Source organism: Alcanivorax borkumensis SK2 (assembly GCF_000009365.1).
GTDB lineage: Bacteria > Pseudomonadota > Gammaproteobacteria > Pseudomonadales > Alcanivoracaceae > Alcanivorax > Alcanivorax borkumensis.
In genome coordinates this window covers 1,271,757-1,502,442 of the sequence record NC_008260.1, presented here as the reverse complement: position 1 = coordinate 1,502,442, position 230,686 = coordinate 1,271,757, and the positions used below count along the sequence as shown (strand labels likewise).

The following is a 230,686-nucleotide window of genomic DNA, read 5'->3' as shown; positions in this document are numbered from 1 at the left end:
GGCGACTACCAGCCGCATTCATACTGCAGTAAAAATAGACCCAGCCTACGACCAGGCCGTAGTGCACGTGGCGGATGCATCCCGTGCGGTAGGCGTGGCGTCCAAGTTGCTATCCAAGACCGCTAAGCCGGAATATGTTGCCGAAATCAAAGAAACCTACGAGACGCTCCGTGTTCGACGTCAGCAACAGCAAGTGGACCGCAGTTTAATCTCCATTGACCAGGCAAGGGAGCACCGTTTTCAACCCGACTGGAGCGATTACACACCTCACGAACCGAAAGTTAAAGGTTTGAAGGTTTTAGATGATTACCCACTGGAGGATCTGGTTCAGCGGATCGACTGGACTCCTTTTTTCCGCGCCTGGGAATTGGCTGGCAAGTTTCCACGCATTCTGGAAGATGAAGTGGTTGGTGTTGAAGCGACAAAGCTCTACCGTGATGCCCGGGAAATGCTTGATAAAATAGTTGAAGAAAAGTGGCTAACTGCCCGCGGGGTAATAGGTTTTTGGCCTGCCAACTCTAAAATGGATGATATCGAACTATACCGTAATCCCGGTGATAGTGAGGCCTTCATGACCCTCCACCATCTTCGCCAACAGTTGGATCGGAGCAAGAACAACAAGCCTGATTACTGCTTGAGTGACTTTATCGCCCCCAAGGAAACCGGGCTCACCGACTGGCTAGGCGGTTTTGCAGTAACCGCAGGCATTGGCATCGACGAGCATGTGGCCCGATTCGAAGCGGACCACGATGACTATTCCGCCATCATGCTTAAAGCCTTAGCGGATCGACTAGCCGAAGCGTTTGCCGAGCGTCTACATGAAAAAGTGCGTAAAGATTACTGGGGTTACGCCAGTGATGAAGCACTGAGCAATCAGGACATGATCAGCGAGAAATACCAAGGCATCCGCCCTGCTCCAGGCTACCCCGCCTGCCCTGATCACACAGAGAAAGCCCTGTTGTGGGAGTTGCTTGATCCTGAAACCCACGCCGGGATGACACTCACGGAAAGCTACGCCATGCTCCCAACTGCGGCGGTATCTGGGTGGTACTTTTCACACCCAGAGGCTAAATATTTCGGCACGGGTAAGCTGGCGAAAGATCAAATGGATGATTACGCGGCACGTAAAGGCATGTCTCGCAAAGAAATCGAGCGAATGGTGCCCCATCTGCTCGGGTACATGGACGAAAATTAAGTCTACTGACCGCACACCACCGCATCGGTCCGCCACATGGCGGACCCTGTAGTGGTGTTATCAGTCAAATTTCAATCTTCTTTGGGCAACTCAAATCGCGGTTCCCATTCCTCTGCGTCGATCACCTCTCGGTAAGCATGCCAGGTAGCAAAGCCAAGTACCGGTAGTAGCACCAATAAACCTAGATATGCTGTTAACAGCCCGACCAATAGGCAACCCCCAATCAAGCTGGCCCAGATAAATAGAGGTAGCTTATTCCGTAATACCGCATTTGTACTCGTGATAACCCCCGTGACCATATCGGTCTTGCGATCCATAATCATGGGCAACGAAAAGGCACTAACCGTGAAAACGATGGCGCAAAATAACGCTCCTACGCTACTGCCGACTCCAAAAAAAAGCAGCACATTTTCCAAATGCCACTCGTTCACCGGGTAAAAGATATAGATCAAATTAGCGGCCCTGGCCCACACCAAAAATACCACCACCAGAATGACCGTAAAGGTCAGGGCATCCCCCAAGCATGAACGTGCCTGCTTCAGACTTTCTGACAGGCTTGGTTGGCGGCCTTGTTGCAACTGGATACTAATGGCGTAAAGATTGAGTGCGAGTAGCGGCCCCAAGAACACAAAGCCTGAAAGTAGGCCAAGATACAGGCCCATATTGCCGAACCACCAGGTCGCGGCACTAATTAGGTAGCTGATAAAGACCATTATCGCGCCATAGAGCAGGCTTGGCCCCGGTGCATTAAGAAAGTCGCGCCACCCTTTGCGCAACCAACGCAGCGGTGCGGTGTTATCAATGCTGTGGCATGGAGCCACAAATGGCCGGGTATCTTCTTCTTGGGTCGGGGGTTGGGGCACGGCTCTCACCTCTCACCTTTAAAAGGAAAACAACCACTTACCTAGGCGAGCTTCTCGGCCTACCCAGGTTACTGCACAGTAACGTCATCGTTATTCATATCCGACGCCATGGCAAGCTTGCCATGGGTCGCGTCTAGAGTGCCCTGCAGCGCATCCTGAACACTATGCATCACGTCGCTGGCGCCCCAAATAGCGGGAATCCCATATGTCACAGCTAAGCTAGCCGCGCCGTTAGCAGGGTCCTGTTGGGCAATCACCAGCCCTGCTGCTTGTACCAGCCAGGGCAACCAAGCGGGATCGACCTCATCTACCACAACAATGTCGCCAGGCTGTACCTTGTTAAGGCACCAGGCACTGCATACACGGCGAATGGCACCTTCAGCAGAACCAGGCACCAGCGTCAGCCCACGTAATAGAGGGCTAAGACGCTGTCCGCCGCCAAAACCGTACCCTACTTGGTCCATCTTCCAGTCCGGCGCTCCCTGTAGGCCATCATCAAGGTAACGCAGTTTACGATCACCGATCACAGCTTTATTGGCGCTGGCAGGCAATGCTGATCCCATCCACAGCTGCCAAAGCTCATCAAAGTACAGAAAATGAATATCATCAAGGTGTTGTAGCGTCCCTTGCTCAACCGCAATAGCCGCCATGGAACGAAGTAGTTGCCGTAGACGATTACCAATAGCAAAACGCAGCCCGCGAGCGGTTCGTGCCATTTTAAATGCCTGCTCGTCCGCATCTGAGAGTTGCGCCAACGGGGCGTCGCTAACGATTCCCGGTTGTTGCAATCTATTAAGTGTAGACGCTTGAGCCGGCCCCTCATTCAAGGGGGCATGGACAGGATCAACACCCGGTCGTAATGCTGTATCACGTACCGAATCCACCTCGCCAGCCACCAGGGATTGCAGGGCCCGAAGTTCAGTAGGCGTAACCAGCAACGTCAAAGGCAGAGGCGCACGATAATCGACCAATGCATCTGCCAGCCTTAGGTAGGCAAGCTCACCTTCTACGCGGCTAAGGGACTCTCCCATGGCATCAAGGCGCATAAAAGCGCGCCATAGGCCCTCACGGGTTACCTCTGGTTGCTTCCACTTCTGCACATTCAGTGACAGCTCCAACAAGATCCAGCTCTGCCGCCATTGGTTAATGCTCTTAGAAAATGAGGAGCCTACCGTTTGTGGAGCAGATGCAGGGTCACATTCCAGAGATTGCCATGCTGGTGGCACAAATCGTGCGGCCCCTGGGTGTTCGCGCTGAAGCTCACGAAAGAACGCACAATTGGTGTAAATATGGCTATGTTGACGCCGGTAAGGTTCAACCTTGGCGAGCCCTTTCCACCCGGCACTTTCTACTAGCGGTTCCCAGAAGCCGGCTTTTAACCATCGCCCGGCCAGGGTATACCACAGAGGAGTTTCCACCTGATTGAAAAGCCCTACCCCAGCCCGGCGGGCCCAGGCTTCTTTGGGTACAGAGAGCGAACCTACAGGAAGGGTTTGCAACAGCCATAGTTGCTCACCATCAAAAACCCACTCTCCAGCCTGTGGATGTTTAAAATTATCTTTAAGCTGACGGTGAAGCCGACAAAAAAGGGCTTCACCGACCTGTTGGTTTAAAGGCAATTGAGCCTCAGGGGCATACACCAACCGGTCATTTTCATCGAAAATAAGCCGCTGACGTTCACTGTTACCACCTACGACTCCTTCAACCACCATATGCGGTAGATCTTGGCGCAAAGGGTGTCGGGTAAATAGCACGCCGGCAGCGTGTTGTTTTGGTAACGCTTGAATCACCACATGATCTGGCCCTGGAGCACGCTGGAAAATGCGTTGAAGTGCCGCAGCGAGCGCTTCATCTGAATCCAGATTTAACAGGCTTTCTCGACGTGACTCCGGATTCATTGGCCCTTGTTGCAACACCCAGTAACGGTCGCCTGAAAACATGTGTGCCAAGGTAGCAAGCTGTTGCGTCAACCACTGAACAGAATTGCCTGTTATAACTTGACGACTAATGCGCCAACTTGGCGGAATAGGTAAGCCCATGGCAGCCCAACGCTGCAAGTTTTCGCCGCCCTCAATATCCGCAGTCAGTACTTCAATGCTCATTAGCCGTTTCTTATTTGTTTTGCCGATCGTTTGTCAGTTATCTGCTGGGTGCTGAAGCACTATGCGCGCTCCCCACAAACCGAACCAGTAAAGAACTGGCGTGAGCAGTAATGCTCCCAAAGCGATTACCATTGCAATGCCACCGAATAAAACCGGCGCTTTCATCAATGTACTCATCAGCGAATCTTGCCAATAGAAAAACCACTGATGGTCAGCGGGAAAGATCCAGAGGTGAAACTGATAGAAAACCTGGGTCGGGCCGGCAATCAACAACCACGCTAACATAGCCCCTAGAGTGAAAACAGTAATGCCAAGGCGCCACCGTATCGGTGGTGATTTCAGCCTGATATTTAGACAGGCTAAAGGTAACCAGAGCGCCAGCAATACCAAGAAAAGTATGCGGCCTCTATCAATAAAATCAGCCACATCCTGCAAGTGCTGAACTTCCGCATGGTGTAACAAAGGGCGTGGCTCTTTGCCTGGTGGTTGGTAGTCGATATCAGCCAGCCCCATGCCACCGTTATGGACCGCATCACGGATTTGTTCAAAAGCTTCCACGTGTTTCTCGGCGGACAGCTGTTCAAAGCCAGCGTTAAAACGATTCTGAGGACCATAGACTTGTATATGGCTACCAATACCCAGAGTTTGGTACCAGAACCGATAACCATAATTTACCTGACTATAAAGCGCCCAACACAGTATTACGGCCAGCATAACGATCGTGACCGCATAGACAAACCACATAGCCGTGGCTGCGATCAGATTTGATCGACCGGTTTGGTTCATAACACCCTCATAACAATAACAGCATAATAAACAGAGTACCCAGCCACATGCGATCGCTGTTATAGCCTTAATTTTCTTTCGAGGGTATTTGCTCCCTGACGGGTTGCCAATCAATCTATAGTGACGACTCTATAGGGGTACAGTGCAGCACAGAGCAACACTGATTCGTTAGTGAAAAGACGGTAACGCCAGCGTCTCACAATGAGCTGCAAACGCTAAGCTTGCACCTGAATCGTTATTATGGGAACAGGGCTAACGCTACTGTTGACCACTGAGTCATGTCCCACATCCCGTTGATCCCAAGATGCCCATGTCACTATATTTACTCTAAAACTAGGCTAACCCGGCCGCGATTCAGCCGACGGCAGTGGCATTGCGCTCATGAGCAGGCCGGCTGCTTAGTACAGCTAAACGACAGAGATAGGCGTAGGGCCGTATAGCGATTACGGCCATCAACTCATTTTTTTGTGGCGCCTTACCGCTTACTTCTGCAGGGTCGCACGCACCGTAGCGGTACCCGATTTCTCACCAGGCGTCATTTCAAGGTTGCTTATCTGTATGCCGCTCTGCTGAAGCGATTGCAGCCAAAGTACCGTTTGAGAGGTTGCCTGATTTTCCATCTGGATACGCACGGCGCGATTACCATCCGGTGAAAAGCCTTTCAAAGTAAGGCCAAACTGATCAGCACTACGGCTCACGTTACCGGTCCAATTGCCGTTGGGTTGTGCTGACGATACATCGCTCCGCCGAGCCGCGATTACCGCTTCGCGATTGTCCTGGATCCACTGTAACGTCTGCTGATTGACCATAAATTGCTTCTTTGCCTGATCCCTGGCCGCGACCGACGGAGCCCAGAGCAACCAATACAGCAGCACCACAAACGCTACCACGGCCAATATTTTCAGGATGTGTTGTTCTCGGGGTTCTCTACTTTCGTACCACTGTACTGCCTGTTCTCGACGTTGAGCCGCCAGTTTCTTCAGTTCTGCTGCACTGCTCATCCCGGCTGCTCCACCTTGATTCGCGCGCTCACGCCCTGAGCACTATTGCGATAATTTGCTATTGAGGCGCGTGCTCCCTGTTTTTTGAGCGCATTCTGAAGTTGTTCCAGTTGGGCATAATCCTTAGCGCCAACATCCAATAGCAGCGTATTTTCACGTTGATCGTATTGCAGCCGCTTGGGGTCAACGTTTATCTCTTTCAACACTTGCGCCACTGGTCTCAGAAGTGGGAAGAAATCAGCCTGCCCCGACTTGCTACCGCCACCAAGGCGAGCAAGCCGGCCCTCAAACTGGCGACTCAGGGCCGCAGAGGCCTTATCACCGGGGAACAGGTTCTCGAATAGCGTCTGGGCATCGGCGAAAGTCGCTTCGGCCGCCTGATTATAACGCCACTGTTGCACCCAGATGGCCACCAGAGCCAGTACAAATACGGATGCAGCAAGAATGCCAAGTGGCTTCCAAGGAGCAAACGTTGTATTACTGCCTTTCTTTTGTTTTGGGGCATAGGGGCCTGTGAGTAATTCCTGCCCTGAACCGTTACGCAAGGCGTCAACAAACGCCGTTGGGCCGGATAACACCATAGGCTCATTGAGGCTGTCGCCAAACAGGGCCTGCACACCATCACGCTGCTGAGCATCAACCACTAGGCAACGATCTCGGTCTGCCATTAATAGCGTCTGATTTTCGTCCAACTCAGCAATCAGAGGTGCTTGACCCTGCAACCGCTCAGCGTCCACCTGCAGGGAGGTGATCAGTACGTCTTGTTCTGCGGCCCACCGTTTGAGTTGCTCGATAAATTGTCGAGCAATGGCGGTCACTTCATAGTCATCACCGCTGCCTTTGCGGGAAACAAACCACAGTGATTCAGGGTTGTCCAGCATCTGTTCTTCCAGCAAATACGGAAGAATGCGCTGCATATGACGTGCCTGTTTTCGGCTCAGGCTAACATGGGTTAGCCGGGCAAATGCTACGCTGACAATGACATGGAGGGTCTGGCCGGCAGACTGTTCCAGCGCTTCGCGCAGGCTCATGACCTGGACGTGTTCCGCAGGGTTTCGCTGCAACAGCACCGGATGTTCAAGATCCAGTTCCGTTCCCCCTGCACCGCTTAAATAAATCAGTGGAGCCTCTGCCACGCTGTTGTGTCCTTTGGTCGTTATATCCGCGTTATTATCTTTGCATGTGTCCGTCTGGCATGGCCGACGCTTAATGCACTTTCTAACAGCCTGCTCCGTTAGTCCAGTGTATCAAGACGAGCCTTGGGTCACATTGTAGAAGGGATTGCATGCCGGTTCGAGTGGGGTTAGCAATGGGCTGACCTGCCGACTAAATACTTCAGTGCTCTGCCCGTCACCATTGCGGCGGCGCAGCCGGCTTACTAGGCGACTTAGTTGTCCGTCGACCTCTACATCCACCATAACCTGAAAATACTCACTGCTGACACCGAGCAAGCTGCTTATCTGCTGCTTGATGTCGGGATCCATTTCACTAAAAGGAGCAACCTGCATCAGGTCGCTAATGGCGTCAATCGGCTCCTGCTCCCGCTCTTTAACAATAGCTTGTGCCGCGGTATCACCCGCCGTGGCACCTAACACCGCATCCAGTACCTGAAGCGGTGCAGTATTAACGTTCAATGTTGTGCCCAATGGCAAAGCTGTAAACAAGCCCCAAATCATGCCGTCCTGGGGCTGGTTAGCTACCTGGAAGCTGAGCAAGGCACGCAGTTCAGATTCATGCGCGGCGGGCATATTTGGAGTCCGCCGGGTGCGGTAATCCGCATCTTCCGCCCCTTCAACTCCGTCCACTATATTGTTGGAATCTAGCCAGTCGGCCATTTCGTTGGCGAGCCGCGATGCGTCTGTTTCTTGGGGAAAGGTGAGCTCGATCAGGCGGGTGAGCCTGTCGATACCATCCTGGTCTCGAACAAAATTGTCACCTTCTGCGGTAATGAGCCAGTTCAAATTGAAACGGCCTTGCAGGTCCTGCACGCTGGCGCTGAGTATGGCATCTTCATAGGGCGTTGGCGGCAATTGCACGGCCCACTGCTCGTCAACGCAATCATCCACTAGGGCGTTATTCTTTTGGTCATCCTGCAAGTCATCAATTAGACCCTGCTGGGCAACCACCTCAGCTGCCATGGCGTACTGGTAGCGCTTGTCCCATTGCAATAGATTATCGGCGCGGGTAAGGAAACGATCTTGCCGGAAAAGCACTTCAACGGTAATGGTCGTCAGTAAGGCTAGCAGTAGCAGCACGATCACCAACGCCATGCCCCCTTGCCTTCGAGTCATTCGACCTGACAGGTTTACCGTCATCCCCATGGATTCACCACTGTTCGGTAATACCTGTGCACAATGTTGCCATTTTCTAGTTCGATCTCTACCTCAATACTTTTTGGCAGGCGTTGCTGCCAAACGGGTACTGCCGTCATGCTCACATCTGGCCACAACTCCAGCCATTGCCATTCGCCTTGGGGGGTGAGATCAAGATAGCGTACAGTGAAGCGCTCCACACGGTCGATTAGCACGTCCTGCTGGTACTCGGTGGCCACGTTAGTGTCTAGCACCGGCCAATAACGGCGATACAGGGTGTCATCTTCTAAAGCGTATACCACACGCTGCATTTCGCTACGCTTACGCAGTCCAAATGGGTTGGACCATCCTAAACGGGTAAATTCAACATAATTGTCACGGCCGAGAATGGCGGGCTGCGGGTCACCATAAGGATCCCTGACCGGACGGTTGATTAGCTGCTCGAAGTCGAGGGTTAGGAACGTCACCGCCCGCTGGTTACGCTCCATCTCATCTGCACCTTCTTTGAGCTGCTCACGGCCTTGCAGTGCGCTACTAAGAAAGCTTGCCACCCAGACATAGATAAACGCAAAAATCGCGATGGTGATAACCATTTCCAGCAGAGTAAAACCGTGCTGGAAGGAACGCTGGCGGCTAGTGGCGTGCTGGATGTTGATCATCCGGAGGCCGGTTTCCCGATCAGACTGGCTAGGTGATACGCCATTTGACCTTGATCATCGTCCTGCATCATGCCGACTTCAATATCTACCCGGCGGGTATCGGGATATGGGCCTTCACTGACCCGGGTATTGACCCACCAATCACGACCATTTCGAGTGACGGTAGAATCGGACTCACCGGTGGACGGCCACTGTTGGTACACCTGCATTTCCACTAATTTATCCGAGGCAACTAAGAAGCCGAGATGGGTCTCATTAATATTGGTATAGGCGCGAGCTGTGGAACCCATGGTTTGACCAAGCACCACCATAACCAGAGCAAGAATGGAGACAGCGACCAACACTTCTACAAGCGTAAAACCGCGCTGCTGTTTCATTCCGGTTCTTCCTCAATCATCCGTGCGCGCCGCTCTAACCATTCTTCTTTTCTCTGTTCCTTATCTTCGTCCTGCTGTAGGTCCGGGTCGGAAATTTGCCCTAAGGCCGACACTTGCCAGCGCTGCACTGTTTCCATATCAGCAAGGCTTCGTATCGATAGCGTTACCGGAGAGACTTCGCCACTGGGGAAAAAGAATACCTGGGGGAATACCTTTTCCTTCTCATCTTCGCCTCCCCGATTTTCTTTGCGCTGTAATGCCGCTCTCTCATCATCCTCGTCGCCGAGCACACCTTCACCCAGATCCAAAGAGGTGTCTTGCTTGACTAGGCTTTCAGCAACCTGGCTAAGGCTGGCTTGTTCTTCATCCGCCAGTTCATCTAGCTGCCAAACCAGTTCTAGCGACGGAGGGGTTTGACGTGGCTTGAGGGCGGTATCTTCGATGGGGACAAAGTCTGCGGTTACAATATCGTAGGCTAGAGGCTCCCAGCCATCATGGTACAAGCGTAGCGCCAATAACTGCCCGGAAAACAGGCTGCGTTCGTTGAGCAACGCCAGGGTATCCTTGAGACGAGCAGATTCCTGTTCTAGCTGCCGGTCGTCCGATGTCCAGTTACCCTGGCTGACCACTACCGCGCTCAGCAGTGCAATCAGCCCCACCACCACCATAATTTCCAGCAAGGTGAAGCCAGACTGCTGGGAGCGGAGCAAACGCATATTACTGAACTTCGCGCCAGTTGATGTCCGCGTCGGCGCCTTCGCCCCCCTCAACGCCATCGGCTCCCATTGACAACAAATCGAAGGGACCTTCTACACCGGGGCTAATGTAAACGTAGTCATTGTTCCAGGCATCGAGCGGGACCTTGGGCAGGTAGCCACCATCAGGCCACTTACGAGCGGATGAGGGACGCTCAACTAAGCCATTCAGCCCCTCTTCAGTGCTTGGATAACTGCCATTGTTGAACTTGTATAGGTCTAGTTGCTGCACGATTTTGCCCATGTTGGCCTTGGTCAGGTCCACCTTGGCGGCTTCCCCCTGACCAATGACGTTAGGCACAATCACCGCAGCCAGCAGGCCGATAATCGCAACCACAACCATAATTTCCAGCAGGGTAAACCCCGACATGGCCTTTTTTGCTTTCATTTCTTCACCTTAACCGGCTAGTAAGTTATTCATTTGCATGATCGGCAGCATGACCGAGAGGACGATCATGACCACCACTCCGGCCATGACCAACAACATGATTGGACCGAGCAGCCCTACCATGGTCCCGATCGTACTGCTGAGTTCTCGTTCCTGATAATCCGCAGCCCGGGTCAGCATGTTGTCCAGTTCGCCGCTGGCCTCGCCACTGGCAATCATCTGCACCAGCATGGGAGGAAAATAACCACTGGCATCCAGGGCTCGGCTGAGGCTGCCGCCTTCGCGGACCTTAGCGGCCGCGTTTTTTACCGCATTGCGGACCGCCAGATTGCCCACCACCTGCGCGGCGATAAACAGGGCATCCACCAACGGCACACCGGAGCGACCGAGGATACCCAGCGTGCTGGCCAGCCGGGCACTGTCACCCGCCCGCAGCATAGTACCTACCAGAGGCATATTCACCAAACGCTGGTGCACCCGTAATCGAAAGCGCTGATCACGCATGGCCCGCATAAATACCACCACGGCCACAACGATCAATAACACAACCAACCAGCCCCAGCCCCGAGCAAAGTCGCTCATGGCCATGACAATACGGGTGAGTAACGGTAATGCTTGATCTCGTCCCTCAAACACTGCCACCAGCTTTGGGACCACGAAGGTCATCATCAGCATAATGACGATGGAGGCAAACACCATGATAAACGCAGGATAAATCATCGCCTGGGCTACGGAACGCCCAGTGTCGTGGCGGGTTTCCAGGTAATCCGCCAGTTGCTCCAGCACTTGTTCCAAATGCCCGCTCTGCTCACCGGCCGCTACCGTGGCGCGGTACATTTCCGGGAAAGCACGGGGAAATGATTCGAAACTGTGCGCTAGGCTATAACCTTCACGCACTTTGGCGCGCACCGCCAGCATAATCCGTTCGATACGGTCGTTGGCGGCCTGCTTGGAGACCGCAGATAAGGCCTGTTCTACCGGCAGGCCGGATTTCAGCAGGGTGGCCAGTTGACGCGTTATCAGCGCCTGCTCAGCACCATTGATTTTGCCGGACCCGGCAAACCGGCCCATGCCCTGGCTGCTGGAGTCGTTGGCTTCATTGACCTCCAGCGGCACCCAGCCCTTGTCGCGCAATTGCTGGCGCACCTGGCGGGCACTGTCTGCTTCCAGCGTGCCTTTGTTGATCTTGCCCCTGTGATCCAGAGAGCGGTATTCAAATGCTGGCATGGAGAATACTGTCCCGTTAGTCCTCGCGGGTTACCCGCAGGACCTCTTCTACACTGGTGTGTCCGCCGAGCACTTTTCGCCAACCATCTTCGCGGATACCGCTAGTTAGTGTCCGAGCATGGCGGTTAAGTTCTAGCTCGCCGGCGCGATCGTGGATCAACTGGCGTAGCGTGTCATCCACCAGTACCAGTTCATAGATCCCGGTACGGCCCCGGTAACCCTGATGGTTACAGGATTCACAACCATTGGGGTGATACAGCGTACGGCTCTCCGTAGCCGCCAACCCCATCATTTCCAGCTCACTAGCGCTAGCCTGGTACGGGGTTTTACAGTCATCGCATAGCACACGCACCAGCCGCTGAGCCAAGGAACCCAGCAGGGAGCTAGAGAGCAAGAAAGGTTCAATGCCCATGTCCTGCAAGCGGGTCACCGCCCCCACTGCTGTATTGGTATGCAAAGTAGACAGTACAAGGTGGCCGGTCAGGGAGGCTTGCACTGCAATTTCAGCGGTTTCCAGATCCCGGATCTCCCCCACCATCACCACATCTGGATCTTGGCGAAGGATGGCACGCAGTCCGCGGGCAAATGTCATGTCGACTTTAGTGTTGACTTGAGTCTGGCCGATCCCTTCTAGCTGGTATTCGATGGGATCTTCTACCGTAAGAATATTGCGGGTACTGTCATTCAATTCGGTTAGGGAAGCATAAAGCGTTGTGGTTTTACCGGACCCTGTCGGGCCGGTCACCAGAATAATGCCATGGGGTTTATGGATTAGCTCGCGCATATGAGCGTCACAGGTTTCGCCCATGCCCAAATGCGATACCTGTAAACGCCCCGCTTGCTTGTCCAACAAGCGTAGCACCACCCGCTCACCATTACTGGAGGGCATAGTCGATACCCGCACATCCACATCGCGCCCACCAATGCGCAAGGAGATTCGACCATCCTGAGGTATCCGCTTTTCAGCGATATCCATTCGCGCCATTACCTTGATTCGCGAGACTAACAACGGCGCCAGTTCCCTTTTCGGGGTAAGCACTTCACGAAGGACACCATCGACTCGCATACGAACTACTAGCCGTCGTTCGAAGGTTTCGATGTGGATATCGGAGGCATCTTCACGGATGGCTTCCTGTAACAAGGCATTGATCAGCCGAATGATCGGAGCATCGTCTTCCTGCTCAAGCAAATCCGACGTTTCCGGCAGTGAGTCTGCTAGGCTTGCCAGATCAAGTCCTTCCAGATCATCGGCGGCTTCTGCTGCCGCGCCGCGCTGCTGTTCATAGGTGATTGCCATGGCGGCGCTAAAAGCCGTGTCGTCCATGGGTACTAGGCGCGGCAGGCGGCCGATATGACGTTGCACCTCACCTAGCGCGGCCAGTGAAACATCCTGCCGGTGACACAACTCTTTCTGCCCATCGCGCTCACGCAACAGAACACCGAAACGCCGCGCGAAACCATAGGGCAACAACGATGAAGAAAGCTCTATGTTCTCAGGCGACTCCATGTGCTCAGCCATAATTTAATAGTTTTCCATTAGGTTTTCGATCACATCACGGGTGACCGAATTCAACGTCTGAAACTGAAAACCTACCTGAAACTCACCAGGGGCATCTAACGTTTCCGCCCAAACAACCCGGGCATCAAAGCTGACGGTGTTTACCCCTGAAATCTGGTCGGGCAGCACCATGCCAAGTTGCAAATCCTCACCATGGGCTAATGCTCGGCGGGAAAAAAGCTTGAAGCCGTTCACACTCAAGTTTACTAAGCGCCCCACATTACCACCGGTGCTACGGTCAAACACTACCATTTCGCGGAACAACCTCTTGCGAGGGTTACGGCGATGGTTACGAGCGCAGTCTCCGCCATTATTTTCATCATCTGAGAGGCCAAGTACCACGACCACCCCTGTGAAGATGCCTGCATCATTAGTAATCGCATTGGCTCTCACTGATAAGGCTAGCAAGCCATCATCATCGGGAGTATACAGGTTATGCTCATTTTCCCAGCTTTCCCCTTGTCTGCAAGCTTCCTGTAATGGAGAGCTATCCCAGCTCCAACACGACTTGCCAGCATCATCATTGAATATCAGGTCGGCGATATCATTGCCTACTAAGTCATCACGACTCTGTCGCAATAGGGCACAAGCTGCTTCATTACAAAAAGTGATTTTACCCTCGGCATTGGTGCCGATCAGAGCTTCGCCAAGTGCATGCAGCAGTCGCTCGTTTTCGTCTTTTAGCCGTTTCATTTGCACCACGGCCTGTTGTAACTTGCGCCGTTGGCGATCCAGTTCCAGGAAAACGCTAACCTTGGCTTCCAGAATTTTTTGGTCGATGGGTTTGAGTAGGTAATCCACCGCCCCACACTCGTAGCCCTTGAAAACGTATTTCTGTTCTTTTGATATAGCGGTAACAAAAATGATCGGAATGTGGCGGGTTTTCTTATTTTTACGCATAAGTTCGGCCACTTCGAACCCATCCATTTCCGGCATCTGCACATCCAACAGCACCAGAGCTAAATCGTGCTTGAGGGCGAGGGACAAGGCCTCGTTACCGGACTGTGCCATGATCAGATTACGGTCGTCAGAATCCAGGATCGCCTCCAGGGCGATCAAGTTTTCGCGGTGATCATCCACAACCAAAATGTTTTGTTTCATACGCGTCCTACCCCATAGCCTGTTTAGCCAAAAAGGGCCCGATTGCCTCAAGATCGAGTACCCTGGAAATCGCACCTGTTGTTATTGCCGCTTCAGGCATTGTGGGTGCTTCCGAGCTCACCGGTGACTGGGCGATGGTGAATCCGCCTCTACTGTGTATATACTTCATGCCTGCTGCGCCGTCTTCATTGGCCCCTGTGAGAATCACGCCTATCAGATGACGGCCATAAACAACGCCAGCAGAAAAAAACAATTCGTCTATTGCCGGCCGGGAAAAGAGTACAGGCCTTCCATTAGAGAAAGCCAGTGTCTGATCGTCTTCCACCAACATATGGTAACCCGGCGGGGCCACATAAACATGCCCCCCTATAATCGGCTCTTTATCTTCCGGTGTAACCACCGGTAAAGCACAGTAACGAGCCAGTAACCACGGCATACGGTTATCCGCGCTAGCCTGCTGGTGCTGTACCATCAGGATTGGCAAAGGAAAATCCGCGGGCAACACAGACAGAATGTGAATATAGGCATTAAGCCCGCCCCAAGACGCGCCCATAACAATTGCCTTTACTCCCCCTATGCAAGTATTCACGACTATTGGTCGCTGCCCTCCCCGCCCCGTGTCTTGCCAGCTTCATAGGCCGCACGGTGCGCTTGGGCTTCTTTCAATTTTGCTTGCAGCTGGCGTCTCTGTTTATCCAAACCAAGAAAAAAATCTACTTTGCTTTTGAGGATCAGTGGGTCCAATGGTTTGAATAAGTAGTCTACAGCGCCAGCCTGGTAGCCCCTGAAAACGTATTTTTTTTCTTTACTGATCGCCGTCACAAAGATAATCGGGATAGTCTGGGTGTCTTTGCGTTGACGCATCAATTCAGCCACTTCAAAGCCATCCATGCCTGGCATCTGCACATCCAGCAGCACTAAAGAAATATCTTCCTTAAGCAGAATCTTCAACGCCTCCTGCCCCGAGTGCGCTTTCATAAGGATGCGGCCTTCACTTTCCAGAATCGCCTCTAGCGATACTAAGTTAGCTGGCTGATCATCCACTAATAGCAACTTCTGCTCAATCATCAGTTGTCTCTAATCATGCGTGGTGTTGAAACTGCCGTTTGCGAAAAACTCGCAACGACTTGTTGATAACATCGAACGACTCTTCCTGCCCACTGAAACGTAAACTTTCCTTGGTTCCCAAGCACAAGTAACCGCCCATATCTAGACTGTCACTAAACAGCTTGATCACACGCTCCTGTAATGCTCGATTGAAGTAGATGAGTACATTCCGGCACAGGATGACATGCATTTCACCAAAAACCTGGTCTGTTGCCAGATCATGATCGGCAAAGACGATATTGCGTTTCAGTCGCTGCTCCATAATCACGCTGTCATAGCGGGCGGTAAAATAGTCAGATAAAGAATGCTTACCACCGGCCCGCCGATAGTTGTCACCATACTGTTTGACCGCTTCGATGGAGTAAATGCCCTTCTTGGCCGAGGCTAGCACTTTCTTGTCGATATCGGTTGCGTAGATCATGGCCCGGTCGTAAAGCCCTTCTTCCTCTAGCAAAATGGCCATGGAGTAAATCTCTTCCCCGGTGGAGCAGCCTGCGTGCCAGATCTTAATAAACGGGAACGTCTTCAGCACCGGGATAACCTCTTCACGGAAGCTTTGGTAGAAATCCGGATCCCGATACATCTCGGTTACGTTCACCGTCAGCTCATTAAATAAGGTGGTAAAGAAGGACCGGTCGCGCAGCACCTTATCGGTCATCTCCATGATTGAGTCAAAGCCAGACATGGTTAGATGATGCATGATCCTGCGACGTATGGAGGCGCGGCTATAGAAACGAAAATCGTAGCCGTACATCTGATATATCGCCTCAAGCAGCAGGCGAATTTCGATGTCTTCGATGCTAACGTCAGCATCCTCAATCGGACATGTTTGTGCCATAACGTTATCCGCCACGGTGCTTGTTCTTATAAAGTGACTGCAGGCGTATTTTCCAGTCACTACGTATGTAACCAAACTCGCAGCAAAGACGTCAGCTTCGCCATATCTATGGGCTTGGAACAATAATCGTTCGCTCCAGCTTCAATACACTTGGCACGATCATTCTTCATCGCCTTTGCTGTAAGTGCAAGGATTGGCAACTTGCTGAATTGGCTCTGTTCACGAATCCTTGCCATGGCCTCGTAACCATCCATCTCTGGCATCATGATATCCATCAGTACAATATCAATGGATGGATTATCATCTAGGACTTGCAGCGCCTCTCGGCCGTTGTTGGCAATATGGATGGAGAACCCCAATTCTTCCAACTGTGCAGACAGGGCATAGATATTACGCATGTCGTCATCCACGAGCAGTAACTGCTTGCCCTCGAAAATATCACCACGGTGTTCAATGGATTTCACTTTAGGGCGACGATTCGCCGGCAAGGTGGACTCCAGCCAGTGCAGGAAGAGCGACGCTTCATTCAACAATCGCTCATGGGAGCGCTCGGTCTTGAGAATGATGCGATCGGCATATTTACGGAGTTTAGCCTCTTCTTCCCGGCTCATATCCTTGCCCGTGTAGACCACTACTGGAACACGGCCGTAATCGTCATTGGCATGTAAAGTCTCCAGCAACTCAAAACCACTCATGTCCGGCAACGTTAGGTCCAGAATCATGCAATCGAATACGGTGCTCTTCAGAGCATCCAGCGCTTGCTGACCATTGGTGGCTGCGGTGATTTCTACCCCTTTCTGGTTGAATAGCTCACGAATACTTTCATGCTGGATTTGACTATCTTCAACCACCAGAAGGCGGCGAACATTGGTCTCAATGGCTCCTTCAATTTTGGCAAATGCGCAAAGAATATCGTCCTCATTCGCCGGTTTGGACATGAAATCCAGGGCGCCCATTTCCAGCGCCTTATTGCGTTCATCGCGACCCGACAAAAAATGCACAGGGATATCCTTGGTGCGCGGATCGGCCTTAAGCTTTTCCATCACTTCCCAGCCATCAATGCCAGGCAGGCCAATATCGAGGATAATAGCGCTGGGCCGGTAATGGCTTGCGTATTCCAGGCCATCTTCGCCGTCATGACAGACATGCCCCTCAAGCCCATAATCCGAAGCCAACTCGACCAGCACTCGAGCAAACTCGTCATCATCTTCAACAATGAGCACCGTTTTTTCACGCACGACGAAATCGTCTGAATCCGGATTCAGTGGCATCATCGGAGCGGTATGCGCTTGTCCATTATTATTGATGTCCTCGCCTGCGCCGTCGCCAATATTAGTTTCAACCTCGTCAGCTCTGCCCACGGGTAAATACAGGGCAAACGTCGATCCTTGTCCTTCGCCGTCGCTGTAAAGGCCGATTTCCCCTCCCAGGAGACGAGCTAACTCACGAGAGATGGTCAATCCTAGGCCAGTGCCGCCGTATTTACGGCTCGTAGTGCCGTCAGCTTGCTGGAATGCTTCGAAAATCAGTTTCTGTTTTTCACGTGCAATCCCTGTCCCCGTGTCAGTCACCGCAAATTTTAGTGTCTGTCCTGGCACCAGGTGTCGTGAGGGCAAGGTTTCCGAGACATCTGGCTGAGTTAGGCTCAGCATCACCGAGCCATGCTCAGTAAACTTGAGAGCATTAGAGAGTAGGTTCTTGATGATTTGTTCAAGGCGCTGGCGGTCCGTATAGAAGTGGTCAGGCAGGGTGTCGCCGAGCTCAACCTTGAAATCCAAATTGCGGCTCTCCGCCACGTGAGCAAAGTTGCGACGGAAATGTTCAACAATTTCTGTTGGGGATAAATCATCAATGATGACATCCATTTTCCCTTCCTCGATTTTGGAAATATCGAGGATGTCGTTGATCAGGCTAAGCAGATCAGTACCGGCAGAGTGGATGACCTGGGCGTGTTCGACCTGTTTTTCTTCTAAGTTTCCTTTCTTATTCTGCGCTAGAGCATTGGACAGAATAAGAATTGAATTGAGCGGTGTACGCAACTCATGGCTCATGGTTGATAGGAATTCAGACTTGTAACGTGAGGACATTTCCAGCTCGCGAATCTTATCCTCCAGCTCATGGCGCAGCAGTTCAAGCTCATCGTTCTTCTGAGCCATTTCCGACTTCTGTTCGGTGAGCATACGAGCCTGGGCTTCAAGCTCTTCATTCGTAACGCGTAACTCTTCCTGTTGGTTCTGCAAACTTTCTTCCGACGCGCGAAGTGCTTGGGTTTGAGATTCTAGCTCTTCGTTAATGGCCTTCAACTCTTCCTGTTGTTGCTGTAGTCGAGATTCGGATGCAGATAACTCCATGGCCTGCTCTTCCAAGTCTGCATTTACCTGGGCCATTTCTGTTTTTTGTTGTTCCAGCGCTTCCGCCTGTGACTGGGTTTGTTCCAGCATGTTTGCCAGCCGAAAACGGCTCTGTGCGCTATGCAGTGATACAGAAATCATGGAGGCACATTGCTCCATAAAAGCCAGGTCTCCATCATTGAAGTCACGGAATGCACCGATCTCAAGCACCCCTTTTACCTCATCCTCATGGATAACGGGCATAACTACCACGTTACGTGGCTGCCCAGCGCCAGTACCCGAGGCGATACTAATGTAGCTATCAGGCACCTTCTCGAGCAGGATACTCTTGCGTTCCAGTGCGCATTGTCCGACCAGTGATTCGCCCAGCCGGAATTTATTGGCGAGATGCTTGCGCCGCTCCATTGCATAGGAGCTACTCAGGCTGAGAGTCTCAGTATCCGCATCGTAGCTATAAAACGCGCCGACCTGCGCATCCAGAACAGGCACCAAAAAACTCAATATATTATTACCAAGCTGCTCGAATCCCATCTCACCACGCATGCGATTATTTAATTCGGCCAGATGGTTTTTCACTGTTTCCTGTTGTCGATCCTCGGTATGACGCGCAATCAAGGCATCACGCATTTTTCGGATAGCCTGCAGCAGGTAACCCGTTTCATCTTGCCCCCCATTTTCAATATGGGTATCCCATTTACCATTGGCGATATTGTCAGCTGCATCCACTGCCCCTTTCAGTGGCAGCGTAATTGCTCGAGTGACCCACAGGGCAGTTAACGCCAATAACGTGAAAGCGACAAAACCTAGAAACAAGCCAATTTTCTGCGTTCCCAGATTATCCGAACGGCTTCTGTTCAGCGTCTCGCGAAACGCTTTATAGCGCTCTTGCTCAAAGGCTTTCTGGCTGCTTTCGTAGGCATCCTGAAGTGCGCGAACGTGAGATATCCGCTGGGACAGGTGGTCTGGAGTGTCATTAGTGGTAATCAGATTACGGGCCAGCGCAGCGGCTCCGTTGATGTAAGTGGTGAAATGACGACGCAGCTCTTCCACGTCATTGGAAAGAGTTGGATCTGCTTGGCGAATATCCACCAGCCGTTGTTCGAAGGCCGCCGCTCGGGATTGCGCTTGCTCCAGTAAATCCGGATCTGCCTCAGTGATTGATTCAATATAGGATTCACTGATGGTTATGAAATCTACATTGTTAGCGTTAATCAGCTCAAGAATAGGAAAGTCTTGGCTTTCTATCCGCTTCAAATGGTCGATATTGGTTTCAGCAATGTAAAAACTGTAGGCCGCGTAGACTATAAACAACACAACCCCTAGCCCGGCTACAGACAAAATCTTCAGCCGCACAGATAGGTTCTGGAACCAGTTCATTTAAATAGCCCTCATGCCTTTTCCAGCTTGTTATTATTCAGCCCCGATTGAAGCTAAGAATATAGTCTGAGACTAGCAGAAACGGACGGAAAGCGGCAATAAATCATCCGAGCACAATAGGTAGACTGCTTGAAACGGGCTTAAGCGATGAGATCACATGGAGTGTAGTCAGTTAGGCCAAACTGATTAGCGACGAGATTTAAGAAGGATCTACTTTCAGGATGCTGTCGGTGTTAGGGCAGAAATGGGAAAAGGAAAGTGGTGCGGGTAGCCGGACTTGAACCGGCATGACCTAACGGTCGACAGATTTTAAGTCTGTTGTGTCTACCAATTTCACCATACCCGCAGGAAGAGCATCGTACCCAGAAAACGCTGAATAAAAACAGAGGCGGGAATAAACAGCTGTTTTTATTTGTCTTCTATTGTGCCGGCGACACTAACCATTTTCCAGGCTAGGTAGTTTGTCACCACATCACCCCAAAAGGGTGGTAATTGGAGGCGCGGGTCGGAATCGAACCGGCGTACACGGAGTTGCAGTCCGCTGCATAACCACTCTGCCACCGCGCCTTAACTGCTTTAACAAGAAAAAACCTCGGTGTAACCGAGGTTTTCTGAAACTTGGAGCGGGAAACGAGATTCGAACTCGCGACCCCAACCTTGGCAAGGTTGTGCTCTACCAACTGAGCTATTCCCGCTTTTTCTACACCGGAGTCGCGCTCCGTTGCGGGGGTGAATTCTACTCACCCCCCTTCAGGTGTCAACCCGGCATCAGGTGTTTTTTCTGACTTTTCAGGACTTTGACTGACTTTTGAGCAATTGTGGGGCTGCAGCACGCAGATATGACACCATGGACCACAGGGTGAAGGCCGTTGCTAGGTACAGCAGCCCATAGCTCAACCAAAGCCACGGGTTCATAATGATGTCACCGTCTAAAGTAAATTTCGGCTTTTGCGCCAGCAGCAACGTAATCGCCGTCATTTGGGTTACCGTTTTAATTTTGCCCAGCTGACTCACCGCCACCTTTGCGCGCTGACCAAGCTCTGCCATCCACTCGCGCAATGCCGAGACAGTGATTTCTCGAGACACAATCACCATGGCAGGAACGGCCAACCAGGCAGTAGCATGAACTTGCACCAACATCACCAAGGCCACAGCAACAATTAACTTGTCAGCTACTGGATCCAGAAAAGCCCCAAAAGGACTGGTTTGGTTCAGCTTGCGCGCTAGATAGCCATCTAGCCAGTCAGTAATGCCCGCAGCCAGAAACAATAACGCCGCGCAAACATCACTCCAGTGGAACGGCAGATAGAACACCAGCACCAATACGGGAATCGCCAATACCCGAATCAGAGTGAGGATATTCGGCAAATTCAGGATGGGGTGCACTTTCTGCATAGGGAGGGACTACCGACTAGAAGAAATAGGCTATCAGTATAGCGCAAAGGCAGCCGTGACTCATTTCCGATTTTTAGATCAATAAACGCCCCCTCCTAGCGGTGGAACCAATCATAAAGCGTTTGCGCCATTTGCGAATTGATGCCAGGCACCCGAGCAAACTCGCTGGCGGATGCATTTCGCATCTGCTTGAGCCCGCCAAAATGAGTAAGTAAAGCCTTTCGACGCTTAGGGCCAATACCGGGAATTTCATCGAGCGTCGATTGCTTGCGGGCTTTGCCGCGCCTTGCACGGTGTCCTGTCAGGGCAAACCGGTGAGCCTCATCGCGCACCTGCTGCAAAAGATGCAGCGCGGAGTCTGCCGGGCCAGGAATCATTTCTTTCCCGCAAGGCAAGTATAATGCTTCGAACCCCGGCCGCCGGCTAGGCCCCTTACCGATCCCCATCACTCGTATGCTGGCGTGCAGATCCAATTCTTGAACAACTTTCCAGCCACGCTGCATTTGACCCTTGCCGCCATCGATCAGCAGTAAGTCGGGCATGCGCCCTTGCTCTTTCAAAACACGCTGATAGCGCCGCCGAATTGCTTCTTCCAAGGCTTCATAATCATCCCCACCCGCTGCAGGATTTACATTAAAATACCGGTAATCCTGTTTGCGTGCCCCCTGCTGATCGAACACCACACAGGAGGCCACCGCTTTTTCACCTTGCGTATGGCTAATATCGAAACACTCGATGCGGCGAATCGGCTCACTGCTTTCAAGCAGCGTTTCCAGGGCCAGAAAGCGAGCCTCCATGTGTTCCCTTGCCGCCATTTCCGTGGCCATGGATTGCTGGGCATTGGTCTGCGCCATGCTAATCCAGGCGGCCCGGTCGCTGCGCACGCGCCAAGCCAACCGAACTTTCTTAGCCCACTGCTCCTCCAGCGCTTGCTGCAAAGCCTCAGCGCCGGGAATCTCCATACACAGCAATATTTCCTGCGGCTTGACCGGGTCTTCTCTGTCACCAAGGTAATACTGAGAGAGGAACGCCTCGAGGATTTCGCTGCGATCGTCCTCTCCTCGGGTATCAGGTCGGAAGGTGCGATGGCCAAGAATTCGGCCATCGCGGATCATCAGCACCTCGATTATGGCAAGGCCATGACGGGTTTCGATGGCCACCACATCCAGATCGCCTTGCCCGGTTTCTGCGTACTGCTTCTGCTGAACTGCCTGAATCGCCGCCAGCTGATCGCGTAGCAGGGCGGCTTTCTCAAATTCCAGCGCCGCAGCGGCGGCTTCCATATCAGTGCTGAGCTGGTCGGCCACCTCTCGACTCCGCCCATCCAGAAAGTCTGCCGCCATTGTTACCTGACGGGCATAATCCTCTTCGCTCACTAAGCCCACACATGGCGCTGTGCAGCGATTAATCTGATGCTGCAAGCACGGACGAGTGCGATTTCGAAAGTAGCTGTCACTGCAATTGCGAACCTGGAAAATCTTCTCGATTAACGATAGCGCTTCTCGCACCGCACTGCCGCTGGGGTAAGGGCCAAAATACTGGCTCCCCGCCCGGCGGGTTCCCCGGTGAAAGGTGACGCGGGGAAAACGATCAGAACGGGTGATGCGTATATAAGGATAGGATTTGTCGTCGCGAAGCAAAATGTTGTACGGCGGCTTAAGCTCCTTGATGAGTGACTGCTCAAGCAGCAGCGCTTCGACCTCACTGCCTGTCACTGTGGTCTGGATATCGCGAATCCGCCCTACTAGAGCGCGGGTTTTCACGCTCGCCACATTCTTCTGAAAGTAACTGTTTAGGCGTGCCTGCAGATTACGTGCTTTACCCACATACAAAACGCCACCCTCTGCGTCCAGCATGCGATAAACACCGGGTTTGCGGGCACAGTGGAGAAGGAAGTGTTTGGGGTCGAAATTAGACAAGGGGGCATCTCAACACAGTGTGGCGAGGTAATTGTATCAGCACTGCCCTAGCGATTTCCCCCTGTGTAAGGCGCAGCGGTCAGAATACCGAGTTTTCCACTGCATCCAACATGCCATGGCGCACCGCTAGAAGCGCCATTTCCACATCACTAGTCACGCCCAGCTTATCGAATATTCGGTACCGATAGGTATTGACGGTTTTGGGTGAGAGGCAGAGCTTATCTGCCACGTCCTGCACTTTATGACAACTGACGATCATCATCATGATTTGCAATTCACGTTCGGATAGCATGTCCAGCTGTGACCCTTCATCTCCAGAATAGGGCTTGAGCGCCATAACCTGGGCAATCTCCGGGCTAATATAGCGCTGTCCGGTAGCCACAATCTTGATGGCGCGGACCATTTCTTCCAAATCTGCGCCTTTGGTCATATAACCCGCGGCGCCCGCCTTCATCAAGCGCGAAGGAAACGGCTCATCTTCACACATGGTCACGGCAATAACTCGGATTCCCTCATCCACTCGCAGCAACTTACGTGTGGCTTCTAGCCCACCGATGCCAGGCATTTTCAGGTCCATGAGCACCACTTCTGGCGCCAACTCCCGAACCATCTGTATGGCCCGCTCGCCTGAATTCGCTTCCCCGACAACCTGCAAACCATCAACTTCGTCCAGCATTCGAGCAATGCCGGTGCGGACCAGATCATGGTCATCCACTACCAATACTTTGATCATTACTATGCCCCCGGGCAGTTCCCTTGCCCGCCAGTGTGCTATTTTTCTTTCGATTTTATAGGCATAAGACTACCCCTTGTACATCGACGTGCATAGAACGCCGTTAACAAACGGGATACCTCTGGTCAGTTTTTCTCGACCATGCACACTGGCGCCATTAGCCTTTAGTCACGTTGACCAAACAGTCAAAAAAGCGAACCATATAGCAACATGGTCAGTTTCATCTGGCCATTTTTTCAACACGGGTAATGGCCGTCACTAACAACGACAAAAGGCAACTCATGAGCGCAATCATTTTGCTCCTGCTGGGGCTCGGAGGCATGGCCGCTGGCTATTTCGTTTATTCGCGTTTTATTGCATCGCGCATCTATAAACTGGATCCGAATTTTCGCACTCCTGCCCACGCATTTGAAGACGGCATCGATTTTGTTCCCACCAATCGGTACGTGCTTTGGGGCCATCATTTCACCTCAGTAGCAGGTGCAGCGCCTATCGTCGGCCCTGCCATTGCTGTTATTTGGGGTTGGCTGCCTGCCTTTCTCTGGGTAGTGCTGGGCACCATTTTCTTTGCCGGTGTCCACGATAGCGGTGCCCTGTGGGCCAGTGTCCGTAACCGAGCGAAATCGGTTGGGGCACTTACCGGCGAAGTGGTTGGCCGCCGTGCGCGCACTGTGTTCATGATCGTTATCTTCCTAGTACTGCTGATGGTCAACGCGGTATTCGGCGTGGTGATCGCCAAGCTGTTGATCAACAACCCCGGCGCCGTTGTCCCTGTCTGGGGGGCCATCGCAGTAGCCTTAGTCATCGGCCAACTTATCTACCGCCGGGTGATTGGATTAGGACTGGTATCGGTGCTCGGTGTTGCCGCCCTGTATAGCTTGATTTATGTGGGACCGAGCGTACCCATAGCGCTGCCTGATCAAGTCATGGGGCTGTCGGCTAACGCCAGTTGGATTCTGTTGTTATTCGCCTATGCCGCAGTGGCCTCTCTACTGCCGGTCTGGATGCTTTTACAACCTCGCGATTACATCAATGGCCTGCAATTGTTTGTTGGCCTAATTCTACTTTACGGCGCGGTTCTGCTGGGCAATCCACACGTGGTCGCGCCCATGATCAACAGCGACATTCCTGCTGGTACGCCCTCACTGATACCGCTGCTGTTTGTCACTATCGCCTGTGGCGCAATCTCGGGCTTTCATGGGCTGGTGGCCTCAGGGACTAGCTCCAAGCAGCTGGACAAGGAAACCGATGCCCGCTTTGTTGGCTACTTTGGCGCCGTGGGTGAAGGTGCCCTGGCACTGGCGGCCATTATTGCCGCCACCGCCGGCTTTGCTTCTTTGGCGGACTGGCAAGCGGTTTATACTGCTTTTGGGCAAGGTAGCCTAACTGCCTTCGTAGACGGCGGTGCGAATATTCTTGCCAACGGTATGGGCATGGATGCAGGCGTAGCCGCCACCCTGCTCACTGTAATGGCGGCGCTTTTTGCCGGCACCACAATGGATACCGGTTTGCGCCTACAACGCTATATTTTTCAGGAATGGGGCGAAATCTATCAACAGAAATGGATGACTCGCCCCCTGCCTGCCACACTACTCGCCGTAGCCAGCTGTTTATTACTAGCGTTTGGCGCCGGCGGTGCAGACGGCTCCGGCGGCCTGCTTATTTGGCCATTATTTGGCACCACTAACCAATTGCTTGCCGGGCTGACCTTGCTGGTCATTACTATCATGCTGGTAAAACGCGGTCGCCCCGCCATCTACACTCTTGCACCGCTGGTGTTCCTGCTGGTGATGACACTTTTTGCCCTGTTGATGCAGCTGAAAAGCTTCTATGAAAAACAAGACTGGTTCCTGTTGGGGCTAGACCTTGTGGTGCTGGTCGCCGCACTCTTGGTGACGCTTGAATGCACCGCTTCTCTCAAACGCGCCTTTAAGGCTCCGCCGGAGACCGTTTAATGGCCACGCCTAGGCAATGGTTTAAGCGTATTAGTGAGCTCAGCGCACAATATTATAATGCGCCCTATCGTGCTGCCATTGCCCGAGCTAAGCGGGATGAGGAAGACCTGTTTATGCTTTTGGTATTCTCGGAAATGATGGGTGTGCCTAATCCCGCCGCTTGGAGCACGCTGGAATTACAGCCCCTGCTAATGGAACGTTTCCATGATTGGCACACCCGCATGGGTATGGAACGCTCGCCCCTTGACCACTTCCGTTGCTGCTGATGACCAACGCCCGAACATTCAACACACTTGATCTAGATGCCCTGCTGGCCTCCCGCGCTTTGCTTATGGTGGGCGGCAAGGGTGGCGTAGGCAAAACCACCACCGCCTCAGCCCTAGCGGTCCGTGCAGCAGACCAGGGGAGCAAGGTGTTGCTGGTCTCCACGGACCCAGCCCACAGTCTGGCAGACGCCTTTAATCGCCCTATCGGCAATCAACCGACCGTTCTTTCTCCCGGTTTAACCGCGCTAGAGCTTGACCCGGATGACGAAGTAGAGGCGTACCTAGAACGAGTAAGTGCGCAAATGCGCCGATTCGCCACGCCGGATCAATTTCGTGAGCTGGATAAACAGCTACGCCTCAGTCGACAGTCGCCTGGAGCCCAGGAGGCAGCCTTGCTGGAACGTATCTCCCGGTTGATTGATGAGGACAGTCACGACTACGATCTGCTGATCTTTGACACTGCTCCCACCGGCCACACCCTGAGATTATTAAGCCTTCCAGAAGTGATGGCCGCCTGGACCCAAGGCCTGCTTCGGCACAGCGAAAAAGCGCGTAAGCTGGGTCAAGTGCTGGGCCATCTTACCCCAGAGAAAAGCATAGACAGCCCCCTACAGGACCCCACCGAGCACGCCACCAGCGGCTTGGATCCACGCAGCCAGGAAGTGGCCGACACCCTCATGGCGCGACAGCGCCTGTTTAATCGCGCCCGCCGTCAGCTCACCAACCCGAGCCATACTGCTTTTATTTTCGTGTTGACCCCTGAACGGCTGCCCATTCTCGAAACCCGGCGCGCGGTAGCCTCGCTCCAGGAGCATGCCATCCCAGTGGTCGGCGCCGTGGTCAACCGGGTGCTGCCTGATGCCGCAGAAGGCCCCTTTTTCGCTGCACGCCACGCACGCCAAAAAGCGCACATGGAAGAGCTAGCCAACGCGTTGGGCTCACTGCCTCGCAAGGATGTGGCGTTACAGAAAGATGATATTCAGGGCTTGGAGGCAATCCGACAATTTGCCGGATTACTGGGGAACGTTGATCGCTAGGCATTAGCCCGATCCTGCTGCGTGGGCCCAGTTGCGCCGCAGAACAGCATAAAAAAAGCCCGCACTCATTTGAGTGCGGGCTTTTTATTTGGCGGAGGGGGTGGGATTTGAACCCACGGACGGTCTCCCGTCGCCGGTTTTCAAGACCGGTGCATTCGGCCACTCTGCCACCCCTCCAAGGTGGCAGCAATAATACATGAGCAATAAGGCCAGTCAACGGCGCAGCGGCAATACTGTGCATGACTGGTTAGGTTTTAATCAGTACGGCTTAATTATTCAGTCATCAGCTGAAATAACAGCGGAGGATTGGTTGTTTAGCGTGCCCGTATTGGGCTTGGCTGACTCCCATCTACGAACACACCTGCGAGCACCATGAAAACCTTGTTTAGCGCTTGATTTTGGGCTCCCCGCCCTTATGATCACAGGTACAATTAGCAAAGATGAGTGAAATCATGAATAACCCGACTAACCCCTACTCTGCCCCCCACCAGCACGGCATTGCCGTTTCCGGGGAGCGAGCGGCCCAGGTACTGAAAAACACCTATATGCTGCTGGGGCTGTCACTCGTCGTGGCAACCAGCGCGTCTTGGTTTGCCATGGCCAGCAACATCGGTTTCGTCAACGTGTGGCTGACCATCGGCGTCTACTTTGGTTTGCTGCTCGCCACCAACGCACTGCGTAACAGTGCCTGGGGCATTCTGGCTGTCTTTGGCCTGACTGGCTGGCTGGGCTTTACCACCGGCCCGATCATCAATATGTATACCCAGATTCCTGGCGGCATGGAAATTGTGACCACGGCTCTGGCAGGTACAGCCGGTATTTTCGTGGCGATGTCTGCCATTGCTCTGGTAACCCGCAAGGATTTCAGCTTCCTCACCAACTTCATCATGATCGGTGTTTTAGTGGCGTTCGGGGCAAGCATCGCCAACATCTTCTTCGCGATTCCGGCTCTAAGCCTGGCGGTATCCGCTGCCTTTGTGCTGCTCTCTTCCCTGCTCATCATGTGGCAGACCAGCGCTATCATCCATGGCGGTGAAACCAACTACATCATGGCGACCGTCACCCTGTTCGTATCCATCTACAACCTGTTTATGTCCTTGTTGCACCTATTGACGGCGCTCAGCGGTAACGATTAATGCGTTTCTCGCTACTGGTCAATGCGGCGGCAGAATCTGCCGCCGCATTGACCGCCCTTCACACCGCACAAGCGCTACACAACCCCTCCTCTGACCATCAACTCTATTGCTTGTTTCTCTACCGCGATGCGGTGCATCTGGCCAATCGCCATGCTTGGACTGGCGACGCAGAGCAGGCCAGTGCCGCCCAGCAGTGGCAGCAATGGATTGCCAGCCAGAGCGTTGAGGCGATGGTATGCGTCGGTGCCGCCCAGCGTCGTGGTGTCGTTGACTCAAACGCCGCAACCACTCTGGCTGAGGGCTTCTCTCTTGCCGGGTTAGGCCAATGGGCGGATGCACTTATTAATAGCGACCGGGTGATTCAGTTTGGCTAGCCAGACCCTGTTTATTGCCACCGGCAGTCAGCCGTTTTCCAGCCAATTTCAGGAAATGCTGGATATGTTGCTTACCGGTGCGGCGTTCGGTCAAGCCACCACGCTCTGGCTGACACCGCCCTGTCTTGCCATGTTACGGTTATGCCCCAATCAAACGCTGGCCCAGCTGGCTGAATTTGGTGTTCGCTGTGTGGTGGACAGTGATGAAGACTGCCCTGTTCCCGCGGACGCTCTTTGTGCGGACGAGCTGTTATCATTACGTACCCAATGCCATCAAATTCTGGTTTTCTGAATGTTGCACCTGCTGGGATTCTCTCCCGACAATTACAGCCTATGGCAGCGCTTTAGCACGCTTTACAGCAAAGGCGATGTCTGTGTTTTCACCGATGCAGGCCTATTACTTGCATCACAGCTGACACTGAAAGGCGATGGCTACCTGCTCGCGCATCCAGCATTGCAGTTGCCCGACAGCACTTTGCCAGTGATTGATCATGCCCAACTGGTGGAGCTGATAGCCGAGCACGGCGCCTCTACCAGCTGGTATTGAATGACATTTTCACGGGCTTTGCTTTACCGAGTACGCCCGCCCCTCTCTGCGAGACGGAATCATGACTGAACATGCCTTTGCGCCTTTTGTGCGTACTCTGGGCCGCGGCAAACGCGCCCGCCGCAGCCTCACCCGCGAAGAGGCCCGTGAGGCCATGCAGGCCATCCTTGATGGAGACGTCGAAGATATCCAACTCGGCGCCTTTCTGATGTTGCTGCGCGTAAAAGAAGAAACCCCCGATGAGCTGGCGGGCTTTCTCGATGCTTGCCGCCCGGCTTGCTACCAGGCGCTTGGCGAACTGCCCGCCGTGGATCTGGACTGGCCCAGCTATGCCGGCAAGAAAAAACATCACCCCTGGTATTTGCTCGCCACCGTGCTGCTAGCGGCCAATGGTATCCGCACCTTGCTACATGGCGGGCCGGCGCACACGCCGAATCGGGTCTATACCGATGCGCTTCTACCGAAGCTGGGCTTGCCCGTTGCCGACACTGTGACACAGGCCCAGGCGCACCTTGAAACACACGGGCTTGCCTATCTGCCCCTCGAGCAGTTCTGCTCGCCATTGTCGCGCATGCTCACCCTGCGCCACTTCCTAGGATTACGCTCGCCGATCAACACATTGGCCCGCAGCCTCAACCCCGCCCAGGCACCACTGTCCATGCAGAGCGTTTTCCACCCGGCCTATATTGAGCTGCACCAAGGTGCCGCCGCCCTAGCCGGTGACCAGGATCTACTGCTGTTCAAAGGTGAAGGGGGCGAGCTGGAAATCCGCCCGGATGCACGCACCCAAATTCAAGGCATTCGTCATGGCCAAGCGCTGCAAAGCGCGGTGCTCGATAGCACCATACCTCGGCAGACTCCGCCGGATGCCCCCAGTGCAGAAACGCTCTTGAAGGTGTGGCGCGGGGAAACCCGTGATGAGTACGGTGAACAGGCGGTGATTTCTACCGTAGCGGTGGCACTGTGGGGCCTGGACAAGGCAGATTCATTGCAGAGTGCGTTAAAAGAAGCCGCCGCTTTGTGGGAAAAGCGCGATAAAAAACGGCTCTAATGACACCTATCGGATTGTGCGAATTGTGCGAATTGTGCGAATTGTGCTCTTAGGTATTCGCCCTACAAACAGTGCGTTGTAGGGCGTGTCAAACGTAGCCGTAATGCGGTATTGAAGCGATCAGGGTTTGAACCAACCAAATTTAGGATGCAGGCTGACCACGCTGCCAACAATTATCAGGGTGGGGGCGTGAATTTCACGGCCTTCGATATCGTCAGGTAGCTGATCTAGCCTACCGGTAATCACCTCCTGAAGGTTAGTCGTGCCTCGTGACACCAGCGCGATGGGTGTGTCGCCCCCACGGCCGTGGGCGATCAGCTGGCTGCAGATTTCTCGCAAGCCCACCAACCCCATATAAAATACCACTGTCTCGGTTTCGCTGACTAAATGTTTCCAATCCAGATCCACCGAGCCATCTTTACGATGCCCGGTGACGAATCGCACGGATTGAGCATGGTCACGATGGGTTAGTGGAATACCCGCATAGGAAGCGCAGCCGCTGGCCGCAGTAATGCCTGGCACCACCTGAAAATCGATACCTTCCGCCACAATCAGGTCAATTTCTTCACCGCCACGGCCAAAGATAAAAGGATCCCCGCCTTTCAACCGGCAAACCTTCTTGCCTTGTTTAGCGTAATGAACCAGCAACTCGTTGATGTTGTCCTGGGGCAGCGCGTGCTTGTCACGGGCTTTACCCACATACACCAGCTCCGCATCGCGACGGGCCAGATCTACAATACCCTTGCCGACCAGGCGATCGTAGAGCACCACATCGGCTTTTTGCAGCAAACGCAGCGCTCGGAACGTGAGCAAGTCCGGATCCCCAGGGCCAGCACCCACCAGATACACTTCGCCTCGGCTCAGGGTTGTTGCGTCGGCAGATTCGATCGCAGCGGCGAGCATGGCTTCTGCCTCACTGTCCTTGCCGGCCAGCACTTTTTCCACGACTGGGCTATCCAGTGTTTGCTCCCAGAATAAACGCCGGGCACCGATGTTACTGAGCTTGTCTTTCAAGGGCTGACGGAAACGCGCCATCAGGTCAGCCAGTCTTCCCCAGCGCGCCGGCAAAGTGGATTCCAGCTGGGCTCTTAGTTTCCTGGCCAGCACTGGCGAAGCACCGGAGGAGCTGATACTGATTAACACCGGGGAACGGTCGACAATGGCCGGAAAGATGAAATCACCCAGCGAAGGATCGTCGACCACATTCACGGGCAAACCCCGTTGCTGGGCCTGTTTTGCTATCTCAGCATTGGTACTGCGATCATCGGTGGCACAAATAACCAGAGCGACCCCGTCTAGATCTGCGCTTTCAAACGCCCTGACCACGCAGGAACCGCCGCTACGCACCACAATATCGAGCAGCTCATCGCATACTTGCGGGGCAACTACAGTCAAAATCGCACCTGATCGGTGCAGAAGGCGCCCCTTGCGCAACGCCACTTCGCCGCCGCCGGCCAACAAAGCCACCTTGCCTTGTAAACGCCAGCTGATCGGTAGAAATTCCATGCTTGCTCCCAGTAAACGCCAGACGCTGAGTGAATGATGCCTGACACAAAAAGCGGCAAGCCTGCGTTAAAGGCATGCCATGCGACGAACGCAATGGTCGTCGTTTGTGCCTGAGCAACACTATTTCAGGCGTTCCAGACCTCTCATGTAGGGACGCAGTGCCTCAGGAACAGTTACTGAACCATCATCGTTCTGATAATTCTCCAGTATCGCTACTAAAGTACGCCCTACTGCCAGAGCAGACCCATTCAAGGTATGTACCAATTCGGGTTTACCGGTTTCCGGGTTGCGCCAGCGAGCCTGCATGCGACGTGATTGATAATCACGGAAGTTGGAACAGGAAGAAATTTCCCGATAGCACTGCTGGCTGGGAAGCCAGACTTCGATGTCATAGGTTTTGGAAGACGAAAAGCCCAAATCACCGCCACAAAGAATCACCACTCGATATGGCAAATCCAGTTTCTGTAAAATGGCTTCCGCATGGCCGGTCAGTGCCTCCAGCGCCGCATCGGACTCTTCAGGGCGAACCATCTGCACCAGCTCCACTTTTTCGAACTGATGCTGGCGAATCATACCGCGGGTATCTCTACCGTGGCTGCCCGCTTCAGAACGAAAACACGGTGTATGACAGGTATAACGACGGGGCATGGTGTTCGCTTCGAGAATTTCATCCGCGGCCAGATTGGTCACCGGCACTTCAGCGGTGGGAATCAAATAGAGTTCACGCTCACCTTCTATTTTAAACAGGTCTTCAGCGAACTTGGGTAGCTGGCCAGTTCCTCGTAGCGCTTCCGGCCCCACTAGGAAAGGCACGTACACTTCCTGATAGCCATGCTCGTCGCTGTGTATATCCAGCATAAAATCAATCAGCGCCCGGTGCATGCGGGCTAGGCCACCGCTCATCACTGCAAAACGTGCACCGGAAAGCTTAGCCGCGCGTTCAAAATCGAGCCCGCCCTCCAGCGCTTCACCAATATCCACATGGTCCTTCGGCTCAAACGGCAGTGTTTTCGGTGTGCCCCAGCGGCGCACTTCCACATTGTCGTCTTCATCATTGCCTGCAGGTACGGCTTCTTGCGGGACGTTGGGAATGCCCATCAGGTATTCACGAATTTCGTCCTGAATCGCCTTGGCACTGGCCACTTCCTTATCCAGTTCTGTATCAATGGTCTGCAGGGCGTCGGCCACCTGTGCCTTAGCCTCATCCACCGCCATACCGGACTTAATCAACTCGCCCACCTGCTTGGAAGCTTTCTTGCGATCCGCCTGTAATTCCTGGGAGCGCATATCTGCTTGCTTGCGCTTGGCATCCAAAGCGGCAAATTCCTCCAGGTCCAGGGTGTAGCCGCGTTTGCTCAACGCCGCCTTGATCGCTTCACCGTCCTGCCGCAAGGCACGAATATCCAGCATGTATTTCTTACTCCAAAATCAGAAAAGGCTGAGTTGAAAGTTTAAACTTTCAGCTTCCCAATGTTATTCAAAAAACAGTCGACCCAATGCTAGGCCCGCTATGCCCAACAACAAACAGGCCCCAACAGACCCCACCGCGTAACCGGCGGCAAGTATAAAGGCCCGCGCTTCCACCATCCGCACTAATTCAAACGAAAACGTAGAAAAGGTGGTCAGTGCGCCGAGCATGCCGGTCATCAATGCCAGCCGCCACACATCTCCCACTGGCAGGCTAGCCAACAAGATAGCCAGCAGGCCGAACAGGAAACTGCCTGCCAAGTTCACTCCGAAAGTGGCCCAAGGCCACGAGGGCATAGACGGAACGCCAAGCCATAAGCTGGTGGCGAAACGCAGGCAGGCGCCAACGGCGCCACCGATGGCTACCGCTATCCACGGCAGCATGCCGCCTTCGGTAATCGCTGATAACGACATTATTTGCGCTTCCCGTAGCGGGTCCAGTCACTGCTGGCGTTTAATTCTCGTAGGCGGGCCAGCTTTTCTGCCACTTTGATCTCAAGCCCACGATTCACCGGTTCATACAGCCGTGTGTCTTGAAGGCTGGCCGGGAAGTAATTTTCCCCAGGCACAAAAGCGTCCGGAAAATCATGGGCGTAATGATACTCGGCGCCAAAGCCTTCGTCTTTCATAAGCTGAGTGGGTGCATTGCGTAGGTGCAAAGGCACCTCATCGGTGGGTTGCTGCCGGACCAGCGCCCGAGCCTGATTATAGGCGTTATACACCGCATTGCTTTTCGGCGCGACAGCCAGATAGGCAATAGCCTGGGCGATGGTCAACTCGCCTTCCGGGCTGCCTAACCGCTCCTGCACATCCCAGGCTTGCAGGCACAGCGTCAATGCCCGCGGGTCCGCATTGCCAATGTCTTCACTGGCCATACGTACCACGCGGCGAGCAATGTAGAGCGGGTCGCAGCCGCCATCGAGCATACGAGCGAACCAGTATAGGGCCGCATCCGGGTCGGAACCGCGGACGGATTTATGCATGGCGCTGATTTGGTCATAAAATAGGTCGCCGCCTTTGTCGAACCGGCGAACGGCATCACGAAGCACTTCACGCATCAGGTCCGCGCCGATATTTGGCACGTCCACATCAGCCAGATCTGCAGCCACTTCAAGCATGTTCAGCAACCGCCGGGCATCGCCATCGGCATAGTTGAGCAACAGCTCGGTCGCTTGTGCATCTAGCTGCATGCCATTAAGTGCTGGATCATGCAGCGCACGGACAAGCAACCCACTCAGATCTTCCGGCGCCAGCGCGCGGAGCCGGTAAACCCGTGCTCGCGATAACAATGCGTTATTAAGCTCGAACGAAGGGTTTTCGGTAGTAGCGCCGATGAAGGTGATGGTGCCCTCTTCCACATGGGGTAAAAACGCATCCTGCTGGGCCTTGTTGAAACGATGAACTTCATCCACAAACAAGACCGTGCGCCGCCCCTGGCCCAGTAGAATCTGAGCTTGCTCCACCGCCGCACGAATATCTTTTACCCCGGACAACACCGCAGACAAGGTGATGAAGGCAGCATCCACGGTTTGCGCCATGATTAATGCCAGGGTGGTTTTACCCGTCCCCGGCGGGCCCCACAAAATCATCGAATGTAGCTGGCCCCGGTCCAGCGCCTGGCGCAATGGCTTGCCTTCACCCACCAGGTGCTGCTGACCTACATAGTCGTCCAAGCGAGTCGGCCGCAGGCGAGCCGCCAGGGGCTGAGCCTGTTGGGCAGCATCAAGGGCAAAAAGATCGCTCATGGAAAAACGCCTACTGGTGACTAGACAACGACCGGGTGCCCCGGCCGTTACCCGCCATTACTGTTGTTGCTGAATGACATCCGTGCCTTCCGGCGGATCGAAGTGGAACAAACTGCTATCAATACCGTCATTTAGGGTTAAGCCGATGAAATCAATCACAGTCTGCTGGCCCAATGCATCCTGAAGGCGCATGGACGCTGGCTGCCCCCCCTTGAAGGTGACGTCCAGTTGATCGAATAGCGGGTCCTGGCCTTTCGGGGTCAATCGGTAGGTTACTTCAGCCCCCCGATTGTCGCGCTCAGAGATGGTAAAAGCCTTGGCTACATCCGCAGGTTTGCCGCCAAACAGTAGCGCCGGAGTCTGTCCCAGATCCTGACTCAGCGGCCGCACTACCACTTGCTCTAGGTCCTTGTCGTACACCCAGACGGTAGTGCCGTCCGAGGCCGCCATCTGCTCATAGGGTGTTTCGGTCAGCCAGTAAAAACGGTTACCTCGTGCTACTTGAAACTTGCCCAAAGCTTCCTGCATGTGCGTTCCGCTCTGGTCCAGCACCACCTGCTCAAACCCGCCTTTCATGGATTCAAGCGTTTGCAAACGGCCTAACAAATCGTCCGTGGCATCGCCCCATGCGGTGGGCGAAAATAACACGGCGGGAACCATAGCCAAGGTTAACAGCAACTTTTTCATTCAAACTCCTATTTGACCGGCGGTGGCGCGATCACTTCACGCTGGCCATTGTTACCGGCCTCTGTGACTACCCCAGCCATTTCCATGGCTTCCACTAAACGGGCCGCTCGGTTGTAGCCAATTTTTAGTTTTCGTTGCACCGATGAAATCGACGCTCGCCGGGATTCGGTGACAATAGCCACGGCATCATCATATAGCGGATCATTTTCGTCATCGCTACCTTCACCGGCGCTCTCCATACCGGGCATCGGCGCGTTAAGGTCACTGCCACCCTCCAGGATTTCTTCCAGATAGTTAGGCTTACCGCGTTTACGCCAATCGTCACAAACCCGGTGCACCTCTTCATCTGAGACAAAGGCGCCGTGAACACGTTCCGGAACACTGGTGCCGCCGGGCAAATAAAGCATGTCACCATGGCCAAGCAGCTGCTCTGCTCCGCCTTGGTCTAGCACCGTGCGCGAATCGATCTTTGATGACACTTGGAAACCAATCCGTGATGGCACGTTAGCCTTGATCAGGCCGGTGATCACATCCACGGACGGGCGCTGAGTGGCGAGAATCAGGTGGATGCCAGCAGCACGGGCTTTCTGCGCGATCCGGGCGATCAGCTCCTCCACCTTCTTGCCGACAATCATCATCATGTCAGCGAATTCGTCAATCACGATGACGATATAGGGCAGATGCTCCGCTAGCGGTGCTTCTTCGTCCAGGTTCATTGGGTCGTCAGGCTTCCACAGTGGGTCCTTCAGCGGCTCGCCCTTCTTCTTGGCCTCTTCGACCTTGCGGTTATAGCCGGAAATGTTACGCACGCCCATGGACGCCATCAGCCGGTAACGGCGCTCCATTTCACCCACACCCCAGCGCAGCGCACCGGCCGCCTCTTTCATGTCAGTCACCACCGGCGTCAGCAAGTGAGGAATACCGTCATAAACCGCCAGTTCCAGCATCTTCGGATCAATCAGAATCAGCCGAACATCGTCCGGGCTGGATTTGAACAGCATGGACAGCAACATGGCGTTCACGCCCACGGATTTACCGGAGCCGGTGGTGCCTGCTACCAGCAAGTGGGGCATTTTTGCCAGATCGGCCATTACCGGGCCACCGGAAATGTCCTTGCCCAAGGCCATGGTCAAAGGGGACGGGGCTTGGTCAAACATCTGTGTGCCGACCACTTCGGTAAAGCGGATCATTTCCCGCTGCTCGTTGGGAATCTCGATTCCCACTGTGGTTTTACCGGGAATCACTTCCACCACTCGCACACTGATGACTGCCAGCGAGCGGGCCAGATCCTTGGCCAAATTAGTGATTTTGGAGACCTTAATTCCTGGCGCAGGCTGAATTTCGAAACGGGTAATTACCGGGCCAGGCTGGACCGCCACCACTTGCGCATCGATGTTGAAATCCTTGAGCTTGATTTCCAGCAGACGTGACATGCCTTCCAGGGCATCGTCGGAATAACCGCCCTTGCTCTCTTCTACCGGATCCAGCAAAGCAATAGGCGGCAGCTCACCGGTGACTTCCGTGGTGAACAGCTTCTGCTGCTTCTCTTGCTGTACTCGTGCACTCTTTTCCACCGGCTTGGCCGGCTTGGCGATTTTTGGCGGGGTGCGACTTTCCGCTTTCTTTTTCGCTTCGCTGATCACCTTGGCCCGCTTTTCGTGAGCATCTTTTTTCTGTCGTTGCTCTTCGCGCTGCCGTTTGCGGGCCAGCCACCAAGCAGGCACTTTCTCAATAGCCCCTAACACTAAAGCACCGAGCCCTTCGGCCAGTGCAATCCAGGACAAGTCGGTAAATATCGTTACCCCGATCAGAAACAACGCCACCATAATCAGGGTGCCGCCCAGCGGGTTAAACCCTGCCAAAGACGCAGCCCCGACTTGATGGCCAAGAATGCCCCCCGCCCCTTCAGGCAAACTCTCTCCCACCGTGAAATGCATGTAGGACAAGGCTGTTCCAGCGAGCATAGTGAGAATGAATCCAACCAGCCGCAAACTGAACAATGGCCAACTGCCTGGTAAACCCGCATGGCGTTCACGCAATACCTTACCGGCCCAGAAGCCCACCAAGACGGGGAAGAGGTATGCCATGTAGCCGAACAATCCCAGCAACAGATCAGCACTGAACGCCCCTGCACGGCCTGCGGCGTTACGCACAGCGTCCACATTGCCCACAAAAGTCCAACCGGGATCACGGCTATCGAAACTGATCAACGCCAACAGCAGGTAAAGGGAAAAGGCGATCAATGCGATCACCATACCTTCCACCAAACCGCGCTTAAGATGGCGGGAAAACCCGGACTGTCCTTGCCCGGAAACCGTTTTGCTCACGCCTTGCCCCTCGATAAAGTCAAACTATGAGATAAAGAATAGCTGATAACGAATTGAAATTATTGCGATTGTAGTCAATCGCGATGGGAGCAGCCAGCTTTGACCCTCCCTGTGCGCCCAAGCGCATCGCATTATTGCACACATTCCATATGCTCTGCGGCGGCGCGCCCCTGGCCGTCATTCTCCCTATTGCGCTGATAGCCCATGATCAGGCTTCACGGGACCGGCGTTTTCCGGTACTTTTCTCTGCCTTGAACGTGCAGGGTTTGCCCCCACTGTTGGCATAGCTAAGTCAGCCTTCCATGGCATGACTGACTTCCTGCAACCATCTACGTATCTACTGGAGTAACACATGAGCGACGTGCAGCACCATCGGCTGATTATTCTGGGCTCAGGACCGGCGGGTTACACTGCGGCTGTCTACGCTGCCCGAGCCAACCTAAAGCCGGTAGTGATTACTGGGATCCAGCCCGGTGGCCAGCTCACCACGACGACTGAAGTGGATAACTGGCCCGGTGATGTGGAAGGACTGCAGGGACCAGACCTTATGGTGCGCATGCAGCAACACGCCGAGCGATTTGATACGCAAATGGTATACGACCATATCAATGAGGTGGACCTCAAACAGCGTCCTGTCGTTCTTAAAGGCGACAACGGCACTTACACCTGTGACGCCCTGATCATCGCCACCGGTGCTACAGCCATGTACCTTGGGCTGGAATCAGAGGCAGCATTCATGGGTAAAGGGGTTTCCGCCTGCGCCACCTGTGACGGTTTCTTCTACAAGGGCCAAAAAGTGGCCGTGGTCGGCGGCGGCAACACTGCCGTTGAAGAAGCGCTGTACCTTTCTCACATTGCTGAGCATGTAACGCTTGTACATCGCCGCGACAGCCTACGCGCCGAAAAAATCCTCCAGGACAAGCTGCTCGCCAAGGACAACATCTCCGTTGAATGGGACCACACTCTGGAAGAAGTACTGGGTGATGACAGCGGCGTCACCGGCATGCGCATCAGATCCACGAAAGGCGAAGGCAGCAAAGATCTGGATCTGCAAGGGGTCTTTATTGCCATCGGGCACAAACCCAACACGGATATTTTTACCGGCCAGCTGGAAATGAAAGACGGCTACATCAAGATCGCTAGCGGCACCGAAGGCAATGCCACCGCCACTAGTGTAGAAGGGGTGTTTGCTGCTGGAGACGTGGCTGACCATATCTACCGCCAAGCAGTCACCTCCGCGGGGGCAGGCTGTATGGCCGCCCTGGATGCTGAACGCTTCCTGGACCACCTGAAAAACTAGTCCCGCAAACGAGGGCCGCGATTATGGTGCCATGGCTGGAACCTGGAGAACCCTTCCCTGATACCCGGCTCGCCCTCACCGACCCAGACGGCCTACTGGCTGCTGGGTCGGACCTTAGCCCTGATACTCTTCTAAGGGCTTACTCGACCGGCATCTTCCCTTGGTATGACGCTGAATCTCAGCCGATACTTTGGTGGAGCCCCGCCCCGCGCTGCGTAATCCAACTGGAACAACTGCATGTCAGTCGCAGCTTGGCACGCCATCTGCGCCGTGCTGATTTCACCGTGACCTTCGATCGTGCCTTTGAAACAGTGATGCGCACCTGTGCCGCCCCACGGCAAGACGAAGCCGGCACCTGGATAAGCGAAGACATGCTAGCAGCCTACTGCCGATTACATGAGCTCGGCTATGCCCATAGTGTGGAAATCTGGCAGAACGGTGCGCTGGCCGGGTGTCTCTATGGCATCCAGTTGGGGCAGATGTTTTTTGGTGAATCCATGGCATCACCGCAGCGCAACGGCTCCAAGGTTGCGCTGGTGGCGTTACGCAATTTCGCCCGGAAACTGGATATCCAGCTGCTTGATGCGCAAATCGAGAATCCACATCTCATGTCCATGGGTGCCGAGATGATGCCAAGAAGCGCCTTCGAAGCCCATCTTCAACGCTGGATTCCCAGCCAGCCGGCACCTAGCCACTGGCCCGGCGACCGCTTTGACTGGCCAGACCTACAGGCTGCGCATCAGGCTTTTTAGCGCCCCGCAGCTAAGCTACACTTAGCACCATGACTGACTTATCCACACTGCGCTTTTTTCGCACCCCAGCCCATGGCTGCAGTTACCTAGAAGACCGCCAGGCGTCTACTCTGTTTGTGGACCCCCAGGCGGCGCTATCACCGGAGCTTTATAGCGAACTGAGCCTGCTGGGATTTCGTCGCAGCGGTGACTACCTGTACCGCCCCCATTGCGACAGTTGTAATGCCTGTATTCCAGCCCGAGTGCGGGTGGATGACTTCCTCCCCCGCCGCCGTCACCGTCGTATCCTCAAACACAATGCGGATCTGACCGTGCACCGCGAGCCTGCTCGCTTCAGTCGTGAGCTGTACACCCTTTATGCGGCCTATATCAACGATCGCCACGGTGACGGCGACATGTACCCGCCTTCGGAGGAACAGTTCACCAATTTTCTTACCTGCGAATGGGCCGACACGCATTTCTACGGATTTCGCGAGAAGGGAAAGCTGCTGGCTGTGGCCGTTACCGACCAACTTAATGACGGCCTATCCGCCGTGTACACATTTTTCGACCCAACCCTGCCAGAACGCAGCCTGGGTGTTATGGCCTTGTTGTGGCAGATTGAACAGTGTCAGCGACTGCGGCTTCCTTACCTGTATTTGGGCTACTGGATTCGCCAATGCCAGAAGATGAGCTACAAAAACCAGTACCAACCCCTGGAGATTCTTGCCAGCGGCAGCTGGAAAGAGCAGTCGGAGCCCAATGATTCCGGGGATTGAGCCTATTGTTGCACCCATTTCCCAACTTCTTTTGCAGCCAGCGCCCTTTTACGGCACAATTGCGCGTCGCTAATAGCCGGTAACCCAAGGTAATTGTTGGATGGCGAAAGAAGAGCAAATCGAACTTGAAGGTGTCATCGTTGATACTCTGCCTAACACGATGTTTCGTGTGAAGCTGGACAACGGTCATGTAATTACGGCCCATATCTCCGGGAAGATGCGTAAGTTTTATATCCGCATCCTCACAGGGGATCGTGTAAAAGTGGAAATGTCTCCCTATGACCTCACCAAGGGACGCATCACTTTCCGGATGAAATAGTCTGGAACGGCTTCGGCCGATACACCAACAAAAAAACCCGGTATAGCCGGGTTTTTTTGTTGGTGTTTGATAATAAAGAGCAACAGGGCGCGCACTCTAACAAAGAAAACGCCCTGCTCCCTCCTATTTAAGCAGGTTCGGCCGTGGTCGCTTCCACAGAAAGCACCAGGTCCCCGTCTTTCTCAGTGACATTGACCTGCCCACCGGCACCGGCCAATTCACCGAACAGCAGTTTCTCTGCCAACGGTTTCTTGATTTTTTCCTGTAACAAACGCGCCATGGGGCGTGCCCCCATATCTTTGTCGTAACCCTTTTCAGCTAACCAGGTGCGGGCTGCATCATCCACATTCAATACCACTGCGCGCTCATCCAGCTGGGCCTGTAATTCCACCAGGAACTTATCGACCACACCCAAGATAACCGTGCTGGTCAACGGCAAGAACTGAATGGTGCCATCAAGACGATTGCGGAACTCCGGTGTGAAAACCTTCTTGAGCATTTCCATGCCATCGGTGCTGTTGTCCTGCTCAGTAAAGCCGATAGAGCGCTTGTTGAGCACCTCCGCGCCCGCATTGGTGGTCATAATCAAGATCACGTTACGGAAGTCCGCCTTACGGCCGTTATTGTCGGTCAGCGTGGCATTGTCCATCACCTGCAGCAGGATATTGAACACTTCCGGGTGGGCTTTCTCGATTTCATCCAATAGCAACACACAGTGTGGCGTTTTGGTGATCGCCTCGGTCAGCAAACCGCCCTGATCAAAGCCCACGTAGCCGGGAGGCGCGCCAATCAGGCGGCTCACCGTATGGCGTTCCATATATTCGGACATATCAAAGCGTACCAGCTCCACACCCAAGGCACGGGCCAGTTGCCGGCTTACTTCCGTTTTACCCACCCCTGTGGGACCGGCAAACATGAAGCTACCGATAGGTTTATGTTCACCCTTCAAGCCAGCGCGGGACAGTTTGATGGCTGCCGAAATGGTATCAATGGCCTCATCCTGACCAAAGACGGTCATCTTCAGGTCACGCTCCAGATTGCGCAGCAACTCCTTGTCGGATGACGACACTTGCTTGGGAGGAATACGGGCAATTTTAGCCACCATATCTTCCACATCGGTTTCTTCGATAGTGTGTTTGCGCACGTCCTGTGGGCGCAGCCTCTGCCAAGCGCCCACTTCATCGATCACGTCGATGGCCTTATCCGGCAAATAGCGATCATTGATATAACGGGCGCTCAGCTCCGCCGCCGCTTTCAAGGCTCCGTCCGTGTAGCTGACATCATGATGGGCTTCAAAACGGCTCTTCAGCCCTTTTAGGATGCCAACCGTGTCTTCAACAGACGGCTCAACCACATCAATCTTCTGGAAACGACGAGACAGCGCCCGATCCTTCTCGAATACACCGCGGTATTCCTGGAAGGTGGTTGAACCCATGCATTTCAGTTCACCGGAGGCTAACAGCGGCTTCAATAGGTTGGAGGCATCCATGACCCCACCGGAGGCGGCACCGGCACCAATAATGGTGTGAATCTCATCGATAAACAGGATCGAATTAGGCTCTTTCTTCAGCTCGCCCAACAGGGTTTTCAAGCGTTTTTCGAAATCCCCACGGTACTTGGTGCCAGCCAGCAGAGCTCCCAGATCCAGCGAGTAGACGACTGCATCCAGCAGCGGCTCAGGCACCTGCTCTTCCACGATCATCCGCGCCAGGCCTTCCGCGATGGCGGTTTTGCCCACCCCGGGCTCGCCTACCAGCAAGGGGTTATTCTTGCGGCGACGACAAAGAATCTGCGCCGCTCGCTCAATCTCAAACGCGCGGCCCACCAGCGGGTCAATGCGGTCCTCTCGGGCCAGCTCATTCAAATTGGTGGCGTAGTTATCCAGCGCTCTGGCCGAAGCCGCACTTTCTTGGCCAGCCTCCATTTCCTTTTCGGTTTCAACAGAGGGATCCGCATCTTCAATCTGGGAAATGCCATGGGCGATAAAATTGACGATATCCAAGCGGTGAATATCTTGGCAATTGAGGAAATAGACGGCTTGGCTTTCCTGTTCATTGAAGATTGCCACCAGCACATTGGCGCCGGTCACTTCTTTCTTGCCTGACGACTGCACACTGAATACCGCACGCTGCAGGACCCGCTGAAAACCAAGCGTGGGCTGGGTGTCGCGCTCAGGATCGGTATCCGGCAGTAACGGTGTGGAGTCTTCGATAAATTGGGATAACGCATCACGCAATTCATCCAGGTCTGCGGCGCAGGCGCGCAAGACCTCGACGGCCGCCTCGTTATCCAGCAGCGCCAGCAGCAAATGCTCCACTGTCATAAATTCATGACGATGGCCACGTGCGTGACGAAACGCCTCGTTAAGCGTCATTTCCAGTTCTTTGCTGAGCATAAGGCTACCTCACTGCAGGGCCCGCAAGGAGAGTGTCAGGCCTGTTCCACCTGACACATCAACGGATGCTGATTCTCCCGGGCGTATTCCACCACTTGCGTGGCTTTTGTTTCGGCGATGTCTTGCGGGTAAACCCCGCACACCGCTTTTCCTTCAGTGTGAACCGTGAGCATGACACGGGTGGCCTGCTCACGGTCCAAATTGAAGAAGTCTTCTAGTATCTCTACCACAAAATCCATTGGCGTGTAGTCATCATTGAGCATCAACACCTTGTACATGGACGGTGGCTTTAGCTTTGGCTTAGCCTCCTCGACGGCAAGGTCACCGTGCCGATCCGGGTCTGAGGAGGAATCTGCCGGCCCGCCACGCAGCGAGCCTGTTTCGTCAATCATTACCGGATGCCAATTCATAAAGCCTCAAAACGGTTGTAACCCTGCTGGCGTCAGCAGGCAATGAAGAAATGATGGGTGGTCGGTGTTTTTTCAATCCCCTGAGGTAAATCAATTTACCGGGATCATTTCACAGGGTTGACACCCCGCTGTGCATGTTTAAAAGTTGCACAATGCACTTAGGTAGAGTTTACCGCAGCAAACCGCCTGAGGATAAAAATAAACATATTCGCCATTGGATAGGCAGAGGGAAGGACCATGGCAACGGGACGAGTAAAGTGGTTTAACAACGCCAAGGGCTACGGCTTTGTACGCCCAGATGAAGGGGGCGAAGACCTGTTCGTCCACTATTCCTACATTCAGATGGATGGCTACAAGAGCCTGAAAGCCGGGCAACCAGTGGAATATGATGTACAGCCCGCCAACAAAGGCTACCACGCGATTAACTTGCGCACCGACGAAGAGGCCAGCAATGAGGAAGGGGCCACTGAAGATCAGACGACGCCTTCCTGACGCTGCGCTGCAGGCTGGGTGAATTCGTATTAATGCATATGGGCGCCTCAGGCGCCCATATGTTCAATCACCGCATCCCCAAACTCTGAACACCGTAACAATGTTGCATCCGGCATCAACCGCTCAAAGTCATAGGTTACTGTCTTGGCGGCAATTGCCCCTTCCACACCATTAATAATTAGGTCAGCTGCATCATTCCAGCCCATGTGACGCAACATCATTTCCGCAGATAGAATGAGCGAGCCCGGGTTCACCTTATCTTGACCCGTGTATTTGGGCGCGGTGCCATGAGTGGCCTCGAACAGGGACACGGAGCCACCGATGTTGGCACCCGGCGCAATACCGATTCCACCGACTTCCGCCGCCAGAGCATCAGAAATGTAATCGCCGTTCAGGTTCAGCGTTGCGATTACGCTGTAATCCGCCGGGCGCATCAATATCTGTTGCAGGAAGGCATCTGCAATTACATCTTTAATGATGATTTCCTTGCCAGTACGCGGATTCTTCATGGTCATCCAGGGGCCACCGTCAAGCAATTGCGCGCCAAACCGTTCACCGGCAAGCTGGTAGCCCCAATCCTTAAAGGCCCCCTCCGTATACTTCATGATGTTGCCTTTGTGCACCAAGGTGACGGAATCTTTATCATTATCAATAGCGTACTGAATCGCCTTGCGCACCAAGCGCTGGGTCCCCTCGCGGGATACTGGCTTGATACCAATACCGCAGCCTTCCGGAAAACGGATTTGGGTAACGCCCATCTCTTCGCGTAAAAAACGGATTAATTTAGTCGCTTCCGGGCTATCCGCTGCCCATTCAATCCCTGCGTAGATATCTTCAGAGTTCTCACGGAAGATAATCATGTCAGTGAGCTCGGGGTGGGTCACCGGGCTAGGAACGCCTTCAAAATAGCGCACCGGGCGCATACAAGTGTAAAGATCCAACTCCTGACGCAGGGATACATTGAGAGAGCGAATGCCGCCGCCCACTGGGGTGGTCAACGGCCCTTTGATTCCCACAGCGAACTCTCTAAGAGCTTCCAGCGTTTCTTCGGGTAGCCAAACATCTGGCCCGTATACCACCGTGGCTTTTTCCCCGGCATAAACTTCCATCCACGTAATGCCACGCTTTGTCCCGTAAGCTTTTTCAATTGCGGCGTTAACCACCTTGATCATTACGGGTGAAATATCAACACCAATACCATCACCTTCGATATAAGGAATGATCGGATGATTGGGAACATTCAGGGACAGGTCCGCGTTAACCGTGATTTTGTCACCGTCTGCCGGAACCGTAATCTTTTGGTATCCCATCTATACTTCTCCCTCTGCATAAAACGAAATAAGGCGCTTCTTTCGAGTATCTCATTGCCCCAAAGGATGAAGGCAGACGCCAATAGACACAACCGCGCTGCGCCTCATGCCCGTCGTCAACATGGGTCGACGGCATAAAATCCAGCCAAGCCATATTCTAGCCAGTCTTGTGGGCCATAGGGCAAAGGGTGAGTGAGAGACGTTGAGAAGTAATGATAGGATCGGTAGCAAGACACCAGATAATAAAGGCTATTAATAGCGCCTCTGGCACCGTAGACACAGCAATTGAACCGTAGCGCCAGATTCATCCCCAGGCTGTCGGCTTACTCTGCATTACCACCGGGCCACAAGCCGACCTGTTTGATCCAGGCCGACCTGTCTTGCTTTACCTTACAGCTTTTCGAGAATCTGGTTAAAGGTCCCGCTGGGACGCATGGCTTGCGAGGCTTTATTGAAATCAGGGTTATAGTACCCGCCGATATCAATAGGAGAACCTTGTACTGCTACCATTTCTTTAACGATTTTCTCTTCGTTCTGGCTAAGGGAAGAGGCGATTTCTGTGAATTTTTCTTTCAACTCAGCATCATCGTCTTGAGCCGCTAAGGCCTGAGCCCAGTACATGGCCACATAAAAATGACTTACCCGATTATCCGGCTGGCCAACTTTACGTGAGGGTGACTTGTTCTGCTCAAGATACTGCTCATTAGCTTTATCCAGAGCCGCAGCAATCACCTTGGCTTTTTTGTTGCCATATTTTTCGCCGAGCTCTTGAATAGATACCGACAGGGCAAGAAATTCACCCAGTGAATCCCAACGCAGGTGATTTTCTTCCAAGAATTGCTGTACATGCTTGGGAGCGGAACCGCCGGCTCCGGTTTCATAGAGGCCGCCCCCCGCCATTAACGGCACAATGGACAACATCTTGGCACTGGTCCCCAGCTCCAGAATGGGGAACAAGTCCGTCAAATAGTCACGTAGCACGTTACCTGTTACTGAAATGGTATCCTTGCCACGGATCATTCGCTCCATGGTATAGCGGATAGCCTGTACCGGAGACATGATCCGGATATCAAGACCCTCGGTATCGTGGTCTTTCAGGTATTCCTTAACCTTCAGAATCAGCTGTGCATCATGGGCCCGTTCTTTATCCAACCAGAAAATGGCCGGGGTATTGCTCAGCCGTGCACGTACCACCGCTAGCTTGACCCAGTCCCGAATTGGCAGGTCTTTTGCCTGGCACATACGCCAGATATCACCCTGTTCCACTTTATGGGTTAGCAACACCTCACCGTCCTCTCGAACGATACGCATGGAGCCGTCTGCGGTGGCTTCGAACGTTTTATCGTGAGAGCCGTACTCTTCTGCTTTCTGCGCCATCAAACCAACATTAGGCACGGAGCCACAGGTAACCGGATCAAAGGCGCCGTGGGTTTTGCAGAAATTAATTACTTCTTGATAAATAGTCGCGTAGGTACTTTCAGGGATCACCGCTTTGGTATCTTTCAGCTTGCCATCAGCACCGTACATTTTGCCGCCCTGGCGAATCATCGCCGGCATAGAGGCATCCACAATAACGTCTGAAGGAACGTGAAGATTAGAAATACCTCGGTCTGAATCAACCATGGCCAACTCCGGACGGTGCAAATAGCAGGCCCGAATTGTGGATTCAATTTCCAAACGCTGGGAAATCGGCAACTCTTCAATTTTCTGATAGATGTTGCTCAGGCCATTATTAGGGTTGGCGCCGATTTTCTCGAGAATCTCACCGTGTTTCTCGAACAACTCCCGGTAGAAACAACGCACAGCATGACCAAACACGATAGGGTGTGACACCTTCATCATGGTCGCTTTCACGTGCAGGGAAAACAACATCCCCGTGTTCTTCGCGTCTTCGATTTGCTCGTCAAAAAAAGCACAGAGTGCTTTTTTGCTCATATACATGGCATCAATGACTTCGCCATCGAGGAGCGCCAAATCCGGCTTCTTCACGGTGATATTACCGTTTGAATCCTCAAATTCAATGCGTACCTTGCAGGCCTTGTCGATAGTGCACGAGGTCTCATGGGAAAAGAAATCGCCCCCGCGCATATGTGCAACATGGGTGCGTGAAGCAGGACTCCAATACCCCATGCTATGCGGGTTCTTTCGAGCGTAATTTTTTACCGCAATCGGCGCGCGACGGTCAGAATTGCCTTCACGAAGTACAGGGTTTACTGCGGAACCCAGAATTTTGGTGTACCTAGCCTGAATATCTTTCTCTTTCTCATTTTGAGGCTCATCAGGATATTCCGGCACCGCGTAGCCATGCTCGTTCAATTCAGCGATAGCTTCTCTAAGCTGTGGAATGGAGGCGCTGATATTTGGCAGCTTGATAATGTTGGCCTCAGGATCCTGGGTCAGGTCACTCAGTTCAGATAGTGTATCCTTTACCTTCTGCTGTTCTGACAAATATTCAGGGAAACTGGCTAAAATGCGCGTTGCGAGGGAGATATCACTGCTTTCTACTTCAATACCAGCGATAGAAGTGAATTTCTCGATAATGGGCAAAAAGGAATAGGTCGCCAGCGCTGGCGCCTCATCGGTCATGGTATAAATAATTTTAGGCGTGGTCATAGATTTACAAGGTCCCAATTGTATTGGTAGAGCTTTCCGCCTGATTTCAGTCGGCTTTTGACCGTCAGATCAGCGGGCAGGAAACAACAGTGTTCCCTCCGAATAAAACTGTATTTTGCATAGGCTGGCGAGTATAGCACTGACCGTTTAGCCTTGTTAGGACAAGCGGCAGTAACTATGCCTGTAACAACTTCTGTTTAGGTCATTGACGCTCACAGCCTATGGCACAATTGATATTACTTAACAAACCCTTCCGGGTCCTGTCACAGTTCAGCGACGATCAAGGCCGCCGAACGTTGCGCGAGTTTGTCTGCGTACCGGGAGTGTATCCGGCCGGCCGACTGGACTGGGATTCTGAAGGCCTGTTGTTGCTGACCGATGACGGTGCGCTTCAGGCACGCATCAGTGATCCACGGTTCAAGCTTCCCAAAACCTATTTGGTTCAGGTGGAGGGCCAGCCCGGGCCACAGGAACTGCAAAAACTACGCCAAGGCATTCGTCTCAAGGATGGGCCTACCCGGCCAGCCAAGGTTAGCTTAATCGATGATCCCTGCTTGTGGCCGCGCACGCCTCCTGTCCGGTCGCGTAAAACAGTACCGGATAGCTGGCTCAGTCTCACTATAGACGAAGGTCGCAATCGTCAGGTGCGGCGAATGACCGCAGCCATCGGCCACCCCACCCTTCGCTTGATTCGCTGGCAAATCGGTGATTGGTCTCTTGCCGATTTGGCGCCAGGGGAGTCCCGTTCTATGATGGTTCACGCCCCAAAGCCCGCTACAGCCAAGCATCGGCGGCCTCGGCATCGCTCTGGCGGGCCTGGACCCAAACCCAATGGCCGTTAATAAGTTCTTTCTTCCAGAATGGCGCCCGGGTTTTTAGCAGGTCCATGATAAAGGCGCAGGCTGCAAACGCATCCTGGCGATGGGAGGCGCTGACCGCTACCTGCACAATGTCTTCAGCCACCGCCATGGTGCCAATTCTGTGCACCACCCAAACACCATTGAGTTGCCATTTGTCTGCCGCACGCTCAACAATGGTGCGCAACACCGTTTCTGTCATGCCTGGATAATGCTCTAAGTGAAGCGCTTCCACTCTGCCCTGCTCATCGCGCACCTGTCCGTTGAATTGCACCACGGCGCCGCTAAGGCCTTGATCGCGCAACCAGTCTGTCGGTGCCGCCGGCTCAAGTGCCGCGCCGGTTACTGCCACCCAAACCTTCACCCTCCGGTCACCGGAGGAAACAGGGCCACTACATCGCCATCACGGATGGCTGTCTGTTCTTGGCTCAGCACCTCATTCACCGCCACCATGTAATGGGGTGTAGCCTCCAGCGCCCGGGCTACCGCCGGATTGTCTTCTTCCAGCCACGCCACCAGCGCCGTCACCGTGTCGGTGCCTTGCGGCGCAGTGACCGTCAGGCTGTCACAGCCGACCCGCTCACGCAGAGCGGCAAAGAAACGAATTTCAATCATTTTATCTTTCCCTCCGGAACGTCCCGCTACGACCACCGGATTTTTCCAGCAGGCACACAGATTCAATCACCATGCAGCGATCCACCGCCTTACACATGTCATACAGCGTGAGGCAAGCAACGGACGCAGCCGTTAGCGCCTCCATTTCCACGCCGGTAGTACCTTTAAGCTTACAGGTCGCCTGTACACACAGCGCATCGTCGGCCTCTGGCTCAATGGTGACCGTGATCCCAGTCAGTAACAGCGGGTGGCACAGTGGAATCAAGTCCCAGGTTTTTTTGGCTGCCTGAATGCCCGCAATCCGTGCGGTAGCAAGCACATCACCCTTGGGGTGCTCGCCAGCCAAGATCATTTGCAGGGTGCTCGGCTGCATCCGCACCCGCGCTTGCGCGGTGGCCGCACGCTGGGTGATATCCTTATCGGTCACATCGACCATCTGGGCCCGACCACTGTCGTCCAGGTGGGTAAATCGTTGTTCAGTCATGCTCAGAGGTGTCTCCGCCCTGTTGTCTGTGGCGCCGCTGCGCTACCATTCTCGCCTTTCCAGAATTGAATGAAGTACCGTCATCAGCCCGCCTGGGCCGTCGGCGCTTCCCCGGTAGGATACGCTATGAACAGCTTTGAGCCGCACATTACTGTGGCCTGCGTAGTCGAACAAGATGGCCGCTTCCTGTTTGTCCGTGAAATGAGCAAGGGCGAGGAAGTACTGAACCAGCCCGCTGGTCATGTGGAATTCGGTGAGAACCTAATGCAAGCCGCATACCGTGAGACGCTGGAAGAAAGCGCGTGGCAGGTAGAAATCACCGACCTGCTCGGCTGGTATATCTTTCAGCCGCACAAGGGAGCCGGCGTGTATTACCGCACCTGCTTCGTGGCACGTCCAATCAGCCACGACCCGAAACAGAAACTCGATACCGGTATTCTGGAAGCCGAGTGGTTGAGCCCGGATGAGTTCCGTGCTCGCCGCCACCAACATCGCAGTGCGCTGGTGGAAAAATGCCTGGATGATTACCTGTCCGGCCGCCGATTGCCCCTGGACAGCATTTATCAGCACCCCTGGCCTCTGCAGAGAGGATGATTCGCCATGACTAAGGCTCCCCAAGACACCCGTGTCATCGTCGGTATGTCCGGCGGTGTGGATTCCTCCGTAGCCGCCGCCCGCCTGATCGATGCGGGTTATCAGGTGGAAGGTCTGTTCATGAAGAACTGGAATGAGGACGACGGCACCGATTACTGCACCGCACGCGAAGACCTACTCGACGCCATGCAAGTGGCAGGCGTACTGGGTATCGAGCTGCATACTGCCAACTTCGCAGAGCAATACTGGGATCGAGTGTTCGCTCACTTTCTGGCCGAATATAAGGCTGGGCGCACGCCTAATCCGGATATCCTCTGCAACAAGGAAATTAAGTTTCAAGCGTTTCTGGATCACGCTATCACCTTAGGCGCCGATTACATTGCCACCGGCCATTACTCACAGGTAAGCCATACTGGCAAAGCAAAACTGCTGCGCGCCGTAGACACCAACAAGGATCAGACTTACTTCCTGCATGCCGTGGATTATCAGAAATTTGACCGCACCCTGTTCCCGCTAGGCGACCTGGAAAAACCTGAAGTACGGCGAATCGCAGAGCAAAAAGGCTTTGATAATCACAAAAAGAAAGACTCCACCGGCATCTGCTTTATCGGTGAGCGCCGATTCAAGGATTTCCTGGAGCAGTATCTACCCGCCCAGCCAGGCTCCATTGAAGACGATCATGGCAACGTGATTGGTCAGCATGACGGCCTGATGTATTACACGCTGGGCCAGCGTCAGGGGCTCGGCATCGGTGGGCTGGCCAGCGCCAGTGAAGCCCCTTGGTATGTGGCCAAGAAAGACCTGGAACGTAACGTATTGATCGCTGTACAAGGTACCGACCACCCTCTGCTTTACAGCCGCGTACTCAACAGTGCGCCAATGCAGTGGGTCGCACTGGAAGCGCCGGCCTTGCCGGCCCGGCTCACCGCCAAAACCCGCTACCGCCAGCCCGATCAGGGCTGCACCGTTAGCGATGCCGGCGAAGGCCGCGTAACCGTGACATTCGATGAACCACAACGCGCCGTCACGCCTGGGCAATCCGTGGTGTTCTACGATGGCCCAGTCTGTTTGGGCGGCGCGGTGATTGAGGAAACGGCATGAGCGAACGTTTTTCGCCAGAACAACAGCAGCTGCTGGCCCTGGCCGCCGTGTTCGAAGCAGCCCAACTTGCCGATGATGTGGCCCAGCGTGGTGATTGTGACTCACAGGCCTTTGAAGCGCTAATTGCTGGCGTCATGGAGCTGGATGCGGATAACTTCGATGGCGTTTACAGCCAGCCAGGCCTGCTTCGTGAAGGCGTTAGCTTGCTTAGCCGGAGCCTGAGTAAGGATTCTCGTGGCGCCAATCTGCGGCCGCTCAACTATGGCCTTGCTCTGCTGCACCTGGCAGGCAAATTGCGCAACAATGAAGACACCGTAAGCATCCTGCGTAATCGATTACTGGCGTTGAGTGGTCAACAGGCCCACTTTGATCGATTTTCAGATGATGCCTTTTGCCACAGAATTGCCGGTATTTATCTAGATACCTTAGGTACTTTCCGGTTTCGCATTCAGGTAAAGGGCGAGCCGGCCCACCTGCAAGACGACAACAAGGCCGCACGCATCCGCGCGCTGTTTCTGGCCGGAGTGCGTGCCGCCTTCCTCTGGCACCAGCTGGGCGGGCGACGCTGGCACTTACTGTTTCAAAGAAAGCGCCTTATTAGCGTCATTGAATCAATTGATATCAATGGCTTGCGATAATATTTTAAAGTAAATAATAGCAACATTGTCGGCTCATCGTCGTAACGGCGCAGTTTGCGCAATTTTGCTGTATGATTGCGCCGCCTTTGGATTCTACGTGTACGTACCTATTTCGACGAAAATCGGGAGCCTGACATGTCCAGCCTTACCTCTTTGACTGCCATTTCACCGGTAGACGGTCGTTACGCCAGCAAAGTCGATGCACTGCGCAATACCACCAGTGAATACGGCCTGATTCGCTTCCGCGTCCATGTGGAAGTCAGCTGGCTGGAACAGCTGGCCCACGATAAGAACATCCCTGAAGTTCCCCTGATGAGCGGCCAAGCGGCCTGGAACCTGCGTGGTATCACTCGAGATTTCGAGCCTCAACATGCCGAGCGCATCAAGGCCATCGAAGCCACCACCAACCATGATGTGAAAGCGGTAGAGTACTTCATCAAAGAAAAGATGGCCGAGCACGATGAGCTGGCCAATATGAGTGAATTCGTGCACTTCGCCTGCACCAGTGAAGACATCAACAACCTGTCTTATTCCCTGATGCTGCGCGAAGCCCGTGAAATCCTGTTGCCGAAAATGGATCAAGTGATTAGCGCTATCCGCAAACAGGCCCACGCCCAAGCAGATCAGCCGATGCTATCTCGCACCCATGGCCAGTCAGCTTCCCCTACCACCGTAGGCAAGGAAATGGCTAACGTGGTTGCCCGGCTGCAACGCCAGCGTGACCAATTTGCTGGCGTCGAATTGCTCGGCAAGATCAACGGCGCCGTGGGCAACTATAATGCTCACCTGTCCGCCTACCCAGACGTGGACTGGGAGGCTTTTGCACGTCGCTTTGTGGAAGCCCTGGGGCTTACTTTCAATCCCTTTACCACCCAGATCGAACCCCACGACTGCGTTGCCGAATTTTTCCACGCCCTGATGCGTTTCAATACCATTCTGCTGGACTTCGACCGTGATGTGTGGGGCTACATTTCCTTAGGCTACTTCAAGCAACGCACAGTGGAAGGTGAAGTCGGCTCCTCCACCATGCCGCATAAGGTTAACCCTATCGACTTCGAGAACTCCGAGGGCAACCTGGGCTTAGCCAACGCCATCATGGACCATTTAGCCGCCAAATTGCCCATGTCCCGCTGGCAGCGCGACCTGACCGACTCCACCGTACTGCGTAACGTTGGCGTAGGCTTGGCGCACAGTGTGATTGCCTATGAGGCAAGCCTAAAAGGGATTGGCAAACTGGAGGTTAACCCGGCTCGCCTGGACGAGGATCTAGACGCTGCCTGGGAGGTTCTAGCAGAGCCTATCCAGACCGTTATGCGTCGTTACGGCATCGAGAAGCCCTACGAAAAACTCAAGGCGCTAACCCGCGGCAAGGATGGCATCAACCAAGAGACGCTGACAGCCTTCATTAATGAGCTGGCCATTCCCGACGAGGCCAAGGAGCTGTTGCTAGCCATGACCCCGGCCACCTATGTGGGCAATGCTGCCCAGCAAGCGCGTAGCATCTAATGCCGGCCACAGCGCAACTGCCCTCCTTTACGCTGCCGCTTACCCCGGCAGCGTTTTTGCGTGAGCACTGGCAGAAACGTCCTTTATTCATGCCCGGTGCTGCCAGCGGCCTGGATCAGCCGGATGCAAACACCTTGGCCGGACTTGCCTTGGAAGAGTCAGTCGAAGCCCGGGTCATAACTGGTGCAGGCAACGGCCCTTGGTCGGTACTGCAAAGCCCCCTCGACGACAATGTTTTCGAGGCCCTCGGTGAGAAAAATTGGACACTGCTCGTTCAGTCTGTGGATCACTTTCTCACTGAAACCTCGCTGCTACTGGACGATTTCGCGTTTCTGCCAAACTGGCGGGTGGAAGACATCATGATTAGCTACGCGGCCAAAGGCGGCAGCGTTGGCCCGCATTTTGATCGTTATGATGTTTTCCTGATCCAGGCAAGCGGCAGTCGTCGCTGGCAGATCGGCGACGTGTGCGACGAAAGCAGCCCTCGCCAGGCTACCGACGAGCTGAAATTGCTGGCGCAAATGCCCGTTCGTGAAGAGTTTATTGCGCAACCCGGCGATGTGCTTTACCTGCCACCCGGGGTGGCCCATCACGGGGTCGCCGAAGACAGCGACTGCATTACATGGTCGGTGGGCTTTCGCGCTCCGGATTACCAAATGCTGATGGCAGAGATCGCCGGTGAATGCCTAGCCGAATCCGACAGCAAACTCTTTACTGACCCGGACCGAGGAATCACTACTGATCCCTCAATCTTGGCCGACACAGATCGGCAGCAGCTGGTGCGTGGAGCTTTGGACCTTCTGCACCCCGAGGCTATCGAGCGAGCCATTTATCGTTGGCTCTCCACCCCTCGATTAGAGGGCCTTGAATTTGCGGTAGATGAACACCATATCCGCGAACGCGATAGTGACGTATCTTTGGTGCGCCACGGCAGTGTGCGCCTGCTCATGCAGGGCAAACTTGCTTGGCTAAACGGAGAGGCTCATACACTAACAGAACAACAACAACCGCTGGTGCAGCTACTGGCCAGTAAAAGACGCTACCAGAAACGCGAGTTGGACGCCGTTATGACGCCCACCGCGAGAGAACTGCTTCATGAATGGATTGAACAGGGCTACTTTTCCCCACTATAACGAGACCCCTATGGCTATCAGCATTATCGAAACCCGTTGGGACAAACACGAAGCCGCGCTGCGTGGTCTCCGCCAAGCCGTATTTATCAAGGAACAACACGTACCGGAAGAACTGGAATGGGATGGCGAAGACGCCGCCGCCATTCACTTTCTGGCCTTGGACGCCGAGCAACAGCCTGTGGGCTGTATTCGCTTGCTGCCCACCGGGCAGATCAGCCGTTTGTGCGTACTCTCCGAGCAGCGCAACTACGGTGTTGGCAGTTCACTGCTGGTCGCTGCAGAAGAAACGGCACGAGCCAACGGCATGAAAGAAATCTTTCTACACGCCCAAACCCACGCCACCAGCTTTTACGAAGCGGCTGGCTTTTCGGTGTCTGGAGGCATTTTCATGGATGCCAACATTCCCCACCGGCAAATGTTCAAACCCCTGCTCTAAGCCATGCACTTGGTCATCGGTGACGACGACACCCTGCACCACCCTGCCCGCAGTAACGCCAGCTTGGCGCTGGCCTCACTGATCAGCGCCAGCCGTCATCGTCTCTGGCTTCGAGTGCCGACACTGGATGGACTCACTGGCAATGCAGCTGTGTGCGATGCCGTCAAGGTTCTGGCCTTGAGCAATGCCCGGGCGGATATCCGTATTCTTTTCGACAGCATAGAAAATGCCGTACCTAACGGCCACCGCTTGGTTCACCTGTCCCGCCGCTTACCTTCGCGCATCACCCTGCGGCAAACCCAGCCTGACGATAATGATGCCCAGCAATGCTTTGCCATCGGCGATAACAGCAGCCTGTTCGAAGCCAGTGGCTGGCCTCGCCCCGCTCGACTGGACCTGTGTGGCCATCGGCTACCGCAAGCGCCGCGCTTGGCGCAACAGTTCCTTGAGCATTGGGCGCGCGGTAGGGCATCAACCGAGTTGCGCAAACTGCGACTTTGAATCTGAGGTCGAATTACGGCTACGGCTACGGCTAATAGCGCAAGGGCCTATTGGCAAAACCACTTTAGGTCGAATGAGCCACCCAGCGGCATAACCCGGCCATATTTCATTGCCTTGCAAGGCTTGCGATCAGCTGCCATACGGTTTGCCCGCTGGCTTGATACTTTTCTTCGAAATCCGTGGCCGCCGGCGCCTCTGTCGTCAGCGGACTCAATACCGCCTCAATGCCGCTTATGGCCAGTGCCGCCTGCACTTCCTGAAGATAAAGCGGCCAGTTACTACGCAGCTCCAACTCTCCCCCTAGAGCCAGCACGGTTGGCCACACCGGGTGGCCGTGCCAGCGCCGCTTCAGGTGTGCACTTTTCGGCCACGGGTTCGGATAGAGAATCTGATGTCGGTCAAGCAACCAGCCCTGCTGTTGCATTAGTCGCCACAGCCCGGTGCAATCGGCACGGACTAACAACAGATTTTTCGGGGGCTGCAGCCAGCGACGACCACCGCGCTCCAAACGGTTAGCGGACTGGTCTACCGCGATCACTAGCGCCTCGGGGTTCGCCTGCGCCAATAGCACTGACGAGCGCCCGGTTCCACAACCCGAGTCCACCATCAGCGGACGCTCCAAACCGTTTTCATTGCGCCATGTGACAACCTGCTCGAACGACGCGTGGTCATGGTCTGCAATGGGCGCTCGCCAAACCGAGGCCAGATGCCGGCGCACCACTTTCTCCAGATCCTCGTGAATGCCCGTCTGATTCGAGCTAACCGCACGGCTATTGGCAAACATGGCGTTTCTAACCATCAAAGCGACTTGGGGGAGGCACATTGTAGGGATAAGAGCCGTCAGTGCCAGCCCTTGGTGGAATTTGCGCAGTAAGTGACAAGCGGTGCCTAGCGGCGCTACTGTTACTGTAAAAGCAGCACGACCAACCTTGAAACCCCGAAGGACGCCATGCGCCTGTGCCTCAGCCTGCTCGTCATCATGCTCACCTTTCCCGTCCCGTGCACCGCTGAAGGCATGACCATCCATGTGCTGGAGCGCCCTGACGCACCGGCCCTGGTGCCGGTGATTGAACCACTACTACCGGTCGGCGGCAGCGTACGGGCCTACCGGGGCAAACTGATTGTGCGTACCAGTGAGGCCAACATGCAGGAACTGCAAAGCGTACTGGGCAGGCTGGAGACTGCCCCGTCAACGCTGATCGTGCATCTGCGTCGCCAGCATAGCGCTGCCCGCCAACAAGCCCGCATTGATACTGACGTACGGGGCCGCATCGAATCGGGCCAAGCGCCGATTATCAAGGGCGAGGTGCGCATCGACCAGCAGAACCAGCAACAACAACGTGAAGATCACTACCAAATCCGCACTCTCAATGGTTACCCCGCCTACATCAGCCAAGGCTCGCTTGTGGCGCTCAGCGGCAGTTATTACGGACCCCAGCTTGTGCAGCTCGATCAGGGCATTCAGGTACTACCCCAGTTGGGCACGGACAGCAGCGTGGTCCTGCAAATCAGCCAGCGCTTTGACCAGCCCACTCGTCACAACACCGCGCGCACCCAACACAGCGCCACGACCCTGCGGGTTACCCTCGGGCGTTGGCAGCCCATGGGGAGCATTAATATGACTCAAAGCGGAACCGACCAGAGCATTGGAAGCTATCAGGGTCGGCAGCAAAGCCTGACCTTGCCGTTAGAGGTGATGGTGGAGAAAGAGTAGTCGCACGCTGCAAGGACATGGATAAGGGGACGGATTTTAGTTGGCCGCTTGCTGATTTTTAATTTTCAGCACCAGCCGCCGGCACGGCAATCATCATCTGGCTTGAGGCTTACACACAAAAAAGCCCCGACTCGCGGGGCTTTTTTGTGTGCTGAAAGCGTTACTTCGCTTTCAGTTCACGGCGACGACGGTGCAGAACCGGTTCGGTGTAGCCGCTTGGTTGAGCGCAGCCTTCAAATACCAACTCACAGGCTGCCTGGAAGGCAACGGAGCCGTCGAAGTCCTTGGCCATGGGCACATAGTCGGGATCATTGGCATTCTGACGATCTACCACTTCCGCCATCCGCTTCATGGTTTCCAGTACCTGTTCTTTACTGCAGATACCGTGGTGCAGCCAGTTAGCGACATGCTGGCTGGAAATCCGCAGGGTTGCACGGTCTTCCATGAGGCCCACATCATTGATGTCGGGTACCTTGGAGCAGCCCACACCGCTATCGATCCAGCGAACCACGTAGCCGAGCATGCCTTGCGCGTTGTTATCCAGCTCCTGCTGGATTTCTTCAGCGCTCAGCTCACGGGTCAGTAGTGGAATGGTGAGGATGTCGTCCAGAGAAGCGCGGGCACGGCCGGCCAGCTTTTCCTGAACCTCGGCCACGTTGATCTCATGGTAGTGGGTTACGTGCAGGGTGGCGGCAGTGGGTGACGGCACCCAGGCACAGTTGGCGCCCGCTTTCGGGTGACCCGCCTTGTTGGCCATCATCTGTGCCATTTCATCGGGCATGGCCCACATGCCTTTACCGATCTGGGCGTGACCTTTCAGGCCGCATTCCAGGCCAATGTCCACGTTCCAGTCTTCGTAGGCGCTAATCCACGGCAGGGTTTTCATCTCACCTTTAGGTGCCATGGGGCCCGCTTCCATGGAGGTGTGCATTTCGTCACCGGTGCGATCGAGGAAGCCTGTGTTGATGAAGATAACGCGATCCTTGGCCTGACGGATACACTCCTTCAGGTTCACAGTAGTGCGGCGCTCTTCGTCCATAATGCCAATTTTCAATGTGTTAGCGGCCAAACCTAATGCTTTTTCTATGCGCTCAAATAGCTCAACCGCAAAGGCCACTTCTTCCGGGCCGTGCATTTTCGGCTTCACAATGTAGACCGAACCGGTGCGGCTGTTACTCAGCTTGTTGATTTTCTTCAGGTCGTGCATGGCGGCCAGTACAGTGACCATGCCATCCATAATCCCTTCAGGCGTTTCTTCACCGTTGTGCAGAATGGCCGGGTTGGTCATCAGGTGACCCACGTTACGCACCAGCAGCAACGAACGACCGTGCAGGGTCAGGGAGGAACCGTCCAGCGCGGTGTACTCACGATCCGCATTCATGGAACGGGTCATCGTCTTGCCGCCTTTCTGGAAGCTCTCTTCCAAATCGCCTTTCATCAGGCCAGCCCAGTTGCGGTAAACCTCAACTTTGTCTTCCGCATCCACAGCGGCGACAGAGTCTTCGCAATCCTGGATGGTGGTGATGGCAGACTCTAGCAGCACATCTTTCATGTTGGCCGCGTCGTCAGCACCAATCGGGTGGCTGGCGTCGAACTGAATTTCCGCATGCAGATTGTTGTGCTTCACCAGCACCCCGGTGGGGGCTGCGGCATCGCCCAGGAAACCCTGAAGCTGAGATGCGTCTTTAAGGCCGGTCTTCTCTTCGCCCAGAGACACAACCAGCTTGCCGTCTTCAATGGCGTAGCCAGTGCTGTCTTTGTGGGAGCCACTGGCCAGCGGGAAGTAATTATCCAAAAAGTCACGGGCCCAGGCAATCACCTTGGCGCCGCGCTTCGGGTTGTAAGCGCCACCTTTCTCGGCCCCCCCCTCGTCGGAAATCACATCGGTGCCGTACAGGGCATCGTATAAGCTACCCCACCGAGCATTCGCCGCATTCAAGGCAAAGCGTGCATTCTTCACCGGCACAACCAGCTGCGGGCCAGCAATGGTGGCAATTTCCGCATCCACGTTTTCGGTGGTGATGTTAAAGTCTTCGCCCTCGGGTAGCAGGTAACCAATTTCGGTTAGAAACTGCTTGTACTCAGCCATGTCGATGGCCTGCCCCACGCGGGCCTTGTGCCAAGCGTCGATCTGCTTCTGCAGGTCGTCACGTTTGGCCAGTAGCGCTTTGTTTTTGGGGGCTAGGTCATTAAGAATGCTTTCCAGCTCGGCCCAGAAGTGCTCCGGGTCGACGCCGGTACCCGGCGCAATCTCATTGACTACCAGATCATGGAGTTCGGCGGCGATTTCAAGGCCACCCTTCTGAATACGATCGGTCATGGTGCTCCTACCCTTCTGGTCGAGAGAATCTTGATTAATCGGGACGTTCAGAGAGAATCCGGCAACAGGTCTACGTCAGCGCGCTACCGTGTGGATCATCGCGAAAGCCCGGGGGAACGGTTCAAGGCGCATAAAGGCGGGCGCCCCGAAATAAGGCGACCGCATTTTACCGGAAACGGCGCCGTGAATCATGTTTAGTGGTAAACAAAGTCTGTTTTGTTATTTTTTGATCACCCGAACAGATTAACCACATCGAGACGATGGGCTTGATCACCGCCCTGCTGCTGCCCTTGCTCAAGGTTTTCGAAGTCAAACAGGCGGGTATCCGCCAGCTGTGAAGGGGCGATGTTTTGCACTGCGGCAAAGATATTTTCAATCCGTCCCGGCTGCTGCTTGTCCCATTGCTGCAACATCTCCTTAATCACTTGCCGCTGCAAGTTCTTCTGGGAGCCACATAAATTGCAGGGAATGATCGGGTATTCCTTCAAGGCCGAGAACTCGATGATGTCTTTCTCGCGGCAATACGCCAGCGGGCGAATCACCACATTACGGCTGTCATCGCTGCGCAGTTTGGGGGGCATGGCTTTCATTTTGCCGCCATAGAACATGTTCAGAAACAAGGTTTCGACGATGTCATCGCGATGGTGACCAAGAGCAATCTTATTGGCACCTATTTCCTCGGCAAACCCGTAGAGGCTGCCCCGGCGCAGGCGTGAACACAGGCCGCAGGTAGTTTTTCCTTCTGGCACCTTTTCTTTGACGATGGAATAGGTGTCTTTCTCCAGAATGTGGTATGCCACGCCTTCCTTTTCCAGATACTCAGGGAGGATGTGCTCTGGGAAACCGGGCTGTTTCTGGTCCATGTTTACTGCCACCAGTTCGAAATTCACCGGGGCAGAGTGCTGAAGGTTCCGTAGAATCTCCAACATAGTGTAAGAATCCTTACCGCCGGACAAACACACCATTACCTTGTCGCCCTCGCTGATCATATTGAAATCAGCAATGGCACGGCCCGTTTCTCTGCGCAGTTTCTTTTGCAGTTTGTTCAGGCGGGTGCGTTTTTTGGTATCAGCGTTGTCTGACATCAGGTGACCTTCATTTTGCGGATCAGTCGGCGGTACAGCGAGGGAGCCCAGCGCTTCAAGTATATGCCCGCCCCTTCGCGGCCGGCGATAATAACCTGATCACGGCCACGCTGCACGGCTTCGACCAGCCGTTTGGCGCATTCTTCCGGGGCCATGGCGGTCTGCTGGGCGTCATCCATGGTGCCCTGGCGGCTGCCATCGCCGGTGAGCGCATTAATGGACACCTGGGTACGAATAAAACCCGGCATCACCAGCGTCACACGAATACCCTGATCGTACTCTTCCGCGCGCAGAGATTCGAAAAAACCATGCAGCGCATGTTTGCTAGCACTGTACGCACTGCGAAGCGGGGTCGGCAGCTCGCCCACCAGGGAGGTAATCACCACGAACCGCCCTCCACCCTGCGCCTTAAACCAGGGAAGAACAGCTTTGGTCAACGCTACTGTGCCGAAAAAATTCACCTCCATAATTTGGCGATCTACGCTCAAATCCGTATCCGCCACCAGCGAACGCTGGGAAATGCCCCCATTGTGTACCACCTGGTCAAGCCGGCCACAGGTTTGGCGAACCTGTTCCACCGCCGCCGCCATGGCGTCGCTGTTAGCTAAATCCAAAGGCAACACCAAATGCGCTTCGCTATTGACCAAACCGGCCCGCACCCGTTCCAGCTCTTCTTCCCGGCGGGCGGACAACACCAGCTGAGCGCCACGCCTGGCGTATTCTCGAGCCAAAGCTTCACCAATGCCCGAAGAGGCCCCAGTAATCCAGACAACCTTGTCAGCCAGCGACTCAGACATACGATTCCCCTTGCCCAAAGACCTTGTTAAAGACAAAGGGAGAGTCTACTGCCCTGCCTTAAAAACAAAAAGCGCGGCTTAGCCGCGCTTTTTGTTGATCGCTCTATTGTGCTTATTTCAGTTCTTTCGATGACAATCCAAGCAGATGCCTTGCCACAATTAGCTGCTGGATCTGCTGGGTGCCCTCGAAGATATCGATGATTTTCGAATCTCGAGCCAGTTTTTCCAACAAGGTGCGCTCGGAGTAGCCCAGCTCACCGCATAGCGCCACGCACTTTAATGTGACGTCGTTGCCCATACGTCCGGCTTTGGCTTTACACATGGAAGCCTCACGGGAATTGGGCTGGCCATTGTCTGCCATCCAGGCAGCCTTGAGAGTCATCAACCGCGCCGCTTCCAAGTCGGCCTCCAACCGATACACCTCCAACTCTCGAGCGGTTGAATTGTAAGGCTGTTTAGAGTAATCAGCCGCAACCCCTTCTTTTTCAAGAATATCGCAAGTTATCTCCAGGGCTGCACGCGCCACACCCAACGCCATGGCGGCCACTTGTGGACGGGTATTATCGAAGGTCTGCATCACCCCGCCGAAGGATTTTTTGCGTGCCTCTTCCGTATCACCCACCTCGGCAGAACCGAGAATATGGTCTTTGGGTATCCGGCAATTGTTAAACGCTAACGCGGCGGTATCGGATACCCGTAAGCCCATCTTATCTTCCACACGCACTAGCTCTACGCCAGGGTTATCACGGGGAACGATAAACGACTTAATCGCGGCCTTGCCAAGTGACTTGTCCAGCGTGGCCCAAACCACAATAGCATCGCAGCGCTGGCCAGCGGTGCAGTAAATCTTCTCACCGTTGAGCACCCATTCATCACCCTCTGCTACCGCTGTAGTAGCGACCGCGGCAGAATCGGAACCAGCACCAGGTTCCGTAATCGCCATGGCACAGTAAAGCTTGCCATACTTCTCTTTCTGCTCCGGTGTACCCACGGCCATAATGGCCGCATTACCTAACCCGGAACCGGGAATGGACAACATCAGGCCCACATCACCCCAGCACATGGCCTCAACACCTAGAATGCCCATCATGTTGATGCCATTCTTAATTGACTCGCTACTGCCACCTTTTTTTCCGCCCCCACGGGGCATAGCCGCCATCATCTGCGCCACGGGTTTCAGCTCTTCCGGAGTCTCGCAGTGTTCAATGGCGTCGTATTTGCGTGAAATCGGGCGAAAAACACCGCTGGCCAGTTGCTGGGCCATCTGCTGGGTTTGTTTAAGCTTCTCGGGCAATTCTAAATTAATCATGCTGTTCTCCTACACCATCAGGCTGCCGTGAAGCACGGCAATGCTGCGCAAGTTCCGGTACCACATCTCTAGTGGGTAGTCGCGAACAAAGCCCGCTCCACCGAAGAGCTGAATACCGTTGGTGCCAATTTCCATGGCCTTTTCCATGCACAATAGCTGCGCAAGATAGGCTTCCTTGTGGAAATCCAGCCCCTGTTCGGCCCGGCTGGCGGCGCGCAACATCATCAGCCGCATCCCTTCAATCTCGATCGCCATATTGGCCACCATAAAGGCCACAGACTGGCGCCAGGCAATCGGTTCACCAAATGCCTTACGCTCATTCACATAAGGGATGGCGTACTCCATTACCGCCTGACAGCACCCCACCGCCAAGGCGCATTGGCCAATGCGAGCCAGACCCAGCAAACGATTCAGGTCAAAGCGCTCCAAGCGATCGGCCTCCGGAACCACCACTGATTCTAAAGTCAACGTGGCCAGCTCAGCACTACGAAGTCCCATATACGCTTGCGATTCGATTGTTAGGCCTGCTGCGGTTTTCGGCACGATAAAAGCAGATACGTCATCCTTTTCCGCCGCTACCACCACAAACCACTCACATTGTGCTGCTAACGGCACCATGCTTTTCACACCGTTCAGTACCACTTGTCCATCGGCGCTTTGTGCCGTGGTGGCCGGTGAGGATGGCTCAAAAGTGGCACGGGGCTCTGTCAATGCGATAGCCGCCCCAGTGAAGCTTTCTGTAGCCATGGATGGCAACCAGCGTTCTTGCTGGTCTTCATTACCAAAATCTATCAATGCATTCACTGCCGCCATCGGCTGCAAGGCTGCTAACGTGTGGGAAATATCCCCTTGGGCAAGGTCTTCTACCGCCAAAGCGTTGGACAGCGGTGAGCGAGGCATGCCCACGCCACCCAGTGCTTCGGGCATCGGCATCAACGACAAACCAAAACCCGCGATACTGTTTAGCAGTTGAGCATTCGCCTTCGCCGCGTCATCTGCTTCACGCGATTGTGGAAACAGGGAATCTCGAACCAGCTTGCGCATCCCTTCACGGGTCATGCGTTGCTCTTCAGTTAATGTCAGGTCAAAAAGCGGTGTAGACATACGAGGGCCTCATCCCGGCAAACATACAGTTAGTTGAACAACAGTCTGTCATTGGCTGTCTACTATCGACAATGACAGGCCTGTGACCTGGGCCGATAAAAACGGTAAAGTTGCACTAAAAGATAACAACCATTCGTTTAGGTGTTTTGCCTGTGTTTACTGTGAAATCCACCGCCGCGCTGGAGCGAGCAATTCGCCTAAAACGCCAACTCATGGCGTTCTATTCTTATTGCTTATTATGGGCAGGCACTTTTATTGGAGTGGAACTCGCAGCCTTTGAGCCGAACACGCCCACTCTGGCCTTGCTTGCGCTAATTGTTATCATCAATGTGTTCTTCTATCTCCTGATTCGCACCGGCATCAGCGAACAGTTCCGTGACCCCAGCCTGACTATTGTGCAGATGGCCGCGGGGATCCTGTTAACCACCGCCATCCTGCACTATTCCCGGGAATTGCGCGGCGCTATGCTAAGCATCTATTTTATGGTCATGACCTTCGGCGTACTCGCACTGGATCGGCGTCGAATGCTATTGATTGCGGCTTTCACGCAACTCTGTTTTACCAGTCTGTTGATCTACGAATGGTTTGAGGCGCCACAACAAGCGATTTTCTCTTACCTAGTTGGCCACTGGCTCATCCTTGCGCTTGGCCTCGGCTGGTTTATCTATATGGGGGGCTATATCCATAATCTGCAATCGAGAGTGCGAGAACAGCGCAGACGGTTACACGAAGCCCACAATCGACTGAGTGCCATTGCCGTGCGTGATGACTTAACTGGCCTTTACAATCGTCGTCACTTTCTGGAAAGGCTAGAAGAAGAGATGTCCCGTGCGAACAGGGAGAACAACCCGCTTCATCTTGCGATCATCGATTTGGATCATTTCAAACAAGTTAACGACACCTACGGCCACCACGCCGGTGATGACGTGCTACATCGCTTTGCCCAGCTCGCCGCCATGGGGCTACGCAAATCCGACCTGCTGGCTCGTTATGGCGGTGAGGAATTTGTGGTCTTGTTTCCTCATACAAGCACCCAGGCTTGCCAGGCTGCAATGGAGCGTCTGCGTAATCGCTTCGCCCAGCAGCACTATTCCTTTTCCGGCGATCTGCGCAGCAAATTTTCTGCCGGGTTGACACCGTATCAACCTGGGGAAAGCGCTGAAGAATTTATTAAGCGGGCCGACCGTGCTCTGTATCAGGCTAAGGACCTGGGCAGAAACCGTATTCAGCTGGCCAACTGACCTCCATTAATAAACACCCAAAGCTAATCACCAGAAAAAGTTCAGGCATAGCGGGCAACAGCGACAGGACAGTGGAGCCCTGACGCGTCTGCCGGTATGCTTGCTCCCCACCGGGAGAAAAGCATGTCTGAGATCACCAATCCAAGCCTAAAAAACACGGTTCGTCAGCATTTCGCCAGCTTGGGCGACGACGCCCCCACCTGGACGGAAATTCACGGCATGCTCTGCGCCCTGGCTGCAGGCCCCCATGACGACGGGTTTGCCGACAGCATCGACTACGCCCATGAGCTAGAAATGCCTGTACCCGAAGACGTGGCCTCTGCGCTCAATCAGCTTCGCCAGCGGCTGGTGACTCAGCTACTCAGTGGTGAAACCATTAATCTGCCTTGCCTGCTTGATCCTTACCAGGAAGAAGATGGGCAAGATCTGGCCAGCTGGTGTGCTGGGTTTATGACTGGCGTCTTCGTGAAGGAGTCCCAATGGTACGCAATCGACGAAGAAACCATCGCTAATCTCTTGCTACCGTTTATTCTTATTTCTGGGCTTGATGAGGATGAGGCGCTTGACGCCCTGTGGGAGAACACTCAGGTGGTTAGACAAATGGCTCTGGGCATTCCTGAGCTCATTGAAGAGCTATTTTTGTGTTTTCACGGCCCGGATGAAGGCGGCGAGTCAGCCTAACCTCTGCGGCAGCCCTCGCTACGGTTGCCCTGCTCCGCCCCCTTCTATCACTAATCAATGCAATCAAGCGTAACGTGCGTGATCCAGTACAAGAAGGTCGCCACAAGCGACTCGACCCACTCAATGAGATGAACCCGAACCCGAGCAACATCAACTTGCAGGCAACGTTAGCGCCCTCGCAATGCGAGGCGAATCCTGGCATTGCGTGTCACTCGTTGTCTTTGAGTGACAGATGTCGGATGTCGGGTTGCGCCGGAGGCGCCACGCCAGTTGGCTGCCCCAGCCTTTCCCCTGGCGGCGCCATACTCAAATGACTGACATCCGGTGCCGGTGGAGGCGGCGCATGTTCCGCGTTATTCAAGTTTTCCCCCACATCTGCTACCGAAAAGGCACCTGAAAAACCGGTACCTCCGGTACGAATGGTTCCTACTGTCTCCAAGCCGCCTGAGCCCGCACTTGGGATACGGGCCTCACCGGCTGACCGGTAGGACTCAACCGATGTGACCGGCATTCCCGACGAAGGCACCGGTGCTGCTGCCAATTCGGGAGCTGACTGCACAGCCACCGGCCTGATTTCGCATTCAGCGCCCGCTTGCTTCATAAGCGCCCGAAACTTCATGGCGGTAGCCTGATCGGTGTTTTTCTTGATCACCACCGGCTGAGCCGAAAACAACCTCTCCACCCGAGCATTATCCATTTTGAACAACCGTGCCAGGTTACTCTTCACCGTGGATAAATCGGCGCCGCCGACCAACTTCCCGGAAAACACGATATGGAAACGGGCATCACTCATGCTTCTGCGTTACTCCTCTCTGGGAATTTAGTCCATCTGAGCCGCACAATATTCCGCCAGTGCTGCGATGGTCCGGGACGGGTTTAAGCCCAGTGCCCGCGGCACCATGGCGCCATCTATCACATAAAGATCAGGGTAATTGAACACTTCCCCGGCATGATTCACCACCCCCTGTTCCACAGAGTCCGCCATATTGCAGCCGCCCAGAGGGTGCGGGGTAACCAAATTCTTGAACCAGCTCCAGGTGACTGGAGCCATCGGGCTACCGCCAGTGGCCGCCGTTAGCGCTAAATGGCGATCGGCCAGGCCTTGCACGGCTTTTTCTGCCTTGCGGTAGTCCCAACGCAGTTTCAGGTGCTCACGCTTCCAGGGCCAATACCAACGCCGCGCCAAGGAAAAAGTACCGCCCGGTTCATCCATGGCCTGACCAAACCAGGGCATCATTTTCCCAAAGGGGTTACTGCTATCGCCATACTTGAGCATCGCGGCTCCTAACCGTGTGCTACTAAAGCGAGGCTGTTTGCCCAATCGCTCCAGCCAGCTTCCAAGAATATCCGGAAGACCGCCGTCTTCTACAAAATAACGGGCACCGTTATCAGATCCATCCAAGTAATCGATAGCACTGGTGATGGTTGGCCCCCGGGTGGGTGAAATCTGTCGATCATCGTAGAACGCCGCCGTGGCAAAGTCGCCGTTACTGCTCCAGTTATGCCCCAGTTTACGGCTTAACTTTGGTAGCGTTTTGTATTGATCTCGACAACGCAGCAACAGTTCAGTGGAGCCCAGGGAGCCAGCGGCCACAATCACTTTATTGGCCTTAAAGACTCGCCAGCCACGCGCGTCCAGATCCATGGCGCGCACCTCAAAACCTCCTGACGCCAGCGGGCGAATGGTACGCACGTGATGCAATGGACGGATCTGCGCACCAGCGCTTTCTGCCGCTGCCAGATAATTAAGATCCAAGGTGTTTTTGGCCTTAACCGGACACCCCAAATCACAATTGCCACAATGGGTGCAAGTACCCTGCTGCTTTCCCTGGGCATTTACCCACATCTTACTGTGGCGATAATCGAAACAGTCGTCGTTTTCCGCTCGCCAATCCGGATCGAATGTAATTGCCTGGGGCAGCACCGTGAATCGATCCCCCGCACCTACCGCATCTGCCGCCTCTTTCATCAAATGGGTTCGGGGCGTCCACTGGCTGGCGGGCAAGGTCTGAACATTGAGCATCACTCCAGTGATGTCATAGTAAGGCTTCAAGGTGGAATAATTAATCGCTTGCGGCCAACCGTGGTCGAACGCTTCTGGTTTAGCCTCAATGCTTACATTGGCATAGATCAACGACCCACCGCCAACGCCTGCGCCCATGGCAATGCTCATATCGCCGAAATTGCGGAAATCGACCCATCCATTTTGTTTTTCCGGTTCCGCTTCATCCCAGAACCAGTTTTTCTGTGAAACAGAGGGGTAATCACTAGGCAGCCAGCGTCGTCCCCGCTCCAGCACGACAACCTTACGGCCCTTCTCTGCTAACCGACATGCCATTACAGCGCCCCCGAAACCACTGCCGATGACCAGCACATCCACGTTTTCCATGTTGTCCCCAGTGTTTTATTTTTTGAACCTGCCCTCTGCCCCCATTACAAGATCTCTGCCATGCTTAGCATGCATCGTGTTTTGCAGAGGCCCCGTGGTCATACAAACATTGCAATCATCTTTTGTACTATTTTTTGCACTATAAATTTAAGTACCAATCCTGTCTATTTACAGCACTTTCCAGTACCCTGATCGGCATCTTTGCCGGCCCACAGCAGCCCCCATGGAACAGATTGATTTCGTTACTCTCGAAGAGAAAGCCCGCCCGCGTAAGCGAGCTGCTACCCCCCCAAAAGTGACCAGCGCGTCGCGCCAGAGAACACCGCGTCAGGGTGCCGTTCGTGAAGGTTACCGCCGCCTGACTGCCGACATTCCTGCCGATCTTCATAAACGCTTAAAAATGCAGGCATTGATGGAAGACCGCTCTGTCACCGAATTAATCGTTCAGGCCGCTGAGAGTTTTCTCCGTAACCGTGACTGATTAGCCTCCTTTGAGAGTTTTCTGCGTAACCGTGACTGATTAGCCTCCTTTATATTGCCCTTTCTTCCTCTCTTTTACACACCCGCATCGCTGTCACTGAAGCGTCATCGCTCTGTCATTCCTTCGCCCCCTTATACCCGCAGTGTTGGCCAAAACCGTCGAAGGAGCTAGCTAATGGCTGCGGATCTGTTTTTGCTTGTCTGTGCCCTGCTGTTCGGGCTTGGGTTTCGCCTACTGTTTCGTCATTTACCGGAGGAACGTTGGCAGTTTGTTGCTTCACTACCACTGAAGAAAAACCACGATGGTTCTTGGCAAGGGCTTAACCTGACTTTCTACGGCTTGTTTACTGGCTTGGCCGGAGGCCTCGGTGTCGCCACGTTCATCCTGTTAACGGCCTCTGCCGGTGTGTCGTTGGTAACCAGCCTTGCTCTCACCCTAGGCGTTCTCATCATCTGCCTCCCGGCGGCGAAAATTATCGCCACCCTAGTAGAGAAAAACCGTCACGGTTTTACCGTTGGTGGCGCCAGTTTTGTCGGCATCATTATTGCGCCCATTTTTCTCTGGCTTGCCGACAAGGCCAGCCAACATTGGTGGGATACGCCACTACCCACCCTGCCCATGCTTGCCGCGATGTCCATTGCCTATGTAATGGGGGAAGGTATCGGGCGGCTGGCCTGCATCAGTTTCGGCTGTTGCTACGGAAAAGCATTACACGATGCACCACTCTGGGCTCAGCGCATGTTTGCTACGCTGAATCATGTCTTCATCGGCAAAACCAAGAAAATTGCGTTTGCAGGCGAAATGGAAGCCATCAAAGTGATCCCCATACAAGCGGTGACCTGCGTGATTTATACCGCATTGGCTTTATTTTGCTGTGCCCTGTTTTTTCACCAGCTATTTGCGCTGGCTTTTGCTTTGAGTCTGGTGGGTAGCCAACTGTGGCGAGTCTATTCAGAAACGTTGCGGGCGGATTATCGCGGTGGCAGTACCCTGTTCTCGGTGTACCAGCTGATGGCTTTACTGGCCGCCCTGTACGGGGTGGCCATTAGCATTGCACTGCCTAGCCATGGCGATTTGCAGCCTCTACTCGCCATAGGGCTGGCCAGCTTGTGGTCGCCGGGGGTGATCTTGGCTCTGCAATTGATCACGGTAATCATGTTCTTCTTCTCCGGCACCAGCACCATTACCACCGGGGAGCTTCGCTTCGGCCTAGCGGCCGACTGGCGGAGCCAGGCGGGTTGCGAGCAAAAGCATAAACATTGTGCTAAGCCCGCGCAGCGCAACAGCTCCCCAGGCGCCACTACACCAGTGCCACGGCTTTGATCTGTGCATAAAGATCGGTGCCAGGAAACAGCGAAAGCTGACGTGCAGAGCGACCGGAAATACGCGCCAAAATACACTGGCCAGCCAGGCGAAGTTGGACCAGGCATTGCCCAGGACCCACATCGCGCAGGCCAACCACCTGAGCAGGCAATATATTGAGGATGCTGCTGTCGTTGGGCGCGCTAAGGCACAGGCTTACATCTCGGGCAGCAATCCGCAGCCGCACCGGCTCGCCAGGAGTCAGCCGCTGGAGACCAGGTAGCCACAGGGTGTGGCTACCCACTCTTATGCCCTGCAAGTGATCTTCTCGGACATAGCTCCCCACCTCGCCAGCCAGTAAAGCGGTTGCATCCGCGCGTTGAGCCAACACACCATCCAGCCGTGACAGCTCCTGGCCGACCGGCCCCTGAGCAACCACCCGGCCCTGCTCCATCAGCCAGACCTGGTCTGCCAGACGTAGCAGCTCATCCATATTATGTGTGACATACAGCACCGGCACCGTTTGCGCCGCCAAGGCAATCAGATCCAGTAATCCCTGCTTGTGCTCCTCCCCGAGAGCCGAGAGCGGCTCGTCCAGAAGCAACAACCGGGGTGTGCCCAACAAAGCCCGGGCAAGTGCCACTCGCTGGCTCTCTCCGCCAGACAAACCGTCCACGCGACGCGACAGCAACGGCGCAATACCGGTCTGTTTGATCACCTGTTCCACCTGCCCAATAGGGCTGCGCCGCCGCCGCGCCACATAGTTCAGATTGCCCTGCACGGTAAGGTGGTGAAACAGCGTGGGTTGCTGAAACATCATGCCGATGGGCCGCTGCCAAACCGCCAAATCCACATCGTTTTTACGCTCAGACGACAGCCCCGAAGACCGCCACAGCTGATCGGCAAAACGGATCGTGCCTTCGCATGGGTCTAGCCCTGCCACCATGCGCAGCAACGAACTCTTGCCTGCACCGGAAGCGCCGAACAGCACGGTAACCCCCTCGGGTTGCAGGGTGGCATCCACTTGCAGCTGGAAAGCACCACGCCGCCCGCTTATCGACAACGCCAGACTCATGGCATGGCTCCTGGGCCGGAACGGCCACGCTGCCAGCGGAACAGCCCCCACAGCAGCAACAACGACAGGCCAAGCAGAACCGCGGCAAGCCGATGAGCACTAACATAATCCCCCGCGTCCACATGCTCATACAGCGCCACCGAGGCTACCCGGGTTTGTCCGGACAGGCTGCCACCAATCATCAGCACCACACCAAACTCGCCTAAGGTATGGGCGAAGCCCAGAATCGCCGCAGAGACATACCCTTCCCGGCACTGGGGCAATACCAGAGAGAGGAATCGATCCCGTGGCCCGGCACCCGTCACTGCAGCCATATCCAACTGTTTGGAGTCGATAGCGGAAAACGCATTCTTTAGCGGCTGCAGAACAAAGGGCAAGGAATACACCACCGACCCCACCACCAGCCCGGTAAAAGTGAAGGCCAGCGAGCGTTGTTCAACCACATTAGCCAACCAGCCCCCAGGCCCATTCGGCCCCAATCCGATCAACAAATAAAATCCCAACACCGAGGGGGGCAATACCAAAGGTAGCGCCAACACGGCCTCCAGCAATGCTTGGCCGGGCAAACGGCGACGCGCTAGCCACCAGGCCAGCGGTGTGCAAATCACGATCAGGATAACCGTGGTCAGCAACGCCAACTGAACACTGACACTCAACGCCAGCCAATCACCCTCAGAAAGCATCATCGGGCACCTGATAACCTGTCTGTTCAATTAGGGCTCGGGCTTGAGGGCTGAAAAGGAAATCATAAAACCGCTGCGCAGTATCATTCTTGCCTAGCAGCCCCCCCTGCTGAACAATCGGCGCGTACCAATGCGCCGGCACTCGCCACTGGCTACCGCCCTGCTGCTGTACTTGGCTCCATGCCACAAAGGCTGCGGCGGCAGCACCACTGTGGGCAAAATGATAGCTCTGGCCTACGTTTTCAGCGGTAACTCGTTTCACTCCCTGGGGCAGTTTCACATGCAGCAGTGCCGATTCCGCCGCCACCCCGTAAGGTGCCGTGCGGGCATTGGCCAGGGCCAGTGGCTGAACATGGCCCTGGCGCAAGTTCTCTGGGGCAAGCGAAACGCCCCGAGTGGGTGTCCACAACACCAAAGTACCCAGGGCATAAGTGCGAATGGAGGCAGAATCCAGAAAACCGTCCGCAGCCAGTTCTTCAGGGCGACGCTGGTCCGCGGCGAGGAGGATATCGTAGGGCGCGCCTTGGCGAATTTGTGCCGCCAGTTTGCCGGTGGACGCCACCGTCACGCCAATCCGGTCATCCGGATGGCGCAGCGCGTATAAGGGAATCAGACGTTTCAGTGTGTGTGCGAAATTAGTCGCCACCGCCACCTGAACGGTGCCAGCTGCCACCGGCACGCTGAGCACGCTCATCAAAACAACAACCAAAATCCGCATGGGCTACACCGCGACTATATTGAGGCTACGCTGGAACGATACACCGGGAATCGTCCAGTCTAAGTCAGCACGATGGCCCTGTCAGGAGGATTTGCGGGGGTTCTGGCCGCGGTGCTGGCGGCCACGAGCGCGGGCTAGCTCAATCTGCTTCTGCCGCTCCGCAAAGCGCTGTTTTTGCTCCGGTGAGGATTCATCAAAACATTTCGGGCAGGAAACCCCCAGCTGGAACTGCGCTGAGCGCTTGTCCTCATCGCTAATAGGTCGACGACAGGCGTGACATTGATCAAATTCGCCAGGATTCAGGTCATGATCCACCGTCACTCGCTCATCAAAGACAAAACACTCTCCTTCCCATAGAGAGTCTTCCTTAGGCATCTCTTCCAGATATTTGAGAATGCCACCTTTCAGGTGGTACACCTCATCAAAGCCTTGCTCTTTCAGATAAGCCGTGGACTTCTCACAACGTATGCCGCCGGTACAAAACATGGCCACTTTTTTGTGCTTTTGCGGATCCAAGGTTTGCTTAACGTATTCTGGGAACTCCCGGAAGGTGCGCGTCTCGGGGTTAATGGCGCCTTTGAAGGTACCGACTTCCACTTCATAATCATTGCGGGTGTCGATCAACACCGTGTCCGGATCAGCAATAATTTCATTCCATTCCTGCGGTGACAGGTAGGTGCCCACGGTGCGGGTAGGGTCAATACCTTCCACCCCCATGGTGACGATCTCTTTCTTTAGCTTCACCTTGGTACGCAAAAATGGATGCTCGTCGTGGAAAGACTCCTTATGCTCCAGCGTCGCCAGGCGTTCGTCGCTCTTGAGCCAGTTCAACACCGCATCCACCCCGGCACGGGGGCCGGAAACTGTGCCGTTAATGCCCTCATTGGCCAGAAGCAAAGTGCCGCGCACATCGTTAGCGTGCATCAGATCCAGCAGCGGCTGTTGCAATTGCTCGAACCCAGACAGCCGAACAAATTTGTACAACGCCGCCACCACAATACTATGTGGGGTTTCCACCCGATGCTGGGTACTCACGACTTCTCTCCCAACGTTGATTCTCCCTTGCTGAATTGCGGGTCATGTTTACTGCCACCCAGGCAGTCCGGTGACGCCAAAATCTCGCCCCCCTTGGCCTGCCATTCCGCCGGCGTATGGGTGTGCAATGCCAGCGCATGCACAGGCCCCTCCAACTCTTCAGCAAGAATTTTGTAGAGCATCTGATGGCGACGCACCGGCATCATGCCGGCAAACACCTCGCTCACCAGCACCAGCTTGAAGTGGGTTTCCGAGTTTGGCGGCACGCTGTGCTTGTGGCTTTCATTTTCCAGGGCGAAATGTGCCACAGGCACCGCCTCGAAAACCTTGCGCTCGATCAATGTCGCTACACTCATAGTCCACCTCGGCCGGAACCGTTTCAGAAAAGCACTGCAGAAAGTACTGCGGATAGGGAGATTATATCAGCTGTGCGTAAGGCGTAACGCCCCCTACGGGGGGCGTATTCTACGGGTTTTGTGTGGTAGTGGAAATCCGGTTCAAACCACCGGGATGATGTCTCGCCAGAGCTGTTCGCCACTTTCATCCAACAAGGAAGCCATGGTCTCACCCGGGCCCAGCTGGCACACCTGACGGTCCGATTGCCAAGCATTCCAGCCTGGCGCATCGCCCCGCGCAAAAGTGCCCCACGCTGCCTGCACCTGATGAGACAGCGCCCGCGCTTCACTCGTACCTCCGGTGAAGTACATTCCCGCTGGGGTATCTGTCACACCGAAGACAAAGGGCACGTCCACCACATGGCAGGCCCCCAGTGGCACACCGAAGGGCTCGCTGGGCCAGGTAAACTGAAACCCCCAGCACTGAGCATGCTGGCTCTGGGCATCAAGTAGGCGCACTGTGGGCACCCGAAACAGACGATCGGATTCCATAGCCGCTAACCAGTCCAGGCGGCTGCGCCGTGCATCCGGCTCCACCGCTGTCTGGTAATAATCAAAAGCACGGCGGCCATTACCGGGCAGCGCACGCTCAAATCGGCTCACAATTTCCTCATCGCTGATTTCCCTCAGGGCGTCCATGGTGGTTGTGCCAGCCAGCACGCCAGCGTACTGGAAGAAGTTGAATTCATCACGACATACGCCAGCCATTACACGCTTGTTGGCAGCAGCGCCTGCAGCGATGGCATCAACCGGCAATTGCGGCAGCACGTCACCATCCACCATGGGCAAGAAGTTCATGGCAAATTGAGGTGTGGTGGTACGCAAGCCTCGATCCACCAACACTTTCACCGCCGCATTTTGGGCCTTAATCCAGCCCTTGTTATCCGCACTGAGCAGCTTTTCGGCGGCGCTGCCGTCGCCCGGCAAGGCTGCCACAAACGCATTAGTGACCTTGCGTACCTGATCCGGGGCTAGCACAAAATCCGCTCCCCCTGACTGCACAATGGCCGCTTGGAATAACTCATCAGCCTGCGGGCAGGCCAGTAATGAGCAGACGCTGAAACCACCAGCAGACTCACCAAAGATCGTCACCTGCTTATCGTCGCCAGCAAAAGCGGCAATATTCTCTTGTACCCATTGTAGCGCCGCCAACTGATCGCGCAGGCCCAGATTGGTATCGGCATCCAACTCTGGCGCCACCGCCGAAAAATCCGCAAAGCCCATGGCGCCCAAACGGTATGCCGCATTAACCACTACCACTTTTTGGCTGCGTGCTAACTCTGCGCCATTATATAGAGCCTGGGACGTGGAGCCTGCCATATAGCCTCCGCCATGGAACCACACCATCACCGGAAACGGGCCCTCACCTTCAGGGGCCCAGATATTCAGATAAAGGCAATCTTCACCGGATTCCTGAATTCCCATTATAGGATTGCGTGGCTGCAATGACGCCAGGGGGTAACGGTCAGCGTTAACACAGTCTTCGCTGTCCGGTAGCGGTTGAGGGGCTTTAAAGCGCCACTCACCCAGTGGCGCCTTGGCAAACGGAATACCTCGATACTCCGTTACGCCCTTGCTGCTAAGTCCTTGATAACGCCCCTGACGAATTATTGCTGTCATCGTCCTCACTCCTGGTTCACACGCCGGTTAGCCGACCGAAAAATAAGGCCATTACCCTAACAAAATACTTACTAAAGCGTAGGCCGAGCTTGCTGTTCAATTATTAGAAAACATGAGCCACCACGACTTATTAGTCGCCTAACCTTGCCCCCCCCTTCATTGAGACCATTGCGCACAGCGTTGAAAACCCATTGAAATTTCTACCAAGTGAAGCCTCTATTATGTAAGACCACCGCCATCGCAAACGCGTCAATAAACGTTACGAGCAAGTGACTACCAAAACCGAAGCGCCCTAGGGAAAATCAATAATACTGTTCTGGTGTCTACATCCGTGTGGAGAACAAAGACAACCCGCTATTTGCCCGCCAGTGAGCATCCGCCCTTCCCTGCACTGCGCCGTTCAGACCATAAGTTCACTAACTCGCTCAATAAGCCATCAATCTAGGCCTAACCCTTCGGCAAGTGTTGACTTGCCGCGCCCCGTTTCGTTATCTAGTGACCCTCTGACGCCATAACAACAATTGCGAGCCTATGCCGTGCGCTAGCCTAGCTTCCTCTTTGAAGCATAAAACTGTCGCCCCTTTCTGGGTGGAATATTTGCTGGATGCAGCGCTGCGTGCCGGCGTGGACCTGAGCTATGCGCTAGTAGCATCTGGTATTAGCAACGAGGATCTAGAAGACCCCCAGTCACGAATATCCATGGCCATCGAGAATCAGTTACTGTCGCAGGCCATTGCCGACAGCGCCGACCCCCTTTTCGGTCTACACATGGGGGAAGGGATTCGCCCGCGTTTCATGGGGGAACTGGGTTATGCCAGCATGTCCAGTGCCACACTGGGGGATGCTATAGAGCTGATGATTCCCTTTATGGAAGTCACCACTGAATACGCCCAATTGCGCTTCGAGTGGCGAGAATATCATGGCGACAAAACGCTATGCTTAATGTGGGAAAGTGACCTGGAAGCGCTGCCAACCTATCCAGCACGAGTGGACGCCAATTTTGCGGCCGCAATCATTTACGGTCGCTGGCTAATTGGCCAGGAACTGAACCCAACGCAGATTCTTTTCAAACATTCACCGCAAGGCGATGAGACTGAATATCAGCGTATCTTCCGCTGCAACGTGAGCTTCGGTCAGCCAGAAAACGCCATCGTATTACCCGCCCACATGTTAGATTTGCCCCTGCGCGATGCCGATCCGGAAGTTCACAAGGTGGCCCGCTCACGTATGCAACGCGCCGTCACCCAGTACCACGCCCGAGACAATTTACTGGAACAGGTGCGCTTAGAAATCCAGAATCGCCTGCAACAGGGCGTTCCGCAGCTGGAACCCATTGCCGATCAGCTCGGTATAAAGCCCTGGACTCTGCGCCGGCAATTGCGTGCCGAGAACACCGATTTTTCCAGCCTACTGGAAGACGAGCGCCGCCGCCTAGCCTGCGACTGGCTGCTGCACAGTGAACGTTCCGTTAACCAAATCGCGCTAGATCTGGGCTACTCCGAGCAAAGTGCCTTCAATCGCGCCTTCAAACGCTGGTTCAGTATCACACCGGTGCAATACCGGAGCCATCAAGGCCATCAGCCTTTCGACAACTGAGCCCCCCGCCACTGGCGCTTGCACTGCCCCAGGGTCAGCCCCTGGGCAAAACCATCAACCAGTGTCGCCCCCAACCGGCTCTGCAGCAGCCGTGTAGAAATGGGTAATAGGCCATAGAACAGCTGCCCAAGCCGAGTGACTTGGTGTAGTTCTTCACGCCAGCCTGCTAGTGAGGCGGGGTAGGCTATTTCCGGCTCACTGCTCAGTAACGCCTGGGCAGCCATTTGCCCACTAAGTACCGCGCCGTAAATCCCCTCTCCCAGCAACGCTTCCGTGCACCCTGCCGCATCGCCCACAAACAACACCCGTCCATTAACCAACCGGGTGTTAGGCAGCCACGTCCCCAGAGGATAGCCCGCTACCTGCTCGGCCTGTGCGCCCAAACGGGCAAGGCTGTAACGCTGCAGAGCGGAACGCTCCGGCGCTGCCACCCCATGGCGCCATACATAGAGCCCCACGTTCACATGGTCCCCCTTGGGAAACAGCCAGCCATAGCCGCCGCGAATTGCACCAAAATCCAGCGTCATGGGAGGGTAATCACGTATGTTCTTGCGGGGTACGCACCCCTCGATGGCCATGGCACCGCGCAGATGCCGCTCTCCCAGCATCCGCGCCACAGCGCTGTTGGCACCATCCGCAGCGACCAGCCAGGGGGCGGTGAAGCGCTGACCTTCCCGGGTCTGCACAGAAACCCCGTTAGCCTCCTGATGAAGTGATCGTAGTCCTGCGGTGTCGCAGAACACGGCGCCCTGTTGCTCAGCATTCGCGCGACAAAGAGCATCCAATTCTGACCGTTCAGTCATCACACAGAACCGTGCTTGGGCACTTAGGTGGCGAATGGGCGAAGAGGTATGGCTCACCGCTAGGGTGGACACCGTTTCGCGAACCACCGATGCAATACTGAACCGGTAACGAGCCAGCGTCTTTTCGGTAACCCCGCCCGCACAGGGCTTAGCACGGGGTTGGGCACGGGAAATAACCACCACACGCAGGCCCGCTGCGGCCAAATCCCATGCTGCCGCGCAGCCCGCCTGGCCGGCGCCGATAACCAGCACATCCCAGTTGCTCATATATATACCTCTGATTCCGTGCGATTAGCCGTCGGGTCCTTTATAATGCGCGCCGTCATGGACCCTGACCCATTGACCTTGCTCAGCGGTCCTCTCGGTTTCAGCCACATAAGTTCTCCCGAATTAAAGCTAGGAGATTGTTCATGAAAGCACCCGTACGCGTAGCCGTCACCGGCGCCGCTGGCCAAATCAGCTATTCCCTGCTGTTCCGCATCGCTTCCGGCGACATGCTTGGCAAAGACCAGCCCGTTATTCTGCAATTGCTCGAAATCACCCCTGCTCTGGAAGCCCTGAACGGGGTCATCATGGAGCTGGAAGATTGCGCATTCCCGCTGGTTGCCGGTATCACCGGTACCGACGATGCCAACGTGGCCTTCAAAGACGCCGACTACGCGCTGTTGGTTGGTGCTCGTCCGCGTGGTCCGGGCATGGAGCGTAAAGATCTGCTGGAAGCTAACGCAGCCATCTTCTCCGCCCAAGGCAAAGCCATCAACGACAATGCCAGCAAAGGCATCAAGGTTCTTGTTGTCGGCAACCCGGCCAACACCAATGCCCTGATCGCCCAACGCAACGCGCCTGACATCGATCCCCGTCAGTTTACTGCCATGACCCGCCTAGACCACAACCGTGCCATGGCGCAACTGGCCAACAAATTGGGCAAAACCGTCAATGACGTGAAGAAGATGCTCATCTGGGGCAACCACTCTTCCACTCAGTATCCTGATCTGCATCACTGTGAAGTGGATGGCAAAGTAGCCATTGATCAGGTCGAGCAAGACTGGTATGAAAACGACTACATCCCGACTGTACAGCAGCGTGGTGCAGCGATCATTAAGGCCCGTGGCGCGTCTTCTGCCGCGTCTGCTGCTAACGCTGCCGTGGACCACATGCGTTCCTGGGCACTGGGCACCGACGAAGGTGACTGGGTTTCCATGGGCATCTACAGTGATGGTTCCTACGGCATTCAGGAAGGCCTGATCTACTCCTTCCCTTGCACCTGCAAGAATGGCGACTGGACTATCGTTCAGGGCCTAGAGGTCAATGACTTCTCCCGTGGCAAAATGCAAGCCACCGAGCAGGAACTGGCCGAAGAACGTGATGCTGTTTCTCACCTGCTGCCGTAAGGTTTAGTCAGGCAATAAAAAGGGGCTCTTCAGAGCCCCTTTTTTGTTTCCGCTGTACTGCGCAGCGGCAGCAGGGTCCATACGACTTAGAATCCGCAATGGCCCTTTTTCAATTTCAAACGCAAGTCATCAGTATTCGGAATAATCGATCTGCTGCATGGCCTGTTGCGAATAATTCGCATAATTTGCCATGGTGATCGGGAACAATACTCCGAAATAGCCCACCATCAGCAACAGCACAATGACGAAGGCTGCTTTCACACCGCCTGAGTTGCTCACTGGGGCCGCGCCGTACTGATTGCGACCCTCGCTACCGCGTTTGAACAACATCACCAGGCCCAACACTAGGTTGGCAATCGGCACTAGCATTAACAGGCTCAACCAACCGCTGGCGTTGATGTCATTGAGGCGACGCACCATATAGCCCCAGCTCATCACCATCAAAGCAATAAACCCCACCATGACAATCAACCCTATTATCACGGCACCCACACCAATAGCACTTTGGCCAGCACTCATAATGCCAGGGATCACGAGTGCTGCAGCAATGCCCATGACCAAATAGAAAAGCAGCGTAAGGCCCGCCGCATAGACAAAATACCGCATACGCCCGATACGACCAGACAGCGATAGAAACTTGGGCTGATACGTCTCCTGACTTCCGGCCATAGAAACATCCGCCTTAGGCGCTTGGTAAGGTTGGTTCATGGTGACTCCCCCCGGAGTTCAAACAGCGTTCAAAGAAGTTGAATCAAGCACTACAGTGTGTGGCGATGCCCAAAGTCTTCCATGGCACGAAGCAAGTCCCGGCGGCTGATTTGGCCAACCAGCTTTCCGTTATCCATCACCGGCAGCCGACGACGGTGATCCGCAAGGAAAATTTCTGCCACATCAAGAATAGAATCCGAGCCTTCTACGGTCTGCAGATCCACGCTCATATATTCTTTTACCGAACCAATTTCCGTATCGTGGTAGCTTGCTTCCAGCGCCCCCTTGAGGCAATCAGATTCGGAAAAGACCCCTACCACGCTGCCCGCCTCATTCACCACCGGGCCACCGGAAATTTGATTTTCCAGCAAGGTACGAATGGCTTCACTGACGGACATATCGGGGGAAAAGGTGATAAGACGGCGGCTCATGTATTCCGCTACCCGCATGGACTTAAGCATAATTATTCCTTGTGCGATCGCAGCCGGCGTCGTGCCGGCTCATCCCTATTGTTTTATAGCAGAGTTCCTGCCAAGAATCGTCAATGACAAGCCTTATACCAAGGCCTTGGGCGCAGTGATGATCCCATTATTATCCGCATAAACGAATTCACCCGGGCGAAAAACAACGCCACCGAAAGTGATCTCAATGTTCAGCTGCCCTTCATCACGACGAACCGATTTAATCGGCACGCAACCTAGGGTGATGACACCGATGTCCAACTTGGCTAGCGCGTCCACGTCCCGGCAGGCGCCGTAAATAATTACGCCTTCCCAACCATTTTTCACCGCATTTTCCGCAATCATATCGCCGATCAACGCATTGCGCAGGCTGCCACCACCATCAACCACAAGCACCTTGCCCTTACCGTCGGTGCCCAAGTGTTCCTTTACTCGGCTGTTGTCTTCAAAGCACTTAACCGTGACGATTTCGCCACCAAATGCGTCGCGGCCGCCATAGCTGAGCCAGTTAAGTCCGGTTACCACGCAAACGCTATCGGCGTTGTCATCACAAAGATCGCAAGTCACAAAGGTCATACTAACTCCTTCGGTTATTTGTTCAGGTTGTAGCCAAAGCCTTTCAGGCTGTCTTATTCATTTTCTCGCGGAACTTGCCGGCAAACACCAGAAAATCCCGGTAACGCAATCGGTACAAGCCAGTATCTGGCCCCATCAATGCCATACCAACCATGGCATCAGCCACCTTGCCGCTGTCCACGGGGAGCCAGTGGGCATCGGTCCAGCGTGTCAGTGGCTCAATCACTCGATTGAAAATATTGCCCCAGTCCTCTGCCCGGCGCTTGTCTTCACGCTCGCCGCGTAACAGTGACGGCTGCAGAATGGCCAACAGTGGCAGGTCGAGCTTGATCAACGCGCGTTCCATCTGCCCTTTTACCCGCGAGTAGAAAAACGGCGAGCGAGCATTGGAACTCACCGCCGAAACGACTAGAAAGCGCTGCACATTGGCTCGCCTCGCCATGCTGCCGGCCAGCACCACAAGGTCATGATCCACATGCCGAAATGCCTGTCGCGAACCGGCTTTTTTCATGGTCGTGCCCAGACAACAAAAAACATCATCAACTTGGAAGCTATTCTTGTGCGCCTCGATATTATCGAAATCTACCCGCTGCACATCTAGCTTGGGATGCTCCACCGATAAAGGACGGCGAGTCAGCACAATTACCTTTTCATAGTCATCGCAGGCAAGTAGGTTTTCTAAGCAATCACGACCCACTAACCCGGTTGCTCCCAGCAGCAAGGCTTTTCTTGTCATTGTTCATCCTCATCTCTGACGGGCTGCTCGGGCAGCCAGCGGCGCAATACTGTTTCTAGTGCATCAAGATGCACCGGTTTGGCAAGAAAATCATCCATGCCAGCAGCTAGGCAACGGGCCTGAACGCCTTCCGCGGTATTGGCGGTAATCGCAACAATCGGGGTACGCGGGCTCGCTTTGCTGTGTTCCATTTCTCGCTGGCGACGGGTTGCTTCAAAGCCATCCATCTCCGGCATCATGCAATCCATCAACACCAGATCAAAGGGTTCTTGTTCCAGCAACGCCAGTGCCGTTTCACCGTTGCTCACGGTTTTTACCTGATAGCCCAACTTACTTAGCATGCCCCGGGTAACCAGCTGATTCACTTCGTTGTCCTCCACCAGCATCAGCCGGAAGCGTTTGCGGCGCTGCCGCTCTTCCGGCGTCTGAAGAGGAGCATCACCAACTGGAATTTGCCGTTGCAGCCCCATCAACCTTGCCAAGCCCTGGCGCAATACGCTGCGATGTACTGGCCGTACCAGCACCACCAGATCATGTTTATCGATTAGCTGTTGCACTGCCGCATGGCTACGCTCTTCAATGGTGGCCAAAAGCACAAGACGTACCGGACGTAGCGAGGGATCTTCAAGTACGTTACGGCATAGATTCAGCGCCAACTCTCCCCGTGACCAGGTATCAACAAACAATACATCAAAGTCACTTTGCTCACGATGCCCCGCACGCAAAGCTTGAAGTGCATGGTCATACCCCATCGCAGAGGAAGCCTGACAACCCAGCGCTTCTAATTCTTCCTGGATACTCGAAACCGTGCCCGAGGCAGCGCCAACCACCAAGGCCTGGACGCCATCTAGCGCCCGTATCAAACTCTGGGCTTCGCGCATATCCGGCTGCATTTGCACCGGCACGGTGAACCAGAAAGTAGAGCCTTCGCCAGGCACGCTTTCTGCGCCCAGTGTGCCCCCCATAGCATCAATTAGCCCCTTACAGACCAGCAAACCGAAACCAGTATGATGGCTGCTGTAGACGTCCTGCCCCTCTTCAATAAAGCGATCTTGGAACAAGTGGCGCAAGGTTTCCGGGTCCATGCCTGCGCCTTCGTCGCTAACCCGCACCCTGAGCACACCAGCGTTTTCCCTCTCCACAGTAAAATCCACATCGAGACGAATTTCACCCTTTTCACTGAATTTGATGGCATTGCTGAACAGGTTATTAAGTACCTGCATCAACCGCTCACGATCACCGCGAATACGCTTGGGCAACATCCGGTCAATCACACAGGTCAATTCCAGACCGGATGTCTGGGCCATGGGCCCGAAGGCTTCCAGCGACTGTTCAATCGCTGCCCGAAAGTCAAAATAATCAGAGTTAAGGGTAATGCGGCGGGAAAGAATGCGGGAATAATCCAGAACGTCATCAATCAGAGTCAGCAGCAACTTGCCACTCTGCCCTGCCACTTGTAGGTAGTCTTTTTGTTCGTCATTCAGGCGGGTGTCTTCTAGCAACGACATCATACCCATCAACGAATTCATCGGCGTGCGTAGTTCGTGGGCCAGTCGGTACACTAAACTCAGCTGCACTTCGGTACTACTGCGCACCGGCTTTTTAGGCTCCACAGAGCCCCGCCGCTCACGGGTCATGGCATGCCAGAATGTCTCGTACTGCCCGCGGTAAAGGCGGAACAAGTAAAATGCATAGGAGCCAATCAATGCCGCCAAAACCCAATCGTGCACGCTTCCCGCAAACAGTAATACCGCCAATGTCGGCAGAAACATCAGTACGATATACGCTTGGCGCACCCGTAAGCCGGCCATCCAGGAGCTGCCTAGGGCCGTCGTTACGCCGACGTTATAAAGAATCACTACGAAGAAATTAAAGCCGGTGCCCAATCGCCAAATTAGCCAGGCTGGTAGCAAGCCCCACAACAAAGCATGCAGCGACAGGCCCACCCCGAACAAACGTCGCCAACGTGCGGGGCCAGAACCATGGAGGGCATCAAAACGGGCCACCAGCCATAACCGGTAAGCGGTAACGAGCAGTACGGCGCCCCCCCCTATTAGCGCTTCCAGTTCGAAGCTCTGGTAGACCTGTCCCCAGGTAAAGACAACTGCATAAACCAGAAGGGCCGCCAGGACTCCCATCAAGGAGTTCTTGGCGGCCCCATAATCTACGCGTTTAAGAACCTTTCGATCTTTCTTGTATGACACTGTGTTTTGTTCCGAAGAAACGGGAAAACCGGTTTCGAGCTACGTTAACACCGCCTTATCACACTGGCTAGAGCCTATGCACCCGCCCTAATCTGCTTACGGCGGTCCAGTGCAACCAGCAACGGCACGAAAAAGAAGAAATCTACAATCAACGCCATGGCAATGGTGATTGCCGATAACTGCCCCATGCTGGAATTAGGATAAAAATGGCTGGTACCAATCACCGCAAAGTTGGCCACCAATACCACCGATGTGGCCACCAGTGCCACACCAACGGTGCGCAAGGCATATTCCACCGCCTGTTCAGTATTAAGGCCTAATTCACGTTTGGCACGCACATATTTGCTGAGGAAATGCACCGTGTCATCGACCACAATCCCCAAGGTCATACAGGCCACCACTGACACTGCCAGTCCAATTTCGCCGTTCACCAGCCCCCATAACCCAAAAGCCATGGCCGCCGGCAACAGGTTGGGCAGCAATGACAAGGCCCCGTAGCGCACAGATCGCAGCGCTATGACCAACAGCACCGAAACACTAACCAAGGCGACCAGCGCACCCCCGAGCATGCTTTGAATATTGCGCATGGTGACCCGGCCAAACAGAATGTCCATGCCGGTTCCTTTGCTGTGCATGTATTGCGGCCAATGATCCTCCATCCACGCTTCAACTCGTTCATTGAACTCCAGTACCGGGTGCGAACCAATGTTTTCTAGCAAGACGATCACCCTCGCTTGTTCCTTATCGATATCCAATTGATCTTCCAAGCCTAGCCCTTGGGGCAACGATAATTCATACAGCAAGGTGTACTGAGAAATTAGCTCGCGGGATTGCGGAATGCGATACCACTGCGAATCACCGCCATGCATGTCTCGATTAAGCCGCTTAATGACATCTGAATAGGCTGAGGCATAGACCACTTCATCCTGTTGCTCCAACCAGATAATTAAATCATCAATGTGCTTCAGGTACGCAGGCTCCATGGCCCCGCCAGACTCCCCGGAGTGCACCGCATAATCAATACGATGCATGCCGGTAAGATTGCTCATGGCGAAATCGTTCACCTGACGAACCTCAAAGGTTTCATCAAAATATTCATTAAACACATCATTGATGCGGTTCAAGCCGATGGCGGCGGTTAGCACCACTACCACCGCTGACATGCCCAGCAACCAGGGTTTGAAATGGCGATTCAGATGTGCGGCCAGCGCCCCCATCAAGGGAGCAAAATCCCGCTGCTTACCCGGCTCAATACGGTGCGGCAGCAACATCACCAGAGCCGGTAGCAGCACGACCGAGAACACAAACGCCAGCAGCACCCCGATCAATACCACATTCCCTAAAGCACGGAACGGTTGAGACTCGGAGAAATTCAGAATTGCAAAGCCAATCGCCGTAGTAAAACTGGTGAGCCAGACCGGCTGAATATTGATGCGCAGGCTTTCTAGCATAGCCGCCGCCCGCTCCTTGCCTTGCAAACATTCGTGCCGGTAGCTGGCCAGAATATGCACTGAATCCGCCACTGCCAGGGTCAGAATCATGGCGGGCGCCATACCCACGATGGGCGAAAACTCTATCCCCAGCCACGTGGCAATGCCCATAGCCGAGGCGATGGAAAACCCAATCACCATCACCGTCACGACCACAAAAATGGCACTGCGCATAATCAGCCACAGACACAGCAGCATCACCACAAAAGCCAATGGCAAGGTGGTCACCATGGATTGTTCGGTGGCATCGGCGGAAGCCTGGGAAAACACCACCGTACCGGTGACCATAAACTCGATATCCGGGTAACGCTCCCGGTAGGCCTGTGCCATCTCGCGGGCCGCCTGGGTAATCACCGGCGCTTCGGTGTTGCCCTCATCCATGGTTACAGTAGCCACGATGCCCGCCACATGCCCCTTTTCAGAGACCAGCCGCCCAACCAATGCAGGTTCTTTCAGGGCAATTTCGCGTACCAAGGCTATCTCATTCGGTGCCATGTCTGCGGCATCTTCCACCAGAGGTGCCACGTACAGTTCGTCTCCATCTACCTCGGTATGCTGGAAGTTGGTCAGGGAATCCACCCGGGTGGAGTACGGTAGCGTCCAAGCATCGTCAGTCAGTGACTCAATCGCCGCCAACGTTTGCGGTTCGAACACCCGACCGTTCTTCGGGTGTACCACAAACAACACCACCTCATTGGCGGTAAAGCTGTCTTCCAGGGCCATAAACCGTTTGAAATCAGGGTTTTCCTGGGTAAAGAAAATGCGTGGATCGTTATTATTGCGAAACCCCTGCAGTCCGGTGGCCATGACTACGCATAGCGCACTACAAATCAATAGCACCCACACTGGATGCTCCACCACCCAGCGACTCCAAGTCTCTTTCATTGTTATTCCCACTGTCCCCATAGATTACGTTGGGAGTCTAGGCATAGGTAAATACAGTGTCACGGACCGGAAAGGCCAAAATCACCACTTTACGTTAACGTAAACCTCCCCTAGGATTTCGCCATGCCCAAAAAACAGATATACAGCATTGGTGAACTGGCGCGGGAATTTGACGTGACGACTCGCACCATTCGCTTTTATGAAGATCAGGGGCTGCTCAGCCCGGCCCGACGGGGGCAAACACGAGTCTACTCCCCCGCAGACCGGGTCACATTGAAATTGATTCTGCGTGGCAAACGCCTTGGGTTCTCCCTGGCCGAGTCCAGAGAGTTGATCAAGATGTATCAGCCCAGCGGTGATAACCGCAATCAGCTATTGGCACTGCAAGACAAAATCCAGCAGCGTCGAGACCAGCTGAACCAGCAACTTAGAGATATTCAGGCTCTACAGCAGGAGCTGGACGACGCCGACCAGCGCTGCGAAGACGCCCTCACTGCCTTGGAGAACCCCGATCATGTTTGAGAGCACTTTTAATTTTGACTTAGACGAAACTCTGATTGCCCTGCGCGACAGCGTCCGCCATTTCGCCCAGAAAGAAATCGCCCCCATCGCTGCCGAAGTCGATAGCAGTAACGAGTTCCCGGTAGAGATGTGGAAAAAACTTGGCGACCTTGGTGTCCTTGGCGTTACCGTCAGCGAAGAATATGGCGGCGCCAATATGGGCTATCTGGCCCACACCTTGGTGATGGAAGAAATTTCTCGGGCTTCTGCTTCCATTGCCCTGTCATACGGTGCCCATTCCAACCTGTGCGTTAACCAAATCTATCTCAACGGCAACGATGCCCAGCGTGAAAAATACCTGCCCAAACTGGTCAGCGGCGAGCATATCGGCGCCCTTGCCATGAGTGAGCCCGGCGCCGGCTCCGACGTGGTTAGCATGACCCTGCGCGCGGACAAACAAGGTGACCACTATGTGCTCAACGGCAACAAGATGTGGATCACCAACGGCCCCGACGCACACACCTATGTAATTTACGCCAAAACAGATACCAACGCAGGGCCACGCGGCATCACAGCCTTTATTGTTGAGCGCAGTTTTGCCGGCTTCTCGCAAGCCCAAAAACTCGACAAACTCGGCATGCGCGGCTCCAACACCTGTGAATTGGTATTTCAAGATTGTCGGGTACCGGAAGAGAACGTTCTTGGCTCTGTAGGCGAAGGGGTCAAAGTACTAATGAGTGGCCTCGATTACGAGCGCACCGTACTATCCGGCGCCACCACTGGCATCATGCAAGCGTGTATGGATGTAGTGGTTCCCTACGTTCATGAACGCAAACAATTCGGCAAGGCCATCGGCGAATTCCAGCTCATGCAAGGCAAAATCGCCGATATGTACGTGACGCTTAACGCCAGCCGTAGCTACCTCTATAACGTGGCCAAAGCGTGCGACCGCGGCGAAACTAACCGCAAGGATGCCGCTGGTGTGATTCTCTACTGTGCCGAAAACGCCACCAAAATGGCACTGGAGGCCATTCAAGCCTTGGGCGGTAACGGTTACATCAACGAGTACCCCACTGGCCGCCTACTGCGTGATGCCAAACTCTATGAAATCGGCGCCGGCACCAGTGAAATCCGCCGCATGCTTATCGGCCGCGAGTTGTTTAATGAAACGGCCTGACGCCTGAAGCCCAACGCCGGAAACTATGGCGTCAGACGTTCTGCGTCTGGCGTCCTGCGAGATAATCCATGCCCAAAATTAATAGCCAGATCAACCCCAACAGCCCTGATTTCCTGGCCAACCGGGAGCACAACTTGCAACTGCGTCAGCAATTGCAGGACAAGCTTGACCACATTGCCCATGGCGGTGGTGAAGCGGCGGAGCAGCGCTTGCGTGAGCGCGGCAAACTTCCCGTTCGTGAGCGTATCAATTTCCTGCTTGATCCGGGCTCTCCGTTTCTGGAAATTTCCGCCCTCGCCGCTGACGGTGTCTACGGGGAGGATGTCCCCGCCGCTGGCTGCGTCGGCGGAATCGGTCGGGTACAAGGCGTAGAGTGCATGATCGTCGCCAACGACCCCACTGTGAAAGGCGGAAGCTATTACCCCCTTACAGTTAAAAAACACCTGCGCGCCCAGACCATTGCTGCAGAAAACCGCCTGCCTTGCATCTACTTGGTGGATTCCGGCGGAGCGAACCTGCCCCGTCAAGATGAGGTATTCCCTGACCGCGAACATTTCGGGCGTATTTTTTTCAACATGGCCAACATGTCCGCCCGGGGGATTCCTCAAATCAGCGTGGTGTTAGGTTCGTGCACCGCTGGCGGCGCCTATGTGCCCGCCATGGCAGACGAAGTGATTATGGTGAAAGAACAAGCCACTATCTTTCTGGCCGGCCCACCGCTGGTAAAAGCGGCTACCGGTGAAGTGGTCAGCGCTGAAGACCTGGGCGGGGCCAACCTGCATTGCGAACAATCAGGCGTTGCGGATCACCTGGCTGAAGATGAACCCCACGCCTTCGAGCTAGCGCGACAATGTATTGCCCACTTGAACTGGCACAAACCGGATCAAGTAAAACGATTGCCTGTGCAGGCACCAGCCTACGCCCCTGACGAATTGTACGGCGTCATTCCCACAACCACACGCCAACCCATGCCCGCTCGCGAACTGATTGCTCGCATCGTGGATGGCTCGGAACTGGACGAATTCAAATCCCGCTACGGCACCACTCTGGTGTGCGGTTTCGCCCGAATTCACGGCTACCCGGTGGGCATTCTTGCCAACGATGGCGTGCTGTACTCGGAATCTGCCCAGAAAGGGGCGCACTTCATCGAGCTGTGCAACCAACGCAAGATCCCTCTGCTGTTCCTGCAGAACATCACCGGCTTTATGGTCGGCCAGAAATACGAAGCCGAAGGCATTGCCAAGCACGGAGCCAAGATGGTCAACGCGGTGGCCTGCGCCACCGTCCCCAAATTCACCGTGGTGACCGGTGGTAGCTTCGGGGCCGGCAACTACGGCATGTGTGGTCGAGCCTACGACCCGCGGTTCATGTTTATGTGGCCCAATGCCCGCATTTCGGTAATGGGAGGCGAACAGGCCGCCAGTGTATTGACCCAAGTGAAGCAAGCTTCCCTGAAGAAAAAAGGTCAAGTTTGGAGTGACGAACAAGCCCTCGAATTTCAAACTGAAATGACTCAGCGCTACGAGGAAATGGCGCAACCTTGGTACGCCAGCGCCCGGCTCTGGGATGACGGCGTCATCGACCCGGCGGACACCCGCGATGTCCTTGGCCTCGCCATTTCCGCCAGTCTTAACGCACCGATCGAAGAAACACGCTACGGCGTATTCCGGATGTGAACAGGCGGCAGAAAGCCTAATGCCCAAAGCCAGATACAAAACAGGACGTCAACAATGAGTGTTACCACAGACATCAAAAACCAGGTGGCCCGGATTACGCTGAATAACCCGAACAAGCGTAATGCGTTTGATGACACCATCATCGCCTCACTCACTGAAGCCTTTAAACAGGCCGGCAGTGACGACAGCGTCCGCGTGGTGGTACTGCAGGCCGCTGGCAAGCATTTTTCCGCCGGCGCAGACCTTAACTGGATGCGTGCCATGGGCAAATTGGACGCCAAGCAAAACCAACAGGACGCTTTGCGCATGGCGACGCTGATGCAGGCCATTGATCAATGCGCCAAGCCGGTGATTGCGCGCGTGCAGGGGGCCGCTTTTGGTGGCGCTTTGGGGTTGATCTGCGCGGCGGACATGGCGGTGGCGGCAGACAATGCCCGTTTCTGCCTCAGTGAAGTAAAACTCGGCATCGTGCCCGCGGTAATCAGCCCCTACGTGGTTCGTGCCATGGGCGCCCGACAGGCTAACCGCTTTTTCATGACTGCAGAAGTGATTCCCGCCGAGCGAGCTCAACAGATTGGCATTGTCCACGAGGTGGTTAGCGAAGACGCCCTGGACAGCACCGTAGACGGGTTGATCGACGCACTACTTGCGGGTGGCCCCCAGGCACAAGTAGAAGCCCGAGCACTTATTGCCCGAGTCAGTGATGGCCCCATTAACGACGCCATGATCAATGACACCGCTTCCTTCATCGCCCGACTACGCACCGGTGATGAAGGCCAGGAAGGGCTCAGCGCTTTTTTAGAAAAACGCAGCCCGCACTGGGTCTAACCACACGCAAGAAGCATCGCTAGCGGCGAAATGAGAAACCGTTGAATGTTTAAAGTGTAAAATTGAAACGCGAAATCGGCCAGATTCTAGAAGTTTCGCGGGCACGAATCTCAAAAAAGATAATGCGCTATCTCACACTTTTGAACCTTGAACGCATCATGATCGCGCTGCCAGCGACGCTCCGACCATTGCCACTGATATAGGCTCTGTTATGGCAAAGATAAAAAAACTCCTGATCGCTAACCGCGGCGAAATTGCTCGTCGCATCATGCGCACCTGCCGCCAACAGGGTATTGCCACGGTGGCGGTCTATTCCGAACCCGACGCCAGCTTACCCCACGTAATGGAAGCGGATCAGGCTGTGTGCCTGGGCCCGGCCGCAGCACGGGAAAGCTACTTGGTGATCGACAAGGTAATCGCCGCCGCCAAGGCCACCGGGGCCGATGCTATTCACCCCGGCTACGGATTTCTATCCGAGAACACCGACTTTGCCGCAGCTTGCGACCAGGCTGGTATCATTTTTGTGGGCCCCAACGCCCGAGCCATCGAAGTAATGGGCGACAAGGCCGCCGCCCGGAAATTGATGTCGCAAAGCGGCGTTCCGGTTCTGCCCGGTTTCGATGAAGAAGGTGCCAGCGACAGCGAGCTAACCGCCGCCGCAACAACGGTCGGCTTCCCTCTGCTAATCAAGGCCGTGGCCGGGGGCGGCGGAAAAGGCATGCGTGTAGTGAATGCTGCCGGGGAATTCGATGAAGCCTTGGCCGCCGCACGCCGAGAAGCGGCCAATGCGTTTGGCGACGATCGAGTGCTGCTGGAACGCTATTTGGCCACCGCCCGCCATGTGGAAGTGCAGGTGTTTGCAGATAATCATGGTAACGCCGTCCACCTGTTCGAACGTGATTGCTCGGTACAACGTCGCCACCAAAAAATTATTGAAGAAGCCCCCGCGCCGGGTCTTGATGAAGCAACCCGTAACGCTTTTGGCCATGCCGCAGTGCAAGCAGCCAAAGCCATTGATTATCGTGGCGCCGGCACCGTGGAATTTCTTTACTCGCCCCCTGCAGCCGGTGGTGACGCTGACGGTGGGCAGTTCTTTTTCATGGAAATGAATACCCGCTTGCAGGTAGAGCACCCGGTGACCGAGATGATCACTGGCGAAGACCTGGTGGCTTGGCAGCTGTCCGTGGCCGCCGGGGAACCGTTGCCTAAGCAACAAGAGCAAATTACACGCCATGGTGCCGCCATGGAAGTACGTCTCTATGCGGAAAATCCCGAACAGGGTTTCCTGCCCTCCTCCGGCTTACTCCACCACCTGCGCTGGCCTCATGGCCAAAGCCGGGTGGATGCGGGCTACGAACAGGGCGACCGAGTAGACGAACACTACGACCCGATGATCGCCAAACTTATTTGCCATGGCAGCGATCGCAATGCCGCCCGTCAACAACTGATCAATGCACTCGACGCGTTGGAGCTGGACGGTATCCATCACAACGCCGCCTTCCTACGCAGAGTCCTTAATGACGATGCATTTGCCGGTGCTGAGCTGGACACCCGTTTGCTGGAGCACCGCCCGCAGTTAATGGACGCCACCGCCGTCAATACTGAACTGCTGGCGCTGGCCGCGACACGCTTGCAGGCAGAAAATGTCGCCAGCGATTCTCCCTGGCATTCACTTAACGGCTGGCGCCCGCTCAACCAGCGTTTGCGGCAAACCCGTGTCGAAGCCAATGGCGAACAACTCACCGTACGCGAGGACCAGCAACACGCCACTATAGGCGAGCACAGCGCGCCACTGAGCTTCAGCGTTAACACAACCGAACACAGCCTGCGTCTGCACTGGGGCACCGATAGCTTGGCGGCCCGTTTTGCTTGGCAAAATGCCCACAGACTGACGTTGTTCGTTGGCGGTCAGGCTTACCCGGTGACCCTGAACCCCAGCCGTGATACGGCCCAGCATGACGATGCCGGCGGATTTAGTGCTCCCATGAGCGGTACCATTGTCGCCTTGCATGTGGTCCCCGGCGATAGCGTTGAAGCCGGCGATGCGGTGATCACACTGGAAGCCATGAAAATGGAACACACTTTGCGTGCCACCGTGCCCGGAACGGTAAACAATTTCACCGTTGCGGCGGGAGACAGCGTCAGTGAAGGAACGCTACTGGTGGACTTCACCGCCCAAGACGAGGACACGGATAACGGCGCAACGGGAGGCAACCAATGACCACTGCGCTCTGGCAACCCGGTGACGAAAGCCAGAACTCTCAACTGGCCAACTTTTGGCAACAGGCGCGCGACAATAGCGGCCAGCCACTGCCAGACTACCAGTCACTACATCGCTGGTCCGTTGAACAGCCGGCGGCATTTTGGCAGCAGGTATGGGATCAATGCGGTGTCATTGGCAACCCCGGCGATACGGTGCTAACTACCGGTAAAACCTTTCAAAGCGCCCGCTGGTTTGCCAACGGCGAACTCAATTACGCGGAAAATTTGCTGAAGCGCAACGACAGCCATACCGCTGTAATCAGCGTGTTGGAAGACGGCACACGCTCTGAGATCAGTTACAGCGCCTTGCGTGTGGCCGCCGGCAAGGTCGCCGCTCAACTGCAGGCTGCCGGTATCAAACCGGGTGACCGGGTCGCCGGCTTCATGCCCAACCGTATCGAAACCCTGGTTGCCGCCCTTGGCGCCGCCTGGATCGGCGCCGTATGGTCCTCCTGTTCCCCGGATTTCGGTGTTTCCGGTGTGCTTGATCGTTTCGGCCAGATTGAACCCAAAGTGCTTCTGGCCTGCGATGGCTATCATTACAATGGAAAATGGATTGATCTGGGCGAGCGTATTGAGGCCTTACACGAGGCGCTGAAACCCGAGCTGTTTATTGTGGTGCCCGGCCGCGGCGATAGCAGTGTCGTGCCCAAGGCTCTCATCTGGGGTGCTTGGTTAGAGGCGGCCGGCCCCGCCCCGGACTTTATTCGCCTACCCTTTAATCACCCATTATTTATCCTTTATTCCTCCGGCACTACCGGCCAGCCCAAGTGCATAGTGCACGGCGCCGGCGGCACCCTGCTACAGCAAACCAAGGAACTACACCTGCACGCGGACGTCCGTGCAACCGATACCTTTTTCTATTTCACCACCTGCGGCTGGATGATGTGGAACTGGCTCATCTGCGGGCTCCACACAGGTGCCACTTTGGTGCTTTACGATGGCAACCCGGCCTACCCGAACACCGGCCGCTTATTTGACTTAATTGACGCGGAAGGGATTACCCACTTCGGCACCAGCGCCAAATTTGTGCAAGCCGTGGAAAAATCCGGTCTGTGCCCCAAAGACAGTCATGATTTGGGCACCTTGCGAACCCTTTTCTCCACCGGCTCGCCGCTCCTTCACGAGAGCTACGACTACCTTTACCAGCAGGTAAAATCTTCATTACTCGTCAGTTCCATCTCAGGCGGTACTGACATTGTTTCCTGCTTTGCGTTGGGCAACCCCATGCTGCCGGTATACCGCGGTGAGCTGCAGTGCCTCGGGCTCGGTATGGATGTGGCCGTTTTCGATGACGCAGGTAAGCCGCTGGCAGACAGCAAGGGCGAGCTGGTTTGCCGATCGCCGTTCCCTTCTTGCCCGGTCAGTTTCTGGAATGACCCGGATGGCCAACGTTTTCACGATGCATATTTCGCGCGCTTTGACGGTGTCTGGGCCCACGGTGACTATGCACAGTTGGTTCCACATGCCCACCACCAGGGGCTGATCATCCACGGCCGCTCTGATGCGGTGCTTAACCCAGGTGGCGTACGCATCGGCACAGCGGAAATATACCGACAAGTGGAAACCTTGGCTGAAATTCGTGAGGCCATAGTGGTCGGTCAACAGTTTGACGGCGACGTGCGAGTGGTGTTGTTTGTGGTGACCGCGGAGGGCGTTACGTTGGACGAAGAGCTGCAAGCTCGCATCCGCAAGGCCATTCGCCAGGGCGCCACACCCCGGCACGTGCCTGCGGTAATTCTGGCCGTGCCGGAAATTCCTCGCACTGTCAGTGGAAAAATAGTGGAGCTAGCGGTCCGCGAAGTGATCCATGGGCGACCCGTGACCAATCGCAATGCGCTTGCCAAGCCTGACGCCCTGAACCATTTCGCCCAGCGCATTGAGCTTGAAAAATAATGGTCCCGTGACCGGGTCTTTGCGGCCCGGCCCAGATGTTTTATCGGGTTAGCAATGCTTTCTACGATAGCAAGCGGGAGGCTAAAATGTGACCAGAAGCCACGCGGGCATTACCGCTGGTCTTTTCTCGGATGTAGGAAAACACCGTTCCGGGGAGCTGAGTTTGGTTTGGCACTGGCTGAGCCCCTTCCATTTACTCACTCAACGAGCCTTTCTAGCAGCGCCAGCGCCTGCCTGGCATTTATCAGTGCATGAGCTGACAGAACTCAACGCCTGATTACGCATCAAGTAAGTTAAAGAAAGCCTCTGATTCCAGAGGCTTTTTCTATTTAGTATTAGCCTAACCGATGGTAGATAGTGTCCTTCAGGCGTATTCGCTCCTGCTTTAATCGTTCCATTTCAGGATCAGAAATTGGACTCTCTCGCATCTCCAGACCGCGTATCTGTTTATCTAATTTATCGTGCTCCAGAACCAGTGCTTTGAAGGTAGGGTCTGCGTCAACAAGCGCGTCTATCTTCTGGTGAAAATCCGGAAATTCGTGATGAATGCTGTGATTTTCGCCCAACATGAAGCTCGCTCCTTTGAATGGAAATGGCAGGCCAGCCAATACGGTTAGCCTAATGGATCCGACAATAGGAAACGGTACACTGTTCCCTCTTCTGTTCAAATCACCACATTCTTTGATTAGATTCAATCACCCATGCTCGTGAGATAAAAATGAACATAGCAACATGTTCATGTCGGGATCTGCCTTGTCCCGGATCGGCTGCGCTACCAACTCGCCTACTGGGAAGCCTGGCAGCGGCTCCGCGAATCGGCGCGTGCTGCATTTTGCGTTAAACCTACGGCGTTGTTTATTTAAAACCGCGATGTTCTTTGATCATTTCGTAGGCTTTACTGATTTCGGCGGTCTTTTGCGTGGCTACCCGAATCATTTCTTCCGGTACACCTTTGGCCGCCAACTTGTCCGGATGATTCTGGCTCATCAACTTGCGATAGGTTTTTTTAACTTCCTGATTACTGGCGCTGTCAGTGATACCCAAGACCTTATACGCCTGGGACAGGGACGGTCGAGACGGCCCTGCTGGCTGCCCCTGGTAGGAATGGCCGCCGGCACGGCTACCGGAGAACTGAGCCTGTGCCAGCAACATATTAAGGATCTGCTGAAACTGAGCTCGCGGCACCCCCAAGCCTTCGGCCACTCTCACTAGAATCGCTTCCTCTGCAGGGTCCAGCTCATCGTCTGCCAGCGCGGTCTGTAGCAAGATTTCCAGCAATACCAGAATCAACTGTTTACGGTGTTTAACGGTTGTCGCGAATGCTGCCACGACCTGATCCAAAGGAAAATTATCCTCCTTGCCTTGATTGAATAGGGCAATCGCTTGCTTGCGCTGTTCTTCTGACAACTGCATGCGGTCCATTACCGCTCGAGCCTGGGCAATTTCGTCCTCGCTAACCCGACCATCCGCCTTCGCAAGATGCCCCATGATAGAAAACACGGTATCGAACAAAGCCCGCTGAATTTGTGACTGTTCGCCTGGCCCATAGGGGCGAAATGGATTAAACGTCTGCACTCGCTCGGTGCCTTTATCGAGCATATGTCCAATCAGCAAGCCTATGCCCAGGCCAACGGGCCCACCCACAAGCATGCCGAGCAGGCCAAGGATGATCTTCCCACCCCAATTGAATTGCATCACGGCTCCTGTTTTGTTGCGTTAAACCAGCCCAGGCTGGTTGCCGTATCTGTCAACGGTCGATACTCCGCACTTACCCATCCTGCATAGTCCAAGGAATCGATGTGGGCAAACACGGTATCAAAATGAATTTCGCCGCTACCGGGCTCATTACGCCCAGGATTATCGGCAAACTGAATATGTCCTATATGGGGGCAAAGTTGAGAAAGGGAACGACACAGGTCCCCTTCCATGATCTGCATATGGTAGAGATCATACTGCAAACGAATATTCTCACGACCAACCGCCTCTATGACCGCCATGGCCGTGGCGGAGGTATCCACCAAAAAACCTGGCATATCTACTCGAGAGTTTATCGCTTCCAGCGTCAAAGTCAGCCCCTGAGCGTCGAATAGATCCGCGGCAAAACGCAGATTCTCTACCAACGTTGTAAAGGCTACCTCCGAGGATAGTTCATCGGGTTTTAGACCCGCCAAACAGTTCACCTGCTGGCAATCCAGCGCCTGGGCATACTCCATGGCCATAAAAACGTCTTCGCGAAATGCGGCTATTCGGTCCGGCAGGCACGCAATCCCCCGCTCCCCCGCCTGCCAATCTCCGGCCGGCAAATTAAACAGCACCTGGGTCAGGCCATTGTCCGCCAGCCATTGGGCCAGTTGCTGTGCAGGCCAATCATAGGGAAACAGGTATTCGACGCCTTTAAAACCGGCGTCTGCAGCGGCGGCAAAGCGCTCAGGAAAGGGTAATTCGGTGAACAACATGGACAGGTTGGCAGCGAACCGTGGCATTAGTGCGTCTCCTTATCCAAGTCAGTTGGACTAAAGTGATCAGCGGCATCGGGGTTGAGCTGCACGCCATTTAGCCTTTCTAGTTCCAGCAACAGACCACTGTGGTCAACTTCGCCATGACCACTGGCCAGCAGCGCACGATATTGCTCGAACACGCGCTGGCTCAAGGGCAGCGTCAATCCCTCCGTGCGAGCTTCATCCAGGATCATACCCAGATCCTTGAGCTGAATTCGCGCCGGAGCACCGGGCTCAAAATTCCGTGCCAACATACGCTCGCCATGCTGCTCTAAAATCTTACTTCCGGCAAAGCCACCGAGTAGCGCTTCGCGAACCTTTTCTGGCCGGGCGCCGCCTTTTGCAGCCAATAGCAAAGCCTCTGACACAGCGCCAATGGTGATGCCGACAATCGTCTGATTAGCTAACTTGGCCAGCTGCCCGCTACCCACAGGGCCAATAAGCGTGGCGCGGCCCATGGCCTGAAACACCGCGGTTGCCTCATCAAAGTCTTGATCATTGCCCCCCGCCATGATCGACAACGTACCGGCTTGTGCACCACGGGTGCCGCCAGACACTGGCGCATCCAGATAACATCCGCCCAGCTCTGCTACCCGCGCCCCATGACGCCGGGCAGTAGCGGGCTCGACGGAGCTCATATCGATAACCAAGGCCCCCGGAGATAAACGGGCAATGGCATTACTCTGGTACAGCACCTGCTCGACTGCGGTGCCATTTTCAAGCATGGTAATGACCACATCAGCCTCAGCCACCGCCTCGGCTGGGCTGCTGGCAATACGCGCCCGTCCGCTAAACGGCTGCGCCTTTTCAACAGTGCGATTCCAGAGAGTCAAAGAGAAACCGGCATCCAACAGCCGTGCCACCATAGGCTCGCCCATCAAACCGATGCCGAGGAAACAGATATTACGCATAATACTTCCAGAGCTGGTTGAGCGAAAAGTCTACGCGATCCACGTCAATGACTGTAGGAATTCGACCGCCAGACGTAGACGTAAGTGTGTTGCGTCGCCTGCTATGAAGCGCTATTACCGTCGCAAAGCGGCAACAAAAAGCCGCGCTGAGGCCACTTGTTTAGGCTGCCCAAAATGGAAGGCTCAATTATTCTCTGATGGGTTAGGTCACGTTGCGAAGCCTGCCAACGAGCCCTTTACTCTTCACGTTTTGTTTTATGATCTTCAAGAAAAACTCGATTCGACATCGAGCCCAAGAAGACAGGGGAATTGCCCGCTTGATCAAGCGGGCATCGAGGGAATACGAGGACAATGATTGTCGACGATGAGAAAACAATGTGCTGTATGCGCTGCTCTCAAAACCCTGTAGCTATTACTCAGGCAGCTTAACCACGACCCGCCCGCGAACTCCTCCAGCCAGAATGCGATCCACCCAATCGGTCACCCCAGAAAGCTCCGTTTGCGCCGCTTCCAGCAGTGAAAGGTCTTTCGGCATCCATTCATCCGCCAGTAACTGCCACATTTGCTGCTTAATTTCACAGGGTAATTCAACGCTATCTACCCCTAACAGATTTACTCCGCGCAAAATGAATGGAAAAACCGTCATCTCAAGCTTGGGAGAACCGGCTAACCCACAGCAAGTGGCACTACCTCCGTACTTTAGACCCTTCAGAGCAGCGGCCAGCATTTCACCCCCCACGCAATCCACAGCGCCCGACCACTGCTCTTTGGCCATGGGCTTGGCGGCACTTTCCAGAAAATCATTGCGATCAATGATGCGTGATGCACCAAGCTCAGTGAGCCATTCGTGGGCGTCTGCTTTGCCACTAACGGCCACCACCTCAAAACCTAACTTAGCCAGTATCGCAACACTAATGCTGCCCACGCCACCAGTCGCGCCAGTCACCAGCACGGGCCCCTGATCCGGGTTAACGCCCGTATCCAGCAACGATTCAACACTCAAGGCTGCGGTTAGCCCTGCCGTACCAAGCAACATTGCATCGCGAGGCGCAAGGCCTTCTGGTAGCGGCACTAGCCACTCAGCCGGTACGCGGATATATTCTGCATAACCGCCATCCGTGTTCATCCCCAGATCATAGCCTGTGCAAATCACCGCATCGCCCGCACTAAAAGGCCCATCACTCGCCTCTTCAACCACGCCAACCGCATCAATGCCTGGGGTATGAGGGAATTGGCGGGTAACGCCTTTGTTGCCGGTGGCTGACAGTGCATCCTTGTAATTCAGAGACGACCATTGCACCCGTACCAATACACCGCCTTCGCCCAGCTCACTTAGCTCGCGGTCAACCAGCACGTTACTGTAACCGGCCTCGGTTTCGCGGGTCTGTAATGCCTTAAATGTCATGAGCTACTCCTTTGCAGTGTTCGGTAAAGGTACTAATGAATCTGACGTTGGCTGCCACGATGCCAAAACTTTTCCAACACCCGATGTGCCATTGCTTCTAGAGAGAAACCCAGCTTCTCACCCAGCTTACGTTTGGCTTCCCACTGTACTAGGTAGAGTGTTTGGCTGTCTTTGCGCACTTGTAACAGTTCGTCGCTGGTCATGATTTCATCGACAAGTCCCAGCTCCTTTGCTTGGCTGCCAAACCAATGTTCGCCAGTCGCAACCTTATCCAAATCGAGCCCACGGCGATTATCCCGGACGAATCCCTTGAACAATTGATGAGTCTCTTCCAGTTCTTCCTGAAATTTAGCCCGACCCTTTTCGGTATTCTCGCCCAACATGGTCATGGTGCGTTTGTACTCACCGGCAGTCATCAGTTCCACATCAATATCGTTTTTCTTCAGCAAACGGTGAAAGTTGGGAATCTGCGCGACCACACCGATCGAGCCGATAATGGCGAAGGGTGCCGCCACAATACGGTCAGCGATACAGGCCATCATATAACCTCCGCTAGCAGCCACTTGGTCCACGGCGACGGTCAGTTTGATGCCCTGGTTACGGATACGGCGCAACTGCGAGGATGCCAGCCCATAGCTGTGTACCAGACCACCCGGACTTTCCAGGCGAACCAGTACTTCGTCATCTTGGGTGGCAACCTGCAAAATGGCGGTAATCTCCCGGCGCATATGATCCACATCGCTGGCCTGTACATCACCATTGAAATCAAGCACAAACAAACGCGGCAGAATTTTGTCTTCGGTGCCGGCTTTCTTTTTTTGTTTGGCTTCAAGCTTCTCCTGTTTTCGCTTAGCCTTGTGGGCTTTTTTGCGCTGGGCTTCCGGGATAATTTCCGCCTCGAGAGACTCCTTGAGATCATCGAACTCTTCATTGAGGTGGCGGACTTTCAGTTCACCATCCTGGTCACCCTTACCACGACTCCGTGAGGCCGCCGCCGCAATGCCACCAAAAATAAACAAAATTGCCACTACGAGGGTGGCAACCTTGGCTAGAAACATGCCGTATTCCATTAAAAACGCGATCACAGTTTATCTACTCTCCAAGGGGCCTGGCGCCCAGCGCCAGTCAATTCACGGAAATCGAACTCTGGCTGATTCTACATAAGCCAGAGCCATTGCGGTAATCAGAGGGAATTAAAGGTCGAGCAAAACACAGGTTACCGGGAAAGAAGCATCAATCCCAACCGGCGATCGCCTTTTGTGCACTGCCGTTCATAGGACGGGCCACGAGCCCTGTGGGCGCCACGGTAACTTCAAACAGAGCGCCATCTGCCATCGGCAGATAAGCCGCGCTACCGTAACGAGCATCGATAATCAGGCCCCAGCCTTTTTTTGCCAGCAGCCACACATCCAGGCCTACTGGATCACGATGCAAGCTGTAGACGGTACGGTCCCGGGAACGCTCGTCTTCAAGGGCATAATAACGGCCCTGCATCCGATCCAGTTGGTAGCCGGGCTTCAGGCCAAGCAGGCTAAAGGGCATCTTCCACTTGATAATGCGAGCATCCAGTTGCCACTGATCCCCTTTCAGACGAAACTCTTCCGAACTCCCATCCGTGCGGGTTACCGTAGCAATAAACGACTGATCGCCCGACTCCCGGAAGCTCACCGTGGCTACGGACACTTCCTGAGCATATTCCTTATAGCCATAGAGATTGAGCGCGAACACGCTCATATAGATAGCCAGCACCACCAACAACAGGCCGGCTGTGCCTTTCAACCATTGCAGCACCCATTTTTGCCGCAGCAGAATCCACGCCCCTATCAATACCAAAAGTAGACTGAAAACGATTAGCACCAAGGGAGCTAAAGTGTAATTCATGCTTACGTCCTTCTAAAAACGTGCGATCCATTGGTCAATCAACAAACGGGCAATAGTTCCCACCGGTGGAACCATGGGCAGATCCTGATAATGAAACCAAGCTGCATCGACGATTTCATCGTCATCAATGCGGATCTCTCCACCTGCATATTCAGCCATGAACCCAAGCATCAAGGAGTGGGGAAAAGGCCACGACTGGCTGTTCAAATATTCCAAGTTTTTCACCGAAATGCCGCTTTCTTCCATCACCTCCCGTGCCAAAGCTTGCTCAGCGGTTTCACCTGCCTCCATAAAGCCGGCCAGACAGGAGTAAAAGCCTTCCGGAAAACGGGCAGAACGCCCCAGCAAAGCATGCTCACCATCCGTCACCAACGTAATGATACAGGGAGTAATACGGGGATACTGAAAATAGCCGCAACCGGCACAGGTCATCGCTAAGTCGCGAGGATGTGGCTCAGTCGGTGAGCCGCATCGGCTACAAAAACGATGATTTTTGCGCCAGCTTAGAAACTGTAAGGCCCTGCTCGCCATGGAAAATTCGGCGTCATTTAAGGTGGCACCGATAAGTCTGCGCAACGGAACACGCTGTAACCGGCCATCATCAAATTCATGGCAGGCAAATTCACAGACATAACAAGGCTGGCCATCCAGAAAACCCAAGAAGTGATAATCAGGATGCTGCCGAAGCCACTTGGCAGGCAGTTCTGGGAACGGCCTATCCACATGTGCGCAGATCAACACATCCTGCTCATGAATGATATAACAGCGAGCGCTTTCTGCGTCTTGGGATTCCGGTGAAGAAAGGTCAATCATGGCTGTCTCTATTGCGATGGGCTCAAACACCCTTTGACACGGGAAAGCCTAATACATTCATGCTTTGCTCAGCCACCTCCAGAACACCATCACCAATGGGCTTTTGCTCTTCCATACTTTCCAAGTAGTAGTCCACCCCGGTCAGGGCATCGGCCAGGGTTTCCATGTTTTCATGGGTCGGCACTTGGTCACCACTGAGCAACCGGTTACTGATATATTTGTGACAAGCTTCGGTCACCGCCTTGGCACGATCCAGTTCTAAGAACATTAACCCCCCCGCAATGGAAGCGAACGTCCCGGGGAGATTAGACAGATGCATAGCATCCCAGTTGTTATCCATGAACGAGGAAATAGAGCGTTTAGCCAGCGCCAGACCAGCACGGCACTCGCCCACCACTGTCATGCGAGCGTCATTTAACTGATACAGGGAAATACGGCTATTGTTTGCTGAGCGATGCACATCATTTTCAGGGTTAATGCTTCGCTCTAGACCCGCAACCACATTTTCTACAATCAGTAGATCATCCACCAGCGCATGGAACGCCTCCCCTTCAACGTTCTGATCAGGCGCCCAGCGAGCCACGTCCTGTGCGCGCTGTTTGATAGCACGGGATTCTTTATCTTTATTGATCATATCCAGGGTGCTACCCAGACGATTCAGGCTTGCCGCCACCGACTCATAATTAGTGTCCGCCACCCCCTGGGAGGCCAAATCCAGGCTCTCTTTCAAATCGGCAATTTCATCACGCATAGCACTGGCCACAGAACGAGTCACCGATCCGCTGGCGCCCGTCATGAATAACAACTCTCGCTGCAAAACAACATCATTCACTTCAGATTTCAAACCGAAAGCTTGCTTAACGTTACCGATCACACCGCTGTTCTGTGCGGACAACGAAACGATATAGAGGCTTTCCTTGATCAACAGTAACGGAGCGTCTTCCGTCACTGCCTGATCACCACTGTAGACCAGCTTTTTCAACTGGCGGTCATACTGTGACAGCAGCGCTTTTCGGGCCGGAGTGATCGCCATCTGGTCGCGGTACATGGCCGTTAACGCTGCCTGGGACACCCACAGAAAGCGACTTAAACCACATTGTCCTGCGGCATGATCCAGCCGTACCAGGGCCCGGGCCATCAGCTTTAGGTTAGTGCGGTTAGTTTGGCCACGAAGCATCCCAAGCAGCCCGACCTGGTACATATGCCGAAAGCGTCGCGCCAGGTCGGACAATTCACTAACGGTCATGCTCCGTTGCGGAGCTTGAGGTACACGTTGATGGGATAAATCGGCATAGAAGAAGTGACTTTCCTGGATCAGGCCCTTGCCAGCGGCCCGTCGCAGCTCATTAATGCCACCAATTAACAGTGCCGGTAACGTGCGGTTCTTCAATTGCACGTAATCGAAATAACGGGTAAGCAGAACGATCGCGTGGCTCAACGCCTGAATACGGGCGTCAGAGCATTTTTCTTGTAACTCCCGCGCGGCCAGCGCCATTTCTTCACTCATCAACGCCGCCGCAGGCAGCTCAACAAGCTGGCAGATACCTCGAAGTTGCTGAAAAGCTTGCGCACAATGCTGCAACTCATCTTGACGACTATGGTCATCAGAAAACGTTTCAAGCTGTGTTTCTGCTTCAGTCAGGGTGGCATCTAGGGCTTCTTTGAGAAAAGTCAGGGAGGTGGTATTTGTTATGGCAACCATGGACTCTCCGCAAGCACCAAACTGTTATTATCATCGAGGCTGTCCCGTAAAGTACGCAACCCCCGGTTATACCCGCAACATTCAATTTAAGATTGTAAAACAAGCTGTATCAACTTTTGCACGCAATTAAAGACTGCATCAACTTTCATTTGTAAACAACTGATTTATTGATGTTTTGTTAACCTGGCCACACTACTCTAGACGACTATATGCGATTCACCAGCGCCTAGACCAGCCGGTTACGCCAATCTCTCCATTGATCTAGGACAAATTGCCCAACTGTTTATCCTGTACTGAGACATAGCAAGTCCTTATTATTGCCGCGCCCAGCTCCTGCCACTCCGCGCACAGCCAGGGCACACCTCTACCATTCGCCGTTCAGCAGGAACTCGTAATGTCAGCCACGCTAGGCCGCGCCTTTGTTCAGAACTTCCTGGGGCAGGCTCCTGCCTGGTACAAGTACACCATCGTCGCCTTTCTGCTTATCAACCCGTTGGTCGCCCTGACACTGGGCCCGGTAACCGCAGGCTGGCTACTGCTCGCCGAATTCATCTTCACACTGGCCATGGCACTCAAGTGCTATCCGTTACAGCCTGGCGGGCTACTGGCTATTGAAGCGGTAATGATCGGCTTGACCTCCGCAGAAACAGTGCTACATAAGGTAGTCGGCAACATTGAAGTAATGTTGCTGCTGATCTTTATGGTCGCCGGTATCTACTTCCTTAAAGATTTACTGCTGTTCATGTTCACCCGCATTCTGCTCGGCGTTAAATCCAAGGTCACGCTGAGCCTGCTGTTCTGTGCCGCTGCGGCCTTGCTGTCTGCTTTTCTGGATGCATTAACGGTTACCGCCGTGGTGATTGCCGTATGCACCGGTTTTTACGGCATTTACCACAAGGTGGCTTCCGGTAAAACGTTCCAGCAAAAACATGACCATGGTGACGACACCACGGTGGAAGAATTGCACCGTGAAGACCTGCGCCGCTTTCGGTCATTCCTGCGCAGCCTGCTAATGCACGCCGCCGTCGGTACCGCTCTGGGCGGCGTCTGCACGCTAGTGGGTGAACCCCAAAACCTGCTAATCGCCAATAAGGCCGGCTGGGAATTCGGTGAATTCTTCCTGCGCATGGCGCCCATTACCCTACCAGTACTGGTGATGGGCTTCTTCACCTGTGCTTTCCTGGAATTCAGCGGCAGCTTCGGCTACGGCGAGGATATCCCTGAAAAAGTCCGCGGCATTATGCGCCAGTACGCCCTGGAGCAGGACCGCAAACGCACCCCACAAAATCGCGCCGCCTTGGTTATTCAGGCGATCACCGCTGTTTGGCTAGTCATCGGCTTGGCCACCCATGCTGCCTCCGTTGGTTTAGTAGGGCTCACTGTAATCATCCTCGCCACTTCATTCACTGGGATCATCGAAGAGCATCGTTTGGGCGCCGCGTTTGAGGAAGCCCTGCCTTTCACCGCCCTGCTCACGGTATTCTTCGCGGTGGTAGCAGTGATTGCTGACCAGCAGCTTTTCGCGCCGGTGATTGAATACGTGCTCTCTTTGGAGAAGCAGGTGCAGGGACCCGCGTTCTACATGGCTAACGGCATACTCTCGGCAGTGTCCGATAACGTCTTTGTGGCAACCGTCTATGTGGATGAAGTGGGTCAAGCGTTGCTGAAGAATGAAATTGACCGCGATACTTTCGACCTGCTGGCTGTAGCCATTAACACCGGCACCAACATCCCCTCTGTGGCCACGCCAAACGGTCAGGCGGCATTCCTGTTCCTGCTAACTTCAGCGCTGGCGCCGTTGGTGCGGTTATCCTATGGACGCATGGTGATCATGGCCCTGCCTTATACCATCGTGATGTCAATTACCGGCCTGGTCATGACCGCCACGGTGCTTGAACCTGCCACTGACTACCTGTACGAAAATGGCTGGATTCAGCATCATCAGGTGGAAGATCTTCAAGAAACGCCGCTAATCCCAGGGCACTGATTGCCCTGGGAACCCCGATGTGAAATGGGGATGGCGAAGAAACGTGCTAGTTGGGTGGGCTCGAGCCCGTAGGCCCTGCACAGACGGCAGATTAACTATTGCAGGGGCGTATCGCTATTTTGCCCAAGGCTCTGCCAAACCGTGGGCACCCCATTCTTTTTCGCAATAGCGGCCAGCTTGTTGCGGTGACGTTGTTGTTCATTCTCACTGGCACGCACCACACAAAGCGGGACGCGATCGGCACTCAAGCGCCTGATGGTCTCTGCTGCGGCGCCACCGCCCCGCTCACTGCTATCGTTGCCGCCCGAAAAAAGGCGAGTTTGCCCCCCGGTCATGGCAAGATAAACGTCTGCTAGAATCTCCGCATCCAATAGGGCTCCGTGCAATTCACGGTGCCCGTTTTCCACGAAATAACGGCGACATAGAGCATCAAGGCTATTCTTCTGCCCTGGGTGTTTCTGCCGCGCCATGACCAGTGTATCCAGCACCCCGCAACGCTGCTCAATGGTCCCATAGCGTGTGCCAAGCCGGCGCAACTCATGGTTGAGAAAACCCACATCGAAAGGGGCGTTGTGAATAACCAATTCAGCGCCATCTACAAACGCCAAAAATTCATCAACCACTTTGTCAAACGTAGGCTTGTCCGCCAAGAACTCGCTACTGATACCGTGAACCGCCAATGCCCCCGCATCGATTTCCCGCTCAGGGTTCAGGTACAGGTGCAGGCTATTTCCAGTAAGGCGGCGATTTTCCATCTCCACACAACCAATTTCGATCACCCGGTGCCCGTCATTCGGCTCAAGACCTGTGGTTTCCGTATCCAATACAACCTGACGCATTAGCTAGCTTGCCCCTGCTTGTGTTTCATTTCATCAATCCCCCGGTTAGCCAGCGCGTCAGCGCGCTCGTTACCTGGGTGGCCACTGTGTCCCTTGACCCACTGCCAGTCGATGTCGTGGCGTTGCACTGCCGCATCTAGGCGCTGCCATAAGTCAACGTTCTTTACAGGCTGCTTGGATGCCGTTTTCCAGCCTCGCTTTTTCCAGTTCGCCATCCACTGTGTAATGCCATCCATCACGTACTTTGAATCCGTGGTCAAGACCACCTGACAGGGCGTGTTGAGCGTTTCAAGCGCGACAATCGCCGCCATCAGTTCCATACGATTGTTGGTGGTTTCCGGCTCACCGCCGAATAACTCTTTCTCCTTATCACCATAGAGAAGAATAGCGCCCCAACCACCCGGACCGGGATTACCACGGCAAGCGCCGTCAGTGTAGATAATCACATTTTTCAAAGACTCAAGGCTCCCTGTTCTGTTGGCCCCAGCGGGCCACTGGTACTGGCACCACAGCATTGCGCGGCACTCTGCGTTGTCGGCTGGCCAACGGACGAACAACACCCGCCCGCTTCCTCGCCACCAGGAGGTACGTATTACCGTGGCGAGGCCATAAATAGCGACCCAGCCAGTCAAGCATCCGCACTCGACTGCGACCACGGTCGGACAACGGCATAGTATAGAAGCCACTGGCCATACCATCGACCTCAAATCCTAGAACCTGCAACCAATCCGTTAAGCGGTTGGGCCGGTAGTAGCGCCCCATCCAACCCGGTGACTTCCACCAAAGCAGCCAGCGTGCCAATCCCATAATACTGAGTGGATGAAAGCCAATGATCGCTATCTTCCCGCCGGGAGCCATACAGCGGGCAGCCTCACGTAATACCTGATGAGGGTCAGCGGAGAAGTCCATGGTATGGTGAAGCAACAACACATCTACACTATTTTTTGCAATCGGCAGTAAATCCAGCCGTGAATATAGCTTCACACCGGTAAAACCGGGTGGCGCAATACTGGTTTGCCAACGCAACGGCGATTCGGACATAAGATCACGACCGCCGCTAGAATAAACCGCCACCGCGCGCTGCCCAGCTTGACTGCGAAGCCAATCAGTCAGCATGGCCTTTTCGTCATTCAACAACGCCTGCCCCGGCTCACTGTCTAGCCATTCATCAAAGCCTCTGCCCAATTCACCGGAAGAGGTATTAAACGAAATACGGTTGAGTGGAGGTAGCTGCATGGCGGACAATCTCTTCATTCATGAATGTTAATTCATGCTTATAAAGCACCGAACCCGTGCAGAATCTATAGCACGTAAACAGGAGCGTAACACACATGACAGCCAGCCCTATCGCCATCCCTGCTTTCAATGACAACTACATTTGGGCGTTTCACCAACAAGATCAATGTGTGGTGGTCGACCCCGGTGACGCAGAACCTGTAGAGCGTTATTTGCGCGAGAACGGCCTGTCTCTATCCGCTCTGCTGATTACACACCATCACCCCGATCATGTCGGCGGTGTCGCAGCGCTTACCAAACACCGCGACATCCCAGTCTACGGCCCCGCAAAGGAATCCATTCCGGCCATGAGCCACCCTCTGCACGAAGGCGATACCATCACCCCGGCGGGTACAGATCTAGCGTTCACCATCATGGAGGTTCCAGGCCACACCCTCGGACACATCGCCTTCATCAACGACTCACACGGTTGGTTATTCAGCGGAGACACCCTATTTGCCGGGGGCTGTGGCCGCCTATTCGAAGGAACGGCAGCGCAGATGTTCCATTCACTTGAGCGCTTAGCTGCCCTGCCCGAAGCCACTCTTGTATTTTGTGCTCACGAATACACACAGGCCAACCTGACATTCGCTGCCGCTGTAACCCCAAATGATTCAGCGGTTCAAACACGCCTTCAAGCAGTCACCGAACTGCGTAAAAAAGGTAAAATTACGCTGCCTTCCACCCTCGCCGAAGAGAAAGCCACCAATCCCTTTTTACGCAGTGATAACGAAGAGGTGAAAGCGTCCTGTCAACGCCATGAGCCCGGATGCGGAGAATCTGATATTCAGTGTTTTGCAGCCTTGCGTCGCTGGAAGGATAACGCTTAGCGTCGCATCCTTGCCGTATCGTCTTTGCGACGCCAGAATGCATCAAATTCTTAGCGTTGTTCATAATTATGAAACACATTATTCCTTTGGCCTTTTTATTTGGCTTGGGGGCTCTCGGTGGCTGTGCCACCAATGACTCCCTAGAAAATCTCCCTCCCATGCCGGCCGCTAAGCCCTCTGTGGATGACCTAAAATTGGGCAACGGCATGGATGAACCGGCCCCAGTGGACGACAAAAATAAGCAGGCAATACAGGCAACAGATAATGACGATCTATGGGCGCGACTACGTGCCGGCTACGGATTGGATCTGAACATAGAAAACGATCGCATTCGCGTGCAGCGCGAATGGTACGCTCGCCATCCTCAATACTTCACTCGTGTCACTAGGCGCTCTGAGCGTTACCTACACTACATTATCGAACAGGCTGAGGCTCGTGACATGCCACTGGAGTTGGCATTGCTTCCCATCGTGGAAAGTGCCTTCGACCCCTTTGCCTATTCCCATGGCCGTGCTGCGGGCCCTTGGCAATTCATTCCCTCCACCGGCGATTATTTCGGTATGCAGCGCACTTGGTGGGAAGACCAACGCCGCGACATTCTTAAGTCCACCAACGCTGCGTTGGATTACTTACAAAAACTTTCCAGCCGTTTCGACGGTGACTGGCTGCTGGCACTAGCCTCTTACAATGCCGGTGGCGGCACCATTTCCCGGGCTATCCGACACAATGAAGAAGCAGGGAAACCCACCGACTTCTGGAACCTGAATCTGCCGCGCGAAACCACTGCCTATGTGCCTAAGCTGCTCGCAATCGCACAAATTATAGGAGACCCGGACACCTATAATGTGCCCCTACACCCGATCGCCAACGAACCCTACTTCATTACAGTTAACACAGGCGGCCAGATTGATTTGGCGCAGGCCGCACGGCTAGCAGACATTTCCGTGGAAGAGCTTTACCTACTAAATCCGTCCTATAACCGTTGGGCCACCTCACCCGACGGCCCCTTCCGCTTGCTCGTCCCGGTCAATCGGGCCGAACGATTCAGGAACAAGCTGGTCCACCTCCCCAAGGATCAGCGCATGCAGTGGGGCCGTTACCAAATTCGCCCCGGTGATAATCTGGGCGCTATTGCACGCCAGTACCGCACCACCCCCCAGGTACTGCGCAATATCAACCACCTCAAGAACAACACCATTATCGCTGGCCGCACCCTGTTAATTCCCGGCCCCGCCTCCACCAACAGTAATGATAGCCTTAGCGCTGAAACACGGCTGGCCAAAACACAATCGAAACGCCCTAAAGGACGCCAACGGATCGACTACACGGTTCAATCCGGTGAGACCCTATGGGAAATTGCCCGTCGCCATAAAGTCGGCGTACCAGAGCTAGCAAAATGGAATGGAATAGCCCCTAAAGACAACCTGCGTGTGGGCCAGAGCTTGGCGGTATGGACCAAAGGCAGCCTGGCAGGCAGCCCCGCTAGCGTGCCTGCTGCCAGCAATCCTAATATGGTACGCAAAGTCCGCTATGCGATTCGTAACGGCGATTCCTTGTATGCCATTGCTGACCGCTTTAATGTATCGGTCAACGACATAAAAAGCTGGAACAACAGTGTAGCCAGCAATCAATACATACAACCTGGGCAACGGCTGACACTCTACGTTGATATTCGCCAAACGCACTAAACTTACTTTTGCCTTTCTGGGCCTACTGCTCGGCGTGATATGCCACGCCGAGCCTACCCGTAGCCACGGTTACCATCCATTCGGCAGTCTCAAGTACCCCGTCGATTTCCAGCATCTCAATTACGTTAACCCCGGCGCTCCGAAAGGTGGCACCCTGCGCCTGTTTGGCCAGGGGACCTTCGACAGCCTGAACCCTTACATTCTCAAAGGGCGAAGCCCTGCTGACACCCCAGGCATTCAAATGTATGGGGTCACCGAAATTGCTGACAGCCTGTTGATGGGAAGCCAGCCCCATAATCCATTGGGCGATGAAGCTGGAGCAGCTTACGGCTTGATTGCTGACTGGCTGGAATATCCAGAGGATCGCAGCTGGTGCATCTTCCATATTCGTGACGAAGCACAGTTCCATGACGGTCACCCGATCCGGGCTGACGATGTGGTGTTCTCGGTAAATATTCTGCGCGAGAAAGGCCACCCGGAATTCGCTCTGCGTCTGGCGGACATTGCTAACATTGAAGCGATCGATTCACAAACGGTGAAATTTACCTTTCATCGCGGCCGTCGCGATTTGCCCTTAGTAGCCGGAGCTATTCCCATTTTGCCCCGCCACTACTGGCAACAGCATGATTTCGACAGCGCCTCACTGACCCCACCTCTGTCTAGCGGGCCTTACAAGGTCACTGAAGTGAAGGCTGGTCGGCAAGTCACCTTTACCCGGGTAAAAGACTACTGGGCCAAAGATTTACCGGTGAATCGTGGCCGTTATAATTTCGACACCGTAGAGTTCGAGTTCTACCGCGATGCTGATGTGGGTTTTGAAGCGTTTAAAGCCGGTGGCTACGATGTCCATTATGATTACAGTTCCAAGCACTGGGCCACGGCTTACAAATTCTCGGCGCTGAAAGAAGGCAAAGTAAAACGGGCTAACGTCCCTCATCGTATTCCCCGTCCAGTACAAGCCTTCTTCTTTAACACCCGGCGCGCACCCTTCAATGATATTAATGTCCGACGTGCTGCCAACTTGCTGTTCGATTTTCAATGGTCCAACAAGAACCTGTTCAGCGGCGCCTATAAGCGCACACAAAGCTGGTTCCCCAACAGTGTATACAGCGCAACAACACCCGCTTCTGACGCGGAAAAAGCCCTGCTCAGCCCCTTCATCGAACAGCTCCCTGATGATTACTTCACCGCCGACATCAGCGCGCCGATTAACGATGGTAGCGGGCAGATTCGTAATCGAATGCGCGAAGCCCTGGCACTGCTGAAAGAAAGCGGCTGGAAACTGGATGGGCAAACCCTGGTTAACGCCGAAGGCCGCCCGCTACAGTTCACTGTCTTGAACTATCACAACCCCGGCATATACCGCATTCTTGCGCCCTGGTTTCGTAATCTGAAACGGCTGGGCATTGAGGCCCAATACCGTGAAATTGATCCTGCCGCCTACAAGCAGCGCCTGGACACCTTCGATTACGATGTAGTGCTTTTTGTACTTCCCGTTCAGGCGTACCCGGGGCCGGAACTGAAAGACTATTTTGCGTCGGCCAGCGCCAAGGTCGTCGGCAGCCGGAACTTGGCTGGCATCCGTAATCCGGTGGTGGACTTTCTTGTCGAGCATGCACTCAGCACGGACAATGAAACCGATTACCGACTTAGCTTGCAGGCGTTGGATCGTATGTTGCGCTACCAGCAGTACGGGGTCTTGAACTACTATATCAACGACCATCGTATTGCCTGGTGGGACAAGTTTGCCCGCCCGCCGGAACCAATTCCCTATGGGCTGGGTCTGGACACTTGGTGGTTTAAACAATAACAAGGAGTCTTTATGGCCGTTAACCGCAGCCTGCTGCGAGGGCTATTGGTGGGTTTGTGCGCTCTTTCCGGCCTGGCACATGCCGATATTCACCGCAGCCACGCCATGGCCATGCATGGCACCCCAAAATATTCGGCAAATTTTCAGCACCTGGATTATGTGAATCCGGAGGCGCCCAAAGGCGGAATATTACGCCGTCACGTCATCGGTACGTTCGACAGCCTCAACCCTTTTGTGCCTAAAGGCACCGCCGCCGGTATAGGCTCCCTTGTCTATGACACCCTTACCGCCCGCGCCGAGGACGAACCCTTTACCCAGTATGGCTTATTGGCCAAAACCATCGAATGGCCCAGCGACCGTAGCTGGGTACGCTTTCATCTGAACCCAAAAGCCACCTTCAGCGACGGTAAACCGGTGCAGGCCAGCGATGTGGTGTGGACCTTCAACACACTGATCAATGACGGCGCGCCCTTCTACAGTTTTTATTACAGTGGTGTCGACCACGTTACCGCCGATGACCCACACACCGTGACTTTCCACTTCAAGCCCGGTGACAACCGTGAGCTGGCACTGATCATTGGTCAGCTTCCTGTTCTACCCGAACACGTATGGGAAACCCGTGATTTTACCAATGCCGGCCTGGAAAAACCGATTGGCTCCGGCCCCTATGCCGTCAGTAAAGTGGATACTGGAAAAAAAATCACCTACCAACGCCGCCAGGATTACTGGGCCAAAGACCTGCCCATCATCCGCGGCCGCAATAACTTCGATACGATTTCTTTCGATTATTTCCTGGATGACACCGTTGCCCTGCAAGCATTCAAGCGTGGCGATTATGATTGGCGCTTCGAGATCAGCTCAAAGAACTGGGCCACCAGCTACAAGGGCAAAGCCTTTGACGAGGGCCAGCTGGTTAAGGAAGAGGTTCCCCACTCAAACCCGGCAGGAATGCAGGGGATCGTCTATAACCTGCGCAATCCGCTATTTCAGGATATTGCTCTGCGTGAGGCCATGACCTACGCACTGGATTTCGAATGGTCCAATGCCAACTTGTTTTATGGCCAGTACAACCGCACGCGCAGTTATTTCCAGAACTCTGATATGGCCGCCACCGGCCTACCCTCCGAAGCGGAATTGAAACTACTTGAACCGCTACGCGACGAGATTCCCGAGCGTGTTTTCACGGAAAGCTACCAACCGCCGAAAAGTGATGGCAGCGGCCGCCCACGAGCCAATCTGGCGCGAGCCCAAACGTTGTTGAAAAAAGCAGGCTACCAAATCAGCGACGGTCAATTGCACACCCCAAACGGCGCGCCAGTAAGCTTCCAGATAATGCTGCATCAGCCCGCATTTGAACGCATTCTTCTGCCGTTTGCTCGCAATCTGAAAGCACTGGGCATTGATGCACAGGTAGTCAAGGTAGACACTAGCCAATACGTAGAGCGCATTCGTAACTTCAACTTCGACATGGTGGTCAGCTCCTTTGCCCAATCTTCCTCCCCGGGCAATGAGCAACTGGAGTATTGGGGCAGCAAAGCCGCCAAAGACCCCAGCAGCCGCAACATCATCGGTATCCAGAATCCAGCCGTGGACACATTGGTTAATGCCATTGTCACCGCCACCACGCGCGACCAGTTGGTTATCGCCAGCCGTGCCCTGGATCGGGTACTGCAATGGAATTTCTATGTGATCCCAAATTGGTATGCGGACCACCATCGCCTATCTTATCGCAGTCGCCTGAAACACCCACCCTTGCCTGAATACGTTGGCATTGATGGTGCCATCGACACCTGGTGGGATAGCAACGCGCAATGATGCGACTTTATATTGCCAAACGTTTGCTGCTCATCATCCCCACCCTGTTCGGCATTCTATTACTGAACTTTGTGGTGGTGCAGGCTGCCCCCGGTGGCCCAGTGGAAAAAACCCTGGCGGAATTGCAGGGCATTGGCGGGGGCGCTGGCGGCAGTTTTGCGGGTGGCAGCGTGGATACACTCAGTAGTGGTGGCGACTACCGAGGTTCCAAAGGCCTTCCGCCGGAACTGGTAGAACGAATTCAAAAACTCTATGGCTTTGATAAACCGGCGCCAGAACGTTTTTGGCTGATGGTGAAAAGCTACCTGAGCTTCGATTTCGGCGAATCTTACTACCGTGACCGTTCAGTAACCGAACTTATCGTCGAGCGCATACCGGTATCGCTGTCACTGGGGCTGTGGAGCACCCTGATTGCCTATATGGTTTCCATTCCCCTGGGCATTCGCAAAGCCGTGAAAGACGGATCACGTTTTGATATCTGGAGCAGCACCGCCATTGTCATCGGTTTTGCCATTCCCAGTTTCCTGCTTGGTATCCTGTTGATCGTGCTGTTTGCCGGCGGTTCTTACTTTGAATGGTTCCCCCTGCGGGGCCTCACCTCGGATAATTTTGAGCAACTGAGTCTGTTTGGCAAAGTGACTGATTATCTGTGGCATATCACCTTACCTACCTTCGCGATCGTCGCTGGCAGTTTTGCCACCCTGACCATGCTGACGAAAAATTCTTTCATGGATGAAATTCGCAAACAGTACGTGCAAACCGCTCGAGCCAAAGGGCTAAGCGAAAAACAGGTGTTGTACGGCCATGTTTTTCGCAACGCCATGTTGATCATTATCGCCGGCTTCCCCGCGGCCTTTGTGGGCATGTTTTTCACCGGAGTACTGCTTATCGAGTTTATTTTTTCCCTCGACGGCCTTGGCCTGCTCGGCTTCGAGTCAGTGATTAACCGGGACTACCCGGTGGTGTTTGGCACCCTGTTTATCTTCACACTGATTGGCTTGTTGCTGAAATTGGTCAGCGACCTGACCTACATGTGGGTGGACCCGCGCATTGATTTTGAGCGGAGGCAGAGCTAATGGCCTTTAGCAACCCGCTCACGCGCAACCCGGTCTGGCAACGCCAGTGGCAGGCGTTTCGTTCAAACAAACGCGGCTATTGGGCGCTATGGATTTTTGTCACCCTGTTTGTCATCAGCCTCGGTGCCGAGCTGATTGCCAACGAAAAGCCGCTACTGGTCAGCTACGATAACGAATTCTACGTTCCCGTCTTCAATACCTATCCGGAAACCACCTTTGGCGGTTTTTTCGAATCGGAAACCAATTATCGCGACCCAGTCGTCAAAGAACTGATTAACGATAAGGGCTGGATGCTGTGGCCACCGGTTCGCTACAGCTATAACACCATCAATTATGATCTGGCGGTGCCAGCACCGGCCCCACCATCAGCCGAAAACTGGCTCGGCACAGATGATCAAGGCCGTGATGTATTGGCAGGCTTGATTTACGGCTTTCGTATTTCTGTCCTATTTGGGTTGGTATTGACCATCCTTTCCAGCATCGTCGGCATTATTGTCGGGGCAATTCAAGGCTACTATGGCGGCTGGCTGGATCTGGCCGGCCAGCGTTTTCTGGAAATCTGGTCGAGCATGCCCACGCTGTATCTGATCATCATCATTTCCAGCTTTGTGGTACCCAGTTTCTGGACACTGCTGGTGATCCTGCTGCTATTTTCCTGGATGGCTCTGGTGGATCTGGTGCGGGCAGAATTTCTACGTTGTCGGAACATGGACTATGTCCGTGCCGCCCACGCCATGGGCGTTCGCACTCCGGTCATCATGTTCCGGCATATGCTGCCCAATGCCATGGTCGCCACTATTACTTTCCTGCCGTTTATTCTCAACAGCGCAGTGGTCACCCTCACCTCTCTTGATTTCATCGGCTTCGGCATGCCGCCAGATGCACCTTCGCTGGGTCGACTGGTCGGCCAGGGAAAAGCCAACCTGCATGCCCCCTGGTTAGGCATCAGCGTCTTCGCCACTCTCACGTTGATGCTGACTTTGCTGGTATTTATCGGTGAAGCCATTCGCGATGCGTTCGACACAAGGAAGTTTCTGCAATGAGTCTGTTACGCATCGAAGGGCTGAGTATTCGTTTTGCCGGTCAGCTTGCCGTTGATGACATGTCGCTGGAACTCCATCCCGGCCGTATGCTGGCGCTGGTGGGCGAGTCTGGTTCCGGAAAATCCCTCACTGCCCTGTCGGTGATGGATCTGCTGCCGGAAAACGCACAGTGGCAGGCTGAAAGCCTGCAACTGGATGGCACCGATCTACAGTCACTCAACCGCGAACAGAAACGTAAACTGCGTGGTGGCCGTATCGGCATGATTTTCCAGGAACCGCTGACCGCCCTCAATCCATTACATACGGTAGAGAAACAAATCAGCGAAAGTCTGTTCGTCCATCAGGGCATGAGCAAGCAGCGGGCCCGCGAGCGCTGCCTGACGCTGTTGGAACATGTCGAGCTACCCGCCACAGCCGATATGCTGAGCCGCTATCCGCACCAACTTAGCGGCGGCCAGCGGCAAAGGGTCATGATCGCCATGGCACTGGCTAATGAACCTCAGATACTCATCGCCGATGAGCCAACCACCGCCCTGGATGTAACGGTACAAGAAACCATTCTCGATCTGATCAAACGCTTACAGAAAGAATTGAATCTTTCCATACTATTGATCAGCCACGACTTAGGTGTAGTCAGCCGTTTTGCCGAGGACATTGTGGTCATGCATAACGGCAAGCGTGTGGAATCTGGCCCCACCGAGACGGTATTAAGCCAACCAACACAGGATTATACCCGTCACCTTATCGAGGCGGAGCCACAGGGGCGCGCCAAGCCATTGCCCGATGGCACCCCCGTGCTGCTGAGTGCCACCAACATTGCCGTCACTTTCAAGGGCAAGCGCCAGTCTCTGTTCACGCCACCAAGCCTGCTACACGCGGTAGACCACATCAATCTTACCCTGCGCGAGGGTGAAACCCTGGGTATCGTTGGTGAATCTGGCTCAGGTAAATCGACCCTGGCCCTGGCTTTACTGCGCTTGATCAAGAGTGACGGTGACATTGACATGAATGGCACTGATATTCGCGCCCTCTCTCGCACAGGATTACGGCAATGGCGCAGCCATTTTCAAGTGGTATTCCAGGACCCCTATGGCAGCCTCAACCCGCGCATGACAGTAGGCCAAATCGTCGCCGAAGGCTTGGCCGTTCACGCTCCAGAGCTGAGGAGTACAGAGCGGGAAAATCGTGTCTGCCGCATTCTCGAGGAGGTCGGGTTGCCCATTACCGTTCGTCACCGTTACCCCCATGAGTTTTCTGGCGGGCAACGCCAGCGCATTGCCATTGCCCGTGCGCTCATCATGGAGCCTGCATTACTGGTGCTGGACGAACCCACCTCAGCGCTGGATCGCAGTGTTCAGCACCAGATACTGGAATTGCTGAAGGCACTACAACAGCGACGGGGACTCAGCTATCTGTTTATCAGCCATGATCTGAAAGTTATCCGTGCTATTTGTCACCGTGTGTTGGTGATGAAAGACGGCAAACCCGTGGAACAGGGCGATACTGAGGCCATTTTTGAAAACCCACAGCAACCGTACACCCAGACGCTGATCGATGCGGCCTTTGCCAACAGCAGGAAACAGACGGTTGCACTTTGATCGCCCTCGATCGGGCGTAATAACCGGACTAATTGCCTATAATTAGTGACAAGTTCAAAGTTGAAAGTTAAAAGCGCAGATCACATTAGCGGCAATCTGGACTACCTTCATCGTAAACCTTGCGGTAGTAGAGCTGTTTACTTCCAGGCTCGGGAATGGTTTATGCCGATAGCAAGCAAGCCAGATCGTGCTTATTAACTTTCAACTTTCAACTTTCGACTCAAAAGTATATCGAGGATGAACATGGGATTTCTTGCAGGCAAACGTTACCTGATTGTCGGAGTCGCCAGCGACCGCTCCATTGCCACCGGAATTGCTGAAGCCATGCACCGCGAAGGTGCTGACTTAGCTTTCACCTACCAGAATGACAAGCTGAAAAGCCGCGTACTCAAAGCCGCAGAGCGCTATGGCAGCAGTGAAGCCCTGTGTTTCCCCTGTGATGTCACCAGCGACGAGGCTATTGATGCCGTTTTCTCTGAACTCGGCAAACAATGGGATGGCCTCGACGGCATTGTGCACGCCGTCGGTTTCGCCCCCGCTAACGAACTGGATGGTAACTTTGTCGATGTAGCCACCCGCGAGGGTTTTCAGATTGCCCATGACATTTCCAGCTATAGCTTCGTAGCGCTGGCCAAGGCCGGAAAAAGCATGCTGGCTGGCCGTAATGGCGCCCTGCTCACCCTTACCTACCATGCTGCGCGCCAGTCTGTACCGAACTACAACGTGATGGGCATGGCCAAAGCCAGCCTGGAAGCCTCAGTGCGTTACCTGGCCGCCAGCATGGGACCAGACGGTGTGCGGGTAAACGGCATCTCTGCCGGCCCTATCCGTACCCTTGCAGCCTCCGGCATTAAGAAATTTCGCAGCATGCTGGATTACAATGCGGCCAAAGCACCATTACGCCGCAACGTAACCATTGAGGAAGTGGGCAATACTGCTGCCTTCCTATGCTCAGACTTGGCCTCCGGCATCACCGGCGAAATCACCTACGTTGATGCTGGTGCGAGCACTGTGTCTATGCCGTTTGAACTGGAGCTTTAAGAACGTCTTTCTTACTTATTAACGCCCACAAAAAAGCCCACCGCTTAGGTGGGCTTTTTTGTGGGCGGAACTTTCAGAGTATTATTCGCCCTGATTGGCACTCAATCGAGACGGATACAGTTCCACATCACCTTCATCACGGAGTAAAGCAACCACCTGACGGAAGTTTCGTTGGCCTTCGACGTTGCCAAGCTCTATAAGAGCTGCCTGCTGTTGGGCAGCACTCAGCGGCTCAGCATTACCGTCTGCGACACTGGTTACCTGATAGGCAACAACTGAACCATTGCCCAAACGAGTAATCGAGACTGGTGAAGCGTCACCTTCTGCAGCGCGAGGAGCACTAAAGGCACCATTTACCACTTCCATCGCGGGTTCGGCGCCGCCACGTTGCAAGCCTTCCTGTTCGGCGATTTCCACATCAAACAATGTAGCCACTGATTCCAGGTTGCCACCTTCCTCGATCGTTTTCTCAGCCATTTTTGCCAGTTGCTGTACTTTGTCCATCGCTAGCTCACCTTTCAACCGCTCGCGAATGGCAAAAGAAACCTCGTCAAGGGGCATCGGCTCAGCAGGCTTATCTTCAGCAATACGCACAGCGATATAATGCGTGGAATCCACTTCAATTAAATCACTGTTATGGCCTTGCTGACGAACCTGCTCTGAATTAAGAGCCTGTTGCACTTGCGGCAACGATAACGGTGCATTTGCAGCAGCAAGATCAATCCAATCAGTCGTCACCACGGAAACACCTACTTGCTCAGCTGGACTCTGTAGGTCTGGATGCTCATAAAGAAGCTCTTCAAGCTTCGACACATCCTCGTTCAGCAACGATTCTGCTCGGGCTTTAGTCAAATCAGCACGGATCTGATCAGACAGATCGGCTAATGACGGCAACGCTGTCGCAGTGTCTTCTTGCGTTACGAATATAAGGTGCACACCTGCATCAGTAACCACCGGAGCAGAAACGGTTCCAGGCGACAACTCTGCAATCGCTGTTTCCATTTCTTCAGGCAAGGCTCCTTTAGATACCACGCCCAGCTCACCACCGGATTGGGCACTGCCTAAATCATCGGAATATTGGGCAGCGACGTCCGCAAAAGAAGCACCATCTGCAATGGCTTTAGCCGCTTCACGGGCACGGGCCTTTGCCTGATCAAGATCACGATCATCATTCAATTCGATGAGGATATGCGACACATGACGCCGTGCGTCACCGGCGCCCGCTTCTTCCATAATGGATTTGCGAACGTCGTATTCCGCCTCCACCTCTTCGTCAGTCACGCTGACCTGATCTGTGTACTTATCAGCGGACAATTCAACGTAGGAAACCTTGAATTCTTCAGGACGCATGAACTCACCCTGATTGTCGTCGTAAAACGCTTTGACGTCTTCATCCGATACGGTGAATTGCTTGCGCAGAGAATCGATATCCAATTGTACATAGCGAATGTCCCGTGACTGTTCACCCAAACGACGCTGCTCGTTCAATTCTAAGGGCAGCGAAAAATCCGTCTGCATAAAACCGGCACGGAACTGCTCTTTAAGCATGTCCTGACGTAGGCCTTGAACATAGGTTTGTGGATTCATGCCACGGGCGCGCAGCTCACGTTCAAATCGTTGTTCAGAAAACTTTCCGTCTACTTGAAATAACGGCACTTTGTAAATATCGGCGGCAACCTGTTTTTCACTGAACACCATATTTGATTGCTCAGCCGCTGAAAGGATCAATTGCTCGTTAACAATTCCATCCAACACCATTTCCGGACGCACAAAGGAATCTAGCAAGGCGGGGTTCATGTTCGGGCTCTGCTCGCGAAGCATGTTACGAACCCGCTCAACCCGTTGATTGACTACGCCACGAGTGATCTTACTACCTTCAACTTCAGCTACCACATCGCCAGTACTTCCTCCGACAAAATAGCCATAAAAGCCGGAAATCACGAAAGGAAGAATGATAGCGGCAAGCAGGACCTTGCCCACGGGACCGCGGACAAACCGTCTGAACTCCTGCATGAAATTACTCCGTAAGGATATTCTGTAATTGGACCTTGTTATTCAGAACCGACAAGTTGCTGCGGGTTCCCTTATAATGCAAAAAAGCGTACTCGCTACGAGTACGCTTTCTCAAACTGGCGGAGCGGACGGGACTCGAACCCGCGACCCCCGGCGTGACAGGCCGGTATTCTAACCAGCTGAACTACCGCTCCTGCAAACAGTTTAGTTCACCGCATCTTTCAGCGCTTTACCCGCTTTGAAGCCCGGCACGTTGGCAGCAGCTATTTTGATAGTCTGACCTGTTTGCGGGTTACGACCATCGCGAGCTTCACGACGCTTAACAGCAAAAGTACCAAAACCTACTAGAGAAACGCTGTCACCATTTTTCAGGGCACCAGTTACCGCTTCCAAAGTAGAATCCAGAGCGCGACCAGCGTCGGCTTTGGAAATATCCGCGCTAGCGGCAATCGCATCAATCAACTCTGATTTATTCACAAAGTTCCCCTTTCTCTATTTTCCGGTTTTATGGTCGAGGCGGATGCACTCTCCTTATGCAAGGCCGCCTTTATACCAACGGGTACTAGGGGCGTCAAGAAAGGAAAAGTACGATCTCACCCAAGTTAAACGTATTGAAAATACCTTGCAGATCAACTATTTAAAATGTTCAAAAGTGATCTATTAATGAGTACTAGGACGCTTGTTACCTTCCTGGTTTTTCTCATCTGCTAACGCCAAATCTTCTTCCAATTCCGCTTCAGAAAGCGGGCTTGGTTGACGACTTAGAGCCACATCAAGTACCTGGTCAATCCATTTTACTGGTCGAATATCCAAGGACGCCTTGATATTATCGGGGATCTCTTTGAGGTCCCGCTCATTCTCATCTGGAATCAATACTGTCTTAATTCCACCACGATGGGCAGCAAGTAATTTCTCTTTGAGGCCACCAATTGGTAGCACCTGCCCACGCAGAGTAATCTCACCGGTCATCGCCACATCAGCACGTACCGGAATGCCCGTAAGCACAGACACCATGGCCGTGCACATACCCACACCCGCACTGGGGCCGTCTTTCGGCGTTGCCCCTTCGGGGACATGCATGTGCAGATCGTTACGATCCAAGGCTCGGCGCCGAATACCCAAGGTGCTTGCGCGGCTTTTAACCACTGTCCATGCAGCTTGAATAGATTCCTGCATCACATCACCAAGGGAGCCTGTAGAAATCACACGTCCTTTACCCGGTGTAGAAACGCTTTCAATAGTGAGCAGCTCTCCACCAACGGATGTCCAAGCCAGTCCCGTTACCTGCCCGATCTGATCTTGCTCTTCAGCACGACCAAAACTGAACTTACGCACACCAAGATAATGCTCAAGCAGCTCTTCGGTCATGGTGACTGTTTTGGCCTCGCCGCTTAGCAAATGTTCCTTCACTACTTTGCGGCAGATCTTGCTGATCTCACGTTCGAGACCACGCACACCCGCTTCACGGCTGTAATGACGCACGATGTACCGTAACACGGCTTCATCAAAAAGCAGCTCACCTTTTTTCAAACCGTTGTTTTTGATTTGCTTGGGAATCAGATACTGCGAAGCAATATTGATCTTTTCTTCCTCTGTGTAACCAGGAAGGCGAATCACCTCCATGCGATCCAGCAGTGGCGCTGGAATATTCATGGAATTAGAAGTACAGATAAACAACGTTTCAGACAGATTGTAATCCACTTCCAAGTAATGATCGCTGAACGTATCATTCTGCTCTGGATCGAGCACTTCCAACAAAGCAGATGCTGGATCGCCACGACTATCCATGCCCATCTTGTCTATTTCATCAAATAGAAACAGCGGGTTACGCACTCCCACTTTAGAAATTTTCTGAATTACCTTACCAGGTAGGGAGCCAATATAAGTACGGCGATGGCCACGAATTTCAGCTTCATCTCGAACGCCACCCAGAGCCATGCGCACAAACTTTCGGTTGGTTGCACTGGCAATGGATTGTCCTAACGAAGTCTTGCCGACACCCGGCGGGCCGACCAAACACAACACCGGCCCTTTCACTTTGCCTACCCGACTTTGGACTGCAAGAAATTCCAGCACGCGGTCTTTAACATCTTCTAAACCGTAATGATCCCGGTCCAAAACCTCTTTCGCATATTTAAGATCGTGACGAACTCGGCTGCGCTTTTTCCATGGCACCGACGTCATCCAGTCAAGGTATCCGCGTACCACCGTGGCTTCCGCTGACATGGGTGACATCATCTTAAGTTTATTCAGTTCAGCCAGTGCCTTGTCATGGGCTTCTTTAGGCATGCCCGCACTGTCAATTTTCTTTTCCAAATCGTCTAGGTCGTTACCACCGTCTTCCAGATCGCCTAACTCTTTCTGGATGGCTTTCATCTGTTCGTTCAGATAGTACTCGCGCTGGCTTTTCTCCATCTGCTTCTTTACGCGGCCACGAATGCGCTTTTCTACTTTCAGCACATCGATGTCTGATTCCATCAGCGCAATCAAATGCTCCACGCGCTCTCGCACGTCTACCATTTCCAACACATCTTGCTTTTCTTCAAGCTTGAGCTGTAAATGGGCGGCAATGGTATCGGCCAAGCGACTAACTTCATCAATAGAAGAAACGGAGCCGGTAACCTCTGGAGCCACTTTCTTTGACAGTTTCACATAGTCTTCAAACTGACCTTGCAAAGAACGAGATAGCGCATCCTGTTCGCTCTCTTCAGGCAATCCTTCTTCCAGTTCGCGGACATCCGCAACTGCGCCATTGTCGCCAAATTCGGCCTTGGCCAAATGCGCACGTTGACCGCCTTCAACCAAAACCTTAACCGTCCCGTCGGGCAATTTAAGCAACTGAAGAATGGTGGAAATAGTGCCCACCCGGTAAACGTCATCCACAGATGGATCGTCATCGGAAGCATTACGCTGGGCTACCAGCATAATCTGCTTATCGGCGGCCATCGCAGCTTCGAGAGCCGCAATGGATTTTTCCCTGCCAACAAACAGCGGAATAACCATGTGCGGGTACACTACTACATCACGCAGCGGTAAAAGCGGAATATCTTTCAGCACGTATTGCCTCTATGACTTAGGTTGCACAAGGACGGATCCGGACTCTGTCCAGATCTCAATCCGGCGCGACCTTGGAAGACTGCTCGTTGTTTTCGTAAATCAACAAGGGCTCAGATTCGCCTTTGATAGTAGGGCTATCAATAACTACCTTGGCAACGCTCTCCATGGATGGCACCTGATACATGGTATCAAGCAGCACGCTTTCCAGAATTGAACGCAAGCCCCTGGCACCCGTTTTGCGCACCATCGCCTTGTTGGCAATCGCTTTTAATGCATCTTCGCGAAAGTCCAGCTCCACCCCTTCCATCTCGAACAGGCGAGCATACTGCTTGGTCAATGCATTGCGCGGCTCTGTGAGGATCTGAATTAGTGCATCCTCGCTAAGCTCTTCCAGAGTAGCGATAACGGGTAGGCGACCAATAAACTCTGGAATCAGGCCGTACTTGACCAGATCCTCTGGTTCAACATCGACCAATAGCTCACCCAGATTGCGCGTATTATCTTTGCTCTTCACCTCAGCGGAGAAACCAATCCCCCCCTTTTCAGAGCGCTCGCGGATCACCTTGTCCAGGCCCGCGAAGGCTCCGCCACAGATAAATAGCATGTTCGAGGTGTCTACTTGCAGAAACTCTTGCTGAGGATGTTTGCGCCCACCCTGAGGTGGCACTGAGGCTACAGTGCCTTCAATTAACTTCAACAGCGCTTGCTGAACACCCTCCCCACTCACATCACGGGTAATAGAGGGATTGTCCGATTTGCGAGAAATCTTATCGATTTCATCGATATAAACGATGCCGCGCTGAGCCTTGTCCACATCGTAATCACATTTCTGTAGCAATTTTTGAATAATATTTTCCACGTCCTCACCGACATAACCGGCTTCGGTAAGGGTGGTGGCATCAGCAATGGTAAAGGGCACGTTCAACATGCGGGCCAACGTTTCTGCCAACAGGGTCTTACCACTACCGGTAGGACCAATAAGCAAAATATTACTCTTACCCAACTCAACTTCATCACGGCCTTTGCCACCACTGCGCAGGCGCTTGTAGTGGTTGTAAACCGCCACGGCCAACACCTTCTTGGCCCTTTCTTGGCCAATCACGTACTCGTCGAGGGTATCTTTAATTTCATTGGGCTTAGGCAGGCGTTCGCCATCAGTCTCGCTGGTGTCTTCCTGCACTTCCTCGCGGATAATGTCGTTACACAGATCCACGCATTCATCGCAAATAAAGACCGAGGGCCCCGCAATTAGCTTGCGTACCTCATGCTGGCTTTTGCCGCAGAATGAGCAATACAGCAACTTGCCGTCGTCGCCCTTGCCAGTGGAATCGGTCATCGAATTGCCTCTAAACCTGTGTATTTGCTTTGAAGATGCCGTGTCGCCCGCTGTTTTTCAAGCCCACCGAGCTGCTATACCGCACCGTTAGAACTGTTCTTGTACCAACAAGCCTATTAAACAGGGCGCTGGCTCAATACCGCGTCAATGATGCCGTATTCTTTTGCTTCGTCGGCACTCATAAAGTTATCGCGGTCAGTATCTTTTTCCAGCTGTTCAATTGGCTGGCCGGTGTGATGCGCCAGCAAACTGTTTAATTGGCCTTTGATTTTTAGGATTTCCTTGGCGTGGATCTCGATATCTGACGCCTGACCCTGAAAACCACCCAGTGGTTGATGAATCATCACCCGGGCATTGGGTAGCGCAAAACGCTTGCCAGCAGCACCCGCGGTAAGCAGAAAAGCGCCCATGCTGGCCGCCTGGCCAATACACATAGTGGATACATCCGGCTTGATGAACTGCATGGTGTCGTAGATGGACATCCCTGCTGTTACCGAACCCCCTGGGCTATTGATATACAGATGGATATCTTTGTCCGGGTTCTCAGATTCTAGAAATAGCATCTGCGCCACAATCAGGTTGGCCATATGGTCTTCCACCTGACCGATCATGAAGATCACTCGCTCCTTTAAAAGGCGGGAGTAAATATCAAAAGAACGCTCTCCACGGGCAGTCTGCTCGATCACCACCGGTACCAAACCCAGGTTAGTCGGATCTTTGATGAGCTGACTCATTTCCGGGGTAAGCGAGTTAATACGGCTGAAGTCGATCATGTAGCGCTATCCTTCTCGTTGATTGTCCGTGGACACTCTCAACTGTTTATTGATGTCGGCGGTCAACAACCGGCATGTACTTGGGCTGTCTTGGGGGGTTAAAGGCCATAATGCAAGGCAGCCACCGCAAGTAGGTGTCCAAACATCTTATGACGGTACCAAAGGGGGCGTCTATAAAAGCGGGCAGGAGAAAGGTTCAAGTGCGCAATTCTTGCGCAAATTGTGCATAAATAACGCAAAACGAGGCCCAAAGGCCCCGTTTCGAAGGTCCAACAGAGGAGCTTCCGTTAGCCATCCGCTTGCTCGCGGGGCTTCACTGCATCCTGGTAGGGCATGGTTTTCTCTTCAACCTTTGCGCTTTCCAGCACAAGATCAACAACCTGCTCTTCAAGAATAGCGCCTTCAATCTGCTGCAACTGCTGAGGATTGCTGTATACCCAGCTCACCACTTCTTCAGGCTTTTCGTACTGCTCGGAAATTTCTTCAACCCGAGCTTTTACCTTATCGGCATCGGCCTTGATTTCGTTTTTGTCGAGAATGGCACGAACAACCAGCCCCAAACGCACGGAGCGCTCAGCTTGCTCTTTAAATAGATCATCCGGCAGGATGGAGGGGTCGAACTGCTGACCACCACCGAACTGCTGCATCATCTGTTGACGCATGCGCTGAATTTCCTGGGTTACCAGAGCACCCGGCAGGTCAAACTCGTGCAAGTTGACCAACCCGTCCATTGCCTGCTCTTTCACCTTGCTAGTGATAGCGTTTTTGAGCTCACGCTCCATATTTTTGCGCACTTCAGCCTTAAACTTGGTTTCGTCGCCGTCGTCAACGCCAAATCCTTTCATGAACTCAGCGTCCACTTCCGGCAAAGCCTTACCTTCTACTTTGTTGACCTTGATATGGAACACAACTGCCTGACCTTTAAGGTCTTCGGACTGGTAATCTTCCGGGAAGGTCACATCGATGTCTTTTTCTTCACCGGCTTTCATACCGACGATGCCATCCTCGAAACCCGGAATCATCTGGCCAGAGCCCAGCTCAAGGTTCTGGCCTTCAGCGGTGCCACCCTCAAAGGCTTCGCCGTCCTTCAGGCCTTTAAAATCAATATTAACGCGGTCGCCGATCTCACTGGCGCGATCTACATCAGCAAACTCAGCGCGCTGCTGACGCAGCGTTTCGATCATAGTATCCACATCAGCATCGGTAACTTCAGACTGGGGCTTCTCAACCTCAATGCTATCGAACGCTGCCAGCTCGACTTGCGGATAAACCTCGAAGGTGGCAACAAATTCCAGATCCTTGCCCGCTTCGTTAGTGGTAGCCTCAAAGCCCGGCATGCCTGCTGGCTGCAGTTTTTCCTGCTCAACTGCTTCAATGAAAGCTTCGCGCATGACGTCAGCCAGCACTTCGTTACGCACAGCCCCGCCAAAGCGACGCTTTACTTCACGCATGGGCACTTTACCTGGACGGAAGCCGTCCAGACGGATTGTTTTCTGGGCTTCCTGCAGCTTGCCTTCTACTGCCACGTCCACTTTTTCTGCGGGTACACCCACCGTCACACGGCGCTCAAGACCTGAAGTCGTTTCAACAGAAACCTGCATAACATCCTCTTTAAAAAAGACTTATATCTCTGCCCGCCGCCGAAATAACGCGAAGACGGCCTAATGAAGGGCGAAGATTATAGTTCAAGGGAGCTTCTCTGCCTACAGTCTGCCTGTAGCGCAACAACTGAAGCCCATACGAAAAAGCCTCCAGGGATCGATCCCGGAGGCTTTTTATATGGGGTGACTGATGGGGCTCGAACCCACGACCGCCGGAATCACAATCCGGAGCTCTACCAACTGAGCTACAATCACCATAAAACTGTTTGCTTTCTTCTACCTGCCTGGCGCGCCTGGCAGGACTCGAACCTGCAACCGACGGCTTAGAAGGCCGTTGCTCTATCCGGTTGAGCTACAGGCGCTTGCAGGTTCGCCATCAAGCCAACTGGTCGGGGTGGAGGGATTCGAACCCCCGACATCCTGCTCCCAAAGCAGGCGCGCTACCAGGCTGCGCTACACCCCGTCTCTTAAAGCTGCGTCAGTGACTAAGCTCGAAAGCGAGGCGCGCATAATACTCGGCACCCCCATGAGCGTCAACGGTATTTGATACAAAAAATCTCTAACGCTCAGATTTTAGACAACTTTTGCGCGCAAGGCCTCCACATGCGAGAATCGCGCCGTCCACGGCTACCCCCAGTAGGCTGCGATAATAGTCGCAACCTTACTAAGCCCCCCACTGTTGTCAATTTCAGAGAGACCGCCCACATGACTGCCCAGATTCTTGATGGCAAAACCTTGGCCCAACAGTTTGAACAGGAGATGCGCCTGCGTGTCGACGTCCTGAAAGCTAAGGCCAACGGCCACACGCCGATTCTTGCCACCATTCTGGTGGGTGCCGACCCGGCATCTGCTACCTATGTAAAGATGAAAGGCAACGCCTGTCAGCGTGTCGGAATGGAATCCGTCGCCATCGAACTGAGCGAAGAAACCACCACCGCACAGTTACTGGCCAAAATTGATGAGCTGAATAACAACCAGGATGTGCATGGTATTCTGCTTCAACATCCAGTGCCGGCTCAAATTGATGAACGCGCTTGTTTCGACGCTATCAGCCTAGAGAAGGATGTAGACGGCGTGACCTGCCTCGGCTTTGGTCGCATGAGCATGGGAGAAGCAGCCTATGGCTGTGCAACGCCTAAGGGTATCATGCGCTTACTAGAGCACTATCAAGTCGAACTGGAAGGTAAACATGCGGTGGTTGTGGGGCGCAGTGCCATTTTGGGCAAGCCCATGGCCATGATGATGCTAGAAGCTAATGCCACCGTCACTATTTGCCACAGTCGTACTCAAAACCTGCCCGAGCTGGTCAAGCAAGCGGACATCGTGGTGGGCGCAGTAGGTAAGCCAGAATTCATCAAAGCAGACTGGATAAAAGATGGAGCCGTAGTCGTGGACGCCGGCTTCCACCCGGAACGGTGCGGAGACATCGAGCTGGCACCACTGGTTGATCGCGTAGCCGCCTACACCCCCGTCCCCGGAGGTGTTGGACCCATGACCATCAACACACTGATTTTCCAGACCCTGCAATCCGGTGAGAAAGCCTTCGGCTAAGCGCAACGGGGGCCCAACAGCGCCCCCCCCTTCTCTCTCTCTGCATTCTCTTGTTCGCCCCCTCTCGCCAAGCCAACACTCCCACACTTTCATTGTACGCAATTTATCCCGTTGGGGAGTGGACATAAAAAAACCGCACCCCTTTTAGGTACGGTTTTCTCAAAAGCGGCCCCTCACCCGAACTCAGGCTTCCTTAGGCCAAGATTCGCGCAACCCCACGGTCTGATTGAATACTAACCGGTTCTCGGTACTGTCCTGATCCACACAAAAATACCCCTCCCGTTCAAATTGATAACGAGTCTCAGCCAAGGCACCACGAAGCCCCGGTTCTACTAAACAGTTCTCCAGAACGGTCAGAGAGTCTGGGTTGATGTGTGACAGAAAAGTCTGCCCTTCTTCTAATTCCTTGTTGGGGTTGGCGACACTGAATAGGCGATCGTACAAACGCACTTCGCAAGGCAACGCTTTATCCGCACTCACCCAGTGAATGACGCCACGCATTTTCCCCTGCCCCTCTGCGTTCTCGGGGTTTTTGCCTAAGGTGTCAGGATCATAGGTGCAACGCACCTCCACGATTTCACCTTGATCGTCACGCACAACATCGGTGGCCCGAACAACATAGCCGTAACGCAAACGCACACGATCGCCCAACACCAAACGTTTGAATTTCTTATTAGCCTCCTCTCGGAAGTCTTCGCGATCAATATACAACTCACGCGTCATCGGTACCTGCCGGGTACCTCTGGCCTCATTCTGAGGGTGCACCGGAGCCACCAGAACGTCCTCCTTGCCCTCATCCCAATTCTCGATTACCAGTTTCAACGGGTTCATCACACACATAGCTCGAGGAGCGTGCTGGTTAAGGTCATCTCGAATCGCCGCTTCAAGCATGGCCATATCAACCACAGAATCCGCACGACTAACGCCAACAGATTCACAGAAAGTTCGAATGGAGCTTGGCGTATAGCCACGGCGTCGCAGCCCAGAGATGGTCGGCATGCGCGGGTCATTCCAGCCGTTTACATACCCTTCGTCCACCAATTGCTTGAGTTTGCGCTTGCTCGTTAGCGTGTAATTCAAATTCAGGCGGGCAAATTCGTACTGACGCGGAGTGGTCGTCACTGACGTATTTTCCACCACCCAATCATAAAAGGGGCGGTGATCCTCAAACTCCAGGGTGCATAGACTATGCGTAATGCCTTCGATAGCATCAGACAACGGATGCGTGAAATCATACATAGGATAGATCACCCACTTATCACCGGTCTGGTGGTGGGTCTTTTTGCGAATACGGTAAAGGATTGGGTCACGCAGGCTGATATTCGGGCTCTGCATATCAATTTTCGCACGCAGTACGGCCTCCCCCTCCTCTAGTTTGTTGTTGCGCATCTGCTCGAACAACGTCAAATTCTCCTCCACCGAACGCTCACGATAGGGGCTCGGTTTGCCTGGAGTGGTAAAATTACCGCGGTATTCAGCAATCTCTGACGGGCTTAAGCTATCCACGTACGCTAGCCCTTTTTGGATCAGACCCACCGCCAGATCATAAAGCTGATCAAAGTAGTTACTGGCAAAGCGCTCTTGTCCGCTCCACTGATAACCCAGCCACTGTACATCCTGTTTGATGGACTGGATGTACTCGTCCTCTTCTTTCTCCGGGTTAGTATCGTCAAAGCGCAAATTACAGCTGCCGCCATAGCTTTCCGCGATACCAAAGTTAAGACAGATAGATTTAGCATGACCAATGTGCAGATAACCATTGGGCTCCGGTGGAAAACGGGTCACTACTTTGCCGTCATTTTTACCTTCTGCAAGGTCACGGTCGATGATCTGTCTGATAAAATTGCTTGGCGCTTTCGTTTCGCTCATTGCCTTGGCCAGTCCGGATAGAGATACGGTAAATGGGTACAGTGAAAATGAAGGTGCGCTAGTGTACTGTAGCCCCCCCAACAGTCAAAGACTCAGGGCTCTTCTGCGCGCAAATAGGCGTTAGTTGACGGGCCCACCCCTGCGGAGAAACATCAATGAAAGTGTTGCTGACAACAACTTACGGCAAAATCACCCTGCAACTTGACGCAGAGAAAGCGCCGGGAACCACTGAAAATTTCGTGCAGTACGTTAAAGATGGCCATTTTAACGGCACCATCTTCCACCGCGTCATCAGCAACTTCATGATCCAGGGTGGCGGCTTCAGCGAAGATATGCAGCAAAAACCGACACGTGCCTCTATTAAGAATGAAGCGGGTAACGGCCTGTCCAACAAAGCCGGCACCATTGCCATGGCACGCACACCGGATCCGCACTCAGCCTCCGCGCAGTTCTTCATCAACGTAGCAGACAACCATTTCTTAGATAAGGAACGCAGCCAGGATGGCTGGGGTTATGCTGTATTTGGCGCCGTATCCGATGGCATGGATGTGGTGGAAAAAATCCGCAACGTCGCCACCGGCAATAAAGGCGGCCATCAGGATGTGCCGGTAGAACCGGTTCTGATCGAATCCGCCGAGCTGATCGAGGACTGATAGCCATGCGCCTTGCTGCTGCCCTGCTCGCCCTGCTTCCTGGTCTGTTGCTGGCTAATCCGCTGGTCCGTCTAGAGACCACCGCCGGCCCGGTGACCATTGAGCTCTACGAAGACAAAGCCCCCAAAAGCGTCGCCAACTTTCTTCAGTATGTCGATAGTGGCTTCTACAACAACACCCAGTTTCACCGCGTTATCCGCGGGTTCATGATTCAGGGTGGCGGCTTTGACCAGAGCGGCCAGCGTAAGGCCGCACGCGCGCCTATTCAGAACGAGGCCGACAACGGCCTCAAGAACAAGCGCGGCACCTTGGCCATGGCCCGCACTAGCAACCCACACTCCGCCACCGCCCAGTTCTTCATTAATCTGGTCGATAGCCGCAGCCTAGATTTCACCGGCAAAAACAGCCGAGGCTGGGGCTATGCGGTTTTTGGTGCCGTCACCGAGGGCATGAATGTGGTCGACAACATTGCCCAGGAACCTACCACCAGCCAGCGCCTTAACGGCATGATGGCACGCGACGTCCCGCAAGTACCCATTCTGATCACCAAGGCTTACCGTCTTGATAACGACACTACGTCCGCTCAAGAAAAGCAGCCGGCAAGCGAAGTGAAGGACGCTCAATAACCATGAGTTACAGCCTCTTCATTTCTGATCTGCATCTGGACCCGGCACGCCCTGAGCATCTGGATGGACTGAAAAAACTGCTGGCACAACATGCCGGCAAAGCCGATGCCCTCTATGTTCTGGGCGACCTGTTTGAAGCTTGGATCGGCGATGATGATGACACCCCGTTCAACCTAGAGGCCATCGCTGCCTTCCGCCAATTTTCTGACAGCGGCAGCAAGCTCTACTTTATGCACGGCAACCGGGACTTCATGCTCGGCAACGATTTCGCCGCTGCCTGCGGCGGCACCTTGCTGGGTGAGGGCACCGTAGTGGATCTCTACGGCACCGCCGCCATTCTGATGCATGGCGACAGCCTGTGCACCCTGGACACCGCCTATCAGCAGTTCCGCACCATGGCCCGCGACCCTCAATGGCAACAGGGGATGCTTGCCAAACCGCTGGAAGAGCGGCGCATGATCGCCCAAGGCATGCGCATGCAAAGCCAGGGCAACAATGCCAACAAGGCGGAAAACATCATGGATGTTACCCCACAAGAAGTGGTTCGGGAGATGCAGGAGGCCGGCGTTCAGCACCTGATCCACGGCCATACCCACCGCCCGGACGTGCACGACATCGCTCTGCCTGAGGGAACAGGCAAGCGCTGGGTATTGGGGGACTGGGGTGAACTTGGCTGGCAGATTGTGGCGGACAGTAAAACTGGGCTAACGCTGGAAAGTTTTGAGATTAGTTGAGCGTTGAACGCTGCGCGAAACAGTTTGTTGTAAGATGAAACGCGGGAGGCCGTGCCCACCCTTTGGACACGGCCTCTTACATTTCAAAATGATCACAGCAAAATCGCGAGTGTTAGCGGTCAACGGCCCTAGGCACTCCCGAATGAAACCGGAATTCAGAATCCGGCGACTCCACCAGCTCCCGCTCCACTTCTTTGAAAAACGCCACTCGCTGTTCGATCGGCGCGCCGGCGTATTGCTCGGCCAGCTTCAGGTAATCTTCGAAGTGTCGCGACTCACTTTTCAACAGGTATCGATAGTAACGACCAAGCTCCTCATCCACATGGGGCGCCAGCGCCGCAAAACGCTCACAACTACGCGCCTCAATCAACGCTCCCACAATCATGGTGTCGACCAGGCGGCCAGGCTCAGAGGTGCGAATGTGCTGGCGCAACCCCTTGGCATAACGTGCCGGCGTCATATGATCGTATTGCACACCACGTTCACGCATCAGCTGTACCACCTGCTCGAAATGTAGCAACTCCTCGCGGGCCAGCTGGCTCAACGTGTCCAGCAGCTCAGGACGATCCACATAACGAAACATCAAGTTAATCGCTGTGCTGGCCGCTTTCTTTTCGCAGTGCGCATGGTCAATCAACAGAATATCCGGGTGCTGCAATGCCCAGTCGACCCAAGCTGACGGTGTGGCGCAGGGGAGAAAATCGTGGATATGGGAAATGTCGTGCATGGGGCTCTCGTTGGCTCAAGGTAACCTATCCGCAGACAGGCGCCGGCATTATAGCGTTTTTGTACGCAATCTCATCCGCACCGCTGGTGCTCTCCCGCCGCGCCCGTATACTGTCGCGCCATGGGCAGAAAAACACATCCTCGAATACAGCGGGCCAAAGGTCAGATTGCAATTGTCGCATTGCGACTGATTGGCGCCTTACCTTTTGTCATTAACCGTGCGCTTGCCACCATTATTGGTGTAATCGTGGCCCGGCTACCGACCCAAGCGCTAAAGGTTAGCAAAACGAATTTGGCACTTTGTTATCCTGCACTTTCCGATGCCAAGCGCGCGCAACTGGCCCGTGAGTCACTGATTGAAAGTATCAAGAACACCTTTGAAATCGCCTTGTTCTGGCGACGCCCCGCCCAGGGACTGCAGCGCGTAGCAGCGGTAGACGGTGATGCCCCTCTACGCCAGGCTGTTGCGGATGGCAAACCGATCATGATCCTGGCGCCTCATCTTGGCTGCTGGGAAGTGCTCAATTTCTGGCTGGCCACTGAATTTGGCCTGCATGCCATGTTTGCCCCCTCCGGGCTACCCGAAGTGGATAATCTGGTACGCAGTGGCCGGGAGCATTTTGGTTCCACAATGTATCCCACTACGGCCCGCGGCGTTGCGGGCCTAGTACGTGCCATGAAAAAGGGCGCACTCACTGCCATTCTCCCCGATCAGGTTCCCGACCGCCGAAGTGGTCGCCATGTGCCGTTTTACGGGCACCCGGCCTATACCGGTACGCTGGCATGCAAACTTATTCGCCAAACCGGAGCTGTCACATTCATGGCTTGGGCTCGTCGCCTGCCCGGCACCCAGGGCTACGAAATCCGAATTCGCCCAGCCGACACCGCGATAGCCGACGACGATCTGGATAACGCTCTTGCGGGCATGAACCACTCCATCGAACAGCTAATCGACGAATCACCCAATCAGTATCTTTGGAGCTACAAACGTTTTCGCCGCCCCCCTCCCGGGAGTGACACACCGTACTGATTACTTTGCCTTGAATGCAGGCCCATGTTCTCAGTGATTATGAGTATTCATGGAATGAATGGCTGCAATCGTGGTTTGGCTTAACAATTGATGGCTATTCCGCTATACTCCGCGCGCTATTCCAACCCCCAGTAACACCCTAAAAGACTGATTTCTAAAAGAAATCAGCAAAGACGACGATGAGGGAAACGCTGTGCTAGAAGCCTATCGCAAACATGTAGAAGAGCGCGCCGCTGAAGGTGTACCGCCCAAGCCGCTTACCGAACAGCAAGTTGCCGACCTGGTAGAACTGCTGAAAACCCCGCCGGCTGGCGAAGAAGAGTTTATCCTGGACCTGTTCGTAAACCGCGTTCCGCCGGGTGTGGATCAAGCCGCCTATGTTAAGGCCGCTTTCCTAACCGCGATTGTGAAAGGTGAAGCCAGCTCCCCTCTTATTGATAAGAAACGTGCCGTGCAGCTGCTGGGCACCATGCAGGGTGGCTACAACGTAGCCCCGCTGATTGACGCACTGGACGATGCAGAGCTAGTTGATGAAGCGGCCGAGCAACTCAAGCACACCCTGCTAGTTTTCGATGCGTTCCACGATGTGGAAGACAAAATGAAAGCCGGCAACGCCAAGGCTAAGGAAGTCATCGAGTCTTGGGCGGAAGGAGAATGGTTCACTAAGCGTCCCGATCTGGCCGAAAAAATGACCTTGTCCGTATTCAAGGTCACCGGTGAAACCAACACTGACGACCTGTCCCCTGCACAGGACGCTTGGAGCCGCCCGGATATTCCTCTGCACGGCAACGCCATGCTGAAAAATGCTCGTGAAGGCATCATCCCGGAAAAAGACGGCGAAATCGGCCCGCTGACCCAAATGGACGAGCTGAAGAAAAAAGGCTACCCGGTTGCCTACGTGGGCGACGTTGTAGGCACTGGTTCTTCCCGTAAGTCCGCTACAAACTCTGTGCTATGGCACTTTGGTGACGACATCCCGTTTGTACCGAACAAGCGCGCAGGCGGCGTCTGCATCGGCGGCAAAATCGCTCCGATCTTCTTTAACACCATGGAAGATTCCGGCGCCCTGCCCTTCGAGTGCGATGTAGAAAAAATGAACACCGGTGACGTAATCGATGTTTACCCCTTCGAAGGCAAGGTGGAAAAAGACGGCGAAGTTATCGCTGAGTTCAATCTTCGCTCACAGGTTCTGCTGGACGAAGTACGCGCCGGCGGCCGTATCAACCTGATCATCGGTCGCGGCCTGACCACTAAGGCGCGCGAAGCCCTCGGCCTAGCACCTTCCGAGTTGTTCCGTAAGCCGGAACAGCCTGGCGATTCCGACAAGGGCTTCACTCTGGCTCAAAAAATGGTCGGCAAAGCTTGCGGCATGGACGGTGTTCGCCCCGGTATGTACTGCGAGCCGAAGATGACCACCGTTGGCTCCCAGGATACCACTGGCCCAATGACCCGTGACGAGCTGAAAGATCTGGCTTGCTTGGGTTTCCAGGCCGACCTGGTAATGCAATCTTTCTGCCACACCGCCGCTTACCCCAAGCCGGTTGACGTGGAAACGCAGCACACCCTGCCTGACTTCATCATGAACCGTGGCGGTGTTTCCTTGCGTCCGGGCGACGGCATCATCCACTCTTGGCTGAACCGCATGCTACTGCCGGATACCGTGGGTACCGGTGGTGACTCCCACACTCGTTTCCCCATGGGTATCTCGTTCCCGGCCGGGTCCGGCCTGGTTGCGTTCGCCGCGGCCACTGGCGTTATGCCGCTGGACATGCCGGAGTCGGTGCTGGTTCGCTTCAAGGGTAAACGCCAGCCCGGCATCACCCTGCGTGACCTGGTACACGCCATTCCAATGCAGGCGATCAAAGATGGCCACTTAACCGTTGCAAAAGCAGGTAAAGTTAACGTCTTCTCCGGTCGCGTACTGGAAATTGAAGGCTTGGATGATCTGACCGTTGAACAAGCGTTCGAACTGTCTGATGCATCCGCCGAGCGTTCCGCTGCTGGCTGTACCATCACTCTGTCCGAAGACAGCGTGACCGAGTACTTGAAGTCCAACATCACCATGCTCAAGTGGATGATCGCCAATGGCTACGGCGATGCACGCACCATCGAACGCCGTATTCAGGGCATGGAAGAGTGGCTGGCAAACCCGAGCCTAATGCGTGCCGATGCCGATGCCGAGTACCACACCGTCATCGAAATCGATATGGACCAGATCAGCGAGCCGGTACTGTGCTGCCCGAACGACCCAGACGATGCTAAAACTCTGTCTGAAGTCGCGGGTGCCAAAATCGATGAGGTCTTCATTGGTTCTTGCATGACCAACATCGGTCATTTCCGCGCCGCCGGTAAGCTGCTGCAGAAAGTGGAAAGCGGCACCATGCCGACCCGTCTGTGGATCGCTCCGCCGACCAAGATGGATCAGCACCAGCTTACCGAAGAAGGCTACTACAACATCTTCGGTAGCGCCGGTGCGCGTACCGAGATGCCGGGCTGCTCCCTATGTATGGGTAACCAGGCACGCATTGCGCCGAAGTCCACTGCGGTATCCACCTCCACCCGTAATTTCCCGAACCGTCTGGGTCAGGGTGCAGATGTGTACCTGGCATCCGCTGAGCTGGCGTCTGTGGCATCTATCCTCGGCAAGCTGCCAAGCAAGGAAGAGTACATGGAGTATGCGAACACCATCGACTCCATGTCCTCCGAGATCTACCGCTACCTTAACTTCGACCAAATGGCCGAATACCAGGAAGTGGCAGACACCGTGAAGATCCCGGTTGCCCAGTCCGTATAACGACGACTGACTAACCGCTTCACGGAACACAGAAAAGCCCGGCTGCGAAGCCGGGCTTTTTTGTGTCTACTGCCCCGCTCCTGGATAGAGTTGGCACGTTCCCGTCTTTATTATGAGAGAACGTGATGAATCAACGGGTTAAGCGTACGCAACGTGATTACGTCGATATGGTCATCAGGACTAGCATCCTGGTGCCCCAGAGCGTCTCAGTCGGGATCTTGCCGTGCCTAAACCGCTGACCCCAGAACAACGTATCAAGGAGCTTGAAGAAAAGCTGCGGCTCACTGAGCAGAAAGCCCAATTCTTCGAAGCCTTTGTTGATGTGATGGAGAAAAATTACGGGGTGCCCGTAAAAAGCAGCCCGGCAAGCCCTCATCCAAGAACACGTTGCCGAATTGACGATTAGCGGGACAGGCCGCTTTCTGGGAATCAACCGTCAAGCTTGGTATCAGGCTGATCGACCGCAGCAGATCCGGGAGGCTCAGGAGTAGAAGGAGCTGAGTTTCGTACTATTTCTCCGGCGCTTCCAGCCCCGTATTGGTACCCGCAAGCTTCACTATCTTCTGCACCCGCAACGGGATAAAGCACTGCATCTGGGCCGTGACCGTTTGTTCCTACTGTTACGCACCCGGCGTCCTCTAATGGCACGTCGGCGGGCTTATCATAAGACCACACACCGTCGTCACCACTTGCCTCGCCACCCCAATCTCCTCAAGTCTGGGCCGGAACAGGTTTCGGCAACGGCCAGATAAGGAACCGTTAATCCACCGCTCAGATCGAGGCATCCAGTACTGCTGTGACCGTTACCCAAAAATCCATCGTAAGCATGATATTCAGTGCTCGATGACTGACGGCTACGATTGCTATCAGAATGCCCTGGCAGAGCGAATAAAGGGGATATTCAAGACTGAATTTTACTGGCGCAGCCTGGGGACTGGGATCAAGCCCGTACGATGGTCGATGAATCGGTGGCCCTCTATAACCATGACCCGCCGCATCTGGCTCTGAAATACAGCACGCCCGATGCAGTACAGCGGGCGTGTTGAGCCGAAATAGGTGACAACCTATTTCAGGACTAGACTCTGAAATCCTGCAAAAATGTTTATCCCTGCGCTAAGCGTGGGTTCAGTGTGTAACTTACCGTAAGGCTCGCTTGATCCAAGGAGTGAGACTTAATCTGCTCAGCCAGCGCTGCACCACTCAGGTCTTTCTCTTCAGGCAACGCCGGCACATCCAGTGCATAAACGGTAAAAACATAACGGTGGACGATGCTGTCATTCCAGGGTGGGCACGGGCCGTCGTAACCAAAGTATTGCCCTTCCATATCAGCATCACCTGCAAACCAACCCGTGTAATCATTTAGCCCATGGCGCTGACCATCTGGCGCAGCGGGCCCAGGTTTACCTTTCGGAGTCACTTTATTACAGTGGCTACCCTCACGAATTTCACTCTGTTCAGCAGGAATGTTGAACAGAGTCCAGTGATAAAAATCCACCCGTGGCAAGTCAGCCGGAACCTCTCTGTCATCCCTGTTCACATCATCTGCTGCACTAGGCGCATCCGGGTCCACGCACACAATGGCAAAGGAACGCGTCCCTTCAGGAGCACCTTTCCAAGCTAAATGCGGGTTAATATTACTGGCTAAGGATACATGGGTGTCCGGGTTTATCGTCGCAAAGGCAAATTTTTCCAGAATCGGCGCCTGATCGGTGAGGCTGTTGCTGAGTAACTGCATGGATAATCTCTCCTTGTTGCACTACATGCCTACGGTATCAGCCATGCGGGCAATAACCGCTATTTCAAGTTGCTGGAGCCAAGCGCCTCATCTGCAGCCAAGATAAAATAACAAGGCGTGTGGCTGAAACAGACATTGCTCGCCCTTGGCCGCCCAGCGAATAACTACAGCGCAGTTTTCAAGGCAAATCGTGCCAGACACTCATACGTCGGCAACGGCTCAGCCCACTCACTACGATATAGCCACAGCGCGTTAACCGGCAACACCCACTCACCCATAGTCTGAAAAGACGTCACCGCAGCCCCAGGCCTAGCCAGAGTAATATGTGGCCGAAACGACCTGCTCTCCAACGGCAAGCCGTGAAATTCAAGACACTCCTCCAGGCCAGCGTGGAGCTGCTGAAGCGGCGAACTGGCCTTCCCTGTTAACGCAATAAACGGCCCTTGATCACGGGGAAACGGCTCACAGCGATCGAAGAGCTGTGCAAACGACGCATGCTTATCGGCCAGTGCTGACACCGATCCTTTTAAGCCATTCAGATCCGATGCGCTCTGTTCACCCAAAAACGCGAGGGTAAGGTGTAGATTTGCCGCGGGGGTAGCAAGCCCCATGCCCTGGGACAACATCCTGCATTGATCTGCAAGCGGTCGGACAACCGGAATCCCGATAAAACAACGCATATATCATTTTACTCCTTTTACCCTTTTGCCCTTTTGCCCTTCACGCTACTGGCATAGCGTCCAGACAGGGACAACGATAGAATGCCGCCCGATAACTGCGAAGCGCAGGAGCCCGTCCATCGCATACTGGCCCAGCCGCACGCTGATGACTATTCGCGCCGCGACGACGAACATTACCTCGGCACAGAGACGCAACCCAACCCCCGCATAACCCACAGCTCTGCCACCACCGGATACCGTGCCAATGAATGACCAACCACTAAAAGGTGCCTTGTTACTGGTACTGGGGGAAGGCCTGTTAGCCGTGATGGCAGCCATGGTCAAACACCTGTCGGACCATCTCGACACCGAGGTCATTGTGTTTGCCCGAAATCTGTTCGGGCTGATGTTTCTGCTGATGATAATCAGCACCCGTGGGGGCTTTGGCCAATTACGTACCCGCTTTGTGCATCTGCATCTGATTCGCGCCTTCACCGGCGTTAGCGCCATGTTCTGTTTTTTCTATGCCATAGGACACATTGCGCTGACCGAGGCGGTGCTGGTGAAAATGACCGTGCCATTTTTTCTCCCGGTAATCGCCTGGTTATGGCTTAGTGAACGTATTGGATTGCACACCTGGCTGGCCATTATCGCCGGATTTGTCGGGGTTGCTGTGATCATGCGTGCAGGACAAGGAGAAATTGACCCAGTGATGTGGGTGGCACTGGCCGGTGCCGCCATCATGAGCATTGCCAAGGTGAGCATACGCCGCATGGCCATATCCGAGCCGGCACAAAGAGTGGTGTTCTATTTTGCCCTCTTTGCCACCCTGTTTTCCGCCTTCCCCCTATTCTGGGCCAACACGATACCCGCTGGCTCCGACTACCTTTGGCTACTGGCCATCGGGCTTGTGGCCACCGGCGGGCAATACGCCATGACCACAGCCTACCAAATTGCCCGTCCCGGCCAAGTCGGGGTTTACAATTATTCCTCCGTCATCTGGGCCGCATTACTTGGTTGGATGTTCTGGGGGGAAACCTTAGTGCTAACAACAATCCTCGGGACCTTGTTGATTGTGGCTGCCGGAATCTGGAATCTTAAATCCCGTTAACCGTTGCCATAATTCCGCTAATGACTTTATAAAATGGCCCGTTAAGAAGGCTTCTTGACGATTATTTCCCCTATGCTTGGCTCAGCTTGGGTCGAGGTAATAAGCTTTATTTACCCTGCCCTTTACATCATAAGGCCGCCAGCCCCCCGGATGTCAGGCCATACAACGGAGAGTCCTGCATGCAACTGAAACACCTTTTTCTTTTTATTGTTTGTTCCTTTTTCCTCAGCGGCTGCGAAGACATAACGAACTGGGCTTACGAAAAGGGTCTGGCCATGGAGAAAAACCGCGCGGGCCTAAAGGACCAGATCTTGACCACCGCAGACGGCATCACTTGGCACATCCTAACCAGCGAGACGAGTGCTGAGCCTATCGCTGAAAAGGAAGCGGTATTACTGATTCATGGATTCAGTGCCGATTCCAGTAACTGGGTACGCTTTGCCAATGAACTTGAAGGCGACTTCTTTTTCATTGTGCCGGACCTGCCTGGCCACGGCGAAACCACGCGCAACCTGGACCTGACTTACACCATGAGCGCTCAGGCAACCCGACTGCTGACACTGATGGACGCGTTACAGATTCAACACTTCCACGTAGCAGGCAACTCCATGGGCGGCGCTATCTCTCTTGCATTGGCACAGCAAGCACCGCAGCGGGTTCTTTCCATAGGGCTGATCGATTCAGCCGGGCTGACCCGCCAAACCGAAGGGTTCAAGACAATTCTGGCAGATAGTAATAGCAACCCATTAATTCCTCATACCGCAGAACAGTTTCAAGCCACACTCCAATGGGCGATGGAAGAGCCACCCTACCTGCCAAGTTTTGTCGTGGATATCATGGGCAAGAAGAAGGCCGCTAATGCAGCGGTCGCGGAGAAAGTCTGGCGTGACCTCTTGGAGGACCCGGGCATGATGCTCGAAGACAAAAACGTACTGCCCTCCATCCAGATTCCGACGCTGGTACTGTGGGGCCGCGAAGATCGATTGCTCGGCGTAGATAATGTGGGAGCCTTTCTTGAAGAGCTACCTCAGTCTCGAGCCATTGTTCTCGATGGCATTGGTCACGTACCCATGGCCGAAGCCCCTGGCAAAAGCGCTGACGCATTCCGGGCGTTCTGGCGCGAAGTTCGCCCCTAAGCGCTTGCTGCAAACGTAAAGAGAGAGGTAAAACGCCCTCTCTTTCGATAATAACCAAGGCCAAAGAGCGTGGATAAGGCGCTCAACTGTGGGCATCAACGTTTCCCGTAATGTCCACGAACACTGCAGTGTGGAGGGCTCTTTGATTCCGGTATGGATGGGCCATTCACAAGAGTGGCTCTCTTGAAGGTGGCAGTGCCCGGCAAGCCAACAAAATACAAAGATAGCGTTCGTATCATTGGTTTTGGCCACGGGTGTCGCCATGCTTGCAAGGCGCCTGTGATTTGATACTTGAATCACAGCAGGCTTAACCGTACTGTTTCCAAACTTTGCCGCTGATGAGCGAACCATGTCAGGAACCGTTATACGTGCTGGAGACCCCCACACCATTCGCACCCGTGGCATTACCTTGCTGCGTTCCGGCCACAAGGAAATCCGGCGCCTGAAACGGGCAAACCACACGCCATCCATTCATGGCAATAAAATCTGGAATTCCAGCTACCTGATCATGGATCACCTTACCAAAAGCAAGGTGACTGCTGATCAGCATTTGATGGATATCGGCTGCGGCTGGGGCCCGTTATCCATTTTCAGTGCCAAGCGTTTCGGCTGCCAGGTAACCGCCGTGGATGCGGACCCGGATGTGTACCCCTATCTGGACCTACACGCCACCATCAATAAAGTTCAGGTAACGCCTCTCCAGACGCGGTTTGAAAAATTGACCAAGGCAAGGCTTGCAAATGTGGATATCGTCGTTGGTGCCGATATCTGCTTTTGGGATGAACTCACCCCTGTACTGTATAACCTTATTCGCCGCAGCTTGCGGGCCGGTGTTAAGCAAATTGTCATTGCCGACCCTGGTCGTTCCCCGTTCTATGCGCTGGCAGAGAAGTGCGAAGCGGGGAAACTCAACAGCCGCGTGGTTGAGCGCCGCACCCAAACACCAAAACCCCTTTGCGCAGATCTATTAATCATCGACAATTGAATTTTCCAGCCTCGCCACCATGTTCATCTCACGGACCATGGAAGTGACAGGATTATGACTGACAACGATACTGCCCATCACGATAACGACACTGCGCAACCGCTGTCCGGCAGCCTTTCCGTGCCGGACCACACGCCACCCCAGCGAATCTATTTGATTCCGGTCAAGCATCGCCCTTTCATGCCTGGGTTGGTGCAGCCTGTAATGCTTGATAAAAAACGCTGGCAACAAACTTTAGAGCGTGTAAGCCAAACCCCCCACCAATCGTTGGGCTTGGTGTACGTTGGCGAAAAAAACCCCGACTCGGTTAGCGTTGATGATTTTCCTGAGTATGGCTGCCTAGTCAAAGTTCATGCCCTCAATGAAGAGCATGATCAGTTCCAGCTAGTGGCTCAGGGCACGGCCCGTTTTCGGGTCAATACCTGGCTGAATCGTAAACGCCCCTTCATGGCGGAAGTCAGCTACCCGGAACCACGGGCGGATGCCGATGAAACCATCCGTGCCTATGGCATGGCAATCATCAACACCATTAAAGAACTACTGCCACTGAACCCTCTATACAATGAAGGTCTGCGGCACTATTTGCAGAATTTCTCCCCCAGCGAACCATCACCACTTACAGATTTCGCTGCCGCACTAACCAGTGCCAACGGCGTAGAGTTACAGACCATTCTAGAAACTGTGCCACTGAAGCCGCGCATGGAAAAAGTGCTCACTCTAGTTAAAAAGGAACTGGAGGTTGCCCGGCTGCAAAGCGAAATTTCTGACGAGGTGAACGAAAAGGTAAGTCAGCATCAGCGTGAGTTCTTCCTGCGCGAACAGCTGAAAATTATTCAGCGGGAATTGGGCCTGAGCAAAGATGACAAAACCGCGGAAGCCGATACTTTTCGCGAACGCATGGACGCCTTGTCACCGCCTGAGCCAGTAAAAAAGCGTTTTGATGACGAATTGCATAAGCTTTCCGTGTTGGAAACCGGCTCGCCAGAATACGGCGTTACCCGCAATTATCTTGACTGGCTAACCAGCGTGCCCTGGGGACAGTACACTGATGATAATCTAGACCTAGCACACGCACAGGCTGTGCTTTCAGAGCATCACACTGGTTTGAATGATGTCAAAGATCGCATCATTGAATTCCTTGCCGTGGGAGCCCTACGGGGGGAAGTCAAAGGCTCAATCATTCTTTTGGTAGGCCCACCCGGGGTGGGCAAAACCAGTATCGGTAAATCCATTGCCGATGCACTGGGTCGCCGTTTCTACCGATTTAGCTTGGGCGGTATGCGTGACGAAGCCGAGATCAAGGGGCACCGGCGCACCTATATCGGCGCCATGCCCGGCAAGCTGGTCCAGGCTTTGAAAGAAACCGGCACTAGCAATCCGGTGATTATGCTCGACGAAGTCGACAAACTGGGCCAGTCCTTTCAAGGCGATCCGGCCTCAGCGCTGTTGGAAGTGCTGGACCCGGAACAAAATCAGGATTTTCTCGACCATTACTTGGACGAGCGACTGGACCTGAGCCATGCCCTTTTCATCTGTACCGCCAACACACTGGACAGCATCCCCGGCCCTCTGCTCGATCGCATGGAGGTCATTCGTCTCTCCGGTTACATCACCGAAGAGAAAGTGGCCATCGCCCGGCAACACTTATGGCCTCGGTCACTGGAACGCGCTGGAGTAAAACCCGCTCAGCTACGAATCAGTGACAGTGCCCTGCGCCAGGTGGTCGAAGGCTATGCCCGCGAAGCAGGGGTAAGGAATCTAGAAAAACAGCTCAACAAGATCATCCGTAAAGCGGCAGTAAAACTGCTGGCCGGAGAGAAGAAAATCAGTATTTCCGGTAAAAACCTGACGGACTTCCTTGGCCAACCGTATTTCCAGACCGAGAAGACCCAACGGGGCGTGGGTGTCGTCACCGGCTTGGCCTGGACATCCATGGGGGGCGCAACCCTCTCCATTGAAGCCAACGTGGTGCACAGTAAGCAACGGGGCTTCAAACTCACCGGGCAGCTGGGTGATGTAATGAAAGAGTCTGCCGAAATTGCTTACAGCTATGTGGCGAGTAATCTTGAGCTGTTCTCCCTAAGCAAGGAACAGCTGGATGATGCCTTTGTGCACCTGCATGTGCCTGAAGGAGCCACCCCGAAGGACGGCCCCAGTGCTGGCATCACCATGGCTACGGCACTACTCTCACTGCTAATGAAAAAACGGGTCCCCCGTAAGGTTGCCATGACCGGCGAGCTTACTCTCACCGGCCAGGTGCTAGCGGTGGGAGGGATTCGCGAAAAAGTAATCGCCGCTCGGCGGGTAGGCATCAAGGAGATCATTCTTCCAGAGGCCTGTCGTCGCGATTTCGACGAACTCCCTGATTACCTCAAACACGGTCTCAGCGTACATTTTGCCGAACAATACAGCGATGTCTTCCGCATCCTCTGGGCCTGAGAGCTCACCCTACTATATCGTCCCCTTCTGCCATGAGCGGGTGGGGACGATATACCGCGATGAGCACCTCCTGCTCATCAACAAACCCGCCTACCTGTTAAGCGTGCCAGGGCGTGCACCAGAAAATAAAGACTGTGCCATTCGCCGTCTGCAGCAGCGTTACCCGGATATCCGGCTGGTTCATCGTCTAGACTTGGATACCTCTGGGATCATGGTGTTCGGGCTCACCGCCTTTGCACAAAGTAAGTTGAGCCGGCTATTTCAGCTTCGAACAGTAAAAAAACGCTATCAAGCGATTGTGCATGGGCTGGTTGAGAAGAACGCCGGCAGCATCGACCTTCCCTTGATCGCAGACTGGCCCAAGCGCCCCTTGCAGAAGGTCTGTCACGAGACAGGCAAAAACGCATTGACCCATTATCGCGTTCTGGAACGAGACATCCCTGGAAATCGCACTCGGCTAGCGCTGAGCCCAGTCACCGGGCGTAGCCACCAATTACGAATTCATTGCCGTGAACTGGGGCACCCGATCATCGGTTGCGACATGTACGCTCCTGCGGAAATCGAAGCACTGAGCCCTCGCTTATTGCTCCATGCAGAATGGCTGGCCTTCAACCACCCACTTACTGGATTGTGGCAAGAGTTCACGTCCCCCTGCCCTTTCTAACAGGATAAAGTCAGCTAACACCACTCTTCGCCATAATCGTGAAACAGTTCCTCTCCAGCTTTAATGGTTTTCAGGGCTACCACACTGAAATCATCGTAATAAACCACATTGGCGCGTTTACTGTGGTTGATGAATCGTAAGTCGCACAGAACCCGATAGCGTTCTTCACCATCGTCATCCAGCCACAAAACGTAGGGCCCGCTACCCTTAGCCCGTTTCACTTTGCATTGCCCCAATTCAGTATTGCGGGGAATATTCTGGCTCGCAAAAAGGCCCCGCCCGTGTACCGGACTTTCACGGACTTCAACCAGATCATCACGTAGATAATGTTCAGACATGTTTACGCTTTACCTTGCTGTGACTGCCATGGCATCTTGCCAGAAAATCATGAATGCTGTTAGCGAGGGTGGAACACCTTGGGGCCTGCAGAAAGGCCACCGTACTATCAGTAACCTGTTGCAGCCTTGCGACAACAAGGCCAAAACGAACGGTACAGCACCAGCCTACAGGGACATATGTTGTGAACATTGTGCACACTGGCAAAAATATTCTGCGCATGAATGAACTGGCCGCGATTCTGCTCAAATACGGTTTCGCCGATGTGATTCGCCGGCTTGGCCTTTCCACCCCGGTGGAGCATGCGGGGAAACTGGTTCGCAGCAGCATGAAGCCGGACATGCTTCGCATGGGCACCGCCCAACGGTTACGCCATGCCATGGAGGAAATGGGCCCCACCTTCGTTAAACTCGGCCAAGTTCTGGCAACCCGTGTGGATATGTTTCCCATGGACTGGATCACCGAGTTCGAAAAATTGCAGGATCAGGCACAACCCATCCCCTTCAGCACGCTGACACCTCACATAGAAGCCGCGCTGGGAAAACCCATCGACACCCTATTCTCACACATCAATCCAGACCCGATCGGGGTCGCGTCTATCGGCCAGGTACACAGCGCCCTGACCCGGCGAGGCCAAAAAGTAATTTTGAAGATCCAGAAGCCCGGCATCGGTGACAAGATCGACTCGGATCTTCGCCTCCTAGATCAACTGGCCAAACTGGCCGCCGATAACTCCATAGAACTACGTCGCTATCGCCCTGTGGAACTGGTGCGCGAATTCAAACGTTCATTAATTCGCGAATTGGACTTCACCATTGAAGGACGCAATGCAGAGCGTATTCGTAAAAATCTGAAGGAGTTTAAATGGCTCCGCATTCCCAAAGTATATTGGGAAATGTCATCGTCGACGGTTCAGGTTCAGCAACAAATTGAGGGGATTCCTGCTAAATCCGTGGAACGGCTTGAGTCAGCGGGATTAGACCGGGTATTAATCGCGCGTCGAGGCGCCTTGGCCGCATGGAAAATGGCGCTGGAAGACGGCTTTTTTCATGCTGATCCGCACCCTGGCAACTTTATCATTATGCCTGGGAACCGTATTGCCATGCTCGATTTTGGCATGGTGGGCAAACTCAGCGACAGTCGCCGTGAGCAAATCCTACAGATCACGCGGGCAATGGTCATGCGTGAAGCGGAGCAATGCGCCGGAGTGCTGGCGGGTTGGGCAGAGGGCCAACCCATCAAATTTGATCAGCTGGTTTCCGATGTAGAAGACGTGATCAACCAATATCACGGCGTCTCCCTCTCTCAGCTGGATATCTCCGCCCTGCTTAACGACATTACCGCCTTGGTGCGTAATCATAATCTGGTTCTACCCAGCGATATCGCTTTGCTCATCAAAGCGATTATCACCTTGGAAGGTTTCGGCCGGTTATTAAATCCGAACTTCGACCTGATTAGCGAAGCCGAGCCGCTTCTTAAGCGTATGATTCGCACCCGTTATTCCCCGCTACGGCTGGCCAAGAACCTTAGCCTGCGAGCATTGGACGTGGTGGATAAGGTATACGCCCCACCCCCCGTATCAGGCCAAACGTCCCCAGGGGAAACCGGCATTGATCCAAGGCATCTCGAACGGCTGATCACCCGGATTGAACGAGGTCAATATCGACAGGTACAAACCTTGCTTATAACAGGGGGATTGTTAGCCGGTGCTATCATGCTTAGTGGTCGAGTCCCACCTGCCCCTTGGGGAATCTCGGTGTTTGGCTTTATCATGTTTATTTCCAGTGCCGGCTGGGCTGCCTGGCTAATGTTTGTGTCCCGACGCTTTCTTCGGGAATGGGAGTAAAATAGACCATGACGTTGCGTAACTTTTTCACTTTTGGCGTACTGGCCGCAAGCCTTGCCGCCTGTGCCACCTCTCCGCTTGGCCGGCAACAGTTCCTGTTATTGCCTGCGAATCAGGTAGATGAAATGGGCGTGACCGCCTACGCACAGATGAAGGAGGAAAACCCGTTAAGTAGCAGCGAACAACAAACGGCTTATGTACGTTGTGTCGCCACCGCAATTACCAGCACCTTGGATGATTCTCAGCAGTGGGAAATCAATCTCTTCCAAGATGACTCCGCCAACGCCTTTGCTCTACCCGGTGGAAAAATCGGGGTCAACACGGGGCTATTGAAAGTAGCCAACAACCAAAGTCAGCTTGCCACGGTGATTGGCCATGAAATTGGCCACGTCCAAGCGCAGCACTCCAATGAAAGAATGTCGCTGCAATACGCTACCCAAGGCGGCATGCAAGTGCTGGGGGCTCTGGCCGGAGCAGACAGCGCCGCCAAACAAGGCGTACTCGCGGCCCTAGGCGTCGGTGCTCAATACGGACTAACCCTCCCCTTCAGCCGCAAACATGAAGCCGAAGCCGATATTATCGGGCTACAGCTCATGGCACAGGCAGGGTTTGATCCACGCGAGAGCGTGTCCCTGTGGCAAAACATGAGTGCCGCTAACGGCGAAGAGCCACCGGAATTCATGTCAACTCACCCCTCGAACAGCACCCGTATCAATGGCCTGGAAGCACGTATCCCTGAAGTTATGCCACTGTATAATCAGGCGAAAGCGGCTGGCCGAAACCCGCAATGCGGGTAAAGAACAGCAAGCCACGGCACTAAGTAAACTCCTCTTGCTAGAAATGCCGAGCCTCACGCTGAGCCACGGCTTGAAACAAAAAAACCGCACCCTTTCGGGCGCGGTTTTTTTGTAGCTAGAAGCTTACCTGTTAACTGTAATATGCGTTATCCGTCACGGTATGGTCGGTCTTGTCGCGAACGCCGGCGAGTTCCGGAATCCGCTCCTGGAGGGTTTTCTCCACCCCGTCACGCAGGGTCACATCTACCACAGAGCAGCCCTGGCAGCCTCCGCCAAATTCCAAAACAGCCACATTATCATCGGTCAGTTCCAACAACTGCACACTACCACCGTGGGCTGCCAAGTTAGGGTTGATCTCAGCGTAAAGCACGTAATTAATCTTCTCTTCGATAGTCGCGTCTTCACTGATATCCGGCACCCGAGACTTAGGCGCTCGGAAAGTGAGCTGTCCGCCCATGCTATCTTTCTTGTAGTCGATTACCGCATCTTCGAGATAGCGAACGCTTTTTCCCTCAATCCAAGCATGAAACCCTTCATAATCGTAGCGAACATCGCTTTCTTCCTGCTCGCCCTCCGGGCAATACGCCATACAGCACTCTGCGTGCGGCGTACCTGGACGCTCGACAAAGATACGCACACCAATCTCTGCCTGATCCTGCTTGCTTAGCAAGTCACGCAAGTAATCCTGGGCGGTTTCGGTAATGTCGATCAACTGCTCTGCCATCATAATTCCTGGTTGAGATGAATGAACCCATACGCAACAAAAAGCGTAAAAGGTAAAGCAGCGACGTACGCAAGCTTTCTTTCCTGACTATTTTAGTCAGGTACTGAGCAGTTGCAATGGCATCAACCCACGTATAATTCAAGGCCTACCGCTCAACCCTGTCGCTGTGAAGCAGTCAGGGGTACAATATGCCCCCTTGGGCGCCCTGTCATATAGTCACCGCCCGTGAACATCCAACGTTTAGCCTTTCAGCCAAAACACAGGATCACCCATGTCAGATCGACCACCCACACAGAATCAAACCCAAGATCATGACCCGAGCAGTGGCAAACCGACACTATGGCAGACCATTCACAGTATTCTCGCCGGTCTGCTTGGTGTGCAGAGCAGTAAGAATCGAGAGCGTGATTTCACCAAAGGCGACGCAGGCAACTTTATTGGTGTCTACGTAGTGCTAGTGGTAGCGCTAGTGATCGGAATGGTTGTCGCCGTGAACTTGGTAATCGATGCCGCCGCCAAATAGCGCTAAGTAATAGCGATATGCCAAGATATTTCTTTTCACTATAAGGGCGCTTTGCTAGAGTGCCGCACTGCGCCCTCTGGGAGCAGAGCTTACCTATTGAATTTTAAGCATTTAAGGACGGTGATACAGTCCCATGTACGTCTATCAGGAATACGACCAACGGTTGCTGGAAGAGCGGGTGGCGCAGTATCGCGACCAGACCCGCCGTTTTCTCGCCAATGAGCTCAGCGAAGATGAGTTTTTGGCCCTTCGCTTGCAAAACGGCCTTTATATCCAGCGTTATGCACCAATGCTGCGTATCTCCGTTCCTTACGGCCTGCTGGCAAGTCGCCAACTGCGTCGTCTTGCTCATATCGTGCGGACCTATGACAAAGGCTTCTGCCATGTCAGCACCCGCCAGAACATTCAACTGAACTGGCCTTGCGTAGAAGAAGTGCCGGATATTCTGGCAGAACTAGCCGACGTACAGATGCACGCGATCCAAACCAGCGGTAACTGCATCCGTAATATCACCACCGATGAATTTGCTGGCGTGAATCCAAAAGAAATTGAAGATCCACGCCCTTGGTGCGAAATCATCCGCCAATGGTCCACCTTCAATCCGGAATTCGCTTACCTGCCGCGTAAATTCAAGATTGCGGTTAACGCCGTTCCTGACGCGGACCCCGCACTCATTGGTGTCCACGATATCGGTGTGCAAATTGTACACAACGCCAATGGAGAAACCGGTTTTCAAGTATGGGCAGGTGGCGGCCTGGGCCGCACCCCAATGACCGGTGCCGTCATCGGTGAATTTGTGCCCTGGCAGGATCTGCTTGCTTACCTTGAATCCATTCTTCGGGTGTACAACAAGTACGGTAACCGGGACAACAAATATAAGGCGCGTATCAAGATTCTGGTGAAAGCACTAGGAGCTGAAAAATACCGCGAATTGGTCGAGCAGGAGTTTGCCGAGCTGAAAGGCGGCGAGATGACCCTGACCAGCGAAGAAGTGGCTCGCATTAAGGGCTGTTTCACTGCCCCCGACTACCAGAACCCAGACACCGCTGCTCTGCAGAGCAAGCTGGCCGAAGACAAGGCTTTCAGCCGCTGGTACCACACCAATACCCGTGCTCACAAACAGCACGGCTACCGTGCGGTTACCCTCACACTGAAACGTACAGGTCGTGTACCTGGCGATATCAGTGATGATCAGCTGGAAGCGGTGGCAGACTTGGCTGACCAGTACAGCTTTGGCGAACTGCGCAACAGCCATCAGCAGAACATGGTGCTGTCTGATGTTGCGGCACATGATCTCTATGATCTTTGGAAAGCACTGGACGAACTCGGCTTTGCCACTCCGAACTTGGGTCTGCTGACAGATATCGTGGCCTGCCCCGGTGGCGATCTCTGCGCCCTGGCCAACGCCAAGTCGATCCCCATTGCCGAATCCATTCAACGCCGCTTTGATGATGTGGATTACCTCCACGATTTGGGCCCGCTGGACCTGAATATTTCAGGCTGTATGAACGCCTGTGGCCATCATCACATTGGCCACATCGGCATTCTTGGCGTGGACAAGAAAGGCAAAGAGTTCTATCAGGTCACTCTCGGTGGCCGTGGCGACAAGCTGTCCCGTATCGGAGAGAAAATGGGGCCCTCTTTTGAGTCCGAAGAAATCACCGACGTCGTGGAAAAAATCATTAATCTCTATGTAGAGAAACGCCTCGAGAACGAACCGTTTATCGACACCTACGAGCGTATTGGCATGGACCCGTTCAAGGAGCGCATCTATGGATAAGGTCATCATTGATGGCGCCATCGTGGACAATCAATGGCAACGCCTTGAGGGTGAGGCTCTGGATGCTGAGCTACCCGGCGGCAAGATCATTGTCCCGCTCGCCTACTGGCAGGCCCACCGAGAGGCTCTGCTAGGCCGTGGCGATGTGGCCGTGTGGCTGGCGCCAGGTGAAGAACCAAAAGACCTAGGAAACGACCTGAGCTCCCTGCCCTTGGTTGCCATCCATTTCCCGGCCTTCAAGGACGGGCGCGGTTATTCTTATGCCCGTGAGCTGCGCACCCGTTACCACTTTAAGGGTGAAGTACGCGCCACCGGCGACGTATTGCGTGACCAGCTCTTCTACATGACCCGCTGTGGTTTCAATGCGTTTGAAGTGCGCGAAGATCGCAGCATCGAAGAAGCGCTTGAGAGTCTGAATGATTTCAGTGTGACCTATCAAGGTGACGTAAATGAGCCTCGGCCCCTATACCGTCGAGGCTAGTCAAACGGCTTTATCGCGCTGACAAGACGCCGCTGTCGCTTTAAAGCCAGCGGCGTTTTAGCATCCATACCAACACCCCCAAACTCACCACGCCAATTCCCGCCATAAACCACCAAAAGCCTGCGGGATCATCGACACCGGGCAGCCCGCCCACATTGATACCAAATAAACCGGTAAGAAAGCCCAAAGGAAGAAACAAAGCCGTAATCATCGCCAACAGGTACATCCGGTCGTTGATTGCTTCGTTCTGCACAGAGAACACTTCTTCCTGCAACAAAGTCGCATGCTCACGGGCTGCATCCAGATCTTCCAGTAGACGCTGTAGCCGGTCACCGGCTTCGCGAAGCAGCAAAGCATCTCCCCCTGCGAACATGGATTCGTTCTGCAATTTCATCAACGCTTCACGCTGCGGCGCGAAGAAGCGGCGCAACGTAATGGATCGACGGCGAATCTGGCTAAGACGCGGCGTCAAACTAATGGTGGGTGACTCCTCGATGGATAACGCGCAGTCTTCCACCTCGGATTCTAAGTTTTCAATGACATCTTCCATTCGCCAAATCAACTGATCAACCAACCGCGCCACTAAGCCGGGAATGTCGGCAGGCCCCTCTCCACGCTCAAGCTCCTCCTGCACCGTTATTAGCGACAACAGCGCTCGCTTCTGGGTGCTTACCAGCCCCTTGGGGCCAACCCACAAGCGCAACGCAATCATGTCCTCAGGTCTCGCTCCAGGATGAAGATTGACGCCACGCAGGTAAACCAACAAGCCCCCCGCCACCTCTGTAACGCGAGGCCGAGTTTCCATGGTCGTAAGTGCCGAAATCACCATCGGCGCAATGTCTTGCTGCTCCAGCCAGTGTTGGCTTTCAGGCTGTGAATAATCCAGATGAACCCAATATGGCACCGTTTCGTTCAGTGACACCTGAGCATCAAGGGGGCTCGCCCCGCCCTGCCCATCCAATGTCAGAGCTATTTTCAACCAATGGGACTCGTTCATACGCATCCTTCATTCCGAACCACACCACATGTGGTCGCATCACAGCATGCTTGAGCTGACAAAGACGTACAAACAAAAGGTTGATCGCGCGCTCCCCGCGAAACAGCGATAGTGCTAGATAAAGCCTACAGCTGCTGGGAACCAGTGGTGCACACCCATCGGGTACAGTGGGCTCTTAACGCAAAAAATATGTCATTCAGGCTTGAGCAACCATTGCAGGAAGGCCGCCTTATGATGTGAAAAAGCCTGAACCTCCCTGCTCACCATGTTTTTCCGCAGAATCATTGTAAGCCGTTCGGTTCAGGCTTTTTCATTTGTCCCTAAATTGTGGGACAACAGAGAATCTTAGCTGCTTTTGCTATGTGTGCTGTCATCATAAACAGCCAGGCTACTGAGCGTTACGCCCACGTAGCCAGAAGATCACACTGAGGATAATTACCAGTCCTTGCGCAGCCACCCCTTGCATCGTGGGATAGAGCCCCAGCCATTCAATGGTCGGCACGCCCAGGTAAAAGGCGCTGATCACTCCAGCTTCCTGCAAGGCAGCAATCCCACTGCCCAGTAGAATCACCGACAACATCAGCAAGACTATACTGGTCACACGGAAGAACAGGCTGAGCGGCAAGCGCATACCGATGCGAAAGAACAGGAAGCACACCACCGCCAGAGCCACAATCGCTGCGGCAATACCGTAGAACACATAGGGCTGGGTGGCGGCGGTCACCTGACTTAACAGCGCTTCATAGAACAGAATGGTTTCGAAAATCTCGCGATAAACGGAAATAAATGAGACAAACGCCAACACCCATATGGTGCCGCTACCAAGGGCATTGTCTACCTTGTTTTTGATGTAACCCATCCACTTCTGGCTATTGCTATTGCTGTGCATCCAGAAGCCCACATAGAACAAAATGCCCGCCGCAATTACCCCGGCAAAGCCTTCAGTCATTTCCCGCGATGCCCCGCTGAAGATAATCAACGTATTAGCCACGTACCAAGTCAGCCCGCCCGCCAGCAGCGCAGTAATCCAGCCATAATGAATATGGCGAGTGGCTTTCACGGCGTTGGCCTTGCGGGTGAAGGTTAGCAACGCCGCCACCACCAACAGGGCCTCGAGGCCTTCACGGAACAAGATGAAAAAACTGGCCGACAGCGTTGCCGCTGGGCTGAGGCCATCGCCAGCCAAGGCATCACTGGCCTCAGCCAAGCCTTGCTGGGCTGCAGCCACCTTTTCACTCACTTCGCTGGCAGTACGATCACGGTCAATGGCTTCGCGCACGGCCATGAAACGGGACTCTGCACTGCGCATCAGCTCGCTGTCCACGGCAGACAGCTGCTGCTCGATCATTTCAAAACCGTCCAGGTAAGCAGAAAGTGCCGCCGCCTTGGCCGTCTTTTTATCACCCGCCTGATAGGCAGCATCCGCAACGTCCAGCTTGTCATGACTCAGTGCGATAAACCGATTTTTATTGAATAGCGCGTCGGGGGTACGTCGAAGGTAGCCCAAAGCCGCATAAGCCTTAGGCCCTTGTTCCTTGAGCACATCCTCCGGGGCCTGAGCCACCAGAGTGTCTAGGTCGAGGGCGGTTTTCATACCGGGCACGGTGGTGAAGATCTGTTCGCCATCTTCGGCCACATCATCGGTAACGGCCTTGGCGCCCACATAGAACGCCAACGCCCACCGGTCTTCCTCGCTCAAGGTATCCGCGTAGGCAGCCATCCCGGTCCCATCCACCCCTTGCGTGATGGTGGTGTGCAAACCCAGCAGTGAACGGCCGTTATAGCGCTCTACCTCGGTAAAATCCGTGGGGGCGGGCTCCAGTGCTACTCCGGCAGGGCCATCGCCCTTACCTTGCGCACCATGGCACGCGGCACAGTGACTTTGATACAACGCAACGGCATGCGTTTGATCCGGGGCCTGCTTGGGCGATACAGGAATACCGTAGACACTCACCAAGGTGGCACGAATAGATTGCGCTAGGCCTTTGATCTCACTTTCCGCGGCTTTATCGATCACCGCCTGCTGCAGGCTGTTAGCCTGGCGTTGCAACGTCTGTTGACCCTGCGCAACGGGTAACTCTGCCACGCCTTCAGCGAGTAACGCAGAAAATTCTGCCATCTCGGCATATTCTTCCGGGCTGACAATCTCACCATCCACCACAGCATTGATATAGTCCGCCCCCACATACTCGACCAACTGCACAAGAGCGGTCTGGCTGGCGGCAAAAGCAGACTGGGAGAAAAAGAAAAACGCGAGCAGGCCCGCAAAAAAGTGGCGGGGCAAGAAGGTACGCGGCATAGGAGTGAACCCAATTCATAACATTAAAGACGAGTCATTATCATTTATGTTCACGCCTGCATCAAGGGAATCGGGACCCTTAATAAGGAACAGAGGTTCCGTCGCCGCTCAGCCCACAGTAAAGGCCAGCACCTTGCTGATATGGGACTGCGGCCAACCGCTTTCCCTTTGCCACGTGTTGAAGGCGGCCTGGGCAGCCTTTTGGTCTCGCTGGCTTGCTGGCGGCTTGTCGATGATATTTTGTGCCTTTAGAGCAGCCACTACATCGGCGGTGGGATACCACGTATCGCGGCCTACCATACGCAAGAAAGCCGCCCCAGAATTACCTCCCAGTTGCTTGCCCCGTTTTTTCAGCAACCACCACATACCCACGATATCGTCCACCGGCCAGTCCGCCAGCCAGTTCCCCACACTGCCGTACTCTTCTGCCAAGTCGAGGACCAACTGAGCGTTATGGCGGATCGCTTTCATCTTGCCCCAGTGGCGAATCAGGCTAGTGTCCTGCATACGGTCATCAAGCATGGTGTCCGGCATTAACACTAGCTTTTGTGGGTCAAAGCCGAAAAAAGCCTTCTCAAAGGCAGGCCATTTATTGTCCACCAGGGAATGCTTCAGCCCGGCTCGGAAAATGCGGCGAGTCAACGCAGACATATAAAATGCATCATCACGATGGCGCAAAGTATCTGAATCGGCCACCGTGGGCAGCTGAGCCTGCACAGCCTTTAGTGAACCTTTACGGTTCACCGCCAGCGCCAATAAATCCTTGAATGGGGTCATGCCCTACTCCAGTTTGCGCCATTGCATCTAAGCGCCAGATATACAGTGAAAAGGACGCATTGTAGAATCACTCCCCTGTCCTCTTCGAGTCGACCTGCGGGAACTTCATGACAATCGATCAATATCACGTCAGCAAATCCGACAAACTCAACGGCGTATGTTACGACATCCGCGGCCCCGTGCTGCGTGAAGCGCACCGGCTGGAAGATGAAGGCCACCGGGTCATCAAACTGAACATCGGTAACCCGGCGCCTTTTGGCTTTGAAGCGCCGGAAGAACTGCTTCAGGACGTGATCGCCAATCTCCCGGAATCAACTGGGTATTGCCATTCCAAAGGCCTATTCCCTGCTCGCAAAGCGGTAATGCAGTACACCCAAACCAAGGGCATTGAAGGCGTCACCGTGGATGACGTGATTATTGGCAACGGGGTGTCCGAGCTGATCGTCATGGCCATGCAGGCCCTACTCAACAGTGGCGATGAAGTACTATTGCCCGCCCCAGATTACCCGCTGTGGACCGCTTCGGTGCGATTATCCGGTGGCACCCCAGTGCATTATCTGTGCGATGAACAGCAAGATTGGCAGCCCTCTTTGGAAGACATTCGCGCTAAGGTCAATAAGAACACCAAAGCGCTGGTCATTATCAACCCGAACAACCCCACCGGGGCCAATTACGAACCTGCCATGTTGCGCGAACTATTGCAGATAGCCCGCGAGAACAACTTGATCGTATTCGCCGATGAAATCTACGACAAGATTCTCTACGACGGCGAAGAACACACCTCCATCGCCTCCATGGCTGATGATTTGCTATTCATCACTTTTAACGGCCTATCCAAAAACTACCGCGCCGCCGGTTTCCGCGCGGGTTGGATGGTTATTTCCGGGGCCAAACACCGGGCGGAAAGCTATATCGAAGGCCTAGACATGCTCGCCAGCATGCGGCTGTGCGCCAATGTGCCCAGCCAACATGCCATCCAGACGGCCCTGGGCGGCTACCAGAGCATTGATGATTTAGTTCTGCCCACCGGGCGTCTGGGGCGCCAGCGTGACCTAGCCTGGGAAATGCTCGACTCGATTCCAGGGGTAAGCTGCGTTAAACCAAAATCTGCCCTCTACCTCTTTCCGAAGCTGGACCCTAAGGTCTTTCCCTTTGAAGATGACGAAGCCTTCGCACTGGACCTATTGCGCGAAGAGAAAGTGCTGATCGTCCAGGGCACCGCCTTTAACTGGCCGGATCCGGATCACTTCCGCGTAGTATTCCTGCCCCGCCCGGATGACCTGGAAGATTCCATCGGCCGCATTGCGCGCTACCTGGATCGGGCACGAAAAAAATAACAGGGATTAATCCCGAAAATGTGTTTGTAGGAGCGCCGCTAGCGGCGCCCTACCCTATCAAAGAGCGGCCCATGTCCCACCTGCATATCGACGACTTCACCCACGATGTGGCACGCATTCTCATGCAGTGCTACATGAGCTTCCCTCGCCCAGTAGCCTTATATGTGGAAGATATTGTCGGCCCAACCGAAGTGGATGATGTGGGTTTGCACAGCACTCGTCATATGAGCTGCTTGGGCGCCATGCTGTGGCTGGCCGACGAAGGCTATCTGCGCTACCAGGCCACGATTTTTCAGGAGGGGCTTGAACAAGCAGTATTAACTAACCGCGCCTTTGTATTACTCACCGCCCTCAGCGATTTGCGCTTTGAGGAAACAGACCCGCAATTACCCGCCACCGTGCGGCTGGAAAAAGCCACCCTCGCCGAACAAATCATTCACGCTATTCGCGCACAAGATTCATCGCGTACCACCGCACTCGTTCGCTATTTGCTTTCGCGTAACCCGCAACCGGTGGGCAAGGAGGAGTTCGCTCCCATCGGGGCCAAGCTGTAACCAGGGCGAGCGTTAACTGCGCGGCGACAAAAGTACCGGCCAGAGTGCATAAAGGGGTTGCCCGCTGTTGCCAACCAGCAAACTTGAGTGACTACGGAGTATTACCTTCATCCAAAGCCTGAGGGCGACGATAACGATAATGCACAGTCTTTAACGCCGGCTCACCGACTTCATCAAAACCGATCGCCCCCGGCAATCTAGAGACTTTTTCTGCACCGGGAAGATTTTTTTCCACGCACTGTTCCAGCCAATCATAATCCAGCCAAGGGGCATTGAGGCAGACCAGTAACTCTGCTTCTACCGCCAACAATTTATGCAGCTTGCGCAGCACTCTTGGGTAATCCTCTTGCGCCATAAAGCTGCCACGCTGGGCGCTGGGGGGATCAATCACAATCAATTCATAGCGGCCCAACTGATTCAGTTTTTTCCAACTCCGAAATATATTGTGCGGTAAATAGTGAACTCGGGCGTCCTGGAAACCATTCAACGCATGGTTTTGTTTACCTAGGGTCAGCGCCGCATCAGATAAATCAATATTCACCACGGAATGGGCTCCACCTGCTAGTGCAGCCACAGAAAAACTACACGTAAAACTGAACAGATTGAGCACCTTCTTGCCGTCAGCCCGTTCGCGTATCCAGCGCCGGCCTTGAGCCATATCGGCAAAGAATCCCAAGTTCTGGCCGCGCTGAAAATCCAGTTTGAAAACCAGCCCTTGCTCTGTGGCCACAGAGTGAGAGGGCATTTCACCCTTCACGACAACATTATCGGCCTTGCCGTCATAACGATGTTGAAAAACCAGCACATCGCAGCCCAGTGACGCCATGGTTTCGCTTAAATAAACCTCCAGCGCCGCCAACATCTCCGCTTCCTGTGCGCGAAACAGAGTGGCCACCAGCAGAGGAGGAAAGCAATCTATCGTCAGCCATTCCAGGGATGGCACCGTTTTACCGCGACCATGAAAAAGGCGATGTTTTGGTTGAGACAATGGAACCAGATACGGAGCAAGCAGGTCTGATAGCTGGGTCGAGAGCATAGGGATCAATACAAGCAGTAAGAGAGACAAAGCATGCTGGCAGAAACACAGGATGCTTCTCTCCAGCTGACAAGGGCTAATTATAGCTCAGGGGAGTCTTTGAATAACGCCTTACATGCCTAGACAAGGCATTATCCAGAGGCTTCAAAGCCTTGAACCCACGCGCCTTGCCCCCAATAAATTATTATCTATCTGACGGAGAAACCCTACGATGATGCGCATAGCGCTTTATCTGCTTACCAACCTGGCGGTGATTGTGGTTGCCAGTATCACCCTCAGTCTGCTTGGTGTAGACAGCTATTTAGCCCAGAACGGCAGTGGTCTAAATCTGACCAGCCTACTGATTTTCAGCGCCGTATTCGGCTTTGCCGGTTCGTTGATCTCACTGCTGATCTCCAAACCCATGGCAAAATGGTCCGCTAAGGTGCAGACCATCAATGAGCCCAGCAATCAGGCTGAACGCTGGTTACTCGATACGGTAAAAGAGCTGTCTGATAAGGCCGGCATCAAGATGCCGGAAGTGGGTGTTTTCCCCGCCCAGCAGTCCAATGCGTTTGCCACCGGCTGGAACAAGAATGATGCGTTGGTGGCCGTTTCTCAGGGGCTATTGACCCGTTTCCGCCCCGAAGAAGTACGTGCCGTGCTGGCCCACGAAATTGGTCACGTGGCCAATGGCGACATGGTTACCCTTAGCCTGATTCAGGGCGTAGTGAACACCTTTGTAATTTTTGCTGCCCGCGTGGTGGGCTATGTCATCGACAGCTTCATGCGCCGCGACGGCGGCGGCGGCCTAGGCTTCGGTTACTACATTGTGGTTATCGTAACGGAAATCATCTTTGGTATTGCTGCCAGCACTATCGTGATGAAGTTCTCCCGTTTTCGCGAATACCGGGCGGACGTGGCGGGCGCCCAACTGGCCGACCGCCGCGATATGATTTCGGCTCTACAACGGCTAAAAGCGGAAGCCAAGGTTCCCAACCAAATGCCAGATTCGCTGGTGGCCTTTGGTATTAACTCCGGCGTCAAACAAGGCCTGAAAGCGCTATTTTCTTCGCACCCACCGCTGGATGATCGTATCGCCGCGCTACAGGAGAAACGGCACGGATGAGGGTGAAAATTGACAGTTGATTGTGTTCATAGCCCGAACACACGTGGCGATGAACACAAAGCAAAGAGGCCGCGCTGCTGCCCATGAGCGTGGCCTCTTTCATTTCAGGCTTAATGAACGCTCAAGCGCGAGCTATCAACTGTCCACTAGCCATTATCAATTAAGGACGCATCGGTCCCTACTCGATACAAAATCGTATCCTCATACCCGGTCGTCACCGGCCATAGCCCACACAACTGTTTATCCAGATCGGCATCACCGGTATCCGCCAGCAAGGGCCGCCCTTCCAAGGTTTCCAGTTTGCTACGCGTGGCCAGTACCTGGATGTTCTCCTTACCCAGGCGACGGATCAGCGCGGGGCTGAATTGCTGATTGCCACGACCAAACAAATGACCCTGCCCACCAATCACCGTGATCACCGCTTTGGCCGGCGCATCGCCAATGAACTCCAGCAATTGTTGAGCGCCCAAGTCGGAGGCGACCACTTCACCATTGCGGACCAAGTCCACCCCCAACAAGGTATTGTCCAACCCCAGTTGCTCCATAACCACGGCCACAGTGGAGCCGGAGCCCATCAAATACCAGGTATCCTCTTCTAGGGTGTCAGCTACCCAGGCGGCTACCTCGGTGATCACCAGATCTTCCACTTCCCGGCCACCGCATTTGACCTGTTGCAGATAGCGCGCTTCTGCAGGCACCTGTAGCTCACCATAATGTCGCGCCTTGACCACCCCCTCACGAAAAGCGGCCTCATCGATATCTCGCACCTCCGCATTCTCCAAGGCAACAAGGCCTCCACCGGCCAATTCCGCCAGCAACTGACCCGCCGCTTCAGGGTTTACCGCATACACGGCGGAGTGCATTTTGCAGCCCGCCGGAACCCCCAGCACAGGAGAACTCAAGCCAATAGCATCGACCAAATCCCGGGCCGTGCCATCGCCACCGGCAAACAAAATCAATTCGGCACCTGCCGCTTTCAAGGCGGCAGCAGCGGTACGAGTATCCTCTGGGGTACTGGGCATGGAAGACTCGCCGATCACTGTGCAGGGCAGCCCAGCCAGCCGACAACTGGTCTCGCCCATTTCACCGCCCCAGGTCAGAACAGATACCTTCGCATCGGCGGGTAAGACTTTCAGCGCTCGGCTCATTCGTTGCGGCGCCTGGGGCTCAGCGCCACGGCGCAGAGCCTCATCACGGGTTTGCTCCCCGTCACTGCCTTTCAGGGCCACGCTGCCCCCCAGGCCCGCATAAGGATTAACCAGCACTGCGAAACAAAGACCTTGATCGACTTTCATAGAAGGGTCATATCCAGATACAAAAATGGCGTTGCTGTCATCGACAGCCAAAGTAAATTTAAATCAAAGGCACAGGGAAGAAATACGTCATGAATCTAAACAACACAACCTCACCATCACCATTCCATGGCGCCGCCATCATTGATGAGCAAGGCCGGGAAATTCCCATCACTGAAGAAATGATCCAGCGCGCCTGTGAACACTTGGAAAATCATTGGCAATACCCCACTGCGCAATTCAATCGGGCTCAAAAAGACGGCTAATAATAGCCCTCCAAGTATCGTCCACACTTCCGTCATATTGCCAATAGTGCAGTTCATGGCGAACCGGATAGTGCTTGCGTAAGCGATCAAAGGCAGCGCTAGGGTCTGTATCATGCAGGCTTTCGCCCAATCGCCGATGATCGTCTTCAAGCCGATAAGCCACCTGTAGTAACGCCAATAAATCAGCCTCACTGTTCACTGCAGGATTCAGCGGCGGAGCATCTGCCATCGCAGTTCCTGATGCAATCCCCTGCCCGGACCATTGGCACACGGCGTCGTAGAGCATGCTCGTGCCTTTGAGCTTGCCTTCAAGACTGTACCCCGCAATATGTGGTGACCCCATCACTACCTGCTGATACAGGGTGGCTGGTACCTGCGGTTCCGTTTCCCACACATCCAGCACCGTCATCGGCCCAGTGCCACTGGCCAACTGCTGTGACAGCGCCAGATTATCGATAACTGGCCCCCGACAGGTATTGATCAGCATCTGCCCAGGCCCAAGGCGGGACAGCCTAGAAGCATCCAGCAAATGCCCGGTGGCATGCTCTCCACTCTGGGTTAGCGGCACATGCAAGGTGATAATGTCCGCATCCAGCAAATCATCCAACGGTGCCAGTGCCACCGGGCCCGCGTAGCCCTGAGCATCCAACAGAGGGTCACAGCCGCGCACCTCCATGCCGAGGGCGCTGAGCCAATCCGCCACCCGCCGTCCCACATTACCTAGGCCGACCACCGCCACACGGGCACCTTGCACTTCTCGTCCCTGCCTAGCACACAGCAACAACACCGCCTGCAGGACGTATTCTGCCACTGCACGAGCATTGCACCCCGGCGCGTGAGCGAATTGAATTCCCGCCTCACTAAGATACGCCAGGTCTACATGGTCTGTGCCAATGGTCGCAGACCCCACAAATTTCACCTGCGAGCCGGCTAGCAAGGCCCTATCAACACGGGTGACTGAACGCACCAATAGAACATCAGCGTCACCCAGTTGCTCCCGAGTCAGGGAACGACCATCTACTCGCTCAACGGTAGCAAACGCCTCAAAGGGCTCCAGCCCCGGCATATTGGCATCAGCAATAATGTGCATCATTGTCCTCGGAGTTAGGCTGCCTATGAAAAAATTTAGAGCCACTGTGTCGGCTTACGGCTACGCCTAAGTCGACCTATATTATGGCTATGGGCTCGCTACTTTTTTACTGTCGGTATGACTGCTTTATACCTCGATCATAGCCAACCTTGCTAACGCTTCGCGCAGGGCATCAGGGATTGCCACAGGCCGTCCCGTTGCACGATTCACAAATACATGCACCACAAAACCGGTGGCCTTGGCCGCACCTTCGCCGCCGAACAATGCCAGGCCATAACGCACAGAACTGTTTCCCAGCTTGTCCACCTTCATTCCCACCACCAGCGATTCGGGATACGCTGCCGCTTCCAGATAGTCACAGCCAGAGCTGACCACATAGGCAATATGCTCGCCTTCATCGATATCCAAGCCACCTTCGTTGATTAAGTAACGATTAATGGTGGAGTCAAAATAGCTGTAATACACCACGTTGTTAATGTGACCGTAGATATCGTTATCGCTCCAGCGACTATCCACCGGACAAAGGTAGCCATACTCCTCGCGCAGCGGGCGTTTGGGTTTATCACTCATGGGTTTATCCTTGCAAAAGCAGCGCGTGTTAAGGACTGCGCTGCGCCTCTTTTATCAATACACTGCTTTATAAATATTCAACGCATCTGCCTCAGTCACTTCCCGCGGGTTATTGACCAGCAACCGCTGCTGCAACATGGCATCTGAAGCCAGAACGTCCAAACTGTCTTCACTAACACCGACCTCACGCAGTTTTGTTGGCAAACCCACTTCATTGATCAGCGACTCCAATGCCGCAATCAGCACCCCGGCGCCATCTTCATGGTCGGCAAAGGGGCGATCACTGAGAATCGACGCCAGCTGCGCATACAGCGGTGCAGCCTTGGGAAGGTTAAAGCGCAACACCTCCGGTAACACCAGGGAGTTGCTCAAACCATGGGGAATATGGAAGTGACCACCCAACGGGTATGCCAGTGCGTGCACCGCCGCCACAGGGGCATTGGCAAACGCCTGCCCTGCCATCATGGCGCCCAACAGGCAAGCTTCACGGGCCGCCAGGTTACTGCCCTCTTTTACGGCAGTGGCCAGGTTCCCTCCCAGCAGCCGCAGCGCTTCACGGGCCAACATGTCGGAATAAGGGTTCTTCTTATGGGCGCTGGTATAAGCCTCGATAGCATGCACCATGGCATCCACCCCGGTAGCGGCCGTTACCTGAGGCGGCAAGCCCAGCGTTAGCTCGGCATCCAGTACCGCAAGATCCGGTAAGAGCGACGGCGCGACAACGCCCGCCTTAGTGGTCGCCCCGGTGGTCACAATCGCCACCGGCGTGACTTCTGACCCGGTCCCCGCCGTCGTCGGCACCTGCAGCAGCGGCAACCGTGGGCCGGTAGCCAAGCCAACGCCGTAAATATCGGATAATTGCTGGCTGCTCTTGGGGTGCGAGAGCAATGCCACCAGTTTGGCCACATCCATAGACGAGCCACCACCAAAACCAATGACTAAATCAGCACCGGCATCGCGAGCCTGCTCCGCGGCATTAAGCACCACCGAATCAGCCGGGTCGGCACTGACCTGATCGAAAATCACCAGGGTCATGTTTGCAGTACGGAAGCTATCTTCCACTGGCTTCAGTAACGGCGTGCTGCGAATACCTGGATCCGTAACCAACATGACCCGACTGCCGCCAAGCTGCTGACACAGTTCAGGGAGCCGCTTGGCTGCACCCACTTCCACCAGCACGCGGTGCGTGGTGGCAAATTCAAACCCCACCATGGTGTTTCTCCATCAACATATTGGAATGTGAATTTCATGCTAGCACAGGTGGCAATGGCCCAAGGCGCACGGATATTACTGTTCAGCGTGAGCCAGTCTTTGGCTAGCCTGGTTGCTATGATTGCTTGTGGTTATTGGTGGACGGATATTTGCCAAGCATGATTATGTTTTGAGTGTATAAAGAAGCGTTATACACACCCAAACCCCCGGCATAACCGGGGGCGTAATCAGCATAGTCAAAAACGGTGACTTAATGGGTATGAGAGTAATCCTACCCTCCCCGTTTAGCTCATTTGGCGGGCAATGCGGGTGGCGAGTGCATACACTGTAATTTGCGGATTAACGATAATAGAGGTGGGCAAAACGCTCGCATCTGCCACGTATAAGCCAGGCACATCATGGCTCTGCCCATCACTGCCTACCACACTGTTATCCGGGTCCACCCCCATCCTGCAGGTACCCTGAGGGTGGTAGCTGACCATGCGCAAATGCTGTGGCTGATTTTCCAGACTGTCGACCATGGTATCGATATCCGCTTCGCTACGGATTACTCGATGGTCACTAGCAGGCACATAAACCTCTTCCGCACCGGACGCTAAATGTAGGCGTGCTGCCGCTTTCAAGGCTCGCTGCATGGAAGGAAAATCCATGTCACTCAACTGATAATCGATTTTTTTACGTTCCCCATCCCATTCTACCGTTCCTACATTATGGTCGTGGATCAGAGTAACCAAGCCACCCAGATATTTAGCCTTTTCCATATACGCCATAAACGGTTTGCCAGTGCCCGGCTCCGCCCCCATGGTGAGTTCCACCAGGCCAGAACCTCCGTCTTCAAGTATGAAACCACCCTTATCCAGAGGCATGAATTCGTCCACATAGACACCAAGCAGGGCACCGCGCCACGGATACACCGGCTCCGGATAGCGGGCCGGAACATACAATGACGGGTGACAAGCAAAGTTTTTACCCACTTGGCCAGAACGGTTGCCCAGAGCACTTTTTAGCATCAACAACGGGGTTTGTACCGCGCCAGCCGCCACAACCACCCGCGGCGCCGTTACCGTCATGCGCGCGGCCACAGTGCCATCACGATGGGTGACCGTCGCGTTTACTCCACTGGCTTTACCATTCTCAGTAAGAATTTTATCCACTCGAGTATCCGCATAAATCTGCGCACCATGGGCTGCTGCCCAAGGCAGATAGGTCACTAACATGGATTGTTTGCGTTCCGTTTTACAACCAGACAAGCAGTGCCCGGTAAGCCCGCATTGACGAATATTGCGTTTTAACGGTTTCACCGACCAACCAAGACGGTTAGCGCCAGCGCGAATTAGACGGCTGTGATTCGGAATCTCATGTTCGCCGTTGTCGTCCACCGACAGATTCTTTTCTACTTCCTCAAAATAGGGAGTGAGTTCTGCGGTGGTCAGATCGCTAAGGCCAAAATCTCGCTGCCAGTCCTGCAAAATGAAATCCGGGGTACGGAAACAAACGCAACCATTAACTACTGTGGAGCCACCCACGCAGGCCCCCTGCAGCACCAATAAATCACCACTGCTATTGGTCTGTGCTCCGTGATCCTGATAAAGAGTACCCAGACTCTCACTGAAACGTTCCGTAAAGTCCTTGGAGGGCACATAAGCCCCCGCTTCCAACACCACCACCTTAAAGCCCCGCCGTGCCAACTCATAAGCACTAACCGCTCCCCCGGCTCCAGACCCCACAATCACAACATCCGCCTGAATCTCGATGTTTTTGTCTGTTACATCACTGGCTTGGTGTACGGCAAGGCCTGTTGCCTGCCACTTCGCCGAGCTGGCTGTTGTTGCTGTTATTGTTTCACTCATGCCCGCCCCTCCGGCTGATTAATCTGCAGTACATCGTTTGCAGGCAGCGGCGCATTGCCAAGGTAAGCCAGGCCCCACTTGTCGCTAACCGGCCCATCGAAATCCGTCGGTGCCCAAGTGGCCGACTCCTGCCAATAGGCCGTGTACGTTAGCTGCTTGATCACTGTAACGAGGGTGCGTTGAATGACACTGGCGTGCCCCCAGCTATCGAAATAGGCGCAGGCATCCGCGTCCGACAAATCCACAAAACGGCGCCCATGGCTCAGCACAGACGCATTATCGAACAGGCCCAAACCTGTCGCCATTTCCTTGCGGATTTCCGGGTCCAAATTATCGAGCAGGGCTTGCACGTTGCGCACAACCGGCACCTGATCGCTGGGCGTCAGGCGGGTGCCTTCCACCGGCAATAACACCTGCCTAGCGCGATCGAACAAATGATATTCTGCGGCCGAAAGCCCCGTTACCCATGCGGGTACAGGCTGTTTATCCAACGGCGAGCGCCGTAGAAAGGCAAAGCCGCCAGCGGCGACAGCCGCAACACCAGCAGACCCCAGCAAACCCCATTTCAAAAAGCGCCGGCGGGCCATGCCCCGTTGCCAGGTCGCCGCCACAATGGGGGCGGAATGGATTTTTTTCATGGCCTGTCCTCAACACAAAAAAGTCAGTGTTGACGCTACTGAAAAGCCCTTATGAATACAATATGTTTACCTGCACAGCCCGGTTTGACCGCACAGCACAAACCAAGCGAGACAAGGGGTAGAGAGGAAGGCATCAGGCCGGAGGGCGATCGTCCAACGTTACTTTAGAGCCAACGGCCACCGGATCCTGGTGGATGATCACATCGGCCATGGGAAAGGCGTCCTGAATACGCGTTTCTATCCGTGAGGCCAAATCATGGGACTTCAGCAATGTCAGATTCTGGTCCATATCCACATGCAGCTGAATAAACTGAGTGCGCCCGGACTGCCGGGTACGCAAATCATGAAAGCCCAGCGCCTGAGGATGATCCGCCACAATCGCGCTAATCACCTCTCTCACATCGCCAGGGATCTCTCGATCAAGCAACAGCTGAACCGATTCAGAGGCAATGTGCCAGGCGCTAAATAAAATGAATACGGCGATGACCAACCCGACGACCCCATCGAGCCACAGATAGCCAAATTGACTGACAACCAATACCAGAATAATACCCACGTTCACAGCTAGGTCAGACAGATAGTGCAGAGAATCTGCCTCAATCGCGGTAGAACCGGTTTGCCGAACCACGTATTTCTGAATCAGCAAAAGCCCGAAGGTCATGGCGATGGAAAACACCATCACAGCCACCCCCACCGCGTTTTCTTCAATAGGCTTTGGCTCCATCAGTTTCAATATAGACTGATAGATCAAAAACACAGAAGAAGCAGCAATAAAAATCGCCTGGCCCAAGCCCGCCAACGCTTCTGCTTTACCATGCCCAAACCGGTGCTCCTCATCCGCTGGCACCAGCGAATAGCGGATAGCAAAAAAGTTAATCAATGACGCGAGCGAATCCATCACAGAATCTACCAGCGAGGCCAGCAAACTTACCGAGCCAGTCATCAACCAGGCAATCGCCTTGGCCGCAATCAGGATCAGCGCGGTGAACACGGAGGCCAAACCAGCCAATATCAATAAACGGTGTTCACGGGCGTTATCGCGGGGCATGCAAGTGTTCCGTTAGTAGGTACAAAAAATTAACGCTTAGGCAAATACCCCATGGGATCCACAGGCTTACCATCTTTACGTATTTCAAAATGTAGTTGGGTGCGAAAGGTGCCACTGGCACCCATAGTGGCAACCTGCTGCCCAGCTTTCACCGCATCCCCTTCTTTCACCATCATTTTATCATTATGGGCATAGGCACTTAACCAGCGTTCGCTGTGTTTGATAATCAGCAAGTTACCATAACCGGTAAGCCCACTGCCCCGGTAAACCACTCGGCCCGATGCTGCCGCCACCACAGGGCTATTAAGGCGCCCGGAAATAGCAATGCCCTTACGGCCCTGGCTAGCAGAGGAAAATGATTCCACCACCTGGCCGCTGGCCGGCCAACGCCACTCTACTAGCCCCACCGGTGTTTTCGAGCTTGGAGCAGGCTTCGGCGTGGGTTTGGAGGTAGGCTTTGACACGGAGGGCTTGCTAGCGGGCTTTGACGACGATGTGTTCGGCTTACTGGCTACGCCGGAATCGGGTGCCTTGAGAGCCATGGAAATGCGCTGGCCGGGATAAATGGTGTAAGGAGCAGGAATATTATTGGCGCGGGCTAGGGCACGAAAGTCCCACCCATAACGCCAAGCAATGGAGTATAGGGTCTCCCCTTCACGCACATGGTGGGTACCAGAGGTCACTTTACGCGGCTTCGGCTCCTGGCCATAAATATCGACCACCGGTGCAAAATTGCCCGCGCTACAACCACTGAACAGAACCCACACCACAAACGCTGCCAGAGAACGCATCAGTACCTATCAGTGCCTGTGTGAATTGTTACTGCCATTAACCCTCCCCGTTACCAGGAAACTGAATTTGAAGTGCCTACTGCACCGTAACCCATACTGAGTCAGCATTCAGTCCTTAGCTTGTGCAACATTATGTACCGGAGCAGCCCGATAAAGTAACCAGACCACTACTGCAGCCACAACCAACATTATCAACGATAGGGGTAATTGCGCCCCCTGGCCCGTAACCTGGGCATACTGTGCTGGCCACAGCCATTGATCGGAAATACCCTGCTCGCCACTGATTCGCCACGGCCACAGCTTCAACAACGAACCGGCCATAAAGCCTGCTAATAGCGCCATGACGGTGTCATGGAAACGCTGTAGCGTCCACTTGAGCACATGTACAAAGCTCAACAGGCCAACCGCACAACCCGCCATAAATGCCAGCAGTAATGAAAACTGCGCCTGCTTCACAGCTTCAAGCACAGGTTGATACATGCCCAGTAAAAGAAGAATAAAACTGCCCGAAATGCCGGGCAGAATCATGGCGCAAATAGCCAGCATGCCGCTGAAGAAAAAAACCAATGCTCCGCTACCTGCCGCGGACAATGCCGGCGCTAAACCAATCGCCACCGCTACCACTGTGCCCAGAAAAAAGGCACCAATCTGTATTGCCCCGCGCTGCTGCAAGGGTTTTAAAACCAGCGGGATACTGGCCAGGATCAAACCGCTAAAAAACGCCCAAATCGGTACTGGATGGGTTTCCAAAAGCCAGGTAATCAGCCGTGCCAACACCGCGATACTGGTAAAAATACCGGCCAGCAAGGTAAAAAGAAAAGTCAGATTAGCCTGCTGCCAGACAGCAACGAAACCTTGCTGGCGCCACACGACCAGCAACCGGGGAGTGATCCCCCCCAGAGTATTGATCAGCTCTTCATAGATACCGGTAATCAACGCCAGAGTACCACCGGAAACACCGGGCACCACATCAGCCGTTCCCATGGCCATGCCACGAAAAAAAATACCGGGTCGAATCATCTTTACGCCTCATGCATCACGCTGCACACATCAATGCGGGGTGGGAATGAATTTTCTCGACCGCTGAAGAAGCAAACAACGAGCTTCAACGCGCCTTGTAGCTTTTGGCCACCTTACCTCAACACCCCGCGCTGAAAAGGCACAAACCGTACCGAATCCAGCGTTTGGCTACGGAACTGGTCACCGTCACGATCAACCACAGTGAGAACCTGCTGACGATCGCCGCCGACAGGCATCACCAGGCGGCCACCATCTGCCAACTGCGATAATAAACCCTCAGGAATATCCACGCGGGCACAGGCCGCAAGAATAGCATCGAATGGCGCCTCCGCTGTCCAACCGAAGCCACCGTCAGCATGTTTGAGCTGGACCTTGGCCAGCCCCAGCTGTAGCAGACGTTTGCGTGCCAGATCCTGTAACGGGCGAATACGTTCCACCGAATAAAGCTCGTCGCAAAAAGGCGCCAGCACCGCTGTTTGGTAACCACAGCCAGTGCCAATTTCTAGCACCTTGCGGGGCTTGCCCTTGGCAATCAGCAGCTCGGTCATCCGTGCCACTACCCAGGGCTGGGAGATGGTCTGACCATGGCCGATAGGCAAGGCGGTATCGTCATAGGCCTGGTGAGCCAGCGCTTCTTCGATAAACAAATGTCGAGGTGTATTACGAATAGCGTCCAGTACGCGCTCGTCCTGGATACCGGCATCACGCAGCCGCTGCACTAACCTATCCCGGGTCCGTGCAGAGGTCATACCGATGCCGCTGAGTTGGATATCCATCTGTGTTCGTTTGCCTCAATGCGAGTCAGTCAGCCGGTGAACTGACAAGCTCTGCCATTACTGTCGTGGCAAAAGCGCCTGTGGGCAGCGTAAACGCCAGCTCCAAGCAGTCTTCCCCTTCCCGTTCTGGATCCGTATGCCAGACCCACTGCAAGTCCCGTACCGGCAACCGGGTGGCGCGGCGGGCTTCTTCTACCTTGATCTGCCGCAGCCCCTCTATGACAGGAGCATGAGGCGCCAGTATTTGCTGTTCAAGCTGATTACAGGGGCCAGATGATGCCATGCCCGGCACGCCCGGCAAAGGGGCCGTAGGGTGCACCTCGCCATTGGCCACACGCTCCATCGCGGCCGGGTCGTCATCGGCCAGGAACAAGCCCCGGCTGCCTTGCGGCTGCAAAATGTCGCCGCCCAGCACGGTATTCCAACAACCCTGGCGCACCCTTTCGGCGAGGATCAGATTAAACAGATTGCTGCGCACCGCGGACAGCCACATACCCCGCAAGGCCTTCTTACGCGGCGCCTCACCGCCCAGCAACCATTCTGTGCCGCGCACCAGGTTCCCTGATCCTCGGCCAAAACGTTGCTCACCGAAGTAGTTCGGCACCCCTTGCGCGATAATCATCTGTAGCTGCTGCTCCAATGCATCCCGATCACCCACGAAGCGGGTGACGCGAAGGCAGAAATCGTTGGCACGGTGAGTGCCACGATTGAGCTTGCGGCGATGACGGCCGGATTGCAGAACGGTAAGCCCATCGGGCCAATGAAAGTCCGGGTCGTCTTTGCCCGGCAGGTGCAGGCTAAACCATTGCCGGGTCACAGCATGTTTGTCTTTTAGCCCGCTATAGCCCACCGAAAGGCGATGGACCCGTGCCTGTTTAGCCAGCAACATGGCCACGTCTTCGGTATTCCAGCCGGTTTTTTCGATTTCCAGCCAAAGATGTTCGCCCTGGCCTTCCGGGGTCACGTGCATATGCTCCGCAACCTGAAAGTCCTCTGGCCGAGCTTTCAATATGCCCTGGCAAACCGGCCCACCGTGGGCTCTGGGCAAACCGGTTTCGGTTGTTTCCATAGGGTAATTCACTGACTCTCCAGCAGTACTACGGCCTGCACCGCGATACCTTCCTTGCGGCCGGTGAAGCCCAGTTTTTCCGTGGTGGTCGCTTTCACAGAAACCTGTCCTTGTTCGCATTGCAACAGCGCCGCAATCCGTTCGCGCATGGCGAGAATGTGTGGTGCCAGTTTTGGCGCCTGACAAATTACCGTTAGGTCCGCGTTGCCCAATCGCCACCCGGCATCAAGAATGGAAGAATAAATAGCCGTTAACAGCTGGCCTGAATCGGCCCCTCGCCATTGCGGGTCAGTATCCGGGAAGTGGTGCCCGATATCGCCCAACGCTAGCGCACCAAGTAAGGCGTCAGAGAGTGCATGCAAAGCCACATCACCATCAGAATGGGCTTTCAACCCATGGCTGTGGGGGATGGCGACACCACCTAACATCACATGGTCACCTTCATCAAAGGCATGAACATCAAAACCCTGACCGATACGCACGCTCACCACTGTCCTCCTTCATCATTGTCATCTCCCCGTTGCCGGCTAAGATAAAAGCGAGCCAGTGGCAAATCGTCCGGCACAGTGACCTTGATATTGTCACTATGGCCAGCCACCAGTGCCGGCTGCCAGCCATTTTTCTCCATGGCAGAGGCTTCATCAGTAATCCCGTCAAGGTCACCTTGAAGCGCCCCCAGTAACCCGCGCGCCGGAAACAGCTGGGGCGTTAGCGCCCGCCAAATACACTCACGATCCAGGGTGCTTTTGATGTACTGACTCGCATCCGCCTGCTTGATGGTATCGACCACCGGCAAGGCAAGTATCGCGCCTCGATCCCCAGCTTGATCCAGCAACAACTGAATGTCGGAGAGGCGAACCAGCGGGCGAGCCATATCGTGCACCAACACCCAGGCATCCTCTCCGCCTTCCTCTATCACCGCAGCGACGCCATTACGCACCGAGGCGGCGCGGGTGTCGCCACCATTAACGGTCTGGATACGAGGATGACGGGATACGGAGAGCGTCGGCCACCAGGGATCATCACCCGACACGGCCACCACCACTTTGTGTATCGGTGCAAAAGACAACAACCGATTGAGAGTATGTTCTGCCAAGGTTTGGCCTGTCAGGGAAAGGTACTGCTTGGGAATGCCGGCTCCCATTCTGCTACCCACCCCTGCGGCGGGAACAACGGCGTATAAAGGCCCGGCGATAGCAGGATTCACTCAGCGCCCCGAGGTTGTTCTAGGATCAGGAAAAAGGTTTCGCCCGTGCGAACCATCCCCAGATCTTTGCGCGCAATTTCTTCCACCGCTTCCGTACCCCGCTTCAGATCGTTCACGTCAGCGGCCATGAGTTGATTCCGCTCTGCCAACTTGGCATTGCTTTGCTTGAGCACAGCCACATCTTTTTTCAACATGGCCACATGCCGCAAGCTGCCCTCACCAAACCAGAGGCGTGCTTGTAGCCCCAAAAACAACAGCGCCAGCAACGCCAACACAATTTGCCTACCAGGAGACAGTTGTCGTGTCAGCCCTGTGGCATTGCCTTGGTGATTGCTGGCGCTGGATTTGCCCTTGGACGCTGGCATCACTTAGCCGAGCAGCTTGAACTCTTTACGGCCATGGTACGCAGCACGCCCCAGCTCTTGTTCAATGCGAATCAAACGGTTGTACTTGGCCACTCGATCAGAACGGCACAAGGAGCCTGTCTTGATCTGCCCTGCAGCCGTAGCCACAGCCAAGTCCGCAATGGTGGTGTCCGCAGTTTCACCACTGCGATGAGAAATGACCGCAGTGTAGCCGGCATCCTTGGCCATCTTGATGGCATCCAAGGTTTCGGTAAGAGAACCGATCTGGTTGAATTTGATAAGAATGGAGTTCGCCACTTTCTCGTCAATGCCACGCTGCAGAATACGGGTGTTGGTCACGAACAAATCATCACCGACCAACTGAACTTTTTTGCCCAGCTTTTCAGTGAGAATTTTCCAGCCATCCCAGTCAGACTCGTCCATGCCATCTTCAATGGAAATGATCGGATAGCGATCGCACAGCTCAGCCAGATAATCGGCAAACTCTTCAGAATTCATGCTGCGGTCTTCGCCGGCCAACACATACTTGCCATCCTTGTAGAATTCGCTGGCTGCACAGTCAAGCGCCAGAGTCACGTCATCACCGGCCTTATAGCCCGCGATTTCGATGGCTTCCATAATCGCTTCCAGCGCCGCTTCGTTACTCGGCAAATTAGGCGCAAAACCGCCTTCATCGCCTACCGCGGTATTTAGGCCACGCTTCTTAAGCACCCCTTTCAGGGCGTGAAAGATTTCTGCACCGTATCGGATCGCTTCGGCCACAGTGGGCGCGCCCACCGGCTGGATCATGAATTCCTGAATGTCCACATTGTTATCGGCATGCTCACCACCATTGATGATGTTCATCATGGGTACTGGCAGGGAGTATTCGTTGTCATCGTCTTGCAGGTCAGAGATGTACTCGTAGAGAGGCTTGCCCTGATCCACTGCCGCGGCCTTAGCCGCAGCCAAAGACACCGCCAGGATGGCATTGGCGCCCAGGTTACCCTTGTTCTCGGTACCATCGGCATCCAGCATGGCCTGGTCCAGCGCCTTTTGATCGGACACCTCCATGCCCACCAGCAGCTCACGAATAGCAGAGTTCACATTGCCTACTGCCTTGGTGACGCCCTTGCCCAGATAGCGGGACTTGTCACCGTCACGCAGTTCCAGCGCTTCGCGCGAACCGGTAGAGGCACCGCTGGGTGCACAGGCACTGCCACTAGCGCCGGACTCGAGAATCACATCAGCTTCGATGGTCGGGTTGCCACGGGAATCCAGAATTTCGCGGGCCTTGATGTCAACGATCTTGGACATGTCGGTAAATCTCCAAACTCAAATCAGTTATTTTCGAAGGCAGGCAGTGCCTTTACGGTATTATCCAGGGCTTGCATCTGTGCGAGGAATGGCTCTAGGCGATCCAGTCGCAGGGCGCAGGGGCCATCGCATTTCGCGTTATCCGGGTCCGGGTGGGCTTCAAGGAACAGTCCGGCGATGCCCTGACTGATGCCAGCGCGGCCCAATTCAGCGACTTGGGCGCGGCGACCATCAGCACTGTCGGCCCTACCTCCCGGCTTCTGCAAGGCATGAGTCACATCGAAAAAGACCGGATAGTTAAACTGCTTCATGATGCCAAAGCCGAGCATGTCCACCACTAGGTTGTTGTACCCAAAGCTAGACCCACGCTCGCAAAGAATCAGCTGATCGTTTCCGGCATCCTCACACTTGTGCAAGATATGCGACATTTCGTGAGGTGCTAGGAACTGGGGTTTCTTGATATTGATGATGGCGCCGGTCTTTGCCATAGCCACCACCAGATCCGTCTGCCGTGCCAAGAAGGCCGGCAACTGAATAATATCGACCACTTCTGCCACCGGCCCTGCTTGGCCAGGCTCGTGCACGTCGGTGATCAACGGGCAGTTAAACGTCTTCTTTACTTCCTCGAAGATTTTCAGCCCTTCTTCCATCCCCGGCCCCCGGTAGGAGCTAAGCGAAGACCGGTTGGCCTTGTCGAAACTGGCCTTGAATACCCAAGGCATGTTCAGCTTGCTGGTCGCCTCGGCATACGCCTCGGCCACCTGCATGGCCAGGTCCCGGGATTCCAACACATTCATGCCACCAAACAAGGCCATGGGCTTGTCATTGGCGAATTCCAGCCCATTTAGATGAATGGTCTTCTGGCTACTCACGGGTCACGTCTCCTTGTGGGCCTTTTGTTCCGCCAGGGCGGCGGCCACATAACCTTTGAACAAACCGTGACCGTCACGAGGGGTGGAAGTGAACTCAGGGTGGAACTGACAAGCCACAAACCACGGGTGGTCGCCCACTTCAATCACTTCCACAAGCTCACCATCCGCGGAACGGCCAACAATTTTCAAACCTGCCGCTTCCAACTGCGGCAAGTAGTTGTTATTCACCTCATAACGGTGGCGATGACGCTCTACGATATGCGTGCTGCCATAACACTCAGCAGCACGGCTATCAGCTTCAAGTACACACTCCTGACCACCCAAACGCATGGTACCACCCAGGTCAGAATCCGCCGAACGCAGTTCCTTCTGCCCGTCTTCGGTGATCCATTCGGTAATCAGGCCCACCACCGGGTCCGGGGTGTTTGGGTTAAGCTCAGATGAATGCGCTTTTTCAATCCCCGCCACATGGCGAGCATATTCAATCACCGCCAATTGCATACCAAGACAAATACCCAGATAGGGCACCTTATTCTCACGAGCATAACGGATCGCGGCAATCTTGCCTTCCGTACCCCGGTCGCCGAAACCGCCGGGCACCAGAATCGCGTCGAGACTTTCCAGCACACCGGTGCCGTCGCGCTCGATATCTTCTGCATCCAGATAAAGGATATTGACCTTGGCACGGTTGCTGATACCTGCATGGATCAACGCTTCATTGAGCGATTTGTAAGCATCAACCAGTTCAATGTACTTGCCGACCATGCCGACAGTGACTTCGTGCTCCGGGTTCAACTGAGCTTCCACCACACGGTCCCATTCACCGAGATCCGGTTCCGGCAGGTCCAGGCCGAATTTTTCTACCACGATGGCATCCAGGCCCTGCTCGTGCATACCCCGCGGCACCTGATAAATGGTCTTGCAGTCCGGTGAGGAAATCACCGCCCGCGCTTCCACATTGGTAAACAAGGCAATTTTTTCACGGGCACTCTGCGGAATCGGGTCATCCGCACGGCACACCAGAATATCCGGTTGCAGGCCGATGGAGCGTAGCTCTTTCACGGAGTGCTGGGTCGGCTTAGTCTTGATCTCGCCGGCGGTGGCGATATAAGGCACCAAGGTCAGATGCACCAGTAAGGACTGGCTAGAGCCCAATTCAACACGCATCTGACGGGCTGCTTCCAGGAAAGGCAGAGATTCAATATCGCCCGCGGTACCACCAATTTCTACGATAGCCACATCCGCATCACCGGCGCCTTCGCGAATCTTAAGTTTGATCTCATCGGTGATATGGGGAATGACTTGCACGGTGGCACCGAGGTATTCACCTCGACGCTCTTTATCCAGCACGTGCTGATACACACGACCAGTCGTAAAGCTGTTGCGGCGGTTCAAGCGAGTGCGAATAAAACGCTCGTAATGACCCAAATCCAGATCGGTTTCGGCGCCATCTTCAGTCACAAATACCTCACCATGCTGGTAAGGGCTCATGGTACCGGGATCCACATTAATATAAGGATCCATTTTAATCAGGGTCACGTTGAGACCGCGGGCTTCCAACAGGGTGGCCAGGGACGCAGAGGTAATCCCCTTCCCCAGAGACGACACCACACCGCCGGTGACAAAGATGAAACGAGACATGCACTCACCAGATCGCTAGTGGGTTAATAGCACCATCGTCAAAGTGTACCGACCCCCATAAAAAAAACACCCTGCACGTTACAGACGGGCAAGGAGTTTTCATGAATCGGGTTGGCCGGCGACGCAAGAGACGATTGAACACCTGAAAATTCAGGAGCTTGCGCTACATCAGGACGGGAGGAAATGTTAACAGAAGCCGCCCCTGTGCTCAATCGGAATCGCTCTTGGGAGCGGAAATAGTGAATGGCACCCGCCTGACGCCGGCATTGCGTTACAGCAACGATCACTGCACCGCTCCCACGGTAAAGTCAAAGGCTGCCCCCTGCCCCCCATTACGGCTCTAGCATCGCCCGACACGTGGCCAATACCTCGGCGAAGGGCACCTCCATCTGTGATCCGAACGACGGGTGCCGCGCCAGTCGAGCCCGACTGGCGCGGGGGCTACTAATGCCACAGAGAAAACGGGCCAGTTGACGAGGGGTCGCCAAAGCCCCGTGCCTTTGCGCTATAACCGCCAGGATTACTGCCGAATCAGGAGCAGTCCGATGACGCTCAGGAAACCGCTGGTGTTCGCCTTTACAGGCACTGCACTGGCCGCAGGGTTGAGGCAACTGCTCACCGAAATAACCCACTAAGCCCCGCTGGTAACAATCGCTACTTTGCGCCCAATTACATACTTGCTGCAGCCGCTGGATGTCGCGCTGCTCACGAACACGAAACTGCTCTGCGATCTGTGCCGTCAACGCCTGCGGATCAGCTGGACGATTGACCATCCGGTAGCCCTGGCGCACCCCAGCCACACGCACCTCAACCATGCCCTGCTGCTCAAGATAGCCAATCGCCTTGAGAATTCGCACCCGATCGACCTGCAATTGGTCCGCCACGGCAATCGGTTTCAGAGTGAGCCAGATGCGCCCCTCTTTACCCGCAGCAAAGACCTGCCGCAAAAAATCCGCTCGCTCATGGTCGAACTGAGCCAACACCTCAGCTTGAGATATCTGAAATGCCAGCTTGTACTCCGTATAGAACGGCGCTGTCGAACGAATAATCCCGTCCAGCTCCAGATAGGTCAGCAGGGTATTAATAACCAGAGGGCGGACATCAAACTGCCCAGACAATTCATGCACCGCAAGGTCGAACTGCGCCGGTTGATTCACCAGCCAGCCAATGAGCCCGGCTAGCGCTTCACTGTCTGGGGTATCGCCGTAACTGAAATTTTCCAGCACGGTCAGGTCGTCCGAACTGGCCAGCAGCACACATTGTGAAGGCTCGCCGTCTCGCCCTGCCCGGCCAATTTCCTGCATATAGTTTTCCAGGGACTTGGGCAGGTTGTAGTGATAGATACCCCGAATATCCGCCTTGTCAATACCCATCCCGAAAGCGATGGTGGCCACCACGATATTTACCTGCCCCGACATGAAAGCTTCCTGAACGCGATGCCGCTCCTCACCTTTCAATCCCGCATGGTAAGCCTGTGCATTCAACCCCTGCTCGCTCAGCAAAGCCGCCACCTGCGTTGCCGTTTTCTGCAGAGTGACATAGACAATCGCCGGCTCCGAGGGACGAGCCTGTAACGCTTCCAGCAGTGCCCGACCTCGCTCTTCCACATTGTAGGGGCGGACACTCAACGCCAAATTGGGACGGAAAAACCCGGTTTGCACATGGTCGGCAGGGGCAATGGCAAAGCTGTCACAGATCTGCTGCGCCACTTGAGGCGTAGCGGTAGCCGTTAACGCCAGCACCCGCCCAACCTCCAGCTCTTTCGCCAACTGCGCCAACTTCAAATAATCCGGGCGAAAGTTATGCCCCCATTCAGACACACAATGGGCTTCATCCACGGCCATCATGCTGATCGATAGCCGTTTCAGCCGGGCTAGAAAGCGCTCATTGGCCAGGCGTTCCGGTGCCACGTAAAGCAACTTTATACTGCCGTCTTCCAAGCCTCGATAGATGGACTGCAGCTGCTCGGCATCCACGCTGGAATCCAACCGCGCCGCCGCAATACCTAAGCGGTGCAGTTGGTCGACCTGGTCTTTCATCAATGCAATCAGTGGAGACACCACCAACGTGACTCCGTCCAGCATCAACGCAGGTAATTGGTAGCACAGGCTCTTACCACCACCGGTGGGAAAGACTGCTAGCGCGGATCGCCCGGCCAGCAAGGCATTAATGACCCTCTCCTGGCCGGGGCGAAAACCCTGAAGCTTGAATGTCTGCTGCAAGTGTTGCTGAAGGGTCAGCATGGTGCTTCCTTTATGCTGAGAGGCGTTTTTTGCAATAGAACCCTGAGCCGAATAGCGAATAAGTTTGTCTGAACCGCCAGCAGGAAACGAGGCTACCTGTCGTATTTCCCTGTGAGACAGAACGGACAATGAGCCGGTGCCACACAGGCAACCCGACAGGATTATTAGTCAGACGCAGAACCAGCCGGTAATAAATACCAGCGCTCAGCGCGCTCGAGCGCTTCGCCATCGGCCAGCCCCACCAGCGGCACACTCACCACCTCGCCATCTCGGCAAAGTAGCGGCCACTGCCGGCGTTGCCAAGGCGGCACGCCTGCCGCACGCCAGAGCTCTTTGATTTTCTGGCGCAAGCCATTGCGCCGCAGAGTCAGGGCACCGGTGAATGAGCGGAGTTGAATATCCCCAGTAGGTCGCAGCACCCATACTGCGCCTTCCACAGCGTGCTGTGTCCAACGCCAACGGGGCAAGTCCGGCGGTGCCTCGCCTTCAGGCCAGAGTATGTCACCTTGCCAGGGCTGGAAGGCTTCACGACGAGCAAAGTGTAGAGCTCCCTGATGCACGCGAACCGCATATTCGCCCCACTCGACTCGGGCTTGGCTATCCTCTGCTGCCAGATGCAACACTCGAATCTGTTCAAGAACGGCAGCGCTGGGGGCGGAGGCCCGGTTTTTCTGCAGCCACCACCGCAGTACATTACGTTGGCGCGCCAAGGATAACTCCGCCAGGCGCGGCAGCGGCAGAACAGCCCCGGATACGCCTATGCTTGCGGCATCCTGGACCGCGACTTCTGTCAGCAATTGATTGGCCTCAGCCATGTGCTCTGCGGCCCGGGCAAGCGTGGCGTCAGCACCGGGCCAACGCTCGCGCAGTGCCGGAAGGATAGTATGGCGAAGATAATTACGTCGCAGGCTTTGGTCCTGGTTACTGGGGTCTTCCAACCAATTAAGCGATAATTCTGCCCCCCATTTTTCAAGAACATGCTGACCCAGGCCAAGTAACGGTCGCCAGAGCGTTACACCCTGTTGCTGGCTGTGCTGACCCATGGCTGACAGCCCCTGTACCCCCGCTCCCCGTAGCAACCGGAACAACACCGTTTCCGCTTGATCATTGCGATGGTGTGCCAGCACCAGCGTCGCGCCTTTGGCTCGAGCCAGTGGCAATAGCACTTGGTAGCGGGCGTCCCGAGCACCCGCTTCCAGCCCTTCAGCCATGCTCACGGTGACCGGTTCAATCGTCAGCGCAATATCATACTTATCCGCCAAGGCCCCACAGAAACGCGACCAAGCGCGACTATCCGCCTGCAGTTGATGATCGATATGGACAGCGCAAAGGCGCGGGGCTAAACCTGCTTGGACAAGCAGGTGGAGCAATAGAGAGGAATCGAGGCCACCGCTTAAGGCAAGCAACAGTGGCCCGTCTGGGGCCTGTTCAACCAAGCGCTGGCTGAACCTAGCAGCATCAGACATGACTATTCGTCGGCGGGGTCGCTAACCACGTTGCCGTAACTCATCAAACGTTCGTAACGGCGGTTAATGAGGGCGTCAGTCTCCATGGAACAAAGCGATTCTAATTGTGCTGCCAATGCCTTGCGAATCGCATCGGCAGCTTGGTCATAATCCCGGTGAGCGCCTCCCAGAGGCTCCTTGATCACTTGGTCAACGATGCCGAGCTCATGTAATCGCCCGGCAGTTAGGCCCATGGCTTGCGCAGCTTCAGGGGCTTTATCCGCACTGCGCCAAAGAATGGAGGCGCACCCTTCTGGAGAAATAACCGAATAGGTAGAAAATTCCAGCATCTGTAAATGGTCACACACACCAATCGCCAGCGCCCCACCGGACCCCCCTTCACCAATAACAGTGGCGAGAATGGGAGTTTTGAGCTGGGACATTACACGCAAATTACGGGCAATGGCTTCGGACTGACCGCGCTCTTCCGCATCAATCCCCGGAAACGCCCCAGGCGTATCAATGAACGTCAGCACCGGCAACTTGAACCGTTCAGCCATTTCCATCAATCGCAGCGCCTTACGGTAACCTTCCGGTTTCGGCATGCCGAAATTGCGACGAACCTTTTCTTTCACTTCGCGGCCTTTTTGATGGCCAATCACCATCACTGGCTGCCCGTTCAATCGGGTCATGCCCCCAATAATCGCAGGATCATCAGAAAAGGCACGGTCACCATGCAATTCATCAAAGTCGGTAAAGATCCGCTTGATGTAATCCAACATATAGGGGCGTTTAGGATGACGGGAAAGTTGGGAAATTTGCCAGGAGCTTAGCCCTCGGAAAATGCTCTCGGTAAGCGTGATACTCTTTTCCTGCAACTTGGCCACTTCCTCGGAAATGTTTATATCACTGCCACTGCCCACCAAACGCAGTTCCTCGATTTTCGCTTCCAGGTCGGCAATCGGTTGTTCAAATTCGAGGAAATTGGGATTCATATTCTTTGCCTGTCCAAGATGTTATCAGCATGCGCCCGGGCCAGAATGGCCTCTCTATGGCGTTAATATGGCAGAAACGTCACGCTGGAGCGCCAAACGCAACCTGCCCATATAAAGAGAGCAACAAGTGTAGCCGCAACCCGATGACAAGGTCGAGACATGGTCGGCATGGCTAGGTTGCAAACTGTTTCAATATAGAGGCGTGGGTACGCTCCAAGCGGCAATCCGGAAGCACAGCAAGATAAACCATGGGCCTGACCGCTCCGAGCGTGGCTGTTGAAGGCCACTGAATCACGCCACCCGCCAGTCACACCCCTTTTTCTCTGGTGCCGCGCGTTTTGTCGCCTTAGTACTCCATCCGTACTGCGTCTTCTCCAAAGCGGATTCGCAGCTCTTCCACAAGCGATTCGTGAGGGCTAATCTTCCATTCGTCACCCAGCCAAAAGCTCGCGGCGGCGATGCTGTGATCCAGATCCAGCAATACTGGCGTATTGCCCCCCTGATACGGCGACAGCATTTGCTGAAGCTGCTCGGGTAAGCCTTCCTCTATGGGAACCGCCACTCGCAGACGACGAGCAAATGCTTCCCGGGCTTGGCGCATATCCATGATTTCATCGGCTACTAGGTTAAAGCTGCCGGTGTACTCATCATTGCGCACCCCGCCCTTAAAGATCAGCAAAGTATCTTTCTGCACCAACTCGCCGTACTCAGCGAAGGTCTTACCGAATACAGACACTTCCACCCGTCCGGTTTTGTCATCCAGGGTGATAAATGCCATTCGTTCACCACTGCGTTTACTACGGGTAATACGCAGTGCCACGACCAATCCAGCCACAGTGGCCGCCTCCCCCTTGGCTGTGGGCTGCAGGGCGTTAATCCGGGCAGTAACGAACTGCTGAACTTCTTTTTCATACTGATCAATGGGGTGCCCAGTTAAAAACAAGCCGAGAGTATCTCGCTCACCGTTGAGGCGGGTCTCGTCATTCCAGGAACGAGCCGGCTTCCATTCCACGGCAGTGGCCGGACTGTCATCCATCGCCCCGAACATATCCATAATACCCGCGGCTTCGTTGCGGGCATCCTGGTCGGCCGCCGCAATCGCATCCGGCAAGGTGGCCAGCAATTGCGCCCTATCATGGAAGCTGCTGTTTAGACCCAGCTTATCCAGCACACCAGCGCGCACCATGGCCTCCAGAGAACGGCGATTGATTTTTTTCAGGTCAATACGGCGGCAAAAATCAAACAAATCCTTGAATTCACCACCCTCGGCCCGTGCAGTGACGATAGCTTCAATGGGCCCTTCACCCAGCCCCTTGATGGCGCCCAAACCATAAACGATGTCGCCTTCCGGGTTCACCGTAAAGCGGTAACCACAGGAATTCACATCCGGTGGCAGTACCTGCAAACCCATGGTTTTACATTCATCAATGAACGTCACCACCTTGTCGGTGTTCTGCATATCGGCAGAAATGGTGGCCGCCATAAACTCCGCAGGATAATGGACCTTTAGCCAGGCGGTTTGATACGCGACCAAGGCGTAAGCTGCAGAGTGGGATTTGTTGAAACCGTAGCCTGCGAATTTCTCCACCAAATCAAAGATTTTCATGGCCAGGCCCGCGTCTACCCCCTTTCCTTTTGCCCCTTCTTCAAAGATCGCCCGCTGCTTTTCCATCTCTTCAGGCTTCTTCTTACCCATAGCCCGGCGCAACATGTCCGCGCCACCCAGTGTATAACCGGCCAGCTCCTGGGCAATCTGCATCACCTGTTCCTGATACAGGATGACCCCGTAGGAAGGTTTTAGGATAGGCTCCAGCCACTCGTGTTGGTACTGAGGGTCCGGATAGGCCAAAGGTTCGCGACCGTGCTTACGGTTGACGAAATTATCCACCATGCCAGATTCCAGCGGCCCAGGACGATACAGAGCCACCAATGCGATAATGTCTTCAAAAACGTCAGGCTTGAGCTTTTTAATTAGCTCCTTCATGCCCTGACTTTCCAGCTGGAATACCGCGGTGGTATCGCCCCGCTTCAATAGGTCAAAACTGGGGCTGTCATCTAGCGGGATATGATCGATAACAAGATCGTCCAGCCCTTCGCGAGCACGCTTCACATTGGCCGCTTTGACGGCCCAGTCAATGATGGTCAGGGTTTTCAGGCCGAGAAAGTCAAATTTCACAAGGCCCGCGGATTCCACGTCATCTTTATCGTACTGCGTCACCAGGTTGGTGCCATCTTCTTCACAGTACAGCGGCGCAAAGTCAGTGAGCTTGCCCGGGGCGATCACTACCCCCCCAGCATGCTTACCCACGTTACGGGTCAAGCCTTCCAGCTTGAAAGCCATTTCCATGATTTCATTGGCGGCTTCTTTGTCGGAATTTTCATCGCTTTCCAGAAACTCGCGCAAAGTTTCTTCCTGCTCCAACGCCTTGCTCAAGGTCATCCCAGGCACCCCGGGAATCATCTTGGAAAGTCGATCCGCTAGCCCATAGGGCTTACCTTGCACCCGCGCCACATCGCGCACTACGGCCTTGGCAGCCATGGTACCGAATGTGATGATTTGGCTCACTGCATCACGGCCGTACTTATCCGCCACATAGTTGATTACACGGTCGCGCTTCTCCATGCAGAAGTCGACGTCAAAGTCAGGCATGGATACCCGTTCGGGGTTCAGGAACCGTTCGAACAGGAGGTCGTAACCAATGGGATCCAAATCGGTAATTTTTAAAGCATAGGCAACCAGTGAGCCTGCACCTGAACCCCGCCCCGGTCCCACCGGCACCTCGTTATCCTTAGCCCACTGGATAAAATCGGCAACGATTAGGAAGTAACCGGGAAATCCCATTTGGTTGATGATATCCAACTCAAATCGAAGCCGGTCATCGTAGTCTTTGCGCTTTAATGCATACTCAGGGTCATCGCTATCGAGCAAGACCTTAAGACGTTCCTCAAGACCATCGTGAGACACTTTCTCGAAATATTGCTCAATGGTCATGCCCTCCGGAATCGGGAAGTCCGGCAGGAAGTTTTCTCCTAAACGAATATCAAGCGTGCAGCGGCGAGCAATTTCCACCGTGTTCTCAAGCGCTTCGGGCAAATCAGAAAACAGCTGCGCCATTTCATCGGCAGATTTCAGGTACTGCTCTTCGGAATATTTTTTTGGCCGTCGCGGATCATCCAGAGTATTACCGTCATGGATGCAGACTCGAGATTCATGGGCTTCAAAGTCTTCGCGACGAAGAAAGCGAACATCGTTGGTGGCTACCACTGGCAAGCCAAGTTGTTCGGCCAAGGCAACGCTGGCATGCAAACAATCCTCATCACCCGGTCGAGAGGTTCGCTGCACTTCCAGATAGAAACGATCACCGTACGTTGACACAAGCCAACGAGCATACTGTTGCGCCTGTTCGTGTTTGCCTGCTAGCAATAACTGCCCTACTTCCCCTTGGCTCGCCGCTGAAAGCACGATCAGGCCTTCATTCAGTTCTGCCAGCCACTCAGGTTTCACCAAAGCGCGCCCGCGATCCTGATTAGTCTGCCAAGCACGACTAATCAGTAAAGTCAGGTTCTGATAACCCACCTCATTAAGCACCAGAAACGACAGATAGGCGGGTTCGTCTATGTGCGTGCCCTGCACCCAGAGATCCGCCCCCATCAACGGTTTGATACCCGCATTCATGGCATTCTGATAGAACTTGATCAGGGCAAACAAATTCGAATCATCGGTGACTGCCACCGCAGGAATCTGCTCATTTACGCAGGTCTTGGTCAGTTCCTTAACCCGAACGATTCCATCAACCAGTGAATAATCGGTATGAAGGCGCAGGTGGACAAAACGGGGATCAGTCAAAACAGGTTCCCTTGTGCAATTGCAGCAGCCACCGGGCCAAAGGAGCGACGATGCTCGGCCAAGGCGCCATGCTGTTCTAGGGCCGCCATATGCACCGCAGTTGGGTAGCCTTTATGGCGGTCGAAGCCGTATTGGGGATAACGGGCATGCAAGGCATACATTTCGCGGTCCCGCGCCACTTTGGCAAGAATTGAGGCAGCAGAGATAGCCGGTACACGCCCATCCCCTTTTACTACCGCCTGCGCCGGACACTGCAACGCCGGTACTCGATTACCATCAATCAGTACAGCATGCGCCTCCACAGGCAGCGCTGCCACTGCCCGCTGCATGGCCAGCATGGTGGCATGCAGAATGTTCAGTTGGTCAATTTCATCCGACTCTGCTCGCCCCAACGCCCAGCCAAGCGCGTGAGACTTAATCTCAGACTCCAGCGCCAGACGTTTCTTTTCACTGATTTTTTTGGAATCAGCCAAGCCGACGATCGGGTACTTTGGGTCCAATATCACTGCCGCGGTGACTACCGCACCCACTAACGGGCCTCGACCCACTTCGTCGACACCCGCCACCAGCATGCCCGGCTGCCAAAAAAAATCAGAAGGAATAAACGGATCAGCTAGGCCGTACTCAGCAAACGGGTCGCAGGGTTGCGTATCTGCCATCAAGCCTCCAACAAACGAGCAACGGCCGCCGCCGCCTTCTCACTGGCACCGCCACGAAGTTGTTGATGCACGCTCTGAAACTGTATTTTTAGTGCCTGGGCCTGCTCAGGCTGATCAAACCAACGGCGCACAGCAGCAACAATCGCTTCCGTGGTCAGCTGGCTCTGAAGCAGCTCAGGGACCATTTCCTGCCGACACAATAAATTGGGCAAGGAAAAAAATTCACTTTTTATCAGACGACTAACAATGGCGTAAGTCACTGCCCCAACCCGATAGCCTACCACCATCGGTTTGTTCAGCAACAAGCCTTCCAGCGTGGCTGTACCTGAAGCCATTAGCACCACATCCGCCGCCGCCATCACCGTCCGGCTCTGTCCATCGATCAATGACACGGGCAAATTAGGCTGCGTATTCAGCAACGTCTGTATTTGTTCACGGCGGGCCGCGTTAGCAGCCGGAATCACATACTGCAGCGTGGGATCCTGGTGATTCAGCGCCACCATAGCGTCCAGGAAAGCGGGCATCAATTGCCCCACTTCACCTCCTCGGCTTCCTGGTAGTACTGCCAAAATACGAGCATCGCGGTCCAGCGCCAGAGCCTTGCGGGCCCCAGCCACATCCGTTTCCAGCGGGATACGATCGGCCAACGGGTGACCGACAAAAGCCACCGGCACGTCATGCTCCTCATAGAAACGCGCTTCGAACGGCAAAAGCGTTAGCATCAGATCAATACTTTTCTTTATGCCTTTAATGCGACCCTGGCGCCAAGCCCACACGGAGGGACTCACATAATGAACGGTTTTCAAGCCTCGATCATGAAGACGACGCGCAATTGGCAGGGTGAAATCTGGAGAGTCGATACCAACGACCACGTCCGGCCGCTGCTCAAGCAGAAAGCGGACCAGAGATTTGCGCAGACGTAATAATTCAGGAAGGTGTGATAGCACCTCGGTGATTCCCATCACCGACAATTTTTCCATGGGGAACAGGCTAGTCAAACCAGCCTGTGCCATCTCCTCGCCACCCACACCAATAAAACGAGCGCCAGGATAACGATTTTCAAGGGCCTGCATGAGGCCTGCCCCTAAAATATCCCCGGAAGCTTCCCCGGCAATCAGCGCGACAAGCGGAGCATCCTTACGCTGTGTCATATCAGCGCGTGATGCCGCGCTCGGAAGACTTTAGAGAATCGATAAAAATCTGTAGCGCATCCGACGGCTCCATGGACTCTAATTCCAGCAACGCCTGCTCCAATGTCAGCCCCTGGCGGTAGACCAGCTTGTAAGCCTTGCGCAAGCTGCTAACCACATCTTTAGACCAACCACGACGACGCATACCCTCAAAGTTCATGCTGCGGGCGCCGGCAGGATTACCAGATACCATCACATAGGCAGGAATATCTTTGAGCACGAGAGAACAGCCCGACGTCATCGCGTAAGAACCAATCTTGCAGAACTGGTGCACCCCTGTCATGCCGCCCAGAATCACACCATTGCCGACATGGGCGTGGCCCGCTACAGACGCATTATTGGCAAAGATACAGTCATCGCCAATGATACAATCATGGGCCACGTGCACATAAGCCATTAAGAGATTACGGTCACCGATTTTAGTCAGAGAGTTATCCTGAATGGTACCCCGGTGAATGGTGACCGATTCACGAATAACGTTATCGTCTCCGATTTCCAGCCGGGTTGGCTCTCCCTTATATTTTTTATCTTGGCAGTCTTCGCCCACGGACGCGAACTGAAAAATATGGTTGTTACGACCAATAGTTGTGGGGCCGTTGATGACCACATGAGAGGCCACCACGGTGCCCGCTCCAATTTCCACATTGGGGCCAATCACGGAATACGGGCCCACCCGCACATCATCTGCAAGCTCCGCGGCCGGATCAATAAGGGCGGTCGGATGAATCATGGACTAGTCACTTTTATTTTGGTGGTGAAGGCAAGCAAGTATACGCCAGCTCCGCGCTGGCGTACGGTATGGACTAGACTTTCTGTTCAGCCACGAGCATTTCTGCACTGGCCACAGTTTTACCGTCTACCTGCGCTTCACAGGTGAATTTTATAATATTACGTTTAATCACCACATACTCGGCGAACAAATGCAGAGTATCTCCCGGCACTACCTGGCGCTTAAAGCGTGCCTTGTCGGTACCCACAAGTAGATAGATATAACCATCGGAGGGCTTTTTATTCTCCGTCACGAACCCCAAAATACCTGCAGCCTGCGCCATGGCTTCGATGATCAACACACCGGGCATGATAGGCTCTTCAGGAAAATGGCCATTAAAAAATGGCTCGTTGATCGTCACGTTTTTTAACGCTTCGATACGTTTTCCGGGCTCAATATTTAGCACCCGGTCAATTAACAGAAAGGGGTAACGATGGGGCAGATATTCCCTGACCTCTTTAATGTCCATCATCATGTGTTCCAAACAGGCAAGTACCGCAACATGCGGAAATTAGTCGCTTAAACGCTCGAGCTTGCGTACACGGCGGGCCAAATCATCCAGATTTCGGAAACGCGCCACATTCCTGCGATAGCGAGATTGGCTATCCACAGGCAGAGCAGAACCGTATGTACCCGGTTCTTTGATAGAGCTGGAGACCAAGGACATGGCCAGAATTTGCACCTTGTCACATACTTCGATGTGGCCAGCTATACCAGCGGCCCCACCTATCAGGCAGAAAGAACCTATTTTGGCTGAACCCGCAATACCCGCTTTCCCAGCGATAGCCGTGTGATCACCGATGACAACGTTATGGGCCACCTGGATCTGATTATCCAGAATCACACCGTCACCAATGATGGTATCTTCAATGGCACCACGATCAACTGTCGTGCCAGCACCGATTTCCACATCTGCACCGATGGTAACGCCACCGACTTGATGAAGTTTGGTCCAACCGGCGCCATTGAAGGCGAAGCCAAAACCATCACCACCGATTACGCAATTGGCGTGTATAGTAGTGCGTGGACCCAGTGTCACACCATGGTAAATTGTAACATTTGGCCAAATTCGACACTGATCACCGATATGACAGCCGGCACCAACCACGCTGTTGGCCATGATTACGGCGCCCTCTCCCACTATCACACCCGCTTCCACCACCGCATTCGGGCCAATGGACGCAGAGGTGTGAATCTGTGCCGTCGCATCCACAACCGCAGCAGGATGCACACCCGGCTGCACTTGCGGTGCCACTTCAAAAAACGCACTGGCTTTGGCAAAAGACAAGTATGGGTCTTTAACAATCAATGCCGGCACCGGACAAAATTCCCGCTGGGACTCAGGAATTAGCACCGCACCCGCATTAGTCTGTTCCAAGAATGACCGATAACGGGGGTTGGCAAGAAAAGTCAGTTGGCTTGGCCCTGCGGACTGGATTGTTCCCAAACCGTCCACAACATGGCTGGCCTCACCGATCAACTCCGCATCCAGTTTTTTTGCTAACTCACCGAGAGTCAACATTATTTCATACTGTTCAGTTGCTTGCCCACCGCTTCAGTAATATCTAGATCCGGCTTGGTGTACATCACAGCTTGGGCATTGAGCACTACATCCAGCTTTTCACGTTTAGCCACAGACTCTATGGCCTTTTTAAGCTTAGGCTGCATTTCTGACAGAATTTCGCGTTGTGCTTCGCTAGCACGCTTTTGCAGTTTGCGTTGCAGGCTTTGAATTTCGAGCATTTTCTGCTGACCCTGAGTCTTCAGCGTATCTTGTTCATCCGCGGACATGGTCATGGCTTCTTTTTGCAGTTTTTGTTGCAGCTTCCCCACATCGTTTTGCAAGCGATTGAGCTTTTGCTCGTCCCCAGACAGCTCATTCTCCAGTGAGGACATTCTCGTCTTCACATTATTTGACGATTGTAACGCAGCAATCGGGTCAAGAACCCCAACAGAAGCCTCAGCCATAGCCAGTGAGGGCAAAAACAGTGCCAATGCTACCAGTGTTTTTTTCACCATTATTAAACTCCTAAAAAGTCTGACCCAAAGAAAATTGGAATACTTCCGTGTCATCGCCAGGCTGGTCATCCAGCGCTTTCGCCAAGTTGAAGCTAAGCGGGCCAATAGCCGTCAACCACGTCAATCCGAGACCGACGGAACTCCGGATATCCTGCGATTCAAAATCTTCAAAAATATCGGCCCGCTCGGTTTCATATACGGTCCCAGCATCCACGAACAGGAAGGTCCTCACGCTTCGCGACTCCCCTGCGAAGGGCGTCGGGAAAATCAACTCCATGCTGGCTTCGGTAAGAAAGTTGCCGCCAATCGGATCCGGATTAGGGTCCGTGGTGCCACTTTTATAATAACTCAACGCCTCGGAACGAGGTCCCAGGGACCGAGACTCATAACCCCGCACCGAACCAATACCGCCGGAATAGTAGTTCTCGAAGAACGGCAACGCAATGTCGTCACCATAGCCATCACCGTAGGCCAAGTCGGCACGAGTGCGCAGGGTCCACCGCTGGGTAATGGGAAAATATTTCTGCCCGTTCCAATTAACCTTGTAAAAACTATAATCGGAAACCGGAGCCGCCACCTCAACACCAATGGTACTAGACCAGCCGCGATCAGGAAGAATACCTCGGTTCAGGGTGCTAGTTTGCAAGGACACGTTGGCTTTATATTCGTTGAACTCGTCGCCTTTCTCCATCAGGAATCGATCAATATCCACGGCGACATAATCGCCGGTGCTAATATTCGTTTTCTCGTAGGTAGCGCCAAAGTTCAAGCGTGAATACTCCGATATCGGATAACCGAATGTCACCGACCAGCCCAAACGGTCTGCCGCATAAGAAGCCACTGAGGTTTCATCAAAGTCAATCTTTGAGTAAAACATGCTAAAACCACGGCTTACCCCATCCAACGTATAGTACGGGTTGTAATGGGAAAAACTGTACGAATCGCGAATATCAGAACGACTCAACGCAAATGACACCCGGTTACCGCTGCCGCGCCAGTTATTTTGGGTTACGTTGGCGCCGAAGATAAACCCAGAGGCATCGGAAAAGCCCACATTGGCGCCAATAGAACCCGAAGGCTGCTCTTGTACGCTGTAATTCACATCAACCAGGTCATCGGAATTAGGCACCCGCGGAGTATCAGTTTCAACTACGCTGAAATAGCCCAAACGCTGCAAACGTTGGCGGGATAAGTCCACCAGAGAGGTGTTCGCCGGCGCCTGTTCGAACTGACGCAACTCACGGCGTAACACTTCATCGGAAGTTTTGGTATTACCACTGAAATTGATGCGGCGGACATAAACTTTACGGCCCGGGTCCACGTAAAACGTCACATCTACCGTGTGGTCTTTGTCATTGGCATTGTGCTCTCGGCCATTCACCTCAGCAAACGTGTAGCCTTCATTACCCAAGCGGCGCTTGATTAAATCGTTGGTATAGGTCACTAACTGTTGACTGAACACCTGCCCTTTCTTGACGATTAATAGCGGCTTCAGCTGGTTTTCATTCACCACTAAGTCGCCAGCCAACTTCACCTCGTTGACCGTGTATTGCTCACCTTCCGCCACGTTGACGGTAATGAAAACACTACGGCGATCAGGTGTCACCGACACCTGTGTCGATTCAATGGAGAAATTAATGTAACCACGGTCTAGATAATAGGAACGCAGACGCTCTAAATCGCCGCCCAACTTTTCCCGGGAGTATTTGTCATCGCCCTTGATGAAAGACCAGAATCCCGAGGAGTGCAGCTCGAAACTGTCAAGCAATACCTCATCATCAAACAACTCGTTGCCCACGATGTTGATATTACGAATACGTGCAGCTTTGCCTTCGTAAATTTCGATCTTCAAAGCTACACGGTTACGGGGCAACGCCACAAACTCGGTCTTGATATCCGCGCCGTAACGGCCCTGACTGACATACTGGCGTTCCAGTTCGCCGGCAATGGCCTCCAGGGTAGAGCGCTGGAACACTTCACCTTCCGCCAAACCGGCTTCGGTCAATCCCTTGCGCAGATTCTCTTCGTCAATGGATTTGTTACCGGATAGTTCGATACGCGCAATACTCGGGCGTTCGGCAACAATTACCACCAGATCATCACCATCGCGACCCAGTTGTACATCTTCAAAATTGCCAGAGGCAAACAGACGTTGCACCGCGTCAACAACCTGATCACGAGTCACAGTGTCGCCAGCCTGAATCGGCAACGAAGCATAGACCCGTTCCACGGGCAAGCGCTGGAGGCCTTCCACCCGTATGTCATGAACCTTGAACGGTAGTTGTGTGTCCCCATTTAGCAGTGGAGCTGCCAACAGGCAAAAAACCACTAGCGAGCCTTTCAGGAGGCGGCTTAGAATGTCCCCAAATTTCATGAAAACTGCTTCACCAAGTCGTTGTAAATGGCCAATAACATGAAGCTGACCACGAGCGTCAGCCCAGCACCTTGTGCGGCCATCAAGAACCGCTCCGGTAAACTGCGACCGCGAATCATTTCAATGATTCCAAAGAAAATCCAGCCGCCATCAAGCATTGGTACAGGAAGAAGGTTAATTACCCCCAGCGTAATACTGAGGTAAGCCAGCAAAGCCAAGAAACTGGCTAGGCCCATAGAGGCACTTTCACCGGCCACTTGGGCGATGGTAATAGGCCCACCCAAATTATCCAGAGAGAGTTTACCGGTAATCAGCTTTACCAAGCTGGCGCCCACCACTTGGACCTGCTCGACAAAACGCCCACCGGCAGCCCCGACGGCACTGAACACACCGAACTCTTGTTGATAAACACCGCCCAGGCCGACACCAATGCGGCCAAAGGTCTCACCATTTTCGGTCAGCGTGGCCGGGACAATTTGAAGCGTCTCCTTACGGGTTCCTCTCAGCAGCTCCACCGTCAGGAGTTCTCCTGGTGCTGCCATGATACTTTCCTGCCACTGGTTCCAGCTGAAAACGGGCTCACCATTCAACGTCAACACCTGATCGCCGCCAGTCAGCCCCGCCTGCTGCGCCGGGCTGTCGGCCTGAACATCGCCAATCACCACCGCCTGGTTCAGCCCCAAGGCCTCCAGCGGCGGCATGTCCAGATCCGCAGACCATGGCGAAGTATCCAGCTCACGGATCGCGGACCCGCCACCCGCTTGCTGCACCGTGATCGACAAGGTATCCGGCTCACCCAAATGCAGAATCAATTCGTTATAAAACGCCCGCCAGCCTTCAAGTTCAGTGTCACCCACCGCCACGATGCGATCACCGGGTAAAAAACCCGCCTGCTCGGCCACGGAATCTGGGGTTACTGGGCCGACAACAGCCTCCAACCCGCGCTGGCCATAGCCAAACATCAATACCCAGTAAATAAATATGGCGAGAATAAAGTTAAACACCGGCCCGGCAGCGTAGGTAATCACCCGCTGCCAAGCGGGTTTACTAGAAAACTCGCCAGGCGCTCCCTGTGCCGTTTCATCTTCGCGCACATCCAGCGGCTTCACATAGCCGCCAAGAGGAATCGCGCTGATCACCCACTCAGTGCCTTTTTGATCGGTGAAACGCAGAATTTTCGGGCCAAATCCCACAGAAAAGGTCAGAACACGAACACCGAAAGCGCGCATGGCAAGAAAGTGGCCCCACTCGTGGAAGGCCACAATGATCACGATGGTGACGACGAATGCCAATAACGTCAGCATCCACGCTCCTTAATCCAGTGACAGGCAAGCTGTCGCGCCTGGCGGTCAATTTCCATAACCGCATCCACATCACAGCAGGCTGGCGCATCCTGTTTATCAAGAGTTCGCGCTACCACATCCGCAATGCCCATAAAATCGAGCCGGCCGTCAAGAAAAGCCGCAACCGCTTCTTCATTCGCTGCGTTTAACACCGCCGTGGCCGTTCCACCTGCGGCCATGGCATCACGGGCCAAGCCCAAGCATGGAAACCTCTCAAGATCCGGCAATTCAAAATTCAGCCCGATCAGCGTTGAAAAGTCCAACCGCTGGGCACCGGACTCCACTCGCTCGGGCCAAGACAAGCCACAGGCAATGGGAGTACGCATATCAGGTGTCCCCATCTGGGCCAATACCGAGCCATCCCGGTAAGCGACCATAGAGTGGATCACACTCTGTGGATGCACCACCACATCCACCATGGCAGGGGGAACATCAAACAGCCAGCAAGCCTCAATAAACTCCAGCCCCTTATTCATCAGCGTGGCGGAGTCCACCGAAATCTTGGGGCCCATATCCCAGTTGGGGTGTTTTATTGCCTGCTCCGGCGTAACCGCTTTCAGCTGCTCAGCGCTGAACTCGCGGAACGGGCCACCTGATGCCGTCAACAATAAACGTTCAACTCCTGCATTTACCCCTTCCGTGGGCAGGCACTGGAAAATCGCGTTGTGTTCGGAATCCAGTGGCAACAATGTTGCACCATAGCGCTTCACTGCATCCATAAACAGGGAACCGGTGACCACCAGAGCTTCTTTGTTGGCCAGCAGTACTCGCTTCCCTGCCTCCACAGCCGCCAAAGTGGGACGCACACCCGCGGCACCCACAATACCCGCCACCACGGTATCAACATCCGGATGAGCCGCCAGCTCAGCCAAGGCCTCTGGGCCTGATAAAACCTCTACTTGTGACCCAAGGCCAGCAAGATGGTTCCGAAGGGACGTTGCCGAGGTGGCATCAGCCATGGCTGCATAGCGAGGCTGCACCGTTTCGCAAAGCCGTGCCATAGCCTGCCATTGCGTGCCCGCGGTAACCGCAAAAACCTCATAACGCTCCGGGTGGCGAACCAGCACATCCAGAGTTTGTTGCCCAATACTTCCCGTGGCGCCCAGCAAGGTGAGGCGCTGTCTGCCAGTAGCAACGGCCGAAATGGAAGGTTTCTCAGAGGGTGTCACAAACTCCCTCCAGGCAGGGCGAACCAGTTAAACCCAGCCAAAGCAATCGGCATGGCTGCAGTGACACTGTCAATGCGGTCGAGCATGCCGCCATGACCTGGAAGAATGGTGCCGCTATCTTTGAAACCACGCTCACGCTTGACCATGCTTTCAAACAGATCACCTAGTGCAGAGGCCAATACCGTAAATAGGGCAACCAGCATCAAAGACCACAATTGTGCCTCCAGCAGGCCAGCAGCGTAGACACCCGCCACCACCGCCAGGGCCAGAGCAACCCCGCCCAGCAAACCTTCAATGGTCTTGCCTGGGCTTACCAGCGGTGCCAGTTTATGTTTTCCAAACGCTCGGCCAGCAAAATAGGCCCCGGTGTCCGCCGCCCACACCCATAATAGGATAAACATTAAAGCCCAGGGCCCAACTAACCCAAGGGCCCCGTTACTTTGCAACTGTACAATGGCCCCCCATGAGGGCACCAGCAGCAGCAAGCCAACCAACGCCATAAGCATCGGTCGGTACCAAGCACGAGCATTACCGGGATACCCCAGTACCAGTACCAGCGCCAGCAACCACCAAACCGGAATTGCATTGAGTAACCATGCTGGCTGAAAATATTCAGCGGCCACCATCACCAAGGTCAATATTGCAACCCATACAAGACGCATCGCCATGCTGACGTTGCCCATCATGGCTGACCACTCCCAGCCCGCCAGAACAAAAAAAACGCCAGCCACAATGGCAAACATCTGACGGTCTAATCCAAATACTGCGCCCAACACAATCGGCAACAGCACCAGCGCGGTAATCACGCGCAGTTTTAGCATTATTGTTCTCCATTCAAGCTGGCCACTTCTTCACCAGAACGACCAAAACGCCGTTGGCGACCAGCATAATCCTGTAGCGCTGCATCAAAGGCATCAGCATCAAAATCAGGCCATAGCAACGGCGAAAAAAACAGCTCGCTGTAGGCCAATTGCCATAACAAAAAGTTACTTATTCTTTGGTCGCCACCGGTGCGAATGAGCAAATCCGGGGGTGGCAGGTCGGCCATGGACAGATAGGGTGCCATCGCCCCGGCATCTATCTGGTCTACCTCCATCTCACCTTCTGCCACTTTTGCAGCCAACTGGCGGGCCGCATGGGCAATGTCCCACTGCCCGCCGTAATTCACAGCAATAACCACCGTCATCCTGGTGTTATTGCCGGTCAGGACTTCCGCTTGTGTCATGCCATCCTGAAGACCTTGCGAAAACGCACCGCGATCGCCAATAAAGCGAATACGAACCTCGTGACTGTGAAGCTCTTCAACACGGCCAGCCAGCGCCTTCAAGAACAGCGCCATCAGGTGGTCCACTTCCGCCTGCGGTCGACGCCAGTTTTCCGAGCTAAAAGCAAACAGTGTTAGTGCCTCGAGACCGCGCTGCGCTGCCTGACGAATAATCGCCTGAACCGTAGCTTCTCCCGCTCGATGCCCCTCCTCACCCGGAACACCATGCTTGCGTGCCCAGCGGTTATTGCCGTCCATGATGATGGCTACATGACGGGGCACAACACCTTGATAGGAATCGATATCTGGGGCACTGGAATGAGGCTGATTGTCGGCCATACTGCATCCGCCAAGAATAGAAACGGGCTGACCTGCAGCCCGAGATGTCTTTCGATCACCGCTCGCGCGAAGCGATCAAACGGTCATCAATTCTTCTTCTTTCTCTTTCAGAACACCTTCCACTTCCGCCACCATTTTGTCGGTGAGCTGCTGAATTTGCTCTTCCCCACGGCGCTGCTCGTCTTCGGAAATTTCTTTTTCCTTAAGCAATTCTTTCAAATCGCTATTAGCATCACGACGAATATTACGAATGGACACACGTGCCTGCTCCGCTTCCGCACGCACCACCTTGACTAGGTCACGGCGGGTTTCCTCAGTCAACGGCGGCAATGGCAAACGAATAAGAGTGCCCGAGGTGGACGGATTAAGGCCCAGATCAGACATTAAAATGGCACGCTCAATTTGTGGAATCAGGGACTTATCAAACGGCGAAATAGTCAGCGTTCTCCCTTCTTCCACCGAGATATTCCCCATCTGATTCAGGGGCGTCTCGGCACCGTAGTACTCAATGGTAATATTGTCCAGCAAGCTAGGATGGGCACGACCTGTACGCACCCGTTTCATGGCTGTATCCAGCGCTTCAAGACTCTTTTTCATGCGGCTTTGCGCATCACTGCGAATATCGTCAATCACCGTTTTTCCTCGCTTCTATTCAGCGTATCAGCTGCACTTATTGTGCGGCCTCTACCAGAGTGCCTTCCTTACCGCCCAGCATCAGATTAAGCAAGGCACCCTTCTTGTTCATATCAAAAACACGCAGTGGCATGGAATGATCCCGGCACAAACAAATAGCCGTCAGATCCATCACGCCCAGCTTTTTTTCCAACACTTCATCATAGGTCAACGCGTCATATTTAACCGCATCCGGGTTCTTCACCGGATCGTCATTATAAACGCCATCCACCTTGGTGGCCTTTAGCACTACATCAGCACTGATCTCGATTCCACGCAGACACGCGGCAGAGTCTGTAGTAAAGAACGGGTTGCCTGTTCCTGCGCAAAAAATCACCACCTCTCCGTTTTTTAGGTGACGATTAGCATTGCGATGATCATAGTGCTCAACCACCCCACTCATGGGGATCGCAGACATGAGACGCGTACGGATATTAGAACGTTCCAGCGCATCACGCAGAGCCAGGCCATTCATCACTGTTGCCAGCATACCCATATGGTCGCCGGCTACCCGGTCCAAGCCTGCGCTTTGCAGAGCCGCACCCCGAAACAGATTACCACCACCAACGACCAGCCCAACCTGAACACCAATCCCAACCAACTGACCAATTTCCAAGGAAATCGCATCCAGAACCTTCGGATCAATGCCAAAGCCCTCTTCACCCGCCAGTGCTTCCCCGCTCAGCTTGAGCAGGATTCGGTTATAGCGCGGTGAGCGCTCCTTGTTCGTCGGCATCTCTTTCTCTCCACCACTCATACGAAACCGCCACCCATGAAAACCTGCCATCCTCATCACTTACACCGGCTCAAACCGGCCTTCCACTTCATTCAAACGCACGAGCCTATGCTGCATAGCACAGTACCGCCCCGCACGATGGTTGCAAGTGCTTTTCTATTTTCACCGTTTAACAGGCGAAAAAAACGCCCTGCTGATCAAACCAGCAAGGCGCCTTTACACATCGAGTTCCGCCAATCAGCCTTAGCCCTTGGCCGCAGCTTCTACTTCAGCAGCGAAATCGACTTCTTCTTTTTCGATACCTTCACCCACAACCAGTCGCTCAAAAGAGGCAACCTCGGCGCCAGCCGCTTTAACCAGCGCACCAACAGTGGTGTTCGGATCTTTCACGAACGGTTGATCCAACAAGCTCACTTCCTTCAGGAACTTGTTGATACGGCCGCCGAGCATTTTTTCAACGATCTCAGCAGGCTTGCCTTCCATATCGGGCTGAGCACGGATGATTTCTTTCTCTTTTTCCAGCACATCAGCAGGAACCTGATCGCCACTAACAACCATCGGGTTAACGGCAGCCACATGCATAGCTACATCTTTACCCAACTCGGCATCGCCACCTTTCAGGGCGATCAGAACGCCGATACGGCCACCGTGAACGTAAGCGCCAATAGCGCCTTCCGCTTCTAGCTTGGCAGCACGACGGATCTGGATGTTTTCACCGATTTTCTGAACCAGCGCTTGGCGTGCTTCTTCAACAGTGGAGCCGTCTTCCAGCTTCAACTCACCAATTTTAGCAACGTCAGTTTCACCAGCGCTCAAAGCAGCAGCCGCTACCTTGTCGCAAAAACCCAGGAAGTTGTCGTCACGGGCAACGAAATCAGTTTCAGAGTTGATCTCTACCATAACGGCTACGGTGTTCGCGTCGTTGGTAGCAACTACAACACCGCCTTCGGCGGCGGTGCGGCCTGCTTTCTTCGCCGCTTTGGCCTGGCCGGATTTACGCATATCGTCGATGGCTTTTTCGATGTCGCCATCTGCCTCTACCAGCGCCTTCTTGCATTCCATCATGCCAAGACCAGTACGCTCGCGAAGCTCTTTAACCATTGCAGCAGTTACAGCAGCCATGATTATCCTCTTAAAATTAGGTATGTTTCGGTAAAGCAGGCGAGCCCGAGGCCCGCCTACCATAGATTAACCTTCGGCTTTTTCGCCTGCGGCTTCATCTGCTACCTCGACGAATTCGCTCTCGCCGCCGGTCTGATTCTGGGCATACTGCTTGCCTTCCAGAATCACGTCAGCTGCTGCTTTCACATACAGCTGAATGGCGCGGATTGCGTCGTCGTTACCAGGAATAACGTAATCCACGCCATCCGGGTTGGAGTTGGTATCAACCACTGCAACAACTGGGATACCCAGCTTGCGAGCTTCCTGCAATGCGATGTCTTCATGATCAACGTCAATCACGAAAAGTGCGTCAGGCAGGCCGCCCATATCCTTGATACCACCGATGGAACGCTCGAGCTTATCCATCTCGCGCTTACGCATCAGGGCTTCTTTCTTAGTCAGTTTGTCAAAAGTGCCATCCTGGAACTGGGCTTCCAGCTCACGATAACGCTTAATGGACTGACGAATAGTTTTCCAGTTGGTGAGCATGCCGCCCAACCAACGGTGATCCACATAGGGCATGCCGCAACGCTGAGCTTCTTCGCTCACCGCTTTCTGCGCCGCACGCTTGGTACCAACAAACAAAATCTTGTTGTTGCTGGCAGCCAGCTTGTTCAGGAACGCCATGGCGTCATTGAACAGGGGCAGAGTTTGCTCCAGGTTAATGATGTGGATCTTGTTACGAGCGCCGAAGATGTAAGTATTCATCTTCGGGTTCCAGTAACGGGTTTGGTGACCGAAGTGCACGCCCGCTTTGAGCATATCGCGCATAGTTACGCTAGACATTGTTAGTACTCCACTTTGGGTTAGGCCTCCACGCCCCCGCATAAACCCAACCAAATCGGCCTAACTTACAGACCAGAAGGCACCCAGGGCTATGTGACGGGGCATGTGTGATTTCCTTCCCCACTCATCGGCGGTTACAATGCAACACCGTCGCCTATTGGCCGACGCAGAGCGGGAAAGCGCGCGCTTTATACCACAGCCGCCCCTCACAGGCAATGCAAAGGTGTGTGCCCGGCCTAAATCATCTTGCCCAAGCCCCGCCCAACTCACTGAAACAGCAGGAGTTTTCCAAAACCTCATGAATGTCGTCATAAAAACCCCCGAACAAATCAGCAAAATGCGCGAAGCGGGCAAGCTAGCCGCTGAAGTCTTGGAAATGATCGCAGAGCACGTTAAACCGGGGATCACCACCGAGGAATTGGACCGCCTCTGCCACGACCATATCGTCAACAAGCAACAGGCTATTCCCGCCTGCCTAGGCTACGGTGGCGCGCCCGGCCGCATGCCATTCCCTAAGTCCGTCTGCACATCCGTGAATCACGTGGTCTGTCACGGCATTCCCAGTGATCGCAAAGCTCTTAAAACCGGGGATATAGTGAACATTGATGTCACTGTCATTAAAGATGGCTGGCATGGTGACACCTCCAAGATGTTTTATGTGGGTGAGCCCTCCGTACTTGCCCGCCGACTGGTGGAAACCACCCGGGAATGCATGATGGCGGGCATTCGTATGGTCAAGCCGGGCGTACGGCTGGGCGACATCGGTCACCGGATCCAGAAAATGGCCGAAGGCGAACGTTTCTCCGTGGTGCGAGAGTACTGTGGTCACGGCATTGGTGAAGGTTTCCATGAAGAGCCCCAGGTGGTTCACTACGGCAAGCCTGGCACGGGTCTTGAATTGCAAGAAGGCATGGTGTTCACCATCGAACCCATGATCAACGCCGGCAAAGCCGCCAATAAACTGCTGCCAGACGCCTGGACCGTGGTCACCAAAGACCGCAAGCTTTCCGCGCAATGGGAGCACACCATCGCGGTCACCGCCGATGGCTACGAAGTGCTCACCGCTCGCAGCGAAGAAACGGATCTCTATTAAGTGTCACTGCTACCCGCAATATCCCAAGACGCCCTGCTTGATGCCTTGCAGGAAAGCGCCCAGCCGGGGCAATACGCCCGCCAGTTCCTGGCCCAGGGCCAGGAACGGCTGAACCAAGCCTTCGAGACCACCGATATCACCGAGCTGGTACAGGCCCGAGCAGGCATGGTGGATCAGGTGATGATCGCCGCCTGGTCCCTGTTTGGCCTGGCCAACCGTGACGACGTGGCGCTGGTTGCAGTAGGTGGCTATGGCAGGGGGGAACTACACCCCTGCTCTGATGTGGACCTACTGGTGCTGCTATCCAATGCGCCGGAACAAGCTCTGCGCGACAGCCTTGAACGTTTTGTGGCATTTCTGTGGGATATGGGCCTGGAAATCGGCCATGCAGTTCGCACCTTGGACGAATGCGTGGACCTTGCCCGAGATGACATCACCGTTGCCACCAACATCATGGAAGCACGCACCCTCGCCGGCAACGATATCCTGCGTGAGCAACTTGAAGACCGTACCGGCCCAGAACATATGTGGGATTCTGCTGCCTTCTTTGCCGCAAAATGGCAGGAGCAAACCACTCGCCACAAGCGTTTTAATGACACCGAGTACAACCTTGAACCGGATCTGAAAAACGCCCCCGGTGGTCTACGTGACGTGCAAATGATTGCCTGGGTCGCCAAGCGGCACTTCAACACCGACAGCCTTGAGGCCTTGGTTAGCAACGGTTTCCTTACCCCTGAAGAGTACGGGGTGCTGCGCAAGTGCCTGGACTACCTTTGGGAAGTGCGCTGGCAACTTCATGTACAAACCGAGCGCAATGAAAACCGTCTGCTGTTCGATCACCAGCGTCAGCTTGCTGACCGGCTGGGTCACGAAAATTCCAGCGCCAACCTGGCGGTGGAACATTTCATGAAAGACTTCTACCGGGTCGCTTTGGCTTTATCCGTTCTCAACGAAATGCTACTACAGCTTTTTGACGAAGTGATTCTGCGCAGTGATACTCAAGAGCAAGTTCGGCCCCTCAACCGCCGATTCCAAGTACGTAACGATTATCTGGAAATCAGCAACCCGGATGTCTTTGAGCAACACCCCAGCGCCTTGCTGGAAGCATTTGTTCTAATGGCCCAAAACCCGGATCTGAAGGGTATTCGTGCGTCCACAGTACGTGCGTTAATCTACCACCGCCGCCAGATCAACGATGCCTTCCGCAACGACCCGACTAACACCAACCTGTTTATGCAACTGCTGCGCAGCCCCCATGCCCTTTTCTCACAACTGCGGCGCATGAAGCGCTACGGAATTTTGGGCAAATACCTGCCGGAATTCGGCAACATCATCGGCATGATGCAGTACGATCTTTTCCATATTTACACAGTGGATGCCCACACCCTGCTGGTGATCAAAAACATGCGTCGGTTGCGCTACGAAGACCTGCGCGAAGAGTTCCCCTTGGCCAGCGAAGTGTTTTATCGTTTACCCAAACCAGAACTGTTGTACGCTTCTGGCCTCTACCATGATATTGCCAAAGGGCGTGGTGGCGACCATTCCGAACTCGGCGCGGATGACGCCATCGCCTTCTGTCAGCGCCACGGCCTGACCGCATGGGACGGCAAGCTCGTAGCATGGCTGGTGCGTAATCACCTGACCATGAGTGTGACCGCCCAGCGCAAAGATATATCGGATCCCGACGTAGTCTACGATTTCGCCCGAAAGGTGGGTGACTTGGTCCACCTAGATTACCTCTATGTGCTTACCGTAGCCGATATTAACGCCACCAACCCCACGCTCTGGAACTCATGGCGTGCCTCGCTGCTGCGCCAGCTATATACCGAAACTAAGCGCGCTCTGCGTCGCGGCCTGAATAACCCGGTGGAAAAACAAGACTGGATTGACGAAACCCGCGACGCCGCCCTTCGACTTCTCACGGACCGAGATCACGATGGCCCCGAGATCGAAACGTTATGGGCCAACATCGGTGACGAATACTTCCTGCGTGAAACCCCACGGGATATTGCCTGGCATACCGAGGCCTTACTGGACCGAGAAGACCCAGAAGATCCGTTGGTATTGATCCGTGAATCCAGTCAAAGTGTACTGGCTGGGGGATCACAGATCTTCATTTACACTCCGGACACCCGCAACCTGTTCAGCGCCACCGTGAACGCCATAGATAGCCTAGGCCTAACCATTATGGACGCGCGCATTATTACCAGCGTGGATGGCTTCAGCTTAGATACCTATATCGTGTTGGATGAACAGGGTACCCCCATTGGCGAGGACTGGGCACGCATCGAACAGATCCGCAAAACGCTCACCGAAACATTGAAGTACCCGGATCGTTATGCGTCCACCGTTAGCCGCCGCATGCCCCGGCGCAATAAGCACTTTGATGTACCCACCCAAGTAGTGATCAGCAACGACATCGTCAATGATCGTACCGCCGTGGACATCCAGACTTTAGACCGCCCCGGGCTGCTAGCTCACATCGGGCGCATCTTCATGCGCTTTGAGATCCTGGTACAAAATGCCCGCATTGCCACCTTGGGCGAACGCGCCGAAGACGTCTTCTTCATTACCGATCTTGATGGTGAACCGGTCTCCGACCCGACACTCTGTCAAGAACTGCAACAGACCCTCAAACAAGAACTCGACGCTAAGAACAACGGGAACACCTGACCCTATGAATCCAGACCTGGAACGGTTGCACCCCTATCCGTTTGAAAAACTAAAAGCCTTATTCAGCGACTTGCCCGCATCAGATAAGTCACCCATTGCTTTATCTATCGGGGAACCCAAACACCCGTCACCGGATTTCGTGCAACAGGTACTAAGAGATAGCACCGCGCGGTTATCCAACTACCCGACCACCGCTGGCTTACCGCAATTAAGTGAAGCTATCGGCGAATGGCTGAAACGCCGTTTCCACCTACAAAGTATTAACCCCAGCAGCCAGGTATTGCCTGTCAACGGCACCCGTGAAGCGCTCTTTTCTTTCACTCAAGCCGTAGTCGATCGCCAACGCCAGCCGTTGGTGCTGATGCCCAACCCTTTTTATCAAATCTACGAAGGGGCTACGCTTCTCGCCGGTGGAGAACCCATGTACCTGCCGTGCACAGATGCCACAGGCTTGCAGCCCAATTTCGATGCTGTCAGTGAAGACACCTGGATGCGTACCCAGCTGCTGTTCATCTGCACCCCGGGCAATCCCACCGGAGCCACACTCAGTAAAGCCCAACTCAAAGCCCTGATACAGCTGGCAGATAAATACGATTTTGTTATTGCGTCAGACGAGTGCTACTCCGAAATCTATCGGGATACGCCTCCGGTTGGACTACTGGAAGCTTGTGCAGAACTGGGTCGCCATGATTATCGCCGCTGCGTGGTCTTTCATTCCCTATCGAAACGGTCAAATCTGCCAGGCCTACGCTCAGGCTTTGTCGCTGGTGACAACGAAGTGCTTAAGCAGTTTCTGCGTTACCGCACCTACCACGGCTGTGCCATGCCCATTCAGCATCAGCTAGCCAGCATTGCCGCCTGGAACGATGAGGAACATGTAGAAATCAACCGTGCTCTGTACCGGGAAAAGTTTGATGCAGTACTGGACATTCTTGGCGACCCCCTTAAGGTATCCGCCCCGGAAGCCGGATTCTATTTATGGCCTCAAACGCCCATCAGTGACGAAGAGTTCGCCCAACGCTTGCAGGCTGAATACAACGTCACCGTGCTTCCCGGTCGCTATTTATCACGCACTATTGATGGCAACAACCCAGGGCAGAACCGGATTCGCATGGCGCTGGTAGCACCGCTGGAAGAGTGTATTGAAGGCGCCAAACGCATCAAGGCACTGCTCGATACGTTGTGAGCGCCAAGTCACTCGCTTCGAGCTAAACACGAGTAAGGCTGAATGATCTGCTACGCATTACCCGCGCACAAAGAATTCCGTAGGTCGCGGCGACAATGCTGAAATTCACAGCGATGTATCTCGCATTGAAGCTTGGCGCTTGTTGCTAGAGCAAGGATTGAACATGGAACTGACCATCTTCGGTATCAAGAACTGCGATACCATGAAAAAAGCCATGACATGGCTAGACAATAACGGCATCAGCTACCACTTTCACGACTACAAGAAAGAAGGCGTGCCCGAGCAACGACTGCGCCAATGGCTGGAAGCCCTGAGTTGGGAAATAGTCATCAATAAACGCGGCACTACCTGGCGCAAACTGGACACTGCAACCAAGGAATCCATGACTACGGAAAAAGCCATCACCGTGGCGATGGATAACCCATCCATAATCAAGCGCCCTATTCTTCAAAGCGACACCATTATCACAGCCGGTTTCAACGCCGACGAGTGGACAGACATATTGAAATAATGCCGGCTGCCCAACGCTTGATGCTCAACAGCGACTTTCGGCATCATGCATTTGGCAGCCAGCTCGACGTCAGGAGACAACAATGAGTAACTATTTCGCCATCGCACTGGGCTGCGGTACCAAAAACCGTAAAGACAACTGGCTTGAAGTTTTTTATCCCGACCCGAGCCTTAACCCGGACAACAAGCTGATTGACGTAATCCGTGAAGAACTAGACTACCAGGGCGGTAACGCGGCTCTGGAACTCACCCATCGCCAAGTTCAGCACATTGCCCGCGAATGGCGTGAAGCCGGCTTTGAACATGAAGCCAGCTATGCAGTGGCATTTCAAGAATCCGATCGCCCGGTGGTACTCACTGTATTGGAAACGGACGCCGAGCCAGCGACCACTCCAGAAGCCTACCTCAAGCTTCACTTGATCTCACACCGATTAGCAAAACCCCATGGTGTTAACTTGTCCGGCATATTCCCGCTACTACCCAACGTGGCCTGGACCAACGAAGGGGCCGTGGATCTGGAAGAACTCCCTGAGCGTCAACTTTTGGCCCGCCTAAACGGCAAAGTGCTGGAAGTAAATAGCGTGGACAAGTTCCCGAAAATGACCGATTACGTGGTGCCTGCCGGTGTCCGTATCGCCGATACCTCCCGGGTTCGCTTGGGCGCCTATGTGGGCGAAGGCACCACCATCATGCACGAAGGCTTCATTAACTTTAACGCGGGTACTGAAGGCCCCGGCATGATCGAAGGCCGCATCTCCGCTGGCGTCTTTGTAGGTAAAGGCTCCGACATCGGCGGTGGCGCCTCCACCATGGGCACCCTGTCTGGCGGTGGCAACATCATCATCTCTTTAGGCGAAGGCTGTCTGCTGGGCGCCAATGCGGGTACCGGCATCCCCTTGGGTGATCGTTGTACCATTGAAGCAGGCTTGTACATCACCTCCGGCTCCAAGGTGCAACTGCTGGACGACAAGGGCGAGATCGTTAACACAGTCAAAGCACGTGATTTGGCTGGCCAGTCCGACCTGCTGTTTCGCCGCAACACCACCAACGGTGCCGTGCAATGTCTCACCAACAAAAGCGCCATCGCCCTGAACGAAGAGCTGCATAAGCACAACTAAAAAAGCGACCAGCTGCAAGCTTCAAACTACACATAGGCTTTCCCCCTGTTTGCTAGTCTGTCGCTTGCAGCTTTAGGCTTGGAGCTGATTTCATGTCTCGTACCCTCGACTACACTAAAGAACTCATCCGCCGCGCGTCCGTGACACCGGAGGATCAAGGCTGTCAGGCCTGGATAATTGAAAAGCTGGAAGTGCTGGGCTTTAAATGTGAAACCCTGTGGTTCGAGGAAGTGCGCAACCTGTGGGCCCGTCGCGGAACCCAAGGGCCTGTATTTGCCTTTGCCGGTCATACCGATGTGGTGCCCACCGGCGACGTGACGGCGTGGAAATACGATCCGTTCACACCCACCGAAGAAGGTGACTTACTGTACGGACGAGGGGCTGCCGATATGAAAGGCTCCATCGCCGCCATGATAGTGGCCATGGAGGACTTTATCGCCGCTCATCCGGACCATAATGGTAGCCTGGCTTTCCTAATCACCGCTGATGAAGAAGGCCCCTCCGTTAACGGCACCGTCAAGGTGGTAGAACACTTGCAAGCTCGCCAAGAGCATATTGATTATTGCCTGGTAGGCGAACCATCTTCCACCAACACCGTAGGGGATGTGATCAAAAACGGTCGCCGTGGTTCGCTGGGCGCAAAGCTCACCGTAAAAGGCATTCAAGGGCACGTGGCCTATCCACATCTGGCCCGCAACCCGATTCACGATGTGGCGCCAGCGCTTGCAGAATTGTCTGCTACCGAATGGGATCAAGGGAACGATTTCTTTCCCGCTACCAGTTTTCAAATTTCCAACATTAACGGCGGCACCGGCGCCACCAATGTAATTCCAGGCACCTGCGAGATCATTTTTAATTTTCGTTTTTCCACCGAACTCACCGATGCCATTCTTCGCGAACGGGTCGAAGCAATTCTCGACAAGCACGGCCTGGACTATGATCTGCAATGGACCCTTTCCGGCCAACCGTTCCTGACAGATCGAGGAGCTCTGGTGGACGCCGCCGTTGGTGCGATTCGCGATGTCACCGAGTTGGACACTGAACTGTCCACCGCCGGCGGCACCAGCGATGGTCGTTTTATCGCCCCCACCGGCACCCAGGTGGTGGAGCTAGGCCCCACCAACGCCACCATTCACAAGGTGGACGAACACACAAGCATCAGCGAACTGGACACCCTAACGCAGATCTATCAGCGTTTGCTCCAACACTTGATGACCACTGGCTAAAACCTGCCCCATAATGATGCGCGACCTGCGTGATAGAGCCGGCTGACATTAATCAGGCTCTATCACGCAGGCGCAGCATCAGGCTACAAATTCAGGCAAACTGCTCCTACTATAAAAACGCTATCACGGATCGGGAGGCACCATGTGGCTGCATGAAATCCCAGTGGGCGGCATGCTGTTCAGCCCTATGGTATTGCTGGTGCTGCTGTCACTGGCTCTTACCTTCATGTCCTACTTGTTACTTCGACAACTAGGCTGGCACCGCCAGGTCTGGAAAGGCGCTTGGTTCTACCTTTCCCTTTTTGTCTGTTTCGTTGCCCTTTCCCTGCGACTATTGAGCTGACTGAGATAAGGTCCTTCATGCAACAAACACTTCGAATGCTACTTACCGTGGTTCTGGTCATTCTGGCCCTGATCGCCGGGCACTGGGTGTGGAATTACTACCTCTATGCACCCTGGACCCGAGACGGCAAAGTACGTGCAGAGATCATCACACTCTCCCCTGATGTGTCTGGCTGGGTGCGCGAACTCAATATTGAAGATAACCAGAGAGTGAGTCGAGGCGACCCATTGTTTCGTATCGACGACACCCGCTACCAGGCCGCACTTGCCAAAGCTCGAGCCCAGCTGCTTTATCAGCAAAAAGCCCTGCAGCTCGCGCAACATCATTATCAACGTCGCAAGGATTTGCATCGCAGTAATAACAACAGCATTAGCAAAGAGGCGTTAGAAAGCGCACGCATACAGGCAGAGCTCGCCAAAGCTAACGTGGCACTGGCCCAAGCCGAACTGGACAGCGCTAGCATCAATCTCGAACGCACCCGCATTCATGCCCCCGCCGACGGCACCATCGTTAACCTGTCGCTTCAACAGGGCAATTTTGTCAACCAAGGCAGCCCGGTGCTCTCCCTGGTTAAAGCTGACAGTTTCTATGTCACCGGCTATTTTGAAGAAACCAAATTACCGTTGGTCCACGTGGGCCAGGACGCCTCAGTGATTCTCATGAATGGTTCCCGTGCCCTGCAGGGGAAAGTGACCAGCGTGGGCCAAGCCATCGCCAACGCCAACACCCAAACCGACCGCCAACTACTCCCCCAAGTACAACAAACCTTTAACTGGGTGCGGCTGGCGCAACGTATCCCGGTGCACATCAAACTGGCATCCGTGCCCAAAGATATCCTGCTCGCCGCCGGCATGACCGCCACTGTGCGTCTGTATGACGAAGAGCCAGAGTGACGTTTTCGTGATGACCTTGCCTCCTCGTCTTGCCGTCATCCTGACACCGCAGCGCCACTCCGTGCTTTTTGCGCTCAAGGGTATTATTGCCATGGGGCTGGCCCTTTATCTGGCCATGCTCATGCAACTTGAGCGCCCCTACTGGGCACTTATTTCTGCGGTATTCTTGCAGGTCCGCCCGGAAACCGGGCTAGTGATTGAAAAAGGGCTGTGCCAGATTGGCGGTACCTTGGTGGGCGGGGCCATGGGCCTGCTGATTCTCGCCACCCTACTGCCTTACCCCTTTATTGCACTATTGGCGCTGACTCTGTGGATCGGCCTCAATGCAGCCGCCTCAGCCTGGGTACGGCAAGCCAATTTTATTTATGGTTTTGCCATGGCGGGGATCACCGCCACCCTGATTGTGGTGATTTCCATCGCCAACCCGACCAGCACCTCTAGCGTAAGCATTTTTCATGTGGCCAATGCCCGGATTAGCGAAATCATTGTTGGCGCAGTCTGTGCGACCCTAGTGAGCAATCTACTGTGGCCAGCCCGTGTTAGTCACTTGCTGCAAAAACATGCCAGAGGCGCGCTCAACCAGACCCTGGCCTACCTGGAACTGGAACTAAACCCGACAGGCACCCACACCCAACGACATACACAAGTAGATACCCTACTACAGCGCATTTTCCCACTCAGTGATGACAGCAGCGCCGTCATGTATGAAGGAGCTCAGGGCCCGGGCCGCGCACGGGCCGCCACCGTCATCTGTCACAAGACGCTGTCACTGATTGCACGCATACGCGTTATTGGTCGCCTGATGCGCAACCACAGTGAGCTCCTCACACCGGCTCTGCAGGACATGCTCGATTCACTGCGGCTTTCCTTCAAGCGGATGCGCGAAACCGATTCCGCCGAAGCCGCCATGGAGGAAGTGCAACACCTGCGCCAGCAATTGCGAAACGCTCGTAGCGAGCAAAGCGACGACGCCCCCCCGCTTCAGCGGCGTTTTTTCCAGGTAGCCCTAAACCTGACCGCCGACATTATTCTTGCCCTGGAAGCCAACCGGGCACTGCATTTCAGCAAAGAAATGCAACTGCGCCCGCAGGCCCTTAAGCCCTACCGGGATGTACAAATTGCCGCCGCCGTGGGTATCCGCAGTGCCTTGGTATTCATGATTGCCGCCGGCCTCTGGATCGGCACTGCCAGCCCCATGGCCATCATGCTGATGATCATGCCGGTGATCTTCACCATCCTTTTTGCCCGCCTGCCAGAACCGGACCGGGTGTTACGTCGGGCCGCGACCACCTCGGTACTGGCCACACCGGTTGCCCTATTCTTTACCTTGCCCCTCCTAGCCCTCAGCAACGGCGATTTTCCGCTACTAATCCTTATTCTTGGCGCCCCCCTGTTCGTAGCACTACTGGCCATTAGTAACCCCACCACCCTGGCCTACGGATTGGGGTTCTGCACCCCTTACATTATTCTGGTGCAACCGGGTAACGCCATGGATTTCGATGTGGCCCGGGTGGCCAGTAACGGCTTGGCAATCACCGGCGGCATCGTCATTGCCTTCATGATGTTTCGGCTAATTACTCCACCCAGCGGGGCAAGCCTGCGCCGACGACTCATTCGCGAAACCGCTGCTGACCTAACGTTAATCGGCCATCACCGTATTAAAGAGGAAGGCTTCAATGCCCGTATGGCGGACCGCCTTCGTTGGCTCACCATCTGCGACAAGGCACTGCCCGAAGAACGACGTCACTTTACTGACCTGGGGCTGACAGGCCTTAACTTGGGCCAAGTCTCGCTATGGGTGCAAGGACGCATTCACACCCAGGCGCCCGCCGCCTTGCTGGCCTGCGCGGCCCAATGGCAGCAATCCCTAGCTGATGCCTACCAGGCCTGCGCCCAAGGGCATTGCGATAGCCGTTTTCGCGACAACTCTGAACGCCTAAAAATCGCCATGGCCCAGGCCGGTAATTTGGAACAGCGAAATCAGGAGTTGGTTGCTGGCGCGGTGGAGCGCATCGCTCTTACCTTCGAACGCATGGCCTCACGCATGGCTCGCACCGTAGAGCCAGACGATATCTCAGCCAATAGCACGGCAAGCCGCTAGAAGCCCGTCGCTTAAAGGCCTAAAATTACTGTCGAGAAGCTCTAGCCAGCGTGTCTACTCTGTGTTTCTCTGGCCTTCTTCCCTGTATCACTAATCGCCTGCGGGCCGCCCTGGCGACCCGCCATGATGGAGCCCCCTTCACATGACCGTACAAGAGAAATTGACTGCCAACGTAGTGGTCGACACCAACCCCGCCACCGGCACTGCCGTTGCAGAGTTGAGCGAAACCAATCTGGATGCGTTGCCACAAATGCTGGACAAAGCCCGGCAAGCGCAAGCTATTTGGGCGACCAAGTCTTTTAAGGAAAGGGCTCGCCATATTCAGATGATGCGCAGCTACATTGTCGACCGCGCCGATGATCTGGCCCGTACCATCAGCGAAAGCAACGGCAAAACACTCACTGATGCCTTGGCGACGGAAGTATTACCCTGTGCACTGGCCTGCAAATGGTATGCAAAAAATGCTGAGCATTACCTGAAAGAGCGTAACCGCCCTGTAGGCAGCATCTTATTCTTTAACAAACGCACCCATATGTTACGGGTACCGTTAGGCGTAGTAGGTATTATCAGCCCTTGGAACTACCCCCTATCGATTCCTTTTGGCGAAATCGTCATGGCCTTGATGGCCGGTAACGGCATTATGCTAAAAGTGGCTGCAGCCACCCCTGCAGTAGGCCGGGCCATTGAGCAAATCGTCGCCGCTGGCGAACTTCCTGAAGGCCTGTTTCAGCACATTGTCGGCTCTGGTTCAAAGGTCGCTACCGGCTTTTTCGATAATGGCATCGATAAGCTGTTCTTTACCGGCTCGGTCGCCGCAGGCAAAACGTTGATGGCTCAAGCAGCTAAAACGCTGACTCCCGTCTCACTGGAGCTAGGCGGTAACGATCCGATGCTGGTGCTCGAAGATGCAGATCTGGAGAGAGCCACCAACGGTGCCGCATGGGGCGGCTACCAAAATGCAGGGCAAAGCTGTGGCGGGGTGGAGCGTGTTTATGTGGTGGATGCCGTATACGATCAGTTCGTGGATCTGCTGGCCAAGAAAACCCGTCAGCTGCGCCACGGCATTGGTTGCAACGGTTTTGATGTGGATATCGGCAGCCTAACTACCGCAGGCCAACTGCGTACGGTTCAGCAGCATGTGGAAGACGCACTGGCCAAAGGCGCTCGCATTGAAGCCCAGTCCCGCCCTGTGGGTAATGTGGAAAACGGCTTCTTCTTCCCTGCCACTCTGCTCACCCAGGTCACCGATGACATGCTCACCATGTGTGATGAAACCTTCGGCCCCTTAATCGCCGTGCAGCGTGTAGCCAATGAAGAAGAGGCCATTCGCAAAGCCAATGATTCAAATCTGGCCCTGACCTCTTCAGTCTGGACTAAAGATAACAAACGTGGCCGTGCCATCGCCGCACAGCTGCAGACGGGTGTTACCACCCTCAATGATCACCTCTACAGCCACGGCTTGTCTGAAACCCCCTGGGGCGGCTGGAAAGAATCGGGCATTGGCCGTACCCACGGTCCGGAAGGTTTGGAAGAAATGACCCAGGCGAAAGTAGTGAACTGGGATACTTTGCCGTCCAAACGCAATATCTTCTGGTACCCGTTTGATCAGGCCACCTATAACGGTATCAAGAATGCCTTGCTCTTCGTCTTCCCTTCCGGGGTCGGCCAGTGGCTGAGCGCTTCGCTCAAGCTTACCCCCTTCTTGGTGAAGAAAATGTTCACTGGCTGGAAAACCGGCGACTAAACGGTCGCGGAGGGGCCCGCGCAAGCGGGCCTATTGATCTGAATCACATTGTTCCTCTCTGAATCTGTCACGCTAGCCAGACAGGTTAAGGGAGGATTTTCTATGTATATGGATACCGTGGTTTTAGCAGGCATCGCTGTGATTGCAGGCATTCTAATCTTCGCGGGATGTTTCGCCCTGTTTATCTGGCTTGATGCTGGTAATAAAGACACCACACAGAGCGAAAAGGACTAACATCTCCGCGCCCTATTTTCACGCGGCAGGAACGGCGGGGTAGGCTCACGGCCATTGCCCTTAGACACGCCTTAGAACAGCGCTTTGCGCACTCGGCGTGCGCCCCCAATGTGCCGCTCTTTATCTTATTCCCTTAGCCTAGGGAGCGAACCAGCGTGGAAGGCTGATAATACATCTACAATGCCACTCTTAGCGGCTCCCTTAGTGGCTCTTCAACAGAATACTTCCCAAGCTATCGCTGGATCAGAGCGCCTCCAGCCAATCTTGTGACGGCGCATACCACCAGGACCCCATCACCGGACGGGTAAAGTCCAGTAGACGATCTTTCACTGAATCATCAGCAATGCCATACATACGGCGTAGCAAAAAGTCGTAACGGTCCAACTCGCAACAAAATGCCAAAAAATACAGACCATGCTGGCCACTGTCGCCATAGGGAACCGAGCGACGCCACATTTTTTGCGCTACACCGTCACGGTCCACATCAACGCGTCCAACGTGGGCATCCGTGGGCATGCGCTCATCATCAAACTCCACAGCATCTTCTTTGGTCCGGCCAAACACATTCTCCTGCTCACTAACCGGTAACTGGTTAAACTTGTCCAAGTCGTGAATCCATTTCTGGGTCAGCACCCAGCTCCCCCCCGCACCGGGGTGAGGTTCAGCAATAAAAGCAGCCTTTTCTGCCTTTTCGCCGGTGGGGTTACCAATGCCATCCACGAACCCTGTTAGGTCTCGCATGTCGTGGTACACAAAGGCCGTCAACTCAAGCTGAGTTGCAAGTAAATCACCCACCGCCTTGCGCACCTGCATGGCAGTATCGAATAGATCGCCAGACTCTTTAGCCTGAACCCACACCCATAAATCCCCCTGGGTGGCCGGGATATGTCCCTCTAGGGAAAACGCGGAGAAGCTGAAACGGGAATCAAAACAGGCCCAAAGATCTGGTCCGAAAGCCAACAAAACCGGGGTTTTCTCACTTTTCAGTACAACAATCTCTCGCAGAGCGGCGCGTAATGCCTCCAGCTCAAAGCCACTACCAAGGCTGAATTCGAAGAACAGATGGTGGGCATAACTGCGGTCAAAAATACCGGATTGAGGTGTCGACACCGGAAGCTCCTTTGCGCTATCCATGAACAGGAAGAATTCCCACAATAATAGCAGGTCTAATCATGGCGAACCTCTTCAACGTGAAGGAGTCAGCCTTCAGCATACCAAGCGCAGCATTTCTGAAACAAATTGAAATATCCGCTAGTGTTCCGGACTCTGGGCTTTCGATACACTTAGCTCCCATTCGTTAATTGTAACCGACTATGACACCTTGGCTTGGCCTGGACCGACTAGGTTTCTTCCTGATACGTATATTTTTACGCTTGTGCACCCGCGCTAATGCACTTCCTTCAGACCCCAAGGAACTCCAACTCGCCGCCAACACACCGGTGGTGTATGTGCTCAGTGACCGCTCGGCCGCGGATGCCGCCGTGGCAGACCAAAGTGCCCGACAACTAGGGCTTTCCTCTGCCTTGCGAGGGTTAACGCTGGGCAAGACGCACCTTCACCATAGCTATTTCCAGCTGTACCGTCGGCAAATAGGTAACCGCCGTCAGCGGCGCGCAGTCTCACCACCCCGTCTGGAAAAACTGGTCGCAGTCCTGCGCGCTAACCCCGACGCGGATGTTCAGCTGGTGCCGGTATCTGTGTTCTGGGGCCGTCGGCCGGAAAAAGAGAACTCAATGTGGCGCATCCTGTTCTCCGATAACTGGTCGCCCGCCGGTTTCATCAAGAAATTCTTCATCATCATTACTCAGGGACGGCAGCTCTACGTTCAGTTTAGTCAGCCCCTGTCACTACGTACCCTAGTCGACCAGTGCCAGACTGACGATCAAGCCGTTCGCAAAGCATCACGCATCCTGCGGGTCCATTTCCGCCGCCAACAGGAAGCCGCCATCGGGCCAGATCTGTCGCACAGGCGTACCCTGACTAACACTGTGGTGGATTCCATCTCGGTGCGTGAAGTCATTAGCGCTGAAGCGAAACGGCAAGACCTTAGTGAAGAAAAGCTGGAAGCCAAGGCCCGCGCTTATGCCATGGAAATTGCAGCAGACTATTCTCACACCGTGATCCGAACCCTTGAGTTGTTTTTAAACTGGTTATGGAACCGCCTATACGGAGGCATTCGCCTCTACAATATGGACAACCTGACCAAGGTCGCCGGCGATCACGAAGTTATCTATGTGCCCTGCCACCGTAGCCACATAGATTACCTGCTGCTGTCCTTTGTGATGTTCCGTAACGGCTTGGTTCCACCGCATATTGCCGCGGGTATTAACCTGAACCTGCCGATCGTGGGAACGGTCCTGCGCCGTGGTGGCGCTTTCTTCATGCGTCGCAGCTTCCGTGGCAACCCACTATACGCCGCCGTATTCAGCGAATACTTGCACACGATTACCACACGCGGCTTTTCCATTGAATATTTTGTAGAAGGAGGTCGCAGCCGCAGTGGTCGCATGCTTAAGCCCCGCACCGGCATGCTGGCCATGACCGTACGCAGCTTCCTGCGCGATTCGCGCAAGCCGATTGCCTTTGTGCCTGTCTATGTGGGCTACGAAAAAGTGATTGAAGCTGGCTCCTATATCGGCGAACTGCACGGCAAAAAAAAGCAAAAAGAATCGGTGGGCGGCTTGATGAAGTCACTGTCTGTACTGCGTAGCCACTTTGGCCAGGTGCACCTGAATTTTGGGGAGCCTATTAAGCTGGTGGACTATCTGGACGGGCACAATCCAAAATGGCGCAATGAAACGATCGCCCCCGGGGAAAACCCAGCCTGGTTTAAACATGCAGTCGCAGAGCTGGGCCAAGAAGTGGTGGAATCCATCAACGCAGCCGCAGTGGCCAATCCGGTTAACTTGCTCAGCCTAGCGTTACTTGCATCACCCAAGCACACCATGGATGTGGCTCAACTTCGCCAACAACTCAACCTCTACATCTCTCTGCTTAAACAGGCGCCCTACAGTGATTGCGCCGCGCTCGCCACTGACGACGCCGATGCCATTATCCAGTATGGCCTTGAGCATGACTTCCTGGACCGGATCGAACACAAACTGGGTGACGTGGTGACCACCGATGAAAAAACTGCTCTGCAGATGGCCTACGTACGCAACAACAGCCTGCACCTTTTCATTCTCCCCGGGCTAATCTGCTCTTTGGTAATGAATGCTCGCTCGGTCAGCATCGACGTACTGCAAAGCATGGTTCGTCTGCTCTACCCCTTCCTGCGTAACGAGTACTTTTTGCACTGGCAAAACGATGAAGAGCTGGAAGCCGCCGTCAATAATATCGTCACCGTCCTACAGCAAGAGCAACTAATTACCCGTGAGAATGATTGTTTGCACGGGGCGGCGATTCACACTCATGAATCTGACATGCTCGATCACCTTGGCCAGACAGTGATGCCGTCGCTGGAGCGTTACTACCTAACCATTCGACTGCTGGTGCAATACGGCTCCGGAATGCTCACCGCCGATCAACTAGGCGAATTGGCACACCAAACCGCACAGCGGCTATCTCTGCTTTATGAGTTTAATTCCCCGGAATTTTTCGACAAAGTGGTGTTAAAGAACTTTATTGCCCAGCTTTATTCCACGGGTTTGGTGACACCGGGAGGCAGTGGCGCATTGGAGTTTGATGAAAAACTGCAGGCCCTTGATGACGAAGCCAGTCGCATTCTCAGCCCGGATATCAGTGACGCTATCCAGCGTGTCACACGGGTTAGCAATCTGGGCAACCTGCTTACTGCGTCATCTGAAGCAAATTAAACATCTCCGGCCATCTCTTGTGGGTGGCCGGTGTCTTCCCAAAAGAATCGACCGTCATTACCTGTAGGGTTGTGCTCAGGGGCAGGTATAAATATCAAAACGTACCGCCTTGCCCTTTTGACTAAAAGACGGTGTTACGCCAGCTAAAAAACCCGCCTTTACCGGGCGTTTGACAACCACCCGAGAAGCGCCAAGGGCACGCGCCCAATCCAGTAATTGCTGTTCCTCAACTTCATCCGGGTAAGGACAAAGCCGCTGCAACCACTGCAGGTCTTTTTTAACCGCCGCACTTTTTTCCCGAGCGGGAAACATGGGATCTAGGTACACCGCGTGGAGAGCAGATGGCTCAGCAATTTTGCTGTCTGCGCACGCCAGCAACTGCATGTTCGCAACAAGGCTGGCAGGAGCCCTTTGCAGACCATCAGCAAGCATCGCGTGAAGAATCGGCGAACGTTCTGCCAGCATCACCTGAAACCCTGCCTGTGCCATCAGGGCCGCATCCCTGCCAAGCCCCGCCGTGGCGTCAAGCACCCGGATCCGATCGTCTTTGGGCTTGCCCAGCGCCTTAATCAGACGCTCATGGCGCACCCGCTCGGGGGTGAGTCGGTACCCCTGCTTGCCGTCACAGAAACTGACCGTCAGCGGCGTTTGCTTGCCACCGGGACGCCACAGGCCCAGGCAATCATCATGCCAGCCAAGCACCAGCTCAAGCGCCTGCCCACTGGCCTGGGCTTCATTTTCAACCCAGAAACCCGGAAGACCTTTCGGGCAACCGGGTAATAACCCAAGCACAGTGTCCAACCACTCACTCTGCCTCATGCCAACCAGAACAACAGGGCCACACCGAGTATCAACCGATAGACCACAAACGGCAGCATGCCAACGCGCTCCAACAAGCGAATGAAGAATACAATGGTCAGGTAAGCGGTTACCGCACTAACGATAACGCCCAGCGCCATCATCCCCCAGTCCACCACCACTTGTTGCTCGATCAAATCTTTGGTTTTAAGCAGCCCGGCCCCAAGGATCACCGGAATCGATAACAAAAAGGAGAAACGAGCCGCATCCTCACGACGATAGCCCAGCGCCAATGCCGCAGTAATGGTGATACCACTGCGCGAAGTGCCGGGAATCAATGCCAATGCCTGAGCCAGGCCAATAAAAATGGCACCTGCAACGCCTAACCTAGCCAACGAAAACTCCCGTTTACCAAAAGCATCAGACGCCCATAGCAACGCGCCGAATACCAGCGTGGTGATAGCAATTACCAACGCTGAGCGTAGTTCACGCTCAATAAAGTCATCACCGAGGAAACCAAACACCACCGCTGGAATGGTGGCCAACGCCACCAACAAACCCAACTTCAGGTCATCATTCATCCGGCGCTGCTGAACGGCTAGGCCGGCCCCCCCCACCATGGCAATCAAATCACGGCGGTAATACATCATCACTGCCAGCAAGGTCCCCAAATGCACAGCCACATCGAACGCCAATCCCTGATCTGGCCACCCGAGGATTTGGGACGGCAGAATCAGGTGAGCGGAACTGGAAATAGGAAGAAACTCGGTAAGCCCCTGTATCAGAGCAAGAACCAAGGCTTGGAACCAATCCATGGAAAGTCCTTATTGATTGTAACGCTAGAAACCAAACGTGCGTTGAAACAACGTGCCTCCGCACCAGCTTGAGGTTACGCAGACCCGATTTAGAAAACGGCGGTGCCCTATTCGTCCGCCGTCACTTTATAGCCCTGTAGAAATTCTACAGGCATACGCCGTGGTTTGCCGGAATCCAGTGCCACACACACCCACCGGGTGCGCCCGCGCAGTAATGTTAGGCTGTCGGATTCACGCACAATTTGGTAACGACGCGTAATGCTGATACGGCCATCGTTTTGTACGATCCAGGTACCGATCCTCAGGTTCTCACCCTCGAAAGCCGGCGCCAGATAATCCACTTCGGTATGGCGCGCCACCATGCCCCGGTTAAGCCTCTGATACAAATCCCAACCCAGCCCCAGCTCGGTGGTATGGTGCCAGGCAATCTGCTCCATAAAACGCAGATATTCAGTGTTGTTCACATGGCCCATCACATCGATGGCTTCGGCAGGCACGGTCACTGTCAGTTCATGCACATTGGGAAGATCCCAGTTGATCATCGTACTGCTCCCTGAATCACTTGATCTCGCAGATAGACCGGCTGTGCCTGTTCTGCACTCACACCCTCTCCGCGTTCGAATGCAGGTAATGCCAGCTGCGCAACAGCTTGCGCACGGGGGTGAGCGTCAGCAACGCAGAAGCTTGCGCCATAGGCCGCCCGCAGCGCGTCTTGATACACCAACCCGGAACCAACGATCATCCATTCAGCGCACGGCAGTTCTGGCAAAGCATCAGGCTTGAACAGCCCATCACAAAGCACGGCATTAGCCGAGCCCGGCTCACACTCATAGGCGCCGAGGTAAAGCTCGCCCATGCGCGCATCAAAACAAGCAATAACATGCGGATTCACCTTCAGTGCCTGCGCGCTCAGCGCACAAGCCGCTAAAGTGGAAACCCCTACCACCGGTAGATCCGCCGCGAAGGCCAAACCCTGGGTTACAGCAGCCGCAACCCGCACACCGGTGAATGCACCCGGACCATGCCCGAAAGCAATGCCATCAAGATCGGCAAGCCGGAAACCCGCCTCCGCCAGCACCCCCTCAACCATGGGCAATACCCGCTCGGTCTGCTGACGAGGCGCTTGCTCAAAGCGTTCGATTACACTGCCATTATCCAACAGCGCCACCGAGCAGGTTTCTCCTGCGGTTTCTAATGCAAGTAGTCGCGTCATGATTCCATTTTTCCCGCTTCCTGGCCCTGAGCGGCCAGATAATCAAAAAACCGCTGAACCACATCTAACTTACGGGTACGGGTCATGTTGGGCAGGCTGTTAACGAACAACTTGCCATAACTACGCGTCAGCAAACGCGGGTCTGCAACTACCAGCAACCCGGTATCTTTCGGGTCACGAATCAGCCGCCCGGCTCCCTGGCGCAGGGCCAGCACCGCTTGGGGAAGCTGGTAATCACGAAATGCATTACCGCCATTGCGGTTAATATGCTCGATGCGCGCCGCCGCCACCGGATCACCGGGTGAACCAAATGGCAGTTTATCGATAATCACACAACTGAGCGCTTCACCACGTACATCAATGCCTTCCCAGAAGCTGCTGGTTCCCAACAACACGGCATTGCCCTTTTCCCTAAACGCATCAAGTAATTCACGCCGCCCGGCCTCACCCTGCACCAACAAAGGGTAATCAAGCTTCTGGCGAAGGATAGCCGCGGCTTCACGTAACGCTCTGTGACTCGTAAACAGGAAAAAAGTGCGGCCCCTGGCTGCATTAATGACCGGTACCATGGCAGCGGTGAGTTGCGCCGTGTACTCGCTATCATTCGGCGCCGGCAGCCCTTCCGGGGCATAGAACACGGCCTGGCGCTTAAAATCGAAAGGGCTCTCCAACCTAAGGGTACGGGCAGAATCCAGCCCCAAACGGTGCTGGATATGTTCAAAGCGTCCGCCCACCGACAGCGTGGCTGAGGTGAGAATCCAGCTACACGGGTTGCGCTCACGCTGGGCTCGCAGCTGGGCCGCCACGGACAACGGCGTGCTGTGCAAGACCACAGAGCGTTTGAAGGTTTCAAACCAGTACACTCGATTCGGCTGCCCGCCTTTCAGGTAGGCGGCCAGGCAATCCACCTGTTCACTGGCGCGCCGAGAGCAGGCATCCATCCCCCGGCTCGCCTTGGCCAGCGGTCCGAGAAATGCATCCAGCTCCTGCAAAGCCTGCAACAGTGCCTCTCCGGCCTCAATCACCGCCTTATTCTCTGCCACTTCCGTCCAGGGCTCACGGCGCTCGCCGTCCCCCAGACTTAAACGCAAATCCATGCTGCTTTTATCTACGGCGGCCACTAGGCGATTTAGCTCCGCCAGATCCGCGGCGGTATGGCCCGCTTCAGACAGGCTATCGCGGCCCAATTCCTGAATCTGTCTGGTGCTCAATGTGTCGGCGAAAAACGCCGCCGCGATTTCGGGTAGCTGATGGGCTTCATCGAAAATCACCGTATTGGCGGTGGGCAGCAACTCCGAGGCGGCACCATTGCCGCGTAACGCTGCATCGGCGAAAAACAGGTGGTGGTTAACCACCACTAAGTCTGCTTCTTGAGCCTCTTTACGTGCCTTCATCAACGGGCATTCGTTATAGCGGGGGCATTCCGTTCCCAGGCAATTGTCCGCGGTGCTGGTTACCCAGGGCCATACTGGCGCATCTTCCGGAATCTGTTGCAGCTCAGCGATATCACCAGTGCGAGTGCGCGCTGCCCAGTGCGACACAATCTGCATCTGCCCGACGGTCTCACGGGTGAGAAAACGGGCGTCTTCTTGATGCAGCTCCAATCGATACGGACATAGGTAGTTAGCGCGCCCTTTTAGCAGCGCCACTTTACGCGGCAAGTTCAGTGCCTTCTTGACCATGGGCAGGTCTTTAAAGAACAGCTGATCCTGCAAGCTTTTGGTGCCAGTGGACACCAACGTCGGGCCTTCCGATAGCAGTGCAGGCACTAGGTAAGCTAGCGTTTTACCGGTGCCCGTTTCCGCTTCTACTAACAGCGTGGCACCACTGCCAATCACGTCTTCCACCGCATCCGCCATTTCTAGTTGCGGTTCACGGGGCTGATACCCAGGCAGAAGCGGCGCAAAGCGCACTAAATCGGTAAGATGATTACGGGCGGTAGTCACATAATTTCCCTGAAACGTGTCTGCACTCGGGGCGGGCAAAATACAAGCTGTTAACATCGCCCAACGCGCGCGCAGAGCATAGCCGATTCGCCCCTAGAACCCAACGCGAGAGCACGACGAGAAGGCAATATGGTCGACTATACCTTAATCATTCTGGCCGGCGGACAGGGCCAACGCATGGGCGGTGCCGACAAAGGACTGGTGGAACTGGACGGCAAGCCGCTGGTCGCTCATCTGCTCGATAATCTCCTTCCTCGTCCCAGCCGCATTGTGATTAGCGCCAACCGCAATATTGACCGCTACCACGCTTGGGGTGATGAAGTCGTTGCGGATCTACGCGAAGGTTTTTGCGGTCCGCTGGCCGGACTAGAAACAGCACTAGCCGCAAGTCATGGTCTGTGCCTGTGCCTGCCCTGTGACTTACTAAAACCAGCCGCTGAAATGATCGAGGGTTTACTGGCCTCGGCGTCATCTGAGCATATCTGCGTTGTCCACGACACACTACGTCGACAACCGCTATGCTTGGCCTTATATGCCGAACATTGGCAGGGAGCGCTGGGTGATTATCTGGATGCAGGCAAGCGCAGTGCGCACGGCTGGCTAGACCAGGTTCCTGTACACCCGGTGACCATAAGCACGCCATTGCAGAACCTGAATGACATTGAGAAACGGATATATGAATAGCTAACGCGCACAATGCCCCGAGCATGGGACATTGTGCGTTTTCAAAAAAATGCCCGCACAAGGCGGGCATTTTTCAGATCGGATTGCCAATATTAGGCAGTCACGTCCTGGATCTGCTTCATCATGGCAAGCTGATCAGCAGAAGGCTGTGCGGTTTGCAAAGCCATCAGTTTACTCATGTCGCCTTCAACGCGAATCTGGCCGCTCATAAAGCCTTGCATGCCTGCAGACTGGTCACCTTCGATGAAGATGCGCTTGGCCAAGTCGGCCGGCAGAATCATGGTAGTCGGAGCGTCAGCGTGATGACCTTCTTCAATCATGCCGCCAACCAAAGCCAGCTTTTTATCGTCACCATCAGCATTAACGCTGATGTTGATCACCAAGTCAGCCAACGCTGCTGGCGTTTCAAGGTTACCCGCGCCTTCACGGATCTCTTTTACTTTTGCAAACCATTCGTCAGACAAAAATTCGAGGCTCATTTTCGTTTCTCCTTAAACCTATCGATGTAACTTCGACGCCCCCTCTCACAGGGCTGGCACAGTCTTTGTTGCTGCGAGCCAATTCAAACGAGCGTTCGAAACTTACCCGTACCTTATAGAAAGGCTCAGAGGGTGGCAATAGCCGCAGATGAGTCCTTACAGGCCAAAAAAGCCTGGCAAAATTCCGAGCTTATCGGTTGCTTGATAATCGGATTTCAGTGCTGTAATCAAAGGTCATAACCGCGCTCTTCATGCAACGCAATATCCAGGCCCTGGGTCTCTTCCTCGGCGGTGACCCGTAACGGTGCAAACAAGCCTACCAGCTTGAGCAAGCCCCACGTCACCAAGGCGGTGTACACAAAGGTTGCCACCACACCCAACGCCTGCACACCCAGCTGATCCAGCATGGTGTATTCCGGTTTGGCAAACCCGTAGCCGGAGAACAGACCCAACTCCGTAGAGGCAAACACCCCTGCCAACAAAGTGCCAAGGATGCCGCCAATACCGTGGACAGGGAAAACATCAAGGGAGTCATCGATTTTCAGCTTGTGCTTAACAAAGATCACCATGTAAAAACAGATCACGCCAGCCGATAGACCAATCACCAGCGCAGCGGCCGGACTAACAAAGCCCGACGCCGGGGTAATGGTTCCCAACCCTGCAACCATGCCCGTGGCAATGCCCAGAGCAGACGGCTTACCGAATTTTTTCCATTCCATGGTCATCCAGGCCAGTGAACCGGCGGCGGCAGAAATGTGCGTTACCAGCATCGCCATGGCTGCATCACCATTGGCGGCTAACGCAGAACCACCGTTAAAGCCGAACCAGCCCACCCACAACATGCCGGCACCGGTTACCGTCATGGTCATGTTGTGCGGCATCATGCCTTGGGTGGGGAAGCCTTTACGGTTACCGAGCACCACCGCTGCCACCAACGCCGCCACACCGGCGGTGATATGCACCACGGTGCCTCCGGCAAAATCATACAGCCCCAGATCGGCTAACCAGCCGCCGCCCCAAACCCAATGACAAACAGGAATATACACACCCAACAACCAGAGAATAGAAAACGCCAGCATGGGACCGAAGCGCATACGCTCGGCAAAGGCACCGACGATCAGCGCCGGGGTGATGATCGCAAAGGTCATCTGAAACAACCCATGCAAACTTTTCGGTAAGGTGCCTTCCAAGGTATCGCGGTTGATTCCAGAAAAGAAAACATGGTCCAAGCCACCAATCCAGGCATTCATGCTGCCCCCATCGGAAAAAGCGAGAGAATAACCACAGACCAACCACACTAGCGACACAGCGCAGGTAATAGCAAAACACTGCATCAACACCGAGAGGATATTCTTGCTGCGTACCAGCCCACCGTAGAACAGGCTCAAACCCGGCAGCGTCATAAATAACACCAACGCGGTGGCAGTGAGAATCCAGGCGCTGTCACCGGTATCCAGGCCATCGGCCAGAGCCAACGAGGGCAGCATCAACAATACAGCAATCAATTTTTTCATTATGGGCCCCTTAAATGGCTTCGCTGCCAATTTCTCCGGTACGGATACGGATAACCTGCTCAAGATCCGTCACAAAAATTTTACCGTCACCAATCTTGCCCGTCCCCGCGGCCTTCATAATGACGTCGATGGCCTGGTCCAGCTGCTCATCACTGACCGCCAACTCCAACTTCACTTTGGGAACAAAATCCACCACGTATTCCGCCCCCCGATACAGTTCAGTGTGCCCTTTTTGACGGCCAAACCCCTTTACCTCGGTAATCGTCATTCCCTGTACCCCCACCTGGGCCAGGGCATCACGTACCTGGTCGGCCTTAAACGGCTTAACCACCGCTGTCAGCATTTTCATTGCCTCTCTCCTTGTCCTCATGCACCAACACAACACGCGCCGGAAATTTGCACCGGCAAGGAGCATTCAATAATCATGCCACATAATAGTGCGCACCATTTCAAGTGGTTAGCGACTAACCAAACTTATCTCGCACCACAAATGAACATTAACTCAGCCATGCGCACCACCGGCGCACACATTCAGCATTGAGTTAACGAATAAAGAGCCATAAAACGGAAGGGATGCCCGGCATGCACAATAAAAGGACAAAGGGCCATTCTGAGCGGCAATCCGGCACAAAAAGTAGGCAAGACGGGCAACGGAGATCCCGTTACCCGCAGTAAGCAGATAGATTAGTAGAGGTAGTTAAACATCTTACGGCGATATTCGCTGGCCAGTGGATCGCCTTTAGGGAGGCATTCGAACACTTCTAGCAACGCATTACGCGCCACTCCATCGCGGAAATCACTGTGGTTGCAGAGCAGCTGCAGCAGCGCCTCAAGCCCCTGCTTGAACTGGCCAGCGGCAGCGGCCTGCAGCCCGTAGGCATAAAGATCCTCGGCAGTCGGCTTGTCGGCAATACGGGCAGACAAATCCGCCAAGCTTTGCCCTGCACCTTCCAATTTATCCAACAATGCAAAGCGCGCCCGGAACGGCCGTAGAGGCTCCGCATCTTCTGTCACTTGTGCCAGCACCGACTGGGCATCATCCAGACGGCCTTCACCCAACAGCAGTTCTACCAACAAGGCGCGAATGGCATGCTTGTCTGGGCTCTGCTCCAGCGTCTGGCGCAATGCCCCTTCTGCTTGCTCGGTGTGGCCGGCTTCAATGGCCATACGCACCTGCTCGATAAACCCTTCTTCCTGTTGCTGCTGTGCGGCTTCGGGGTCCACCACAGGAGCCAACCACTGGCGTATCGCGCCTTCGGTCTGGGCTCCATCCAACTCGCTGACCAACTTTCCTTGAAACACCAGTTTGAGACTGGGCAGGCTGCGCACACCAAACTGACTGGCCAACATTTGCTGCTCATCGGCATTCACATTGGCCAGAATCACCTTGCCCTGATATTCGTTGACTAGGCGCTCTAGGATTGGCGCCATCTGCTGACAGGGTTCGCTCCAACTCGCCCAGAAACCCACGATCACCGGAATCTGCTGGGACTGTTCAAGGATTTGCTGAATATTCTGCTCGGTAGCTTCAATGATAGGGCTGTTTGGCTGCAACGCTATGCTCCTGAAAACGCATTCAAAGTGGTACCAAGTGTAAGCTATCGTCCAGATTAAATCTGGTTAAACCCTGTGCAACCTGAGGCGTTAGCGCGTTAGACTGAAATTAGATGTGTGGTTTGCAGTTCATGGTAACGGTTTCATACCTTCTCCATGGGCGATAGCCGCATGTTGGAAGGCATTCACCCCAGGCAAAGGAGATCACCATGCTTAGCCTCTTGGCTATTGTGTTGTTAATTGCCACGCTGATGACCCTCTTCTATCAGCAAATCAGCCGAGGCATTGGCAGTGCCGTTTTCGTTATCGTGTGGCTGCTCTGCGGCTTCCTCGCATCTTGGCTGTTCCACCCCCTTTCCCTCATTCTGCTCGCTGCTGGCGTCACCGTGCTTAACCACGTGGACCTGCGCCAAAAATTTATTACTAAACCAGTCTACAACGCGTTGGCCAAGGTTATGCCTGCCATTGGCGATACCGAACGGGAAGCCATTGAAGCGGGCACCACCTGGTTCGAGGCCGACCTATTCTCCGGCCGGCCAGACTGGGAAAAATTTGCCCATATCCAGTTCACTTCCCTCACCGAAGAAGAGCAGTCGTTCATCGACAATGAAGTGGTTGAACTGTGTGACATGCTAGATGAGTGGCAAATTTTCCACGAACTGCGCGACCTGCCTGAGGAAGTCTGGGATTTCCTTAAGCACAAGGGTTTCTTCAGCCTGATTATTCCTACCGAGTATGGCGGCAAAGCTTTTTCACCCTATGCGCAAAGTCGCATCATGAGCAAAATCGCAACCCGCTCGCTTACTGCCGCCGTCACCGCCATGGTGCCCAACTCTCTTGGCCCCGGTGAACTGCTAGCCGAATACGGCACCCAGGAACAAAAAGACCGCTGGCTGCCCGGTCTCGCCAAGGGCGATGAGATCCCCTGCTTTGGGCTCACTGGGCCAGAAGCCGGCTCCGATGCAGGGGCCATCCCCGATACCGGGGTCATCTGCAAAGGCAAGATTGACGGTAAGGAAGTGCTGGGCATGCGCCTGAACTTCGCCAAACGCTGGATCACCCTGGCCCCCGTAGCTACAGTCGTCGGCTTGGCTTTCAAACTGTATGACCCGGAAAAGCTGCTCGGTGATACCGAGGACTTAGGCATTACCTGTGCGCTGATTCCCGCCGATACCAAAGGGGTGGAAATCGGTCGCCGGCACTACCCCGGCTCACCGTTCATGAACGGCCCCATCAACGGCAAAGATGTGTTCGTACCCTTGGATGCCATCATCGGGGGGCCGGATATGGCCGGTAAAGGCTGGCGCATGCTGATTGAGTGTCTTGGTGCTGGCCGCGGCGTCTCTCTGCCTGCACTGGCCACGGCCAGTGGCGAAATGGGCTACCGCATGACCGGCGCCTTTGGGCGCATCCGGCGCCAGTTCAATACGGCCGTAGGTGAATTCGAAGGGGTGCAGGAAGCCTCTGCAAATGTGGCGGCACTGGCCTATACCCTGGAAGCTTACCGTCATCTGGTAACTCGCTCACTGGAAGACGGCGCTCCGTCTGTGGTTACGGCCATGGCCAAGTACCATGCCACCGAAATGATGCGCGAGCTGATCAACCACGGCATGGATATCGCTGGCGGGCGTGGCATTCAACTCGGTCCAAGGAACTTCTTGGCCCTGCCTTATCAGTCCACGCCTATTGCCATTACCGTGGAAGGCGCCAATATTCTCACCCGCTCGTTGATGATCTTTGGCCAAGGGGCCATGCGTTGTCACCCGTTCCTTTACGATGAACTGCAAGCCATTCAGGCGGAAGATAAAAAGCAGGGGCTGCAGGATTTTGATGCTCTGTTCTTCTCACACGCAAGTCATACTCTGGGTAATATCAGCAGTGCCATTGCCCAAGCATTAGCCAGCCCCTACCTGTCCGACGCTCCGGGCAATGCTGATGCCTTCAGTGCTCCCTGGTATCGCCTGATCAACCGTTACAGTGCAGTGCTGGCCAGCACCTCGGACATGGCCCTTGCCCTGCTCGGCGGCGACCTCAAGCGGCGCGAACTGCTGTCTGCTCGCCTGGGGGATGTACACAGCCAGCTGCTGATCGCCTGCGCGATTCTCAAGTATCACGCCACTCTGCCCCGCGACGAGGCAAACGATGCCCACGCGCATTACGCCCTGCGCTTGGCTTTCAGTCGAGCCCACGATTCTCTAGAGGCCTTCACCAGCAACTTTGGTTTTTTCGGTATCGGCCGTGTGCTTAAGCGTCTGTTCTTCCCGCTGGGCCGACCCTGCAAGGCTCAAGCCCCAAGCGATGACCAAATCCGCGCTCTTGGGCAAATGATCATGGAACCCAGCTCAGTACGCGATGCCTTGGCAGAGCCGGCCTATATCTCCCAGGACCCGGAAGATTCCATTGGCCGCGTAGAAGCCACCTTCAACAAACTACTGGAAGTGGAGCCTGGATTCCTAGCGTATCTAAAAGCAGAGGGCAAAGGTCAGCTGGAAGGCAAGACCGTACTGGAAAAGCTTCAGGATGCGGCGCGCAAAGGCATCATCAATGAGAGCCAGGTGGAGGCCATCAATGAGTACGACGCCATGCGTTACGATTGCCTGCTCACCGACGCCTTTGACAAGGATCTGAAGGAGGTGCAAGTACACGCCGAACGACCAATGATATAACCCCCCTAAGGGGCGCAGTGGCCAACACCACTGTGCCCCTCTCCTTCTCCCCATCATACCGAGTTAAAGAGCGCTATCTTGAAAGGGAAAGCCGTGCGCTCGTGCCCACACAAACATTAACCAGTGCTCATTTTCACAAATTCGCAACACTCGCATTCTTCGCCAAAATGCCGCTTTTTCCAGCAGTTAATCCCCCTCACGCTCGTTTTCAAACAGATTTAACATTCAGATCAGCCTTTTAGTGCTTTTACGCATGGTCGCTTTCGTCTAGTC

General features: G+C 54.3%; 208 protein-coding genes, 8 tRNA genes and 1 pseudogene (1 of these 217 running past the window's edge). 81 read left to right on the top strand and 136 right to left on the bottom strand.

Going from position 1 to position 230,686, the window contains the following annotated elements; translation table 11 throughout:
• Positions 1-1,195, top strand: the 3' end of a protein-coding gene (metH, locus tag ABO_RS06855; RefSeq protein ID WP_011588606.1) for a methionine synthase. It extends 2,507 nt beyond the left edge of the window; 1,195 of the gene's 3,702 nt are visible here — the last part of the coding sequence; its start codon lies off the left edge, out of view; the stop codon is at positions 1,193-1,195.
• A gap of 71 nt (positions 1,196-1,266) precedes the next feature.
• Here metH and ABO_RS06850 read toward each other — a convergent pair whose 3' ends face one another.
• The 23 genes from ABO_RS06850 to uvrY all read right to left on the bottom strand — a co-directional run bounded on the left by ABO_RS06850 (position 1,267) and on the right by uvrY (position 24,044).
• Positions 1,267-2,058: a DUF2189 domain-containing protein gene (locus ABO_RS06850; RefSeq protein ID WP_011588605.1), complete on the bottom strand. Its 792-nt coding sequence runs from the start codon at positions 2,056-2,058 to the stop codon at positions 1,267-1,269.
• Between the two features lie 68 nt (positions 2,059-2,126).
• Entirely contained in the window at positions 2,127-4,160 is a 2,034-nt protein-coding gene (locus ABO_RS06845; protein ID WP_011588604.1) for a PEP-utilizing enzyme, read from the bottom strand.
• Positions 4,161-4,193: 33 nt separating this feature from the next.
• The gene (locus ABO_RS06840; protein WP_011588603.1) at positions 4,194-4,946 is read right to left on the bottom strand and encodes a DUF1461 domain-containing protein; all 753 of its coding nucleotides are present in this window, start codon (positions 4,944-4,946) and stop codon (positions 4,194-4,196) included.
• Between the two features lie 482 nt (positions 4,947-5,428).
• On the bottom strand, positions 5,429-5,947 hold the full coding sequence (gene gspM / locus ABO_RS06835; protein ID WP_011588602.1) for a type II secretion system protein GspM: 519 nt from the start codon (positions 5,945-5,947) through the stop codon (positions 5,429-5,431).
• Positions 5,944-7,083 carry a type II secretion system protein GspL gene (gene gspL / locus ABO_RS06830; protein ID WP_011588601.1) on the bottom strand — a complete coding sequence of 380 codons (1,140 nt, stop codon included), beginning with the start codon at positions 7,081-7,083 and terminating at the stop codon, positions 5,944-5,946. Before gspL ends, gspM begins: the two co-directional genes overlap by 4 nt.
• A 111-nt stretch (positions 7,084-7,194) precedes the next feature.
• A complete protein-coding gene (gspK, locus tag ABO_RS06825; protein ID WP_041704940.1) occupies positions 7,195-8,217 on the bottom strand; it encodes a type II secretion system minor pseudopilin GspK in 1,023 nt (340 codons plus the stop codon).
• 41 nt (positions 8,218-8,258) lie between these two features.
• Positions 8,259-8,918, bottom strand: a complete 660-nt coding sequence (gene gspJ / locus ABO_RS06820; protein ID WP_011588599.1) for a type II secretion system minor pseudopilin GspJ — start codon at positions 8,916-8,918, stop codon at positions 8,259-8,261.
• Positions 8,915-9,295, bottom strand: coding sequence for a type II secretion system minor pseudopilin GspI (gene gspI / locus ABO_RS06815; RefSeq protein WP_011588598.1), 381 nt, complete (start codon positions 9,293-9,295; stop codon positions 8,915-8,917). Before gspI ends, gspJ begins: the two co-directional genes overlap by 4 nt.
• Positions 9,292-10,011, bottom strand: a complete 720-nt coding sequence (gene gspH / locus ABO_RS06810) for a type II secretion system minor pseudopilin GspH (RefSeq protein ID WP_011588597.1) — start codon at positions 10,009-10,011, stop codon at positions 9,292-9,294. The genes gspI and gspH overlap by 4 nt, the downstream gene beginning before the upstream one ends.
• A gap of 1 nt (position 10,012) precedes the next feature.
• Positions 10,013-10,438 carry a type II secretion system major pseudopilin GspG gene (gene gspG / locus ABO_RS06805; RefSeq protein WP_011588596.1) on the bottom strand — a complete coding sequence of 142 codons (426 nt, stop codon included), beginning with the start codon at positions 10,436-10,438 and terminating at the stop codon, positions 10,013-10,015.
• A 9-nt stretch (positions 10,439-10,447) separates the two neighbouring features.
• Complete coding sequence (gspF, locus tag ABO_RS06800; RefSeq protein ID WP_011588595.1) at positions 10,448-11,665, bottom strand: type II secretion system inner membrane protein GspF; 1,218 nt, start codon at positions 11,663-11,665, stop codon at positions 10,448-10,450.
• Between the two features lie 16 nt (positions 11,666-11,681).
• Positions 11,682-13,184 (bottom strand): type II secretion system ATPase GspE, encoded by a 1,503-nt coding sequence (gene gspE / locus ABO_RS06795; protein WP_011588594.1) that lies wholly within the window; start codon positions 13,182-13,184, stop codon positions 11,682-11,684.
• Between the two features lie 3 nt (positions 13,185-13,187).
• On the bottom strand, positions 13,188-14,324 hold the full coding sequence (locus tag ABO_RS06790; RefSeq protein ID WP_011588593.1) for a response regulator: 1,137 nt from the start codon (positions 14,322-14,324) through the stop codon (positions 13,188-13,190).
• Between the two features lie 7 nt (positions 14,325-14,331).
• A complete protein-coding gene (locus tag ABO_RS06785; protein ID WP_041704939.1) occupies positions 14,332-14,877 on the bottom strand; it encodes a chemotaxis protein CheB in 546 nt (181 codons plus the stop codon).
• Positions 14,878-14,915: 38 nt separating this feature from the next.
• Positions 14,916-15,392, bottom strand: a complete 477-nt coding sequence (locus ABO_RS06780) for a response regulator (RefSeq protein WP_011588591.1) — start codon at positions 15,390-15,392, stop codon at positions 14,916-14,918.
• A gap of 13 nt (positions 15,393-15,405) precedes the next feature.
• Entirely contained in the window at positions 15,406-16,269 is an 864-nt protein-coding gene (locus tag ABO_RS06775) for a CheR family methyltransferase (RefSeq protein WP_011588590.1), read from the bottom strand.
• A gap of 59 nt (positions 16,270-16,328) precedes the next feature.
• Positions 16,329-19,997 carry a response regulator gene (locus ABO_RS06770; protein ID WP_011588589.1) on the bottom strand — a complete coding sequence of 1,223 codons (3,669 nt, stop codon included), beginning with the start codon at positions 19,995-19,997 and terminating at the stop codon, positions 16,329-16,331.
• A 259-nt stretch (positions 19,998-20,256) separates the two neighbouring features.
• Positions 20,257-20,343: transfer RNA gene (locus tag ABO_RS06765), tRNA-Leu, on the bottom strand.
• Positions 20,344-20,490: 147 nt separating this feature from the next.
• Positions 20,491-20,564: transfer RNA gene (locus ABO_RS06760), tRNA-Cys, on the bottom strand.
• Between the two features lie 52 nt (positions 20,565-20,616).
• A tRNA-Gly gene (locus ABO_RS06755) sits at positions 20,617-20,692 on the bottom strand.
• A gap of 94 nt (positions 20,693-20,786) precedes the next feature.
• The gene (gene pgsA / locus ABO_RS06750) at positions 20,787-21,392 is read right to left on the bottom strand and encodes a CDP-diacylglycerol--glycerol-3-phosphate 3-phosphatidyltransferase (RefSeq protein WP_011588588.1); all 606 of its coding nucleotides are present in this window, start codon (positions 21,390-21,392) and stop codon (positions 20,787-20,789) included.
• Positions 21,393-21,487: 95 nt separating this feature from the next.
• Positions 21,488-23,311 (bottom strand): excinuclease ABC subunit UvrC, encoded by a 1,824-nt coding sequence (gene uvrC, locus ABO_RS06745; protein WP_011588587.1) that lies wholly within the window; start codon positions 23,309-23,311, stop codon positions 21,488-21,490.
• Between the two features lie 79 nt (positions 23,312-23,390).
• A complete protein-coding gene (gene uvrY / locus ABO_RS06740; RefSeq protein WP_011588586.1) occupies positions 23,391-24,044 on the bottom strand; it encodes a UvrY/SirA/GacA family response regulator transcription factor in 654 nt (217 codons plus the stop codon).
• 281 nt (positions 24,045-24,325) lie between these two features.
• On the opposite strand from uvrY, the gene ABO_RS06735 reads away from it, so the two are divergent.
• From ABO_RS06735 to ABO_RS06725, 3 genes are read left to right on the top strand one after another with little or no spacing between them, the layout of a single operon-like run.
• Positions 24,326-25,999, top strand: coding sequence for a carbon starvation CstA family protein (locus ABO_RS06735; RefSeq protein WP_041704938.1), 1,674 nt, complete (start codon positions 24,326-24,328; stop codon positions 25,997-25,999).
• Positions 25,999-26,265: a cory-CC-star protein gene (locus ABO_RS06730; RefSeq protein ID WP_011588584.1), complete on the top strand. Its 267-nt coding sequence runs from the start codon at positions 25,999-26,001 to the stop codon at positions 26,263-26,265. The genes ABO_RS06735 and ABO_RS06730 overlap by 1 nt, the downstream gene beginning before the upstream one ends.
• Entirely contained in the window at positions 26,265-27,302 is a 1,038-nt protein-coding gene (locus ABO_RS06725) for an ArsA family ATPase (RefSeq protein ID WP_046961866.1), read from the top strand. The genes ABO_RS06730 and ABO_RS06725 overlap by 1 nt, the downstream gene beginning before the upstream one ends.
• Before the next feature lie 89 nt (positions 27,303-27,391).
• Here ABO_RS06725 and ABO_RS06720 read toward each other — a convergent pair.
• Positions 27,392-27,479, bottom strand: a tRNA-Ser gene (locus ABO_RS06720).
• A gap of 275 nt (positions 27,480-27,754) precedes the next feature.
• On the opposite strand from ABO_RS06720, the gene ABO_RS06715 reads away from it, so the two are divergent.
• The 5 genes from ABO_RS06715 to ABO_RS06695 all read left to right on the top strand — a co-directional run bounded on the left by ABO_RS06715 (position 27,755) and on the right by ABO_RS06695 (position 30,410).
• Entirely contained in the window at positions 27,755-28,438 is a 684-nt protein-coding gene (locus ABO_RS06715; RefSeq protein WP_011588582.1) for a Bax inhibitor-1/YccA family protein, read from the top strand.
• Positions 28,438-28,812, top strand: a complete 375-nt coding sequence (gene tusD / locus ABO_RS06710; RefSeq protein ID WP_011588581.1) for a sulfurtransferase complex subunit TusD — start codon at positions 28,438-28,440, stop codon at positions 28,810-28,812. The genes ABO_RS06715 and tusD overlap by 1 nt, the downstream gene beginning before the upstream one ends.
• Positions 28,805-29,104, top strand: coding sequence for a hypothetical protein (locus ABO_RS06705; protein WP_035458226.1), 300 nt, complete (start codon positions 28,805-28,807; stop codon positions 29,102-29,104). Before tusD ends, ABO_RS06705 begins: the two co-directional genes overlap by 8 nt.
• A complete protein-coding gene (locus ABO_RS06700) occupies positions 29,105-29,359 on the top strand; it encodes a hypothetical protein (protein WP_011588579.1) in 255 nt (84 codons plus the stop codon).
• A 61-nt stretch (positions 29,360-29,420) separates the two neighbouring features.
• Positions 29,421-30,410 (top strand): glycosyl transferase family protein, encoded by a 990-nt coding sequence (locus ABO_RS06695; RefSeq protein ID WP_011588578.1) that lies wholly within the window; start codon positions 29,421-29,423, stop codon positions 30,408-30,410.
• 120 nt (positions 30,411-30,530) lie between these two features.
• Here ABO_RS06695 and cysG read toward each other — a convergent pair whose 3' ends face one another.
• From cysG to ABO_RS06665, 6 genes are all read right to left on the bottom strand, one after another.
• Positions 30,531-31,916: a siroheme synthase CysG gene (gene cysG / locus ABO_RS06690; protein WP_011588577.1), complete on the bottom strand. Its 1,386-nt coding sequence runs from the start codon at positions 31,914-31,916 to the stop codon at positions 30,531-30,533.
• A gap of 120 nt (positions 31,917-32,036) precedes the next feature.
• Positions 32,037-33,326 (bottom strand): serine--tRNA ligase, encoded by a 1,290-nt coding sequence (gene serS, locus ABO_RS06685; protein WP_011588576.1) that lies wholly within the window; start codon positions 33,324-33,326, stop codon positions 32,037-32,039.
• A gap of 63 nt (positions 33,327-33,389) precedes the next feature.
• Positions 33,390-33,797 carry a fluoride efflux transporter FluC gene (locus tag ABO_RS06680; RefSeq protein WP_011588575.1) on the bottom strand — a complete coding sequence of 136 codons (408 nt, stop codon included), beginning with the start codon at positions 33,795-33,797 and terminating at the stop codon, positions 33,390-33,392.
• The gene (locus ABO_RS06675) at positions 33,797-35,128 is read right to left on the bottom strand and encodes a replication-associated recombination protein A (RefSeq protein WP_011588574.1); all 1,332 of its coding nucleotides are present in this window, start codon (positions 35,126-35,128) and stop codon (positions 33,797-33,799) included. Before ABO_RS06675 ends, ABO_RS06680 begins: the two co-directional genes overlap by 1 nt.
• Before the next feature lie 57 nt (positions 35,129-35,185).
• On the bottom strand, positions 35,186-35,815 hold the full coding sequence (lolA, locus tag ABO_RS06670) for an outer membrane lipoprotein chaperone LolA (protein ID WP_011588573.1): 630 nt from the start codon (positions 35,813-35,815) through the stop codon (positions 35,186-35,188).
• Between the two features lie 8 nt (positions 35,816-35,823).
• A complete protein-coding gene (locus ABO_RS06665; RefSeq protein WP_011588572.1) occupies positions 35,824-38,142 on the bottom strand; it encodes a DNA translocase FtsK in 2,319 nt (772 codons plus the stop codon).
• A 352-nt stretch (positions 38,143-38,494) separates the two neighbouring features.
• On the opposite strand from ABO_RS06665, the gene trxB reads away from it, so the two are divergent.
• The 4 genes from trxB to infA all read left to right on the top strand — a co-directional run bounded on the left by trxB (position 38,495) and on the right by infA (position 41,271).
• Entirely contained in the window at positions 38,495-39,442 is a 948-nt protein-coding gene (gene trxB / locus ABO_RS06660; RefSeq protein ID WP_011588571.1) for a thioredoxin-disulfide reductase, read from the top strand.
• Between the two features lie 23 nt (positions 39,443-39,465).
• On the top strand, positions 39,466-40,194 hold the full coding sequence (aat, locus tag ABO_RS06655; protein ID WP_011588570.1) for a leucyl/phenylalanyl-tRNA--protein transferase: 729 nt from the start codon (positions 39,466-39,468) through the stop codon (positions 40,192-40,194).
• A 29-nt stretch (positions 40,195-40,223) separates the two neighbouring features.
• Positions 40,224-40,952 (top strand): arginyltransferase, encoded by a 729-nt coding sequence (locus ABO_RS06650; protein ID WP_011588569.1) that lies wholly within the window; start codon positions 40,224-40,226, stop codon positions 40,950-40,952.
• A 100-nt stretch (positions 40,953-41,052) separates the two neighbouring features.
• Entirely contained in the window at positions 41,053-41,271 is a 219-nt protein-coding gene (infA, locus tag ABO_RS06645; RefSeq protein ID WP_007149029.1) for a translation initiation factor IF-1, read from the top strand.
• 127 nt (positions 41,272-41,398) lie between these two features.
• Here infA and clpA read toward each other — a convergent pair whose 3' ends face one another.
• Both clpA and clpS read right to left on the bottom strand, forming a co-directional pair.
• Positions 41,399-43,666, bottom strand: a complete 2,268-nt coding sequence (gene clpA / locus ABO_RS06640; protein WP_011588568.1) for an ATP-dependent Clp protease ATP-binding subunit ClpA — start codon at positions 43,664-43,666, stop codon at positions 41,399-41,401.
• Positions 43,667-43,701: 35 nt separating this feature from the next.
• Positions 43,702-44,058, bottom strand: coding sequence for an ATP-dependent Clp protease adapter ClpS (gene clpS, locus ABO_RS06635; RefSeq protein WP_101234987.1), 357 nt, complete (start codon positions 44,056-44,058; stop codon positions 43,702-43,704).
• Between the two features lie 255 nt (positions 44,059-44,313).
• Here clpS and ABO_RS06630 point away from each other — a divergent pair, with 255 nt between their 5' ends.
• Entirely contained in the window at positions 44,314-44,568 is a 255-nt protein-coding gene (locus tag ABO_RS06630; protein WP_011588566.1) for a cold-shock protein, read from the top strand.
• Positions 44,569-44,615: 47 nt separating this feature from the next.
• Here the strand turns inward: ABO_RS06630 and icd are convergent, their stop codons facing one another.
• Together icd and ABO_RS06620 are read right to left on the bottom strand one after the other, a co-directional pair.
• Positions 44,616-45,878 (bottom strand): NADP-dependent isocitrate dehydrogenase, encoded by a 1,263-nt coding sequence (gene icd, locus ABO_RS06625; protein ID WP_011588565.1) that lies wholly within the window; start codon positions 45,876-45,878, stop codon positions 44,616-44,618.
• Between the two features lie 390 nt (positions 45,879-46,268).
• The gene (locus tag ABO_RS06620) at positions 46,269-48,491 is read right to left on the bottom strand and encodes an NADP-dependent isocitrate dehydrogenase (RefSeq protein WP_011588564.1); all 2,223 of its coding nucleotides are present in this window, start codon (positions 48,489-48,491) and stop codon (positions 46,269-46,271) included.
• A 221-nt stretch (positions 48,492-48,712) separates the two neighbouring features.
• On the opposite strand from ABO_RS06620, the gene ABO_RS14225 reads away from it, so the two are divergent.
• On the top strand, positions 48,713-49,333 hold the full coding sequence (locus ABO_RS14225; RefSeq protein WP_011588563.1) for a pseudouridine synthase: 621 nt from the start codon (positions 48,713-48,715) through the stop codon (positions 49,331-49,333).
• Here the strand turns inward: ABO_RS14225 and ABO_RS06610 are convergent.
• Genes ABO_RS06610 through moaC form a run of 3 tightly spaced genes read right to left on the bottom strand, consistent with a single transcriptional unit; the run spans position 49,266 to position 50,447 of the window.
• On the bottom strand, positions 49,266-49,712 hold the full coding sequence (locus tag ABO_RS06610) for a molybdenum cofactor biosynthesis protein MoaE (RefSeq protein ID WP_101234981.1): 447 nt from the start codon (positions 49,710-49,712) through the stop codon (positions 49,266-49,268). The genes ABO_RS14225 and ABO_RS06610 overlap by 68 nt on opposite strands.
• Entirely contained in the window at positions 49,709-49,963 is a 255-nt protein-coding gene (moaD, locus tag ABO_RS06605) for a molybdopterin converting factor subunit 1 (protein ID WP_011588561.1), read from the bottom strand. Before moaD ends, ABO_RS06610 begins: the two co-directional genes overlap by 4 nt.
• A gap of 1 nt (position 49,964) precedes the next feature.
• Positions 49,965-50,447: a cyclic pyranopterin monophosphate synthase MoaC gene (gene moaC / locus ABO_RS06600; RefSeq protein ID WP_011588560.1), complete on the bottom strand. Its 483-nt coding sequence runs from the start codon at positions 50,445-50,447 to the stop codon at positions 49,965-49,967.
• Between the two features lie 126 nt (positions 50,448-50,573).
• Here moaC and ABO_RS06595 point away from each other — a divergent pair, with 126 nt between their 5' ends.
• From ABO_RS06595 to ABO_RS06565, 7 genes are all read left to right on the top strand, one after another.
• Complete coding sequence (locus ABO_RS06595) at positions 50,574-51,041, top strand: NUDIX hydrolase (RefSeq protein ID WP_011588559.1); 468 nt, start codon at positions 50,574-50,576, stop codon at positions 51,039-51,041.
• A gap of 6 nt (positions 51,042-51,047) precedes the next feature.
• Positions 51,048-52,142 (top strand): tRNA 2-thiouridine(34) synthase MnmA, encoded by a 1,095-nt coding sequence (gene mnmA / locus ABO_RS06590; RefSeq protein WP_011588558.1) that lies wholly within the window; start codon positions 51,048-51,050, stop codon positions 52,140-52,142.
• Positions 52,139-52,780: a high frequency lysogenization protein HflD gene (gene hflD, locus ABO_RS06585; RefSeq protein ID WP_011588557.1), complete on the top strand. Its 642-nt coding sequence runs from the start codon at positions 52,139-52,141 to the stop codon at positions 52,778-52,780. The genes mnmA and hflD overlap by 4 nt, the downstream gene beginning before the upstream one ends.
• Before the next feature lie 135 nt (positions 52,781-52,915).
• Positions 52,916-54,286, top strand: coding sequence for an adenylosuccinate lyase (gene purB, locus ABO_RS06580; protein ID WP_011588556.1), 1,371 nt, complete (start codon positions 52,916-52,918; stop codon positions 54,284-54,286).
• Positions 54,286-55,419 (top strand): JmjC domain-containing protein, encoded by a 1,134-nt coding sequence (locus ABO_RS06575; protein ID WP_011588555.1) that lies wholly within the window; start codon positions 54,286-54,288, stop codon positions 55,417-55,419. The genes purB and ABO_RS06575 overlap by 1 nt, the downstream gene beginning before the upstream one ends.
• A 10-nt stretch (positions 55,420-55,429) precedes the next feature.
• Positions 55,430-55,855 carry a GNAT family N-acetyltransferase gene (locus ABO_RS06570; protein ID WP_035458240.1) on the top strand — a complete coding sequence of 142 codons (426 nt, stop codon included), beginning with the start codon at positions 55,430-55,432 and terminating at the stop codon, positions 55,853-55,855.
• 3 nt (positions 55,856-55,858) lie between these two features.
• The gene (locus ABO_RS06565) at positions 55,859-56,356 is read left to right on the top strand and encodes a hypothetical protein (RefSeq protein WP_011588553.1); all 498 of its coding nucleotides are present in this window, start codon (positions 55,859-55,861) and stop codon (positions 56,354-56,356) included.
• Between the two features lie 106 nt (positions 56,357-56,462).
• Here the strand turns inward: ABO_RS06565 and ABO_RS06560 are convergent, their stop codons facing one another.
• Positions 56,463-57,140 carry a tRNA (guanine(46)-N(7))-methyltransferase TrmB gene (locus tag ABO_RS06560; protein ID WP_035458242.1) on the bottom strand — a complete coding sequence of 226 codons (678 nt, stop codon included), beginning with the start codon at positions 57,138-57,140 and terminating at the stop codon, positions 56,463-56,465.
• 165 nt (positions 57,141-57,305) lie between these two features.
• Here ABO_RS06560 and ABO_RS06555 point away from each other — a divergent pair, with 165 nt between their 5' ends.
• Positions 57,306-58,070 (top strand): hypothetical protein, encoded by a 765-nt coding sequence (locus ABO_RS06555; protein WP_011588551.1) that lies wholly within the window; start codon positions 57,306-57,308, stop codon positions 58,068-58,070.
• A gap of 160 nt (positions 58,071-58,230) precedes the next feature.
• On the opposite strand, the gene ABO_RS06550 is transcribed toward ABO_RS06555, so the two are convergent.
• The 5 genes from ABO_RS06550 to ABO_RS06530 form a co-directional block, all read right to left on the bottom strand.
• Positions 58,231-60,390: a malate synthase G gene (locus tag ABO_RS06550; protein WP_011588550.1), complete on the bottom strand. Its 2,160-nt coding sequence runs from the start codon at positions 60,388-60,390 to the stop codon at positions 58,231-58,233.
• 230 nt (positions 60,391-60,620) lie between these two features.
• Positions 60,621-61,475, bottom strand: a complete 855-nt coding sequence (gene ttcA, locus ABO_RS06545; protein ID WP_011588549.1) for a tRNA 2-thiocytidine(32) synthetase TtcA — start codon at positions 61,473-61,475, stop codon at positions 60,621-60,623.
• Positions 61,475-62,272 carry an SDR family oxidoreductase gene (locus tag ABO_RS06540; RefSeq protein ID WP_011588548.1) on the bottom strand — a complete coding sequence of 266 codons (798 nt, stop codon included), beginning with the start codon at positions 62,270-62,272 and terminating at the stop codon, positions 61,475-61,477. The genes ttcA and ABO_RS06540 overlap by 1 nt, the downstream gene beginning before the upstream one ends.
• Before the next feature lie 112 nt (positions 62,273-62,384).
• The gene (locus ABO_RS06535) at positions 62,385-63,581 is read right to left on the bottom strand and encodes an acyl-CoA dehydrogenase family protein (RefSeq protein WP_011588547.1); all 1,197 of its coding nucleotides are present in this window, start codon (positions 63,579-63,581) and stop codon (positions 62,385-62,387) included.
• Positions 63,582-63,590: 9 nt separating this feature from the next.
• Positions 63,591-64,685 (bottom strand): acyl-CoA dehydrogenase family protein, encoded by a 1,095-nt coding sequence (locus tag ABO_RS06530; RefSeq protein ID WP_011588546.1) that lies wholly within the window; start codon positions 64,683-64,685, stop codon positions 63,591-63,593.
• Between the two features lie 152 nt (positions 64,686-64,837).
• On the opposite strand from ABO_RS06530, the gene ABO_RS06525 reads away from it, so the two are divergent.
• Both ABO_RS06525 and ABO_RS06520 read left to right on the top strand, forming a co-directional pair.
• A complete protein-coding gene (locus ABO_RS06525) occupies positions 64,838-65,926 on the top strand; it encodes a GGDEF domain-containing protein (protein WP_232501285.1) in 1,089 nt (362 codons plus the stop codon).
• A gap of 123 nt (positions 65,927-66,049) precedes the next feature.
• The gene (locus ABO_RS06520) at positions 66,050-66,607 is read left to right on the top strand and encodes a YecA family protein (RefSeq protein ID WP_231483318.1); all 558 of its coding nucleotides are present in this window, start codon (positions 66,050-66,052) and stop codon (positions 66,605-66,607) included.
• 208 nt (positions 66,608-66,815) lie between these two features.
• Here ABO_RS06520 and ABO_RS06515 read toward each other — a convergent pair whose 3' ends face one another.
• A complete protein-coding gene (locus ABO_RS06515) occupies positions 66,816-67,400 on the bottom strand; it encodes a hypothetical protein (protein WP_011588543.1) in 585 nt (194 codons plus the stop codon).
• 27 nt (positions 67,401-67,427) lie between these two features.
• Positions 67,428-68,996 (bottom strand): GMC oxidoreductase, encoded by a 1,569-nt coding sequence (locus ABO_RS06510; RefSeq protein WP_011588542.1) that lies wholly within the window; start codon positions 68,994-68,996, stop codon positions 67,428-67,430.
• 223 nt (positions 68,997-69,219) lie between these two features.
• Here ABO_RS06510 and ABO_RS06505 point away from each other — a divergent pair, with 223 nt between their 5' ends.
• Positions 69,220-69,477: a hypothetical protein gene (locus ABO_RS06505; protein ID WP_011588541.1), complete on the top strand. Its 258-nt coding sequence runs from the start codon at positions 69,220-69,222 to the stop codon at positions 69,475-69,477.
• Positions 69,478-69,651: 174 nt separating this feature from the next.
• The gene (locus ABO_RS06500; RefSeq protein WP_011588540.1) at positions 69,652-70,800 is read left to right on the top strand and encodes a prolipoprotein diacylglyceryl transferase family protein; all 1,149 of its coding nucleotides are present in this window, start codon (positions 69,652-69,654) and stop codon (positions 70,798-70,800) included.
• Here the strand turns inward: ABO_RS06500 and modC are convergent.
• The 6 genes from modC to ABO_RS06470 form a co-directional block, all read right to left on the bottom strand.
• Positions 70,778-71,854, bottom strand: a complete 1,077-nt coding sequence (gene modC, locus ABO_RS06495; protein WP_011588539.1) for a molybdenum ABC transporter ATP-binding protein — start codon at positions 71,852-71,854, stop codon at positions 70,778-70,780. The genes ABO_RS06500 and modC overlap by 23 nt on opposite strands.
• On the bottom strand, positions 71,851-72,537 hold the full coding sequence (gene modB, locus ABO_RS06490; protein WP_041704936.1) for a molybdate ABC transporter permease subunit: 687 nt from the start codon (positions 72,535-72,537) through the stop codon (positions 71,851-71,853). Before modB ends, modC begins: the two co-directional genes overlap by 4 nt.
• Positions 72,527-73,255 carry a molybdate ABC transporter substrate-binding protein gene (gene modA, locus ABO_RS06485; protein WP_011588537.1) on the bottom strand — a complete coding sequence of 243 codons (729 nt, stop codon included), beginning with the start codon at positions 73,253-73,255 and terminating at the stop codon, positions 72,527-72,529. The genes modB and modA overlap by 11 nt, the downstream gene beginning before the upstream one ends.
• 81 nt (positions 73,256-73,336) lie before the next feature.
• Positions 73,337-74,290, bottom strand: a complete 954-nt coding sequence (locus ABO_RS06480) for a rhodanese-related sulfurtransferase (protein ID WP_011588536.1) — start codon at positions 74,288-74,290, stop codon at positions 73,337-73,339.
• Positions 74,287-74,646, bottom strand: coding sequence for a BolA family protein (locus ABO_RS06475; RefSeq protein WP_011588535.1), 360 nt, complete (start codon positions 74,644-74,646; stop codon positions 74,287-74,289). Before ABO_RS06475 ends, ABO_RS06480 begins: the two co-directional genes overlap by 4 nt.
• A 141-nt stretch (positions 74,647-74,787) precedes the next feature.
• On the bottom strand, positions 74,788-76,305 hold the full coding sequence (locus ABO_RS06470) for a carboxylesterase/lipase family protein (protein WP_011588534.1): 1,518 nt from the start codon (positions 76,303-76,305) through the stop codon (positions 74,788-74,790).
• Positions 76,306-76,863: 558 nt separating this feature from the next.
• On the opposite strand from ABO_RS06470, the gene ABO_RS06465 reads away from it, so the two are divergent.
• Entirely contained in the window at positions 76,864-77,901 is a 1,038-nt protein-coding gene (locus tag ABO_RS06465) for an AraC family transcriptional regulator (protein WP_231483320.1), read from the top strand.
• Here ABO_RS06465 and ABO_RS06460 read toward each other — a convergent pair.
• Positions 77,883-78,971, bottom strand: a complete 1,089-nt coding sequence (locus tag ABO_RS06460) for an NAD(P)/FAD-dependent oxidoreductase (RefSeq protein WP_011588532.1) — start codon at positions 78,969-78,971, stop codon at positions 77,883-77,885. The genes ABO_RS06465 and ABO_RS06460 overlap by 19 nt on opposite strands.
• A gap of 143 nt (positions 78,972-79,114) precedes the next feature.
• Here ABO_RS06460 and ABO_RS06455 point away from each other — a divergent pair, with 143 nt between their 5' ends.
• Entirely contained in the window at positions 79,115-80,095 is a 981-nt protein-coding gene (locus ABO_RS06455) for a malate dehydrogenase (RefSeq protein ID WP_035458261.1), read from the top strand.
• 129 nt (positions 80,096-80,224) lie between these two features.
• Here the strand turns inward: ABO_RS06455 and ABO_RS06450 are convergent, their stop codons facing one another.
• The 6 genes from ABO_RS06450 to ABO_RS06425 all read right to left on the bottom strand — a co-directional run bounded on the left by ABO_RS06450 (position 80,225) and on the right by ABO_RS06425 (position 87,155).
• Complete coding sequence (locus ABO_RS06450) at positions 80,225-80,803, bottom strand: DUF805 domain-containing protein (RefSeq protein WP_011588530.1); 579 nt, start codon at positions 80,801-80,803, stop codon at positions 80,225-80,227.
• A gap of 50 nt (positions 80,804-80,853) precedes the next feature.
• A complete protein-coding gene (locus tag ABO_RS06445) occupies positions 80,854-81,264 on the bottom strand; it encodes a CBS domain-containing protein (protein ID WP_011588529.1) in 411 nt (136 codons plus the stop codon).
• 93 nt (positions 81,265-81,357) lie between these two features.
• Positions 81,358-81,840 (bottom strand): ribonuclease E activity regulator RraA, encoded by a 483-nt coding sequence (rraA, locus tag ABO_RS06440; RefSeq protein WP_011588528.1) that lies wholly within the window; start codon positions 81,838-81,840, stop codon positions 81,358-81,360.
• A 43-nt stretch (positions 81,841-81,883) separates the two neighbouring features.
• The gene (locus ABO_RS06435) at positions 81,884-82,576 is read right to left on the bottom strand and encodes an NAD(P)H-binding protein (RefSeq protein ID WP_011588527.1); all 693 of its coding nucleotides are present in this window, start codon (positions 82,574-82,576) and stop codon (positions 81,884-81,886) included.
• On the bottom strand, positions 82,573-84,714 hold the full coding sequence (locus ABO_RS06430) for a response regulator (protein ID WP_041704935.1): 2,142 nt from the start codon (positions 84,712-84,714) through the stop codon (positions 82,573-82,575). Before ABO_RS06430 ends, ABO_RS06435 begins: the two co-directional genes overlap by 4 nt.
• Before the next feature lie 140 nt (positions 84,715-84,854).
• Complete coding sequence (locus tag ABO_RS06425) at positions 84,855-87,155, bottom strand: efflux RND transporter permease subunit (protein WP_041704934.1); 2,301 nt, start codon at positions 87,153-87,155, stop codon at positions 84,855-84,857.
• A gap of 123 nt (positions 87,156-87,278) precedes the next feature.
• On the opposite strand from ABO_RS06425, the gene ABO_RS06420 reads away from it, so the two are divergent.
• The 7 genes from ABO_RS06420 to ABO_RS14370 all read left to right on the top strand — a co-directional run bounded on the left by ABO_RS06420 (position 87,279) and on the right by ABO_RS14370 (position 95,772).
• Positions 87,279-87,677 carry a MerR family transcriptional regulator gene (locus ABO_RS06420; RefSeq protein WP_011588524.1) on the top strand — a complete coding sequence of 133 codons (399 nt, stop codon included), beginning with the start codon at positions 87,279-87,281 and terminating at the stop codon, positions 87,675-87,677.
• On the top strand, positions 87,670-88,833 hold the full coding sequence (locus ABO_RS06415; RefSeq protein ID WP_011588523.1) for an isovaleryl-CoA dehydrogenase: 1,164 nt from the start codon (positions 87,670-87,672) through the stop codon (positions 88,831-88,833). Before ABO_RS06420 ends, ABO_RS06415 begins: the two co-directional genes overlap by 8 nt.
• Positions 88,834-88,901: 68 nt before the next feature.
• Entirely contained in the window at positions 88,902-90,509 is a 1,608-nt protein-coding gene (locus tag ABO_RS06410) for a carboxyl transferase domain-containing protein (RefSeq protein WP_011588522.1), read from the top strand.
• Positions 90,510-90,563: 54 nt separating this feature from the next.
• Positions 90,564-91,337: an enoyl-CoA hydratase/isomerase family protein gene (locus ABO_RS06405; protein ID WP_011588521.1), complete on the top strand. Its 774-nt coding sequence runs from the start codon at positions 90,564-90,566 to the stop codon at positions 91,335-91,337.
• Between the two features lie 211 nt (positions 91,338-91,548).
• Positions 91,549-93,558, top strand: coding sequence for a biotin carboxylase N-terminal domain-containing protein (locus tag ABO_RS06400; RefSeq protein WP_011588520.1), 2,010 nt, complete (start codon positions 91,549-91,551; stop codon positions 93,556-93,558).
• The gene (locus tag ABO_RS06395; RefSeq protein ID WP_011588519.1) at positions 93,555-95,495 is read left to right on the top strand and encodes an acetoacetate--CoA ligase; all 1,941 of its coding nucleotides are present in this window, start codon (positions 93,555-93,557) and stop codon (positions 95,493-95,495) included. The genes ABO_RS06400 and ABO_RS06395 overlap by 4 nt, the downstream gene beginning before the upstream one ends.
• 88 nt (positions 95,496-95,583) lie before the next feature.
• Positions 95,584-95,772, top strand: coding sequence for a hypothetical protein (locus ABO_RS14370; protein ID WP_148201434.1), 189 nt, complete (start codon positions 95,584-95,586; stop codon positions 95,770-95,772).
• Between the two features lie 58 nt (positions 95,773-95,830).
• Here the strand turns inward: ABO_RS14370 and ABO_RS06390 are convergent, their stop codons facing one another.
• From ABO_RS06390 to ABO_RS06350, 9 genes are all read right to left on the bottom strand, one after another.
• The gene (locus ABO_RS06390; RefSeq protein WP_011588518.1) at positions 95,831-96,064 is read right to left on the bottom strand and encodes a YdcH family protein; all 234 of its coding nucleotides are present in this window, start codon (positions 96,062-96,064) and stop codon (positions 95,831-95,833) included.
• Positions 96,065-96,350: 286 nt separating this feature from the next.
• Positions 96,351-97,190 carry a co-chaperone DjlA gene (djlA, locus tag ABO_RS06385; protein ID WP_035458271.1) on the bottom strand — a complete coding sequence of 280 codons (840 nt, stop codon included), beginning with the start codon at positions 97,188-97,190 and terminating at the stop codon, positions 96,351-96,353.
• The gene (gene hyi / locus ABO_RS06380) at positions 97,190-97,978 is read right to left on the bottom strand and encodes a hydroxypyruvate isomerase (protein ID WP_011588516.1); all 789 of its coding nucleotides are present in this window, start codon (positions 97,976-97,978) and stop codon (positions 97,190-97,192) included. The genes djlA and hyi overlap by 1 nt, the downstream gene beginning before the upstream one ends.
• Positions 97,978-98,904 carry an NAD(P)-dependent oxidoreductase gene (locus ABO_RS06375; RefSeq protein WP_011588515.1) on the bottom strand — a complete coding sequence of 309 codons (927 nt, stop codon included), beginning with the start codon at positions 98,902-98,904 and terminating at the stop codon, positions 97,978-97,980. The genes hyi and ABO_RS06375 overlap by 1 nt, the downstream gene beginning before the upstream one ends.
• Positions 98,905-99,316: 412 nt before the next feature.
• Positions 99,317-100,309 carry a YhdH/YhfP family quinone oxidoreductase gene (locus ABO_RS06370; RefSeq protein WP_011588514.1) on the bottom strand — a complete coding sequence of 331 codons (993 nt, stop codon included), beginning with the start codon at positions 100,307-100,309 and terminating at the stop codon, positions 99,317-99,319.
• A 32-nt stretch (positions 100,310-100,341) separates the two neighbouring features.
• Entirely contained in the window at positions 100,342-101,394 is a 1,053-nt protein-coding gene (gene sohB, locus ABO_RS06365; RefSeq protein WP_011588513.1) for a protease SohB, read from the bottom strand.
• A 148-nt stretch (positions 101,395-101,542) separates the two neighbouring features.
• Positions 101,543-102,190 carry a hypothetical protein gene (locus ABO_RS06360; protein ID WP_011588512.1) on the bottom strand — a complete coding sequence of 216 codons (648 nt, stop codon included), beginning with the start codon at positions 102,188-102,190 and terminating at the stop codon, positions 101,543-101,545.
• Between the two features lie 12 nt (positions 102,191-102,202).
• The gene (gene nudC, locus ABO_RS06355; RefSeq protein WP_041704933.1) at positions 102,203-103,003 is read right to left on the bottom strand and encodes an NAD(+) diphosphatase; all 801 of its coding nucleotides are present in this window, start codon (positions 103,001-103,003) and stop codon (positions 102,203-102,205) included.
• A gap of 22 nt (positions 103,004-103,025) precedes the next feature.
• Positions 103,026-104,705 carry a hypothetical protein gene (locus ABO_RS06350; RefSeq protein ID WP_011588510.1) on the bottom strand — a complete coding sequence of 560 codons (1,680 nt, stop codon included), beginning with the start codon at positions 104,703-104,705 and terminating at the stop codon, positions 103,026-103,028.
• A 394-nt stretch (positions 104,706-105,099) separates the two neighbouring features.
• On the opposite strand from ABO_RS06350, the gene nhaB reads away from it, so the two are divergent.
• Entirely contained in the window at positions 105,100-106,692 is a 1,593-nt protein-coding gene (gene nhaB, locus ABO_RS06345; RefSeq protein WP_011588509.1) for a sodium/proton antiporter NhaB, read from the top strand.
• Positions 106,693-106,787: 95 nt separating this feature from the next.
• On the opposite strand, the gene dnaQ is transcribed toward nhaB, so the two are convergent.
• The 3 genes from dnaQ to ABO_RS06330 are packed head-to-tail and all read right to left on the bottom strand — an operon-like array spanning position 106,788 to position 108,767.
• Positions 106,788-107,531: a DNA polymerase III subunit epsilon gene (dnaQ, locus tag ABO_RS06340; RefSeq protein ID WP_011588508.1), complete on the bottom strand. Its 744-nt coding sequence runs from the start codon at positions 107,529-107,531 to the stop codon at positions 106,788-106,790.
• Positions 107,531-107,986: a ribonuclease HI gene (rnhA, locus tag ABO_RS06335; RefSeq protein ID WP_011588507.1), complete on the bottom strand. Its 456-nt coding sequence runs from the start codon at positions 107,984-107,986 to the stop codon at positions 107,531-107,533. Before rnhA ends, dnaQ begins: the two co-directional genes overlap by 1 nt.
• A gap of 4 nt (positions 107,987-107,990) precedes the next feature.
• Positions 107,991-108,767 (bottom strand): class I SAM-dependent methyltransferase, encoded by a 777-nt coding sequence (locus tag ABO_RS06330; RefSeq protein ID WP_011588506.1) that lies wholly within the window; start codon positions 108,765-108,767, stop codon positions 107,991-107,993.
• A gap of 95 nt (positions 108,768-108,862) precedes the next feature.
• On the opposite strand from ABO_RS06330, the gene gloB reads away from it, so the two are divergent.
• From gloB to ABO_RS06290, 8 genes are all read left to right on the top strand, one after another.
• A complete protein-coding gene (gloB, locus tag ABO_RS06325; protein WP_011588505.1) occupies positions 108,863-109,636 on the top strand; it encodes a hydroxyacylglutathione hydrolase in 774 nt (257 codons plus the stop codon).
• 68 nt (positions 109,637-109,704) lie between these two features.
• Positions 109,705-111,324 (top strand): LysM peptidoglycan-binding domain-containing protein, encoded by a 1,620-nt coding sequence (locus ABO_RS06320; protein ID WP_011588504.1) that lies wholly within the window; start codon positions 109,705-109,707, stop codon positions 111,322-111,324.
• Positions 111,302-113,134: an extracellular solute-binding protein gene (locus ABO_RS06315; protein WP_011588503.1), complete on the top strand. Its 1,833-nt coding sequence runs from the start codon at positions 111,302-111,304 to the stop codon at positions 113,132-113,134. The genes ABO_RS06320 and ABO_RS06315 overlap by 23 nt, the downstream gene beginning before the upstream one ends.
• A 12-nt stretch (positions 113,135-113,146) precedes the next feature.
• Complete coding sequence (locus tag ABO_RS06310; RefSeq protein WP_011588502.1) at positions 113,147-114,949, top strand: extracellular solute-binding protein; 1,803 nt, start codon at positions 113,147-113,149, stop codon at positions 114,947-114,949.
• On the top strand, positions 114,949-116,025 hold the full coding sequence (locus tag ABO_RS06305; RefSeq protein WP_041705340.1) for a microcin C ABC transporter permease YejB: 1,077 nt from the start codon (positions 114,949-114,951) through the stop codon (positions 116,023-116,025). The genes ABO_RS06310 and ABO_RS06305 overlap by 1 nt, the downstream gene beginning before the upstream one ends.
• A complete protein-coding gene (locus tag ABO_RS06300) occupies positions 116,025-117,068 on the top strand; it encodes an ABC transporter permease (RefSeq protein ID WP_011588500.1) in 1,044 nt (347 codons plus the stop codon). Before ABO_RS06305 ends, ABO_RS06300 begins: the two co-directional genes overlap by 1 nt.
• Positions 117,065-118,666 (top strand): ABC transporter ATP-binding protein, encoded by a 1,602-nt coding sequence (locus ABO_RS06295; protein ID WP_011588499.1) that lies wholly within the window; start codon positions 117,065-117,067, stop codon positions 118,664-118,666. Before ABO_RS06300 ends, ABO_RS06295 begins: the two co-directional genes overlap by 4 nt.
• A 243-nt stretch (positions 118,667-118,909) precedes the next feature.
• Complete coding sequence (locus ABO_RS06290; protein WP_035458284.1) at positions 118,910-119,707, top strand: enoyl-ACP reductase FabI; 798 nt, start codon at positions 118,910-118,912, stop codon at positions 119,705-119,707.
• A gap of 81 nt (positions 119,708-119,788) precedes the next feature.
• Here ABO_RS06290 and ABO_RS06285 read toward each other — a convergent pair whose 3' ends face one another.
• From ABO_RS06285 to ABO_RS06240, 10 genes are all read right to left on the bottom strand, one after another.
• On the bottom strand, positions 119,789-121,720 hold the full coding sequence (locus ABO_RS06285; RefSeq protein ID WP_011588497.1) for a SurA N-terminal domain-containing protein: 1,932 nt from the start codon (positions 121,718-121,720) through the stop codon (positions 119,789-119,791).
• Between the two features lie 117 nt (positions 121,721-121,837).
• A tRNA-Asp gene (locus ABO_RS06280) sits at positions 121,838-121,914 on the bottom strand.
• Between the two features lie 10 nt (positions 121,915-121,924).
• Complete coding sequence (locus tag ABO_RS06275; RefSeq protein WP_011588496.1) at positions 121,925-122,197, bottom strand: HU family DNA-binding protein; 273 nt, start codon at positions 122,195-122,197, stop codon at positions 121,925-121,927.
• A 183-nt stretch (positions 122,198-122,380) separates the two neighbouring features.
• Entirely contained in the window at positions 122,381-124,777 is a 2,397-nt protein-coding gene (gene lon / locus ABO_RS06270) for an endopeptidase La (protein ID WP_011588495.1), read from the bottom strand.
• Positions 124,778-124,832: 55 nt separating this feature from the next.
• Positions 124,833-126,113 carry an ATP-dependent Clp protease ATP-binding subunit ClpX gene (gene clpX / locus ABO_RS06265; protein ID WP_011588494.1) on the bottom strand — a complete coding sequence of 427 codons (1,281 nt, stop codon included), beginning with the start codon at positions 126,111-126,113 and terminating at the stop codon, positions 124,833-124,835.
• A gap of 116 nt (positions 126,114-126,229) precedes the next feature.
• Entirely contained in the window at positions 126,230-126,886 is a 657-nt protein-coding gene (gene clpP, locus ABO_RS06260; protein ID WP_011588493.1) for an ATP-dependent Clp endopeptidase proteolytic subunit ClpP, read from the bottom strand.
• Positions 126,887-127,173: 287 nt separating this feature from the next.
• A complete protein-coding gene (gene tig / locus ABO_RS06255; protein WP_011588492.1) occupies positions 127,174-128,487 on the bottom strand; it encodes a trigger factor in 1,314 nt (437 codons plus the stop codon).
• 179 nt (positions 128,488-128,666) lie between these two features.
• Positions 128,667-128,742, bottom strand: a tRNA-His gene (locus tag ABO_RS06250).
• 30 nt (positions 128,743-128,772) lie between these two features.
• Positions 128,773-128,849, bottom strand: a tRNA-Arg gene (locus ABO_RS06245).
• 24 nt (positions 128,850-128,873) lie between these two features.
• A tRNA-Pro gene (locus ABO_RS06240) sits at positions 128,874-128,950 on the bottom strand.
• A gap of 242 nt (positions 128,951-129,192) precedes the next feature.
• Here ABO_RS06240 and folD point away from each other — a divergent pair.
• Positions 129,193-130,038 carry a bifunctional methylenetetrahydrofolate dehydrogenase/methenyltetrahydrofolate cyclohydrolase FolD gene (gene folD / locus ABO_RS06235; RefSeq protein WP_041704932.1) on the top strand — a complete coding sequence of 282 codons (846 nt, stop codon included), beginning with the start codon at positions 129,193-129,195 and terminating at the stop codon, positions 130,036-130,038.
• Between the two features lie 183 nt (positions 130,039-130,221).
• Here the strand turns inward: folD and ABO_RS06230 are convergent, their stop codons facing one another.
• Positions 130,222-131,907: a glutamine--tRNA ligase/YqeY domain fusion protein gene (locus tag ABO_RS06230; RefSeq protein WP_011588490.1), complete on the bottom strand. Its 1,686-nt coding sequence runs from the start codon at positions 131,905-131,907 to the stop codon at positions 130,222-130,224.
• Between the two features lie 155 nt (positions 131,908-132,062).
• Between ABO_RS06230 and ABO_RS06225 the strand changes: the two genes are divergently transcribed.
• Genes ABO_RS06225 through ABO_RS06215 form a run of 3 tightly spaced genes read left to right on the top strand, consistent with a single transcriptional unit; the run spans position 132,063 to position 133,920 of the window.
• The gene (locus ABO_RS06225; protein WP_011588489.1) at positions 132,063-132,560 is read left to right on the top strand and encodes a peptidylprolyl isomerase; all 498 of its coding nucleotides are present in this window, start codon (positions 132,063-132,065) and stop codon (positions 132,558-132,560) included.
• Between the two features lie 5 nt (positions 132,561-132,565).
• Positions 132,566-133,186 carry a peptidylprolyl isomerase gene (locus ABO_RS06220; protein ID WP_011588488.1) on the top strand — a complete coding sequence of 207 codons (621 nt, stop codon included), beginning with the start codon at positions 132,566-132,568 and terminating at the stop codon, positions 133,184-133,186.
• Between the two features lie 2 nt (positions 133,187-133,188).
• Complete coding sequence (locus ABO_RS06215; protein WP_011588487.1) at positions 133,189-133,920, top strand: UDP-2,3-diacylglucosamine diphosphatase; 732 nt, start codon at positions 133,189-133,191, stop codon at positions 133,918-133,920.
• Positions 133,921-134,032: 112 nt separating this feature from the next.
• Here ABO_RS06215 and ABO_RS06210 read toward each other — a convergent pair whose 3' ends face one another.
• Entirely contained in the window at positions 134,033-134,647 is a 615-nt protein-coding gene (locus tag ABO_RS06210; RefSeq protein ID WP_011588486.1) for a tRNA-(ms[2]io[6]A)-hydroxylase, read from the bottom strand.
• A gap of 120 nt (positions 134,648-134,767) precedes the next feature.
• On the opposite strand from ABO_RS06210, the gene ABO_RS06205 reads away from it, so the two are divergent.
• The 4 genes and pseudogenes from ABO_RS06205 to ABO_RS14690 all read left to right on the top strand — a co-directional run.
• Positions 134,768-135,676, top strand: a complete 909-nt coding sequence (locus tag ABO_RS06205; RefSeq protein ID WP_011588485.1) for a lysophospholipid acyltransferase family protein — start codon at positions 134,768-134,770, stop codon at positions 135,674-135,676.
• A 193-nt stretch (positions 135,677-135,869) separates the two neighbouring features.
• Positions 135,870-138,470: a bifunctional aconitate hydratase 2/2-methylisocitrate dehydratase gene (gene acnB / locus ABO_RS06200; protein WP_011588484.1), complete on the top strand. Its 2,601-nt coding sequence runs from the start codon at positions 135,870-135,872 to the stop codon at positions 138,468-138,470.
• Between the two features lie 223 nt (positions 138,471-138,693).
• Positions 138,694-138,876, top strand: a complete 183-nt coding sequence (locus ABO_RS14695; protein WP_208742144.1) for a hypothetical protein — start codon at positions 138,694-138,696, stop codon at positions 138,874-138,876.
• Between the two features lie 347 nt (positions 138,877-139,223).
• Positions 139,224-139,516, top strand: a pseudogene (locus ABO_RS14690) (integrase core domain-containing protein); the annotation flags it as partial.
• A gap of 56 nt (positions 139,517-139,572) precedes the next feature.
• On the opposite strand, the gene ABO_RS06190 reads toward ABO_RS14690, so the two are convergent.
• Both ABO_RS06190 and thpR read right to left on the bottom strand, forming a co-directional pair.
• On the bottom strand, positions 139,573-140,205 hold the full coding sequence (locus tag ABO_RS06190; protein ID WP_011588483.1) for a YbhB/YbcL family Raf kinase inhibitor-like protein: 633 nt from the start codon (positions 140,203-140,205) through the stop codon (positions 139,573-139,575).
• Positions 140,206-140,369: 164 nt separating this feature from the next.
• Complete coding sequence (gene thpR / locus ABO_RS06185; RefSeq protein WP_011588482.1) at positions 140,370-140,885, bottom strand: RNA 2',3'-cyclic phosphodiesterase; 516 nt, start codon at positions 140,883-140,885, stop codon at positions 140,370-140,372.
• A gap of 244 nt (positions 140,886-141,129) precedes the next feature.
• Between thpR and ABO_RS06180 the strand changes: the two genes are divergently transcribed.
• From ABO_RS06180 to ABO_RS06160, 5 genes are all read left to right on the top strand, one after another.
• Positions 141,130-141,975, top strand: a complete 846-nt coding sequence (locus ABO_RS06180) for a DMT family transporter (RefSeq protein ID WP_011588481.1) — start codon at positions 141,130-141,132, stop codon at positions 141,973-141,975.
• A gap of 179 nt (positions 141,976-142,154) precedes the next feature.
• Entirely contained in the window at positions 142,155-143,111 is a 957-nt protein-coding gene (locus ABO_RS06175; protein WP_011588480.1) for an alpha/beta fold hydrolase, read from the top strand.
• A 349-nt stretch (positions 143,112-143,460) separates the two neighbouring features.
• Positions 143,461-144,096, top strand: coding sequence for a class I SAM-dependent methyltransferase (locus tag ABO_RS06170; RefSeq protein WP_011588479.1), 636 nt, complete (start codon positions 143,461-143,463; stop codon positions 144,094-144,096).
• A gap of 54 nt (positions 144,097-144,150) precedes the next feature.
• Positions 144,151-146,535 carry an endopeptidase La gene (gene lon, locus ABO_RS06165; RefSeq protein ID WP_011588478.1) on the top strand — a complete coding sequence of 795 codons (2,385 nt, stop codon included), beginning with the start codon at positions 144,151-144,153 and terminating at the stop codon, positions 146,533-146,535.
• Between the two features lie 49 nt (positions 146,536-146,584).
• The gene (locus tag ABO_RS06160; RefSeq protein WP_101234989.1) at positions 146,585-147,199 is read left to right on the top strand and encodes a pseudouridine synthase; all 615 of its coding nucleotides are present in this window, start codon (positions 146,585-146,587) and stop codon (positions 147,197-147,199) included.
• A gap of 14 nt (positions 147,200-147,213) precedes the next feature.
• On the opposite strand, the gene ABO_RS06155 is transcribed toward ABO_RS06160, so the two are convergent.
• Positions 147,214-147,537, bottom strand: coding sequence for an SET domain-containing protein (locus ABO_RS06155; protein ID WP_011588476.1), 324 nt, complete (start codon positions 147,535-147,537; stop codon positions 147,214-147,216).
• A gap of 182 nt (positions 147,538-147,719) precedes the next feature.
• Between ABO_RS06155 and ABO_RS06150 the strand changes: the two genes are divergently transcribed.
• Positions 147,720-149,381 (top strand): AarF/UbiB family protein, encoded by a 1,662-nt coding sequence (locus ABO_RS06150; RefSeq protein ID WP_041704931.1) that lies wholly within the window; start codon positions 147,720-147,722, stop codon positions 149,379-149,381.
• 8 nt (positions 149,382-149,389) lie between these two features.
• Positions 149,390-150,178 carry a M48 family metallopeptidase gene (locus tag ABO_RS06145; protein WP_011588474.1) on the top strand — a complete coding sequence of 263 codons (789 nt, stop codon included), beginning with the start codon at positions 149,390-149,392 and terminating at the stop codon, positions 150,176-150,178.
• Positions 150,179-150,308: 130 nt separating this feature from the next.
• Here ABO_RS06145 and nfuA read toward each other — a convergent pair whose 3' ends face one another.
• Positions 150,309-150,905 (bottom strand): Fe-S biogenesis protein NfuA, encoded by a 597-nt coding sequence (nfuA, locus tag ABO_RS06140; protein ID WP_011588473.1) that lies wholly within the window; start codon positions 150,903-150,905, stop codon positions 150,309-150,311.
• Positions 150,906-151,173: 268 nt separating this feature from the next.
• Between nfuA and ABO_RS06135 the strand changes: the two genes are divergently transcribed.
• The 3 genes from ABO_RS06135 to ABO_RS06125 all read left to right on the top strand — a co-directional run bounded on the left by ABO_RS06135 (position 151,174) and on the right by ABO_RS06125 (position 153,686).
• Complete coding sequence (locus ABO_RS06135; RefSeq protein WP_011588472.1) at positions 151,174-151,425, top strand: DUF2970 domain-containing protein; 252 nt, start codon at positions 151,174-151,176, stop codon at positions 151,423-151,425.
• A 133-nt stretch (positions 151,426-151,558) separates the two neighbouring features.
• Positions 151,559-153,205 carry a nitrite/sulfite reductase gene (locus ABO_RS06130; protein ID WP_011588471.1) on the top strand — a complete coding sequence of 549 codons (1,647 nt, stop codon included), beginning with the start codon at positions 151,559-151,561 and terminating at the stop codon, positions 153,203-153,205.
• Positions 153,198-153,686, top strand: a complete 489-nt coding sequence (locus ABO_RS06125) for a DUF934 domain-containing protein (RefSeq protein ID WP_041704930.1) — start codon at positions 153,198-153,200, stop codon at positions 153,684-153,686. The genes ABO_RS06130 and ABO_RS06125 overlap by 8 nt, the downstream gene beginning before the upstream one ends.
• A 40-nt stretch (positions 153,687-153,726) precedes the next feature.
• On the opposite strand, the gene ABO_RS06120 is transcribed toward ABO_RS06125, so the two are convergent.
• From ABO_RS06120 to ABO_RS06110, 3 genes are all read right to left on the bottom strand, one after another.
• Entirely contained in the window at positions 153,727-154,683 is a 957-nt protein-coding gene (locus tag ABO_RS06120; protein WP_035458305.1) for a zinc transporter ZntB, read from the bottom strand.
• 388 nt (positions 154,684-155,071) lie between these two features.
• Positions 155,072-156,982: an FTR1 family protein gene (locus ABO_RS06115; RefSeq protein ID WP_011588468.1), complete on the bottom strand. Its 1,911-nt coding sequence runs from the start codon at positions 156,980-156,982 to the stop codon at positions 155,072-155,074.
• 108 nt (positions 156,983-157,090) lie between these two features.
• A complete protein-coding gene (locus ABO_RS06110) occupies positions 157,091-157,759 on the bottom strand; it encodes a DNA-3-methyladenine glycosylase I (RefSeq protein WP_011588467.1) in 669 nt (222 codons plus the stop codon).
• A 107-nt stretch (positions 157,760-157,866) separates the two neighbouring features.
• On the opposite strand from ABO_RS06110, the gene ABO_RS06105 reads away from it, so the two are divergent.
• Together ABO_RS06105 and ABO_RS06100 are read left to right on the top strand one after the other, a co-directional pair.
• The gene (locus tag ABO_RS06105) at positions 157,867-159,096 is read left to right on the top strand and encodes a pyridoxal phosphate-dependent aminotransferase (protein ID WP_011588466.1); all 1,230 of its coding nucleotides are present in this window, start codon (positions 157,867-157,869) and stop codon (positions 159,094-159,096) included.
• A gap of 71 nt (positions 159,097-159,167) precedes the next feature.
• Positions 159,168-159,650, top strand: coding sequence for a hypothetical protein (locus ABO_RS06100; RefSeq protein ID WP_035458311.1), 483 nt, complete (start codon positions 159,168-159,170; stop codon positions 159,648-159,650).
• Between the two features lie 91 nt (positions 159,651-159,741).
• Here ABO_RS06100 and ABO_RS06095 read toward each other — a convergent pair whose 3' ends face one another.
• Positions 159,742-160,686, bottom strand: coding sequence for a class I SAM-dependent methyltransferase (locus ABO_RS06095; RefSeq protein WP_041704929.1), 945 nt, complete (start codon positions 160,684-160,686; stop codon positions 159,742-159,744).
• A gap of 211 nt (positions 160,687-160,897) precedes the next feature.
• Between ABO_RS06095 and htpX the strand changes: the two genes are divergently transcribed.
• Positions 160,898-161,794, top strand: coding sequence for a protease HtpX (htpX, locus tag ABO_RS06090; RefSeq protein WP_011588463.1), 897 nt, complete (start codon positions 160,898-160,900; stop codon positions 161,792-161,794).
• A gap of 146 nt (positions 161,795-161,940) precedes the next feature.
• Here htpX and ABO_RS06085 read toward each other — a convergent pair whose 3' ends face one another.
• On the bottom strand, positions 161,941-163,089 hold the full coding sequence (locus tag ABO_RS06085) for an ATP-NAD kinase family protein (protein WP_041704928.1): 1,149 nt from the start codon (positions 163,087-163,089) through the stop codon (positions 161,941-161,943).
• A gap of 89 nt (positions 163,090-163,178) precedes the next feature.
• Here ABO_RS06085 and ABO_RS14510 point away from each other — a divergent pair, with 89 nt between their 5' ends.
• Complete coding sequence (locus tag ABO_RS14510) at positions 163,179-163,352, top strand: PA1571 family protein (protein WP_011588461.1); 174 nt, start codon at positions 163,179-163,181, stop codon at positions 163,350-163,352.
• Here ABO_RS14510 and ABO_RS06080 read toward each other — a convergent pair.
• From ABO_RS06080 to rpsB, 35 genes are all read right to left on the bottom strand, one after another.
• Positions 163,327-164,442, bottom strand: a complete 1,116-nt coding sequence (locus ABO_RS06080) for a 4-phosphoerythronate dehydrogenase (protein ID WP_041704927.1) — start codon at positions 164,440-164,442, stop codon at positions 163,327-163,329. The genes ABO_RS14510 and ABO_RS06080 overlap by 26 nt on opposite strands.
• Positions 164,443-164,568: 126 nt before the next feature.
• Positions 164,569-165,012, bottom strand: a complete 444-nt coding sequence (locus ABO_RS06075; protein ID WP_011588459.1) for an acyl-CoA thioesterase — start codon at positions 165,010-165,012, stop codon at positions 164,569-164,571.
• 54 nt (positions 165,013-165,066) lie between these two features.
• Entirely contained in the window at positions 165,067-166,224 is a 1,158-nt protein-coding gene (locus tag ABO_RS06070; RefSeq protein ID WP_041704926.1) for an iron-containing alcohol dehydrogenase, read from the bottom strand.
• A 284-nt stretch (positions 166,225-166,508) separates the two neighbouring features.
• Entirely contained in the window at positions 166,509-168,074 is a 1,566-nt protein-coding gene (locus tag ABO_RS06065) for an FAD-dependent oxidoreductase (protein ID WP_011588457.1), read from the bottom strand.
• Complete coding sequence (locus ABO_RS06060) at positions 168,071-168,712, bottom strand: hypothetical protein (protein ID WP_011588456.1); 642 nt, start codon at positions 168,710-168,712, stop codon at positions 168,071-168,073. Before ABO_RS06060 ends, ABO_RS06065 begins: the two co-directional genes overlap by 4 nt.
• Before the next feature lie 133 nt (positions 168,713-168,845).
• Positions 168,846-169,760: a cation diffusion facilitator family transporter gene (locus tag ABO_RS06055; RefSeq protein ID WP_011588455.1), complete on the bottom strand. Its 915-nt coding sequence runs from the start codon at positions 169,758-169,760 to the stop codon at positions 168,846-168,848.
• A gap of 29 nt (positions 169,761-169,789) precedes the next feature.
• Positions 169,790-170,551, bottom strand: coding sequence for a peptidoglycan DD-metalloendopeptidase family protein (locus ABO_RS06050; RefSeq protein ID WP_011588454.1), 762 nt, complete (start codon positions 170,549-170,551; stop codon positions 169,790-169,792).
• Between the two features lie 108 nt (positions 170,552-170,659).
• Positions 170,660-171,571: a DUF368 domain-containing protein gene (locus ABO_RS06045; protein ID WP_011588453.1), complete on the bottom strand. Its 912-nt coding sequence runs from the start codon at positions 171,569-171,571 to the stop codon at positions 170,660-170,662.
• A 113-nt stretch (positions 171,572-171,684) separates the two neighbouring features.
• The gene (locus ABO_RS06040; protein WP_011588452.1) at positions 171,685-172,347 is read right to left on the bottom strand and encodes a protein-L-isoaspartate(D-aspartate) O-methyltransferase; all 663 of its coding nucleotides are present in this window, start codon (positions 172,345-172,347) and stop codon (positions 171,685-171,687) included.
• A 25-nt stretch (positions 172,348-172,372) separates the two neighbouring features.
• Positions 172,373-173,416 carry a tRNA pseudouridine(13) synthase TruD gene (gene truD, locus ABO_RS06035; protein ID WP_041705329.1) on the bottom strand — a complete coding sequence of 348 codons (1,044 nt, stop codon included), beginning with the start codon at positions 173,414-173,416 and terminating at the stop codon, positions 172,373-172,375.
• An 8-nt stretch (positions 173,417-173,424) separates the two neighbouring features.
• The gene (gene ispF / locus ABO_RS06030) at positions 173,425-173,907 is read right to left on the bottom strand and encodes a 2-C-methyl-D-erythritol 2,4-cyclodiphosphate synthase (protein WP_011588450.1); all 483 of its coding nucleotides are present in this window, start codon (positions 173,905-173,907) and stop codon (positions 173,425-173,427) included.
• Entirely contained in the window at positions 173,901-174,623 is a 723-nt protein-coding gene (ispD, locus tag ABO_RS06025; protein ID WP_101234982.1) for a 2-C-methyl-D-erythritol 4-phosphate cytidylyltransferase, read from the bottom strand. Before ispD ends, ispF begins: the two co-directional genes overlap by 7 nt.
• Entirely contained in the window at positions 174,620-174,988 is a 369-nt protein-coding gene (locus tag ABO_RS06020; protein WP_050731505.1) for an FtsB family cell division protein, read from the bottom strand. Before ABO_RS06020 ends, ispD begins: the two co-directional genes overlap by 4 nt.
• Before the next feature lie 3 nt (positions 174,989-174,991).
• A complete protein-coding gene (eno, locus tag ABO_RS06015) occupies positions 174,992-176,284 on the bottom strand; it encodes a phosphopyruvate hydratase (protein ID WP_011588447.1) in 1,293 nt (430 codons plus the stop codon).
• 23 nt (positions 176,285-176,307) lie between these two features.
• A complete protein-coding gene (gene kdsA, locus ABO_RS06010) occupies positions 176,308-177,156 on the bottom strand; it encodes a 3-deoxy-8-phosphooctulonate synthase (RefSeq protein WP_011588446.1) in 849 nt (282 codons plus the stop codon).
• Positions 177,157-177,159: 3 nt separating this feature from the next.
• Entirely contained in the window at positions 177,160-178,797 is a 1,638-nt protein-coding gene (locus ABO_RS06005) for a CTP synthase (RefSeq protein WP_011588445.1), read from the bottom strand.
• Between the two features lie 332 nt (positions 178,798-179,129).
• Positions 179,130-181,040 carry a RecQ family ATP-dependent DNA helicase gene (locus ABO_RS06000; RefSeq protein ID WP_011588444.1) on the bottom strand — a complete coding sequence of 637 codons (1,911 nt, stop codon included), beginning with the start codon at positions 181,038-181,040 and terminating at the stop codon, positions 179,130-179,132.
• Positions 181,041-181,204: 164 nt separating this feature from the next.
• On the bottom strand, positions 181,205-182,506 hold the full coding sequence (tilS, locus tag ABO_RS05995) for a tRNA lysidine(34) synthetase TilS (protein ID WP_011588443.1): 1,302 nt from the start codon (positions 182,504-182,506) through the stop codon (positions 181,205-181,207).
• Between the two features lie 2 nt (positions 182,507-182,508).
• Positions 182,509-183,480 (bottom strand): acetyl-CoA carboxylase carboxyltransferase subunit alpha, encoded by a 972-nt coding sequence (locus ABO_RS05990; protein ID WP_011588442.1) that lies wholly within the window; start codon positions 183,478-183,480, stop codon positions 182,509-182,511.
• A 346-nt stretch (positions 183,481-183,826) separates the two neighbouring features.
• The gene (gene dnaE / locus ABO_RS05985; RefSeq protein WP_011588441.1) at positions 183,827-187,327 is read right to left on the bottom strand and encodes a DNA polymerase III subunit alpha; all 3,501 of its coding nucleotides are present in this window, start codon (positions 187,325-187,327) and stop codon (positions 183,827-183,829) included.
• Entirely contained in the window at positions 187,324-187,986 is a 663-nt protein-coding gene (gene rnhB / locus ABO_RS05980) for a ribonuclease HII (RefSeq protein WP_011588440.1), read from the bottom strand. The genes dnaE and rnhB overlap by 4 nt, the downstream gene beginning before the upstream one ends.
• Positions 187,986-189,137, bottom strand: coding sequence for a lipid-A-disaccharide synthase (lpxB, locus tag ABO_RS05975; protein WP_011588439.1), 1,152 nt, complete (start codon positions 189,135-189,137; stop codon positions 187,986-187,988). The genes rnhB and lpxB overlap by 1 nt, the downstream gene beginning before the upstream one ends.
• A 1-nt stretch (position 189,138) precedes the next feature.
• On the bottom strand, positions 189,139-189,906 hold the full coding sequence (lpxA, locus tag ABO_RS05970; RefSeq protein WP_011588438.1) for an acyl-ACP--UDP-N-acetylglucosamine O-acyltransferase: 768 nt from the start codon (positions 189,904-189,906) through the stop codon (positions 189,139-189,141).
• A 73-nt stretch (positions 189,907-189,979) separates the two neighbouring features.
• A complete protein-coding gene (gene fabZ / locus ABO_RS05965; protein WP_231483326.1) occupies positions 189,980-190,420 on the bottom strand; it encodes a 3-hydroxyacyl-ACP dehydratase FabZ in 441 nt (146 codons plus the stop codon).
• Positions 190,421-190,456: 36 nt separating this feature from the next.
• On the bottom strand, positions 190,457-191,467 hold the full coding sequence (gene lpxD, locus ABO_RS05960) for a UDP-3-O-(3-hydroxymyristoyl)glucosamine N-acyltransferase (protein WP_011588436.1): 1,011 nt from the start codon (positions 191,465-191,467) through the stop codon (positions 190,457-190,459).
• Positions 191,467-191,964 carry an OmpH family outer membrane protein gene (locus ABO_RS05955; RefSeq protein WP_011588435.1) on the bottom strand — a complete coding sequence of 166 codons (498 nt, stop codon included), beginning with the start codon at positions 191,962-191,964 and terminating at the stop codon, positions 191,467-191,469. Before ABO_RS05955 ends, lpxD begins: the two co-directional genes overlap by 1 nt.
• Positions 191,965-191,974: 10 nt before the next feature.
• Positions 191,975-194,338, bottom strand: a complete 2,364-nt coding sequence (gene bamA / locus ABO_RS05950; RefSeq protein ID WP_011588434.1) for an outer membrane protein assembly factor BamA — start codon at positions 194,336-194,338, stop codon at positions 191,975-191,977.
• A complete protein-coding gene (rseP, locus tag ABO_RS05945; protein ID WP_011588433.1) occupies positions 194,335-195,642 on the bottom strand; it encodes an RIP metalloprotease RseP in 1,308 nt (435 codons plus the stop codon). The genes bamA and rseP overlap by 4 nt, the downstream gene beginning before the upstream one ends.
• The gene (gene ispC, locus ABO_RS05940; RefSeq protein ID WP_011588432.1) at positions 195,636-196,850 is read right to left on the bottom strand and encodes a 1-deoxy-D-xylulose-5-phosphate reductoisomerase; all 1,215 of its coding nucleotides are present in this window, start codon (positions 196,848-196,850) and stop codon (positions 195,636-195,638) included. Before ispC ends, rseP begins: the two co-directional genes overlap by 7 nt.
• Complete coding sequence (locus ABO_RS05935) at positions 196,847-197,671, bottom strand: phosphatidate cytidylyltransferase (RefSeq protein ID WP_011588431.1); 825 nt, start codon at positions 197,669-197,671, stop codon at positions 196,847-196,849. Before ABO_RS05935 ends, ispC begins: the two co-directional genes overlap by 4 nt.
• On the bottom strand, positions 197,671-198,453 hold the full coding sequence (gene uppS / locus ABO_RS05930; RefSeq protein ID WP_011588430.1) for a polyprenyl diphosphate synthase: 783 nt from the start codon (positions 198,451-198,453) through the stop codon (positions 197,671-197,673). Before uppS ends, ABO_RS05935 begins: the two co-directional genes overlap by 1 nt.
• Before the next feature lie 75 nt (positions 198,454-198,528).
• Entirely contained in the window at positions 198,529-199,086 is a 558-nt protein-coding gene (frr, locus tag ABO_RS05925; RefSeq protein WP_011588429.1) for a ribosome recycling factor, read from the bottom strand.
• Between the two features lie 37 nt (positions 199,087-199,123).
• On the bottom strand, positions 199,124-199,861 hold the full coding sequence (gene pyrH / locus ABO_RS05920; RefSeq protein WP_035458348.1) for a UMP kinase: 738 nt from the start codon (positions 199,859-199,861) through the stop codon (positions 199,124-199,126).
• Between the two features lie 243 nt (positions 199,862-200,104).
• On the bottom strand, positions 200,105-200,983 hold the full coding sequence (tsf, locus tag ABO_RS05915; protein WP_035458349.1) for a translation elongation factor Ts: 879 nt from the start codon (positions 200,981-200,983) through the stop codon (positions 200,105-200,107).
• A gap of 66 nt (positions 200,984-201,049) precedes the next feature.
• Positions 201,050-201,808, bottom strand: a complete 759-nt coding sequence (gene rpsB, locus ABO_RS05910) for a 30S ribosomal protein S2 (protein ID WP_011588426.1) — start codon at positions 201,806-201,808, stop codon at positions 201,050-201,052.
• Positions 201,809-201,998: 190 nt separating this feature from the next.
• Between rpsB and map the strand changes: the two genes are divergently transcribed.
• The 11 genes from map to ccoM all read left to right on the top strand — a co-directional run bounded on the left by map (position 201,999) and on the right by ccoM (position 214,929).
• A complete protein-coding gene (gene map, locus ABO_RS05905; protein ID WP_369751960.1) occupies positions 201,999-202,901 on the top strand; it encodes a type I methionyl aminopeptidase in 903 nt (300 codons plus the stop codon).
• Positions 202,902-205,574 carry a [protein-PII] uridylyltransferase gene (locus ABO_RS05900; RefSeq protein WP_011588424.1) on the top strand — a complete coding sequence of 891 codons (2,673 nt, stop codon included), beginning with the start codon at positions 202,902-202,904 and terminating at the stop codon, positions 205,572-205,574.
• 4 nt (positions 205,575-205,578) lie between these two features.
• Complete coding sequence (dapC, locus tag ABO_RS05895) at positions 205,579-206,760, top strand: succinyldiaminopimelate transaminase (protein WP_041704925.1); 1,182 nt, start codon at positions 205,579-205,581, stop codon at positions 206,758-206,760.
• Positions 206,761-206,923: 163 nt separating this feature from the next.
• Positions 206,924-207,271 carry an ArsC family reductase gene (locus tag ABO_RS05890; protein ID WP_050731504.1) on the top strand — a complete coding sequence of 116 codons (348 nt, stop codon included), beginning with the start codon at positions 206,924-206,926 and terminating at the stop codon, positions 207,269-207,271.
• Between the two features lie 82 nt (positions 207,272-207,353).
• Positions 207,354-208,388: a 2,3,4,5-tetrahydropyridine-2,6-dicarboxylate N-succinyltransferase gene (gene dapD / locus ABO_RS05885; protein ID WP_011588421.1), complete on the top strand. Its 1,035-nt coding sequence runs from the start codon at positions 207,354-207,356 to the stop codon at positions 208,386-208,388.
• Positions 208,389-208,480: 92 nt separating this feature from the next.
• A complete protein-coding gene (dapE, locus tag ABO_RS05880) occupies positions 208,481-209,614 on the top strand; it encodes a succinyl-diaminopimelate desuccinylase (protein ID WP_011588420.1) in 1,134 nt (377 codons plus the stop codon).
• Between the two features lie 142 nt (positions 209,615-209,756).
• Positions 209,757-209,957, top strand: a complete 201-nt coding sequence (locus ABO_RS05875) for a DUF1656 domain-containing protein (RefSeq protein ID WP_035458361.1) — start codon at positions 209,757-209,759, stop codon at positions 209,955-209,957.
• A 17-nt stretch (positions 209,958-209,974) separates the two neighbouring features.
• Positions 209,975-210,850 (top strand): efflux RND transporter periplasmic adaptor subunit, encoded by an 876-nt coding sequence (locus tag ABO_RS05870; protein ID WP_011588419.1) that lies wholly within the window; start codon positions 209,975-209,977, stop codon positions 210,848-210,850.
• A complete protein-coding gene (locus ABO_RS05865; protein ID WP_011588418.1) occupies positions 210,831-212,951 on the top strand; it encodes an FUSC family protein in 2,121 nt (706 codons plus the stop codon). The genes ABO_RS05870 and ABO_RS05865 overlap by 20 nt, the downstream gene beginning before the upstream one ends.
• A 142-nt stretch (positions 212,952-213,093) precedes the next feature.
• Positions 213,094-214,695, top strand: coding sequence for an aldehyde dehydrogenase family protein (locus tag ABO_RS05860; RefSeq protein WP_011588417.1), 1,602 nt, complete (start codon positions 213,094-213,096; stop codon positions 214,693-214,695).
• 108 nt (positions 214,696-214,803) lie between these two features.
• Entirely contained in the window at positions 214,804-214,929 is a 126-nt protein-coding gene (ccoM, locus tag ABO_RS14635) for a cytochrome c oxidase subunit CcoM (RefSeq protein ID WP_269763797.1), read from the top strand.
• Between the two features lie 243 nt (positions 214,930-215,172).
• On the opposite strand, the gene ABO_RS05855 is transcribed toward ccoM, so the two are convergent.
• Positions 215,173-216,063 (bottom strand): Dyp-type peroxidase, encoded by an 891-nt coding sequence (locus ABO_RS05855; RefSeq protein WP_011588416.1) that lies wholly within the window; start codon positions 216,061-216,063, stop codon positions 215,173-215,175.
• Positions 216,064-216,242: 179 nt separating this feature from the next.
• Here ABO_RS05855 and plsB point away from each other — a divergent pair, with 179 nt between their 5' ends.
• Positions 216,243-218,744, top strand: a complete 2,502-nt coding sequence (gene plsB, locus ABO_RS05850) for a glycerol-3-phosphate 1-O-acyltransferase PlsB (protein ID WP_011588415.1) — start codon at positions 216,243-216,245, stop codon at positions 218,742-218,744.
• A gap of 75 nt (positions 218,745-218,819) precedes the next feature.
• Here the strand turns inward: plsB and ABO_RS05845 are convergent, their stop codons facing one another.
• The 5 genes from ABO_RS05845 to ABO_RS05825 all read right to left on the bottom strand — a co-directional run bounded on the left by ABO_RS05845 (position 218,820) and on the right by ABO_RS05825 (position 223,516).
• On the bottom strand, positions 218,820-219,536 hold the full coding sequence (locus tag ABO_RS05845; protein WP_231483347.1) for a class I SAM-dependent methyltransferase: 717 nt from the start codon (positions 219,534-219,536) through the stop codon (positions 218,820-218,822).
• Positions 219,537-219,559: 23 nt separating this feature from the next.
• Positions 219,560-220,357, bottom strand: coding sequence for an undecaprenyl-diphosphate phosphatase (locus tag ABO_RS05840; protein ID WP_011588413.1), 798 nt, complete (start codon positions 220,355-220,357; stop codon positions 219,560-219,562).
• A gap of 107 nt (positions 220,358-220,464) precedes the next feature.
• Positions 220,465-220,899 carry an acyl-CoA thioesterase gene (locus ABO_RS05835; protein WP_011588412.1) on the bottom strand — a complete coding sequence of 145 codons (435 nt, stop codon included), beginning with the start codon at positions 220,897-220,899 and terminating at the stop codon, positions 220,465-220,467.
• Positions 220,896-221,570: a tRNA (adenosine(37)-N6)-threonylcarbamoyltransferase complex dimerization subunit type 1 TsaB gene (gene tsaB, locus ABO_RS05830; RefSeq protein WP_011588411.1), complete on the bottom strand. Its 675-nt coding sequence runs from the start codon at positions 221,568-221,570 to the stop codon at positions 220,896-220,898. The genes ABO_RS05835 and tsaB overlap by 4 nt, the downstream gene beginning before the upstream one ends.
• Entirely contained in the window at positions 221,567-223,516 is a 1,950-nt protein-coding gene (locus tag ABO_RS05825; protein ID WP_050731503.1) for an ATP-dependent DNA helicase, read from the bottom strand. Before ABO_RS05825 ends, tsaB begins: the two co-directional genes overlap by 4 nt.
• Positions 223,517-223,645: 129 nt before the next feature.
• On the opposite strand from ABO_RS05825, the gene ABO_RS05820 reads away from it, so the two are divergent.
• Positions 223,646-224,200: an NTP transferase domain-containing protein gene (locus ABO_RS05820; RefSeq protein WP_011588409.1), complete on the top strand. Its 555-nt coding sequence runs from the start codon at positions 223,646-223,648 to the stop codon at positions 224,198-224,200.
• A 92-nt stretch (positions 224,201-224,292) separates the two neighbouring features.
• On the opposite strand, the gene ABO_RS05815 is transcribed toward ABO_RS05820, so the two are convergent.
• The 4 genes from ABO_RS05815 to ABO_RS05800 all read right to left on the bottom strand — a co-directional run bounded on the left by ABO_RS05815 (position 224,293) and on the right by ABO_RS05800 (position 227,747).
• Positions 224,293-224,679, bottom strand: coding sequence for an SCP2 sterol-binding domain-containing protein (locus tag ABO_RS05815; protein ID WP_011588408.1), 387 nt, complete (start codon positions 224,677-224,679; stop codon positions 224,293-224,295).
• Between the two features lie 227 nt (positions 224,680-224,906).
• Positions 224,907-226,193, bottom strand: coding sequence for an ammonium transporter (locus ABO_RS05810; RefSeq protein ID WP_011588407.1), 1,287 nt, complete (start codon positions 226,191-226,193; stop codon positions 224,907-224,909).
• Positions 226,194-226,203: 10 nt separating this feature from the next.
• Entirely contained in the window at positions 226,204-226,542 is a 339-nt protein-coding gene (locus ABO_RS05805) for a P-II family nitrogen regulator (RefSeq protein WP_011588406.1), read from the bottom strand.
• A gap of 335 nt (positions 226,543-226,877) precedes the next feature.
• A complete protein-coding gene (locus tag ABO_RS05800; RefSeq protein WP_011588405.1) occupies positions 226,878-227,747 on the bottom strand; it encodes a tetratricopeptide repeat protein in 870 nt (289 codons plus the stop codon).
• 209 nt (positions 227,748-227,956) lie between these two features.
• On the opposite strand from ABO_RS05800, the gene ABO_RS05795 reads away from it, so the two are divergent.
• Positions 227,957-230,413: an acyl-CoA dehydrogenase gene (locus tag ABO_RS05795; RefSeq protein WP_011588404.1), complete on the top strand. Its 2,457-nt coding sequence runs from the start codon at positions 227,957-227,959 to the stop codon at positions 230,411-230,413.
• Positions 230,414-230,686 lie beyond the last annotated feature (273 nt).

Excerpts from the sequence above, each read along its gene's own strand:
- ABO_RS06845 (WP_011588604.1), bottom strand. The coding sequence starts at position 4,160 with ATGAGCATTGAAGTACTGACTGCGGATATTGAGGGCGGCGAAAACTTG.
- ABO_RS06840 (WP_011588603.1), bottom strand. The coding sequence starts at position 4,946 with ATGAACCAAACCGGTCGATCAAATCTGATCGCAGCCACGGCTATGTGG.
- gspM (WP_011588602.1), bottom strand. The coding sequence starts at position 5,947 with ATGAGCAGTGCAGCAGAACTGAAGAAACTGGCGGCTCAACGTCGAGAA.
- gspK (WP_041704940.1), bottom strand. The coding sequence starts at position 8,217 with ATGGCGTTGGTGATCGTGCTGCTACTGCTAGCCTTACTGACGACCATT.
- gspJ (WP_011588599.1), bottom strand. The coding sequence starts at position 8,918 with ATGATCAACATCCAGCACGCCACTAGCCGCCAGCGTTCCTTCCAGCAC.
- gspI (WP_011588598.1), bottom strand. The coding sequence starts at position 9,295 with ATGAAACAGCAGCGCGGTTTTACGCTTGTAGAAGTGTTGGTCGCTGTC.
- gspH (WP_011588597.1), bottom strand. The coding sequence starts at position 10,011 with ATGCGTTTGCTCCGCTCCCAGCAGTCTGGCTTCACCTTGCTGGAAATT.
- gspG (WP_011588596.1), bottom strand. The coding sequence starts at position 10,438 with ATGAAAGCAAAAAAGGCCATGTCGGGGTTTACCCTGCTGGAAATTATG.
- gspF (WP_011588595.1), bottom strand. The coding sequence starts at position 11,665 with ATGCCAGCATTTGAATACCGCTCTCTGGATCACAGGGGCAAGATCAAC.
- gspE (WP_011588594.1), bottom strand. The coding sequence starts at position 13,184 with ATGGCTGAGCACATGGAGTCGCCTGAGAACATAGAGCTTTCTTCATCG.
- ABO_RS06790 (WP_011588593.1), bottom strand. The coding sequence starts at position 14,324 with ATGAAACAAAACATTTTGGTTGTGGATGATCACCGCGAAAACTTGATC.
- ABO_RS06785 (WP_041704939.1), bottom strand. The coding sequence starts at position 14,877 with ATGGGCGCGTCTTGGGGCGGGCTTAATGCCTATATTCACATTCTGTCT.
- ABO_RS06780 (WP_011588591.1), bottom strand. The coding sequence starts at position 15,392 with ATGATTGAGCAGAAGTTGCTATTAGTGGATGATCAGCCAGCTAACTTA.
- ABO_RS06775 (WP_011588590.1), bottom strand. The coding sequence starts at position 16,269 with ATGGCACAAACATGTCCGATTGAGGATGCTGACGTTAGCATCGAAGAC.
- ABO_RS06770 (WP_011588589.1), bottom strand. The coding sequence starts at position 19,997 with ATGAACTGGTTCCAGAACCTATCTGTGCGGCTGAAGATTTTGTCTGTA.
- pgsA (WP_011588588.1), bottom strand. The coding sequence starts at position 21,392 with ATGCAGAAAGTGCACCCCATCCTGAATTTGCCGAATATCCTCACTCTG.
- uvrY (WP_011588586.1), bottom strand. The coding sequence starts at position 24,044 with ATGATCAAAGTATTGGTAGTGGATGACCATGATCTGGTCCGCACCGGC.
- ABO_RS06735 (WP_041704938.1), top strand. The coding sequence starts at position 24,326 with ATGAGCGCAATCATTTTGCTCCTGCTGGGGCTCGGAGGCATGGCCGCT.
- ABO_RS06730 (WP_011588584.1), top strand. The coding sequence starts at position 25,999 with ATGGCCACGCCTAGGCAATGGTTTAAGCGTATTAGTGAGCTCAGCGCA.
- ABO_RS06725 (WP_046961866.1), top strand. The coding sequence starts at position 26,265 with ATGACCAACGCCCGAACATTCAACACACTTGATCTAGATGCCCTGCTG.
- ABO_RS06715 (WP_011588582.1), top strand. The coding sequence starts at position 27,755 with ATGAATAACCCGACTAACCCCTACTCTGCCCCCCACCAGCACGGCATT.
- tusD (WP_011588581.1), top strand. The coding sequence starts at position 28,438 with ATGCGTTTCTCGCTACTGGTCAATGCGGCGGCAGAATCTGCCGCCGCA.
- ABO_RS06700 (WP_011588579.1), top strand. The coding sequence starts at position 29,105 with ATGTTGCACCTGCTGGGATTCTCTCCCGACAATTACAGCCTATGGCAG.
- ABO_RS06695 (WP_011588578.1), top strand. The coding sequence starts at position 29,421 with ATGACTGAACATGCCTTTGCGCCTTTTGTGCGTACTCTGGGCCGCGGC.
- cysG (WP_011588577.1), bottom strand. The coding sequence starts at position 31,916 with ATGGAATTTCTACCGATCAGCTGGCGTTTACAAGGCAAGGTGGCTTTG.
- serS (WP_011588576.1), bottom strand. The coding sequence starts at position 33,326 with ATGCTGGATATTCGTGCCTTGCGGCAGGACGGTGAAGCGATCAAGGCG.
- ABO_RS06680 (WP_011588575.1), bottom strand. The coding sequence starts at position 33,797 with ATGTCGTTATCAGCGATTACCGAAGGCGGCATGCTGCCGTGGATAGCG.
- ABO_RS06675 (WP_011588574.1), bottom strand. The coding sequence starts at position 35,128 with ATGAGCGATCTTTTTGCCCTTGATGCTGCCCAACAGGCTCAGCCCCTG.
- lolA (WP_011588573.1), bottom strand. The coding sequence starts at position 35,815 with ATGAAAAAGTTGCTGTTAACCTTGGCTATGGTTCCCGCCGTGTTATTT.
- trxB (WP_011588571.1), top strand. The coding sequence starts at position 38,495 with ATGAGCGACGTGCAGCACCATCGGCTGATTATTCTGGGCTCAGGACCG.
- aat (WP_011588570.1), top strand. The coding sequence starts at position 39,466 with ATGGTGCCATGGCTGGAACCTGGAGAACCCTTCCCTGATACCCGGCTC.
- ABO_RS06650 (WP_011588569.1), top strand. The coding sequence starts at position 40,224 with ATGACTGACTTATCCACACTGCGCTTTTTTCGCACCCCAGCCCATGGC.
- infA (WP_007149029.1), top strand. The coding sequence starts at position 41,053 with ATGGCGAAAGAAGAGCAAATCGAACTTGAAGGTGTCATCGTTGATACT.
- clpA (WP_011588568.1), bottom strand. The coding sequence starts at position 43,666 with ATGCTCAGCAAAGAACTGGAAATGACGCTTAACGAGGCGTTTCGTCAC.
- clpS (WP_101234987.1), bottom strand. The coding sequence starts at position 44,058 with ATGATTGACGAAACAGGCTCGCTGCGTGGCGGGCCGGCAGATTCCTCC.
- ABO_RS06630 (WP_011588566.1), top strand. The coding sequence starts at position 44,314 with ATGGCAACGGGACGAGTAAAGTGGTTTAACAACGCCAAGGGCTACGGC.
- icd (WP_011588565.1), bottom strand. The coding sequence starts at position 45,878 with ATGGGATACCAAAAGATTACGGTTCCGGCAGACGGTGACAAAATCACG.
- ABO_RS06620 (WP_011588564.1), bottom strand. The coding sequence starts at position 48,491 with ATGACCACGCCTAAAATTATTTATACCATGACCGATGAGGCGCCAGCG.
- ABO_RS14225 (WP_011588563.1), top strand. The coding sequence starts at position 48,713 with ATGGCACAATTGATATTACTTAACAAACCCTTCCGGGTCCTGTCACAG.
- moaD (WP_011588561.1), bottom strand. The coding sequence starts at position 49,963 with ATGATTGAAATTCGTTTCTTTGCCGCTCTGCGTGAGCGGGTCGGCTGT.
- moaC (WP_011588560.1), bottom strand. The coding sequence starts at position 50,447 with ATGACTGAACAACGATTTACCCACCTGGACGACAGTGGTCGGGCCCAG.
- ABO_RS06595 (WP_011588559.1), top strand. The coding sequence starts at position 50,574 with ATGAACAGCTTTGAGCCGCACATTACTGTGGCCTGCGTAGTCGAACAA.
- mnmA (WP_011588558.1), top strand. The coding sequence starts at position 51,048 with ATGACTAAGGCTCCCCAAGACACCCGTGTCATCGTCGGTATGTCCGGC.
- hflD (WP_011588557.1), top strand. The coding sequence starts at position 52,139 with ATGAGCGAACGTTTTTCGCCAGAACAACAGCAGCTGCTGGCCCTGGCC.
- purB (WP_011588556.1), top strand. The coding sequence starts at position 52,916 with ATGTCCAGCCTTACCTCTTTGACTGCCATTTCACCGGTAGACGGTCGT.
- ABO_RS06575 (WP_011588555.1), top strand. The coding sequence starts at position 54,286 with ATGCCGGCCACAGCGCAACTGCCCTCCTTTACGCTGCCGCTTACCCCG.
- ABO_RS06570 (WP_035458240.1), top strand. The coding sequence starts at position 55,430 with ATGGCTATCAGCATTATCGAAACCCGTTGGGACAAACACGAAGCCGCG.
- ABO_RS06565 (WP_011588553.1), top strand. The coding sequence starts at position 55,859 with ATGCACTTGGTCATCGGTGACGACGACACCCTGCACCACCCTGCCCGC.
- ABO_RS06560 (WP_035458242.1), bottom strand. The coding sequence starts at position 57,140 with ATGTTTGCCAATAGCCGTGCGGTTAGCTCGAATCAGACGGGCATTCAC.
- ABO_RS06555 (WP_011588551.1), top strand. The coding sequence starts at position 57,306 with ATGCGCCTGTGCCTCAGCCTGCTCGTCATCATGCTCACCTTTCCCGTC.
- ABO_RS06550 (WP_011588550.1), bottom strand. The coding sequence starts at position 60,390 with ATGACCGATCGTATTCAGAAGGGTGGCCTTGAAATCGCCGCCGAACTC.
- ttcA (WP_011588549.1), bottom strand. The coding sequence starts at position 61,475 with ATGTCAGACAACGCTGATACCAAAAAACGCACCCGCCTGAACAAACTG.
- ABO_RS06540 (WP_011588548.1), bottom strand. The coding sequence starts at position 62,272 with ATGTCTGAGTCGCTGGCTGACAAGGTTGTCTGGATTACTGGGGCCTCT.
- ABO_RS06535 (WP_011588547.1), bottom strand. The coding sequence starts at position 63,581 with ATGATTAATTTAGAATTGCCCGAGAAGCTTAAACAAACCCAGCAGATG.
- ABO_RS06530 (WP_011588546.1), bottom strand. The coding sequence starts at position 64,685 with ATGTCTACACCGCTTTTTGACCTGACATTAACTGAAGAGCAACGCATG.
- ABO_RS06520 (WP_231483318.1), top strand. The coding sequence starts at position 66,050 with ATGTCTGAGATCACCAATCCAAGCCTAAAAAACACGGTTCGTCAGCAT.
- ABO_RS06515 (WP_011588543.1), bottom strand. The coding sequence starts at position 67,400 with ATGAGTGATGCCCGTTTCCATATCGTGTTTTCCGGGAAGTTGGTCGGC.
- ABO_RS06510 (WP_011588542.1), bottom strand. The coding sequence starts at position 68,996 with ATGGAAAACGTGGATGTGCTGGTCATCGGCAGTGGTTTCGGGGGCGCT.
- ABO_RS06505 (WP_011588541.1), top strand. The coding sequence starts at position 69,220 with ATGGAACAGATTGATTTCGTTACTCTCGAAGAGAAAGCCCGCCCGCGT.
- ABO_RS06500 (WP_011588540.1), top strand. The coding sequence starts at position 69,652 with ATGGCTGCGGATCTGTTTTTGCTTGTCTGTGCCCTGCTGTTCGGGCTT.
- modC (WP_011588539.1), bottom strand. The coding sequence starts at position 71,854 with ATGAGTCTGGCGTTGTCGATAAGCGGGCGGCGTGGTGCTTTCCAGCTG.
- modB (WP_041704936.1), bottom strand. The coding sequence starts at position 72,537 with ATGCTTTCTGAGGGTGATTGGCTGGCGTTGAGTGTCAGTGTTCAGTTG.
- modA (WP_011588537.1), bottom strand. The coding sequence starts at position 73,255 with ATGCGGATTTTGGTTGTTGTTTTGATGAGCGTGCTCAGCGTGCCGGTG.
- ABO_RS06475 (WP_011588535.1), bottom strand. The coding sequence starts at position 74,646 with ATGAGTGTAGCGACATTGATCGAGCGCAAGGTTTTCGAGGCGGTGCCT.
- ABO_RS06470 (WP_011588534.1), bottom strand. The coding sequence starts at position 76,305 with ATGACAGCAATAATTCGTCAGGGGCGTTATCAAGGACTTAGCAGCAAG.
- ABO_RS06460 (WP_011588532.1), bottom strand. The coding sequence starts at position 78,971 with ATGAGCAACTGGGATGTGCTGGTTATCGGCGCCGGCCAGGCGGGCTGC.
- ABO_RS06455 (WP_035458261.1), top strand. The coding sequence starts at position 79,115 with ATGAAAGCACCCGTACGCGTAGCCGTCACCGGCGCCGCTGGCCAAATC.
- ABO_RS06450 (WP_011588530.1), bottom strand. The coding sequence starts at position 80,803 with ATGAACCAACCTTACCAAGCGCCTAAGGCGGATGTTTCTATGGCCGGA.
- ABO_RS06445 (WP_011588529.1), bottom strand. The coding sequence starts at position 81,264 with ATGCTTAAGTCCATGCGGGTAGCGGAATACATGAGCCGCCGTCTTATC.
- rraA (WP_011588528.1), bottom strand. The coding sequence starts at position 81,840 with ATGACCTTTGTGACTTGCGATCTTTGTGATGACAACGCCGATAGCGTT.
- ABO_RS06435 (WP_011588527.1), bottom strand. The coding sequence starts at position 82,576 with ATGACAAGAAAAGCCTTGCTGCTGGGAGCAACCGGGTTAGTGGGTCGT.
- ABO_RS06430 (WP_041704935.1), bottom strand. The coding sequence starts at position 84,714 with ATGGGAGTCCTGGCGGCCCTTCTGGTTTATGCAGTTGTCTTTACCTGG.
- ABO_RS06425 (WP_041704934.1), bottom strand. The coding sequence starts at position 87,155 with ATGAAAGAGACTTGGAGTCGCTGGGTGGTGGAGCATCCAGTGTGGGTG.
- ABO_RS06420 (WP_011588524.1), top strand. The coding sequence starts at position 87,279 with ATGCCCAAAAAACAGATATACAGCATTGGTGAACTGGCGCGGGAATTT.
- ABO_RS06415 (WP_011588523.1), top strand. The coding sequence starts at position 87,670 with ATGTTTGAGAGCACTTTTAATTTTGACTTAGACGAAACTCTGATTGCC.
- ABO_RS06410 (WP_011588522.1), top strand. The coding sequence starts at position 88,902 with ATGCCCAAAATTAATAGCCAGATCAACCCCAACAGCCCTGATTTCCTG.
- ABO_RS06405 (WP_011588521.1), top strand. The coding sequence starts at position 90,564 with ATGAGTGTTACCACAGACATCAAAAACCAGGTGGCCCGGATTACGCTG.
- ABO_RS06400 (WP_011588520.1), top strand. The coding sequence starts at position 91,549 with ATGGCAAAGATAAAAAAACTCCTGATCGCTAACCGCGGCGAAATTGCT.
- ABO_RS06395 (WP_011588519.1), top strand. The coding sequence starts at position 93,555 with ATGACCACTGCGCTCTGGCAACCCGGTGACGAAAGCCAGAACTCTCAA.
- ABO_RS06390 (WP_011588518.1), bottom strand. The coding sequence starts at position 96,064 with ATGTTGGGCGAAAATCACAGCATTCATCACGAATTTCCGGATTTTCAC.
- djlA (WP_035458271.1), bottom strand. The coding sequence starts at position 97,190 with ATGCAATTCAATTGGGGTGGGAAGATCATCCTTGGCCTGCTCGGCATG.
- hyi (WP_011588516.1), bottom strand. The coding sequence starts at position 97,978 with ATGCCACGGTTCGCTGCCAACCTGTCCATGTTGTTCACCGAATTACCC.
- ABO_RS06375 (WP_011588515.1), bottom strand. The coding sequence starts at position 98,904 with ATGCGTAATATCTGTTTCCTCGGCATCGGTTTGATGGGCGAGCCTATG.
- ABO_RS06370 (WP_011588514.1), bottom strand. The coding sequence starts at position 100,309 with ATGACATTTAAGGCATTACAGACCCGCGAAACCGAGGCCGGTTACAGT.
- ABO_RS06360 (WP_011588512.1), bottom strand. The coding sequence starts at position 102,190 with ATGAATTACACTTTAGCTCCCTTGGTGCTAATCGTTTTCAGTCTACTT.
- nudC (WP_041704933.1), bottom strand. The coding sequence starts at position 103,003 with ATGATTGACCTTTCTTCACCGGAATCCCAAGACGCAGAAAGCGCTCGC.
- ABO_RS06350 (WP_011588510.1), bottom strand. The coding sequence starts at position 104,705 with ATGGTTGCCATAACAAATACCACCTCCCTGACTTTTCTCAAAGAAGCC.
- nhaB (WP_011588509.1), top strand. The coding sequence starts at position 105,100 with ATGTCAGCCACGCTAGGCCGCGCCTTTGTTCAGAACTTCCTGGGGCAG.
- dnaQ (WP_011588508.1), bottom strand. The coding sequence starts at position 107,531 with ATGCGTCAGGTTGTATTGGATACGGAAACCACAGGTCTTGAGCCGAAT.
- ABO_RS06330 (WP_011588506.1), bottom strand. The coding sequence starts at position 108,767 with ATGCAGCTACCTCCACTCAACCGTATTTCGTTTAATACCTCTTCCGGT.
- gloB (WP_011588505.1), top strand. The coding sequence starts at position 108,863 with ATGACAGCCAGCCCTATCGCCATCCCTGCTTTCAATGACAACTACATT.
- ABO_RS06320 (WP_011588504.1), top strand. The coding sequence starts at position 109,705 with ATGAAACACATTATTCCTTTGGCCTTTTTATTTGGCTTGGGGGCTCTC.
- ABO_RS06310 (WP_011588502.1), top strand. The coding sequence starts at position 113,147 with ATGGCCGTTAACCGCAGCCTGCTGCGAGGGCTATTGGTGGGTTTGTGC.
- ABO_RS06305 (WP_041705340.1), top strand. The coding sequence starts at position 114,949 with ATGCGACTTTATATTGCCAAACGTTTGCTGCTCATCATCCCCACCCTG.
- ABO_RS06300 (WP_011588500.1), top strand. The coding sequence starts at position 116,025 with ATGGCCTTTAGCAACCCGCTCACGCGCAACCCGGTCTGGCAACGCCAG.
- ABO_RS06295 (WP_011588499.1), top strand. The coding sequence starts at position 117,065 with ATGAGTCTGTTACGCATCGAAGGGCTGAGTATTCGTTTTGCCGGTCAG.
- ABO_RS06290 (WP_035458284.1), top strand. The coding sequence starts at position 118,910 with ATGGGATTTCTTGCAGGCAAACGTTACCTGATTGTCGGAGTCGCCAGC.
- ABO_RS06285 (WP_011588497.1), bottom strand. The coding sequence starts at position 121,720 with ATGCAGGAGTTCAGACGGTTTGTCCGCGGTCCCGTGGGCAAGGTCCTG.
- clpX (WP_011588494.1), bottom strand. The coding sequence starts at position 126,113 with ATGACCGATTCCACTGGCAAGGGCGACGACGGCAAGTTGCTGTATTGC.
- clpP (WP_011588493.1), bottom strand. The coding sequence starts at position 126,886 with ATGATCGACTTCAGCCGTATTAACTCGCTTACCCCGGAAATGAGTCAG.
- tig (WP_011588492.1), bottom strand. The coding sequence starts at position 128,487 with ATGCAGGTTTCTGTTGAAACGACTTCAGGTCTTGAGCGCCGTGTGACG.
- folD (WP_041704932.1), top strand. The coding sequence starts at position 129,193 with ATGACTGCCCAGATTCTTGATGGCAAAACCTTGGCCCAACAGTTTGAA.
- ABO_RS06230 (WP_011588490.1), bottom strand. The coding sequence starts at position 131,907 with ATGAGCGAAACGAAAGCGCCAAGCAATTTTATCAGACAGATCATCGAC.
- ABO_RS06225 (WP_011588489.1), top strand. The coding sequence starts at position 132,063 with ATGAAAGTGTTGCTGACAACAACTTACGGCAAAATCACCCTGCAACTT.
- ABO_RS06220 (WP_011588488.1), top strand. The coding sequence starts at position 132,566 with ATGCGCCTTGCTGCTGCCCTGCTCGCCCTGCTTCCTGGTCTGTTGCTG.
- ABO_RS06215 (WP_011588487.1), top strand. The coding sequence starts at position 133,189 with ATGAGTTACAGCCTCTTCATTTCTGATCTGCATCTGGACCCGGCACGC.
- ABO_RS06210 (WP_011588486.1), bottom strand. The coding sequence starts at position 134,647 with ATGCACGACATTTCCCATATCCACGATTTTCTCCCCTGCGCCACACCG.
- ABO_RS06205 (WP_011588485.1), top strand. The coding sequence starts at position 134,768 with ATGGGCAGAAAAACACATCCTCGAATACAGCGGGCCAAAGGTCAGATT.
- ABO_RS06190 (WP_011588483.1), bottom strand. The coding sequence starts at position 140,205 with ATGCAGTTACTCAGCAACAGCCTCACCGATCAGGCGCCGATTCTGGAA.
- thpR (WP_011588482.1), bottom strand. The coding sequence starts at position 140,885 with ATGCGTTGTTTTATCGGGATTCCGGTTGTCCGACCGCTTGCAGATCAA.
- ABO_RS06180 (WP_011588481.1), top strand. The coding sequence starts at position 141,130 with ATGAATGACCAACCACTAAAAGGTGCCTTGTTACTGGTACTGGGGGAA.
- ABO_RS06175 (WP_011588480.1), top strand. The coding sequence starts at position 142,155 with ATGCAACTGAAACACCTTTTTCTTTTTATTGTTTGTTCCTTTTTCCTC.
- ABO_RS06170 (WP_011588479.1), top strand. The coding sequence starts at position 143,461 with ATGTCAGGAACCGTTATACGTGCTGGAGACCCCCACACCATTCGCACC.
- lon (WP_011588478.1), top strand. The coding sequence starts at position 144,151 with ATGACTGACAACGATACTGCCCATCACGATAACGACACTGCGCAACCG.
- ABO_RS06155 (WP_011588476.1), bottom strand. The coding sequence starts at position 147,537 with ATGTCTGAACATTATCTACGTGATGATCTGGTTGAAGTCCGTGAAAGT.
- ABO_RS06145 (WP_011588474.1), top strand. The coding sequence starts at position 149,390 with ATGACGTTGCGTAACTTTTTCACTTTTGGCGTACTGGCCGCAAGCCTT.
- nfuA (WP_011588473.1), bottom strand. The coding sequence starts at position 150,905 with ATGATGGCAGAGCAGTTGATCGACATTACCGAAACCGCCCAGGATTAC.
- ABO_RS06135 (WP_011588472.1), top strand. The coding sequence starts at position 151,174 with ATGTCAGATCGACCACCCACACAGAATCAAACCCAAGATCATGACCCG.
- ABO_RS06130 (WP_011588471.1), top strand. The coding sequence starts at position 151,559 with ATGTACGTCTATCAGGAATACGACCAACGGTTGCTGGAAGAGCGGGTG.
- ABO_RS06125 (WP_041704930.1), top strand. The coding sequence starts at position 153,198 with ATGGATAAGGTCATCATTGATGGCGCCATCGTGGACAATCAATGGCAA.
- ABO_RS06120 (WP_035458305.1), bottom strand. The coding sequence starts at position 154,683 with ATGAACGAGTCCCATTGGTTGAAAATAGCTCTGACATTGGATGGGCAG.
- ABO_RS06115 (WP_011588468.1), bottom strand. The coding sequence starts at position 156,982 with ATGCCGCGTACCTTCTTGCCCCGCCACTTTTTTGCGGGCCTGCTCGCG.
- ABO_RS06110 (WP_011588467.1), bottom strand. The coding sequence starts at position 157,759 with ATGACCCCATTCAAGGATTTATTGGCGCTGGCGGTGAACCGTAAAGGT.
- ABO_RS06105 (WP_011588466.1), top strand. The coding sequence starts at position 157,867 with ATGACAATCGATCAATATCACGTCAGCAAATCCGACAAACTCAACGGC.
- ABO_RS06100 (WP_035458311.1), top strand. The coding sequence starts at position 159,168 with ATGTCCCACCTGCATATCGACGACTTCACCCACGATGTGGCACGCATT.
- ABO_RS06095 (WP_041704929.1), bottom strand. The coding sequence starts at position 160,686 with ATGCTCTCGACCCAGCTATCAGACCTGCTTGCTCCGTATCTGGTTCCA.
- htpX (WP_011588463.1), top strand. The coding sequence starts at position 160,898 with ATGATGCGCATAGCGCTTTATCTGCTTACCAACCTGGCGGTGATTGTG.
- ABO_RS06085 (WP_041704928.1), bottom strand. The coding sequence starts at position 163,089 with ATGAAAGTCGATCAAGGTCTTTGTTTCGCAGTGCTGGTTAATCCTTAT.
- ABO_RS14510 (WP_011588461.1), top strand. The coding sequence starts at position 163,179 with ATGAATCTAAACAACACAACCTCACCATCACCATTCCATGGCGCCGCC.
- ABO_RS06080 (WP_041704927.1), bottom strand. The coding sequence starts at position 164,442 with ATGCACATTATTGCTGATGCCAATATGCCGGGGCTGGAGCCCTTTGAG.
- ABO_RS06075 (WP_011588459.1), bottom strand. The coding sequence starts at position 165,012 with ATGAGTGATAAACCCAAACGCCCGCTGCGCGAGGAGTATGGCTACCTT.
- ABO_RS06070 (WP_041704926.1), bottom strand. The coding sequence starts at position 166,224 with ATGGTGGGGTTTGAATTTGCCACCACGCACCGCGTGCTGGTGGAAGTG.
- ABO_RS06065 (WP_011588457.1), bottom strand. The coding sequence starts at position 168,074 with ATGAGTGAAACAATAACAGCAACAACAGCCAGCTCGGCGAAGTGGCAG.
- ABO_RS06060 (WP_011588456.1), bottom strand. The coding sequence starts at position 168,712 with ATGAAAAAAATCCATTCCGCCCCCATTGTGGCGGCGACCTGGCAACGG.
- ABO_RS06055 (WP_011588455.1), bottom strand. The coding sequence starts at position 169,760 with ATGCCCCGCGATAACGCCCGTGAACACCGTTTATTGATATTGGCTGGT.
- ABO_RS06050 (WP_011588454.1), bottom strand. The coding sequence starts at position 170,551 with ATGCGTTCTCTGGCAGCGTTTGTGGTGTGGGTTCTGTTCAGTGGTTGT.
- ABO_RS06045 (WP_011588453.1), bottom strand. The coding sequence starts at position 171,571 with ATGATTCGACCCGGTATTTTTTTTCGTGGCATGGCCATGGGAACGGCT.
- ABO_RS06040 (WP_011588452.1), bottom strand. The coding sequence starts at position 172,347 with ATGGATATCCAACTCAGCGGCATCGGTATGACCTCTGCACGGACCCGG.
- truD (WP_041705329.1), bottom strand. The coding sequence starts at position 173,416 with ATGGAAACAACCGAAACCGGTTTGCCCAGAGCCCACGGTGGGCCGGTT.
- ABO_RS06020 (WP_050731505.1), bottom strand. The coding sequence starts at position 174,988 with ATGCCAGCGTCCAAGGGCAAATCCAGCGCCAGCAATCACCAAGGCAAT.
- eno (WP_011588447.1), bottom strand. The coding sequence starts at position 176,284 with ATGTCCAAGATCGTTGACATCAAGGCCCGCGAAATTCTGGATTCCCGT.
- ABO_RS06005 (WP_011588445.1), bottom strand. The coding sequence starts at position 178,797 with ATGTCTCGTTTCATCTTTGTCACCGGCGGTGTGGTGTCGTCTCTGGGG.
- ABO_RS06000 (WP_011588444.1), bottom strand. The coding sequence starts at position 181,040 with ATGCTGACCCTTCAGCAACACTTGCAGCAGACATTCAAGCTTCAGGGT.
- tilS (WP_011588443.1), bottom strand. The coding sequence starts at position 182,506 with ATGTCTGATGCTGCTAGGTTCAGCCAGCGCTTGGTTGAACAGGCCCCA.
- ABO_RS05990 (WP_011588442.1), bottom strand. The coding sequence starts at position 183,480 with ATGAATCCCAATTTCCTCGAATTTGAACAACCGATTGCCGACCTGGAA.
- rnhB (WP_011588440.1), bottom strand. The coding sequence starts at position 187,986 with ATGGCAGATACGCAACCCTGCGACCCGTTTGCTGAGTACGGCCTAGCT.
- lpxB (WP_011588439.1), bottom strand. The coding sequence starts at position 189,137 with ATGACACAGCGTAAGGATGCTCCGCTTGTCGCGCTGATTGCCGGGGAA.
- lpxA (WP_011588438.1), bottom strand. The coding sequence starts at position 189,906 with ATGATTCATCCGACCGCCCTTATTGATCCGGCCGCGGAGCTTGCAGAT.
- fabZ (WP_231483326.1), bottom strand. The coding sequence starts at position 190,420 with ATGATGATGGACATTAAAGAGGTCAGGGAATATCTGCCCCATCGTTAC.
- lpxD (WP_011588436.1), bottom strand. The coding sequence starts at position 191,467 with ATGTTGACTCTCGGTGAGTTAGCAAAAAAACTGGATGCGGAGTTGATC.
- ABO_RS05955 (WP_011588435.1), bottom strand. The coding sequence starts at position 191,964 with ATGGTGAAAAAAACACTGGTAGCATTGGCACTGTTTTTGCCCTCACTG.
- bamA (WP_011588434.1), bottom strand. The coding sequence starts at position 194,338 with ATGAAATTTGGGGACATTCTAAGCCGCCTCCTGAAAGGCTCGCTAGTG.
- rseP (WP_011588433.1), bottom strand. The coding sequence starts at position 195,642 with ATGCTGACGTTATTGGCATTCGTCGTCACCATCGTGATCATTGTGGCC.
- ABO_RS05935 (WP_011588431.1), bottom strand. The coding sequence starts at position 197,671 with ATGCTAAAACTGCGCGTGATTACCGCGCTGGTGCTGTTGCCGATTGTG.
- uppS (WP_011588430.1), bottom strand. The coding sequence starts at position 198,453 with ATGGCCGACAATCAGCCTCATTCCAGTGCCCCAGATATCGATTCCTAT.
- pyrH (WP_035458348.1), bottom strand. The coding sequence starts at position 199,861 with ATGCCGACGAACAAGGAGCGCTCACCGCGCTATAACCGAATCCTGCTC.
- tsf (WP_035458349.1), bottom strand. The coding sequence starts at position 200,983 with ATGGCTGCTGTAACTGCTGCAATGGTTAAAGAGCTTCGCGAGCGTACT.
- rpsB (WP_011588426.1), bottom strand. The coding sequence starts at position 201,808 with ATGTCTAGCGTAACTATGCGCGATATGCTCAAAGCGGGCGTGCACTTC.
- dapC (WP_041704925.1), top strand. The coding sequence starts at position 205,579 with ATGAATCCAGACCTGGAACGGTTGCACCCCTATCCGTTTGAAAAACTA.
- ABO_RS05890 (WP_050731504.1), top strand. The coding sequence starts at position 206,924 with ATGGAACTGACCATCTTCGGTATCAAGAACTGCGATACCATGAAAAAA.
- dapD (WP_011588421.1), top strand. The coding sequence starts at position 207,354 with ATGAGTAACTATTTCGCCATCGCACTGGGCTGCGGTACCAAAAACCGT.
- dapE (WP_011588420.1), top strand. The coding sequence starts at position 208,481 with ATGTCTCGTACCCTCGACTACACTAAAGAACTCATCCGCCGCGCGTCC.
- ABO_RS05875 (WP_035458361.1), top strand. The coding sequence starts at position 209,757 with ATGTGGCTGCATGAAATCCCAGTGGGCGGCATGCTGTTCAGCCCTATG.
- ABO_RS05870 (WP_011588419.1), top strand. The coding sequence starts at position 209,975 with ATGCAACAAACACTTCGAATGCTACTTACCGTGGTTCTGGTCATTCTG.
- ABO_RS05865 (WP_011588418.1), top strand. The coding sequence starts at position 210,831 with ATGACGAAGAGCCAGAGTGACGTTTTCGTGATGACCTTGCCTCCTCGT.
- ABO_RS05860 (WP_011588417.1), top strand. The coding sequence starts at position 213,094 with ATGACCGTACAAGAGAAATTGACTGCCAACGTAGTGGTCGACACCAAC.
- ccoM (WP_269763797.1), top strand. The coding sequence starts at position 214,804 with ATGGATACCGTGGTTTTAGCAGGCATCGCTGTGATTGCAGGCATTCTA.
- ABO_RS05855 (WP_011588416.1), bottom strand. The coding sequence starts at position 216,063 with ATGGATAGCGCAAAGGAGCTTCCGGTGTCGACACCTCAATCCGGTATT.
- plsB (WP_011588415.1), top strand. The coding sequence starts at position 216,243 with ATGACACCTTGGCTTGGCCTGGACCGACTAGGTTTCTTCCTGATACGT.
- ABO_RS05840 (WP_011588413.1), bottom strand. The coding sequence starts at position 220,357 with ATGGATTGGTTCCAAGCCTTGGTTCTTGCTCTGATACAGGGGCTTACC.
- ABO_RS05835 (WP_011588412.1), bottom strand. The coding sequence starts at position 220,899 with ATGATCAACTGGGATCTTCCCAATGTGCATGAACTGACAGTGACCGTG.
- tsaB (WP_011588411.1), bottom strand. The coding sequence starts at position 221,570 with ATGACGCGACTACTTGCATTAGAAACCGCAGGAGAAACCTGCTCGGTG.
- ABO_RS05820 (WP_011588409.1), top strand. The coding sequence starts at position 223,646 with ATGGTCGACTATACCTTAATCATTCTGGCCGGCGGACAGGGCCAACGC.
- ABO_RS05815 (WP_011588408.1), bottom strand. The coding sequence starts at position 224,679 with ATGAGCCTCGAATTTTTGTCTGACGAATGGTTTGCAAAAGTAAAAGAG.
- ABO_RS05810 (WP_011588407.1), bottom strand. The coding sequence starts at position 226,193 with ATGAAAAAATTGATTGCTGTATTGTTGATGCTGCCCTCGTTGGCTCTG.
- ABO_RS05805 (WP_011588406.1), bottom strand. The coding sequence starts at position 226,542 with ATGAAAATGCTGACAGCGGTGGTTAAGCCGTTTAAGGCCGACCAGGTA.
- ABO_RS05795 (WP_011588404.1), top strand. The coding sequence starts at position 227,957 with ATGCTTAGCCTCTTGGCTATTGTGTTGTTAATTGCCACGCTGATGACC.